This is a genomic window from Pedobacter foliorum, from assembly GCF_013266735.1.
GTDB lineage: Bacteria > Bacteroidota > Bacteroidia > Sphingobacteriales > Sphingobacteriaceae > Pedobacter > Pedobacter foliorum.
In genome coordinates this window covers 57,672-288,357 of record NZ_JABSNU010000001.1, presented here as the reverse complement: position 1 = coordinate 288,357, position 230,686 = coordinate 57,672, and the positions used below count along the sequence as shown (strand labels likewise).

Genomic DNA, 230,686 nt, shown 5'->3' with positions numbered 1-230,686 from the left:
AAGGAATATGGATTAAAGGCCGATTCAGCCGAAGACCTGCTCTTTTGTTTTCATATAAAAACTAGTAGGTTATCGGAGCCGGTTGCTTTGTTCTAAGATTAACAATAGTCCTGTTGATGTAAGGAATCAGGGCTATAATCAATATTACAGCAACCAATAAACAGCTTATAAACTTATAGTAGTCAACAGCTGACCTCAACTGGGCCTGAATTTCTATAGATCTGCTTAACAAACCATTTGCAATTTTAACGGCTTGTCCTGAGGGAACTCCTTTTGCCATTAATCCTCTTTTATAAATCTCCAATTTCTCCAGCGCAACAGGGTTTAACGATGAAATACGTTCCTGAAACCTGTTGATATGATTGGTTTTGTTATAAAGCTGATAAAAGTTAATCAGCGCTATGCTACTGCAAAAACCTATAAAGCGAAAAAATACACCAACTGCTGAAGCAGTACCACCTAGACGCTCTGGAACAGAGGAAACCGCAAAAACGATCACTGGAGTCATCAACATCCCAGCTCCCATTCCCTGGATAATCAGTGGGATAACAAAGGTTGAAGCGTCGGCCTGAGTATTAAAAAGAAAAATCATCCAGGCATGAAATACCAACAACAGACCAAAGCCATAAATCCAGATCAATCGCATGGGTCTTTTTAAAATCAGGAGTCTTGAAGAGATTAGAACACTGATGCCAATTCCTATGATATTCACCATCATCATATAAGCAATATGGATTGGATCCATCCCTAAAACTGTGGCAAAATATAGGTTGGTAATGTTCAATGCACCACGCACAATGTACAGTACAAAGATTAAAAACACTCCGATAATATAGTTTCGGTATTTAAATACCTCCATGTCCTGACTAGGCCTTTTCAATTTAAGCTGTCTGAAAACATGAATTATAAGCAAACCGAATATAGCCCAGCAACTGCTAACGATGCGCTTATCTTCCAGCCAATAGTATTGCTGACCATAAGCCAGTACATAGCCGATAAAACAAAGCATTAAAGCATAAATTACAAAGCTTGCCCAGTCAACCTGATAAAGTGGAATCTTACGGTTCAAACGCACCGTATTCATGATGGACAACAATAAAATTGCCCCCGGTATATAACAAAATATGATCCCTTTGTACAGAAAATTATAGTCGTAGGCATCTACAACGGGTGCTGTAAGTAAAATCGATATCGGACTTATACACAATAGCATACCATAGAAAATAGAATAACCAATCTCTCTGGCTCTTTCACTCTGTAATCTGGTAAATATCAAGGTGATACAGATACTGGTAGTGCCGCAATTGGCCATCCCCTGTATAAACCTAAAAATGAAAAGTGTATGTAAATTATGCGTATTATAGCAAATATAAGAAGTAACAATCTGTAAAATAATACCCACCAAAAAGTACTCTTTAGTGGCTAAATACACGAAAAAGCGTCTTTCTAATGCAAAGAAACTGGCGACAGCAGCATAAAATATAATCATTGAATACTGAACATCCGCAGGCTCGATACCATAGTATCCGGCGGCAGCGGCTGGATTGGCTGTGGACAAGCCAAAAAGCAACAAACAAGGCAAAATAACAATGAATATTGTGCCTCTGATCAGCCACTCGGGTGCCCAGCTTTTGAATACAGGTTTTACAGCGATCATTGGTTTTTAGCAATTACAACGATAGCGTTCATTCCTGCTTTAAGTTTGTCCGTCAATCTCTTATCGTCGTCTAGCTTAATCTTAACTGGAATACGCTGCACCACCTTCACAAAATTACCTGTAGAATTATCTGGTGGCAATAACGAAAACCTCGCCCCGGTTGCAGGAGATAAAGAAACAATAGTCCCTTGAAATTCTTCTCCCGGAAAGGCATCCGTTTCAATAACCGCATGGCCGTTTAGTTTCATGCTGGCAATTTGCGTTTCCTTAAAATTGGCAATAACCCATTTACCGGCTTCTTGATCTACAATAAAAGCCAATGTTTGTCCTGCTTGTATGAGTTGACCTTCCTGAATGGTTCTTCTACCCATTTTGCCGTTATATGGGGCTGTTATTACAGTGTAACCAACATCCAGCTTGTTTCTATCCAATAGGGCTTCCCTGCGTTTTATTTCTGCTAAATACACATCTCTTTGAGATCTGATGTCGTTTACTTTAGAAGCGGAGGTTTCGTAGCCGTTCAATGCAGACCTGTATTCCGCATCTGCAACATCCAAAGCAGCTTTACTATTTTCCAATTGCTGAAGTGTAGCTGATTCTACTTTAAACAACTTCGAATAACGATCGTAGTCTTGTTGCTGCTTTAAAAGTTTCGCTTTAGCCGAAGCGATTTGAGATTTCATTACACTGGCAGCTTTAGTCGTGGTTTGCTCATTGCTCTCCATTACTTTAATCTGAGCCTGTGCATTCAGCAGCGCAGCCTCCGCTTCTTGCTGACCTAGTTTGTACTCGCTATTGTCGATAATCAACAGCGTGTCTCCTTTCTTTACGTCTTGATTTTCTTCGTATTTTATGGCTCTTATGTATCCTGTTACCCTTGATGTTATGGGGTTTATATATTCTTCTACTTGTGCATCGTTGGTCTCTTCGTATTTATAAAGATCCAATAAGGAAATTGCTCCCCATATCATCAAACCAACAACAATAACACCTGCAATCCAGGCGGTAACTTTGGTGATTAATTGATCAGTACTCGTGTAGTTTTTCTTTTTAGTTCGCATTTTAAAGTTTGCCTATTGCTTTTTGTAATTGGAAATATTGTAATTGTGCTGCTATCTGTGATGCCGCAAGGTCAAATCTGGTCTGCAGCAATTGTGTATCTGCATCTAAAAGATCCGTTAACAGTGAGAGCTGATTGAAATATGTATTGTTAACGATCCTTAGGTTTTCTGTAGCTTGCTTTATGTTCTGCTTAGCCACATCAATCCGTGTGACGGCCTCTTTGTACCTCAAATAAGCTTCGTTAACTTCTTGTCTAACTTTATCAGTTGTAGCTTCATGTTCAACCTCTTGTCGCTGAAACGCGATTTCTGCTGCCTTGGTTTTATGTTTATTGTGGTAAAACGAAGATATAGGGAAGCTTGCTTTTATACCGCTTAGTCCAAGTCCATAAGTGGCTATAGAATAAGGATAAAACTGAATCTGAGGATAGGAATATGCATAATTTGCAAACAGACCAACTTTAAATGACACGTTTGCTTTTACTTTTTTAAGTTCCAGCTTATTCAACTCTGTTTCCTTTTCTGAGATTTTTAACTCGTAAGAATGTGAGATGGCCTCATCAAGGTATTCAGGATAAGTTTTAACGTCTAAACTTGTGCTCGCTAAAGAATCAGGTGCTATTTTGAAATCATCCTCCTCACCTATCAATATCGCTAGCTTTTGGTTGGCAATGCTGATGTCATTGTCAATCTGTATTAAGGACATCTTTTGGCGCGACAACTTAAGCTCTGCTCGTAATACATCACTTTTTAGTATCACTCCATTTTTAAGGAGTTGTTTGATCTCCTGAAGTTGTCTTTCCTGATCGCTGATGTCTTTTAGCAACAGTTCTTTGAAAACCTTACTTCTTTGCAGGTCAAGGTAATAAGCAGCAGCTTTTAATTTGATTTCGGAGGTAGTCAGGTTTAGTTGTTCCGCAGAAAGGCTTCTTTTTTCTTTCTCTTCCTTGATCTTTAAATTGGTTTTATTCCCATTGTAAAGGTTCAGGTAAGCATTGCCTCCAAAACTATAGGCCGTATGCACCACTTCAAATTGTGATGGCGTATGAAACAGACCATTGTGATAAATGGGCATATTGCTTACCCTTGCATACTCGCCTTCCGCTTCAATATCAGGCAGTCGCTCTGCTTTAGCATCTTTTATAGCCTCTTCAGATTCGCTGAGTTTCAAACTCTGCATTCTGATAGCCTTGCTATTGGTTTCTGCTTTGTTCCAGACTTCTGTTAATGATAAGTGACTTGCCAATGGCTCCTGTTGAGCTAATGTAGTACTTGAAATGAGGACTGAGAGCGAGATAAGAGCATAGTGTTTTTTAAAGGGGTACATATAGTGTATTGAATACACAAAGGTAGACATATGATAAAGCTGTAATTTTATCTATATTGCCAATTATTTGTCCATTCCAGCCAATGAATACTTTACAAACTTCGGAGTACCTGAATGTAATTGACTTAAAGCCAGACAGTATATTCGTTTTACATGAAAAACTGGAACGTAAGTTACCTGCTCATTCGCATACTAAAGGCCAATTAACCTATGTTCAGGGCGGAGTAGCTTTTATACATATAGAAAGTGTCACCTATATTATCCCTGCAAGGCATTATGTATGGGTGCCTGTTGGCTTAACACACTTTCTTGAAGTCAGGCACCATGGAACAGTTATCCGAAACATCTATTTCTCTAACCAAGATGATGATAACACCCCCTTTTTTAAGCAGTTAGGCATCTATCCGGTCAATAATCTTTTATTGGAGATGATTGTGTTTACCGAGAAATGGAATGGTTCTATAGCTCCGGACAATGTGGTTCCTTTTCAATTTTTATCTTCTTTAAAAAACCTGCTTCCTCAGCTTGGTGTTAAAGAATTCCCTATTGCATTGCCGACTACAAATAACGAGCGCTTACTGCCAATTATCGCATTTCTGGCTCGTCACTATAATGAACCGTTGACTTTAGAAGAGATAGCGAAGAGATTTGGTATAGCAGAAAGAACGCTTTCCAGACTATTTCAATCTGTAATGAGCATTTCTTTTCTACAATACCTAAAATTATTGAGGACAGTTAGGGCTATTGAAATGATCCTGCAAACCAATAAATCGACAAGTGAGATTGCTTATGCAACAGGGTACAATAGCTTGGCGGCGTTTAGTAAGGCGTTTTATCAGCTAACAAATATCCGTCCTTCTGATTTTGGGAAACGATAACACTCATCTGCTAAACGCAGTGGTGTTTAGTTAACCCTGAAATGGGGAATCAATTTGGCCTACAAGTAGGTCTTTTCAGACTTTAGTCTGACCTGAGTCAGAGTTGAGTCCAAGCGAAGTCCGAAGTGATCGCAAGTAAAATTAAAGGACTGTATCATTTGTTTTATAAAATGATACAGCCTTTTTGGCTTTAAAGTTTAATGCATATGGAGCTAAAAAGAAACTTCTGCAGAGCGCTTATTACATTGATTCATCACCTGAACTTTCCACAAAAAGCGAGAAAGATAATAATCGAATGATTCCCTGGCAGTTTTACCGGGAATGCACTTGCCGGTATATGTAAATACAAATTCCAAAACACCCTCTCTTAAAGTTCCTGAGGAAAGCTTTACGTTATAAGCGTTAGCTGCGACATCAAAAGTTTCGCTTGTACCGAAGGTATCCTTTATTAATAAGCGTGAAGGATAACAGTTGGTTTTGAGATCACAAGTCCCCGAGCCGCCTCCAACTATCAAATCAGATCCAACTGAAGTAAAAGAAACGTAGACCCCATATTCCCCAGCGGCATTACAACTGAATGAAATGTCATTAATTACGGGTTCAAGTGCTTGAGAACAGGGTGTTACAATAGCCCTGAAATTAACTTTCGAATCCGGATCTGATGTCCCATTTTTTCTTTTGGTTGTCACCTCAATCTCTTGCGCCCCTGCAGCACCCAATGTCCAGTCAGCTTCTGCCAGTCCGGATGCATCGGTCTCACCATCAGAGGTAAGGAAACCATCTCCCGTTTTAACAGACCAATTGACTGGCCATTTACTAAGAGGATTACCATCATTGTCAACTATTTTTATAACCAATGGCTTTTTTAGTTTTTTGCTATATTCTCCGCTTTGATTCTGTCCGGAATAAATGGAAATATTTGGAACTATCCATTTTAAACTGATTTTAAATGATCTTCTCTCAGTCTGATTTTTAAACCCATATTCTCCAGTTAACTCTGAAGTGGAGCCAAGATTGGGAATGTCATCAATATTGATCAGAAACATGGCATTACCATCTATTTTGCTGGTATATTCTACTTCATCATAGATGATGGTGTTGTCTTTCTTTAGCGAGACGGTAACCAGTTCACTTGTTTCTTTGTAAGGTTCATTGGTGTTGGGCTTTGTTAGGCTTAGTACAACCATTACCTTTTTATCAATACCTTCTTTGTAAATGAGATTAGAATTCGTTGGTGAAAGTGCTAGAACCCCCTTCTTTGAGTTATCCTCAGAAAACTTCTTTAATAACTTTTTTAACCAATCCATTTGATCTAATGTGCTCATTGTAGGCTTGAGTCTATTGATCGCTGACTTTAGTTGCGCGAAAATAGATGTGAATGATCCATTGTTGTCTTTAAGATCATTAAATTTCTGTTGTATTTCATCTGCATTCGGCGAGTTTTTAATTTTGTCGTCCAGTGCCAGCCAAGGTTCATTGATTGGATGCGTGCCATTACAGGATATGAACTGCATGGCGTCGTAAAGGTATTTATCCATAGAACTCGAATTTTCAGGAGCAGGTTGCCCACAGTCTTTTGTCCAGGAATTCCCGGAGCTTGATTTTGCGGCACTTATTTTTGCATTGCCTGAACTTTTTATGGCGGACGTTTTTACAGGAAGGTTGTTCTCGTATGTGATTGCGGCAATGACTAGGCCGGTATGATTGATCCAATCATAATTTAATATAGAAACCTCTTTCAATGTTTCACTAAATAAAGTTGTTTTAGCAACCAGATTATCCTTTACACCATTTAAAATGTGATAGGATATCGTAGAAACATCATCTTCCCCATATTCTGTCACAAAGTATTTCCCGGCACCTTTTGACACCATAACCGTATGCAATCTGGTTATTTTTGCTTCTGAATTTGTACTTCCAAAATAGAATACAGAGTCACCGTTATAGGCCAGTTTTGCAATCAATTGTGTGGCCTGATCTGGTAGAAATGATTTTGAAACAAAGAAGTTTCCTGTACCAGGCAGAATCTTGTTGTTGTGTATCGCCGCGGTGTTGTCCACTTCTTGCGTTTTTTGTTCTTTCTTTTCTTTGTCCTTTTTGCAGGCAAGGAAAACAGAGCATACAGCAATAAAGATGACTAGTATTTTTCTTGTGAGCGTCATGATCTTGATATTTTCCAGCTAAAATAACTTTAACATCAAGATCGTACAATACCCATTTATGGGTATTAATCGACATTTAAAACACTATCAGGAGACTAAAATCTAAATTTGACTTACAATTGAGGAGGAGCCCTTTGAATACCTGCCTTTTTTTTAATCGGTTAGTAATGATTTTTTGTATCAAATGACAACCGTCTCCACTAAAAAAAAGAAAGCGGGAACGATCATACCAACCGTTCCCGCTTATCTAAATTAACGCTCTCAATACAAAGACGTATATTTAACAGTAATATTGTATAAGGTTTAAAAAAAAATATTCAGACCATGTCAGCAATTACCAGAAAGACTAAAATAGAGGCGTCACTTTTTTATGATACTAAAGAAAACAACAAACAGCTGATTCAGCTTCTGGAGCATCATATCAATAAAACAGGGGAATTGGACAAGTTGATTTTGGACTATGATTATGGCAAGGGTAAAATTGAAAACGTGGAAATACTAAAAGATACCCTCGTTAGCGATGAAAACTTAAAGGGGAAGTTTAAAGCATGTTATCAGATCAGCGAATTTTCTATGTGTGCAGCAATTGATTACACCGACACACATACCATGGATATAGATTTTGCCATTGACAAAGACACCAACGAACTTATACTAACTGGCGAAACCCGCTATGAAAGATTTGATGAGATTTAATAAACGTTAATCAGTTTACTTAAATAACTCAAAACCATATTTAGCATCATTCCAAAACTCATCAAGCGCTATCATACGAGGCTTAAAAAAAGAGATAAGCTGAGGCCAGTCGTCCTGCTTAAATATGCTCACATCCGGTAAACCGATATGAATTTTGCTAACTGTCTTACCATATTCATCAGTAGTGTGCATCTCCCATTCCCATTCTTCTCCTAAAGTACCACTTAACAGCTTTTTATATTCTTCAAACTGTTCAAATAAAAGTTGTTGTATGCTTAAGTCCGGATGTGACATTTCTATCCCTATCCATGCCGATTTTTTATCAACCTGCATTTTAAAAGCCAAATGCTTGATGCCGGTTTTATAGTTAATCCAGTTAATTCTTAATCCCTCTGCCGAAGGCTGCAATGCCATATACTGCCCATAAGCAGTCCAAAAAGCTTGCTTAATTTGCGAAGCCTGATCTTTTGAATACAATCTTTATAGTTTAATTGAACTTATACCGAACCTGTCTTTTTCTTAGCTCTGAAATGCAAAAATACAGCAATAGCTGAAATCAGCACTAGAATTAAAGAAGAAATCATTGAAATTTTATCTCCCACTAGGTAAGATGTCGGTTCAAACTTAAACGCTAAATTATGACTTCCTGAAGGCAATTTGGCTGCTCTAAGTATGTAATTGGCTCTAAAATAAGGGATTTGGTTGCCATCCAAATAGGCATTCCAACCTTTATCGTACCAGACTTCGGCAAATACAGCCACAACATCCTGTGCGCTTTTATATTTATAAACCAGGTGATCCGGATGATATTCGGTCAATACGATGTTTGCAGTAGAATCAGTTAGCGGTTTTACATCGCCAATTTGAGATTTGAAGCGCTCATCAACTATTGCAGTTGTTTTTGGATCAAACTTGGTGATGCCCTTCATTTCCTCATCCGCATTTTTCACGTAGCTGATGTTGCTGATAAACCATGCGTTTCCTAAAGCAGTCTTTCTTTCAATAGCCTGCGGTGTCGGACTAGCCTTATCGGCCAATATCAAGTATTTGGTATTCAACATATCCAATACAGGCTCGTTTATAGTACCATTGAATTGAGCTGTGATCATCTCATCATAGCGCTGCAGCCTGGCCGAGTGCCTTCCTCCTACCGATTTATGGAAATATGAAGCCGAAGCATCAAAGAAAGGATTGCCTTTTGTAAGATCTATCACTCTATAATCAAGTGATTTATCATTCAGTATCTGAAGATCGGCAGCAGTAGGCTGATAACTCTGATCCAAGACAGACTTGTCGTAGAAATTGCTATTGTTCAAATACCTTTTATCCACTCCCCACATGTCAACCAAAATCAAGATACCCAAAGCTATAAAGGCTGTATTTGTTTTCACTTTTCCTTTTAGGATGGCCCACATAACCCCGAAAGCAAGTACAATGAAAACTAATGACCTAAACGCATCTGTACGAGCCAGTGAGATTCTGTCTTCTACCAGTGCATTACCTATGGAATTTCCGAAGCTAGGATCAGCTTTAAAAGTTTCAGCAATATGATTTACCATCTCCTGATGCGAAGTATCTCTAAAATCAAGGAATACCGTTGGCACAAGCATAAACAGTACTAATGCCCCTCCTGTGATGTAAACGGAGTAAAGTAGTTTTTTGGTTAACTCTTTCGCTGTATCTTTCTCATCTACAAACTGCTTAAGGGCAACAAATGCGAGTAGCGGTATAATTAAAGCCGGTATAACCAGTATAGATTCTACAGCCCGCATTTTGTTATACAATGGGAAATAATCAAAGAAAAGATCAGAGATTAATGGGAAATGTCGACCAAAGGATAAAAACACAAACAGAAATGTGGAGGTTAAAATCCACCATTTCATTTTGCCTTTAACAATAAATAGTCCTAATACGTATAAAAAGATCACAATACAGCCAAAATACCAAGGACCATGGGTACTTGATTTTTCACCCCAGTAAGTTCTTAGTAAACCTTGCTGTAATTGAGGAATAATTTCTTTAACCTGATCTTCCCGAACGCCATTATTTACCAGCGCTTTAGCTACATGAGAATGCTCATCTAATTGTTTAATATGTGTAGCTCCACCATACATATTTGGAACTAAAAATGTCGATATCTCGCCGACACCCTGACTCCAGTTATAGGCATAGTCGCGTCCAAGTCCGGTATCTGATTTTGAAGATGTCCTGCTTAAATTTGCCTTACCACGAATAGATTCGTTACCGTATTCGTAGGTCGTCCATAACTGTCCCGCGTTTACACCTACAGCTAAAATAACACCTCCTAAAAGATAGGCTACTGAAGTAAAGAAAGCCTTTAATTGCTTAGATGCTATGGCGTAATACAATTCAAAGCCTGCCAATATCAGCAAGCACATGAACAGATAATAGGTCATTTGGATGTGGTTACACCTAATCTCTACGGCAAGAAAAAATGCGGTGAGCAAGCCCCCCAACAAATACCTCCCCCTAAAAGTGAGCAGAATGGAGCCCAATACGGGTGCGAAAAACGAAATTGCCATGGCCTGATTGCTGTGGCCTGCTTCTATATAGATGAAGTTATAAGAGGTAAAAGCAAAAGCAATGGCTCCGGCGGCAGCCAGCCAGGGCTTCATCTTTAGCACGCTTAACAAAAAGTAAGCGCCTAAAAGATAGCAAAGCACAATATCAATTGGATTCGGAAATACGGTTTTTAAGGTATTAATTACATTATTGGCTATGCTGCCACTGTTAGATACCCATATCTGAAAACTCGGCATCCCCCCAAACATGGAGTTGGTCCATAATGGTCCTTTTCCGGTTGCCGCTTTAACATCCATGATCTCTTTTGCCATTGCTTTGGCTTCAAGCACATCACTTTGGTAAAGGTCTTTTCCCTGCATTGCAGGACTGAAATAAGCAAAACAAAGAATAAAGAATATCCCGATGATAATAAAATGTGTGCTGTTAGCTTGAAACCATTTCTTCATACGGTAAAGAAAGCAATAATATTTTAGTCTAACAACAATACTAAATTAGTCGCGATCGCCCCTCATTATTGACACACTTGCCCACTACACAGCTTTCTAATTCCTGGTAATTTAGCATTAGAAATTAATTAACAACCCTAAACTATAAAACTATGGAAACGCTACAAGCAACCACAACAACACAACAATCCGTTAAAGCAGTATGGACAGGAAGAATCGTTAGCGCCCTGTGCATTCTTTTTCTGCTATTTGATGCCATCGGCAAAATCGTTAAAGAATCACACTCAGTTGAAGGATCTGTTCAATTGGGATGGCCAGAGCATTTGATACAGCCAATTGGTATTGCTTTACTCATCTGTACCATTCTGTACGCTATTCCCCGTACTGCATTTATAGGAGCAATTTTACTAACCGGATACCTGGGCGGCGCAATTGCAATTATGGTACGTGCTGGTCAGCCCCTTTATTTTGCATTGGTATTCGGAATATTGGTATGGATAGGATTATTCTTTCGCAATCCTAAATTAAAGGCTCTTTTGTAAACCATCAGATCGTCTTTTCCAGACCACCATGAAAACAAGTGCCATTAGTGCAACAGCGGCAGTACAATATAAAATGGACGGGATCATATAGATCACGTCCTGGTACGCCCAGCCCGCAAATAAAGCCCCCAAACCTATCCCTGCCTCAAGTGCGATATACATGGTTGCCATAGCTTTACCTCTATGTTGCGGGTGACTCAGGTCTATTGTCCATGCATTTAAAGCTGGAGATAAAATACCTGTTCCTATACCATAAACCACTGCTCCGGTCAGTAAACCAGTCTCAGAAGTACCATATCCCGTAATTACCAGGGAGGCACACAAGATGGTTAGTCCGTAGATGGCAACATTCAAACGGCCATACTTATCCGATACTTTTCCGGCAACAAACCTGATTAGTAATGAAGAAATGGTAAATACCATAAAGAATATCCCTTTGTTAGCGAGGCCGATATAACCACTCCAATCAGGGATTAGTGTTAATATAACACCGTAACCTACGTAAGACAGCAAAGTAACAATAGCTGCTGGTAATACCCGAACATCAATAATGTCCTTACGGGATATCTTTAAAATAGCGAAGCTGAATTTCTGTCTGTTTTTTAAAGTTTCTTTCATATTCATCAATATGATGATAGAAAGCAGCGCCAAAGCGGATGAAGAATAAAACAATACGTTTATTGAATACAAACCACTGATGAAGCTGCCAATAGCAGGTCCAATGGCCATTCCTGTGCTAAAACATAAACCATGGATTCCTAAAGCTTCTCCCCATCTGTCTCTCGGAATGATATCAGCAACATATGCTGAGGTTGCGGTCGGTTTAAAACCTGTAGAGAAACCATGAACCAGACGCAAAAAAAGAAATCCGGAGACTGTGCCCAGTATCGGATATAAAAATCCGCACACAAAGCATACAATAGAACCGACAGCCATAACAGGGACACGACCAATTGTATCCGTTAACTTCCCACTAAATGGCCTCGATATACCAGCCGTTAACGTAAACAATGCGATAATTAATCCTTTGTATTCTGCTCCACCTAAGCCACTTAAGTAAGCCGGCAAATCGGGAATCAGCATATTAAAACTGGCAGAGAACAATAAAGAACTTAAGCAAAGTAAGGCGAAAGGAAGGTTGTAGATCGGATCTGATGTATTGGAATTATTCATTTGACCATGCAAAAGTAGTAAACTAATATTGAACAATAGCAACTCTCTTATGTAGGTACAAGGATTTTTTATACATTAGGTCAATGAAATTACCACATCAAAAAGGCATGGTGATATGGCTTATGGGCCTATCTGGAGCAGGAAAAAGCACGATATCCAATTTGTTCGAAGAACAATTGAATGAATCAGGTTTCTTTTCTATGCAGCTTGATGGCGATGAAATGCGAAAAGGATTAAACTACAATTTAGGCTTTAGCATGGACGATAGAGCGGAAAACATTAGACGTGCTGCTGAAACAGCTAAAATAATTGCTTCAAATGGAGTAATCGTTACCTGCTCTTTCATCACCCCCTTAAATGCTCACCGGGAAATGGCCAAAAACATTTTAGGAGATCTGTACTTCGAAGTGTTTATTGATTGTCCAATTGACGTTTGCGAACAAAGAGATGTTAAAGGCTTGTATGAACAGGCTCACAACAACACTTTAAAGAACTTTACTGGCGTAAGTTCTGCTTTCGAAAGACCAACAGATCCTGATTTAATTCTCTATACCGCCAATTCTACTGTACAGCAATGCTGTAACGAACTACACGATGCCGTAAAAAACAGAATTACAGATCATGCTTAGCTTATCTTACAGTAAAACCCTGGATTTAATAAGGACGGTTTATTGTAAATAAATTCTTCAAAATCTGCGGTATGCATTGTTGCACCACTACTTACCGCTATGGCTTGTCCGGCAGCAGTATCCCATTCCATGGTCGGTCCTTTTCTATAATAGATTTGGGCTTTACCCTCTGCAACTAAACAGAACTTTAGTGAACTTCCAATTGAAAGCTTACTGGTAACCGGATATTGTTTTAATATATTCTCCTCATCTTCATCAGCATGAGAGCGACTACCTATAGCAATCCATTCACTTGTTTTCTGATCTACACTGATGGCCTGAGGAGTTTCTCCTGGTGTCAATTTCCAACTGCCTTTGCCTACTATACCATAATAAACTACATTCAATACCGGACTGTAGATTACACCAATTACCGGCTTGTTGTTCTCCATAAATGCAATATTTACGGTAAACTGCCCATTTCTATTGATGAATTCTTTAGTGCCATCTAATGGATCTACACACCAATATTGCTTCCATTCTTTCCTGATTGCATATTCAATATCAGCACCTTCTTCAGATAATATTGGTATTTCAGGGTAAAGTTTGGTTAAGCCTTCAACAATGATTTCATGCGAAATGCGATCAGCAACAGTTAGTGGAGAATTGTCTTCTTTTGCTGTAATTCCAAAGTCTTCCTGCGTTCCGTTGTAAACCTCCAAAATAGCAGCTCCGGCTTTAATGGCAATATCAATTATAGGTTGTATAGCTGTAATGATCATGTTTTCAGGTAAAATTATAGTGTTCTTGCTTTGATCTCTTTAAGGATTTTTGCTTGTCCTTCTCTATTGTCCAAATCACTTTGTCTGGCGGTTAACACAGCTTCCTTCTTTAAAGCGGCATTTTCCCCATCATAGTTCGCAATATGTGCTGCATCAATTAAACTTACATCAGGATTTTGGATAACCAGTTCATAATCCAGTTCTTTCAATACATCACCTGCAACCAGTTCAAAAATCTCCAGATCATTGCCTTTAAACTCTTTTAAAAACTTACCTGTATTGTTACTGATGATTGGCTTTTCCAGATTGCTCCACATTTCACCGGCTGCAGCTGTAAGTTTAGAGGTCTTGGAATCATAGAACTTAAGCATCTCCGGATGATAGGCAATATCAAGGTAAAGGCAGAGTTTCCTGATTTCACTTTCAGGTTCTGTAATCAATGTTTCATAGTTCAATGAGAAAAAGCGGTCGGCAGGCAAGCTTGCTCTTAAGCGCAGACACGCTTCCTGATCTTCGTTCCATTGCTTAGCAATGTGATAGATATGCTTTTCCCCGACTATAGCCTTTTTAAATGAACAGGCCACATCCCTACCATCCCGGTACAGGTAAATGTATTTTAGGTTTAGTCCAAAATCTTCCATTTCTGAAGCATAGTGAACATTTGCCATGCTTTTACAGCACCAATACTTAGCGCCTTTATTAATGGCAGCTTGTTCATACACCAATCTATTGATCTCTAAAAGGTCATAACGCGTTGATGCCCCGTAAATCTCATCAGCATTAAGCAAAACCCCTTCCCATGGCACAGGGTTGGCATTTACGTAAGTCACTACGTCATTAACCAAGGTTTTATAAGAAACGCTATTAAGCTCGCCATACAGCGGCAAAAGCGGCATAAAAACCACTAATATGTGAGGTGGATGTGGTGAGGCAATTTCTTCTGATTGATCCAGAATTACTCTTAATAGATTAGATCCGGAACGTTGCGTTCCTATTATTTGTATGCCTGTATTCGCCATTCTTGTCAGTTAAAATTTATTCAGCACTTACCCTATAAAGTGTACTGCAGTTCCTATTAGTAAAGAAATAATGATTAAGTATACAGGATTAAATTTAAATCTGAAACTTAAAATAAATGCGGCAACAAACAAAACTATATTTAAAGGTGCGGAATGCACTGAAAAAAAGAGCTTTATGCCCGAAGCGATGATCATCCCAACTACAACAGGTTTTATTCCTGCCAGTGCATTTTTCATCACTGTAGAGTCGGCGTTGTTCTTAAATATCTTAGAAACAATGATCATCAGAATAGAAGAAGGCACAAAAATAGCTATGGTTGCTAACGCCGCTCCTACCAATCCCGCCAACTTATAGCCTGTAAAAAAAGCACTTACTAAAATTGGCCCGGGAGTTAGCTGACTAAACGCAATACTATCTATAAATTCCTGATTGGTTAACCACTTCAATTCCGTTACAAAAAGCGACTGCATAATCGGGATCATCACATATCCTCCGCCAAAAAGTGAAAGACTAATCCCCGAAAAAACAGAAGCTATTTTAAGTAGCATCAAGTCCGTGTGTTTGTACAGCCCTGTAACAAAAGTTGAGTATAACAGCAATAAAGATGACAGGCCTATTTTAGCGCCAGTACTCAATCTCCCCCATGTAAACTTTGCAGCGCCACCATCAGTTAAATTAGCCAGTTTAAAATAAACACCAATCAGTCCGCCAAGTAATATCAGCAATAGAATAATCAGGTATCCCTTAACAAAATACAACAGTACAATAGAGACCAGGCATAAAGCAATTTTACCATTATGTCCCTTTACTTCCTTTAAAAATATATTTAAACCTGTAGTTAAGATAATAGCACTAACCGCCGCTACTGTATAGGCCATTATACCGGAAAGATCCTTAACATGAATGTAATTAAAGTAACACCACGACAGCACAAACATCAATGCACATGCCGGGAGCAAAATACCCAACATACTCACAACCAAGCCTAGCTTTTTATGTAAATGATAGCCAATATACGACACCACATTTACAGCCAGAGGGCCAGGTAATAAGCTGGCAATACTCACTGCATTCAGCAGGTTTTCCTGACTAAGCGTTTTATCCTTTTCAATCATTTCCTTTTGAACAACGGCTATCAATGCCATATGCCCACCAAAAGAAACACACCCTATTTTAAGAAAAGTAAGGAAAAGGTATTTTAAACCTGTTTCCTTTTGCGTTAAGCTAATATCATTCTCCACTATACTTGTTTGTTTTTATGGTTATCACCTCAGGAGAACTTCCACATCTGATTTTGAAAACTTGACTAAAATAATAAATATTGACTAATCCTGCTTCATCAGCTTGTACATATATGCAGAGATTAATAACAAGATGCTGATCATTATCCAAAGTGGATTATAACCATACTTTTCGGCTATAAAAAAGCCGGCCGTGGGCCCTATAACCTGAGCTATCGACCAACAAAGCATATAACCTGCGGCATATGAGCCTCTATTAAATTCGTTAGACCTGCTCATTACAAAGCTGTTAATAAAAGGTAATGCAAACATTTCACCAAAGGTGAAGAAAACTATGCTCAGCACACCCAATACGATTACGTTTCCAAATGGGAGTAACAGCACAGCGAATGAACACGCAATAAATACAACACCTAATACGATAAAGAACACTGGTGACCTTTTGTTTTCAATCTTATGGATCAGTACCATCTCAAATAATGCAATAATAATTCCATTAAGTCCTAGTATTAAACCAATCTCAAACTCACCAATCTTCCAGATTTCCTTATAAAATACCGGTACAACCCTAAACATCAGAAAAGTACAAATAATAAAAACAGCAGTAAGTAACAAAAACCTGATGAACACCGCGTCTTCCCAAGGTTTACGTACCACAATTCCCTTAACTTTTTCTTTAATGGCTTTTCTATAGCCCTTAATTTTTGGCAGAAACCAAAAGATGCCTAAGCCTGCAATAATACTTACCGAGCCATCAACAAAAAACAATAGCCTGTAATCATAAGACGCAATTAAGCCACCTATACTTACACCTACCGCCCACCCCATATTAACCGCTAGTCGGTTTAAAGAATAAGAACGTGTCTGCAATTCCGGCTTGGAATAAGCAGCTATAGCCGCAAAGTTTGCCGGACGAAAAGCTTCCGAAAAGAAACTGATCACAACAGCAAGTACACAAAGCGTATGAAAATTAGTAATGTTCGCAAAAAACAAAAAGAATATGCCGCTAACAATTGATGCCACTATCTGAACAGGCCTAAAACCGATTACATCGGTAAGCTTACCTCCTGCAGCAGAGCCCATAATGGAGCCAACACCAAAAAGCGTAATGATTAATCCTGCATCAGAAGCTGATCTATGAAGAGATTGTGTAACAAATAATCCCATAAAAGGAACCGCCATATAACCACTCCGATTAATGAGCATAACGATGCTCAGAATCCAGGTTTCACGGCTTAACCCGGTAAAAGACGATTTATAATTGCGCGCAATTTCTTTGAATAATAACATAAGTAGTGAGGTGTAGCAAAGATAATAAAGCAATTAGTTTTTTCTATTTTAGCCAAATACTTTTACCTACATGCAGAAACTTAAAGCCATATTATTCGATCTTGATGGCACACTTATCGACTCAGAATATTTTCACTACCAATGCTGGTTAGAAATCCTGGACACCTTCTCGTTATCTATGACTTATCAAGAATGGGTTAGCACATACGCAGGTTACCCGCTCCCAATCAACAGCAAAACAATTAAAGAAAAATACAACCTGGACATTGACTTGTCAGAACTAATAGACTGGCGCGAGCGATTAAGCAAAACAGGCTTCTTTACCAAAGACATTAACCTAATGCCATATGCTTTAGAAACCATTCAATTCTTTAAACAAAATGGCCTTAAGCTAGCCCTGGTTACTGCTAGCCCAAGAACTGATGTTGAGTTGATTTTTGCAAGAAATGGTTTGAGCAGTTATTTTGATCTTATGATTACCAGAACCGACGTTACTTTAACAAAACCAGATCCTGAATGCTATAACATGTGCTGCCAGAAACTGGGACTGGAAAAAGATGAATGCTTAGCATTCGAGGATACCATTAATGGTTTAAAAGCCGCTAAGGCAGCCGACTTAGTTTGTTATGCAATACAAGCTGATGTATCACAACATCCTAAATTAGCGATTGCTGATAAAATATTTACAGACCTAAAATTAGCTACAGAAGATATTCAAAAGCACTTCGCATTTTAAAAACAGACCTATGCTTAAGCTCAATCACATTTTAGTTTTCCTGCTATTAACCAGCAGCGTAGCTGTCGCACAAATAAGACACGAAAGAATTGCCGATAGTCTTTATAAAGCGAAAAACTTTAAACAGGCGGGACAGCATTACTTGAAGGCAACAGAACAATCTGATTTTAAGGTTCTCAAAATCAGCAACTACTATAATGCCGCATGTTGCTATGCATTAAGCAATCAGCAAGATAGCGCCCTCGTTTTACTTACAAATGCAGTGAACAGTGGATATAAAAATATTGATCACCTTAAAAAAGACACTGATCTGGAGTCCTTACGTTCATTACCCGGCTGGCCTAAACTTTTAAATAGCATTAAGGTAACTAAAAATAGTACTACCGATCCTTACAAAGCCAAACTGATCACCACCGATGTAAAGAACTTTTGGACAGCGTACGATCTGGCTAAAAAAGACACAGCCAACTCAATTAACATCTACAAAAAATACTATGTCGAGCCAGCAACAGATGGACTTCAGGATTATCTGGGCTATAAAATCAGGAACCTAAAGTATTTCGTTAAATCTGTAAATGCCAAACCTGAGTTTTACGCTGCAGTACGTAAAAACACCTTTGCTGTTGATCAGATGAAGCCTCAAATGATCCAAAGCTTTGTTAATTTCAAGAAAATCTACAATAACGCTCAGTTTCCTAATATATACTTTGTTATCGGCGCATTTAATTCAGGTGGGACCAGTACTGAAGCCGGATTGTTAATTGGTGTAGACCAATCTGCTCGGACAGAAGATGTTCCTGTTAAGGAGCTAAACTTATGGCAGAAAAACAACTTCGCTAATCTCAAATCCTTGCCAAACCTAATTGCTCATGAGCTCATCCATTTTAATCAGAAGGGTTTAGCTAACGATACTACGCTCCTGTCGAATGCGCTTGTAGAAGGTATGGCCGATTTTATTGGCGAACTGATATCAGGTAAAACGGCCAATGAACGCCTGTTTGTTTGGGCTAAGGGTAAAGAGAAACAAGTTTGGGCCGACTTTGAAAAAGAGATGTACTTAAACAGGGCAAGAAACTGGATTGCAAATTCTGATCAGGAAACTGCCGATAAACCAGCCGATCTTGGTTATTGGGTCGGTTATCAGATATGCAAAGCATACTACGATAAAAGCACTGATAAGAATTAGGCTGTAAACGAAATACTTAATATAAAAAACTATAAAGAATTTTACGATAAAAGCGGTGCTACGCTATTGTTTAAGTAAAATTTTGACTTTAAAATAGTCTATTTATTACATTACCGTGTTCTAAAAATAAGGTATAAAAACCTTTGAAAGGGTAACTTTGGCTGCTCAAAACATCACCAATTGACAGCATCAAAACCATTAAAAGAACAAAACAAGGGCATTTCAACTGTCCTTGCTTTTGCATTGTTACCCTTATCGGGCTTTGCTACAGATATATACATCCCCTCCTTACCTACCATGGCTACAACCATGCAGGTGAGTAGTTTGCAAGTACAGCTAACATTAAGTCTATTCCTAATCAGTTACGGAATTTCTCAGCTCTTTATAGGCAGTGTATTAGATAGTTTCGGAAGGTATAAACTTAGCCTTATCTGCTTACTGATATTTGCGGCAGCAAGCATTGTGATTGCGAATACCCATAACATCTACCTTATTTACCTCATGCGAATCATTCATGGATTTACTGTAGGAACGATCATTGTAGGCAAGCGTGCATTCTTTGTCGACGTCTTTGAAGGCGACAAACTAAAACATTACTTAAGCCTATTCTCTATTATCTGGTCTACAGGCCCTATAGTAGCACCATTTTTGGGTGGTTATTTACAAACCGCTTTTGGCTGGGAGTCTAATTTCTACTTCCTTGCCGGATTAGCCCTAATACTTGCCGCACTGGAATTCATTTACAGTGGAGAAAGCTTACGCAATTTCTCTAAATTTTCCTTAAAGAACATAGGCAATATCTATCTTAAAATGATTAAAACACCTAGTTTTAGTTTAGGTATAGTGATGCTAGGTTTAGCGTATTCAATGGTAATGATCTACAACATGACAGGGCCATTTATTATAGAGCATCACCTTAACTTTTCGCCTGTAGTTGCCGGATACAGCTCGCTTATTCTCGGCTTCGCCTGGATGGTGGGAGGTTTTATAGGTAAAGCCACCATAAACAAGCCATTCCTAAAGAAAATGATTGTTAACCTGGGATTACAAATTCTGTTTGTCGCATTAATGTTCATCTGCATTCAATTCATATCCAGCATATATACTTTAATACTATTTGCCTTTTTAATCCATGTAACTGCCGGCTACATCTTTAACAACTACTTTACTTTTTGTTTAGGCAGATTCCCTAAAAACGCAGGTATAGCAAGCGGATTAACAGGCGGTGTTACCTATGTAATTGTATCCTTTCTGAGCTATAGCGTTATCTCTTTTCTACCGGCAAAGGACGAGCACAACTTAAATTCCAGCTATTTATTGTTGGCCGTTATTTCGGGAATAGTGATGTTTGTTATCTATAAGCTGACAAAAAAAGAAATTGTAGCCGAGTAATAAACCTTAAGAAAACCCAAGATCTTTGAGCAACTGATCTTTATAATTACTCCCAATCGGGATTTCATTGTTATTAATAAATACACGATTGCCCTCTATATGGCCAATTTTGGATTTATTAATAATGAATGACCGATGGGTTCTCAGAAACAGCGTTTTTGGCAAAAGTTCCTCAAAACTGGAGAAAGGCATTTTAGGCAATAGCAAATTGCCTGAGGTTATTATTTTGGTGTAATTTCCTTGCGCTTCAGCGTACAATAGCTCATCATAGCCTACTTTGTAAATCTTTCCGTCTGTTTTAATGAAGATGAAGTCTTCTGCAACAGAACCGGCTACTTCACTTACCTGCACAACTCCTTTAGGTTCCAGTTTTTCCAATGCTTTATCTACGGCAATAATAAAACGATCAAAAGAGAAAGGTTTTAATAAATAATCGCAGGCAGCCAAATCAAAAGCATCAATGGCATATTCCTTATAAGCCGTTGTAAATATCACCTGAGGCTGATCCTTTAGTGTTTTAACAAATGAAATCCCATCCATTATAGGCATATTGATATCTAGGAAAAGAATATCAACTTTCTGTTTCTGTAATACGGCTTTAGCTTCAAGCGCGTTCCCGCAAGACCCCACAACATTCAGATAATCCAAATGACTGCAATAGGTCTTTATAATGTCTCTTGCAATCGGTTCATCATCAACAATAAGGCAGCTTACCTGGTTCATTATTTCATTTTAAGCTGTAAGATAACATTGTAAAATGAATTATCTCTTTTAATGTTCAATTCATGCTCACCGGTATAAAGCAGGTTTAACCTTTTACTTACGTTATCCAGTCCGAAACCGCTACTTTTATTAAGTGTACTTTTCTCATTATCCTCACTCCCGTAAGAATTTCTAACGGAGAAAAGGATAGAATTGCCCCAGGTCTTTAACTTTATATCAATATATATCTTTTCATCAATCGTATTTTTAGAGTGCTTAAAAGCATTCTCAATAAACACGATCAACAACATTGGGGCTATCTTTATTTCGGGCACAATTACTTCTTCAATTTCGGTAATCAATACTAATCTGTCGCCAATCCTTATCTTTTCAAACTCGATGTAGTTGTTAATATAGGTTACTTCATCTTTTAATGGCACATATATTTCTGTGGCATCATAAACCGAATAGCGCAGCAGTTCGGACAGTTTTAATAACAGTGCAGGTATTTTCTCATGATCCGTAATGGAAAGTCCATACATGTTGTTTAAAGTATTAAACAGAAAATGAGGACTCAACTGAGATTGCAATAGGTGCAATTCGCTTTTGCTGTGGGCAGCCATTGTTTTGGCTGCTTTCAATTGATTTTCAGAAATCGCATGAACAATTTTGATCAATGCACCAAGCGATAAACTAATCAGCATAAACGGAACCCAGGACAACAATAAATTAATCGCGATTCTTCCATGCAGGGGAAAATCAGCATGAAAAAACAACCATCCGGTACAAACTATAATCAGGATGAACAATCCAAAAGAAAGCTCTTTAGGGAGAACTGTTAATCGTGCCGTCCAGATCTGAGCTACATATCTACCCGTAAAAAGCCCGATAAAAAAGAATACAGTTCCTGCAAAGGCCACGGCCTCGTCTTCACGCACGTCAATAGACCTTACATAGGTTTCTATTACCAAATAAACAGGAATCGAAACAATAAGCGATAAGATTATGTAAAGCGGCTGCCCAAAGAAGCCAATCAATGGTTTTAATTTTATATCGTCCGTAGTATTTCTCATGTTCCTAGTCTCAATCATAGGCTACAAATTTGGGTAAGTTCATTGGATCAATAAATATTTACTGACGAACAAGTCAAAACCATTGACAGAACCTCAATATCCGGGTACAAAACTGTTTAACACCCCAAAATCACCTTCCATCATCCAATAGCCAAGTTACAACATATTTTTTTCCAGAGCTAGCAAGAACAGGCAATATTTGATCAATCAACAAGCTCATCACCATTAAAACCCATAGTAATGAAAACATATACCATTTTCTTTCTCGCCTTTATAATTTCCTTTACGTCGTTTGCACAAGTAAAACCGGGTGTCATTTCTTCAACAGTAAAAGATTCAAAAAACGAAGCCATTGCCGGAGCCACAGTCCGGCTATTTAAAGCAACAGATACTGCGGCTATTACCACAAGAATTACTGATGGAGATGGAAAATTCCAATTCAACAATATAGATAAAGGCTCTTATCTATTGAAAATAACCGCCGTAGGAAAAAAAGAATTCAACTCCTCCCCGTTGCATATTGAGGAAAACAAAGGCATTACGCTTCCGGTTATCATCATGCTTCCTGCTAAAAGCACGGAGCTTGCCGAAGTGGTGATAAAGGCAAAGCGCCCATTAATTCAAATGGAAATAGACAGGACTGTAGTAAATGTTGATGCTATGATTAGCAGCGCTAGCAGCAATACTTTAGAAGTACTGGAAAAAACACCGGGCATCGTAGTAAATTCCAGCGGAGATATTACACTAAACGGGCGCTCAGGAGTAATGGTATTGATTGATGGCCGACCTACCTACATGTCAGGACAAGACCTTTCTCTTTACTTGAAATCACTTCCCGGCGCTCTGCTAGATAAAATAGAATTGATGGACAACCCTCCTGCCCGTTACGATGCTTCTGGAAATGCTATAATCAATATCAAATTGAAAAAAAGCAGAATAGGTGGTTTTATCGGAAGTTTCTCTACAGGTTATTCTCAGGGAGAATATGGCAGAAACAACAACGCCCTGAACCTAAACTACAACTATAAAAAGATCAACTTGTTCGGTAGTGTAGGCTACAACTACGAAAAGAACTACTCCAACGATAACATGACAAGAAGCTTCTTTGATACGAACAATACACCAACATCAACGGTATCATTATTAAACAATCAGGAGTTTAAAAGCAATGGGCTAAACACCAATATCGGCTTAGATTACGCTGCTAGCCCAAATACAACCTATGGTTTTCAGGTTAACTTAAATGACAACAAAAACAACGACTTGCTGAACTACAACAGCGGAAATTATAATGCCGGACAGTTAGATAATGTTGGCAGAGGGAATACCATCGGAGACAACAACAGAACAAACTTAGGCTCAAACATCAATTTCCTACATAAATTTGGAAAAACAGGTAAAGAGCTCTCTGCTGATGTCAATTACTTAAATTACCGGAGCACAGGCAATCAATCACTGATAAATAACCTGTATCAGCCTGATGGCGCTCCAATCAGTAACGATGAATTTCTTTACAATTTACCTTCTAAAATAAACATATACACGGCTAAAGCAGACTATGTGCAAACCATGAAAAATAATGCGAAGTTCGAAGCCGGTTTTAAAACTAGTTTCGTTAATAACGACAACAAATCTGATTACTACAACATTACCGAGCAAGGACCGGTTATCGACAATGGCCAATCCAATCACTTCAAATTCAGAGAAAACATCAACTCTGCTTACATCAATGCTCAAAAAGGATGGAAATATCTCTCTATCCAATTTGGATTACGCTTAGAAAACACACAATCTAAAGGGAATCAGTTAGGTAATGAAATCGTTCAGCAAAGCCAGTTTACCAAAAACTATACACAGCTATTCCCTAGCCTATTTTTAAACTACAAGTTCGATACAGTTGGCAGAAACACGTTAAATTTTAGCATTAGCAAAAGAATAAACAGACCAAATTATCAATACCTCAATCCGTTTGTATTCTTTAAAGACAAATACTCTTATTCTTCAGGCAATCCACTGTTAACGCCTCAATACCAGTTTCGTTATGAACTTAAGTATCAATACAAACAACTCCTTAGAATGGGCTTAAGCTACAACAGATTTACTGATGTAATTTTCCAAACCACCCAGGTGGTAGATGATGTGTTTATTAAAAAACCTGAAAACGTAGCCTTTGGTTATATGCTATTGCTCAATACCAGTATCACCATAACACCAGCAGAATGGTGGACGTTCTACTTAGAACCTCAATTTTCCAAAATGGGATTGGATGGTATGGCTTATGGTAAAAAGCTTGATCCAAGTACTTATGTGGCAAGAATTGGCATATACAACCAATTCCAGTTTAAAAAAGGCTGGAGTGCTGAACTTGGAAGCTATTATGCCAGCAGAGATCTAAATGGCCAAACTTTTACATCCGGAATGTACAGAGTGAACGCAGGGATTCAGAAGAAGATCTGGAAAGATAAAGGAAGCATCAGAATCAACATGGATGATATCTTTCATTCATGGGTATACGAAAACCGATCTGTTGGATTAGATCGTGCTTACTCATTTCAAACCAATGAATCTGACACCCAGCGCTTTGGTTTGGCACTCACTTATCGCTTTGGTAAAGATACGTTTACACGCAAAAGCAAGCACAAAAACAATGCATTGGATGAAGAAAAAGGCAGAATGTAAGGCATTAAACTTCAGTGGGCGAAGGACTTATCGCGCTCCAGCCCCCGTCAATTACCAAGCTCTGCCCTGTTATATGTTTTGCGCCATCAGACACTAAAAACAAAGCTGCATTGGCAATATCAATAGTTTTAGCCGGACTGCCCATTGGGGTAATCCTGGACCATACCGCTTCATAATTCGGATCATCCAAAGTGCGCTCGGTTAACGTTGCACCGGGCGCAATCGTATTTACATTTATCCTAAAAGGAGAAAGCTCCAATACCAAATTCTTGGCAAGCATTTCAAGGGCAGCTTTAGTCATCCCATATGCAGCTAAATCCTTGTGCGCCTGATGCGCGGTAACAGATGAAGTAAACAACAAGGAACCACCTTTAGGCTGAGTTTTCATTTGATTAGCTGCTGCCTGAGCCAGAAAAAACGTACCACCCAGATTTGTATGCAAAACCTTATACAACGAATCCTGAGGATAAGTAAAGAAATCTCCAAATAAAGTAATACCTGCATTAGCGATTACAACATCCAAACTGCCAGATGTTTGAACGGCCAGATCAACCATGCTTTGAATAAATTCCTTGTCACCGGAATCACCTGCACAGGCCATACAATTTCCACCTGCCTCTTTAATCGTGTGCGCTGCTTCATTTGCCAGCAGCTCATCTATATCGTTCAATAAAACTGTAGCGCCCCTGGATGCCAGCTGCTTACATATTTCAAATCCGATGCCCTGTCCGGCACCGGTTACAATTACCGTCTTATTTGCAAATGCTGTTGAAGTCATCATAATAGTTTCTTAATTAATGCGAATTATTAAACACAAGTTCTAATGCGAATCGCGCAATACTTCACTCCCTGAGTTACCCTTTAAAAAATCAAAATCAGCACCTAAATGAGCCTGTTCAACATGCGCTACATACAACCTCGCATATCCCCGCTTAAACTGATTTACAGGATCAGCAAGCCCTTCCCGTCTCTTATCAAGCTCCTCATCAGATACCAGTAAGCTTAACTTTCTGCCTGCTACATCAAGTTCAATCCTATCTCCATCCTTAACCAAGGCAATAGTTCCGTTTTCGGCAGTTTCCGGAGATACATGTAACACCACTGTTCCAAAGCCGGTACCACTCATTCTGCCATCAGATATACGTACCATATCGGTAACACCTAAATCGAGCATCTTTTTAGGCAAACCCATATTGCCAACCTCTGGCATACCGGGATAACCTTTAGGACCGGTGTTTTTAAGCACCAAAACGCTATCTGCATCAACAACCAACTCCGGATCATCAATTCTAAGCTTATAGTCTTCAATGTTCTCAAAAACTACAGCCTTGCCGGTATGCTGCATTAAGCGGGCATCAGCAGCAGAAGGCTTAATAATAGCGCCCTCCGGACAAAGATTCCCTTTTAATACCGCCACACCAGAATCTAATTTAAATGGTTGTTCAACAGAAGCAATAACTTCTTGATTTAAAGTCTCTGCCCTTTCTAAATTCTGAGCTATACTTCTGCCATTCACAGTAATACACTCCCCTTCTAAAAAGCGTTCCATCTCTTTCATTACCGCCGGTAAACCTCCTGCATAATACAAATCTTCCATAAAATGCGCTCCCGAAGGCTGCAGATTGGCGATAAGCGGTATTCCGTTAGAGTAACGATCAAAATCATCAATAGTCAATGGTATACCTACTCGTCCTGCAATGGCCAACAAGTGTATTACAAAATTGGTTGAACCACCAATAGCGGCATTTACCTTTATTGCGTTTTCGAAAGCCTTACGCACCAAAATGTCAGATGGCTTTAAATCCTCCCTAACCATATCCACAATCCTCCGACCAGAGTATTGAGCAAGCACCTTTCTAGAAGCATCAGCAGCTGGTATTGCTGCGTTGCCAGGCAAAGAAAGCCCTAACGACTCTACCATACACGCCATAGAAGAAGCTGTACCCATCACGGCGCAATGTCCTCTGCTCCTGCACATCCCGGCTTCAGCCATATTCAGTTCCTCTTCGGACATGATTCCTGATCTTACCTGCTCAGAAAACCTCCAGATATCACTTGTGCCTATACTTTTACCCTTAAATTTACCGGTCAGCATGGCACCGCCCGAAACCACAATAGCAGGAATATCCACACTACAGGCGCCCATAACAAGCGCAGGGGTTGTTTTGTCGCATCCACACATCAACACCACACCATCTATAGGGTTTGCCCTGATGGATTCTTCAACATCCATACTTACCAAATTGCGATAAAGCATGGCTGTCGGTTTAATCAGCGTTTCGCCTAACGACATCACCGGAAACTCAACCGGAAAACCACCTGCCTCAATTACCCCTCTTTTTACAGATTCGGCAAGCTCTCTAAAATGCGCATTACATGGGGTAAGTTCCGACCATGTATTGCAGATACCAATAACAGGTTTGCCCTGAAACTCATCAGCAGGAATACCCTGGTTTTTCATCCAGGCTCTATAAATAAAACCGTCTTTACCTTTTTTACCAAACCATTGCTGACTTCGTAGCTTTTTTTCCATATTATATCAATTATAAGGCACAATTAAAAACCGGCAGACCTGTTGCACCGGGTTCTACTATAAATATATGACCACTTTGCGGAAATTCATTAAGATCACTTTCCGTCATTTCTTTTTTTGCTGTAGTAATAATTAACCGGTCTAAAGCCTCGCCAACAAACGCACAACTGCTAACATAAGGAGCAGGTATGTCTATGAACGACAACATTTCGCCACTATCCACATCATACCTGCCAACACCATACCCACCCCATAAAGCTATCCAGAGTTTACCTTCGGCATCCAGGGCAATACCATCAGGTATTCCACTTTCAACGGGAATCTGAACAGCCACACGCTCAAACTCCAAATCACCGGTCTGCTCATCATAGAAATAAGATTTAATAGCTCTCGAAACGCTATCGGTATGAAACAGCCGTTTGTTGTCGGCAGTCCACGCCATGCCATTGGAAATGGATAATTTACCAAGCTTCTCAGTAACCACAAACTCTTCATCTACACAATAAAGAGCGCCGGCATCTGCTTTATGATTTAAATCAGTTGTGCTAATCCAAAACCTGCCCATATTATCAACACCGCCATCATTGCATCGGTAAGTTTTCCAATCTGCATTAAGTTCTGTGGTAATAAAAGATAAGGTTTCAGTTGTTAAATTAAAACGGGAAACACCACCTTGCATGCCTAAAATAAGCGCATCAGCAACATTGCTTTTAACTATTAATGATACACGCTGAGACAATTGGTACTGGCGACAACTTTTATTAAGCATGCTGTATTCATAAATACTACAGCCCTCAATGTCTACCCAAAAGCAGCTATTTCGCTCATTATGCCACATAGGGCTCTCGCCCAATATACAGCCCGAAGGATGCAGTACCGCCGCCCCTGTTATATTTACCATACTAAAAATCTATATCTGATTAGTTCATTGTTAAACCATAAATATATACAATACAATTCTGTAAATAAGGTAACAAATCGAATAGAGAAACAAATATTCACATAAGTTTAATAGATAAGATTGAAACTTGTATATTTATGACCTCTACACTGGGATTTTTTTATAGTAGGATAACAATTGTTCTCAATTATTTGCTCAAACGTTCAAATGTGGTTTAAAAAACCTTATCTCCTAATCTTTGCAGTAGCTATAACAGGCTGCTTTCAGTCTCTTGCTGCCAATAATAGCCACCCACCAAGTTCAAAAGCAGTAATAGATCTAACCAATCAATCGTTAACCAAAAGCGTAGAATTAAATAACCAGTGGGAATTTTACTGGAACAAGCTTTTGAGTCCTCAGGATTCCACAACTAAAGGCAGTGTACTGGTCGATTTTCCATATGACTGGACTAAAAATATTGATGGAAAATCATATCCATCATTCGGATATGCAACGTATAAGGTAACTGTACTGCTACCTAAAAACAGAAAAACACTACTACTTGCGGTTCCCGAAGCTTACACCTCCTACAAGCTCTATGTCAATGATAAATTAGAGGCCTCAAATGGAGTTGTTGGTACAAATAATGAAAGTTCCGTACCTTATTGGGAACGTCACACAGTTGTAGTGCCCCCCGGTATAGACACTTTACGTCTATTGCTACAAGTTTCAAATTTTTCACATAGTAAGGCGGGAGTGAAATCGCCGTTTATAATTGGCGATAGAGATCATGTACTGCTTCATGAAAAACAATCTGCTTCAATAAATCTTATACTAACCGGCTGTATGATTATGGGCGGGCTCTTTTTCATCGGACTGTATCTGCTTGGGAAAAGAGATAAAACCATTATACTATTTGCCCTCTTTTCTTTGATCTATAGTTATAGAATAATAGGTACAGATACTTATGTACTGCACTCCATTATACCTAACATTAGTTGGCACCTTACCATTCGATTAGAGTACCTGACTTTATTTATTGGCATTGCGTTGTTTTCGCTCTATACTCTCCACCTATACCCCAAAGATATCCGCCCTTTTGTGGTTAAAGGTATTTATACAATAAGCGGGATATTTAGTTTAGCCACACTGTGCTTACCTCCCTTGTATTTTACCCAATTGATAACCCCTTTTCTGCTGGTAATGCTGTTTAGCTTACTATATGTTCCATACGTATATATTAAGGCATACAGACGAAATAGACCAGGTGCAATTTACACTTTAATGAGCTCCTTTACATTGCTTCCGGTATTTGCCATCTCTTTACTTCATTACTGGACACTTATTCCACCCTATCAACTGGTTACTTTTATTTGTTATATCTCCTTCTTCTTCCTTCAATCTCTAGCCTTGTCACACAGAGTTTCCTTTGCTTTAAAAAATGCCAAAAGAATAGCCGAAGAAGGGTTTGAAGCTAAAAGCGAATTCCTAAGTAATATGAGTCATGAAATAAGGACACCGCTCAATGCGGTAATAGGAATGAGCCATTTACTGCTAAAAAGCAAGCCTACCCAAGATCAGAAAGAACACCTTGATGTATTGCTATTTTCGGCCAATAACCTGTTGGCTATTGTAAACGATATTCTCGACTATCATAAAATTGAGGCCGGTAAAATATCAATTGAACACGTTGAGATGGACGTTACCACCATAGCCAACTATGTAGTTAGGGGTTTGGAGCTAGCTGCAAAAGAAAAAGGTTTAGCGCTTAATTTAACCATAGATAAGGCCTTGCAAAACAAGGTAATTGGCGATCCTACCAGAACATCTCAGGTAATAACCAACCTTGTACATAATGCGATTAAATTTACTGACAAAGGTTCCGTAGATGTTTCAATTACTGTGGTATCTCAAGCCAAAACCACAATTACCCTTGCCATTCAGGTAAAAGACACCGGAGTTGGAATATCAACAGAAAACCAAGGGCTGGTTTTTGAGAGATTTGAACAAGCCGGTTCTTCGGAATTTAACGGTCCAAGAGGTACTGGACTTGGTCTATCTATATCCAAACGAATTCTTGAATTGCAAAATTCTACCTTATATCTAAAAAGTGTTGAAGGCAAAGGTTCTACATTCTTTTTTGAGCAGACTTTTGAAAAGGGCGAAGAAATAAATGAAATCAACTACAACTTAGAGCCCGTTAATGAAAACCTGAAACCTTTTGAAGGAATCTGCATTCTGCTGGTAGAAGACAACCCAATGAATGTTCTTGTTGCGCAACGATATCTTGAAGGTTGGGGAGCTACAATAGATGTTGCCTCAAACGGATTTGAAGCCCTTCATAAATATGACGACTCAAGACACAGGATTGTACTGATGGATTTGCAAATGCCAATCCTTGATGGTTATGAAGCGGCCAAAAAGATGCGAAAAACAGGTGTAACCAAGCCGATAATTGCCCTTACAGCAAACCTTGCCACCGAAATAGAAACGCAGATTGCAGCTGTTGGTATCGACGACTATATTATAAAGCCATTTCTTCCTAAAGAACTGTTTAAAAAGGTGTCGCAATATGCTATAGAGCAGCAACAATCAGAAGAACATCAGCTTATTTAACACAAGCTACATCAAATTATGGGTTTCTTTAATTACATCCATTACAAATACGCTCTTTGTTTGGCCTATCCCCTCAACCTCTGTTAATTTATCGACGAAGAAAGTATGATAGCTTTCCATGTCTTCAGCAACAATTTTGAGCATAAAATCAAAGTCCCCAGAAATATTGTAGCATTCAATCACCTCTTTAAAGCCCATTACCGCATTTACAAAAACAGCCCCGGCTTTTTTGTTATGTTCTCTTAAAGTAACCATACACAGAACAATCATTCTTTTGCCAACCAAACGCTTGTCGAGAATAGCCGAATACTGCTTAATAACACCACTTTTCTCTAATCGCTTTATTCTGTCGTGCGTTGGTGTAGGGCTCAAATGAATTTGCGCAGCAATTTCCCTGACCGTAAGTTTGCTGTTAGACTCAATAAGTTTCAGTATTTCGTGGTCTTTGCCATCTAAACTGATTTCCGGTAATTTCTGTTGTTCTGTTTTCTTCATTATTTAAAGCGCATAAAACGCTATTGTTCTTTACAAATGCAAATATCAGTATAAATGTTCTTATTATTTTTTATCATTTGAATCAGGAATTCATTATTTCTACTTTTGACAGGACAACGAGCTAACTTATGTTTTCAAAAAAGAATATCATCCTGATGATTGCTTCTATGGCTATTTTTGTAGAGGCCCTCGATATTGCAATTATCAATTTAACTATACCGTCTATTCAAGCCCAATTTAAAGTTGGCAATGATCAGGTACAATGGCTACAAACCTTATATGTATTGCTTTATGGAGGCTTCCTTATTATTGGGGGTAAGTTATCGGATGTATTAGGCAAAAAGAAAATATTCATGATTGGCTCCGTATTGTTTCTGCTAACCTCTTTAGGTGCCGGGCTATCGTCATCTTTTGAAATGCTGGCTGTTTTTAGAGCCGTACAAGGTTTGGCAGCAGCGTTGATTATGCCTTCTTCCCTATCTATTGTAATTCACAATTTTACCGAAGAAAAAGAACGCAGCAAAGCGATAGGTATTTTCAGCTCCTTTGCAGCCATAGGTTCAGGTAGCGGTTTATCTTTTGGGGGTATTATCAGCACTTTATGGGGATGGCATTGGGTTTTCCTGATCAATGTTCCTATCCTGTTTTTTGTGGTAATTATAGCTTATTTCTATCTCGAAACCGATGTTACTGAAAGAGACAAAAGAACCCCTGATGTTATTTCCGGTTTGCTGCTTGCTGCCACGCTGTTAATGATTAGTTACGCGGTGCATACCGTTGGCGATTTTCAAGAACACCTGGGTCTACTTAGTTCTCTTGTTGTTTTAATAATTATATGCCTTAAAGTACTTTACAACAGACTTACCCGCCTCACAGCCCCATTAATCAACTTGTCTATATTTAATTCAGCTTCGGTAGTTACCGCCAACCTTGCATTTATACTTCTAGGTGGCTTTTTTACTGGATTCTTGTTTATGGTTTCTTTGATTCTCCAAAAAGATATGAATTTGAGTGCTGCAAAATCTGGATTATTGCTAGTTCCTTTTAGTTTATTGTCGGCCATAGTTGCAAAATTCGGGATACCTTTTTTAACTAAAAGACTAACGATCTCGCAATTGGGTATTGCCGGGATGTTGAGTATGCTAATTGGTGGTGTATTTTTAACCAACAGTGTGCTGTTTAATCACTCGCTGCCGTTGGTGCTTTTATCCGCTACATTTGTTACCGGACTAGGAATGACAATGTGTTATACCAGTTTATCTGTGCTTTCGGTACAGGGAATCCCAAAGGAACATTATGGTCTTGGATCGAGCATTGGTACAACATCATACTTTTTAGGTGCCGGAATCGGACTTTCTATTTTGACACTTTTTATGAAATCAGAGGATATAGCTGTTTCGGTTAATCTATCATCTTTGATAGTTCTAAGTCTATATGCTCTGATTGGATTAGTCTTAATGTTCCTATATAACAGATCAAAAAAACTTCAAGCTGCAGCGTCCCAATTTTAACGCGCTAATTCTTGAAATTTACCCAATTCGGGTCTTTAGTTTGGCTAGGATTTGGCTAGAGTCAGTCCACGTTGAGTCCACATTTTTCTAGAAAAAAGGTGGACACATTGTTAAAGCACTGTGGCCTCACACCAGCACCCTCCAAAGCAGGTGTAGTATTTCATTCATATTTTTATTAATTTGGATAAAAAAAAGATGAAAAAACCAAATGCTGTATTCTTTATATTATTCATTTTCGTTTGCAGCCTAAATACCAAAGCGACCGCTATTAAAACTGTTTTAAGCACAGCTAATACCTTTATTGAATCTTTAAATACTGACCAGCAGAAAGCAGCGGTAATTAGTTACACTAAAGAGAATGCTACAAAATGGACTAATCTACCATGTGGGTTGCAGTGTAGAGTTGGAGTTTTATTAGGCTCATTAACAGATACACAGCTTGGATATGCTAAAGAAGTAGTTAAAGCAGCTATGGGCACACTTCCTTCCCGAGGATATGATCAGGCTATGCAGATTCTGGCTGCAGATGGTTTTCTGGGCACTAATCGTAGCGGCTATTCATCAGGTAATTATATTATTGCATTTTTAGGTAAACCAAGTGCTACAGGTAAATGGCAATTGCAGCTGGGTGGCCACCATCTGGCAGTTAATTTAACGTTTGACAATGGAAAAGTGATAGGTGCTTCGCCCCTTTTTATTGGACTAGAGCCTAAAACCTTTACTGCAAACGGAGTAACTTACGCTCCGCTTAAAGCCAACCATGATAGTTTGGTAGCTATGATTGCCGCATTAAATTCAGAGCAATTACAAAGCGCTAAACTAAGTGCTGCATTTGGCGATGTTTCGGTTGGCCCTGGTGCGGACGGTAAATTCCCTGCTGTAAAAGCCGGATTAAAAGTGGGGACACTAAGCAAACAACAGAAAGCAATGGTAATTGAAGCCATAAAAGTTTGGGCTCAGATTGCTGATGATGCTACAGCAAAAAAATTAATAGCCACTTACAGCTCGGAAATCGACAGTACTTACCTAGCATATTCAGGCAATCCTAAGCTAATCAATAAGGCTGATTATGTGCGAATTGATGGCCCATCGGTATGGATTGAATTCATTTGTCAGCCTGGCGCAGTGTTTCCTGCGGAAGTGCATTATCATACTGTTTACAGGGATCACATCCGTGATTATGGTGATAGTTTTAGTTTTTCGAACTAACTTGATTGTATTTTTATTTAACTTCATGGCGCCTTATTGCTGATGAATAAACCGACTTTTTTTTTATGAGCAAAGGGCGAAAAACCACAAACTAATTTTAATTAACATCCTTGTAAATGGCATTACCTAATATCTTTACCAAACCTGTTTCTGATGAAATAATCGCAAGAATCAATAAGCTTACACCTGACAATCAACCACAATGGGGGAAAATGGATGTGGCGCGTATGCTTGCCCATTGTAATATAACTTACGAATTGGTGTATGATGACATTCATAAACAACCAAATGCTCTTTTGAAATTTATATTAAAGTTGATGATCAAAAATAAGGTGGTAAATGAAAAACCTTATGGTAAAAATGGTGCTACCGCTCCTCAGTTTTTGATTACCGACCCTCGAGTGTTTGAAACTGAAAAAGCACGCTTAATTAGCTATATCGAAAAAACACAGCAATTAGGAGAAAGTCATTTCAACAATAAGGAATCGCATTCATTTGGCGTACTTACAACAGCTGAGTGGAATAACATGTTTTATAAGCACCTAAATCACCATTTAAATCAGTTCTGCGCTTAAGATGGCTCCATCATGCTACTAAAACACCCCCTTACAACGCTAAAGTTAGCTCGTAATCACTGATTGCAAAAAACAGGTTCTGGATTTGATGTACATACTGCACTCTTTTTAAAGGCTGCTCATTGTACTGTACAATCCAGATCTCACGGTTATTTTCATCAACTGAGTTTAATAAATTGAACTCGTTGCTTTGACCTTGGCTATCTTCTATATAGGTTATAAAAGAACTTAGTTTAACTTGCAGGCCCAGGGATGATGCCCAGTATTCATTTATGGGTACTCCCTGATAGGAACCATGAAAAGACTCCCAGAATTTTGGGCTTTTAAATTGATCTTCCGTTACAACAAACCAGCTTCCGTCTTTGTGCCCAATAATATTTCCGATTCTTAACTCATGTGCATCCATACAATTTACTTAAATAAACACCATTAAAATTTAAACAACTATCCTTAAGGTTTAAATAACCACAATCTAAATAGCCAACAGTAGAACGTAGCTACCGGCTGTGACTAACTACTATTAAATATAACAACTGCCGGGCTAACTTCTTAATTTTGTTTTTAGAAAAGTTAACGGATTATAAAAACGCTGATCGAGTTGTTTTTGATCCATAGTTAACCAGCTGGCACAACCATAATCATCAAAACTTTTGCGAATTTCGAGATGAAGATGATGATAGTCTCCCCCATACTTTTTCGACTCTTGCTTTGTAAACAAACGGGCTAGCTTTGTGTTTTCATTGATCTGCTGACCTTGTATTACGTATATCTCTTTTAAGTGTTTGTATGATGTAAACATAATTTTTCCATCGGCCAGCTTGTGTTTTACTACAATTGTTTTTTGGTTTTCGGCCAAATGCACTGAACATACCACGCCCTTTGCCATAGCATAAACGCTTACTAGTTCCGTCTTAGATTTTGCCGGGTTAATATCTATTGCGGTATGGATGTGTCCTTTGTAAAAACTATCCCTATGATCCCCAAATATGCTGATGATTTTGATTTGCTTTATATCTTTTCTATTGGTTACATCAAATGGCAGTAACCAGTTGTTGGCTACTTCTGTTGGTGCGGTATCAACATAATAAGGCTTCCATCTGCTTTTATCATTATCGATTGTCGGTTTCTGGAAGTTTAACAGTAGTAGCAAAGTAGTTAAGAGCGCTATTTTCATAAGGATATTTTGTTTGGTAAGTTTATCATTAATGTTTTACTGCTTTAAACTTAGCAGCTTGTTTTTTCGATAGAATAACTGGCTTAAAGGTTACAGGTTCTAAGGGAAGATCATTCTTGTCGGTTTTAACTGAATTTATTGCATCAGCTACTTCCATTCCTTCTACTATCTCTCCAAAAACTGTATAATCATTATCTAAATGGGGTGTTCCGCCGATTGTTTTATAGGTAGCTCGCTGAGATGATGAGAATTTAGTTCCCTTTTTCATTTCTAAAGCATCAAGCTGTTCATCTGTTTGAGATTTGCCTACCACAAGGTACATTTGCGTTAAATATGAACTCTTTTCAGGATTATCGTTTCTGCCAGCACCAAGAGCCCCTTTTTTATGAAACAAGGCTGGCTTTATTTCGGCAGCTAAGCGTTGTATTGGTATTTCGGGATGCTGCTTTTCTCTATCCAGAATAGTCTCATCAAGTTCTCCTCCCTGGCTAACGAAGGATTTAATGACACGATTGAATTGAGCATTGTTGTAAAGGCCTTTCTTTATGGTTTGCAGAAACATATCTCGGTGCTTTGGCGTTTCGTCGTACAAAAGCAACGTGATGTTGCCTTTATTGGTAACCAACCTCACATAGGTTGATTGGGCATTAGCCATAGCAGCAAATAGTAAAAACACCAGGGTTAGTGTGCGAGTTCTCATTTGATTTTTCCAGTTTTAAGAATATCACTCTAATATAGGGTTCTGTCGATATATTTTTGCTACTGGTCGGTAAATTGCCTGATCTCGCAGACCTGCCAGTAACTGCCAGATTATACGGCACGTGCATTGTTCTATTGCTATCAAATAAAACACACAACAAATGAAAAGAATCCTTTTAGCTGTAGTTTTCGGAGTAGCTTCGTTAAGCAGCATAAATACTAAAGCTCAGGTTAGCGTAAATATAAATATAGGCTCTCAACCTCAATGGGGACCGGCTGGCTATGATCATGTTGATTATTATTATCTACCTGATATAGATGCTTATTACAATGTGCCTAGTAAACAATACATTTATTTAAACAATGGAAATTGGGTATTCAATAGAAACTTGCCATCGAGGTACAGAAATTATGATTTGTACAACAGTTACAAGGTTGTAATTAACTCGCCTAAACCTTATTTATCGCATAAAGTTCATGTTAAAGAATATGGTAAATACAAAGGTTATAAAGGAAAACAAATAGTACTTAGAGATAGCAGAAGTGCAAGACAGGCCAGACCTGCTAACAACAAATATCGTGAGGGCAATGGCAATAACAAACATCGTGAAGCCAAAGGTAACAACAGAGAGTCTAGAGGTAATGGGAACGAATCTAGGGGTAATAACAAAGAATCTAGAGGTAACGGTAAACACGAGTAAGACTAGCAGGGTTTTCTTTCACTTGAGGGATGCTGAAATAAATTACCAATGACAAAGAGGTTATTCTGCTCGTTGTATATAGCGGTCGTCATGCCGCTGAAGAGCGGTATCTCGCACCAGCGAGGCTTCCTTTCTCTTGCGGGGTCCTGACCTCGAAGAAGCTGCGAAGCAAAATAAATTCAGGATGACGACTGAGTATACAAAATTGTCATTACTACTTTTTTGTATTTTTTCTAATGCTAGGCTCTCAGCATGACGTGGTTAGATAGCAGCGGGATAGCGGTGAGGTAATATCTCACCGCTATTTCCTATAACCCTAATGATTCCCACTCCCCTTTCTCATCCCAACCCCTCATCATCCTTATCTTTTCAAAGCTTTCGCTATTTCTTCAATTAAACCGGATTCCACAAACGGCTTACTGACCACACCTGAAAACCCTTTGGTTAAAACCTTATTCATTTCAAACTCTTCCGGACTGGCGCTAATTACTATTACTGGTAGTTGATTTAATGGTGCAGGCAATTTCTTAATAGACTTTAAAAGTTCATATCCATCCATTTCCGGCATTTGAATATCTGTTAGCACTACTGTCACTTTTTCTTTCGCCAAAATATCCAATGCATCCAGGCCATTTGATGCACTAAAGAATTTGACATTCCATTTCTGCGTCATCATTTTAAGGAATTTCAGATTAAGCTCATTGTCATCAACGGCCAGAATACTTATTCCATTCAGCAATGAAAGCGGATCTTCTATTTCTTGTTTCTTTACTGACTCACCCTTTTCATTGTTTTCTGAATATGGAATATAGAATGAAAATACGCTACCTTCTCCTTCAGTGCTTTTTACACTTATTTTACCTCCCTGAAGCTCTACAAATTGCTTGCAAATGTACAATCCTAGTCCTGTGCCGGTTTTGCCTTTAGAAGAGCTGGTTTGGTAGTACTTAGAGAACAGATTAACCTGCTGATCTGCACTGATCCCCGCTCCGGTATCTGCAATGTCTACTGTTAATCTTGGTTGGTCATTTACCCTGACTAAACTGGCACGCACCTTAATTTCTCCTTCTTTGGTGTATTTTATGGCGTTGCTCAGCAGGTTAATCATAATTTGCTTTAGCCTAAAACTATCGCCAAGTAATATTGCTTCTTTATCTCCCTCGAATTCGTAATGTAGGTTTAGCTTCTTCTTAATGGCACTAAACTCCATGTTCTCTATTAAACCGGTAAGTACAAAATTGGGGTTAAAGGGGTCGTTATTAAACTTAAACTCACTGTTTTCCATCTTAGCGGCGTCTAGTGTATCGTTTAAAGTACCCAATAACATATCTGATGACAAGCGGATAGAATCCAGCATATCAGATTGACGTTTAGACAATTCCGTTTGACTAAAAATATAAAGGAAGCCTTTTATAGCGGTTAGTGGGTTTCTTATCTCATGGCTCATGTGTAACAAAAGGTCCATCTTCTGTTGTGCTATGGTAACTGCCCTTTCGTTTTCTTTGCGGAGCTGTACTTCAGATTCGTTTAGCTTGATAATAAACACAATGAGCAAGGTAGCAAAAACCAATACCAAGAAAAGCGCCGCCAGATATAACCTATTCAGCAATCCGGTAGACTCCTGATAACTTTTAAAGGCCATGGCTTTAAACTCATCGGCCATCTTATAATTAAGTGTTTTAACGTCGCTAATTATATTTTCGAGTTCTGTGGTAATATGATCGTTAAGATTTAATAACTCACGTTGCATGGTAAGCATCTTCACATTTCTGTCTTGCAGCTGCTGTAATTTATTGAGATAGATTGCCCTGGTTTTTGCAGACTCTTTACTTGTTGCAATTGCAGAATTATCGGTTACCTGTCGATGGTTAATTTCAACTACTTCTTTAGGCCCGGAACCGTTAGTTTTATTGGAAATCGCATCTTTTAATCTCGAAAACAAACCTTTTTTCTGTACAATAACTTCTTTGCGAACAGTATCAGTTTTGCTTTTTATCTTCTTATCAGATTTTATAGTGGTAACTATCTTTGGTTCAACTTTTCCATCCTCAGCAGCAAACTGAGCGTACACAGTAAGAAGTGAATCGAAATTATGTTTAACAGAATAGAGTTTATCAGAAAGGATTAATTTCTTATTGTACCACTCTTTCACCTTCGTACTCTGATCTGGTGTTAAGTTAAGCGTATCAGTAGTTCTTTTTAACAATACATCTATTTCGTCGAAAGCTTTAGACAATTTAGCTTTATAGTCTACACTTTTAGTACTCTTTACATTGAGCAAGGATTCTTGAAAATCGTCTTCAGCCTGATGTAAAAGCAAAAGTATCTGCTGGGGCTTGGAACCGTCGACTTCTACATTATCGGCCTGTTTTACGATGTTCTCTAATTTATGTGATATGGTGTTTCGGACAAAAAGTGCTGCTACTGCCAAAACAATTACAATAGCCAGAAAAGCAAGGAGAATCTTTCGGGATTGACTTTGTGTGTATGTTATTTTCATTGAATTACATTGAGACAATAAGGGTAAAAATAGGTTTAATTGTGTACTGCACCTAGACAAATAGCATACCAATGCCGAGAAGGGGCTTTATGTGGGTTTCAAGCCGTAATATTCTTGTGAATTACCCAATACAAGGAAATAATTGCTCGATTTCTGATTAATATAAGTTAAATTAGGGTAACCAATGATGTCTAAAATGAAAACAACGCTCCTCTTTTCTCTGCTAATATGTGCTTCTACGATTGTTACGGCACAAACTACCCAAAAAACTACTTCTGGAATAGTGACTATGAATGGTGCAGATTTGAATAAAATGATCGATCAAAGTGGAATTGTATATGATGAAGAAGGAAATAAAGTCGATTCTTTGAAAGTAGCCGATATGCTTAAAGGAGAAAAGTATCGGATTGTTTTAATGAAAAAGAATTCAGATAGTCTGATGAGAAGGGTTATTCAGAAAAGAGACCTTGTTAAAGAGGCGGAACAATATGAACTTACCAAAATAGCCTTGCGCCCACCTAGTCCAAAACTACAGGTTGGAACTACTTTAAACCTGGATCCATTGGCTAAGAAAACCAATATTGAAGCTTTAACTCAAAAGTCAATACTGATGATTTTTTGGCACCCCGGTTGTTTTAGTACCAATAACTATGACAAGGTTAATGAACTCATCAGATCAATTAAGAATCCTAAAGGTTTAGAAGTTCTGTTAATTTCCTATGAAACGGTAAATAGCGTTGCTGATGGATTAAAGCAAACGCCAATCTTTTACAATCAGCTGTTTGTAGACGCGGGTGCTGTTACTAAAGCTTACCAAACAGAAAACATGCCTATCATGCTGGTCGCAGATCAAAACCACACCATTAAATTTGCCAGTTGGGGCAATTCTGATTCAGTAATAAAAGGGCTCAAAGAAGCCCTTTTAGAAGTTGATAAATAAGCTGTTAATTCGCTTTTATATTAGTGTAACAGATCTCCGATCGTCCATTGTTTTCTCTTACCCATGCTATTAAGGCCCCGTCCTTTAGGGTGGTAATTACTGCATGATGATCTGGCTGCTGGCCATCCGTAAGAGCGGTAGTTTTGTTTTTACTTAAGTTGGTAAGTATTATTTTGGCGTTCGCTGCAGGTTCATGACTCATTTTCATTCCTCCGCCTCCATGTGAATGGTTCATTTTCATTGGTTCTGCTGCCGGCTCCTCATTCAATTCTTCGCAAACCATAATTAATTGGTTGTTTGCAAGCGCAATTAACTGTGGGTGTTTGCCGTGTGCAGTAATTAACCTGCGCTTATCGAAATTTGTATTCTTGTTGAGTGATGCATAGTAAATGCCCGAACCTCCCCCGGCGGTAAACCAAACTGCATTTACGCCATCTTTTGTAACGGCAAGTGAAGGGCCTGAGTGCGGACAACCATCGATTTCCCAATTGTCGTTGCTAATGGTTTTTACAGCACTAAACGTTTTTCCATTATCAGTTGATACTTTATAGCCCATATCGCGAACTTGTTTATCTGCCAGGCCTGTAGGCATAGTGATATTCCTGTAAGCTAAGTGGATATTGCCTGTGTTGTCTGCAAGGATTTCGGTTCTGCAACACTCGCAAGTACCCTTTTCAAGACAGCTATCTACACCGAAGCCCTTGCCTTTAATCGTTTTATTAAAGAATAATGCCGAACCTTTGATGCTTTTACCGTAACGTCCATCAAGCCACACAGCAGCAATTTCGCCATCTTTTAAAGTAGTGATGTCGAAAAAGCTACGCCCGTAATTGTGACTTGTATCTGAGTGCAAAAACTGAGATGAAGACCAGGTTTTCCCATTATCTGCTGATGAACTGTAATAAATAGCTCCTGCGTAAGGGTTCTTTTCATTTAAGAACCTTTTTGAATACACTGCGATCACTGTTCCATCGGCCTTAAAGGCAACTTTGCCCATGCTCTCTGCCGATGTACTGATCCCGCTAGAAGCGGGAACAGTAACTTGGTTTTCAAACGTATTGGTTTTCTGGTTGTAAATAGCATATTTTAAGCGGTAAAGAGCGTCTTTACCATCTTGTTCAGACCAGCAAAGCACCGGATTGCCTTTATTGTCCTGTGTCAGGTATGAGCCTACAGCTACCCCTTGGGTATTTAAGGTACCAATTGTAGCTGGTTTCTCTTTACATGCGGTGAGAAAGATAATTCCTACAAGCAGTATTGCTATTGTTCTTTTCATATTCATTAGAATAAATATTTGATATTTAAACCTCCATATCCATTTCGTTTTGGAGATGGGTTGAAATAAGCAGGTTGACTACCATTAAAGCTTGCAGCGTTTAATGAAACAATGGAACTGTAGCTTTTATTCAGGATATTGTCAAGACCGGCATAAGCGTTTACTTCCAGATGGTTAACTACTTGTTTTTTATAGCCCAACTTTGCATTTACTACGCTGTAAGCAGGGTTGTAGTTTATATTTGCATCATTTAATGGTAGTTTATCGCTGTAAAAATAGCTTCCATAGAAGTATAAGCCGCTTTTGGTTTCCAAGTCTATACCTGCATTTACCATCCATGGTGCAATTCCTGTAAGCTCATTTCCATCGTATGTAGCGGTTACTTCATTTTTAGCATTTAACGTTTTATAGTCTTTAAACTTAAAATCGGAATAAGTTATTGCTACAAATGGACGTAAGCTTAGTATCCGGCTGTCATCTTCAGGTTTGAATAGCTGATATGATAAAGACAACTCTACCCCATTATGGCTTGTTTTACCTGAGTTATTGTAAATGGTAATGCCTTGTTGTATAGATTGGGCGATTAGCTCGCCCTTCATGTCCATTTTAAAGAAAGCAAGATCATACTCCAAACGAGATCTCAGCAGGTTACCTTTTGCATTGAACTCATAGTTCATTCCTTTTTCTGCTTGCAGATTTGGATTGATAGAGCCATCTACATTCTTGATTTCGGAACTTGAAGGAGGCGAGAAACCTGAACTTACACTTGCGTGTAAACTAAGTGCGTCACTAAAAGTATGACTAAGGGCAATGCGCGGAGTGGCTTGAGGATCAAACTTCTTTACGCCACTCTGATTTTGTTTCAGGTAATCCTGAACATCGTAATTAAGGCTATTGTAACTGATACCCAGAGTTAAGGTAGTCTTTGTAGCTAGCTCTGTTTCAGACTGATAAAACAAGGAGTACTGAGTATTCTGATAGTCAATATTCGAATTAATTGCACCCTCATTACCTTTGTTGTTTACGTATTGAGTTCCTTTGGTTAAGCCACTATTGTATTCTGCTCCAACTGTAAAACGCGTAGGCAAAGCACTAAAACCCGGATCGTAAGCAAAGCGGGTTCTACCGCCGTAGCTCTGATAGGTGTTACGGATGTAAGCATAAGGAAGCGGGTGGTTCAAATCATAGAAATAGGTGAAAACGCTGGTATTGTTAGAGAACTGATCATTGAAGCGATATTGCTGACCAAGACCTACCCTTGTCCAGTTTTGATATCGGCCGGCAGCTTTATCAAGATTCGTAGCGTTTGCTTGCTTTGGATTTTCATTAACCTGATCCAGTGTTAATGATCCTGGAATTTGAGAATACTGCGTGGTTCTGTTCAGCATTAAGGTAATGATACGCTTGTCGCTTGGAAAAAGCTGAAAGTTACCCGTTAAAAATCTACGCATATCTTTACTATGATCGCGGTAACCATCGTATTCCTGCCAGCCATAAGATACATAGCTGTTCACCTTATCTCCACCACTTCTGTACGTGGTGGCTAAACGATGTAAGCCATAGGAACCAACAAGTGCTGATGCTTCTATGCTTTGTTCCTGGTATGGCGACCGTTGCAATTGGAAGTTGATAACCCCTGCAGTTCCAGCGCCATATATACTTGATGCAGGCCCTTTTATCACCTCTGCTCTACCGATACTGTTTACATCCAGCGCTTCTATTCGGGTAGTACCATCGGCCTCTGTAACCGGGATTTCATTGACATAAATCTTTACGTTACGAATGCCATAAGATGCACGCACACCGTTTCCTCTGATTGAAATACGAGCTTCTGAAAGCGTACTTTGATCCATCCGGATCCCCGGGATTGAATTAAAAGCAGACTGTAATGAAACTCCGCTGCCGCGGTTAATGTCTCTTGAAGTTATTAGAGAGATTCCTCCTGCAGTTTCTTTGCTGGTTTTGTTCTCACTATAACCGGCAACCCTAACTTCATTTAGGCTTACTCCATCAGCTTCTAATTGAACATTAAGCTCGTTTTGATCAGCATTGATTTTAATGAGCTGTGATTTATATCCAGGTAAAGTTGCTTTTACTTGTCCGTCTGGTTGTTCGCTGCTGATTTCAAAGTATCCTTTTGCATCTGACTTGCCCACTTGTTGGGCTGTGTTTGTTGTTAAAATAACACCTGCCAATGGCTGGCGTGTTTGAGAGTCGTAGATATGGCCTTTAACAGGCTGTGTTTGGGCTTGGGTATGAATAAATATCATAACCAACCCTATAGATATATATAAGTATCTGAATAGGTGCATTATAAAAAATTAAAGTATAATTGTTATTCCATGAAAATATCAGAATAGCGCATTCTGTTTTGCGTTTAAGCTAGGCCTGAGGCGGATGGAATATGGTGCCGGAGTACCTTGGAAGTGCAAAGGGTAACTCTATCGGTTTAAGAACTTTAATTAGTTGGGGTAAAAAGTTGAAATTTGATTTATTAGCAATTAATGCTTCCTGGAAATGGACTTTTTGAGCGGCGCGGCTTTGATTCTTTTCCTTTTCTTCGGCCTGCTTAAGCTTCTTCATCAGGTAACACTTGCCATTACAGTGCATTGCCGGCTTATCTCTATTCTCACAAAGTTCAGATGCAATGTAATTTTTGTTCAGCTCAAATCCTGCATATATGAAGAATCTGCTAAAATTAGCAGTCAGCATCATAAAGATTAGAGAAAAAGCAATGAGGCCTCTGAACATAATTACGGCAAAGGTAGTGATTAGGAAACAACGTGTAATTAAAATGTAACATTTATTTGTTTGTGGTTTCTAAATTTCAATTAACAATAACCATTATGCTGAATGCTTCAATTTAACAACTTCCGAAAATCATATGGCTATCATCCTATTTTAGAGATAGATCGATTGGCAATTGAATCTGGCATCTATTGGATTAAGGGAGTTAATGGATCCGGAAAGAGTACTTTACTAAAGTCTATTGGCGGATTCCTCTTCTTTGAGGGCGAAATATTACTGAACAATGTGAGCGTAAAAAAGGATGGTGTTGCCTATAGAAAAATGGTAAACTTTGCCGATGCCGAACCTATTTATCCTGAGTTTTTGACGGGCTGGGAAATGATAGCTTTGTTTGCAAAAGCAAAACAAGCCTCCCCTGGTCAAGAATCCTATTTCATTGAAAGTATGAAAATGGCGAGTTACCTGAGCAATGCGGTAGGCTCTTATTCGAGTGGGATGCTTAAAAAGCTTTCTTTGGTGCTTGCTTTTTTAGGAAAGCCTAAAGTAATTCTGCTTGATGAACCCTTGATTACGATTGACACGGAGTCTTTATCCATATTATGCCAGTGGATATTGAAAAAGCATGAGGAAGAAAGCACCACTTTCCTTTTGTCCTCTCACCAAGCCCTAAATGAAGAGCTTTTAGTAAAATCCAGGATACTACTGGTAGATCAACAAACACTTACAGTGGAGCAATGAGGCAATCAGCATTGACCAATGTATTGATGAAGATATTCTCTTCCGGTTTCTATCGGATGCACTCTGGAATACTGATCTTCTTATTCGGCACAATACTGTGCTACTGTTTTTTCATCAATACACTGGGCAGTGTTCCTACATGGGCTTTTACCTTTTGGAATTTGATGATTACACTATCGCTGGTAAGCAGCCCGGTGATCATGGGTTTTTTCTGTCTGGCTGCTTTGATTTATGCCGTAAAAAGCTGGCAATATGTTGCCACGCAATTGGCAAACAGGAATAATGAATTTCTATACCATAGCGCTTCATCATTCAATAAATGGCAGCAGTTTAAAAGCTGGTTCTATGTACAGTTTAGCATACTTCTGCCATTGATAGCCTACGCTTTGTTTGCAAGCATAATCGGCTTTAATTATGGTCATTACATTATACCTGTTGCTATTTTACTTTACCTGTTTCTGCTGTTAATTTTAAGCGTCTGGATATACATCAGGCTCTCAAATAAACTAATAGACATTGATAATTCAAGCCTGCTTATGAGGCTGATAAGAAAATGGAATAAGCCATTTTTTCTTTTGTATACACTCTTTGTTTTTGATAAACTTAAGATCACTTACCTGGTAACCAAAGCTATTTCATGGGTACTGATTATTGGTGTATTTGCAGTTTTCTCAGATATTAAAGATGGTTCTACCGTTCCAAGTTTAGTGGTATTAATGATTGTAACAGCGCATACGTTACTTATCTACAACGAGTTTCGCTTTAACGAGAAGTATCTTTATTTCTCCAGGAATTTCCCTTTCAGTATAACCAGGCAGTTTTTAGGCTCTTTTTTAAACTATTTTATATTAATGCTCCCTGAGGTGCTGTGGTTTGTTAGTGCTTTCGGGATTGATTCATTTAAGCTTCTTATGCAGGGTTTTAGCACAATGATCTTATTTAGAAGTTTACTTTACTGGATTGGCTTAAATATGAAAAGGTATCTGATATGGATCTTTGTACTGTTTAACCTGGTATTTCTTATAATCATTTATAGGGTAACCTGGGTGATACCCACTGTTTTTGTGCCAATAGCCTACTTGGTTTTCCGGAAAAACTATCTAAATAAGAATCTGATTGATTAAATATTTATCTTGATGCAGGATTTAAATCTTTAATTTAAAACACCTTAGCACAATGAACAAAATAGCTTTCATTCTATTGTTACTGGGATCGGTCTTATGCGGATTCGTATTGGTCGATTCATCTGCAAAGATTCTTCAAAAGGGATTGATTGTTGATTTGGATGCAGATAAAGGGGTTGTCGCCAATAATGACAACAGGGTTGAGAAATGGATAAATCAGGCCTCAACACCTGCAGTAAAGGAATTTGTAAAAAGAGATGAAGGGCGAAAAGTTAAAGGTTCGGGCATGCCTTCTTTAAAAAATAAACTATCGGAATTAAACGGGCATAACACAATTGTTTTTAACAAACAAGAGCTTGTTGCGCATGATGAAGACGCATTTGACCATTTACTTACCGGAAATGGGTACACCTGGTTTTGTGTTTTAAAGGCAGGAAAACAATCTGGTGAGCTGAAAGATGTAAATTCCTTTTTTGGAAATTTAAAGAATGGCGAAAATTACGAAGGTATTTGGGGAGGGCTTAATGACAACAATAGCATTTGGATGGGCAGTAGAAATGGGGTAACATTTGGGCGCTGGGACAATAACAACCCGCACGTTACTGCCAGCGCAATACTTGAACAAGACAAATACTACCTTTTAATGGGCAGAATGGGTAAAGGAACTGACACTGTTATGCTTTCTTTATATTTAAACAACGGCATTTTACCGGTTGTTACGCAGCCCTTCCCTGTTAATAAAATGGCTAACTCCTCCAAACTTTCTATTGGCCAGGAACGTGATGCCATTGAACATCCGGGTACAGAATCCTTTATTGGTGAGATTTCAAGGTTTCTGCTGTATGATCGTCCATTAAGTGATCAGGAGTTAAACAAAACGGCAAAAGGGCTTAAAAAGACATATAGCATCCTTGATTAGCCTATTGACCAATACTACAATTTAAAGAAGATCTTTTTCTTATACAGGAAATAGAATACTCCCCATTCAGCAGCAAATATGGAAAGGGAAACCAGCACCATAATAAGGTTGTCTCCCAGTCCGGTTAATTTAAAAAGAGGCGTGGTAATGATCTCAACGTACTCGTTGAGCCAATGCTTCCCTACAGTATCACAAAATAGGTAAACGAATATAGAGTTCATTCCTACCACCTGAAAAAGCAGCAGCCCCTTACGATTCAGTTCTACATCTATCCACCAGTAACTTAAAGCCAATGCCAACATACAGAAACCCAGTGAAGCCAGCATAAATGAACTGGTAGCTATCGGTTTAATTATTGGGGTAATATTAACTGCACTCATACCATAGCCTATGATAAGGGAAATGGTTCCAACCACCACCAAATACTTCAATTGATTTCTATTCTGAATAAACATTTTACCCACTATTGTTCCGGCTATGGTGTGAACAGCTGTTGGCAGCCAATTGATGAACACATAGCCATGGGTATGCTGTCCAAATAGAATCAAATCCATGTAATCACCGAAGTTCTTTCCGTCAACAAAAGCCTGATTATACCCGTCTACCGGATTATAGCGATACAAAAGCTCGGTTAAAACTAGGAGGCCGACGCATGCAAATATTTGGACCCTAGACTTCAGGTTGAATAGCAAGAAGGCAATTAATGTAGTGAAAGCCAATTGAGTAAGAATATCGGTAACATCTAATGCTTCAAGAGACAGCCAGTTTGGGTCATGTATTCTTTTGAACACACCAAAAAACAACAATAGTCCACATCTTTTTAGGACTTTAATTAACTGCTGGTTCCAACCAACCCCATTTGCTGTTTGACTTGTTAAGGAATAGGCCATAGAAACCCCTGCCATAAACATAAATGCAGGTTGAATTAAATCCCATAAGTGAAGTCCAACCCAATGATTATGGAAAAACTGAGAAATGATCTTAAAACCAAAGCTTTCTTTATCTGTAATACACGCTCTGATGTGGGGATAGAGTTCTGCAGTCTCAAGTGTAAGTAAAACCATCACTAATCCTCTCATAAAATCAAGAGAGCGCAATCGGTTAGCGTTGTTGTTGGCTATTGAGTTTTCCATTTGGTTCTATATCTACTTAAAAATATATTATTTATTTCTTTTTAACACTATTAATATTTACGCAAACGTTTGTTCTTAAAATTCGTAAAGTTTCGTTCGTTGAAGTTTGAACTAAATGAATTTTAATACTAACTTTCGTGAACAACTGAAATCATTATGACTACAAGAAGGAGTTTTTTACACAAAGGAATATTAGGTGTTGCTGCAACTACCCTGGCCAGCATGCCATCTGTTTTTGCTGAGCCGCTTAAAACTAAAGCCTCTAAAGGAAAGCCTGATCCGTTTAAATTAGGTATTGCCGGCTATAGCTTTTTGAACTTCAACCTGGATGAATCACTCAAAATGATGAAAAAAGTTGATGTACATTACTTGTGCATTAAAGACTTTCACTTGCCTTACAAAAGCTCTGCAGAAGAAATTGCTGCATTTCATGCTAAACTTAAGGAAAACAACGTAACTGGTTATGCAGTAGGCCCTATATATACAAAAACCAGGAAAGAAATTGACGATGCATTTGAGTATGCGAAAAGAGTTGGTGTTGATTTGCTTATAGGTATCCCTGTACATGCTGATCTCAATTATGTTGCTCAAAAAACAAAAGAATACAACATTCGTTATGCGATCCACAATCATGGTCCTGAAGATAAATTGTACCCAAGCGCTGAAAGCATTTACAACCTCATCAAAAACCTTGATGAGCATGTAGGTATTTGCTTCGATATGGGACACAACAAAAGAGACGGACGGGATTCTGTAGCTGATTTTCAGAAGTTCTCCAAGCGTATTTTTGATATGCATTTAAAGAATGTTACTGCAGCAACTAAGGATGGCAGTACGTGTGAGCTTGGTCGTGGTGTGATTGATATCCCTGCTTATGTAAAAATGCTGAGAAAAGTAAATTATACTGGTTCATGCAGCTTAGAATATGAAAAGGATATGAAAGATCCATTGGCCGGAATAGCGGAATCAGTCGGCTATTTTAAGGGTGTTTGTGACGGTACGCGCTAATCCTTTTTCCTTATCTTCCTTAGGTATACCTGCTGTTTTTTATGAAGCAGACAGGTAAATTCAGACAGGTTCTTTACCCAATAAATAGGTTCAAAAACTCAACCGACATTACACAAATACACCCATAAAAAAGGTGAATCTGGCTAATTTCAGTTGGTCTTTTGCAAAGAAACTCAGAAAAAAAAGACTAGATAATCGGCAAATTTATACTAATGTACAAATACATATAAACACCATAAACGCACTCATAAATAGATTTTTAATTCATTACATTAAAGTAAAAAATCACTACAAACTTTATTGCAAAATATAATTCTGTAGGTGCTTTAAAGCGTCAACTCGAAATACTAAAATAAATAGCAAACAAAATCCCTTCAAAATTATCTGAAAGCTGCTGCCCAGCCTAACCTATTAATTGGTTATCTTCGTTCTTATTAACCTAACCATGATTAAAGCCTACAAAATCTCCCCTCTTTTCTTACTCCTAATTTTAAGCACTTGTTTTGCTCAAAAAAATACCAAGCCGAACGTTATTTATATCTATGCTGACGACCTTGGTTATGGAGACCTTAGTTGTTATGGAGCCACCAAAATTCAAACTCCAAATTTAGATAAGCTTGCTGCATCAGGTGTTCGCTTTACTAATGGACATGCTACATCTGCAACTTGCACCCCATCTCGTTATGCTTTGATGACAGGGAGATATCCCTGGCGTAAAAAAGGTACCGGAATTTTACCGGGTGATGCGGCCTTGATAATTCCTACGGATAGGACTACCCTACCTAACCTCTTTAAAAAAGCAGGTTACAAAACAGCAATTGTTGGCAAATGGCATCTTGGCTTAGGGGAACAAGTAGAGAAGAATTGGAATGCTGAGATTAAGCCCGGTCCTAATGAAGTAGGTTTTGATTATTCTTTTATTTTTCCGGCAACTGCCGATCGAGTACCTACAGTGTTTCTGGAAAACCATAAAGTTGTTGCACTCGATACAAATGACCCAATCACGGTAGATTACAACAAAAAGGTCGGCACGGATCCAACGGGAAAAGATCATCCTGAACTATTAAAATTGCAGTCATCCCCTAATCAGGGTCATAATCAAACTATTGTTAACGGGATTGGAAGGATTGGCTATATGAGTGGTGGTAAAATGGCCCGCTGGGTTGATGAAGAGCTATCAACCACATTCTTAGCTAAAGCGCAGCAATTTATAGGAGTTAACCAAAAGAAACCGTTCTTTCTGTATTTTGCTCTAACTGAGCCTCACGTACCGAGAATGCCTGCTACAATGTTTAGAGGAAAGAGTGGTTTAGGCTTAAGGGGTGATGCTATTTTGCAACTTGATTGGACTGTTGGGGAAATCATGAAGCAATTGAAGACGCTTAATATTGATAAAAACACCGTAATTGTATTTAGTAGTGACAATGGCCCTGTACTTGATGATGGCTATCAAGACGAAGCAGTAACCAGACTGAATGGACATACCCCTGCCGGTCAATTTCGTGGAGGAAAATATAGTGCTTTAGAGGGTGGCACCAGAGTTCCATTTATATTAAGCTGGCCGGGGACAGTTAAGCCTCAGGTTTCTGGAGCAATGGTAAGTCAGATGGACTTACTGGCAAGTTTTTCTAAATTGATTAATCAACCAATACCTAATGGAGATGCCCCGGATAGTGAAAATTTACTGGATGCTTTTCTGGGTAAGTCACCAAAAGGGAGATCGATATTTGTTGAACATGCCGGTACTCTTGCTGTGATAAAAGATGGATGGAAGTACATCTCTCCTGCTAAGGGTGCGGCTTATGATGAACTTGTAGCTATTGAGACAGGTAATTCTCCGGAACCGCAGCTGTATAATCTCAATGAAGATAAAAGTGAAAAGCATAATCTTGCTGCTCAACATCCGGAAGTAGTGAATGAACTAAAGGATTTGTTGATGAAGATAAAACAAAAGGAATAAGCGTTTTATGATGTTTAATTTAAATAAGAAAGTCTTTCTGTTTGTACCAATAGTTATTGGCCTTTCTTGCAGTCAGGCCAATAAGTCTGAAACGGCTAAGAAATCTGATGAAGAATCCTGCTCTGATAAATTGCCAAGCAGATATGGCGCTATGGTACAAGACACCACCCTTTCTTCAAATTCGAACGGCTCTGTTAAAGGCATGAAGTGGATTCCTGGAGGCACCTTTTTAATGGGTGCTGCAGATCAGGAAGGCCGTAAAGATGAGTATCCGGCACATCAGGTTAAGCTTGATGGCTACTGGATGGACGAAAAGGAAGTGACTAACGCTCAATTTGCAGAATTTGTTAAAGCTACCGGATATAAAACGGTGGCTGAAAGAAAGCCTGACTGGGAAGAAATCAAAAAGCAATTACCAGAAGGAACACCAAAGCCTTCAGAGGATTTACTTGTGCCAGCCTCTCTGACGTTCAATCCTCCCTCCAGACCAGTTTCTCTTCATGATGCATCTCAATGGTGGTCATGGACTCCCGGAGCCGACTGGAAGCATCCTGAGGGGCCGCAGAGCAATTTAAAAGGAAAGGACAATTATCCGGTTACCCAGGTTTGCTGGGAGGATGCAAATGCTTATGCAAAATGGGCAGGCAAACGATTACCGACAGAAGCCGAATGGGAATATGCTGCCCGGGGCGGACAAAAGAATGCAATTTATCCTTGGGGAGAGGAACAGATAGAACTGGGAAAGCCAAAAGCGAATACCTGGCAAGGAAGTTTTCCCGATAAAAATACAGATTGGGATGGTTATCATGGTTTAGCTCCTACCGGATCATTCCCGGCGAATGCATATGGTTTGTTCGATATGGCCGGAAATGTTTGGGAATGGGTTGCGGACTGGTACGGCAATGATTATTATGAAACATTGAAAGGTAAAACGGTAAGCAATCCAAAAGGTCCTGCTAAAAGCTTTGATCCTGATGAACCTACCGTTCCCAAAAAAGTTACTCGCGGAGGTTCGTTTATGTGCAACAGTTCTTATTGCAAGGGCTATAGAGTGGCTGCCCGCATGAAATCATCTCCGGATACCGGATTACAAAATACAGGGTTTAGATGTGTAAAATCTGAACCTGCTTCTAAAAAATAACATACTAAGTTGTAATGAAAAAAATAGCATTCCTAATCTGTTTCTCTTTTTGTCAATGGGTTAGCGCTCAAAAAAAACCAAATATTGTAATTATCATCTCCGATGATCATGCCTATCAAGCCATCAGCGCTTATAGCAATAAGCTGACCCAAACCCCTAATATTGATCGCATTGCTAAAGCTGGAGTTACGTTTAATAAAGCTTATGTAACAAACTCTATCTGTGGGCCGAGCAGAGCGGTTATCTTAACCGGAAAGTACAGTCATAAAAATGGTTTTAAGGATAATGAAACCTCGGAATTTGATCATAGTCAGGATAATTTCGCCAAGCACCTCCAATCAGGAGGCTATCAGACTGCATGGATAGGAAAGCTCCATTTAGGCAATAAACCGCAAGGATTTAACTACTACAGTATACTTCCTGATCAAGGTCAGTACTACAATCCTGATTTTATCGGCATGGATGGCAAATCGACCAGAAAAGAAGGGTATGTTACAAATTTGATTGAGGATGCTTCGGAAGAATGGCTGGATTCAAGAGACCCCTCTAAACCATTTTGCTTAGTTATAGGCCATAAAGCCACCCACAGGACCTGGCTTCCGGATACTACTGATATGGGTAAGTATGACAAGGTAAATTTCCCTTTACCAAAGAATTTCTATGACAATTACACGAATAGAGAAGCCGCGAGAGTTCAGGATATGACGATTGATAAAACCATGCTGATGGGCTATGATCTTAAGATGCTTTCTTACAGCAAAAACGGGGAGAGTTCGGTCAACAGAATGAATCCGGCACAGCGCGCTAAATTTGACGCCTACTACAAACCCATTGAAGCCGACCTGAAAGCTAAAAATTTATTGGGCAAGGCTCTGGTTGAATGGAAATACCAGCGCTACATGAAGGATTATTTAAGCACCGCAGCATCGTTAGATAGAAACATTGGCCGTACGCTTGACTATCTTGAAAAACATAACCTAAAGGAGAATACAATTGTGATTTATATGTCTGACCAAGGCTTTTATATGGGAGAACACGGTTGGTTCGACAAACGTTTCATGTATGAGGAGTCGTTTAGAACACCGATGGTGATGAGTTATCCGGGTGTAATAAAACCCGGCACACAGTCTAATGATTTTGTAATGAACTTAGATATAGCCCCAACCCTTTTGGATGCTGCTAATATGAAAATACCGGTTGAAATGCAGGGTAAATCAATGTTACCATTGTTTAAATCTAAGCATGCAAAAGGCAGAGAGAATATGTTTTATCACTATTATGAAAATGGTGAACACTCGGTATCTCCTCATTTTGGTATCAGAACAAAAAGATATAAACTGATTCGTTTCTATAAACGCGTTGATGGCTGGGAGCTTTACGACCTTCAAAAAGATCCACAAGAAATGACAAACATCTATGGTAAAAAAGGGTATGATAAAATTACCACTGGATTAAAAGCAAAGCTTAGCCAATTAATTACTCAGTATGAAGATGAGGATGCGAAGAAACTCATGAATTGATTTGAGAATTAAATTTTGACTGACAGCTAAATACTAGCCTGGATTAAAATAATAGATGGTATAAAATTCATTAACAGGAGAATTTACTGAAGTGATGCCCCGCTTCTGATTAAAATACTGACGTTCATACTTTTGCTTTCATTAAACATGACAATGAGAGCAATTAAAATTGAGCGGTTAATAACAAATCGCGATGACGTTACACGACGGTATTTTAACGAACTAGAGAAAATGCCTTTAGCGAAGCTTGAAGAAGAAGTAGAGCTAGCTAAGAAAATTAAAGATGGGGATAAGGCAGCCCTAGACAAACTTGTATCGCTTAACCTACGCTTTGTTGTTTCCGTAGCCAAAAAGTATCTTGGCAATGGCATCAGCTTAAACGACCTTATAAGTGACGGAAATATTGGCTTAATTGAGGCTGCAAGACGTTATGATGAAACTAAGGGTTTTAAGTTTATCACTTATGCCGTTTGGTGGATAAGACAGTCTATTTTAATGGCCATATCAAACTGTGACCGTATCATCCGATTACCACAGAATCAAATTTTAAATATCACTGCAATAAACAAGTCCAGAGCAATTCTATTGAATGAATTAGAACGCGAACCTACCTTAGATGAGTTAGTGGAGCATACTGGATTTAGTGTAAAGACAATAATAGAGCTTACAAAGATATCAAAGGGTTGTTCTTCCTTAGATGCGGTAATTAATGATGAAAGTGGTGCGACACTCCTGGATCTTGTTCCTGATCAGGATCCGGATATAAATCCAGATCAAATAGAGAAGTCCTCCCTACTTATAGAACTACGGAGAATTATGCGTTCGAAACTTTCGGCAAGAGAAGGGTATATACTTGAGCATTTTTTTGGATTGACCTCAGGGAACTCAATAGATATGGAAGATATAGCTGAAGATCTTAAGATATCTAAAGAACGGGTTAGGCAACTTAAGTACAAAGCATTAAACAAGTTAAAATCAATTCCTCAAACCAAGAACCTATTCCAGTACCTGCTTTAATTTCTATGTACATGTATAACGTCGGGCTGCTTATAGATAAAGTGATGTACATCACGAATACTTAAGATTAGGATCACTTTTGCACTTTGCTTAAATACTGAACTTTGAGGCATACTTTTTAAAAAGATGCTAAAGGAAAAAGTAATTTCATCAGAGAAGCATTGTTTCCATTGTGGGGAGGATATTCTGGCAAAAAACTATATCCAGGATAACAAACAGTTTTGTTGTTCTGGATGCAAAACTATCTACGGAATCTTAACGGAACATAATCTTTCAAACTATTATGTTTATAATAGGATTCCGGGAAAGACTCAACGTAAAATCACCTCAAACTTTGACTATTTAGAAGTTAGGGAAGTGATCAGTAAACTGGTAGATTTTGAAGATGAGACCAAAACCATAGTAACCCTTTATATCCCCGCTATCCATTGTAGTTCGTGTATTTGGTTATTGGAGCACATCAATCTCCTGCAATCCGGGATACATCAGTCAAGAATTGATTTTCTCAAAAAACAGGTCTCTATAACGTTTAAAAATGATGAGGTAAGTTTAAAGCAACTGGTGCAGTTACTTTCATCGATCGGTTATGAACCTTTAATAAGTTTACAGGATGTTGTCAAAAACAGCCAGTCGAAAAAAACCGAAAGAAGTTTAATCACTAAGATTGCCGTAGCAGGCTTTTGTTTTGGCAATGTGATGCTCCTGAGTTTCCCTGATTACTTTGGGCTTGCTGATTTTGAGCATGAGTTTAAAGATTTCTTTGGATGGCTTAATCTTGCATTTTCCTTACCTGTAGTTTTTTATAGTGGCAGGGAATATTTTGTTTCTGCCTGGACTAATTTAAAAGCGAAGAGACTAAGCCTTGACTTCCCACTTGCACTGGGTATTTTGGTTATGTTCCTAAGATCTGCGTATGAGATTGTACTGCAAACAGGTCCTGGATTTGTAGATACCTTATGTGGTTTAGTCTTCTTTTTGTTAATTGGAAAATGGATGCAGGAAAGAACTTTCCATCATATCTCATTTGAAAGAGATTACCGCTCCTATTTTCCTGTAGCAGTTACGACAATCAATGATGGCGTTGAAAAACCGATACCTCTCTCCGATTTAAAGATTGGCGATAGAATCCTTATTCGGAGTCATGAGATTTTACCGGCTGATGCCATTCTTTTAAAGGGGGAAGCTGAGATAGACTTTAGTTTCGTTACAGGGGAATCTATTCCTGTAAAAAAGACCTTAGGAGAGATTATTTATGCAGGAGGGCGTCAGCTATCTGCTTCTATAGAGATGGAGGTTTTGAAGCCTGTATCACAAAGCTATCTAACACAACTGTGGAACAATAGTGCCTTTATTCAATCTAAAGAGCGGATTAAGACATTTAGTGATACAGCCAGCAGGTATTTCAGTATCATATTGTTGTGTATTGCCTTAAGTTCAGCAGCTTTCTGGCTTCCAACAGATCCATCTAAAGCATTGGCCTCCTTTACAGCTGTATTGATTATAGCTTGCCCCTGTGCATTGGCACTTAGTTCGCCATTTACATTAGCAGCAGTGCTGTCAATTTTTGATAAAAACAGGTTCTATTTAAAAAACACGGCCATTGTTGAAGAACTGGCCCGTATTGATACCTATGTATTTGATAAAACAGGTACAATAACTAATCCTGATGCAGCCTCATTGAGTTTTAATGGAATTATTACTAATGATCAGATGCAATTGGTCAGTGATCTCGCTAGGAATTCCGGACACCTGTTAAGTCGTGAGTTAGCAAAATTTATCAATAAACCTTCAGTATTTCCAGTACTGGAATACATGGAAAAAATTGGAAGAGGCATCAGTGGTAAGGTTAACGGAAATTACGTAAAATTGGGAAGTTCTACCTTCCTTAACCTTCCACTGAATAGCTCTTCTTCTCAGGGCTCTACCCATGTAATGATTAACAATACGTATGTAGGCTTTTTTACCATCAAACAGCAATGGCGAAATGGTTTTAAAGAATTAATGCAAAAACTTTCATTCGAGTCAGATCTGCATTTACTTTCTGGTGATCGTGATCACGAAAAGAATCAACTTATTCCTTTTTTTGAAGATAGCCGTAAGCTTCACTTCGAACAATCTCCACAGGATAAACTCGATTACATACAACACCTCCAAAAGGAAGGAAAGAAAGTATTAATGTTTGGTGATGGTTTGAATGATTCAGGTGCACTTAAGCAAAGTGACTTGGGTATAGCAATAACGGACAATATAAATAATTTCTCCCCTGGTTGTGATGCTATCCTGGATGGAACTTCCTTTCATAAAATCCCTCAATTCATCCAGCAGGCTAAAGATGGAGTCAAGGTAATCAGAATGTGCTTTATTATTTCATTAATGTACAATACGGTAGGGTTATACTTTGCTGTTCAAGGACTGCTATCACCATTAATGGCAGCCATATTAATGCCTTTAAGCACGATTACAATCATCCTGTTTACTTCTATAGCTGTCAGATTATTTGCACGTAAAAACAAATTACTATGAATATGATCTATTTCCTTATTGGTTGCAGTATTCTACTTGCACTGATATTCCTAGCCGCTTTTTTTTGGGCAAGTAAATCGGGTCAGAACGACGATACCTTCACTCCGGCCGTCAGAATTCTTTTTGATGATGACGTGGCTGATAAGGAAATAGAAATAAGTGATGAAGATCATACTTAGCTAAAACTTTGATCACGGAGCGGCATACTTAGCTGCAGTACTTTTACAAGCGTTAACTACACATTTTACATATGACTGAAAAATTCTATTACGACAATAAGATCGTCAGGAACTTTGCCGTAGCCACCATTGTTTGGGGGATAATAGGCATGATTGTGGGGCTCCTTGCGGCGATGCAGCTCTTTAAGCCTGAACTAAACATGGGTTCACAGTATACCACTTTCGGACGCATCAGGCCTTTACACACCAATGCTGTAATTTTTGCGTTTGTGGGTAATGCCATTTTTATGGGCGTTTATTACTCCTTACAACGCTTGCTAAAAGCAAGAATGTTTAGTGATGTATTAAGTAAGATCCACTTCTGGGGATGGCAGCTCATTATTGTTTCGGCAGTAATCACGCTTCCATTGGGGTTTACATCATCTCATGAATATGCTGAACTGGAGTGGCCAATTGACATTGCCATAACGGTTATCTGGGTAGTTTTCGGGATAAACATGTTTGGTACGATCATTAAAAGAAGGGAACAGCACATGTATGTGGCCATTTGGTTTTACATAGCAACTTTTGTAACTGTAGCAGTTCTACATATTGTAAACTCATTTCAATTACCCATATCATGGTTTAAAAGCTATTATATGTATGCCGGTGTTCAGGATGCGTTGGTTCAGTGGTGGTATGGCCACAATGCAGTAGCCTTCTTTCTAACCACACCGTACTTGGGCATGATGTACTACTTCCTGCCAAAAATGGCTAACAGACCTGTTTATTCCTATAAGCTGAGTATCTTACACTTTTGGTCGTTGATATTCATATACATATGGGCCGGCCCTCACCATCTTTTATACACTTCTCTTCCTTCATGGGCACAATCACTTGGTGTAGTATTTTCTATTATGCTAATCGCTCCTAGCTGGGGCGGTATGATCAATGGTTTATTAACATTACGCGGAGCCTGGGATAAAGTAAGAGAAGATGCTACGTTAAAGTTCATGGTTGTAGGTTTAACAGCTTATGGTATGGCCACATTTGAAGGCCCGATGTTAGCATTGAAACAGATTAATGCGATTGCTCATTATACCGATTGGATAGTAGCGCACGTACACGTTGGTGCATTAGGATGGAATGGCTTTTTAACCTTCGGAATTCTATACTGGTTGATACCTAGAATTTACAGAACGCCATTATACTCAAAAAAACTTGCTGCATTTCACTTTTGGATAGGCACGCTCGGAATTATTTTCTACGCAGTACCACTTTATTTTGCAGGTTTCACCCAAGGTTTAATGTGGAAGCAATTTACAGAGGACGGGATGTTAAAGTATCCTAATTTCCTTGAAACATTGCTACAAATCATCCCTATGTATGTACTAAGGGCTATTGGCGGTGCCATGTATTTAATTGGCGTAATCGTAATGACCTATAATCTCATAAAAACTGCAAGAGCTGGTAAACTAGTTGCCAATGAACCTGCAGAGGCATTCGCGCTACCAAAAGACTATGAACCTGTTGGTTCAGACAAAAAGTTACACAGAATATTAGAGCGAAAACCAATGGTATTTATGGTGCTCTCATTAATAGTGATCTTAATAGGCGGCATGATTGAGATGATGCCAACATTTACAATAGAATCAAATATCCCTACCATTAGTAGTGTAAAACCTTATTCGCCTCTGGAATTACAAGGACGTGATCTTTATATAAGAGAAGGCTGTGTAAGTTGCCATTCTCAAATGATCCGACCATTTAGGTCAGAAACTGAAAGATATGGTGAGTACAGCAAGGCGGGTGAATTTGTATACGACCACCCATTTCTATGGGGTTCTAAGCGTATCGGTCCTGATTTGGCAAGAGAAGGCGGTAAATATTCAAATGCTTGGCAATTTAACCACCTATTAGATCCTCAAACGATGTCGCCGGGTAGTATTATGCCTCCTTATGAATGGTTGATTAATCAAAAGCTGGACACTACAACCACCATTGCAAAGATTAATGCAATGCGAACTCTTGGTGTTCCTTATGAGGTTGGCTATGAACATAAAGCCAACACTCACCTGGACAATCAGGCAAAAGAGATTGCTGCAGATCTTCAAAAGAATAACGTACGCGTTCAAAGTGACAGGGAAATTATTGCAATTATAGCCTACTTACAAAGGTTAGGCACAGACATTAAAGCTAAATAGACCTAAAATTCAGAAAAGATGTTTAAACAATTTTTAAATCAAGTAGATGATAGCCAGGTGTACCTAATAACATCACTTGGCATATTCCTGGTGTTCTTTATTATGGTGGCAGTATTGCTTTTAATAATGAAGAAAGATAAAATTAAGTATATGAGTGAGCTACCCCTAAATGACGAAGTACAATGACAGATATGTTTATCTGGGCTTTACTGATTACCGCAGTATTGCTCCTGGCAGTTTCTGTACTGCTTTTAAAGGTAATAAAAGTGTATGTTCAGGAAACCCTAAATCCTACTCCGTTTGTAACACCTGAAGAAAGAGAATTAAAGCGGCTGGCAGCTGAACACACAGAGGCAGCGGTTCATAAAGGACCTTCTATTTGGACAAAACTAATGGGCTTGAGACCAATATCTGAAGAAAAGGATATTGTAATGGAGCATAAATTTGATGGAATAGCTGAACTTGACAACCCCACTCCTGCCTGGTTTATGGTACTATTTTATGGAACAATCATTTTTGCTATTGTTTACTTGCTAAGTTATCATGTGTTTGGTTTAGGTAAGCTACAGGAAGAAGAATATACCATTGAACTCAGACAGGCTGAGGATGCTAAAATCGCGTTTCTGCAAAAACCCGGAAGCTCTGCCAATAAAATAAATGAAAACAATGTTGAGCAGTCCAAAGATCCTGCCGTACTTGCAGCCGGTGCAGGTCTGTTTAAAACTGCGTGTGCTCCATGCCATGGTGAACATGCGGAAGGTTTAGTAGGGCCAAACTTAACAGATGAATTCTGGCTTCATGGTGGAACAGTAAATGATATTTTTAAAACCATTAAATATGGTGTGCCCGACAAAGGTATGATTGCCTGGGAAAAAACGATGAAACCCAAACAGATTGCAGATTTAACGAGTTACATCATGTCTCTTAAGGGCAGTAATCCTGCTAACGCCAAGGCACCACAGGGTACAAAACAGAATTAAAATGTCACAAACGCCAGCACATTTTAGAGATCAGGTATCCACGCTTACAGATGATGGTCTAAAGAGAAAGTGGATTTATCCGAAGATAATAAAAGGAAAACTGTACAGGTATCGCTCAGCGGTTAGTTACTTCTTCCTTTTATTACTATTCTCTGCGCCATTTATTAAGCTGAATGGAGAACAACTGATACTTCTGAATGTGCTGGAAAGAAAGTTTGTCTTTTTTGGGATCATTTTCTGGCCTCAGGATTTTTATCTTTTTGTATTGGCACTACTGATTTTCATCGTATTCATTGTGCTTTTCACTGTGATCTTCGGACGAGTATTCTGTGGCTGGGTCTGTCCGCAAACCATATTTCTGGAAATGGTGTTCAGAAAAATTGAGAACTGGATTGAAGGAGATCAAAATCAGCAGAGAAAACTAGACTCCGCACCATTAACCTTTAATAAATTCTCTAAAAAAACGTTAAAACATGTGCTCTTTTTCTGTATTTCATTTCTGATCTCCAATGTTTTTCTCGCCTATCTTATTGGGTCTGATACGCTTATCGAGATTGTCACTGAACCGATTAAAGACCACCTATCTGGCTTTATAGCTATAGGGGTGTTTTCTCTAATATTCTACTTAGTTTTTTCCAGGGTTAGAGAATTGGTCTGTACAGTAGTGTGTCCGTATGGTAGATTACAAGGAGTTCTCCTGGATAATCAAAGTATCATTGTGGCTTATGATTATGAACGTGGTGAGCCTAGAAATAAAGTAAATAAGGGCCTGGAAAATCAGGGTGGAGATTGTATTGACTGTAAATTATGTGTTCAGGTCTGCCCCACCGGTATCGATATAAGAAATGGCACTCAACTGGAGTGCGTTAATTGTACCGCATGTATCGATGCCTGCGATATGGTGATGGAAAAAATTAACAGACCATCGAGACTTATTGGCTTCAAATCAGAGACAGAGATTAAGGATAAAACACCCTTTAAAATCAGTAAGAAAATCTACGGATACTCTGCCGTTCTATTGATGCTAATGACTATACTCTCCTTCCTGTTAATTAAGCGCACTGACGTACAGACAACAATTTTACGAGCTAGCGGAACACTATACCAGCTTAGGGATAAAGACCAAACTGTAAGTAATTTATATACAGCTGAAATGGTTAATAAAACAAACAAAACGGTGGAGTTCGAGATCATACCTGATGATAAGGCTGCGAAAATTCAGTATATCCAAAAACCGGATTCTATTGCTTACGGAGGTAGCACTAAAGTAACGTTCTTTGTTATAATGCCTCAAAAAGCTATCAAACAGTATAAAACTAAAATCGGTTTTAAACTCCTGTCGAACAATAAGGTTGTAGATAGATTTGAAACCACATTTATAGCACCTTCAAACAATTAAAAATATGAATTGGGGTACAAAGTTAATTATTGGAATGCTGTCGTTTATGACTTTCATCGTAGTACTGGCTGTACTTATGATTAGGAGTGAAACTGATGCGCTTGTTGATCAGGATTACTACGAAAAGGGACTGAACTATGATCATGAATTCGCATTAAAAGAGCAGGTAATAAAGGATAATGCATTGCCAGTAATAACATTATCAAATGAAAACTTGATTATAACATTTAAAACTGAAGCTACCGGAACATTAAAAATAATGCGTACGGCAAAAAAAAGCATGGATAGAATGATGAATTTTAAAAGTGACAGCAGTAAAAATGTGATTCTGGCATCCAAAGATTTAGCGAAAGGAAACTGGAAGTTCATTATGCAATGGAAAGCCAACAATGGCAATGCTTATTTAAATGAACAGGAGGTTTCAATACCATGAGCAACGAAAGATTAGCATTTTTTATCGGCTTACTAGGTTCATTGCATTGCATCGGTATGTGTGGACCATTAGCTTTTGCGGTTCCGTTAAGACAATCAGGATGGCTCAGTTTACTATGGAATAAATTACTCTATCAATTCGGACGCATTGTTTCGTACTGTTTATTAGGCGCATTAGTTGGATTAATAGGGAAACAAATATGGCAGGCCGGAATCCAGCAAGGCATCAGTATATTTACAGGGGTATTGATCATACTCGCTGCCGGTTCTAGATTGCTTAAATTCTCTTTTTTTAAGGAAACTTCGGTAAAAATACTGGGTCCATTTAATAAAGTATTTAACTATGCTTTCAAACACAAATTAAATCATTTAATAATCGGAATGATAAATGGCTTGTTGCCATGCGGATTCGTTTATCTGGCGCTGGCGGGAGCATTAAATACAGATAGCGTTAAACAGGGTGTATTTTATATGTTCTGGTTTGGAGTAGGAACAATACCACTAATGCTGGGCGCAGCCATTGTTGTCGGTTTTTCTGGTTTTACTTTTAGAAGGACACTGAATAAAGTTGTTCCTTATGCAATGCTAATTCTGGGTTTCTGGTTTTTATTTAGGGGACTTGAATTAAACATCCCCTATTTGAGTCCACAAAAACCAAATTCCAATACAATTGAATGCAGATAATTTAATCTGCTAAGCTAAATATCTGAGTGCTTGGTACATTTGCCCATAGCCGGGCATCAAACGCCATACATATGTTCCTGAGAAATTTCTTTCCATACTCTGTAACGCGTACATCATAATCTGAAAGCATTACCAGACCGTCTTGAGCTAACCATTTCATTCTTCTTATACCATCTTCTACTTTATCATCCATCTCTTCAGGTTTTTTCCAGGATGTATGTCCTTTACACATCAAATTTAAAATGTGCTTGCGAATTACCAGATCTGTTTCATTTAGGATATGCCCTTTGCTGAGGGGTAATTCTCCGCTTTCTACTAAACTTATGTACTCTTCTACACTTTTCACATTTTGAGCAAAGGCAGTCCAGCAATCACTAATAGAAGAGACCCCTAATCCAATCAAAACACTACTTGGTTGTTCTGTATAGCCCATAAAATTTCTATGCAATTTACCTTCTCGCTCAGCATTATAAAGACTATCTGTTTTCAACGAAAAATGGTCCATACCTATTTCAAAATACCCTCCTTCTATAAGCTGGGCTCTCCCCATTTCATACAAACCCTTCTTCAGATCTACGGAGGGCAACTGATCTTCAGTATACTTACGTTGACCTGGCTTTACCCATGGAACATGAGCATAGCTATAAAAAGCGATTCTATCAGGTTTTAATTTTAGTACAGATTTTATTGTTTTACTTAAGCCGTTCAAGGTCTGGAGTGGCAACCCATAAATCAGGTCATAATTGATTGACTGATATCCCAATTTCCTTGCCTTTTTAGTTATTAACTCAACAGATTTATAAGTTTGTACTCGATTAATTATTGCCTGCACTTTTTTATCAAAATCCTGGATACCTAGGCTCAATCGCTTAAATCCGAGTTTGTATAAAAGGGCAAGGTGTTCATCTGTGGTATTATTGGGATGAGCCTCAAGGCTAAATACAGCTTCTTCATGTAAACCGGATGGCCCAACAAGGCCATTAATCAATAGCTCAAGGTTTTCAGGACTGAAGAAAGTGGGTGTTCCTCCACCCAAGTGTATTTCTTTTATGACAGGCACCATACCAAGATGAGCGGTATATATGGTCCATTCTTTTAGAACTGCTTTAATATAAGGAATTTCGACGCCATGATTCTTGGTAATCCTTGTATTGCAACCACAATAGGTACATAAGCTTTCGCAGTATGGCAAGTGGACGTATAGACTTATCCCTTCTTTACTGTTATTAGTGGCAGTAATGAGCTTATCAATCCATTTGCCTTCATTAAAGCTTCGTTCATCCCAGAATGGCACTGTAGGATAGCTGGTATATCGAGGTGCTGCAACGCGATACTTATCAGTTATAGAGCTACTATTTATCATCTCTACCAAATTTTGCGTTAACGTTTAGCGTAATTTTCTGGCCACATGACCTAGAACATATACATGCATCTCCTAAGCAGCGTTGTCCTTGCCATTTATCCAGATTATTGATGGTTTCTGTGGCAAGAGCCATTGGAAGACCATCTTCATTAATTCCATTTAAAGCTGATGATGGAACGCTAGCAATCTTAATATTTTGATTGCTAGCTTCTTGTTGATCAATATGAGAACTATCAATTGATCTTGTTGCGATATACCTTATACCAAGCTTGGCTAACTTATTAATTACTTTGGCTGATACCTTATCATCGGTAAAAACAACAACTGCATCTTTACCTTCCGCATAGAACACAGTTTCATCCGATAATGAATTGGAAATCAGCGTAATATCATGCTTTTTATGATTGGCTATCGCCAACGGCTCCTTTTCCGTTGACTTAATACTATATGCTACAACTCTCATTCTTTTGAATTTATCTATCAAAATTAAGAGGTAGCCTCCTTTTAAAGAATGAGATTGATCACATCAAAATAGTGATCTTCGTCAGTTTTTCATTGTCTGTAGTCTTAAATGATCGAGGATCAGAATCTGACTGCCCTTTCGTTCAATTAATTCCTCATCCTTAAAGTCACTTAAAATTCTACTTACTGTTTCTGTTGCCATTCCTGCCATTGCAGCAAGATTATCTCTTGACATACTTAATAAGACGCCTTTGGCTGAAGCCTCATTGATATTACTTAATCTTATCAATACTTCTGCCATGCGTTTTCTTACTGAATGGTAAGCTAACTGAAGCAACTGTTCTTCTTTATTCAATACATTGTTGGCTAAAAGTTTAATAAACTGCGCTGCAACTATAGGGTACTTATTAAGCAAAGGCTCTAAAAAATCTTTAGGAAGCAGGCATAGCGATGTATCCGCCATTGCTTCACTGGTTTCCTGATAGTTTTCATTAGCAAGTAATGCAGCAATTCCAAAATATTCATCTTTGCCGTATATTCCGGTTAACAGCTCTCTACCATCCTCCGCTACTTTAAAAGTTTTAATGCTCCCGGAAACTATGAGATACACACCATTCACAGTATCTCCTTCATAATAAACAACCTGTTTTTTCTTTATATGCCTAACCTTTCGTTCAGAAATTAACTTGGCAAGTTCTTCTAATCCCCTGTTACTATTAAAAAGGCTATCCAGTTTATCGAGAGATTGGCTATATAGCTGTTTTTGTAAATCTCTTTTCTTTACCCTGCATTCTATTGCGTTTAACAGCTCTACATCATCAAATGGTTTAGTTAGGTAGTCATCTGCTCCCATTTCCATTCCCTTCCTCATATCAATACGCTCAGTTTTGGCAGTTAAAAAAATAAAGGGTATTGCTGATGTTTCAGGTGTTTTATTTAAAAGGTGTAATACGCCATAGCCGTCAAGCTCAGGCATCATTATATCACATAAAATAACATCTGGCAAGTGTTTTACGGCCAATTCCACTCCATCTTTACCATTTATAGCCTGAAATACTTCGTAATTTCCTAGCATTAAAATTTCGGCGGTACTCTCTCTAATATCATTGTTATCTTCAATAATAAGTATCCTTATTCTCTCCATTAGCTCTATTTATTAAATGACAACGTAAACTTTGTTCCTTTGTCAAGTGTGCTGGTAAAACCCACTGTTCCTTTCATTAATGTTGCATACCTCAATACAATATTTAGACCTAATCCTGTACCAGGAATGTTCCCTGTATTATTTGCTCGGAAAAAGGGTTGAAAAAGCTCCTTTTGATCTAATTCCGGAATCCCTATGCCGTTATCATTAATAGTTACGATGCATGATTCATCGGTAATTTCTGTGTTAAACTCAATAAATGTATGCTCGCCTGAATACTTAATAGCATTCGATATTAAGTTGATCATGCAGTTCTTAAGTAAGTTTTGATCAAGAGAAACCATGCTATTTAAACCCGTGTGCTGGTAAATAATATTTTGCTCCTCCTTGGCGATCATTTGCATTTCTTCTGTGATTTCTTCAGCCAGCTTAACTAGATCAAAAGTTTGGAAAGAAGGTTCAACATTACCTGCTTCAAGACGTTCAAGAGAGAGAAAATCATTCAAAATAGTTGTTAAATTTCCTACTGCATTTTTAATCTTACCTACGTGTTTCCTTATATTCTCGTTATCATATGGGCTGGCATATTTCTCAATAAGAACAGAAGACAGTTGAATGGAGCTTAAAGGAGTTCTAAATTCATGAGATGCCATAGAAACGAATCGACTTTTCATCTGATTTAGTTCTTTTTCCTTTTCTAAAGATGTACTGACCTCTTCTTTTGCAACACTCAAAGCCAGAACCAGCTCTTTTAATGATCTTGTACGCTCATCTACTAGATTTTCAAGCTCAGCTGCGTACTCTTTTAAGCGTTGTTCAGCTTCTTTCTCTTTTGATAAATCATGAATAAATCCAGTGTAAATAGTTCTATGGTCATAATGCACTTCACTTACTGCCAAACGAAAAGGAAATGTTGTTCCATCCTTACGTAATCCCCTAACTTCTCTCCCTTTTCCGATGATCCGTCTTTCACCAGTGCTTTGATAACGAAGAAGATACCCATCATGACCACTTTTATCAGGTTCTGGCATCAACATAGAGATATTCCGACCTATAACTTCCTCTGCAGAATAGCCAAAAAGTTTTAATGCAGCAGGATTAAGACTTTCTACTACCCCTCTGTTATCAATAGTAAGAATCCCATCAATTGCAGTTTCAATAATTGCTTTGAGTAATTTAACTCCATCCATAGTTTTACTTTGTTCAAATGTAATAAAAACACGATTAGGCTCGATATAACCTAAATCACTGCAAACAGTGACCATCATCATATTTTACAAATGCTAATATAATTCTCTTTGCTAAATAAAACAGTTACTCATGCTACACACTTTCCACATTCCTGTTCTTGGATTAGGTTATTCTATTGATACCCCTTTAAAAGTTGCCAAATACGGTATATCTTCTGTCATTTCTATTGTTGACGACGAACTTACTGAACGAATGAGAAAATATCATGCACAAATAAACAACGAGCCCTATCATTTTATCACTAAGAATTCTCCGGATAGCCGGTCAATAAGAATTACAGCTTATTTGAATCTATTGAATAAACTAATAAACAAGCAAATTGATGACCTTAAGACGCTGGATTTTGAAGAAGGTAACGATTTAAACAAGTACTTTGAGCTACTCCCTGAAACCTCTGCATTAAAATTGAAATTCAGATTAATGCAACAATTAACCTTTGGTGATCAAAAAAAGAAATTTGAGCTCGAACTAAAAGATAGCATTGTAGCAGGTAAAATCGATGTCAACATAATGTCGAAAGTGGATAAAGCAAATTATCATGATGGAATATACCTGGGAGATGAAAATACTGACGCATTGGCGGCCTTGCGGGGTTTTGCAAAAAGCACGCTTAACTCAGCCGTAACTATTTCGGCTGGTTTGAACCAGAGATTATACGGCTACATGGAAATCTTTACCGACTTTTTCCCAAATGATAAAGGTGAATTTCCAAAACAAATCATACTAAAGGTGAGTGATTATCGATCCGCAATTATCCAGGCTAAAGTATTAGCTAAGAAAGGACTTTGGGTATCCGAATTCAGAATTGAATCAGGTTTGAATTGCGGTGGCCATGCTTTTGCCACTGACGGGCTACTTATGGGGCCGATACTTCAGGAGTTTAAAGAGAAAAGGTCAGAATTATATACTGAGCTGTTCAAAATATGCTCAGACATATATCGGATAAAGGAAATTAATTTTGATTCCAATTGGAAGCCAAAGCAACGGGTTACCTACCAAGGGGGAATAGGTACAGCAGATGAACATCAATACCTAATTAATTATTACCAGCTTGATGCCACAGGCTGGGGAAGTCCATTCCTTTTAGTGCCTGAAGCAACAAATGTAGACGAACAAACATTAAATGATCTTAGCAGTTCTTCTGAAAATGACTTCTATCTTAGTAATTCATCTCCTCTGGGTGTTCCATTTAACAATTTCAGGAAAAGCAGTGCAGAATTACAAAGACTGGAAAGGATTGCTAAAAATCGCCCGGGAAGTCCATGCTCTAAAAAGTATCTATGTAGCAATACAGAATTTACTGTAGAACCTATATGCACAGCGTCACGACAGTATCAAAATCTTAAATTAGCGCAATTAAAGGCCTTAAATCTCCAGCCTGACGACCTAAAGAACAAAACGGATTTAATTACTGAAAAAGTTTGTCTGTGTGAAGGTCTGTGTTCTTCTGCCTACCTCAAAACAGACATACTTAAACAAAGGGAAAATAAAGCTGTAAGTATTTGTCCAGGACCAAATATTGCCTATTTCTCCAAAGAATACACCTTGAATGAAATGGTAGGTCATATATATGGTCGGAATAATTTGCTGAAAGATATTGATAGGCCCAATGTATTCATTAAAGAACTTGGGCTTTATGTCAGTTATCTTAAAAAGGAAATAGAAACATTTATTTCTGGGTTGAATTTACAGTCTGGGGATTCCAATTCACAAATGGATAAATCAAGTCTAAAGAAAACTCAATACCTCACTAAATTCTGTACTCAGCTTATTGAGGGAATTAATTACTATCATGACATGATAGATAAATCTGATTTAAGGCGTTTAATTTGGAACAATGATCAGATAAAAAAACTTAATGTACTGGCAGTTAATCTTAATCTATTAAAGTTTTAAGTAGCGAAATCGCTGAAGAGTTAGTTATAAAATACCTAGTCCTTCAGTGATTTCATATAATGTACTTAAACTGAAGCAATAGGTTCCACTTAACCATTTATTTATTGTAGATCTATCTTTACCCATTATTGCTGCAAACTCAGCTACGGATATGTTACGTAAGTCCAATACGTTCCTGATAGCTATCGCTAATCTGATAGAACGTAGCTGTTCTTTATATTCTTCTAAATCTATATTCTCATTCAAAAAACGAGACTTGATATGTCTACGAGGATTTTTCATAGGAGTATTTATATGATTATAAACAGTTCAGTTATAGTACCAAATTATAATAAATAGCAAAAAACGCCCCTTACATACTAAGAGTAATGATACTTAATTTGATGAAAATATTTTGTGAAGATTTATGAGGAATGGGAACGACTAATTGTGAAAAGAATTACCATACTGACTTTAAAATCAGGCAGCTGGAGTGTTTGAACTACCAGATAAAAAGAAGTACAATTCTATTCCATTCCCCACTACAGTTTGTCGCAATTCACTTCCGTTAGCCTTTGTATATTCTCTGCACAACTGAAGACCAAGGCCTGTGCCCAGCTCATCTCCATTTGCTTTAGGCTTATTGTCGTCTCCCCTTTCAATAGCAATTTTTGCTTCGGCAATATTTAAAACTACATTGTGAACTGCCACCCTTAATCCTTTCGCCTGACGAACAAGGTTTATAGAGATTTTATTGTCTTCAGGGGAGAACTTTACGGCATTATCTAACAAATTTCTTAGCACGAGTTTTACCTGATTTTCATCTGCATACACGATGTTTTCTCCTATTGCATTAAGCTCTAGCTTAATATTCTTTGAGTGTGCTATGGGCTCATACACCAACATCAATACCTCTGAGAGTTTTTTGAGATCAAACTCTGTAAATTGGACACTTACCTGTTTCATTTGATCTTTAGCCCAAAACAATAGATTATCTAGGGTTAACCTCATCTGATCTATATTTTTACGATTCGCGTTGAGTAGCATATCAAGCTCATCATAGTTCAGCACTCCCATATCTTTTAATGAAAATATACTTTGCAAGCTATTAAAAGGGGTTCTTAAATCATGTGCTACAATGGAGAATAATTTATCTTTTACTCTATTAGAAGACTCTAGTTCGACTATTGTTTCACTTAATTTTAATGTTCGTTCTTCTACAACATATTCCAATCGCTGATTGTGGGTTTGTACGAGCTGCATAATTCTCTCGCGCGCGTTACGTTCACTGCTAATTAACATGCTATAACGATCTCCTAGAGCAAAAGCCAACAGCAACATTTCTATTGTAGTCGTGATAGGAAAAATCTCAAATGTATAATCTCTCACCTCCAATATCCCAATTAAATTCAAGTTTACTAAGATAACCCCAAAAACTCTAAAGAACCATGCAAGCATATAAAATTTGGCCGGCCTATGCCCGTATCTCCATGATGCAATCCCTGCAATACCTAATCCTATCGAAATAAAAACTGTAGTGTACTGAATCATTGAAGCTGCAGTGCTTTTGTAACCAAGTAGGCTCACAACCATCAAGACCAATCCAAGTCCCATCATTATGTAGTACACAGGCTTAATTCGAGGTATCAATACTTGTAAATTCAGGAATTTCCATGAAAACAAGATACCTGACATTGACGACAGCGCTAAAAATACATGGGGATACTTATTTATAATCAACCTGAAATCATATCCAGCCAGATACCCATACCCCCTTAAGTACAGTACCAGATATACAAAACCTGCAAGAAGGTATAACCCATAAAAGAGATACATTCTTTCATGCAGACTGATATACAAAAAGATGTTAAATAGCAATAAAGTTATTAGAACTCCAATGTAAATGGATTCGAGATGCTCTTTCCATGAAGAACCGGAAATATAAGTTTGATGAGTTACTACCTTTATAGGCAATAACATGAAGTTATTTGTTTTTACCCGTAGATAAATTTCCTTAATATCATTTGCTTTGACTGGCTCCGGGAGAGAAAAGATAAAGTTATTATTTGCAATTACGCCCTCTGTTTTAGCCCTAAGACTACCAGCGCGTATCAATTTAGCACTGCCGTTCCCGCCAACAATGTAATAGTCAACATATTCCAAATTGGGGGCATCAACAACAACAAAGCCGCCAGAACCCGTATTGTCCTGATAAACTATTCTTATCCAAAAGGTTGATTTGGTGTTGCCAAAATTAAGAACGGCTTTCTGAGATGGGATGAACTTACCATCATGGTATAGCGCTTTTATTTCATCAAGAGTTAAACTATTTGATGGATCCTCGTGATATAATATTTGTTTACCAATATTAGTATAACCCTGTTGTTCAAGCCGGATTGTATCCTCTCTAGCCACAGAACATAAGGAAAATGACAACAACAGGATTAAACTGAAAAATCGCATCTAGGGTTGGCTATCAGCCGATAAATTATTTCACCATAAGATATAAAAGATAACTCACATTTCAAATAAATAACTGATATCGTCATCTTAAATCACAAACAACCAGCATTAAAAAAATCAAGTCAACTTTAATTCTGTGATTTCAATCCAGAAATACCCGTTACCTGATCTTCGTCTTTATTTTTCGCTTTCTTTCCTTTTTTCTTTTTATTATCGCCATTAAGACGTTCTTCTTGTAATTTATCGAATTCTGCAATTTGATCGCCCTTTAGAATGTTTTTGATGTTATCATTTGTTTCATTTTGAAACTTGTAAAATTTTGTAACATCATCCTCTTTAGAGGTTCCAGCCTGTTGTTTTTTTACAAGCTCAAGTTGCTGACGATACATATCAAACACGTAATTATAGATCACGCTTTTTTGAGTTGGACTCAGAGCTACACGTTCATTTAATTCGTCAATATTCTTAACTGTTAATTCTTGAGCTGTTGGCATCTTCTTTTGTGCACTTGCAAAAGTACTAAGGCCCAACACAAATAATACTAGTAAAATATATGTTTTCATCAATTCGATTTTCTAATGGTGCAATTTAAAGATTTTTATCCTAACCATGTTTCTACTTAGGCTTATATATTTTAAAATACTTCAAAAAGCCATTGGGCTATAGCATAAAAAACAAAAAAGGGCCTCTATTATGATAAAGACCCTTCTCATTTTATACATTCATTCTTATATTGAAGCAACATACATGATTACTCCACTTATTTTTTCTGATTCATTATGCCAAAGATTTACAATGCACTTAAACATATGCCCTTTGTTATTGAAATCGTAAGTTCCGGCGCAATTGCTTATTGTTCCATTGGAAAATCTGTCTTTTAAGACTTCAAGACCTGAACCCACTTCAGTAAAAAGGTCAAAGAAGTTTAAACCCGCTGGATCCCCTTCATGAAGGTCAAATTCTGTCATCCATTGTTCAGAAGCTAAGAGATAGTTCATATCTACATCAAACATTGCCACTGGCATTGGAAATTGGGCTATCAGAATTCTGTTTCTTTCATTAATATCTTCAACGAAAGTTCGTTTCCCAATTTTTTCGCCCTTACTTCTCTTGTATCTGTTATAACACAAAGTGTAATTCGCAGGGTTAGAAAAACCGAGCATAAATGCCATCTGTTTCTTACTGCACCCTGTTCTACTTATGTATTGCTCAGCAAATTCCATTTGTAATCTTCTGTAATAGAGATATGGGCTGGTTTGATAAGTCGCTTTAAAATCGCGCATCAGTTTTGAAACAGAAATATTATGATGAATTGAAAGCTGCTCTACCGTCGGAAATCCTGAAAGGATTACTGTTCCAAGATAATCAGCAATCTGGTGACTTTTATTTGCGGTAAGATCATGTCCTGAACCCGGTTCAGGATTGTTACGGAATTTATCACTTAAGATACTACCTCCCTCAATCCGTGATAAGTCCTTGTTGTAAATATTGGCAAAAAAACCGATTACGTTCCCATTCTCGATATCAGGATAATAGATTATTGTGACCGGACATTTTTCACCTGTGATCGTTTTTATTTCGGATTGATATTTCTGCAACTGACCATCAAGGACTTTGTTTACATATGGCAGGTGATGCTCATGGTAACTACCATTTAGCAAAACTCTTAGACTTACAATGCCTAACAACTCTTCTGGGGCTTTTGCCCACCATTTAAAAAACTCCTTATTTGCAAAACGGCATATTAAATCTATGTCCCAATAAGACCATAAACTAATCTCTGCACGAGACTGCATAATGGAAAACTCATTAAAATTTGATCCCATATAAATTTGCTTTTATCTTTTCACATATTTCTTAGGCAGATATACAGATGTATTAAAAGCAGTACTACTTAACTTACAAGCCTGGTTGCACACTAACGTCCATTAGATCTCCAGTTCTTTCATTTACAACGTCCATGTTTTGAAAATTAGAATTTGCACTGACATACTCAGGAACAATTTCTTTCATTTTTCGAACCATTTCATTGTCATCATTCAATCGGCTCAGCGCCAGCAACTCATCTATTTTACGTTTTACATAGACGTATGGATAATATATTACATTTGATATTTTAATTTTCTCGTGGTACGTAGGCGCTACTTTCTCTGTTTCATTCAATAGTTCTTCATACAGTTTCTCCCCGGGTCTTAATCCAGTAAAGCAAATCTTAATATCAGTGTAAGGTGTAAACCCAGCTAACTTGATCATATTTATAGCCAGATTCAAAATTTTAATTGGTTCACCCATGTCGAAAATAAAAATTTCCCCACCTTTCCCCATTGCAGATGCCTCCAGCACTAATTGTACTGCTTCAGGAATTGTCATAAAATATCTTGTGATGCCTGGGTCTGTTACTGTTACGGGTCCTCCCATTTCGATTTGCGCCCTAAAACGTGGAACAACTGACCCATTTGACCCCAGTACATTCCCAAACCTTGTTGTAATAAATCGTGTTCTGTGAACTAAATCAGTTTGATAGTTTTGTAGGGACTGGATATAGATTTCAGCAATCCTTTTTGATGCTCCCATAACATTAGTAGGTCTAACTGCTTTATCTGTTGATATCATTATGAATTTCTCTACTTCATAATCAATAGCCAGATCAGCCAGATTTTTAGTACCAAATACGTTAGTCAATACTGCTTCCGAAGGATTATGTTCCATCATCGGCACATGCTTTAATGCTGCTGCATGGAAAATTATTTCAGGTCTATAGGTTTCAAACAAATTTTTAAGCCTACTGTAATTCTGTATATTCACTATAAACAATTCACAATTGTTGGCTTTAAATTTATCTTCAATTTCAAGTTGCATCTCATGCAGAGGTGTTTCTGCCTGATCACATAATATGATTAACTGAGGATGACATTTCAACACCTGCCGAACAATTTCAGACCCGATTGATCCGGCAGCACCAGTAATCAAAACCCGCTTACCTTTAAGTTCACATTTGACATTTTCTCCCTCCATGTGGATAGGTTCGCGCTGTAACAGATCTTCTATTTTTAGATCAGGAAGTTGACTCAGTTTTAATTTTCCTTTGAGCCAGTAGTTTGAGGCAGGAACAGAAATAACCCTTATCCCACACTCCATACATTTATCGATAGCAAGTTTTCTGCCTTCAATATCTGGACAATCTTCCATGACAATCATTTTCTCTACACCGTACTTATTTTTTAGAAATGGAATTGATGCAGAGCCAAAAACCCGCTTTTGCTCAATATGTTTGTTTCGTTTGTCTGGATTGTCATCTATAAAACCTAAAATTTCGAAATTCTTTTCTAATGACGAATCTAGCCCCTGCTTAATTAACAACGAAGATCTATCTGCTCCATAAATTAGCAATACCTCTTTAACTACCACTTCCAAATCTTTTAAGTAATGGAACAATTGCTTCACGATAATCCTTAATGCAATTAGCATGGAAGCCGAGATAAAGAAATTTACAATGAGCATAGAAACAAACCACTTGTTCGGTGACAAAAACAAGTAGTTTATCCCACCAAACAATAGACTAGCTAATAAAACTGCTTTAAATACCCGAAAAATATCGTCTACACTTGAATACCTTATAATCCCAGTATGTATCCGCATGCTGACAAAAACTCCCAAAGCAATTACATCATAAACAATCAAGCAGAGAAGAGATTTATTGCTAAGGGCTTCATTAAAATCAGCTTTTTGGATAATCATTAAAGAAGCTCCAAGAGCAAATATTATGATCAGCTGATCAATTAGCAGAATGAGCCATCTAGAGTAGATTTTTTCACAAAACAGAATCTTTTTCATGATATTAAACGTTAAAATAGAGAATAGTTAAGCTTTGTTGGCTTGCAAGCGATAGAGCGGAAAAAAATCGACTTCAGTATCAAGCTCAACTGACTGTTTAGCTAGTAGGTTTTGATAAACATCCTGATTGACAACAAAACGCCAGCTTCTGTAATTAAAAGTAAGATTGGAGAAGTTTGCCTTCCACCTGAATAAGGAATCTTCTTTAAAGCCAACCCCACCACCAAGATTGTAATATTTTACACCTAATTTTCTTCCAATAATAGTGATCTCTTCTGTTAACAGCTTAGCAGGAGAATTTGCCAGATACTCCTCCCTTGTACCTAATAAATGAGCTTCCATTATGTCATTAGTGATTACGACGATTGCACCACATACTGGATAGTCATTATGATCATATACAAATATTAATCTTGCATCAAATTCATCTGAATCAAGTAAAGCTTCAAAATATGCCTGATCAAAGTAGTATGTAGCCGTTGCATCAACACGAAGCATGTTTAGTGTATAGATTGAAGTAAAAATTTTCACATCCTCCTTCGAATTAGCTTCTTTAACATAATAGCCCAATTTTTTAAGATGCTTAATCTTTCTTAAAACCCTTTCCTGATAAGCACTTCTTTGCTCTTCAAGAGACGTCGTAAGGTCAAACACCACCACTTTACCATTATCTACCACCCCTCCAAAATCTTCCATTATTGCCGATTGGTTAAAGAATGGATTTAACCTGGAGAATACCGTTACAATCTTTTCATCCTTTAAAAAATCCAAAAAATTGGTTCTAAAATTATCTACAAAGTGGGAAGATAGTTTGTGAAAGGCTTTATTAGAAATTGGGCCGCTATACCCATATACAGAACTCATATCAAAATATTCAGTATCTTCAATTTCCCTTTTCAGCAATGGAATACCTATAAAATCATCACCTTCTTCATAAACAAATAGCATAGGGACTCCAGAACTATTGTCTAATGAATGATAAATCCACGAATGATAAAAATCATAATTCAAGGCTCTTTTTACCAGATCTTTCCATTCAGTTTCCTGCTCAAGCTTAAGAACATACTGTTTGCCAGATAATTTATTTTTATGTAAATAATCATCTTTCGTTATTTTCATTAGCAGATAATCGCCGGCTCTACTTACCTCAACAAAGCCTTGTTTTTCATAAATTTTAATAGCAGCTTCATTTTCAATACTTACATCAAGTCTCATATTATTAAGATTTAGTGTAAAAAATCCATAGTCAAGAATAAGCTTTGTTGCTTTTACGCCAATACCTTTGCCCCAGTAATCCTGTTCCCCGATAAAAAGATGAAATTCGGCCTGACCATCTGTTATATCGATCAATTGAACATTACCTATATATTTTCCGGTTTTTGTTAAGCATATCGCAAACCTTTTTTGATCAGTTCTCCCGAGTGTGTTATTAAGCCATTCTGTTTCCACTTCTAATGTTATGGGCTCAGAAGGACGAAAGAACGTATACTTCCATAAGGCGGGATTATTCCGCCATCTATAGGATGTTTTAGCATCCTCTAATACCAAGGGCCTTAAATAGATGTTTTCACTCATAATATTGTTTTTAAAACATTAAGCAGTCGTTTCATATCAGAATGCGTATAACGATGATCTATCGGTAATGCAATAAGATGTGTTGTCAAATAGTATTCATACATCTTTTTTGTGGTCCATTCTAATACATTTGGCCAATAAGAAGCCACATAGATGCGTTTATCGAGAAGCTTATTCTTAATCTCGGTAGAAGAAATTAACAGCGGATAAACTAAAGGTCCATTCACAGAAGAAGCATCAAATGAATAATCATTATAGCTTTCCAAAAAATCATGGAGATACATGAAATTAGAATTTCTTCGGTATTTGCAAACTTTGTAATCTATCCCCGACAGTATTCTTTGAGACAATGATGACATTCTTCGTATCGGGTTATTAGAAAGAACAATATTATTGACAATAAAATCTTCATACCCACTTTCAATTCCCGCATCTATGCTTTTTATCAGATGGGAAAATCTATCAAAAGAAATATCCTTTTCCAGTTTTAGCCTTACATCGCTGGTACATTGAAGATATGCTCCATCAGGTACGCCAAAGAATTTACGACAAGAATAGAAAGTATCAACACCTTCTAAGGGTTCGGAAAAAAAAGCTTGAGAATTATCTACTATTAGATTATCAAACTGTTTACTTAACCTGATAACTGTTTCCTGTTTTAAACCAAAATAATTTGTATAAAGAAGGCAATCCTCGGGCCCCACTTCAAAATCAAGAACAGGGTCCATTTGTTCGTCGATAGTATAATATTGAAAATGAATCCCCAGTTTCTTAAGGGGCTCTAACATTACCTCACAGGTATAGTATGGTATATGAACTAATTTATAGCGTTTTACTTTCAGTATATATTCAAATGCATTTCTACCGGTATTTAATTTTAATAACGAAGGATAAAACTCTTCCCCTTTAGGTAGTTGCAATTCTAAATATCCCCCAATAGATTTCATTTTGTTTGAGTATTGATTTTGCATTTTAAAAATAGATTAACGGGATATTTAACTATTCTTGTCCTCTCTGGTACATTCTTTTATGTACTGGTTGATAATACTCCTGCAGATCAGCAGGGATCCTTGCATTGTAGCCAATCACTTGTCTTAAATGATCGTCAAGTTGTTCTCCAAAGTCATAACCTAACAACCTTGGGTAATCCAACTGTTGCTTCATAAATGGTTTTGTATAGGCCATAGTTAATGCCCTTCTTGGCTTATCAGTATAATTTTTACCCGCGGCATGCCACAAGTTAGCATCGAATAGAACGATACTTCCTTTTTTTGCTACGGCTCTATCAGCATAATCATAAAAGTATTGATCATCAGGCTTTTTATCCTCCTTGTGAGAGCCTGTCAATAAATAGGTTGCACCATTATCTAAAGTAAAATCATCAAGAATCACCATCATTTGGACCATCAGCTTAAATGATCCTGTGAAAGTTCTTATATCTCTATGAACATTCTGAACATACGGCATTGCATTTTTCACATTAATTACGGCTCCCAATGAATTGAGAATGTAATTACCTTTTAGGAAATGCAGGATTTGTTCATGAGCGTACTTTTGCTCCAAAAATTTCAGCGTAAACAAATCGCGTTCAACAAGATGGTGTAATGTCCCATCCATATTTAGCGCAATACCATTGGCTTCCTGTATTTTATGTCGTACCTCGTATGCCGGGGCTAAAGAATCATTGATTTCATTAACCAATTCATTGCTTAACGCATTTTCATAAATGATCCAGCCATATTCGCTGATCACTTTATCAAATATTGTGATGTCAGCTTCTGAATAGTCAAATTTGTTCTTCATTTTGAATAAATTTATTTGTTACGCTTTAGTTTGTCTGTATGCAGGGAAATAAGTAGACTTCTGGTTTATTTCGAAACCATTTTTGTGAAGTAATTCATTATAGATGTGCTGGTCACTTACGTAGCACCAGATTCTATCATTGATTCTTAGATCTGAAAAGTAGCTTTTAAACTGAAATAATGAATCTTCTTTTCCTCCTACTCCTCCACCCAAATGGAAAATCTTTTTACCTAACCTTCTGCCAATTAAGCTGATTTCATCTGTTAATAATTTACTTGGAGATTCCTTTAAATACTTCTCAGAAGTTGCAGATAGATGGTTTCTTACCACATTTCCGGAAACCAGAATTAATGCGCCACAGATCATTTCAGAACCATCATAGATAAGAACGAGTTCATTTTCAAACTCATTACTATTCAACAATCCTGTAAAATATTTTTCATCAAAATAATAGCTTTTATTTGCCCCCAAGCGATCCATGTTTTTATGGTACATTCGTGTAAATTCTGCTATTTCACTTTCATCAACAGCATTTTTAATGACATATCCCATTTCACGAAGCTTCTTTATCTGTCTTTTTAATCTTTTGTCGTAGCGAGATCTTTGTTCCTCAATACTTAAGGATAAATCCATGTAAATCGTGCTGCCATTAGGATAAACTCCACCTATATGCTCAAGCAAATATTGCTGATTAAGAAATGGATACAGTCTTGTGAAGGCTGAAACACATTGTTCAGCTTCCAGGAAGCGACTAAATTCGACCTTAAAATCTTGAATTGTTGATTGAGAAATATCCTTGAAATCGACATTTGAGATTGGTCCGGCATACCCGTAAACGGAAGTCATATCATAGTGAGACGAACCTGTTATCTTTCTTTTGATCAATGGAAAAGCTATAAACAGATTCTCTTCCTCATATATGAAAAGGACGGGTTCCCCTTCCAGATTTAATGAGTGATAATACCATGTATGGTATACTTCATAATTATGAGCGCGCTTTACATAATAATCCCAATCCGCTTTTGAGCGGACAATTAAGCATTGATAAGACATGTATTTTGATCTTTTAAGGTGCTGTGTAAATAGATTTAAAGTACGAGAATTAAGCTCCCTCAAGAATGCTAACCATAGTTTGGTTCACTTTATTTACATCAAACTTTTCACTTGCATACTTTCTGCCATTTAAACCGAATCGCGTAACGTCATCGGTATGTCTTATGTAATATTCCATTTTGGAAGCCAATTGTTTAATATCTTTAATGGGTACTAAAAAACCGTTTGCTTTTCTTAGGAGTGGATTGATTGTTTCCCGGCAGCCGACAGAGTTGCATGTAATAACTGCTCTTCCCATGGCCATTCCTTCTAAAAGGCATCTTGGAACTCCTTCTCCGTAATAAGAAGGCAACACTATAACTGAAGACTGATTAATATAAGGCCTAACATCATCAACCAATCCAAAATACTGAATCGTCCCGTCAGATTTTATTTTTGAATACAACTCAGGGCTAATGGCATCTATGTTATCATCGTATGGCCCAATTAGCTTAAAGACAACCTCCGGAAATTTCTCCTTAATTTGCTTCGCTGCATAATAGTATTCTTTAATCCCTTTTGCATTAATTAATCTGGAGATCATCAAAAAGCTAATATTATTTAAGTCTGGAGGAGAATAATCATAGTAGGACAAATCAACTCCTGAGCCATTTACAACATGAGCTATGTTCTTATTTGTGATAATATTTGCTTGAATGAGGGTATTATAGTCATCCCTGTTTTGAAAAATAATCTGTAATCTTTTACTTGCTCTAAGGCTTAATTTCAAGAGAATTCTTGTGATTCTCTGAACCACTGTCTTTCTAGAGCCATTGTCAAGAAAATTATAACCAAGCCCAGTTAGCATAGGAGTGATATGGTTCACTCTACAAAATCTGGCGACAAATGCCCCATAAATCACTGGCTTAAAGGTGTAAGGAAAAAAAACATCGGGTTTGATCACCCTGAGCAATCTGCACAATTCAAAAAGATATTTAAGGTCAGATATCACTGATACATTACTCGGATTTAGGCCATTTTCATATATCTTCACCCCCATCTCAGTAAGTTTATTCTTAATCCAATCTTGTTCAATCTTTGGAGTAAAAATTAGTACCTCATGTTTTACAATAAGTGCTTCTATCAATTTACCTCTGAAATCCAGTAATGAACGTGGAGAATCGCATGAGATCAAGATTATCTTTCTTTCCTTTACCATGTTGATTTAAATTTATAGGTATATATTTAAGGGTCGGAATAACAAAATTATTGTTAAACCGACCCTTAAATATTATAACATCAAAATGAGATGTTTAATCAATCATAAATACTGATTATTATAAGCTTAATGTTGCTCCAGCACCAGCTGTTACAACAGCAGGAACATTCGCAGCAGGGATTAGCTCTGATTTGTATTCATAAGTTGGAACCCATGTTGATGCTGATGTTGATATTTTGTTTGCACCACTGTTTTTATAAATATTGGTACTTGCACCACTTATAAATCCTGGTTTTGCATTATACTCAGTATAAATAGGATACTGCTGATTTTCAAAATAGTTGTTATCAGTTCTTACAGTAGCACCCATTGTTGCACCTACCCCATATCCACTGCCATTCTGCAAGTAGTTGTTGAATACGTGCATGTATCCAAATCTAGTACCTGGTTGTCTTTCAGATACATTATAGAAATAATTTTTATAAACAGTCACACGAAGTTTACCGATGTCATTAGTGTTTTGATCTCCAAAACCGATTAACATAGGAATGTGATTATCATGCAATCTGTTCCATGATAATGTTACGTAATCAGCTCTGTTTCCAACATCTAACAATCCATCATAATAATCCCATCCGTGATTTCTGTCAGATGACAAATCACAGTGGTCAACCCATACGTGATGTGCACCTTCTTTTATGACAATATTAGAATAAGTTACTACATTTTTTATAGTCATATTTCGGATGATAACATTACTAGTACCATACATTAATAATCCTACACCTTCCATGCTTGAACCTTTTACACCTAATATTGTTGTGTTAGATCCTACATTTACAAAGCCTGCTCCGGTAATCCTTCCCGATACCATAACAATTTTGGCTGTGTTTGATGAAACAGCAGATTTTAAAGCAGCAAAACTGGTTACTGTTACTGTTGGGCCACCTAAACCACCTGTAGTTTTACCATCAACAGAGGCATAGCCAATAATTGCATCACTTCCCACTGGACTTGTTACCGGTGGAGTTATTGGATTAGTTACCGGTGGTTTAGCTACAGAACTTGTACTTCCATCTATAGAATAAGTATAAGTACGTCCATTGGTTCTTGGATCTGTATTATCTGAGGCAGATAAATATAGCGCATTTAGCCAATGACTAAAGCGACCTTTACCAATAGTTCTGATATCTGCATGATTAGAATGTGCAGCACCAAGTTCTTTTCCGTTTTCAAAAACTTTCATTTTTGAAAGTGACGGCTCGCTTCCTGAATCTCCCGTAACAGGTAAATCATAAACTTTATAAGAAAAACCACCATCACTAGCAGCTTTGCTTACATTTAGGGTTTGAATGCCACTTGGGCTATTTACGGCAGCTAAAGTAGCTCCTGTAGTAGTAAGTGGGCTTTCAGGGTTTGCCACATCCGAGCCTTTTTTACATTTACTAAAAGTCAATACAACTAACAGTAATAGAAGGCTCATGGGCAGTCGATTTGTTGTTTTGTTTTTTCTTTCCATTTGATTTTTTAAAAGTATACAATGGTAACGCGAAAAAACGCGACACTATACACTTCAAAAATTATGGAAAATTGATGATTTTCTGTAAGGAAAATCGTTTTTTAAAGACACGTTAACTTTAGCTGATCTGAATGATTTAATTATTAAAGCGAATAAATTTTCGATAGGAAAGTAGAATATCTAAAAAATTAACTTCTAGAAACTATTTCTTATCTAAGAAACAGATTGGTTAAAATATTTTCAGGATATAATTTTAAAATTAATTTTAAATAGAGGAATATTATTTATTTCAGTGAGTGTATATGCTACAATAAGTATGTTTAAACACGCTTATAATTGTAATTTTTCTGTCACATAACACTATTCCCTCGCCAAACACTTAATATATTAGCCCGAAAATTTAGAATTATCAATTATTTTTCGTATTATTTTTCAACGGAATCGTCAATGATAAACAGCTGTTTCCTGGAAACTCTGTCTGTTTTTTGTTACCATGTAAAAATCTTTATACCAATCAACAAAATTCCTTACACCTACCGCAACAGAAATCTTTGGATTATAGGCCAGCATTTTCTTCATTACAGAGATGTCTGCCCATGTTTCTTCAACATCTCCATTTTGCATAGGCATGTAATTTTTCTCTGCAGTCTCACCTATATTCTTCTCAATCTCTGTAATGAAATTCATCAAATCAATTGATTCTCCTCTTCCAATATTAAAAACTCTGTATGGAACATTTGAACTAGACGGATCTGGCACTGAAGCGTCCCATAATGCATTTCTCTTTGCGGGATGATCGATAACCCTAACGATTCCATCCACAATATCATCGATATAAGTAAAATCACGTTTCATACACCCATTGTTAAATACGTCTATTTGTTTATGTTCCAGAATCGCTTTGGTAAAAAGAAAGGGAGCCATATCTGGCCTTCCCCATGGCCCATAGACAGTAAAAAAACGCAGTCCTGTTGTTGGAAGCTTAAATAAATGGCTATAAGTATGGGCCATCAATTCATTGCTTTTTTTTGTAGCAGCATATAATGATACCGGATGATTCGCCTGATGGCTTGCAGAAAAAGGCATTCTTTTATTTGAGCCGTAAACACTGGATGAGCTTGCATAAACCAAATGCTTAATGTTATGCGTACGACAACACTCAAGAATATTTAAAAAACCTGTAATATTGGAATCTATATAGGCACGTGGATTAGTTATGCTATATCTTACTCCTGCCTGGGCTGCCAAATTACATACTGCATCAAAATGGCAGCTTTTAAAAAGTTTTTTCATCTTACCATGATCGGTAAGGTCCAATTTAACAAATTGATAGTTTGAATATTTAGTACTTCTTATGGCTTTACCATACTCTAACTCTGATCCGCTAATTCCGGTTTCTGCAAGTCTGCCATATTTTAAATTCACATCATAATAATCATTAATATTATCAATCCCTATTACTTCATCACCTCTTTCTAACAAAAATCTGGTTAAATGATATCCAATAAAACCGGCTGTACCAGTAACTAATACTTTCATAATGATTGCTTTTAATTTTAGATTTATAGATTGCTAAGCCTAAAGGTGTTTATGCCATACCTCAAGACTGAATACGCAAAACAGTATTTTGGCTCTTCTTTCGTCAGAGATTTTAATCTTCCTATCTATTAGATTTACTATGAAATCCTTTTTTAAGATTTTAGAATACAAATTATCCGGAGCCAGCAAATAGGCTTGTATGATTTCTTTCAGCTCATTATCTACCCAGTTTTTCAATGGTATTTCAAAACCTCTTTTAGGTTGATCAATGAGTTCAGCAGGTAGGTATTTTTTACCAAGAGTCCTAAGAATATCTTTAGTCTGTAGCTTTTTGATCTTATAGTTGTCTGGAAGCCCAGGAGCAAATTCAAGTACCTCTTTAGCGAGAAATGGACTTCTTCCCTCCAAAGAATGCGCCATTGTAGCAATATCCATTTTGGTTAGTAGCCGACTAAATAACATCGAATCGAAATCCATTAGCAACAACTTCTTTAGCGGCGATATGGAATAATCGTTTATTCTTGCCAAATCACTTGAAATCATCTTCATCTTTGGCTTTTCGATGAAGGCGTCTTCGAAACCAACAAAAAGATCCGATGAAGCAGAGCAATATATTTTAATCAGGTCAGAATAACTTGCAAATTTTAACAGTCTATAGAAATAGGTGTAATTGCTTTGCTTTTGGTTCGCTACCGGCAAAATACTGCTTAATATTCTTGAACTAATCCTGGTAAACTGGCTAGGATTGAAAAAATCGACATGTCTGAAAGGCACATACCTTCTGTACCCTCCAAATAATTCATCAGCACCATCGCCATTTAAGACTACCGTAATATGCTTCTTTGCTTCTCTGGCAACGTAATAACTTGGAATTGCGGAATTATCAGAATTCGGTTCGCCATGATTTACTATAATTTTCTCTATATCCTTGTTTAAATCAGAAAAATCTATTTCAACAACTGTATGATCAGTGCCATATTTTTTCGCGACCTTTTCAGCCAAGGCCGATTCATCAAATGATCCTGGAACTTTAACTGTAAATGTTTTAAGCTTTGAAGTTTGTTCAGCAGCCATTGCTGTTACTAAACCACTATCTATTCCTCCACTCAAGAATGATCCAACATCCAAATCAGAACTATCTATTCTACTTTTTACTGCTTTTTTTAGTATGCAGTCCAACTGTGTTACCGCCTCAGTATAATCAGGTTTTCTTTCTGTCTTATAGTAATCCTCAATTTTAAACCAGCAAACATCATCACAAAGTCCAGTAAGCGTATCAATCTTTAAATAATGTCCATTTTCAAGTTCATTTACAAAGAGATACGGTGTAGCCTTACGATAGTGATGACCAACATAGAGGTAATCAGCTAAAGCGGAATAGTCTATCTCAGGTTTACATTTTTTATAGAGTACATTTAATTCTGATGAAAAAACAAATGTTCTTGCCCTATTGTATACATATAGAGGTTTTTTACCTGCCCTATCACGAGCCAGATACATTCTAAAATTGATTGTATCATATAAAGCAAAGGCAAACATGCCATCAAATTCATCAAGCATGTTCATCCCCATCAGCTCGAACATCATAAGGATAGTCAGTGTATCAGAATTTGAGGAAGCTTTAAGTCCATACTTTTTTCTCAGCTCCATATGGTTGTATATTTCGCCATTGAAAACAATGACTAAACCATTATACTCCATTGGTTGTTGTCCGCTAACGCTTAAATCCTGAATCGCCAGCCTGGTGTGATAAAGATTTACATTATATAAGCTATAATAGCCCTGTTCATCAGGTCCCCTGTGCAATAATCCATTAAAGATATTACTCTTTTCTATTGGGTATTCATAGTTTATTGTTCCAAATATTCCGCACATATAACGTCAATTCTAAATAACATTAACCAGCTAATCTGTCAATTAATTGCATCCATTCGCCCATCACTTTTTCTTCGCTAAATCGTGTTTTGATATGCAGCTTTCCGTTATTTCCAAGCGCTAACCTATCTGCAGCTGACATATCCATTATTTTTAACATATTGGTAGCCATGTCCTGCTCATTTTGCTTCTCACATAACAAACCACACTGCGCTTTCTCAACTAACTCATGATTTCCATCTATGTCTGTAACAACTGTAGGTTTGGCATGAGCCATGGCTTCCAAAATTGCATTTGGCATACCTTCTGAAAATGAGGAAAGTACAAAAGCATCTGATTGACCTAAATATTTATGCGCTTCCTGCTTAAAACCCATAATATTCACGTGTTTTTGAATTTCCAACTCCTCAATGGCCTTATGCGGCCACAATTCGCCATTTAAATCTCCAATGATATCGACAGTAAAATTTCTATGTTTTAGAAGCGCTATCGCTTTAAATAGTGTTAAATAATCTTTGTTCCATCTAAAGTGACCTATGCAAATCCATTTAAAGTTTTTCTTTTCAAGGTCATCATCAATATTGCTGTACACTGGTAGCGCAATTCCATTATGAATTACAACCCCTCCTTTACACACTAGCTTTTGCTTTTCAAAATTTACCATCGAAGCAAAAGAGTTATAAACTATAACATCATCAAGTTTTTGCGTAAGCTTAAAAGCTAGATACCATTTCTTAGGTATCACAGATATCCTAATGGTTGATATCAGTTTAAATTTGAAGCTTAACTTTAAAAGGCGCGCAAATATTATTGCTATAAACATAAAAGCAATAACTACATCTGGCCTGAATCTTTTAATGGTTTTATATAGCGAGCTTATATTTGAAAATGGATTGCGAAACCAATTCCCTAAAAACAACACTTCTAAACCTGACTTTTTGATTTCGCCATTAAATTCATCTATTGGCTTTAAAGAAATAATCAAAACCTTATGATGCCTTGATTTAAGAAACAATGCAATTTTAAGTAATTGGGTTTCTGCCCCACCTTTGCTCATAGATGGAGTCATTAAAATCACCCTTTTGTTCACTTTCATAAACGATATGTTTGAGAGGCCAATTAATGTAAGAACCTAATTAGCTAATGAATCTTCCAGATAAGCTTTTACTTGTTTATGTTTAATATCAAAAACCACATCGACGTACTTAACATCCCATGAGTTGAATAAGCTAAAATGTTGTTTATAGAAAGCATATGCTTTATCTTTTAACTCCATTTTAGGATTTGGCTGATAAAATGGGCTAACTTCCAGATAGATTGGTTTTGTATCCAGATCATCATTTCGCCATGTAACATCAAAGGCTCCTGTAGTAATTTTCAGAGATTTGAATGTTTCTATAATATGTTCTCTCCATTGTTCTGGGAAAAAATCAAAGTCTACCTTACTTCCATAGCTGGTCGATGTAGGCTTCCATTCCTTATTTAAGTTTATCCTCCAATAATGAAGCAGAATTTCTCCTTTAACCAAAATAACCCTCAAATCCTTTCTCATATTAATTAACTCCTGCACTATAATGTGTCTATTCTCTTCCACGAATTTTTTGTTAGAAACGAGTTCAGCTAAGTCATCAATAGATGAAATCTTGTATAATCCCTCAGATGATGATGAATGTTCCGCTTTAACTAGAAATGGATAAAGAACATTGGCATTTAACAGGTCTTCTAATGATTCGAATATTTTTGTCTTAGGTTCATTAACCCCTTCCACATAAAACACCTGATGCATATATGTTTTATTTTCCCATAACATCGTCTCGCTATGTTTTGGGAAAACTGAATTACCCTGCTGCTCCAGTTGCATAGTTATATGGGATAAAATATGTGTATAGTTGTCGAACTTGTAAATATTGTATCGGTTGCTGATAGAGAAGAAGATTTTCTTGTTATGATATTTACCAATAGCTAGGCTGTATACAATTTTTATTCTTTTATTCTCCGTTATCAAACCGGCAATAGTGGCCATATCCCAGATAAAAGCATCAGATCCAAAATATTTAATCGATCTAAAAGGAATCCATACCAAAATATCGCTTTTGGAATCGTATAACTTCCATAATTTAAACCACTTAATTGCTACTATAATTCTGATGATACGAGATATTCTTTTTAATACCTTTATTACTGGTTTCATAAGCTGAATTGATTAATTCTATTTCTTTAACGCCTAAATATTCTACTGGTAGTTCTTTTATTTTTAATATCATTTTTTCATAGAGTCTAACTTCACCATGCTCATGACCATAACTCAGATCGTCTATATAAACTACAGCTATACCTTTGTTTAGTAGCATCTTTATGTAGTTCAGCTTATCTTCAGCCTTGTTCACAAGAATTACATTAGCTGACTTCAATCCATTATTGGATAGCCATTTTCGTGTTGAAAAGTAGTCTGAGTAACTTCTTGCAGAAATGAAAATCACGCATTTTTTCATTTTCATTTTATCGAGAATGAAATTTCGCATCCCTAGAAAAATAGATAGAGAGCCATACCTATGATTTTCATTTCTATAAACATAATCACGTAGTGATGGCCATGTATCAGCTAGCGTATTATCTATATCTACCAAATACACCCTATCCTTTAGATCAACATCTTTAATACATCGTTTAAAACGATATTTAAAAAACAGATCGAAAGCACCGTAAATAATCACTTTAAATAGCCGTTTCATTTACTAATTTCAAAACCTTATTCAATTCTAAACAAGCCTTTATACTTTGAATTACATAGTCATTCTCTTCTTTGGATCGGGATGCTAGCCTTATATACTGTCCTTTTAAGCCAATTTTATCATCACAAGTCCTAACATAAATCCCATAGCTTATCAGCAGTTTAGCAACAAATTCTGTTGATTTTATTCCCTCTTGCAATTCGATAAGAACAAAGTTTGCCATACTAGGGTATACTTTGATATTTGACAACTGTTTCAATTCCTGGATAAACTCCAAAGTTTCAACAATGTACTTCACTCTTACTTTGTCATACCTAAGCGCAAAATCCGCTCTTGTATACAAACGAAAGAAGTATTCTGCTAGCCCATTTGAATTCCACAAATAGCCATTCTTTAATAACTTGTCCACATATTCCTTTCTCATTACACCATAACCAGCTCTAACTCCGGCAATCCCAAAATCTTTCGACATGCTTTTTAAAACAATAAGATTAGGATGGTTTTTTACTAAATGAGATAATGAAACCAATTGATATGATTCACTTTCATATGCGAAATGAATAAAACTTTCATCTATAATGATATTTTCAACAAATGAAAGTTCCTCAATAATTCGCTGTACATCAGCTGCCTTGGTATAGCCTCCATTAGGATTGTTTGGATTAATCAGAACTATAGTATCTGGTTTATGCAGCTTAACAAAGTCAATATATTCTTCAGCATTAAGACTGTAACTGTTGTCCTTTGATAAATTATAATATACTACATCAACTCCTTCCTTAACATACTCATAGTAAGAAGAAAAGGTGGGAATAGTAATTATGATTTTCTTCCTGGTAAAGTTATGAATCACAGCCTGAATGATCTCGATGGCACCATTACCAATAAAGATGTTCCCTGAATCGATTTTCAGGAAATCAGCGAGAATCTCAGCTATTACCCCATTCTGTGAGGGATAGCTTTCTAATAAATCCCTAATATTTCCGGTGTGCAGAATTTCCTTATTAAAGTATTCAATAAATAAATCTGTAGCATAGGGATTAGATAAGAAGCAAGCATCTACTTTAATGTCTACTTCAGGAAGTTTTTGTTTAAATGTAAAGAAGCTTGGAGAATGGGATCCTGCCTCATTCTTTAGTATTTCAATTTTCTTTACAACTTTCAGCTCGTCATTAGTAAATTTTATCATCTTAATTTAAGTTAAATCTTAGTAATCACCTGATAGTCCTTCATCGTAGTATCTCTACCCAACATTAACATTGCCAAGTAGCTTCTTGAATGTGCATTTGCGGATGCCTGGATATGATAATTTAATTTGAAGAATAGTCTTCCGTTTAATTTGATCATTTTTTTATCCGGATGTGTCAACGCCTCTTTAAGTACATCGCAATATCCATTTACACTGATATCTTTACTTAAAAAACCGGTCTTTCCGTGTTTAATCATCTGCTTAATACCACCTACAGGAGTACAAACCGGAATACAGCCTACCGATAATGCTTCAATTAGTGAGATTGGCATCCCCTCAAATATGCTCGAAAGGCAAAATGCATCTGCTAAAGTCAAATAGTCGACTACGTTATGTTTACCTCCAACAAACTCTATGTAGGTGTCATTACCAACTACCTTTAGCAAACGTTGATAGAGTTGTTTGTCTTTAACCTCTCCAATAATAATTAGCTTGCATTTCTTTTCTTCAGTTGCATTAAATTGTTGTACCGCCTTTATTAATAGTTCTTGGTTTTTTTCAGTTGCGATACGCCCGACATGCACTAAAATAAACTCGTCTTCACCTTTCCGGTATCGTTCTGTTAGCAAAGGATATTCATCACTGTTTACTAAATCCTGTCTCCCATTTTCAATTAAGATGTCATTGTTCAGTTTATAGTAGTCTCTATATGTTTTACTACCATCAAAAGAAATTGTCACTGGCTTTACTTTATTGGATTTGTACCATACTTTGCGGAAATTCTTAATAAAAAAATTGGGACATTCAGCTACAGCAGTATTGTGAATCGTGTGAAAAAAAAGTGAGCTCTTACTTAGAAAAAGATAAAAAGCGAGGTATTCAAAACCATTTAAGTGCGAATGCAGAACCTGTGGTTTAGCTTTAACCAGCCATTTGGTTAAAGCCATAAAAACACTTAGGCTAAATCCTCTTTCTTTATTAAAAGAAACATACCTAACAGCTTTGTCTATATCTTTCACAAAAGTCTCCTCTTCGTCATTCGCACAGATAGAAACTAAAAAAACCTCGTATTGATCATCCTTTGCCAGTTCGTTACATAAATCAACTACAAAGCGTTCAGCCCCGCCCTTGGTTAAATCACCTATAAGGTGCATTATTTTTACTTTCTCCATAGTCTTATTTAACTGGAAATCTGATTCAAAAAAATAAAATACTATTTGTTAGGAATGATGAATACGAATGTTTGACGTATTGTCTAATTCTACGTCGGATTCAGTCTCTTTATTTAGTAAAAAATTAAGGTGCAGAATTGCGAAATAGAGGAAAAATGTTGGGCCATTTGCACTAACAAGCCATGAGTTATGCGACAATGAGTTAATAGAAATTGCTATGAATGAAGAGCAAAGACAAATCATTAAGGCAAACTGCTTCTTTCTTACATTTCTAAATGCTCCAATTATTATTTTTCCAATTTTATAATACAGCCCAGCCAATATTCCTAGACCTAAAAAAGGACCTACATAGGTCAGAAACATCAAGTATGCGTTGTGAGAAGTAAGCCCAGAAGAAAATACTTCGTTACGATAGGTCACATCTGACCAGTCCTTCCCGTAAAATATAAGTCCATATGGGTATTCAGAATAAATTCTTAAATTTTCTGCTGCAAGAGTAGATCTGTTATATTCTTCCATATTGTGCTCATTCTTTGTAAGAATATTGTTGTAGGAATCCAGATTATCTTTTAAAACATAGGTATAAAAAACGAATGCGGCACATACTGCGAATAATACGATGAAAATTGCTTTGTAATTATAGTATAACAGAAGAAATAGGAACACAGAGCAAACAAAACCAACAAACACTGAACGTTGCATGCCTAGATAAATAAAAAGTAAGCAAACAAGGAGACTGAGTATCTTAATTATCCATGGCTTCTCAAATACGAATGTAAAAATTAAAAGAAATGGCACAAGTGCCGCCAGTTGGTATCCAAAATTAAACTGATAAATTGCTATTCCGGAGGGACTTTGAACTACAGGCTCTCCCATAAGCATTGATCTAAAATTATTTATCTCTGAAAGATAGAATGGATTAAACACCATTACAATTCCGGAAAGAGTAAGTAAAGCAATAAAAATATAAACGGTGATATCAAACCTCTTTCTATTGGTACCAACAAAGTAATTAAAGTAAGCGGCACACATTCCAATACATAATACATTAGCTATAAATACCATGTAATCAGAAAAGCCAATAACATTATACAGGAACATCGCTACACCTAGAAAAACAAGCTCGTGTTTGTACAAGAATCCAAGTTTTTCCTTATCTCTAAATAAAAAGACAAGGGGGAAACAGAAAATAAGTGGTGTAGGTATTCTAAAAAAATCTGTCATAAAAATTCCAAACGACAGTGTATATAAGTACATCACTACAAGTACTGCTACAATTAGTTTCATATCAAGAACTATTCAATATTTTGTTTGAAATTATTTATGAAGCCTTGAGCATCATTTATGGTATTAAAATATTTCTCTTGGGCATTTTTTGCGATATCCCTGTAGACATCATAATGGGCCGCGATATCCTCTAACTTATCTCCTAACCCCACTAAATCCCAACTTACAGGAACATAGGTTTCATGCTCTACAAACACATTTGGAAATGTCTCCATATGGTTCATTAAAGGTTTAATCAGTACTGATCCTGCAATGAAAGTTTCAAAGTCACGATAGCAAATTTCCCCCCATCCAAACGGACTGACACTAAGTTTAGAATCCCGAAGTTCGTCCCAGTATTTTGCTTTACTTACATTCCCACCGCTTGCAATATTTAGATTCAGTTTCTCAAAAAGCTCCAATACGTGATTTCTCTGATAAGAAATCATATTTTTACCGCCTTTGTCTTTATGAATCGTCCCCCTAAAGGCAAGATCATATTTTCTTATTTTATCGACAGGAGATAACTGAGTTGGATATAACCTGTAGGCCAGGTAATTACTTAATCTGCTCATTTTATATCCGAAGTACCTATAGTCATTAAAGCCTATATTCCAACCAAGCTTAATTTTATGAAGTTGATCACTTGGGCATGCTATAAACTTTGTTCTCTCATCTTCGGGTATTGTGTTTAACCATATCCTTAAATCATTTTGTTCACTAGAAGTATAGTAATCAACATTTTTTAGTCTTTGCTTCTTCATAAAAACATCAACCAGAGATATAATTGGGAAATCACTTGAACCGGTAGAATCAGCAGCATCAAACCAAATTACCTTGCCAGCTGTACTTTTCATTTCTAACAAATAAGTCTTTAATTCATCTTCATTCTGAGAAGACCTGGTGTGTATATTTTGCCAGCCATCCGCAAAATACCTTGAATGTAAAAGCAAGTAATCCGCTCCTTTCAGCCTTTTATCCTTGTGATCAAAATAGATTTCTACTTTCAGATCATTCTCAAGAAAAGATTCTCTCCAGCGATAAAAATGATGTGTTTCACCATAATACCTTTTAGAAGGCCAATCCAAAATCTTCAATACTTTCATCTGCTAATGATACTTTTCAGTGTATAAGAAATAATTTTAAGATCAACCCAAAGGTTATGGTGTTCAATATATTTTAAATTCTGGTTAATCTTTGAAGGAATAATAGTGTTAATGTAAAAGCTCTCAGGATCTTCAGCATTTGCAAGCAATTGATTCTCATCAATATACTGTATTGAAGCCCAGTCAGTAATACCTGGTTTTACAGTAAGTACCTTTTTTTGAAAGGCATCATATAACAAGACGTATTTAAGCACCTCAGGTCTGGGCCCTACAAAACTCATTTCACCTTTTAAGATATTAATAAGCTGTGGAAGTTCATCAATTTTATACTTCCTTAACCAACACCCAACGCGAGTAATGCGGGAATCGTGATCGCCAATAGTTAATAAACCCGCCTTATCTGAATTGGCATACATTGTTCTAAATTTGATCAGTTCAAAGTTCTTCTGATTTAAACCTACCCTAATCTGCTTATAAAAAATACTGCCTTTTGAATCTAACTTCAACAGAACAATAACGATAAGAAATACAGGTAGTAAAAACAGCAAACCAGCTACAGCGAACAATACATCAAACACCCTTTTTGCATTCATGTCATTAAATTTTACGACAATACTTTAACCAGTCTATTCACATCAGTAACCTGCTGTACAGCGCCTATAACAGACTCTATAATGAAATCAACTTCTACATCTGAGAGTTGGGGATAAATTGGCAAGGATATCTCACATGCATATTGTTTATAGCTATTAGGGTAATTTTCTATTGAGTACCCAATACTTTTGAAATAAGTTAGCATTGGCATCGGTATAAAATGAACGTTCACTATAACACCCCAGTTTACCAAACCTTCTATTATTTTATCTCTATCTAATTCAGTTATTCCTTTAACACGCAAAGGAAAAAGATGATATGAAGATTCTCGTGTTTCATCCTTCATTGTTGGTTCAATAAACCAATCGTAAGCTTCAAATGCCTGGCAATATTTCAGGTATATATTCTTGCGTAGTGGAAGCAACGTGTTGTTGTACTGCTTAATTTGAGCTAACCCGATTGCAGCGCAGATGTCAGGCATATTCATTTTAAAGCCTTTAAAAAGAATATCATACCTCCAGTTGGCTCCTTTTGATTTGGCAAAAGCATCTCTGTTTTGTCCGTTTAACGAAAATAATTTTAAGAAGCTATACTCTTCCTGATTGTCGAAAGGTTCAGGCAGGTTTAAGCAAATGCAGCCTCCTTCTGCAGTGGTGATATTCTTTACCGCATGAAAAGAAAATATAGTAATATCAGATTTTTGAGCAGCAGGCAAACCTTCATAAGTAGAACCTATCGAATGTGCGGCGTCAGAGATCAGTAATATCCTCCCCAACTCAGATTGTTTAGCGCTAGCCGGAGTAAACACCCGTTTTACCTTTGGATCACTTACAATTTTTCGCAGCGCATTATAATTACACGGTAATCCTGCAATATCAACTCCAATTATGGCTTTCGTTTTGGCTGTGATTTTACTCCTCACCTGTGCCGGATCAATAGTAAAATCATCTAAAATATCGACCATTACTGGTGTGGCGCCACAATGCAATACACACAAAGCAGTAGCACAATAGGAATAAGCGGGTACTATAACTTCGTCTCCATCCCCGATACCAAACCATTTCAGCATCATAATTGCCCCTGATGTCCATGAGTTCACACAAACGGTGGCTTTCGATCCCGTTAGGCTTAACAATTCATATTCAAGAGCCTTGACTTTTGGACCAGAAGTAATCCAATTGGTACGAAGACAATCAAGCACTTCATCAATTACAGCCTGATCGATAAACGGGGGAGAGAAAGGTATGTTCATATCTTTAAAATTTTAATATTCAGAAAACTTAGTAAGGCGTCAATGGAAACCTGTGGCGGTTTAGATATGGTTTAGTATAAGTTTTTCCCACTTAGCGAAAGTATTTTCAAGGGAATTGGTCTGATTAATCAACTGAGCATTTACAGACATTTTTATTTTAAGAACAGGATCACTCATGGTTCTTTTTATTGCTTCATATAGATATTTTGTGCTATTTGCTTTAACCAGCAAACCATTCATCTCATTTTCTATAATATCTGAAGGACCAAATTCACAATCGGTAGCTACGCAGGCACAACCCAAACTCATTGCTTCGACAAGTACATTAGGATAGCCTTCATTTCGTGAGGACAACACAAACAGTTCAGCTTGCCTATAATAATCCTGTAGATTTTTCTGATAGCCAATCAATTTCACACGGTCGCTAAGATTCAATTCTTTAATTTGATTCTCCAAATTCACACGTTCATCCCCTTCACCAGAAATTAACAGATCGAGGTCACTTATCTGCAATTTTTCAAATGCTTGTATTAACAAATCGAATCCTTTCTGACGATCTAATCTGCCTACACTTAAAATAAATTTACGTGGATAAACTCTTTCTAACCGGGCAGGAATAAACTGGCTGACCGGATTGTTAATAACTTCAAAATTACTTAAGCCACTAAATGATTTGTTCTTTTTAAAGCCGTCAATCATCCCTTTTGATGGAACCACTATAGCTTTTGATTTACTATACATCGCAGCAGATAACCATCTCAAAAAATAGTTGAACTGATTTACGGTATAATCAGGAGTAATGCGTTCAGAAACTAAATATGGTGTATTTAAGATATTGCATGTAAGTCCAATCCAGAGATTTGCCGATGTCATAAATGACACAACACAACTCGGTTTTTCTTTGATTAGCAAATAAAGCAATTTAAAAAATGTTACTCCACCATACCATAGCCGATAAAAAAACTTTTCATTTCTTTTCTGATCTATAAGAGAAATTACTTTTATTCCTTGCTCCAGAAAATAAGCAGGTTTAGCTTCATTCAAGCAAACCATGGTAACGTCAAAACCTCTTTTATAAAAATAATTGCCAAGATTTGAAATTACACGTTCCGCACCGCCTCCATTGAGGCTATTGATGGCGAAAATCAATTTACGTTTCCTTACCATAACGCGGTAATTGTTTGAAATGCACTGCTGAAATTAAAGTACCGGATATCGAAGAGAAAATACTGCTTAAAATAGATATTCAATAATTCTCTTTTTTGAAGAGATGAATATTGGAAGTTCTTAATCGTCAAATTGAAATCGCTTATCATTCTTGATTTTCTAACTTTTGGATCTATCATGCTCCATATTCCACCATTGTGATAGCGATAACAAGCCATTACATCCGGAAGCACATAAATTTTTTTACCCGTATTGGCCACTGCATATAATTTCAAGAGCGTGTCTGTACCATATGTATCCAGGTACCAGCTTTGTGCTGTCACCTCCGTTACTTCCTTAATATTTCTCATCATCAAGGAACAAATCCTGGTTTCTTCTCTTTTCCCAAGCAAGACATCTTTGTAATCAAATTCTAGTGCTACCGGAGAATCTTTTACATAAACAATTTTATCCTGATCATCAATAACTTCGCTATGATGACAGCAGATTACATAATCATCATTTGCCTCCAAAAAATCTACCTGTTTTTGCAATTTCGAAGCGTCAGTCCAAAAATCATCACCATCGCACATGGCGACATACTTTCCTTTTGCCTGTGTTAAAACACCAATCTGATTTCTTATCGCACCTATATTTGTGTCATGAGTAATCAGTTTAATCATTTCAGGGTATTGCTTGCGATAAGCTTCAACAACTGCTTTCGTACCATCTGTAGACTTGTCTTCTCCTATAAGGATTTCGTACTTAAAATTTGTCTCCTGCATTAAAAACCCTTCTAATGCCTGAGCAATATATTTTTCATGATTATAGGTAATACAACAAACAGATACCATTAAGTCATGTTCAGATACAGCCATAGTATTTTAGTTAAAGAATTAGATAGCACCATTCTGCAATCCTGCAAACACAGGCTGCAAGTTATTTACAGAAATCATATGATTCAATTTTGCAGTTTCGCTAGGGTGATCATAATTTTGAACCCTCAAAATCACTCTTGTGATTAGGTCAAGATCACTACATGTTAAAGTGTGATAGAGTGGTAAACAAAGGATTCTTTTTGAAACAGAATCACATACCGGGAGGTAAGTCTGGGTAACATATGGTAATGTTGCTAATGATGGATAAAAGTATCTTCGACAGTAAACCTTTTCATTCTCCAGTGCCTTTAGGCATTTTAGCATTAACTCTTCGCTATTAAAAAGTACAGGGAAGTATGCATAATTGTAATCCAGATTTTCGTTTAACTTAGGGTACTTTGCTTCCAGATTGGATAATGCTTTCCAATAATAAAATGACAACAACCTCCTTTTATCCAAAATTTCATCTACTTCTTTAAGATTACATAACCCCATTGCAGCATGAAACTCACAGTTTTTGCCATTTATTCCCAGTTCAGAAAACTCGTCGGGGCCATCATGACCAAAATTTCTCATTAAGGCCATTTTCCGTAGTAACTCCGGACATTGAGTAAAAACAGCTCCTCCTTCAATGGTATGAAAGACCTTTGTAGCATGAAAACTAGTCGTACTTATATCTCCATAGGCGAACACTGATTTGTTTTTATATTTTGTACCAAAACAATGAGCAGCGTCATAGATCACCTTTAACGAATACCTGTCTGCTATTTCCTGTATGGCATCAATATCACAGGGATTTCCATACACATGTGTAGCAAGTATGGCCGATGTTTGAGGTGTTATTGCAGCTTCAATTTTTTTTGGATCTATGTTAAAGGTGCCCTCGTCAATATCCACAAAAACAGGTTTACATCCTTCCCACACAATACTATTTGTTGTAGCAACAAAAGAGAAAGGGGTAGTAATAATTTCACCCTTTAAGTCAAGTGCTTTAATGGCAAGTTGTAACGCCATTGTACCATTTGAAACAAAAAGCAAGTGCTTCACATCCAGATAATTCTTGAGCTTCAACTCAAGCTCATTTACCAATGGGCCATTGTTAGTAAGCCATTGACGTTCCCAAATGCTGTGAATGTATTCTTCAAATTCGTGAACTTTTGGAAGAAAAGGTTTGGTTACAGGTATCATCTCTTTAGGATTAATTGTTTAAAATCATGAATTGGTGCAAGTCTTAAAATTGTACTGCTGGCCAGATAAATCAGAGAGAAAAACAGACCATCTATTATAATTCTGGTAATGTCTGGTAACTGAAGAGTGCTAAAACATAACATATCTGCCATGTAGCACAATACTCCTGCAAAAGCAGATGTGGCAATAATTGGAATAATGTCAATAATTTGTTCCCGTATTGAATAATTGATCAGTTTACCACTATAAATTGAGTTGAGGTAATAACCTATAAAATTGAACATCAACTGGAAATACAATAACCCATATATCCCAAATGGGAAAACACACAAAATACCAACTATACAAATCGACTTCTTAATAAACTCAAGTTTCAATATCAGGTCACTCCTACCTTTCACCTTCAAAATATTGAGATTGTAAGCATGTAATGGGTACATAACACCTGCAATACATAGGATTTGAAAGTAGGGAACTGCCGGAACCCATTTGCTGGTCAGCAGAAACCTAAATAAGGGTTCTGCTACTACGGCCAGCAAAATCAAGATTGGGGCATTCCAGAAAATAACCTGTTGCATCAATTTTTTGTAGACCGCTTTCAGCCTTATATCATCATCTGAGATGGAAGCGAACATCGGATAGGTAACCTTATTTATTACTGCAGAGATGTTTGCAATAGGCAATTGACTAACAGAGTCGGCTCTTGAATAAAAGCCCAGTTGTACAACAGAATAATATTTACCAATAATTAATACATATATATTTTTATAAAGAATATCCAGCAACCCGGTTAAAGTCATTTTATAACCGAAATGAAAGTGTCTCTTAAAACATTCCTTACTGAATACCCAACTAGGTGTCCAGCCAGAATAGATCCAGTGCATTATTGTGGATAGGAAAGACTGAAATAAACCCATCCAAACCAAACTCCAAACACCGTAGCCCTTTAATGCTAAAAAAACGCCCAATAATCCTCCAATTAATACTGCAGGAATTTGAATTTTCATTTGAATTTTAAAATTCATCTCCTTTGTCAGTCGAGCATTCTGCACGCCAAAAAAAGCATTAATGATAAAGTCTAATGCATAAATCCTAAGAATCAACGTCAGTACATCCTGATGGTAAAATGACGATATCAAAGGAGCGCATAGGTAAACTATACCATATAAAATTATACTTCCTGCCAGATTAAAAAAGAATACTGTTGAGTAGTCATCCTGTCCTAAATCAGACGAGCGTATTAATGACGAGGCTAAACCACTTTCTAAAAGAGAATTTCCTACGGCAATAAATACAGTTAACATTGCAACAAGACCAAACTCGGCTGGCAACAAAATCCTGGCTAGTATGATTGTTATGCAGAAACCAATTAATTGCACACTAAATTGCTGCGTAAAATTCCAGATTAATCCAGAGATTGTTTTTTTTCTTAAGGACATGATAAAAGGTTTATTTTTGAAATGAGCCAGAATACCCCTGTTTGTGGAATCTGTAATTCCTTAAAAAATGAAGTATTGGTTTCTCCAAAAAGCGGGTTACCAGCCAGGCTACCCCTATCATAGAAATGATGCCTATAAAAATTACCAGGAATTCGTTAGAAATGTACTGACCTAACTTTCTCATCAGCACAAAACCTATGTTTTGATGCAACAGATATAATGGGTAAGATATGTAACCAAGAAACACGAAAGGTTTCCAGGTAAACATCTCCAATTTCCCATAAACAAATAAATAGAACAAGCAGAATATGAACAGAAACACACCAAAGCAGATTAAGGTTGGGTTCTCTACCACGCCTGCTAAGAAACAAAGCCCTATCAATACATGCTCATGCCAATCTCCCTTATCGTACTTTATCTTATAAAAAAGAATCCCCGCCAGAAAAAACATTCCATACTGTAAATTCAGAAAGTAAGCTCCAAATGGAAGCGTAAACAAACTATTGCTGATCATCAGGCTAAGCCATACCAGCGCAATCGTTCGCATTTTACTTAGCAATTTCATTTGAAACAAAACGCCCATAAAAGCGTAAAAGAATAACTCAGGTATCAACGACCAATAAGCTCCATCTACACTTTTTATGTTAAAAACTCCCTGGATCATCGTAAAATTCATTAAGAGCACGGAGATGCTGTTAGATTCCATTTTAGGATCCTGAGAAATGTTTACGATTAAAAAAGTTAAGCATACACAAATCCAATACGTTGGATATAATCTTGAAAACCTCTTGTAAGCAAAATCCTCTATTGAAGTTTTTCCCTGAAGTGACATGAAGATTACGAAGCCACTGATCATAAAAAATAGCTCTACACCATAACGACCAATATCCCAATCGAACTTTGCAGGATAATCATGACCAAAATTTAGTCTGAATTTAGATGTATAATGAAATACAACTACATTGAGCGCAGCGATTCCCCTTAAAACATCCAGTTCTTTCAAGCGTACCATAATTCTTAAAATTTTTAGTCATTTTGGTCGCTCTCAGACCTCGTTTAGTTAATTAGTTCTAGGCTATTTATCGCTACTTTTGTAGTTAAAACGCAGTTCAAACTATCAATTACAACAATCACTGTACTTTCTTGAACTTTAATAACATGCCCCTCTTTAAGGTTCATAAAACCCTCTTTAATTTTAACTCTATCACCAACTTCAAGGTGCTGAAAACTCATAACCTCGGTATCGGGAAATACTTCGAGGCAATGTTTTATCTCTTCTATAACACGATCTCTCACCTGTGCCGGTTTCCCCATGTAATACACAAAGTTCATTACGCCAAGAGTAACTCTTACTTTAAGTTCCTCCCGTGGGTTTATAAATACAAATACATACGAATTAAAAAGAGGTAACTCCACCTCTTTCACTCTATCAGCCCACTTATTTTTCACCTTTCTTACTGGACAATAGCTATTGATGCCTTGTAGTTTAAGTAACTCATCAACCTTTTTTTCCCATCTTGGGCGAGTGTAAATCACATACCATCTGCGTGGCATATTAGTTTTAATAGTGGATAGGTTTTCCATATCGTTTGTTTGAGAAAATTAACCAGAGAAGTATGGCCGGGTATAGCTTCGCTACCTCACTTACATGATATTTAGTAGCTTTTAAGAAAAATCCTGTTACTCACCGTTCATTTTTTGAATACATATCGGACATTTACCGATCTTCCACTACACCCAACGCACTACAACACGGCTACCTCTGCCTAAGCCGGATAAGCGTAGCCACCATACCTATAGGCATTTCTGTTCTCTTTTTTTGCATCATTAAACACAATCATTGGGTTCACCAACCTCCTATTCTCACAGATCTCTTCAAATATCGCCAGGTCATTTTTATTGGTATAATTGTACCTAACCAGGTAAATACTCGAATCAGCATATTCTGCCAAGGTAAAAGCATCAGCAACATGACCAACTGGAGAGGTATCCACAATAATATAATCAAACCGCTTTTTAAGCTCATGAAACAGTATCCTCAGCTTATGACTCATTAGAATCTCTGATGGGCTATCTGAGATCTCACCGCAACCAATCACATATAAATTATCTGATTGAGGTGCCTTTACTAAAATATCATCAAAGTGAATGCTTTCTGATTTCAGATACTCCGATAGTCCTACTTTTGCTTTTAAATTCATATTATTCAGCAAATCAGGTTTGCGTAAATCAAACTCAAGTATCACTACCTTTTTTTCAACTAATGATAAAGTGATGCCCAGGTTGATACTGAAAAATGTCTTGCCCTCACCCTTTGTGGTGGAGGTTACCAGCAGAACCTTATTGCTCCTGCTGGTATTCATAAATTGCAGGTTAGAACGGATGTACCTGAACAGCTCAGAGATCGTAGTACTCTTATCTTTATGAACCACAATAGACTCACCTATTGCTTTATGACTAAGTTCTCCAAGAATTTTACCGTTCATTGCAATGTATTCGATATCGTATATATCTTTAATCTTATTATTCATTTTATCCTTAACATAGATTACTGAAAAGGGAATACAAAGACCTGCCACCATGCCAAGCATATAAATTAACTGCACTTTAGGCTTAGCGGGATTCGGATCATAAGCAGGCCTATCGATGATTTGAGAAGTAGGTATCGTTGCTGATAAAGAAAGTTCTGTTTCTTCTCTTTTTTGAAGTAAATACTGATAAAGAGTAGTCTTAACACTTTGCTCTCTGTTTCTCTCCAAAAGTCCACGTTCTATAACCGGAACGCTGCTTAACTTTGCCGCAAACTGGGAACTTTTGCTGTTCAATTTATTTTTCTCTAAAGTTAACCCCCTTCTTATCATGTTAAGGTTCTCTAACAAATTAGATTTTAAACTGGTCAATTGGTCTGTAAGATTCACAACCAAAGGATTACTTAGACTGCTATTTTTTAACAATCTTTGTCTTTCAATCTGTAAATTATTATACTTCTCAGTAAGGCTCAATAAAGTAGGATCCTTTAATCCCAATGTACTTGGCACCAATTCAAATTCACTATCAGCATTTTTCAAGTAAGAAATTATAGATTGAATTAAGCTCAACTGTACCTCACTTGTAGAAAGCTGTTCATTATAGCTGCCCGATGATTGTAAGTTCATCTGTGCATCCGCACTCAGTTCCGTAATCCTATTATCTCTTTTATAATTCTCTACATCATGCTCAGCTCCAGATAAATTACTGGTTAACATTTTCAGTTTAGTATCTATAAACTTAATGGTATTTAACGCCATTATATTTTTATTGCTCACATTCTCCATATTATACCTATATATAAGTGTGTTTAGCAAATCTACACCACGTTGAGGTATAGCATCTAAAACACTCATCACAACAGTATTGGCATCCTTGATAACCGGTAAAATAACAAGACCACTTGAACTGTAAGCCTGAGCCAGGCCATACAGATTGACAAAACCAACATTTACAGTTTTATCTGAAACCTCAAAATTTGGTCCCTTTGTAACTACGATACTAAACTGAGGGCGGGTAATCGTACTGCCAAATCTGTAAATGGTCATCTTATCTTTTTCGCCAAGAATAAATTGATTCTCATTTAGTGCCTTTAAAGTAAGTTTTAATTTGTAAGCATTATCATTGAGTTTATTTACAACTACTTCCATTGGTAAAGTTTTACCGTACAACTCCTGTTTTTTAAGTGGAAGTTTATAAGAGTAGCTTACATTCATTTTGAGATCAGATAACACTTTATAAATCAAATCTCTGGACCGCATAACCTCCATCTCATCATCAACAGTCTTAGAAGTCCTAAACATATTAAGATCACTAAAAGCAGTCCCTTTTAAAAGACCATCTCCTTTTGAATCGTCCTGCACCAGCAATGTACTCGTTACTTTATATTTAGATACAGTAGCTTGAAGATAAAGCCAGGCTCCTCCAAGGCCTAAAACAAGTGCCAGCCCAAAGAAATACCAATACTTGGCATATTTCATAACCTGTATCTTTAAGTCTTGGTTGTTTGTCGGAATTTGTTTATTATAAGCCATCACAATAAGTTTTAATGATTTACACTACCTACTACTTGTTCAAAAATGTTGTAGCCAAAACAGCGACGGCAGATATTGCAGCAACTATAAGTGGCATTAATCGATTATTATTACTAACCTCTACAGATTTTGCCTTGTCAGGCTCTACATAAATCACATCATTTTGCTTTAAGTAGAAGTATGGGGAATTAAGAACTTCTTTACTATTCAGATTTACGCGTTCCATCTTTCTAGTTCCATCAACTTCTCTTATTAGCAAAACATTTTCTCGTTTTCCGTAAGGAGTCATATCACCAGCTAAACCAAGTGCTTCTAGCAGATTTATCTTTTCATTCGTTACAGTAAATGTGGATGGATGATTAACTTCACCTATAACCGTAACTCTGAAATTCATAAACTTTATATTTACAATCGCATTCTTAACGTACTTACTAAGTTCCTTCTCCATTAGCGCTTGCGCCTGACCTATTGTTAAACCTTCAAGTTTAACCTGGCCAAGTACCGGAAATTTTATAACACCATCACTACTCACTCTATATCCTTCTCTTTCATATACTCCATTAATTGTGGGGTTACTTGGAACAGATGCAAACAGAAGATTGGATTCGGGACTGGTGCTATTTACTGTAATGCCGAGTATATCATTTTTAAGAATGGTAGGCTCCCCTGCATCTAAAACTTGTGAAGTATTTTCATTTGTTCCTTTCAGATCACTGAAATAGACTAAATTCCTTTGTCTGGAACAACTACTTAATGTTATTGCCACTAAGTAACATAAGACGTATTTTAGATTCATAAAATGTAATTTAAGTTAAACACAATAAATGTTTGATTAAATACTATGATATGAATTTACATACTAATTATAATCTATGAATCATACTTTAACTAGTTGTGAATGATATTGTAAATATTTCACAGTTAATTTCACATACATGTGCAATGCTTTGCACAGGGAGGAGGTAGATTTTTTTTTTAAAAATACGGGAATTCTGTTCTACACCTCTATTCCGTTGATATCGGTAGTCAATGCCTCACTCATATAATCGAAAAAGGGTCGCATATTCTTAAAAGTTCGAACTGCTTCTTCAAGGAAGTTTTCTTTTAGAACTTCCTCATCAGTAAAATGCCTTACCAATAAGAACTGTTTATACCTCAACAGATCAATATTTTCATGATCTGCACTGAAGCCCTTAGGCGCAGTTTTTAATTGCTCTCCTTTCAAAGATTTGAAAGTTGCAACAAATGAATCACTAATCAGTATTTCCCTCAAAGGCGCGGCGTCAAAAGCAATATGCTCCCTTACTTGCTTTAAATCCTGTGCAGAAGGCCCCCAAAATCCACCCGCAATAAAGCTGTTGCCCTGCTCAATATGATAATAATATCCGCCTCTGCGATATTTCGTTGCACGTCTAAAGCTTCCACTCCAATACGTTTTGTAAGGTGTTTTATCCTTAGAAAACCGTGTATCTCTATAAATACGGTACACACTTTTCTTACCCGATGGAGTTTCTATTACATCATTGACATTAAGTTCTTTCAATAAACCTTCCGCAAAATCCTCAATAAGACCCTGTTCTTTTTGAAACTCTTCTTTACGCAAGCTAAACCACTCTCTATTGTTGTTGTCTTTTACTTGATTTAAAAAATCAAAACTTGAATCATATATCTGAGGTTTTGTAGGAAGCTTTGCCATTTTGCAAAGTTAATTTAATTACAAACTTTTTGCTCAGCATATTTAATTAACCGATAAATCCTATAATTAGTAAGCCCATTCTTGAAATAACAAAAAAGTATATAGGCTATAACTATAGGCTTAAACTTAAAACAACCGCAATGCAGGTTAAAACAAGGATGATAAAAACGGCCTTAAACCAGATATAGGTACTCATGAGATGTCATTTAAATTCACGCCACTTTAATACCCGAAATTAAATTAATGACGTACACATGCATAGTAAAAATCGACCGATTCCTATTTTTTCTTAGGCTCAATAATGGCTTTATAACCAGTTTCAAGAACTTCTCTAAGCAATTCCGTAGTATAGCTGTTAACATATAGGCAGATGTAAGGATATGCTTTATAATGAGGGGTAATGAAACAGCTCTCAGGATACTTTTCCAGAAAAGCTGCTCTACTTTCAAAATCTGTGCGGACTGCAAGCCATTCGCCATTTTCATGCAGCCTACAAAGTAGGTTTTTCTTAATCTTTATTGAAGGCGTATCGTAATGGGATAGACTATTTGAAGAATCTGGAAATTGCAACGCAATTTGTCTTACAGATTCAAAATCCGCAGGGTTGAAATTAATAGCCTTCATGTATATAAAGATAACAGAAGTAATAATCTTCTTATTACCTTTATTGCAAATGTCTAAAAAGATATATTTCATTAGTGGCTTAGGTGCTGATAGACGCGCTTTTAAAAGGCTTGTATTTCCGTTAGACTGTGAATTAATTCATTTAGATTGGATAACTGCTATAAAAAACGAAAGTCTTGAATCTTACGCCGATAGACTTGCTCTTTCTATCGATACCTCAACTCCATTTTATTTAATAGGTTTATCCTTCGGAGGCATGCTTGCTACTGAAATCGCAAAAAAGCTCAAACCTTTGCACACTTTTATAATATCAAGTACTCCCATATTTAAGGAATTGCCCTGGTATTATAGAATGGCAGGTAGTTTAAACCTGCAGAAGATTGTACCTGTTAGTTTGTTAAAACATGGCAACAACATTGGCCTAAAATTCTTGGGAGCCAAAACCAAAGAAGAAACTACACTATTAAAACAACTTGTTGCAGACAGTGATCCCATTTTTATCAAATGGGCATTAACGTGTATTTTAAATTGGAAAAATAATGAAAGACCACAAAATTTAACTCATATACATGGCACTACAGATAACATATTGCCCATCAGATATAACAATCCTGACATTATTATAGAAGGAGGTGGTCATTTCATGGTTTACGCTAATGCAGATGCTATTTCTAAATTGATCACAATCAAATTGAATTTAATATAAAACGATAATTAGATAGCTTTATTTATGCTAAAAGAATCTCTAAAAAAACTCTTAACCAGAGATCTAAACAAGGTTAAGTTTGAAATTGAACAATATCAGAATGACAGAAACATTTGGCGCGTCGAAAACTCGGTATCTAATTCGGCTGGCAATTTATGCCTTCACCTTGTAGGAAACCTGAAAACGTTTATTGGAGCAGAACTAGGTAAGACTGGTTACATCAGAAATAGAGATTTAGAATTTTCCTTAAAAGATGTACCTAGAAGTGAGTTAATAAAACAACTTGATGAAACCATTCAAGTGGTCATTGATTCAATTGATCAATTGAATCAAGAAGATCTTGAAAAAGATTATCCCGAAGTGAAGGTTTTAGAAGATGATAGATCTGTAAAATACATGCTTATCTATCTAAGTTCTCATCTGGCATATCATTTGGGCCAGATCAACTACCACAGGCGCTTATTGGATATTTAGTGTTCTGAACTCCTAATACTGAACAAATTGAATAAACACCTAAACTTGAATAATTATTAAATTAGTTCCAGTGCTTTTAAAGCATTTAGGCGTAACCTGAAAAGCCTTTAATGAGTAAGGAGATTATCTTATTGTAAACAAGTATGAAAAAGTTAGAACTAAACAATTTAGGTGTTCAAGAAATGAACTCAGTTGAAATGACAAAAACTGAAGGCGGCGGTATATTATGGAGCTCATTAGGTGCTTTATTAGGTAACGTTGGCGCAACAGTTAACTCAGTTCTTGGTGATACTTCTCAGTTTTTATCTAAGCAACTAGCTACTGTTTTTAGTTTAATCCGTACTCTATAGGGGGAGTTTAATAGTTGAAGGGCCGGACGATTAAATGTTTAAGCATTAAATTGTCCGGTCTTTTTTTGTTTCAGATATTTAACTAATCTGACTAATCAACAAAAATATCAATGGTACAAAAATAACAGCAGCTATAGTTAGTGGTTTCCAAATGGGTTTTGCCCTGTATTTTTTATCCGGCTTGATATTCCGTTTCCAAAACAATTCATACGTGATCAGCACCCCTAAGGCATTAATTATATATGTTAGCGGCATTCCTCCAGAAAAATAGTCCATAGCAAACCAAGATGCAGATGTATAAATGAAGCCAGTTAATATAACTAGCCAGCCTTTTCCACCAGCATCTTTACAATTCGAAGCCAACATGAAAGATCCAAAAAAAACAGAAAATAGAATTGAGAAAATGTATATCGTGTTTTGTGTGTAATAAGCCGGGGCATTGACATCATCCTCTATATTAACAGTCCATGGATTAGATAATTCTTCTACTTTTCGATTGTGAACTTCTTTAAATACTACTTCAAGGTTAGCTAAAGTATTTGCTGGAAGTTCAACATTCCTCTTTTGCAATTCATCAAATGCTAATCGAACCGCTTCTTCGGTATGTTTTTGGATTGTTAATGTAGTACATTAACTGATTATCATTTTTTTTAGATAAAAGTACTTCTAGAGCGCTCATACTGATATATCCTAAAGAATCTGTAATTTCAAAACTATACCTCTAAACATTAAAATTGTTTAAATTTATAGGTACTAATATAATTAAACTAATCAAAAACCGCATTAAACCTACTTTTTTAAAACAATCACTATGAGAATTTTATCAATTCTGACCTTGCTTGTAATTTTTGCTGGTTGTGAGTCTAAAAACAAATCAACCGAAACCCCACAATATACTATAACACATGTTGAAGGCAGCAAAAATCTTTACCTAATTACTAACGAATTTACCGGAGTGATCATCGCTCCAGATACGATGGCTAATACCCAAACAGACACTCAATTCATGCCATCTATACAAGACATCTTTAAAGCAGAATCCATCTTTAAGAAATGCTTAACAGGAAGCACTCCAGCTAAAGACGGCAGCCAAATAGATTCAACTATAATTAAGTCACCCTCCCAATACATCAGGCAATACGTTGGATACAAAAACAAGCAGGGTGAAAAAACCATTCTTTTAAACTGTTTTACCAAAGAATCTGTAAGTAAACAAGATTACTGGAAAAAGGACATCATAGTAATTACTGATGGAGGGAACAATTATTTCAGTATAAATGTTAACCTTACAAAAGAGAACTGCTCAAACTTTAATACCAATAGAAAGTCCTAATTCAATTATAATGTTAAAAGCTTTAAGGGCTTCTTTCTGATCTTGTATAGACAAATCTGGTCCTTCAAGACCAAAGCCCAATGGGGCCTTAAGCGGGCCCATTAAACTTCCTCCTTTATCACTACTTTATATTTAAAGTTCTTAAACATGATTAATACAGAACATGTTTAAGAACTTTAGACGACGACTATTTAATTGGTCTCAGAAAAAATATTTAAAAACTATATCTTAAACCAAACTGCATCTGAAAACGTGACGCAAAGAAGTCTTTAGAATATGTACTTGTATTATTTTGATCGAAATTATAGGTTGGATAAGCGCTTGCTGAACCAGTTTTAGCATTGATCAAACCAACACTTGCCATTGAATTATAAGTATTAGGTGAGAAATATTGAACACCCCAGTTCTTATTTAACAAGTTAGTTAAGTTAACAATATCATAAGTAAAAGTAAGCGTTTGCTTTTTAGCGCCATTCCCCACAACAATAATATCCTGAGAGAAACGGAAGTCCGCCTGCACATTCCATGGTGTACGTGCTCCATTACGCTCTGTAAACTGACCTCTCCTGGTCTTCAAATATTTGTCGCCATCAATGAATGCATCAAAGGCAGCAATTTGGTCTGCAGCTGAAACAGCTGGTCTGGCAGGTGTAGTAGCCGTAGCTGCTACAGCCGGTAAATCACTTACAATAAACTTAGATGTCTCGCCAGCTTTAGGAACATAAACCAAACTAACATTCTGGGCAGTTCCATCTATCGTTGTATTCAAGAATCCGTAAGAATAAGGAGAACCTGATTGTGCACTAAAAAATAGAGAAAAATTAGAGACATACTTGTTTTTTGAATCCCATGCATGCCTATAATTAACTGTAGAAACTATGCGGTTACGAATATCAAAGTTAGAATAAGCCAATCCAGGGTTATTAGGATTTAATGCTTGATTCAGCTGCCAGTTAGACTCCATAGAATTTCGGATACCATTGGTGATGTCTTTCGAATTTCCATAAGTATAAGCCGCCATTACATCTAATCCCACAGGGAATGATTTGCTGATTTGACCCGTGATACTGTAACGGTATCCCTGATTGGTGTTTGACAACAAATATGCGTTACTGTAACTAGGGTTAATCGCTGCCTTGGTATAAATAGGCTGTTCATGATTTACATCATAGGGATAATAGAACGCATTATCCACATAATTCACCTGTTGGAATTTCAAATCATGGATTACCTTAGTATAAATACCCTCAACAGTAAACTTCCACTGATTGTCTGTCTTATAATCAAATGCTAAACTTGTTCTCCAGGTTTTAGGCATTTTAAAATTGTTGTCAATTAAATCTACCTGAGTTTTACCATTAGGATCATTTACATTCACACCTGGTTGTTTTGCGGCATAACCTGCTTCACCAATTCCAGTTAATGCATCTCTAATTGGATCAGACCCGGGTGCTGGAGCAACTGGAGGATTAGATTTGTAATTGTAACTATTAAAATCCTGAGCACCATAAGTTGTTCCATTGTTATAATAAGCATAGCCTAACCATGCAAAGGGAACACGACCGGTAAATAATCCACTACCACCACGCAACACCATTTTTTGGTCTCCGTTAATATCGTAATTGAACCCTACTCGTGGAGAAACCTGAACCTGGCCTAAGTAGTCATTTTTAATGTCTTTAGGCTTGGTATAAGTAAAAGTTGTTCCATAATTCGGATCAACCGGCGCATTTGTAGTTTTATCACTTAACGACTGTTTGTTTGGTAAATCAGCCAGATCAAAACGCAGACCATAAGTTAATTTAAACTTATCTGTAACCTGAAATTGGTCCTCTCCGTATAAACTAAACATATTCAGCTTAAATTGTGCCGGAGGATTATTTAGAATGTAATCTCTGGTATTGTTTGCGTAATTGTAATTGGTACGGACACGTTTCGGTCTATTATTTAAAAAATCATCAATGTTTGCATAAGCAACACGACCGTTCCAAGAGTTTACAAAACCATAAGTGATGTTATACAACTCGTTGTGCGTACCGATAGTAAAGGTATGTTTTCCTTTAGTAAAGGTATAGTTATCCGTAAATTCAAAGGTTTTTTGCTTCATATTGAAGATACTCGCTTCACGGTCGGTACCCAAAAATATAGTACCACCTGCATGCCCTCCTATTTCAATTTGAGGAAGAGCCGGATTTGAAGTCGGATCTCTAAAATCATGAATACTTGAATATCCGATCACTAAGCTATTCGAAGCATCATTTGAAAGTCTGCTTTTTAGTTCAGCAACAGTCGAGCTCTGGTTATTGGTTTGCTTATAATCTATTCCGCCAAATCTAAAGTTTGCCTGATCGCGCTCCAGATTTGTAGCATTAGAAGTAATGGTGTTGTTACGGATTGTTAACTGGTTTTTATCATTGATATTCCAATCCAAACGATTAAAGAATTTATTGGATTTTGCATAAATATTATACGCATCCGAAGAGCCGGCATCAACACCGTAATTGTTTTTCATGTAATCAGTAATTAATGCAGCTTCACCGGCACTAATTACTTTCATATCAGATGAACCTGCCCCCAAAATCACAGGATCCTGACGTCGGGTTAATTCCTCATTGGTAAAAAAGAACAATTTATCTTTAATTAATGGCAAACCCAACCTGAAACCGGTCTGGTAATCGTGAAATGATGAGGGTTCTTTAGAATTGTCACCAATTTTATTTCTGCCAATTAATGAGGCATTACGGCCATAACCATAAACAGATCCGGAAACATCGTTAGTCCCCGAACGGGTTACTGCGTTTACGCTCCCGCCTGTAAAATTACCGATCTTCACATCATACGGAGCCAATAAAACTTGTACATCCTGAATAGCATCTATAGAAACCGGATTGGTTCTCGTGCTACTTCCCGGCATACCCGAACTACCACTTTGCCCCCCCAAAGATGGACTAAAGCCTATGGCATCATTATTAATAGCACCATCAATTGTTACATTGTTATACCTGAAATTAGTACCTACAAATGAGTTATCCTTACTGCCTTGCGGTGTCAATCTGGTTACATCTGTCAAGCTCCTGCTTACAGTCGGCAGCGTCTTTATTTGCTCTTCCCCGATATGCGTTCCCGTACCTATTTTTGTTCCGCCACGACTTCCGGAAATCATTACTTCTGCTAATTGTTGGCCCTCATCTTGCAATGTGAAATCAAGTCGCTGATCAATGCCCAAACTAAGATTGATGTTATTCTTTTCCTGTTTAGTATATCCAATGTAACTCACCGTAACTTTATACGGCCCGCCAGGATTTAAGTTATTTATTCTATAAGCCCCCTCCTCACTGGTTACAACACCATATTTTGTTCCTGTTGGCACATGTATAATCAATAAACTTGCACCAGGAATTGGAATGCCATTGGCATCACGAACTTTTCCATTCACACTTGATGTGGTAACCTGAGCATTAACGCCAAGTCCCACACACACAAGTAATAGTAGGGTTAGGCACTTCAGTTGAGTAATAAGTTTTGTGTTCATTCTGTTGATCTTATTTTTCTACAAAAAACGAGACACAACATGATGTTAATATTAAATTCACATTAATATGTAGTGGAATTAATACTAAATTAAAACGAGATTAAAACCGGATTAAAAACATGAGTGAGGGAATCCAAAGGCATCCAAAAAAAATCGAACTATGAATTTAAATTCGAAATTCCTCTCAACAAATCGTTAAACTAATATTAAAAAATTGTTAACAATCGCGATTTCCCCTCAACAAGATCATTTTAATTTGTAAAAAGCTTAGGCCTTTGTTAATGCGACCTTAATGCCTAAAATTACAAATACTGCACCTGAGATTTTGTTTAACCAGTTTTCAGCATTAGCATTACGGTTGAACAATTTGGCAACGCGGCCTCCCATCAGGGCAAGAAAAAAACACCAGATCAGTGCAATTAGAAAGATTGCTACTCCCAGAATAAGGTATGGAATTGGATTATGTCTTGCGGAAATCAAGATAAACTGAGGAAGAAAAGCCAGAAAAAATATAGCAATTTTAGGGTTCAATACATCGCTCAAAAAAGCGGTCCAAAACATCTTCCCTATCCCGGCATATTGAACCGGAGCTGATTTTAATTCTGTAGGCTCAGTTTTGCTCGAAAGCGCCTTGTACCCCATATAAATTAAATAAGCAGCTCCCAAATACTTAACAACCATAAATGCCAAAGCAGATTTTGCGAGTATTAACGACAGGCCAAATGCAGCAGCAAAGGTATGTACCAAAAGCCCCATACTAACTCCTATAGCAGAATATATACCTGCTTTTTTGCCGCCAGAAATACTTCTTGTTAAAACCAATATGGTATCAATTCCCGGCGTAATAATTATAATTATTGCGGATAATATAAAAGCGCTGAAATTATCGATACCGGTCATAATCAAAAGATTTGGTGTTCTTAAAAGGATTTCGCTAAAATAAAGTAAGAAACTGAAAATATTAAGAAAAAATCATCCTTTCTGCGCACCTTTGCGACTGCAAAAAAAAACATGAGTTTATCCCAACCATCAAATTCACCTAATCATACAATTCCATTCGGATGGATCGTTGGGATAACCAGTTTGGCCTTTGTAGTTGCCCAGCTGGATGTATCCATTGTTAATATTGCACTCCCGCCTATTGCCAAAACTTATCAAGCCAGTATTAGCACTTTGCAATGGGTTATTGATGCTTACACCCTTGCTTTTGCAGTACTAATGCTTTCGGCAGGCAACTTAAGTGACCTTCTGGGTGCAAAACGCATATTTCAACTCGGCATTTGCATCTTTGGAATAGCTTCAATCGGTTGTGGATTTGCAGGAAGTGCTGCTGTCCTCATTGGATTCAGGGTACTTCAAGGTGTAGGTGCTGCTACCATGATCCCCAGTTCACTTGCCATACTTAATCAGGCTTTTGCACATGATCCAGCTAAGCGTGTACGTGCTATAGGTTTATGGACAGCAGCTGGAAGCGCAGCAATAGCAGCAGGCCCTATTGTTGGCGGCTTACTCATTGAGATCAGCAATTGGCGCTATATTTTCTTTGTTAATGTACCACTTTGCCTGGCTGGTTTCCTTTTCAGTTTTCGCCTTATACAAAGTAAAGTATCGGTTAATAGGGGGTTTGATATTGCCGGTCAAATCACCTGGATGTTATCCATAACTGCATTAATTGCTGTAATTATCGAATGGCCAAATTATGGTTTTAATCACCCTGTAATATTTGGAGGTTTACTCTTCAGTGCAGTAATGTTGATCACCTTTCTATTAATCGAAAAAAAAGTAAAGCACCCCATGCTTCCACTTCATCTTTTCGATTCCCCGACTTTTAATGTACTCCTTTTACTTGGTGCTGTTTTAAATGGGGCCTATTATGGTACTGTTTTCACTTTAAGCTTATACCTACAAAACGTACTACATTATTCATCACTCCATGCAGGACTTGCTTTTCTGCCTTTAACCGTAGGGTTCGTTATTTCTAATCTTTTGAGTGGCCGAATCATTAATAGGTATGGCATAAGAAGGCCAATTTTAGTTGGATTAGTCATGTTTACGCTTGGATTTGCCGGATTGTTTATAGCTAAAGAAAACACACCTTATTGGCAACTATTCCTGCCCTTCCTTATAATTCCAATGGGAATGGGTCTCGCGGTACCTGCAATGACAACAGGTATTCTAGCCAGTGTAGATAAATCACTTTCGGGCACTGCATCAGCTGCATTGAACACAGTAAGGCAAGCTGCCGGAGCCATTGGAGTCGCAATTTTTGGAGCGATTGGTGTGGGCGGAAGTACTGCTGTATTGCATTCAATTTCTGTAAGCGCATCAATTACCATAGGTTCCACTTTAGCAGTAATTGCTTTGATTTTCAAGCATCTGAAAAACAAGAAATAGTGACCTAATCATCCTAACCGACCTGTCATTATTTCTTTTTTACTGAAAATATTTCAGTAAAAACCATACAAATCATGCACTTTGATTGAAAAACCGGCATTTGGCATGAGACTTGAAAAACACCTATTAGTTAAATTGTTATAAAATTAATTAACTATTATGGGATTAGCAGGATATTATTTAATAGCGGGAATCATGTTTGTAATCGGGCTTATTGTAAGCAACCGATTGAAGAGCAAATTTGCGGAATATAGTCAGGTGGGATTACGTAATGGCCTAAGTGGTAAAGAAATTGCAGAAAAGATGCTCCAGGATAACGGAATATATAATGTAAGAGTCATTTCAACTCCAGGCCACTTAAGCGACCATTACAATCCTGAAGATAGAACCGTAAACCTTAGCGAAGATGTTTATTACGGAAGAAGTGTTTCTGCAGCTGCTGTAGCAGCACACGAATGCGGTCATGCAGTGCAACATGCAACAGCATATAGTATGTTAAAATTCAGAAGTGCGATAGTTCCACTGGTAAACATCAGTTCACAACTGTCACAATGGATTATACTTATTGGATTGGGCTTTATGTTCGGAGCAGCCAATCCTACTGTATTGCTAATTGGAATTGTATTATTTGCGGTTACAACTGTCTTCACTGTAATTACACTACCAGTGGAGTATGACGCGAGTAACCGTGCTTTGCGCTGGCTTGAAAACAACAATATGACTACAGCTGCCGAACACGACCAAGCTGCCGACGCTTTAAAATGGGCCGCCAGAACTTATGTTGTAGCGGCAATCAGTTCAGTAGCTACACTATTGTACTATATATTACTTTTCGTAAACAGCAGGGATAGAAATTAATCTATCCCTATTGTTTATAAATTCTCTGCAATCCTTTTCACAGCATTTAACGCTGATTCCCAAGCCGAGACCACTCCTCGTCTTTCATTTTCTCCTAAGGGCTTACTTAGCTCTTCAACACCTTTTAAAACAGTATTTCCTTCGTTATTCTCAAGAGTATACGTAATTATGGATAACACCGCTTTAGCTTCCTTTCCATCAAATAACTGATGCTTCAATAACTCCTCAGTTCTAATATCCAAAATTTTACCATGAGTATATAAGGCTCCATTGTTGCCTTTCCAGCCTATAAAGCTATCTGCCTTCCAGTCCGAAACATACTCACCCCCCATTTGTCGGGTAATTTCAGGCTCGATAAATACACGCCAAACTTTTTCCGGGCTAGCGTTAATGTAAACAGATTGTTCAATTATCATAATTGCAAGTTTAATCAAAAAAGGAATTCAAATGTAATAAAGCATTCTAATATCTGGTACGACTGAACAAAGATGAACACATTGAACTATTTAAAAAATAATTTTAAATCACCTGTTGCTTTTTATCATTCGTCCTCGTTCTATGGGTAATAACGTTAATGGCCATTAACTAAGTACATTTTAATTTACAAAACCTTAAAAATGAAAACAACAAAAAACTACCTATCGCCAGTTGCTAAAACTTTAGTATTCGCCCTAACGTTAACTAGTATCTTCAGTTCATGTAAAAAGGACAAGGACAACCCGAACCCAACCCCTAAAGCTGCAAGTTTATCTATAATCCATGCAGCACCTGAATCTCCTGAACTTTCTTTCTTTGTTGATAAAGTAAAAAAGAACACAAAAGCTTTAACATACAATACTGTAATCGATTATCAATCGATCAATTCAGGTAAACGTGAACTAAGCGTAACAAAAAAAGATGTTGCCGATATTCTTGTTAAGTCGGAACTAACATTAGCACCTGATAAATCATACTCTGCATTCGTTGCCGACAAAACAGGTAATGCACTTGTAGTTGTTCTTGATGATCTTAGTGCACCAGCTACCGATAAAGCAAAAATCCGCTTCATCAATTTAAGTCCCGATGCAGGCAGCATTGACCTGGCTATTACCGGAAAAACCGAAGTTCTTTTAGCTAAAAAAGCGTTTAAGGAAGCTAGTGATTTCGCTAATACCACTGAAATTGGTGCCGAGATCAATTTCGAGATCAGAGAGAATGGCAAAACAACTGTACTTGCTACACTCCCAAAAGTTAAAATTGAAAAAGGGAAAATATACACCATCTACGCAAAAGGCATTAAAGCTGCTACAAATGACACTAAACTTGGCTTAACGGTTCTTACCAATAAATAACCACAAGTAATTTATGGGGTTGCTGTAACCTGTCTGGTTGCAACAACCCCATTTAAACCTTCTGTGTTTAAATCATCAGAAATGCGGACAATGGTTATATGCTAATCCTGTAAGAGTGCTAAGAAAACTCCCTAAGCTTAAAGAAATCATTACAGGCGTTGCTAATCAAAAAGATGCGTCGAAGGAAGTTATGTATAAAACCTATTACGGGTATCTGATGGCAGTAGTTATGCGCTACATCAATAACAGAAGTGATTCTGAGGAGCTTGTAAACGATACTTTTATCAAAATTTTCAATCACATTACGCAATTTCAGCTTTTAGAATCTGCCATTGATCCTGAGAAAACATTTAGGGGCTGGATGGCAAAGATTGCTTCACGCAACTGCATAGACTATCTCAGAAGAAAGAAAACTATAAACGGTGATTTCGATGATGTAGAAGAAGAAAAACACCCACAGATTTATAGTCGTGCCCTAGATCAGCTTTATGTGGAGGATATATTAAAATTACTAAATACGCTTCCCGAATCCCAAAGGATAATATTTAACATGTTCGAAATTGAGGGTTTCTCTCATGAGGAGATTTCAAGAACATTAAACATACCAGAAAACATCTGTAGAGTATACTTAGGAAGAGCTAAACAGAAATTAAGAAAACTTTACAATGAATCTTTAATAGTTGAGGATGGAACATACGGATAAAGGACTAGAGGTTATTAAATCGCTTTTACAAAATAACGAAGAAGCTTATAGAGAAGGTTCATGGGAATCATTTTCTAAACAGAAGCCAACTAAAAATAAACCAGTTGGATGGCTCTGGATTTCCGGAATTGCAGCCTCACTCCTCCTTATTGGTTTAGTTTTCTTGTGGAGTGATAATCCTCAACCTAAACAAGCTCAACTGGCAGAGATAAAAGTAAAACCTGTTCAACAGAAAGCCAAAGACGAAACACCATTATTTAAGTCCTATAAAGTCAAAGAAAAGCCATCTGTTAAGTCACTTGCTGCCGGTATACCTACCGAACAATACAAAGCTGAGCCAGAGCCTCAAAATACAACGATTGCTCAAACAACACCAAAACAAGACCGTAGCGATGCAAATCCTACAACCAGAAAGGAAAATAGAACCGCATATCCATTTTATCCACAACCAGAAAACAACACCAAAAAACATACAACTACGGCAGATAATTGGATGCTTGGAATGGCAATGGCAACAGACTTTAGCAATTCAAAAAAAGTAGGTCTTGCAGTTGAAGCAGTAGTAGGTTACGCACTTAACCCTAAAATAACCATAATGCTTGGTGCAGGATACCGTCAAACATCCGCCTTTAAAGAGAACGATGGCCAAACTTTGAGTGCTTCAAATGAAAAACAGTTAGAATCAGCAGCAGTTCGATTAACCGGGATTGAAGTTCCATTGGCATTAAGATATAACTTAAATAAACGCGTGTATGCTAAAGTTGGGGTTTCTGCCTTTGCAACTATAAAACAAAGTGGTGAGTTAACCTACCTTAGCTCAGTTTCGCATATAGAGAGCATCGTAGATCCAAATGGAGAAGTCTCTGATAAAACTGTTATTAGTGAAGTCAGATCAGTAGTAGATCTTGAAGACGAAAGCCGGGATAAAGGAAGCTACAAAAGCTTCATCAATATTTCTTTTGGATATAGGTATCCCCTACTAAAAAACAAAACGATTACCCTAGAACCTTTCATTAAGTTACCTATGCAAAGCTCTAAAATAGAAAACGTTAAGCTTTCTTCTGCAGGCTTAAGGCTTGGTATTGATTTTTAGAAGATTTAAATAGCCATTCATTGGTCAATATAGTTATGGGGTAATTTGTATATTTATCGGGCAAAACCAAACAGGCGATATTATTAAATGACACATACTTTAACGCTCAAACAAGACGACCACATAACCTTTCAATTATACGAAGCCTCAACTGATCCATTTAAAATAAAGAAACGTAGAAAAAGCTATCTAATAATGCTCACTATGGGCTTTTTCTTCATTCTGTTTAGTTATCTGAATGGAGACAACTTCTTATTTTATTATGCCATTTCCTGTACATTTTTGTTTGCAATTCTTGGCAATAGTTATTTAAGATGGCGTCATAAAAAGCACTATGTGAGTCATGTAAAAAACATTCGTAAAGGTATTTTTGATGAGCGTGTACAGATTGAAATCGGAGAAGGGGTAATAAAAATGGCAGACAAAACCGGCGACAGTCATCTTAAAATCTCTGAAATCAGCTTAGTTAACGAGATCACGGAGTTCTATTTTCTTAAAATTAGCACTGGACCGACATTCATATTGCCTAAAAGAAATATTGCATTAAATGAAGAGGTGAATACCATGATTAAAAACTATAATATTCCACATACAATCAACTTGGACTGGAAATGGAAATAGCTCTAACCTTCAAAAAAATGATTAAATTGCATATATAATAAATCATTTATTATGGAGACTGTAGATATCAATAACGACATTTCCTTACTCTATGTTACTGCTTCTTCTTTTCCTGATGGAGTAATGGCAGCACATCAGAAATTGCACTCCCTTTTTCCGCAAGCTACTAGGAGAAGTTACTTCGGGTTGTCACGCCCTGAACAAGGCGGAGGTATTATTTACAAGGCAGCAGCCGAAGAACTGATCCCTGGAGAAGCAATTGAACTTGGCTTAGAAACAATCACCATAAAAGCAGGTAAGTACCTATCTATTACAGTTACTGACTTTATGAAAGATTTACCTGCAGTAGGTAAAGCCTTTCAAGAATTGCTTGCTCAGCCAGACATTGATATGGAAGGATATTGTGTAGAAATGTATCCAAATCAAACCGATATAAAATGCATGGTAAGACTAAACTAACCAGTAAAGAACATTATCCTTACCTACTTCACTGCCGAAATTACTAATGCTGCATATTCTAAAGTAGACTCTCCTTCTTTATTTTTAGACTTAAACAATTCAGCTACCTCAGCCTTAATTTTCGCTATTGTAGTTTTATCAACGCCACTCAAGGCAGTAACAATTGGCCCACCCATATCCAACATAATCTCCCAATACCGATCGAAACTCTGATAATCGACTTTACCCCTTACCTCTTGACTTACGATACTTCTAAAGCCTACCTTTTTAAAAAGATCACCAATTAAATCCGGTTCGGCACAACGAAACATACCAGGAGCACCCGGCTGTGGAGAAGGAAGCGCGACATGCCTTTGAATAACACTCATTATTGTGGTAATCCAATCATTATGCTGAGGGCCATCCCAAACGGATGTCGACAGTTTACCACCTGCTTTCAAGACTCTATACATCTGCCTTGCCGCCAACATCATATCAGGAAAAAACATAAAGCCCATTCGGCAACTAATGGCATCAAAAGTATCTTCTTCAAAAGGAAGTTCACACACATCAGTCGTTAGAATCTCATAATTACTTAACCCCTTCATTTCAGCATTTTCTGCAGCAATAGTTACCATATCTTCTGCCAGATCAGTACCAATTACCTTCCCATTTGGTATTAAACCCGCTATGGTAAGCCCGGGCTCCCCCGTCCCTGCTGCAACATCCAAAACCTGATCATGATCCTTTAACTCAAGATTCTTAATAATGGCATCGCCCATAGGTTTCAGAAAATTCATAGTAAACTCATCCCATTTTTTCCACCCGGGAGAAAATTTGTTCCACGTCATCCTTTGCTGTTCGCGGATTTCTTCTGCTTGTGTTCCCATACGGATAAATATTTATTGCGCAGATAGTTAACTGCAAATAAAGTTACTTAAATTAATGGGCAAACACAATTAAAAGCCTCTACTGAGGATATTGAATCACAATATGTGATAATCTTTAATCACCCAAAGGACACATAAAACATATAATTTGTAAAGATTTGGAACTAAGAGAAATGATCGATACTTTTATCTACGAATTAATTCGTACAAACAATGAATCACCTCTTCTCACTACACTCTTAATATGAAACAGATAATAGTCATATTGGCACTTATCCTAATTGGTTTTGGTACACGGGCTCAAAAACTTACACGATCTGAAAGTAAGAAGATAGTTTCAGAATTAGAAAGAGCCTACGATTTGGATCAAAGCACAAGAAAAAGCTACAATCAATGTGCTTCTGAGCACAGTGCAAACTCTATGCACTGCGATGAATTTAGAAAGGCATTGATCTATCAAGATTCTTTAAACCAAAAAATAGTCTTTAACATCATTGACCAATATGGCTGGCTGTCGGTAAAGCATAGTTCTATAAAAGCAAATAAAGCTTTCTTCTATGTACTCCAGCATGCCCAGGTTCAAGCACAAATCAAATATGCTGATTTAGTGGATGTTGCATTTAAGCGGAAAGAAATTACACCTGTAGAATATGCATTTTTTGTTGATCGATTAAAAAGCAAACAAGGTAAAGCGCAAATCTATGGAACACAAGAAGCTACAGATAACCTTGGCAATTCCTATCTGTATCCTATTAAGGACTGGCATTTGTCGGATTCTTTAAGAAAGCAAATAGGTATGCCTACCCTGAAGGAATTTCTAAAGACTGATCATGCAAAATATTATGACTCTCCTAAACCAGACTTTAATAATCATGCAATCCTAATAGGCCATATATGGGATACTAGCAACAAGGGAATAGAAAAAGTTAATGTTTTGGTCGATTCAACTGTCATAGGAAAAACCGACTCAAATGGCTTCTTTATCTTGCTGGTAGATAAAGAAAAAGGCAAAACCATTACTATCACACTTCAAAAGGAAGGACTAAAGCAGATAAAATATCCAATAAAGGGAGAGCAGGATTTTTATGACATTTATGCTCAGCTACATAATAGTGTAAAAAAGGAATAGCAACTGTCTTTTAAGGCATTTACAATTAGGTAAAATATAAGTAATTATTGGGCTACAATAATAACATCTTCCTTCCCCGTTCCATCCATATTTATTGAATGAATAGAATTAGTACCATCGTCTAAAGTATAAAAGATCTTATTCAGTATCTTGTTATACCGAACTGTTTGAAAATGTTGTCCTTTGAAATGTGTCAGTAACTTTTCCGTTTTGGTTCGGTGATTTACAATAACTAAACGAAAATATGAACTCGCGACAATATTGTCCTCATCTATAATAACAGGGTCTGAATAAGATTTCGAATAATCCAACGTATCATTGGCAATTATAATCTTTTCCATCCCAGAACCATCCTTATTATAAAAGTAACATCCTTCCATGTTCAAGTTTAGCATCCATCTATTACTATCCACATCGGCCAAACCATACATTGAATATGCCCCTTCATTGGTCCGTTTGGAGATTGATTTGTCTTTTAAATTGATTCTATAAATATCAAACTTATGTGGTGCTTCGCTTGCTATCGGCGAATAACTCTTATACTCTCCGGCTTGTGTAAAATACACCGAATCCCCATTAACAGAAAAAATCGTTTCCATAACTAAAGCACTATCAGGAGTTAATTTCTCTAAATTACTACCATCCACATTACACAGAAATACTGCAGAATTCACATTTCCTCCCTTGCTTCCTACAAACACTAGCTTTTTCCCATCTTTACTGCAATTTGGATTAAAATACTGCATATCCACGCCATCACCAACGAGTAAGCTAGATTGCGTACCGTCAATATTGGCTTTGTACACAAGCATTCTAGCACTTTTCCTGAAAGTGTAAATAATACTTTTTCCATCTGGTGTGATGTCGAAACTACCAATCCCGAGACTAATTATTTGTTTGTCGTTACCGCAACCTGAAATCAATACGGTAAAAAAGATAAAAGGGGTTAAATAGAAGAGCATTTTTTTCATAGTACTAATATAGAAATTACCCCCTTAAAATGGTATCCAACCTTAGAAAAACTGGAACAAAAACAAACCCTATCCCGGAGCAAAGCCAAGCTTTCTCATTGAAGAGTAAAAAGAAATAAGTGCCACCCGCAATTGGACAGCACTTAAATACTATTTCATAGAATGAAAACCAATATGGTTGCCTTCAGTATCTTCGGCAACACCACAGAAACCATATTCTCCAAGAGACATCTTTTCTGCAATTACTTTGCCTCCTGCGGCTGCCACTCTGGAGAGTTCAACAGCACAATCTTCAGCATGAAAATAAACCATTATACCTCCAGCACCTGGCTTACTCATACTTGATTTAACTAATGTACCACTACTGCCCGGCCCCATCATATCTCCAGGAAATGCAAGCATTTCAAAGTAACAAGGGTCATCTTTATCCACTTTCATTGTATCTGGAGCCGCCAATTCAGATAGCTGAATCTGCAATACCGACTCATAGAATTTCTTAGCTCTGGCCAGGTCGTTTACACTGATTTCTGTCCAGACAAATGGGTTTTTAACTGTCATGATTCTAAGTTTTAATAATGGAATAGTTCCATTGATACTAAGTTCTTAAAATATAGCTTTAGTAATGAGGGGCAACTATGACAAAAGTCAGGGCAAATTGTGTCAATATAAACCTATACGTTCCACCCATTGTAATTCCGGATGCAGCTCTTGACTGCAAAATTCAATATGGATTACCCTACGCTTATTGTTATTTGTAGTACGACTAGAGCTATGCAGCAACAAAGGTTTCATAATCATTACGCCACCCTTGGGAACACCACAAACATGTTCGGTCTCTTTGCTCCAATCAATATCTTCAGGCCTATAAATATCTTTTAAATGAGAACCAGGAACAATTCTTAATGCCCCATTATTTTCATCTGTATCGTCAAGATGAATGCGAACAGTATATATCTGTTTTAGAATGTCCAAAGGAGGCTGAACCGAAAATTGATCTTGTTTAACCGTCCACTTAGTATAATCATCCAGTTCCACCTTTTTATCAACCGATATAGTCAGATCCTGATGATAGGAAACGAACCAGTTTGATTGTTCCGGCTTATCGAAATAAATCGACTTTATCACAAAATATCTAGAACCAAAAACACTTTTAATAAGTGTCTTAAATTCATCATTAAAGATAAGGTGAGCTACTGCAGGCACTTCCTTTAAAAACTGTCTAATTGCAAACAAATCAGCAGACTTTCTAAAGGTTTTTCTGGAAGTATCAGATTGATTAATGAGTTGAAGGATTTCTTCAACCTGTTCATCTGCAAACACATTAGTAATGGTGGTAAAACCTTGTTCCTCAATTTGAGCTTTGTACATATTCACATCTACCATGCTATCGAATATACAGATAGATTTGAATACTTAACATTTAGTTGTAACTACTGAGACTTTGTTTACGGTAAGGCCTTATGAGCGAGGCAATAATCTCTCTGATCGATTCATATTGACCGTATTCCTTCACATCTGGAAATTCGGCAATTAAGGCCTTAGTATTTGCAAAATAATAAGACCTGATATGATTATTAACTTTGTACGTTACATAGAATGCATTGAGCAGTCCTTTCCCTTTGTACAACTCGTTGTAATTTGGCAAACCAAGAATGTTATTATGCAATAATTCTAATAATACTGAATCTGCCTTTTCACTTAAAAGGAATTTTTTATAAGAATATTTTTCCCATTTCAGATTATTTCTCTCCGAATCAGGCCTACCACTCCTAAATTGCTCCAATCGTTTGTGATAGTAATTTGCCGCTAACTTCCCCTCCTTTTTAGTAAATACCACTGTACTTAAAAAACCACCTGGCTGTTGCTGAGAAAACCTAATCTCCAAATCATTGTCTGATTGATGTATATCTTTAAGTTCGTAAGCTCCATTAACAAATTCAAATTCCGGGCATTTGCAATCTCCACTAATTACTTCAAAAGGCCGAGATAGGGTGTCCTGCGCCTTCACAGTCAGGCTAAATACCGTCATTACTAAAGCTATTGTGGGAAGAATAAGATGTCGCATGTTGCAATTTATTCTTCTAATATAGTAAAAGCAACCTAGTTGATCAATTATAAGCAATGCTCATAATTACCCTTCACTCATCTCTTAAATTGGTAGCTTAAACCGACCAAATCAGAACGATTTGGATGCCTTATTATATATCACAGTATTCTTAATTATAATGGAGGTAAGCGCATTATCAGAAATATTGATCCCTACCACGTTTCTGTTTTCATCCAGCAATATGTTTCCAGGAATACTTGTAATGCCAAATCGTTTAACAATCTCAGCATCAAAGCCCTCTTTCAACTGTATATGCTGCCATATACCGATCTTATCTGCCTCTATAGCTTTTTTCATTGCGTTATTGTCTTTATCCAATGATAAAACTATCACTTCAATATTTCTAAGGTCTGCTTTTAAAAGCTCCTTACTATGAGCCCTGCAGGGTACGCACCACGAAGCCCATAGAGAGATATAAACAAACTTCTTATTACTTTTCTTTATCGCTTGTGCCAGTTCTGAGTTCTTAAGTAAGATGTTTTTGTAATCCTCACTCTTCATTGCCTCCACTTTAATCTTTAAGGATTCGACTAATTTATCGTGATATTCTTTGGCGTTTGCAGGTGGGGTAACAGAAAGTAGTTCTTTAAACTGACTTACACTCCAATTGTCTATCGATTGCACCAATATCCAATACACCATTGGGGCATAATAAATGCTGTTTTTTAGTGCATTCTTATAGAATCTAAAATTAGCCTCATCATATAAGGTCATACGTTCATTAGTAATGTCTAAACGGTTGAAATTCTTCTCGAAATCCTTATACTTTTTCGACTGTACAATTCTAATTGAGTCATGTATGTTTTGCCCTTCTTTATTAAAACGCAAATAGTCATCATGTAGCTTAGAACCTTTTAAGTTATCAATACGACCAAGAGAACTCCCCTTTTCAAAAGTTACATCAAAGCTAATCTCAGTACTTTGAGGTGATATAAAGAAAGGTAAACTCCTACTTTTACCATCATTAAAAATCAATCCACCAACCAGATAGTCGTCTTTTTTAAACCTAAACTTTAGTATTCTACCAGTTTTATCCAGCGGATCAATTCGGACTATATTGTTCGCGCCATTTTTTTGAACAACAAGTTCTGGCTTCTTATCCAGAAAAGAAGAATCGTTAAATGTTGCATTTACCAATACAGAATCATTTAACTGTTTGCCATGGCAAACTATTGAAAAAGCGAAACAAATAAGCGTTAATATAGATGTCTTCATTTACTAAAATTAAGTAATAGCAAAACAGTAAATACTTAATTAACAATCTTTAACATCAGTGTTAATTAATGTAAAAAACCTATATTGAGTTAATTTTTAAACCGACTAACCAAATATCTTTTTAGCGCTCTCATGAAAAATGTCTTATTGCTGTTGCTCCTGTGTTTTTGCACAACGTTAAAATCCTATGCCCAAAACAATGCTTCCATAAAGGGAACAATTATCGACTCTGCCACCAAAACACCGCTTAGCCTTTCTACTGTAGCGGTCGTAAATGCCCGGGATACCTCACTAGTGTCATATACGGTAACAAAAGATGACGGGACATTTCAACTCTCTCGACTGCCGACGACAAGGTCCTTAAAACTTATCGTATCCTATGTTGGGTACGAATCTCACAAGCGAATGATTGATTTAAAGCCAGGCCTTCTCGACCTTGGACTCCTTAAATTAACCAGCAGAAGCCTTGGCGAAATTGTGATCACAGGAGAACGATCGCCGGTAGTAATGAAAAAGGATACCATTGAGTTCAATGCAGAAGCCTTTAAAACCCGACCAAATGCTTTGGTTGAAGAACTGCTACGGCTGTTACCCGGTGTTCAGGTAAATGAGAACGGCGAAGTATTGGTTAACGGAAAAGGCACCAGCAGGATACTAATTGATGGTAAGGAGTTCTTCGGCACCAACCAGCTCATTGCCCTCAGAAACCTCGACGCTGAGATGATCGACAAAATCCAGGTATATCTCGATAGGGAAAACGACCCGGATCGTAAGATAAACGAGATCAATTTGCAAAACGTAATCAACCTGAAATTAAAAAGCGCCGTTAAAAAGAGTACCATAGGTAAGTTTATGGGCGGAATCGGTTCAAGAGAACGATACGAAACAAGCGGAATTATAAGCAGTTTTAGGGATACGCTACAGTTTAGTTTGATGGGAGCTGCCAATAATTTAAACAGTACTGGCTTTAGTCAGAACGATCTGCAAAGCATGGGCGGCTTCAACCGATCAGGCACCAACCAGGTAGATTATGGCAACTTCGGAGGGCAACAATCGGGTGGTTTTGTCAATGTAAAATCAGGCGGGATAAACATCAACAACGACTATGGCAAAAAGCTAAAACTTAACCTAGCCTATTTTTATGGGAATACAATTAACAACAATGAAACGAAAACCTTAAATGAACAGTCTCTGACCAACACTGTAATCACCTCACTCCTAACCGATCAGGCCAAACGGAATGCTACAACCCATTCATTAGGTGGCTTGGTAGAATGGAAACCAGACACTACCGAGAGCATTAGGTACCGTCCGGCACTTACCTTTTCTCCCGAACGGAACAGGTATTCCAGTTTTATTAAACAATCCAACTCTCAAATTCCGGCGCTAAGCGAAACTGATGGACGAAACAGAAGCTCCACCAGCAGAGATGCCTTTTCGCACGACTTTACCTATTACAAGAAATTTAAAAAAGGAAGATCTCTTACGGTTAACAACTTTTTAAATTTAAACGTTGGCAATACCCAAACCTACAACTACAACCAGCTTAGCTCTTTTTCTTCGGAGCTCGAATCGTCGCTATTCGATCGTTACATCACAAATAGCAGTAAAACCAGGGGGACTGGCTTATCTATTCTGTACAACCTTCCGCTAAGTAAAAAATTGACAGCCGAGCTATTCTCCAACAGCAGGTATTACTATTGGGCCGAGCCGCTTTATACCTTTGATATGAACAGTACATCAGGAAATTACGATCAGTTTCGTCCTGAACAAAGCAACGATTTTGAGCGCACAGGGTTCTTTCAAAATTTTAAGCCCCTACTCAATTACCAGATCACTAATCAGCTAAGGCTCAGAGTGGCGCTCGATTTGGAAATTCAGGATGTAAATAACAAGTTCAACACTTCAGTTAACGACATCAGACAACGTGCCACAGTCTTCTTCCCATCATTTTCTGTAGATTACAGTGGGTTTTCTATGACCTATGGCGAATGGGTTGATTTTCCATCCATCTACAATATGCAACCGCTTACTCGCGAACTCTCTACACAATATACTTTTGTAGGAAACCCGCAGCTAATGCCTAGCAGGCAACGGAATTTGAGGGCCAACTACTATAAGTACATTACATCACGGCTTTTGAGTATCAGCGGATATGCCAGTTCAATGTTTTCTGACAATAACTTTGTCCAAAAAGCAGTAATTGATGATAAAGGTTTTACTACTGCCACCTACGTAAATAAAGACGGTGGGAAATGGATAGACGGTGGCGGCTCAATCGGCAAGCAGTTTAAGAAATCGCAACACTGGCAAATAGGTACGCGAACAGCACTATCTGGTGGTTACAGTAGCCGAATCGTTTTCCTAAACAACGACGAGGCTAAACAGCGTTTCCGTACGTTTTCGATAACCCAGGATTTTAGTGTCAATTACAAATCGGTTGCGATGGTCAATTTCAGCTACATGTACCAACGATCATTGGTCGATTATATGAATCAGAACTTCAATAAAGTGTTAAATTATTCTCATATTCTGGGCAGTTCCGGGTCGTTCAGGCTTCCTAAGCGAATTGTAATTGATGCAAGGTATAGATTCATGTATAACCCTCAAATTGCTCAGGGTTTTCCAAAAAGCTCACATATTGTAAACCTAGCCTTATCTTTGCTTACACATAAAAAAGACCGTGGCCAGTTAAAGCTATCTGTTTATGACTTGCTGAACCAAAATATTTCGGTAAACAGGTATGGGAATTTGAACGCGCTGATTACTAAAGAACAGCTTATACTTAGGCGATATGTTATGCTAAATTATCAATACCGATTCAGCATCTTTAAAGCTAAGAATTAGATGGAGTGTTAAAACACTCGTTGTATGACTGACATGCGTGCACAAAAAGCCCCAGCAGCTATACTACTTAAAAGCAAGGTACAGTAAAGAAACACCCTGTCTGGGTAAAAGTATTTCTAGATTCGCAGCTCCATTTTTAATTTTAAGTATGGAAGGCTTTTCGAGCAAGGTTAGTTGACCAGCTTTTTCAAGCTGCTTGATTTGTAAAGCTGTTGGACTTACAGGCGAACCCATTTTTTTCCACACTTCATACGAATTGCTATGCGCATCATCAATGCGGTAATGCTTTAGCTGAACGGTTTGGGAAGGCAATCCCTTAAGCTGAATGTTAACTTTTTCAACGTTGCCCTTTTCATCAGCATCGTGATAATTCCACACCATAACTGCGGCAGATTTATTATCTCTTGATGCCAATGCACCAATATCTGTTTGAGCACCACGAATACCTGAGGCTAAAACACTATCAAGAGTATACATTCTGTTGGCATCAACCTTAACTAAATTTCCTCCCATAAATCCATACATCCTAAACACATTCAATACAGGTTTATCTACACCATTGGTTGCCAAATCCCTGAAACCATAGAACCAGGGTTGATTTTCAAATTCAAATGCCCAGGTAACCGCACCGATCAGGTTAGATTTCAATAAATGGGCAAGTTCATATTTTCGGGCAAATGATGCAGCAGTGTAACTGGAATACATGGTTCCATTACGATAAGCATTTTGAGGATCCGTAGCCATACCGCAAGCAGCACAACCTTCAGGGTCCGACTCGCCGATGACTACTGGAAGGTCTTTTAACTGCGGATAGCCCGCAATAACCTTTAAATTGTCATTAATGTTGCGAAGCTGATTGCGGATCCCCATGACAACCCTCCCGTTTTCTAATTTAGGTGATCCCTTGGCATGAAATAGAAGAAGATCAAGCGGTGCACCTATTTTTCCTGTTGCATAATTGGTTTCGAACAGACAATGTTTTATAAAAGCATCTTGAAATTTCATAGCACCTCCAGTGATGTCAGTCCCTCCTATTTTTGCCGTCGGCAAAGCCCGCTTAACTGCCTCAGCAGAATAATCATATAGTTTAAAAAACTCCTGCTGCGTTCCTTTCCAATATTGTGAATCAGGTTCGTTCCAAAGTTCCCAGTACCAGCTTTCTACTTCCTCCTTTCCATAACGTTCAACACTATGCTTTACCCATTGATAAATAAGCTCTGCCCACTTATTGTAGTCCTTAGGAGGATATGCCCAGCCAGTGAAAATATCACTGTACTTGTCGCCAGGTTTCCAGCTATGCTTGTAAGGCACAGGTTTACTGGACAGCGCCTCGGGCATAAAGCCAATTTGAGCCAGAGGTTTCATCCCTCTTTTGATATAAGTATCGAAAATACTGTCAATAATGGACCAGTTATAAACTGGATTTCCATTGGCGTCTTCAGTGTAAGCATTGGTTGACCCCCATTTTAAAGCCGCAACGCCATCTCCGGTTACCAATAAGCTATGTGCTCTGACAAATACTGGTACCGGACTTGCCGCTGCAATTTCGGTAAGTAGTTTCTTGCCGTCCCTCATATAGGTATAATTAGGCTCATCATATCCAAACCAAGCCCATAATGGTTTCATTGGTGTTATTGATTCTGAAAAGTTAACATCTATATTTACCGAGTTGTTTTTGTTAGTCTGAGCATATACTAGACTATTTAGGCCAAATATAATTACCAAAAATTGAATCTTTTTCATTGATACGATGGTTGCTTATTTGAGTCTAATTTTATTTTATGTTGCCAAAATGAACGTTCTCAAATGAAGTGGTGTTATCAAGTAACTGAATGGTAGTTGATGGGCCCAGATTTACCGGATAAGTCCATGATCGGAGTGCCCACACGATTTTTTTAGTTGGAGTAACTTCTATAGCCTGAACTGGAGCATTGTCCGGATCCAACTTACTATCCCACTGGTTAAACCAGTTATTTATAAGTGTATTGCCATTTGGTAGTCGTGTTGCAAGCTGTGGTGACGATACTTTATAATCAGGGATTTCATCTAAAAAATACTCCCAAATAACCTTTCCATTACGTGAAATCTCCTTGACGAACCGGTTATTGCTGGTGACCAGTATATTGCCATTTTTTAACTGTACGGCCGACCAGACACTTGGAACCTCCAGCGATAAAAGCTCATTGCCATTGCTATCATACTCACAGACTTTACCCAAATCCATATGAGCAACAAGAATGGCTCCTTCTTTTGTTAACCTTGCGTGTCTGATTTGACCGTGAGTACCACTTTTAAAGGGTAGTTTAAATTCTTTTTCAATCTTATTATTGTTAATGTTCATTACCAAAACTTTAGCTGGATTACCATTCTGAACAAATACAACATGATCATTACCGATAAGTTGCGCGGTATGCGTTTCAAATCCCTCAGGTGTATCGTATTTCCAGAGTACTTTTTTATTAGCGTTGATTAAAGTAATGCCATATTGATGAGCAAACAATACATTGCCATTCTTCATTAAAATGGCATCGCTAATTTCTCCCCTGCCCACTGTATCTATATATGACCAGGTTATTTTACCATCGCGCACGATATACATGTTGCGATCTTTGGCTTCACCGGCATAAAAGAAATCGAATTGTCCAAGTCCTTTTCCTGGTAATTTTTTTGGAGCTAAATGATTACCGGCTTTAGAATCACTAGTTTGAGCTATCGTCGTTTTACCTATGCTAACCACCAAGATTAGCATTAAACTGAACTGAATCCCGTAGTACATTTTAGAACATTTTGATGGTTTGAATTTCATAATAAAGCGTGTTATAAAGTGGGTAAAGCTAACTATCAAGGCCTAAATGCTCAGCCCAGAATATATCAGCATCAATTGTTTTGGTATCAAAATCAGTAATTGGATATTTAGCCTCAATTATCTTTAAAAGCATCGTCATAGATATTTGCCCCATCTCAAAAGCCCTTTGCCTGATATGAGAAATTGGCGTTTCAAGTAAATCTATCAGATCTACATTTGAAAAGCCAATAATTGACAATTCATCACTATCAATCTGTAACTTTTTTAGCGCCCTAAGGCATGACATGCTCAGCCTGTCTCCAGCTACAAATACTGCATCCGGACGCTGATCTAGCGCCATCAACTGTTTCATTGCAAATTCAGTTTCGCTATGGTCACTCCCTCCCGAAGGACAGAACTTGATCAATTCATCCCGCCATAAAATATGTTGATCCATTAATGCAGCTCTATATCCATTCATCCGCTCTTTACTAATTGACAGTTGTGGTGCAGTAGCTAAAAAAGCGATATCTTTTTTGCCATTTTCTATCAATTGCAAAATAGCCTTATAGGAACTTTCAAAATTATTGCAGATCACTTTATAAGTATCTATCTCATCTACAATTCTGTCAAAGAAAACAATAGGCAGTCCACTTTTATGCATTTGCTGAAGATGTGTATATTCTGTTGTGTTAGATGACATGGTAATAATCAGGCCATCAACAGAGCGGTTGGCCATATGGTTAACCACTTCAATTTCCTTATGATAGGAATCCTTAGTTTGCGAGATTATTGTATGATACCCCTCTTTGTCTGCTATTGATTCAATTCCTGATATTGCCTGTGAAAAGAAACTATTCGCTAAATCAGGAACAACTATGCCAATGGACTTACTTTTTTTGCTCCTCAGTCCCGCAGCCATTGGATTGGATTGATAATTTACACCCGCAGCGTAATCATTCACTATTTTTTTGGTCTTTTTACTAATTTCATAAGAATCGCGTAACGCTCTGGAGACCGTAGAAGGTGAAAGGTCGAGTGCCAATGCAATATCTTTTAAAGTTATAGGTTTATACATAAAACACGCTGGCTAAAACATGATGAATGTACTAAAAAACTACTATAGTACTAATAGAAATCAAACCAAAGCTTTCCTATAACCTTTGAATTTAACGCTATGTTTTTTTGACTCTGAGGCCCCATGGGGTCTGCCTTCGTAAATTTATTACCAATAGGAGCGATTGCATTTAAAAAACCTAAGTTTCCTTCCGGAAAAGGTGGATTTACATGAGCAATGAATGAGGTACGTTGCTTATCGGGTTTCAACATTTGCAAAAACAGGTCTGATTTATCGGTATATACCCTAAATGAAGCGTTACTAGCTGCTATTTCTGCCCAATATAAATTGGCATGATAGCCTTTAAATTCTGGGTAAACAAAAGTCTCACCAGTTATCGTATTATTGTAACTCTTTTCCCAAACGCTTGTGTTCACCCCTTTTAACCTGTTTTTCCAGGTTCTGTACGGCCCATCGCCCAACCAGCGCATCCCTGTTATTTTAGATTCATCGATATCAAATGTAATCCCATAAAAATTAGCTGTTCCCGTTTGTGTATAGTCATACTCCAGACATACCGGTTTCCCCAAAACAAATAGCCATTTGGCATTCAAAGTTGATTCACCTGTATAAGTGCTTTCCACTATGATTCCTCCATCTGCAGTTTTCATATGCTTAAAACTTTGTAGTGTCTGATTTACACCGGCAAGCTTTGGACCATTGCCAAAAGAAACCACCCCTTTGCTATTTTCAACAGTCTTTAAATAACCAGTTTGCGTATCAAAAGTGTAAATTATACCATTTTGCGTGACAACATAGACATTCTCCTTTTCCGAATCCGTAATGCTGCTTTTTTCTTTATCAAGCCTACTCAAATTCTTTTGTGCAATCTGAGCCGTAGTTTTAATTGGCCAGGCCCAGGTATAAATTTCTCTTCCCTCCTTGTTAGTAGCAATAAAACGCAATGCATCTGCATCTTTCCAATTGGGAGTAAGACCTAGCTTGAAACTACCTTTTTTTCCAGGTGCCAGTTCCGCTGATAACTTACCGGAAGAAATTGGAATAAATCCATTCTTCTTCTCCCCTGCCAAGGGGAATTTAACCAATTGCCAGCTGAAGTTGCACTCAGAAAGATTGGTATATAAATAGGTGTTTTCTAGCTCGACAACCACGTTTCTCGAACTGAAATCAGGTTTTTTTATCTGTACAGGACTCCAAACCTCCTTTATAGTATAGAAACTTCCCTCTTTTTCTCGGTGAGGCCCAACAATACCATCTGCCCCATGGTTTCCATCGGTATCTATACTGTCCTTTTTATCTCTTCTAACAACCCCTTCATCTGTTAAAGCCCACAGAAAACCGCCAGCATGCCTTGGATTTTGACGAATGAGCTTCCAATTGTCATCCAGACTTGCCCCATGCCCTCCGTCATAAAGGCCGTGGATCATTTCTGTATGTAGCAGGATATCCTGCTTTTTTGCAGCATTTTCGATGTAACTATATTCCGGATAGTGTTTCGTATCTATATTGTTAAAATTACTCCAGGGGTGAATCACTACCCGTTTTTGAGGGTCATAAAGTGCATAGTCATTATCTAGGTCAAAGTTAAATCCTCCTTCATTTCCATTGGCCCAAAATAGAATACTTGGATGGTTTACATCTCGAACAATCAGTTCTTTAACCAGCTTTCGCCCAACTGGAGTACCATAATGTTGTTGCCAACCGGTTAGTTCATCAACTACAAATAAGCCTATAGAATCACAAAGATCTAAGAATTCAGCGTCAGGTGGGTAGTGAGACATACGTACCGCGTTCATGTTCATTTCTTTCATGAGCATAATATCCTGAAGATGTACATTTCTACTTAACGTTCTGCCACTTTCCGGCCAAAAGCTGTGGCGATTTACTCCCTTTATTAGAATCTTTGTCCCATTTACATAAATCCCATCTGACTTCCTCACCTCTACGGTTCTGAATCCAAAGCGCTGGTTTAACACATGTACAATGCGTCCCTTCCTCATTATGCTCACTTGCGCCATGTAAAGATTTGGAAATTCAGGATTCCAAAGTACAGGTTTACTAAACTTGCCAGTCAATCTTATAGAATCAGCAGGTTTACTTATGTTATAACTTAATGGGGAACCAAATGCAGCCCCTTTTAATGTTGACAAGCGAACCGAAACTTTATCGCCCGATTGGACCTTAGCGGTAAACACGTCTATTCCAAAATTGCCATCAGCCCTGGCATCAATTGCAACACGGTCTATAAATGTCTTGGGCATTACCTTCAGGTAAACAGGGCGAAAAATACCCCCAAATGCCCAGAAATCGCCTTCACGCTCAGCGTTATTTACAGTAGCATCAGCGCTCTGCTTACTTACCGTTACTTCCAGTACATTATCGGCATCAAATTTCAATAAATTACTTACAGGATAATTGAAACGATAAAAGCTACCCTGATGTATAGCGCCAGCCAGTTGACCATTAATCTTGACTTCGGCATCAGTCATCACCCCTTCAAAAACGAGCTGAATCTCCTTATCTGACCATGATTTATCTGCTTTAAAATGATGACGGTACAATCCCTGCTCATCGGATTTTTTCTTATCATGGCCATAATTATAACCGCCAAATCCTTGCAGTTCCCATTGAGATGGAACAGCTATTTCGGTCCATTTGCCACTATTCATTCCTTTGGTACAAAAGAATTCCCAGTTAACAGTATGATCTTTATCAATCCCTGATAAGTAGATAAGTTTGCTTTGTTGTGCAGAAGCCTTGACAGCAAACACACCTATAAGACATAAAGCAGATAGAATAATTCGTTTCATGATGTTAAATTCAAAGATTATGGAACCAATTTATATAGGGCACCCTTATCGCTTTCCAGCAAAACTGTAAGCATATAGATATCACCTTTTAGGTCTTCTCCAAAACTATAGATATGCCAGTATCCCGCATCCCTTGAAATTGACATTTTTGTTCGTACCCATTTGTTATCAGAACCTTTGGAAAGGTTCCACACCGGCCCCATGAAATCGGCAAAAACATATTTGCCATTTAGGGATGGAATTGCCTTACCATGATAAACATAGCCTCCGGTAATACTTATGCCTTCTGTATGCGGGTACTCCATAATCGGAAGAATGTGATCTTTAGGCTGAGGATCATTTGGCCTGTAGGAATGTAATCCTTCAAAAGTGCGCCAGCCATAATTGCCGCCTTTTGTAACCAAGTCTACTTCCTCATACTTATCCTGCCCCACATCTCCGGCAAAAAGCTGATTGGTTTTACTATCAAAACTAAAACGCCATGGATTTCTAAACCCATAGGCATAAATCTCAGGTCGCGCGTCAGCAGCATTTACAAATGGATTATCCGCAGGAATTGCGTAAGGTTCCTTATTTACATCAATTCTACTTATTTTACCAAGGAGATTTGTTAGGTTCTGTGCGTTCCCATATTCCCCATGCATATCATTCTGTCCACCACCATCTCCGATAGAGATATAAAGAAAACCATCAGCTCCAAACTGCAAACAACCACCGTTATGATTTGATTGCGGTTGGTCAGCAATTAGCACTTGACGCATTTTAGTCTCATCGGCAATCCTGCCGTTAGTCTTAGATACAGTATACTCCCTTACCTCAGACTGGTGATCTGTTCCTTTGCCTTTTGCCGAAGAAACGCTACAGTATATATAGAATTTGCCATTGGTTGCATAATCCGGGTGAAACGTCAGACCAAGTAGTCCGCGTTCCTCGTAACCTTCCTTTTTTAGAACTTCGCCGGAGATATCAAGAAAGGGAGTTTGAATTAGTTTACCATTTTCAATGATACGTATGCGTCCTTCCTGCTCACAAACAAAAAGTAAGTTTGGCTCTTTTTTAGTAACAGCCATTGCCGTTGGATGCGACAATTCATCTGTAATCAGTTTTAATTTAACAGGGTCAGTTTTAGCGGTTTTTTGTCCAAACGTAGCAACAGGGACTACTAAAACAAAAAGAATAGGCAATAAAAACTCATTTAATCTCATTCGGCTTCATATTTGGTCAAGTTGCTTGAGGGTGTAATAACTTACAATCTCCTTCAATTCCAATACGATATTAAGAAGATTAATGCCCTTTTTACTTAATCAGACTATAAAAATCTACGCAATCGTTGCCGAAAAGCTATAATTGATGCTGAATACTAAAGAACAGCTTATACTTAGGCGATATGTTATGCTAAATTATCAATACCGATTCAGCATCTTTAAAGCTAAGAATTAATTATACCTGTGTTTCTCCCCTAAAACTGGGCTGCCCTAAAAATGTATGCAAAGTCGATAATTAAAAGAAGGTCTTTTATTCTCCTAATAAACCTTCAATTTCAGACTTAAGAAGAGGAAGATGCTGAAAAACAATAGACCATATGATTTCATCTGAGACTGTATCATAACCATGTATAATTCTATTCCGCGTATCAACCATTTGCCTAGTATTACTTAATGATATATTCGGTTCAATTTGAAGTATACGATTCATAGCTTCACCAATGATTTCAATATTACGCTCCACAGCTCTTTTTGTTTTCAGATCTCGTTCGTATATTTCAAACTCTACAGTGTCTTCTTCAAAAAAACTTTCAATTTCCACAATTGCGTTTAGCATATCATAAAGCCAAACATATACTTTATCATCCATATACTAATTGTCGCTGTTTCTCTATTTCTCTGTTAAAATAAGGATTTTTCAAAGCCTTATACTCCAATAAATCGACTGGCCGTTTAAAAATATCTTCGAGAGAAAATTTCAGATTGTAATAATTGTTAGCATAATCCTCAATCTTAATTTTATCAAAATTGACTATCAGATCAATATCGCTAGAATCCTTAAATCCATCTGTAAGAACAGAGCCAAATGCATATAATTGATTCACATTATACTTAATGCAAAGCTCTCGTATGTCATTTTGATATTTTTCCAGCAGATTCATATGTCTAAACGTCCTATACAAAAATACACTATTTCCAGCTAAAATACTTTAAATAGTGAATAGCTATTTTTGAGAACATCATGTCTGTGTTAGTTTTAATTGTTTACGAGATGTGCAGATATGGCTATATCAGTCATGTAAGGCATATTGTGTGTGTACAGTTTCCATTGCCGCTCGGACGTCATAACCCATGCATCAGAAGTAGTCTTCTTGTTCTTTACCATGCCAACAAAAGGTTGGTAAATAAAGGCGGTTTTCCTGAAACGCTTTCCTGGAACAAGTTCAATATTTCCAGACAATTGCATAAATCGCTGATTTATTGAGTTTGTTAGCCATTCAATGCTGACGAAAAAAGTTTTACCCGGAATCCTGATTTTGTACTTCCTAAGATCAATCTTAACAATTGGGTTCGACCGGTTTTTAACCTCCAGCGGCTCGCTAATTAATGAAGCACCGGGAGCGCCGGTCAAGCTGTCAACGTCGTATATATGTAGCAGGAAGGTTGTATTAGTCGGTTCAACTATTCGAGATTCCACAACGTTAGCAGGTATAATCAATCTACCCAGCTCTACCTGCTGCAATATGCTGCCAGCTTTTTCAGTACTGAATTTCTGTGCGGCCTGTAAATAGTTAAACTGTTCATTTACCTTTTGAAAGCCGATATAAAAACAAACGCTATCCTTGTGAATTCCATTTAGAATCAGGTTTTCCTGAGCCACCGTAGCAAGAGTGCTAAACATGATGCTGACAAATAGTAGGTATCTCATAATTAATTGACTACAATTTTTATCGCCGGAACAATATTGACTTTTATCCATTTTGAGCCCGGAACAAGTGGTAATGACCAGCCTTCGTTATCCTTTGGACGCCCGATGCTGACAAATGGCTGGTACATTATTTCGTAATATTCAGGAGATTTACGCTCTTCAATACTACCGGCTCCAATGGTATATCTAGAGATATAATACCGTTCATTATAAGGAATTGGGATCGTTTCAATCCCCACAAAAAATGGATTGCTGGTAATGGAAATATTGTACTTACTAACGTCGACTCTGATCTCACTGTTATTCAAATCATGAACCTCAATGGTATCCAGGCAGATTCTTTCTCCGGGACCTTTAGTCTCAGGATTTTCATTGTAAATGTTAATTCTAAATCTGGTTTCAGTTGAGAAAGGAAAATTAGTCAAATTCCTATTAATCCAGATTTCTTTCAAATATTGATGCGTGGCTGGCATTTCAAATCTTTTTGCAAGTTGCCCACCGTTATTTCTGAAATACAAATGAGTACCGATATTGTAACTCCTAACCATCAGTTCCTTGCGTTTGTCGCTGATGTTTACTTCCTTTAGCGTTTTTATATCTTCTTGCAGGTAAACTTCCGATGATGCAATCAAGTCACTTACTGCCAACTTTAGGGGCAGATACCCTACTGCCACAAATAGTAAAGTATCTTTCGCGCCTTTTTCGATCCTTTTAAGTTTAAAGACCCCATTAGCATCAGCATTTGTACCTTTTTTGTATTAAGGAATGTCACTGTAGCAAATGGTACAGCCTCCTCTGTTCTTTCATTTATTACTTTGCCCGTTAACGTATTTTGAGCATATGCACTAGTAAAAGAAGATAAGAGTATGAATAAAAAGTAGTTGAGAGCTTTCATACGACCACATATAATTTGATATCTTTAACCTAAGAAGTATTATTTAAATCGCTTCGCCTTTTTTCATTTTCTCCAGTTGTTGGGTTGCTTCGTTCTGGATTTGAGGAACTGCACAATTTTCAATAAATTGATTCATAGCTTTAATTGCCGCGTCTTTCTGTCCTAATTTATAAAGTATAAGCGCATTGGTTTTATAATACCCGGGAGTTTCCTTGTTTACTTTAGCAACCAATATTTCCGACCATTCTAAAGCATTTTTAATATACTTTTCATCAGGGCACATTACTAGAACCGTATTTGCGTAGCTATTTAATTGTTCCAAGTCTATTATCTTTTCATCAAAAGCTTCAGAAACCGATCCACAGAAATTACCCCAGTCATTAAGGCCTTGATAATAGAATGGCTTCGCGTTTACGATTATTTCATTCGAAAATGGCGCATAATTAATATCTAATTTTTCTTTAATCGCAGCCCAATTAACATCCTTAATAATTTCACCAGAGTAGAGAACAAGTGTACCACCATAACTTGTCTTCTTTCCATTAATTCTTGTCATTGGCAATACGATTTCGTCGTATGCAATTACTTGTAAAAGCTCAGCGCTTTTATTTTTGCCCAACAATGAATCTATAGCTGCTTGATGAGTAAGTAAAAAGTTAAACCCAATATCAGAGCTCTTACTTGTGGCTATGGCAATAAATTCAAGGTTTTGCTTTTTAAGCCAGCCTCTATCTACAGCAAGATAACTGTTAATAAAAACACCGGTTGAGTCTAAATCACGCGCACTCTTTGCAACGCTGATGAGGTCTAAAAGAAATGTGCTGTCCCTATTACCCTTCTTATATTGGTTTTTAAGGGTTATGTATTGACTTTTTGGCTCCAGCGCTATGCGCGATTTTTCCAAAAATTCTTTGGCAGTTAAGCCTCCGCCTTTAATGAAATGCATTAAAGTACCCTCCGGACTAAAAAAGAAATACGTTGGATAAGAACCGACATTGTATTGTGTCTGGAAAACCTCCACCTGCTTATACCATCTTTTAACGGTAATCGGATCCTTTTTTGTCTTGTCGAACTGAACCTTAACATTTATAAAGTTTTCATTAAAAAATGCGCCCAATTCCTTATCCGGAAAGATGTTTTTTTCCATTATTTTGCATGGTACGCACCATGTTGTGTACGCATCTACAAAGATCATTTTCTTTTCTTTTTTCGCTTTTTCTTTAACCTGAGACCATGTAAGTTTTTTTTCAAATTGTATCCCCACTGATTCTTGAGCCTTAGTCTCAAGACTGAATAGAATGATTAGGGCGGCAAAGTAATGCTTCATACCATGCATTATTTTTAACCGCTGAGAGTGAGTTAATTTAATTATCATAAGAATATTATTTGGTTACTTAAAGCTATGATAATTGAGCATTAAAACCTTACAAAACATAAATATTGATCGCAACTATGTTCCTGTTTCTCATCCAGCAATATGTTCTCAGGAATACTTGCAATGCCAAATCATTTGACAATCTCAGCATTAACCATAAAACATGTATCCATTGCCTTTAGCAAGGCAATGCAGATAACCTGTTAAAGACTGTTAAAGTAAAAGCATCCAACCATTAGATTGTTATATTTAGCTATGAAACAGCCGAAGTGTAAAAAACTAGTTCCCTTTCTTTTGCTCATCCTCCTTTCTTCTAAATTATTTGCTCAAGAAATAGAAATAATTAACAAACTCAACAACGTTATTAAGCCTATTAACACACTAAAACCTGATACCAGCTTTACTGATATTGATTTCCTATCCAAAGTCCTTAGTACAAAGGAAATAATAGCGCTTGGGGAAGTTACCCATGGAACCAAAGAAGTATATGCCTATAAGGATAGGCTAATTCGCTATTTGGTTTCTAATCTTAATTACAAAACCATTGCTTTTGAAGCAGATTACACAGCACTAGAGATAATAGACAATTATATAAATGGCTCGATTGATAGTACTGCTATGAGTCCTAATTACAAACCCCTATTTCTGTGGCTAAGAGCATACAACAAAACAAAGAGCGAGCAAAATAAAGTACATGTGTATGGCTTAGAAATAAGGGAATTCAGTGGTGCGATTGATAAAATATTGGATTCAAACAAGGATATTAATCAGCCTGATAGAGAAGTTCTATTAAAAATTAAAAACGCGCAATTTGATAAAATCGAAAAAGAGAACCTTGATAATTTCAGAATGGTTTGTACTCGTTTACCGAAAAATTTGAACAGCAAAATGCTGATTCAGTTAATAGACAATTACCACAATTTTATTGGTATTAATAGCAAAATAGGTTTTAGAGATAAATACCTGGCAGAAAACTTAATTGCAATAAAAGAAAGTACAAATGATAAAAAACTAATCATTTGGGCACACAATGGGCACGTTGCTAAAACTTCCCTATACAATAAACCTCCAATGGGAGAATATCTTAATAGAGATTACAGTGATAAATATTATGTAATTGCCACTGATATAAACAAAGGAAATGTTAGTGTAAGAATACCTGCTACTAAAAACAAACCTATTTCTGATTGGCAACCTTTATACTACCCCGAAGTAAGTTCTAAAAATGGTTACGAGTACTATTTTAAGCAATGCAAATACAAAAACTTTATTTTAGATGTCCATGAAGCTATTACTGACAATCAATTAAGTTCTTTTTTAACGCAACAAAAAGAAATGAGAATGATAGGTGGTTTAAGTTTTCCAGTAAATAAAAATTTATCAATAGCTAATAATTTTGATATGATTGTTTATTTTGACGAAACAAATAGTATCTAACTTTTGATAAATGATTCAAATATTACTTGTTATAAATAGCCTAATTTTTTTCTGCCTTGCGGCTATTCATGTCTACTGGGCACTAGGTGGCAAATGGGGAGAAAATGCAGTCGTTCCGACTAATGGCAATGGTAAGAAACTATTCAATCCTGGAGTTATGGGTACACTTATAGTTGCATTAGGATTGCTATTATTCATGCTAACGGACCTTGCCTACAGCGGTTTGATAAAATTTGAATTAAATAAAAACACAATGAATTACGCTATTACAGCTATTGGTGCAATTTTTCTCGTTCGCGCAATTGGCAATTTTAACAATGTAGGATTTACTAAAAGACGTACACAAAGCGTATTTGCAAAAATGGATACTCGATATTACGCCCCACTTTGTCTATTCATTGGTGTAACTCACTTATTGGCCCTTTATCTATATTTGTAATCCCGCGCTTAAAAAAGAGGGAACTTTTACTATGCAAGAACCTATTCATAAAAATTACAAGATTGCCGCCTACCTACTCTTTACAGCATCAGCAGTTACATTAATAAATCATATTCTGCATTATGCTAAGCATATTGCCACAGGCAATCTCGTACTTGAAACCGCACTCTTAATTGCTATTTTAGGGTATTTTGCTCTTTTAGGTAAGGACTGGTTAAAATGGGTACTCACCTTTATCACAGTAATAAGCGTGTTTGCTTTACAACCCGTTTTAAAGGATTTTGATACTTATCCAGTTTATGGAATACTCAGTGTTATAGCCTGCTCTTTACAGATTATCGCTATGCCATTTTTGTTTTTGGCACCTAGGATGGAATAATATTTATTTATTAGTTGCTACAATCGCAATACCGCTTGCTACTCCACTAGTGGCACTATTACCAAGAGGAAGATTTACTGAGGTGCCATTTTTCCAATATTTAGCTTTAGCACCATCTACACCCGCCACATACACATCCGTCCCAAGTACAGCAATAGCATTTGCCCTACCACTACCAAGATCAACAGGCGTGCCGTTTTTCCAATATTTCGCCGTCTCTATGGATCCGGTTCTTTCTCCCCCAGCAACATATACATCATTACCAACAACAACAATTGAATTGGCATATGAATCATTATTGCCATCTCCAAGATTTACCGAAGTGCCATTTTTCCAATACTTGGCGATCAATGTCAATCCAACTTTTTCATATCCCGCTACATATACGTCGGTCCCAACAACGGTAATTGATGCCGCAGACGCTTCGTTATTTCCATTGGTAAGACTAACTGCTGCGCCGTTTTTCCAATATTTAGCTATAGCGTAAGTGCCAGTGGTTTCATAACCTGCAACATATACGTCGGTTCCTTTTACAAAAATGCTAAGTGCAGTTCCTGCAGTAGCTTTGGTACTGCTAAGGTTTACAATCGTTCCATTTTTCCAGTAAGCTACAACGCCTTTATGTCGGTCGTATCCACAAACATATACATCATTATTGCTTATGGCTATACCGTTTCCTCGGGAAGTTGGTTCAGCAATACTTACCGCCGTACTATTTTTAAAATATCCCGCTTTACTAGTATAAGAGCCAAAAGAAATACCAGGCTCGTTTAATGTAGCAGCTATATATATGTCATCACCAGAAATTGCTATCGCATTCCCTCTGCCAAGATTGCCGCCAAGATTAACGCTCGTTCCATTTTTCCAGCATTTGATTGTAGCGGAATATGTAGTCTGCCCATCTACAACACCTGCTGGTGAAGTTTCATACCCAACCACATAAATGTTTGGAGGGTCCTTTACAACCTCTTTCTCTTCTTCTACTTTAGGCGATACAGGAGCCTCTGAAGATCCTTTTTTACATGAGAAAAGAATCAATGAAAAAATAATTATTAGGAAGGATTTAGGTAAGATTAGAGTTTTCATAAGATTTATTTTTGGTCGAAGTATTTAACATCAAAGCTGTCATTGTAAATGCCAATTGAATAGCTTCTTTTCCCTTCAAGTGGTGCGTTTAAAACAAAGAAGCCTTTTCTTTCTTTGTCGTCTGACACTAACTTATAGCTGTACGCAAACGACCCACCCTTTACAGGACCATAAACAGTTGACCTATCACTATTCAAGTAGATATCCCCCACTATTTCGTCGTGATAATATTCTAAGCCAGCCGTCCAATTGTAATCGACGAATATTTTGGGAGTATTGCTTTCTTTTTTACACGCATTACAGCACACAGTAATCATGAATACTGTAATTAAGTAGATTAGCTTTTTCATATGCTGACAGGTTAACAGGGTTTGAATCCTGTTACCAAAAGTATATATTAAGGGCAATTGGAAAAATGACTAGAAATTGTCATTTGTTACTATGATAGACTAAGTGTTACATCACTTGTGCTCTACAAACTATTACTTAGGTTTACTTTGAGCAAACTAATCCATGTTTACTATATTTTCTCTATTATAAGCTCCTCTAAGCCTCCCTCCAATGAGCTGAATTCGTCGAAATGCATATGATGGTTTTTGGGTATACCGTCTTGAGCTAAATTTAATAAATGATTAGCCATCGAAATAAGTCCTTCCTTATTTGCTTTAATAATAACAACGTTGTTATCTATAGTTACATTTAACTCGAAACCCTCAGTCCATAGATAGGTTATTCCCGTATCTCTACTAAATTTAGGTATTTCAATTTTTACTTCCATAGTTTTTTTGAAAAGCATTATAAAACTTGTTCAATCATTTCCTTAATCCTAAGCTCCGCTTCTTCTTTTGAGATACCATTGTAATAATCCCTAACAAAGGGATGGTCGTGATCCTTATGAGGAATAACTTCTGGTCTTTTATTATCTTTTCTAGTATTTACATTAGTAGGAATACTCAACGTATCCTCGTAGCCAATTAGATTGCTAGACAGCCAACCGAAGTATGTGGTCACGTGATTTCCATCATCGTAATTATCATAATAGTCATCAAAACTAGCCTCACTTAAAGACACCCAAATTCCGTATTCCAAATCTTCACAGTGATCATTCACCTTTTGCGTCAAAGTACAGCGTATAAAACGATCAGTTTGTCCTTCAAGATCTGTGATGCAAAAATCATCGCTAAGTTCACATTTTTCCTTTTCTTCTGAAGATAAGTTATCGTAAAAAGCGGGGGATGAATAACCTAGAGCAGGCCAATTATCGTGTTCCTTACCACAGGATGAGCAAGTATATGTTCCAAAGGATTTCATTTGTATTTAAGAATTGGTTAAACCATAAATATAGTAATTCGATCTCAGTTCAAATAGCGATTTTACTATAGTACATTTGCTCAGTTTATGAAACAAGGGATAAAAACGGAATCTTAACGTCCCAGTACCTTTTCGCCCCAAGCAGTTATAACCAAAGTTCTTTCACCTCCACAATCACGATGCTCGCAAAGATATATACCCTGCCAAGTACCCAATGCAAACCTTGCATTACGAATAGGTATAGTTACTGAGCTACCCAAAATTGATGACTTTAAATGGGCAGGCATATCGTCAGAACCTTCATAGTCATGCTCAAAATCTGGATCATCTTCCTGAACAGCCTTACTAAAGAAAGTTTCAAAATCCTTCCGAACAGTTGGATCCGCATTTTCATTAATAGTAAGGGAAGCAGAAGTATGCTGAATAAATACTTGGCAGATCCCAGTTTTTAGTAATTTAATTTCTGGCAAGGCTATCTCTACTTCATCAGTAATCAGGTGAAACCCTCTTTTTCTTGCCCTAAGCGTTAATATTGTTTGAAAAATTTCCATAGATTAAATTATTCATGCAAGGTTATGATCTTATCAATTGCTTTTGCTCTATACCACTGCGCTATAAGAAAGGCTGCCACAGCCATAAAAAACAACCATGCAGAATATTTAACTCCCCAATAAATAAATGGACTGCTTGCTATTACCCATTCCAGGAATAATTTTCCTAATAAATACTCTCGATTTGCATTTAGTAAAATCATATCCAAAAAAAACATAATCGCAATAAAACCAATCCAGAAAAAAGATCCAAAAAGAAAAATAGTAAACAAACCACCTACAAATCCATAAATTAATAGATCACCCAAATCATTTACTGAAGAAATTTCGCTCAAAACCGCAATAATAATGGAGAGGTAAACGACAACAAAGATCCAGAGGAAATTAATCCAATTTGTCAAAAAAAACCTGAGCTTTAAAACCATAAAATTATAGTTATCTAATTAATTCCTTTCCGTTAAAATCACTTAATATCAGGCTATCTTATTGTACAGCATTAGTTTTAGAGACTAAAAAAAGTTCAACCAATCTGTCAAATATCCAAAGCATCCAATAATATTCAGTAAAAAACTTACAAATAATGGTGACAAATATGAGGTAAGCCCTTAGTTTTGCCTTACAATAGATGTCATGAATCTAAATTTGTTACCATATACCCAAATTCTAGAAGGCAAAGTTAATTCATTACTAGATTCGACTTTGGAATTTATGAACACCCTGTTTTAATTACTGCTAAAAGGCTCTATTTGTGATGCTCCTTATGGTAGTTTAGGTTATCTGGGTCCAAAATGTGACCATCTAATACAGTAATACCTTCGGAGATGCCTTCACACGAAAAATCATTATTGATGGTAAAGTGTCCTTTATCAAACATAACATGGTGATTAGGGCATAAACATAGTAAATTATTCAAAAGATCCTTACCATTATGTGGCTTACCCAAAGGACGGATATGTGCCGCCTCTGCATAACCAACACCATTAAATTCAATTCTTAAAGCACAGATCTGACAGGTGTAATTATAAAGCTCTTTTACTTTTCTTGAAAGCCTAGTATCTCTCACTATCCTTAGTATTGTACTAGCCACCCTTGAAGTCTCACCTGTTTTATAATCCACAGACAACTCCCTTATATCAAAAGAATTAGACACTATTGATGATATCTTTTCTAATCTAAAAAGACAAACCCAAAATCCATGAGCCCCTTTCTTATACTTATGGCTTGTAACCATATACAAACCACCATATTGATATCCCTTTTCAGGGCTAAACTTAGATTTGTGTTTTGGTCCACGGCTTACACGTACAGGAAGACCGTGCATTTCACTTATTAAGAGTCCCTTATTACCAGGATCATCCCACGATTGATCTCTGATTTGCTTTTTATTAACATTACCACCATGCCCCGTATAAATAATTAAGTTACCATAGTCTTTATCATCCTCATAACCTCCATTTAAAACGATTGAAGCACTGCCGTGTTCACCATTTCCATCTATACCTTGTACGGTATTTCGATGAAGTCCTTTATTGGTCATTTCTTGCCGGCTTATAAAAGTATCTCCTTCTTTAATTCCTTCTATTTCTCCAAATTGTATGGCGGCCATGAGCGTTTATAGTTAATCTTTCAATAAATTTCTAAATTAACCAATATTATTAAATGAAAATCAAATCTTTGTATATTTTGAATTAAGCGCGCACTCTCCTATAGCCCTTTCTTACTATAAACCTCTTAGCTTCTTGCTTCAAAAACACATCAGCTACTTATAAGTAATATAACTAATATTTATGTAGTTCTACGGAAACTGGTAGAGTTTTAGAATTAAATTTGTAAACGCTTAATGAATACCTATCCTTGCGATAAAGCCAGTATTCCCTTTCAGCTTGAGAATTGTGCTCAACCAAGACAAAACCATTGCTCGTAATATTTTCACCTAATGCTTCAATATCCTTAGACGGTCTAACTTCGTAATGAATACTATGAAAAAGACTATCCCGATCTTTCCATTGAGTTTTTATTACTTCTATACTATTGTTAGAATCTCTCAGGCTAAGTTCAGTTACCCGTTGCTTATATATAACATCTGAATAATCTAAAACAAATCCTTTACCCTCACTAAGATATTCAATCATTTCATCGTGGCTCATATTTGCAAAAGCAATCATTTCCTTTACATCGGGTTTAAGCGTAAGCACTCCCACCTTCGACCGTTGATTTGCATTTGAACACCCGAATACTACCGCCATGAGAAGCACTATTGCGAGAATGGAATTATTGAAGTTATTGGAACTAATCATTGACAGCGTTAAATTTAATTACTTAATACCTATCAACCAAAAGTTACATCTCCTTTATCTAGTTTGTTTATATCATAAAACGGGGGATAGCCAACAAGTAGGATAAGAAAAGAACTGACCATGATCAATCAGGAAATTACTATAGTCAAATGGATTTCCAATTATCGATCCATGAAGAAAACAATTCCATTTATTGTATTACTCTGCTTATGCTACTCTGCACTATTCGCGCAAGTACCCAAATCAACGAAGAAAAAAGTGGCAAGAGCCAAGTCAATTACAAATTGGGAGAAAGATTTAAAAGAAGAGAATAGCGATTGTGCGTTCTACAATAAATATACTAACGAACAACGCCTTGCGAAATACCCTTTTTCGAAAGCCGCAAAAGTATTGGCCGTATCGTATAAGTATCGCGGCTTTGGTCAAGAACCAGAGGGCAAACAAGATGAATCCCCTAGAAGAGGTCTATATGTAAATAATGGGGTATTGGACACAACTACACTGATCGAAATAAAGCAACTAAGTAAAAAACAGATTAATGAGCTTACAAAGCTTATTTTCAATACTGATTATAAGAAAAAAGATGAGATGCATTTCGAATCATTTGGAAAATGTTTTGAGCCCAGAAATGCTTTTATCTTTCTGAGTGCAAACGACAAAGTACTGGATTACATTGAAATCTGCTTTACATGTAGTCAAAATCAGCCAAGCTCCAATAAATTTTATATTGGTGTTTTATGCACACAGAAGTATCAGCTGTTTAGCGACTACTTTAAGAATGTTGGCGTTGTTTATGGCACTTTAGGAAAGGAATACCACGAGGAAGACATAAAAGAATGAAGGTTTAGAAAACCAAAGTGAAATTAACATTCCAAGGTCTGTTTTTTATCAAATGAATCCCGACAGATAGCTATCTTGCCATTTCATCAGGTATTTATATGGTAACCAGTAAACAATACGTAATCAAAATTTCAGGAGTAATTGTGCTACTGTTATGGTCAATAACATTTTGCAAAGCACAGCAAGTTAACGCAGTGAACTCACACGGAGCTTTAAAAGTTCAGGACGGTAAAATTTTAGACAGCCACAACAAACCAGCACAGCTGAGGGGAATAAGTTTATCGTGGAGTATATGGGGAGGGCGAAAATATTATAATCCCGAAGTGGTTCAATGGTTAAAAAAAGATTTCAACATCAATCTATTACGGGTTTCCATGGCGGTTGAGCCCGACAACGGGTATTTGAAAGACCCCATAGGTCAGGAAAAACTCATTACAGCAGTTATTGATGCCGCGTTAAAAGAAGGGATATATGTTTTAATAGACTGGCACGATCACCATGCGAATGTGAATGTAAAGGAAGCCAAATCCTTTTTTAAAAAGATGTCGGCAAAATATTCAGGTGTTCCTAATGTTATTTATGAAATATGGAATGAACCTGAGCGCATAGCCTGGCAAGAGGTAAAAGCTTATGCCTTGGAAGTTATCGCCGAAATACGCAAAAATGATAAGGAAAACATTATTGTAGTTGGCAGTCCCAACTGGGATCAGGATATCGACATAGCGGCAAAAGATCCTATTAAAGGTTTCAACAACGTTGCTTATTCATTTCATTTCTACGCATCTGATCCTACTCATCAGGAGAAATTGATGAAGAAAGCAGACGATGCGCTTAATCTTGGACTTCCTGTTATGGTGACCGAATGGGGTGTTGGAGAATCTAATGGAAATGGTGTGTTTGATGAGCAAAAAAGTGATAAATGGCTGAATTGGATGGAACAGCACAAGCTAAGCTTTGCCAATTGGAACCTAACTGATAAAAAAGAAACCACTGCACTGCTTTTACCCGGCGCCTCGGCCTCCGGACAATGGCCATCAACCATGCTTACGCCAGCCGGAATTTATATCAGACAGTGGCTCATTAAGCTGAATAAAAATTAATGGTGATAGAAGGCACCTTCAAGCCCTTAAGTTTGGGCTGAGTGTTTCTTCTTATATTCACCAGGGCTCATGCCAGTGATTTTTTTAAATGTCCTGGAGAAGTGAGAAAGATTTTCAAAACCGGTTTGCTGTGCAATATCCGCGTATTTAGCGTTACTGGTCATGATCAGGTACTGGGCACGCTCAATTCGTCTTTCAGTTATGTAAGCTAAAGGGCGGGATCCGGTATATTGCTGAAATAACCTCGAGAAATATTCTGAATTCTGATGTATCCGGGCAGCAAGTGATGTCACTGACAACGGGAGATGTAGACTAACCACAATATGACTGATGGTATCCAGAATTTTTACCGGGATTTGCTGTCGCTCTCTTTGGGTAATAATTTCAGGTCCTGAAAATCTTGCCATCAATTGAAGTAAGATACCTTGAGTCTCCAAAAACTGGGCGGTATTCTGCTGGTGGTTCAGCTCCTGATATTCCTGATAAAAGACGTCCTTTTCATAAATTTTTGGATCGTCAGACCGGTTAATACCACGTCCGGGATTGATCAGCAAAAGACGCTTGAAGTTAAGTATGTCGATTTCCATTGCGGGAACCTTGAAAATAGACCTGTTTTCGGCAAACAGTGATATTCCGTCAGAAGATTCCCCAAAGAACTGCACAAAATACTGGTCAAGCGAGCCGCTGCAGACCAGGTTACATAAGGTGAAGCTGGGTATAATATATAAATATCCGCTTTCGAGTTTGAGTTTCTTTTCGAAATGGGAGATCTCCCCCTCCCCACCCGCTATATAATATATGCGGTGATAAGGACTCACAACGTTTTTATAGTTCCACCGGAAATCAAGTTTCACAGCATCCACATTCAGCAGTGAAAAATTATGAGTAAGTATACGCTTGATCATAAGCCAAGGTAATAAATTTCTATTAATCTGTTTTAGAAAAAAATTAGTCTGTTTTTGTCTAATTTTAACAACTAAACACACGTATTTTTGAGTTCGAGCTGCTTTAACTAGCACAAAGATAAAACTGAATATAAACCACTTTCCAGGCAAGTTTTGTTAAAAACGACTAAACACGCTAAAAAAGGCAATCGATTGCAATTGTGTAATATAATATGAAACGGAGAACACTAATTAAAGGCGGCATTGCCGGGTTGGCAAGTTTGTATGCAACCCGCTCTTATGGTAGCGTATTTTTACAAAATACATTGACAAACAATGCAGCTGGCCCCTACCAGCCAAGCTGGGATTCGCTGGCGCAGTACCAGGTACCGGAATGGTATAGGGATGCGAAATTTGGAATATGGGCGCATTGGGGACCACAATGCCAACCTGAGCGTGGTGATTGGTACGCACGCGGCATGTACGAAGAAGGCAGTGATCAATACAAATACCATTGTAAGAAATATGGCCACCCTTCCAAATTTGGCTTCAAAGATGTAATCAATGAATGGAAGGCTGAAAACTGGGATCCGGAGGCACTGGTAGCACTTTATAAAAAAGCAGGTGCCCGATATTTCGTAGCCCTTGCCAACCATCATGACAATCTGGATCTCTATGATAGTAAACACCAGCGATGGAATTCGACTAATGTGGGCCCGAAAAAAGACCTAATGGCGGGCTGGGCTAAAGCAGCCAAGAAACAGGGACTGCCGTTAGGGGTTAGTGTGCACGCTGCTCACGCATGGAGGTGGTACGAGACCGCGCAGCGCGCTGATAAGTCGGGCCCTATGGAGGGAATTCCCTATGACGGCAAGCTAACCGCTGCTGACGGAACCGGAAAATGGTGGCAGGGATATGATCCGCAAGAGCTTTACGCGCAAAACCACCCGCTTAGCCAAAATAGTCTCGACGGCGGATCCATCCACGGGCAGTGGAACTGGGGAAACGGCGTATATCCACCGAGCAAGGCGTATTGCGAAAATTTTTACAACAGAACCATCGACCTGATTGATAAATATGAGCCGGAACTGGTTTATTTTGATGATACTGCCCTGCCCCTATGGCCGATAGATGATGCCGGTCTGCGTATTGCAGCTCACCTGTATAACAAGAGCATTAAAAAGCACGGGAAACTCAAGGCGGTCATCAATGGAAAGATATTGGATGAACAGCAGCGCAAATGTATGGTATGGGATATTGAACGGGGCCAGAGTAACTCGATAGAACCTCTGCCCTGGCAAACGGATACCTGCATCGGGCAATGGCATTACGACCGCAGGGTGTATGAGAACAACCATTATAAATCAGCAAAGACGGTGATCCATACCCTCATCGATGTAGTCAGTAAAAATGGAAACCTCCTGCTCAATGTACCACTACGAGGAGATGGTTCTATGGATGAAAAGGAACTCGCTGTAGTGGAAGGCATCACGGATTGGATGCAGATCAACAGTGAAAGCATATACGGCACGCGGCCTTGGAAAATATTCGGTGAAGGACCTGCCATGGAATCTGCGGCGGCACTGAGTGCCCAGGGTTTCAACGAAGGAAAGGGCAAGCCATTCGGATCTTCAGACATCCGGTTTGTAAAGAAAGGATCAATACTCTACGCTACTTTATTAGGATGGCCTGAAGATCGAAAGGCGCTCATCAAATCATTGAATAGAACTGCCGGAAAAGTAGAAAAAGTTAGTTTGCTTGGACATAAGGGCGCGGTTGCGTTTAAACAAAATACTGAAGGATTGACAGTTAACCTGCCCCAACAGGCACCAGGAAAGAACGCCTTTGTATTAAAAATAAATGGAAATGTTGTTTAAAACAAAATGAACTCATCAGAAAAAATTAAGTTTTCATTTCTGGTATGCAGCCTGGCGCTATTTTTCATTTCTGGGAGTTTGTCAGCACAGCAACCAAAGGAAGATAAAAAAGGGCTAAAAGACTATTATAAGAACTTTTTTCCGATTGGCGTTGCGGTGACGCCAAGGCAGTTGGAAGATTCCGCCCAACGCAAATTTATATTGAAGCACTTCAATAGTTTAACAGCCGAGAATGTAATGAAAATGGCGCCGATCCATCCGGAAGAACATCGCTACAACTGGGAAGGCGCTGATGCCATTGTTAATTTCGCTACTGCAAATGGCCTTAAAGTAAGGGGACACAATTTATGCTGGCATACTCAGGCACCAAAATGGATGTTTGTTGACAGCATGGGAAATCAGGTGACAAAAGAGGTTTTACTCGGGCGACTAAAAGCACATATTTATGCGGTAGTAGGCCGCTACAAAGGAAAAATCTATGCCTGGGATGTGGTTAATGAAGCGGTATCGGATAACCCTAAGGAGTTTTTACGCAACTCACTATGGTACAAGATCTGCGGAGAGGACTATATCACAAAGGCTTTTGAATATGCCCACCAAGCTGATCCTCAAGCAATGCTTTTTTACAATGACTACAATACAGAATATCCGGAGAAGAGACAACGCATTTACACCTTACTGAAAAAACTCAGGGATGCGGGTGTCCCTGTACACGCGGTGGGTCTTCAGGGACATTGGTCAGTAAAAGATCCATCAGAAGAAATGCTCAAACAGGCCATTAACCAGTATGCTTCACTTGGGATTAAAGTACAAGTGACTGAACTTGATGTTTCCATTTACACTGACGGGAATATTCCGGAGCAGGCTGGCGCGGCATCTAATTCCCCATTTACCGCTGAACTGCAACAGCAACAAGCAGAACAGTATGGAAAATTCTTTAGCGTTTTCCGGCAACATAAAGGAACTGTAACAGGTGTAACCTTCTGGAACCTCTCTGACCGTTACAGCTGGCTGGATAATTTCCCGGTTCGTGGGCGCAAGAACTATCCACTGTTATTTGATAAAGATTTGCAGCCCAAAACTGCCTACTGGAATGTAATCAGGTTTTAAATAAATGTTATAATAGAAAATATACAGATGAAAAAATTGATTTTACTTTTGACAATACAGCTGAGTTTGGCAATAACCATTTATGCACAGCAACCCGGACTACCACCGGAAGGGTTTGATGTACCTCGCAGTGGGATTCAGCATGGTAGCCTGGATACCATCAGTTACGTATCCAAAACAGTTGGAACCACACGAAGCGCAATCGTTTACCTTCCCCCTGGATATTCGCAGCAAAAAAAATATCCTGTGCTCTATCTTTTGCATGGGATTGGCGGAGATGAATACGAATGGCTGAGAAATGGAAGTCCCGAGCACATCCTGGACAACCTGTATGCCGATAAAAAGCTTGCGCCAATGATAGTTGTTTTGCCTAACGGCAGAGCAATGGCGGATGACCGGCCGACAGGAAATGTTATGGCCGCAGATAAGGTAGCTGCATTTGCAACATTCGAAAAGGATCTTTTAAATGACCTGATCCCTTTTATAGAGCAGCGCTATTCGGTTATCAAAGACAGGAAGCAGCGCGCCATCGCCGGCCTGTCTATGGGTGGCGGTCAGGCCCTGAACTTTGGACTGGGTAACCTGGATAAGTTCGCTTGGGTAGGCGGTTTTTCTTCAGCTCCCAATACCAAACAGCCTGAGGAACTGATTCCAGATGTTAATGCTGCACAAAAAAAACTCCGGTTGCTATGGATCTCTTGCGGCACCGAGGACAACCTGATCAACATCAGCGAAAGGACGGCTGCATACCTTGCTAAAAACAGCGTCAACCACATTTATTACAAAGCACCTGGCAAGCATGATTTCCAGGTTTGGAAAAAAGACCTGTATAACTTTTCTCAATTACTGTTCAAATAAAACCAAACACCACACAAATCACTAACAAATGAAAAAATACCTTATACTAGCCTCACTTTTCCTGGTCGCGATGATCAGCTTTAAAGGCAGCATAATCAGCAAAGATCAGGGTCGGCGCCTGGAAATCCTATTACTCGGCCACCAGGGTAAAAATCACAACTCCGAAAAATTCGCAGAGATCATCTCGCAGGATTTTTTCAAAAATGGAATCAATATTTCCTATACCACAGATCCAAATGATCTGAATGAGGAAAACCTGGCCAAATATGATGGCTTAATGATTTATGCCAATCACGACCAGATTACTCCTGCACAGGAAAAAGCTTTACTGGATTTTGTGAAAAGCGGTAAAGGTTTCATCCCTGTACACTGCGCCTCTTGGTGCTTCCAGAATTCTCCGGCCTATATTGATATGGTGGGCGGCCAATTCAAAACACATGGTACAGGCGAATTCACCAGTACCATAACAGACAAGAAACATCCGGCAATGAAAGATATTACGGATTTTACTACATGGGATGAGACTTATGTTCACGATAAGCTGGCTAAGGATATTCACGTACTAACAGAACGCGTAGAGGGAGACCACCAAGAGCCCTACACCTGGGTAAAAAAATATGGCAAGGGTAATGTGTTTTACACTGCATATGGACATGACGAACGTACCTGGAGAAACCCCGGTTTTCTGAAATTGTTGCAGAATGGCCTGCTTTGGGCGGTAAACAATACTGCAAAAAAAGAGTGGAATAAACTACCTAAACCCATACCTGCCTATTCTGATGCCAAATTACCTAACTATGAAAAAAGACCAGGAGGTTTTCAGCTACAGGCCGCACTGAACCCAAATGAATCTCAACTGATGACCCAGACTCCGGTAGATTTTAAAATGGAACTTTTCGCATCAGAACCAGATATTTTAAAGCCTATTGCCATGGCATGGGACGAACGCGGCCGGTTGTGGATTGTAGAAACGGTGGATTATCCAAACACGGTGAGGGATGTAAAAGGCGAAGGACAAGACAGGATAAAAATCTGCGAGGATACCGATGGTGATGGCAAGGCTGACAAGTTCACTATCTTTGCGGACAAATTCAACATTCCCACCAGCATCGTTTTTGCAAACGGCGGGGTGATCATCGCCCAGGCCCCTGACTTTATTTTCCTGAAAGATACCGACGGTGATGACAAAGCTGACGTTCGTGAGAAGATTATGGGCAACTGGGGTACTTATGATACCCATGCCGGACCGTCAAGCCTGCACTATGGCTTTGACAATAAGATCTGGGGTACGGTCGGCTATTCGGGTTTTCACGGATCTACCAAGTTCAACCAGGGCGCCTACCGCTTTGATGTAGACGGAAAAAATATTGAATTTATGGGTGCCACCAGTAACAACACATGGGGGCTTGGTTTTTCTGAAAACAATGACATATTCCTATCCACGGCCAACAATACCCACAGCGCTTTCCTGGGTATCCCTTTTAGCTACCTGGACAGGATCAAACAGCCGGCAGATAAATCAATCGATAAGATTGACGGCCATTACGCAATGCATGTAGTGACTAAAAACCTCCGTCAGGTTGACGTATTCAACGGTTTTACTGCAGCGGCAGGCCATAATCTTTACACCGCCAGAAACTTCCCTAAAAGATACTGGAATAAAATCGCTTTTGTGAATGAACCTACCGGTCGTGTAGTGCACGAGGCCATATTAGAACCTTCTGGCTCAGGTTTTGCCGAAAAAGACGGCTGGAACTTTGTAGCGAGCGCTGATGAATGGTTTGGACCTGTGCAAACCGAGGTTGGTCCTGACGGCGCAGTCTGGGTTCTGGACTGGTACAACTTCATTATCCAGCACAACCCTACTCCGCAGGGATTTGAAAACGGAAAAGGAAACGCCTATATCAATCCCTTAAGAGACCGAACACACGGCAGGATCTATCGGGTTGTGTACAACAACGCAAAACCAGCCCCTATCAAATCCCTGAACAGAAAAGACAATGCGTCCCTGCTGCTGGGTTTGGTCAGCGATAATATGTTCTGGAGAATGACCGCGCAGCGACTGATTGTAGAAGATAAAAATACAGCAATAGCACCGGAGCTTTACAAGCTGATCAAAGACAAAACTGTGGACGAGCTGGGCATCAATGCCCCTGCAATTCATGCATTGTGGACATTACAAGGCCTTAATCTTTTGGAAGGTTCAGATTCAGAAGCTTTCAGCGTGGCTGTGGAAGCACTGAAACACCCTTCCGCAGGGGTGCGGAAAGCCGCTTTACAGGTTTTGCCGGCAAGCTCTGCGTCACTTCAGGCGATCAGTAAGGCAGGTCTGCTGAACGATCCGAACTTAAACACCAGGCTTGCAGCCATATTGAAAGTAGCCGATTTACCTGAATCTGCTGAACTTGGCAAAGAACTGCAGGCAATGGCCGGACTAGGCCAGAATAACGAAGACAGATGGATCAAAGAGGCCCTGAAAGTCGCACTCGATAAACATGAAAAATCAGCTGCCGGCACTCATCAAGGGCATGAAATGGCCATGACTAAGGGCAAACCGGCTGAACCGGAAGCTTCAACGGGAAAGCCTGATCAGATCATAAAAATCACTCCAATTGTAAATGCCATGAAATTCGAACAGAAGACTTTCACTGTTAAGGCAGGAACAACTGTTGAAGTGGAGTTTTCTAATATAGATTTCATGCAGCACAATTTGCTGATCCTTCAGCGAGGCAGTATGGAAAAGGTAGGGGCAGCGGCAGATAAACTCGCTCAGGATCCCAAAGGTGCAGATCAACAATATGTACCTAAAATGCCCGAGGTACTATTTGCCAGCACACTGGTTAACCCGGAGGGCAAGTATAAACTTCGTTTTAAAGTGCCGATGGCTACTGGCGATTACCCTTACATCTGCTCCTTCCCAGGGCATTGGAGAATTATGAACGGAATTATGAAAGTTATTCAATAAATATCACTTACCTGAACACAAAAAAAAATGTATAAAACTATTCTTAAAACACTTGTGGTGCTATCGATTATGATAAATAGCAAAGCAGCCTTCTCCCAAAGTAATTTTTCCAGCAAAGTGATCAATATCGGTGTGGTCGTCTCAGACCTGGACCGGGCCTTAGATTTTTATACCAACGGCATTGGCATGGTTAAGGCCGGCGGATTCAGCCTGGACAAGGATTTCACAAAACGATCGGGACTTTCCGGAGGCATTCCTTTTTCGATCACAATTCTGAAATTGGAAAACAGTTCGGAGGCCACGGAATTTAAATTGATGAGTTTTGAAAAGAAGGCGGCTCATCGCAAACCTACTTATGTTCAGGACGATTTGGGAATGCAGTATATAACCATCAATGTAAAGTCATTGAAACCGGTTATTGAAAGACTGACCAAACAAAAAGTCAAGTTTTTGGGTAGCACCCCGACCCCACTGAACAAAGACCTGCATTTTATGCTTGTTCAGGATCCTGATGGCAATTTTGTGGAAATCATTGGTTCGCTAAATTAACATCTGCGGTGAGATCAGAGGTCTTGTTAGATGAAATAAATACAGCTAACAAGACCCGGTTTCCCAAGATGGCTAAACATGATAAATTAGGCACTAACGCAGTTAATTAGTAATTTCGCAAAGTACTAACAGGCCGTAAGACATGAATGCTGAACCCACTATACAAACCTATATAAATTCCCTTTTTCCCTCTTTTGAGCCCAAATTAAAAGAAGTATTGATCGAAAACGGCTCATTGAAGACCTTTGCTGCAAACGAAATGCTCATGCATACCGGCCAAAATATGCGATCTACAATACTAATCGTTGAGGGACTGGTTAAACTGTATCGTCAAGGAGAGGACGGTAATGAGTTTTTTATGTATTACCTACAACCAGGCAATGCCTGTGCGTTGTCTATGATCTGTGCAACCAAACAGGAAACCAGCGAGGTAATGGCTAGGGCCATTGAACCAACTATAGGATTGATGATTCCAATATCGCTGATGGATACATTAATGAAAGAATATAAAACCTGGTACTATTTTGTACTGGAAACCTATAGAAGTCGTTTTGAGGAATTATTGACCGTGATTGACAATATTGCTTTTAAGAGTATGGATGAACGGTTGGCATTTTATCTGGAGAAAAAATTCAGTGATCTAAAAACCAGATCATTATCCATCACGCATGGAGAAATCGCCAACGATCTTAATTCTTCACGAGAGGTAATTTCAAGACTACTGAAAAAAATGGAACAGCGCCGAGAAGTGATACTGCACAGAAATTACATTGAATATCTTAAATAATTCATCAGAGTGACCTAAGTCACCGTTATCGCCTGTCAGAACTTCCAATTTTGTCTAAAATAGATTAAAAATGGAAGTTATTGCGTATTCAGCGGCGGCATTTATTGGCATCTCTCTGGGCCTGATTGGTGGAGGTGGCTCGATTTTAACCATGCCTGTATTGGTGTATCTTTTTGGGATCAGCCCCCTACTGGCTACATCCTATTCTCTTTTTATAGTAGGCTCGACCAGCCTAATTGGGGCAGTCAATAACTATCGCAGAGGTCAGTTGAACCTAAAAGCCGCCTTCTTCTTTGGGGCGGCTTCCATTGTAACCGTATTTGTCACCAGAAAATTTATCGTTCCAGCTATCCCAATCCATTTATTCCCTATGGCGGGCCATTCCATAAGTAGTTCATTAGCTACCATGTTGCTTTTCGGAGTATTGATGTTAATGGCCTCGATAAGCATGATTCGAAGCAAACATGATGATACACAGGAACAGGACTGCAAAGACTGCATTAAATTCTTTAAACTTCTGGGCTATGGCGTTTCTATTGGACTGGTAACTGGACTATTAGGCGCAGGCGGAGGTTTTCTATTAATTCCCGCACTGGTATTCTTATTGAAGCTTCCTATGAAAAAAGCAATCGGAACTTCTTTGCTCGTTATCGCACTGAATTCCCTGATTGGTTTTGTAGGCGACCTTGGTCATTTTGATATTCAATGGAAATTCCTACTCAGCGTTAGCGCAATTGCCGTAACGGGCCTGCTCGTCGGAAACCTTATCGGCAAAAGAATTGCTGGAGCGCAACTGAAAAAAGGGTTTGGCTGGTTTGTTCTGGTTATGGGCATTTATATTATTGTAAAAGAAATTTTAACATAAAAACGCTTAGGTGATTTTAGTCACCGTCCAGGCCTGACTTTCCAACGAAATTTGTGAAACACAAAACGATTAAAAAAACAGAAAAGATGATGATAGAACAGATTTATACCGGCTGTTTGGCACAAGGTGCCTACTACATCCAATCAGGAAATGAGGCTGCCATTATCGATCCTTTAAGAGAAGTCGCTCCTTATATCGAAAAAGCCATTACAAATAAAGCGAACATTAAATATGTATTTGAAACACATTTTCACGCAGATTTTGTTTCGGGCCATATAGATTTGTCTAAACAAACCGGAGCACCGATTATTTATGGTCCTAATGCCAATCCAACTTTCCAGGCTCATGTTGCGAAAGATGGAGAGATCTTTAAGCTAGGTAAGCTTACTATTAAAGTTTTACATACCCCTGGACACACCATGGAATCCACTTCTTACCTGCTCATTGACGAACAAGGCCAGGAAACTGCATTGTTCTCCGGAGATACGCTATTTATAGGAGATGTGGGTCGTCCGGACCTTGCACAGAAAGCAGCACACATGACTCAGGAAGAGCTCGCAGGCATTTTATTTGATTCCCTGCGTCAAAAAATAATATCGCTAAACGATGATGTTGTTGTGTATCCTGCACATGGCGCCGGATCTGCCTGTGGCAAAAATATGAGCAAAGAAACTACAGATACCCTGGGACACCAGAAATTAACCAATTATGCATTGAGAGCCGATATGACCAGAGAAGAATTCATCAAAGAGGTAACAGAAGGGCTGACCCCACCCCCAGCCTATTTCCCTATGAACGTTAAGATGAACAGAGAAGGATACGACAGCTTTACCGCGGTACTTGAAAAAGGTACTCATGCGTTAACGCCCGAACCTTTTGAATTCCTGGCAAATGAAACCGGTGCTGTACTGCTGGATACCAGGGATGCGCAGTTGTTTGCAAAAGCCTTTATTCCCAATTCAATTAACATTGGTATTGACGGTGGTTTTGCACCATGGGTGGGCGCATTGATACCGGACATCAGCCAGCAGATTCTACTGATTACCGATGAGGGACGAGAAGAAGAAGTAGTGACCAGATTATCAAGAGTAGGTTATGACCATGCTATCGGTTTCCTTAAAGGCGGAATTGATGCCTGGATTAAAAGTGGAAGAGAAACAGACGAAATTATTTCCATAACAGCAGACCAATTGGCTGACCGAATGGAGAAATCCGGAAGTTCAAATATTCTTGATGTCCGTAAGCCATCTGAACACTTTTCTGAGCATTTATTAAATGCCAAAAATGTACCACTGGACAACATTAATGAAAATATGCCCAAAATTGACAGGGACAGGATTTATTACGTCCATTGCGCTGGGGGATACAGATCAATGATCTTCAACTCCATTCTTCGCGCTCGTGGCTTTGATAACCTAATCGACGTTAAAGGTGGCTTTAAGGCTATCAAGGAATCGGGAAAACTCCAAATATCCGATTACGTTTGTCCAAGTAAAATGAACAACCAATAAAATAATATGCTGGAAATACTTAAACAACCCTGGCCATGGTATGCCTCTGGAATTGCCATTGCCTTTGTTATGATCTTACTTCTTATTTTTGGAAAATCCTTTGGCTTTTCCTCCAATCTGAGAACCTTGTGTACTATTGCTGGTGCCGGAAAAAGAAACTCTTTTTTTGATTTCGACTGGAAGACTCAGAAATGGAACCTGCTGTTTCTTTTTGGATCTATTATTGGTGGTGTAATTGCGGCAACCCTACTCAAGAGTGAAGCGCCTGTTGAGCTTTCGCAAGCTACAATTAATGACCTAGCTAAGCTGAACATTACTTTTGACGGGCAACTAAATCCCTCGCAGATCTTCGGTTACGAATTCATCAGCTCGCCTAAGGGCATCATAATCCTATTGTTTGGTGGGATTTTAGTAGGCTTTGGCTCCCGTTACGCGGGAGGTTGTACATCCGGACATGCCATTAGTGGTTTATCAAACCTACAACTCCCTTCCCTAATTGCAGTAATTGGTTTCTTTGCAGGCGGCCTGATGATGACACATTTTTTATTACCATTAATATTTTAAAAACATGAAAGGAATAAAATTTATACTGACTGGAATACTATTTGGCATTGTAATGGCAAAATCTGAAGCGATTTCCTGGTACAGAATTCAGGAAATGTTCCGCTTCCAATCGTTCCATATGTATGGAATTATAGGTACTGCTGTAGTAATTGGCCTTATCACCGTGTACCTGATCAAAAAAATCAAACTGAAAGATATCCAGGGTGGCCAAATCATCTTCCATGATAAGGATAAGAGCTGGAAGCGTTACCTTATAGGAGGATTAATTTTTGGGTTGGGTTGGGCACTAACTGGGGCTTGTCCCGGACCAATGTTTGTGAATATCGGATACGGTTACTGGTCTATGGGAATTGTTGTACTTGGGGCATTGATTGGGACTTACGGCTACGGTGTAATAAAAAATAAACTACCTCATTAACAACCCATGGGTTTGTTTACATCCTGCGAAATATGTTGTAGCAACAAATTTCTTCACTTTAATTGAATTGTTATTTGTTCTAAGGCTCAATTTTTATTTACTATATGGCTCATTTGTTGCTTTTATTTTTACAATCCATGTTTCTAATGTTGAGCCTTTCGGAAAGTAAAAATTGAGCTTTGTGATCTAAAATCAGCATAAAATGAATACGAATATTTCAGGGAATCTAATACTTCAGTTAGAATAATAAGATTTCATTAAATTTGTTACTTTAAAACAGGCAACTCTTTTGATGATTAACGGTATAAGACGGCTACATTCTCAATTGATCGGCAATAATGCTGACACACCACTCCAATCCAGGATATTTCATGAAGTAAGTCTGATCGCCATGATTGGTCTTCCTTTAGCTGGACTGGTTAATATTTTGATAAAGGTGCCTTTTGTCAATGTCGCGATTTTAGCTACTTGGCTTGTAACCATAGCAATGTATATCAATTCGAGGTATTTTGGGAGATTGCGGCTTAGTTTCATTTTATTTAGTATAGGTACAAGTGTGCTAATGGCTTTTAATTATTTCATCAATTCAGGTATACATGGCCCTACACTAATACTTTACCTCCTTTCTCTGGTTTTTACACTTTCGGTAATGCCAACCCGGCAGTACCTGTTTTGGATGCTCATCAATGTAGGAATTGTTAGTGGGTTATTATTATTTGAGTATTATAACGGCGGATCTGTTCAGATCAGTTACGCAAAACGAAGCGATTTGTTTATTGACACAGCAACAACCTATATTGCTGTAGTGGTATGTATAGGCGCCGTACTTTCCTATCTGATCAACAATTATCAGCGAGAGAAGAATAATGCGCTGACGGCTTCCCTTGCGCTTAAGGAAGCCAATGACGCTAAAACCCGGTTGTTATCTATTCTGTCACATGACTTACGTTCTCCACTTAATTCTATCGCCATTTTCCTGGAGACACTTCATCAATATGAATTATCTCCGGAGGAACGCCGCTTTCTGGAAAGTAACTTGCTTAATGAAACAAAGAATACGCAGGTGATGCTGCACAACTTGCTGAACTGGACCAAATCCCAAATGGATGGAGGCAACAGTGTAAATATGTTGAAATTAAATTTGTCGGAAATAGTAAGAAGCTGTCTGCTTGTGCAACAGGCATCAGCGGATATAAAAGCTGTGAAAATCAGTGTGGATATTGATCAGAATATTGAACTCACTGCTGATTTGGATATGCTTAAGCTGGTGATTAGGAACCTGATTAATAATGCCATAAAATTTACCCCAGCCGAAGGGAAAATTCACCTATACAGTTCTAATGATTCCGGCTATGTCAGGCTGCACATCAGAGATAACGGTGTAGGAATTCCCATGGCTAGGCAGGAAGATCTTTTTAAGCTCTATGCTGTATCAACTTATGGCACAAGTAACGAAAAAGGTGTGGGTCTGGGGCTGATCTTGTGTAAAGAGTATACTGAAATGCAGAAAGGCAGCATAAGCTTTAATAGTGTACCAGGCAAAGGGTCGACCTTCAGTTTGGAGTTTACCGATCCTAATGTTATTTAAAATTTCTTGTTCCATGAAAGAGTTACCACAATAAACACCTACTCAAATGAAACCATTAATCCTGCTCATCAGTGTATTTACCCTTTTCACTGTGATTTCAAAATTTACAACAGGCGATTGGAATTTAGTATTTGCCGGTAACCTTGCAATGTGCTCAATGCTGTGCTTTACCGCAATTGGTCATTTTGTGTTTAGCAAAGGCATGTCGATGATCATTCCACCCTTTGTACCGTTTAAAGTAGGCTTAGTATACCTTACCGGTGTCCTTGAAATCCTGCTGGCAATAGGATTATTATTCGCTTCAACAAGGTCTTTTACGGGATACCTCCTGATCCTTTTTTACATCCTGATCAGCCCTGCAAATATCTATGCGGCAAATCAGCACATCAATATTGAAAAGGGAACTTTTACAGGGCCAGGACCTTCATATTTATGGTTCAGAATTCCCCTACAGCTTTTGTTTATAGGATGGGTGTATTATTTCTCCATCCAGATGCACTAAATCCCCAGTTTATCCGGTAACTAGCTTAAATGCAGATGACATCATCTCTTGTTCTGCCCTTGGAATTCCCAATTCTGATGCTATTGAGCGCCAGTCTTTAACAGAGAATACTACTTCTTTAATGATTTGTTGCATCTGGTCATTCTTCAGTTGAAAAAACTGACCAACACTTATAGCCAACTCAAAATCTAATGCATTATTGTCCATATCAACATTTAAAGCCAGTCCATTTTTATCTATTGAGGGATTAATATCATATGCGGGAGATATTTTCCATCCTTTTTCTTCCAATAAAAAACCGTGGTTCCTAAAATGATCATCTGTATTAGAGATTGCCATATGAAACACTATTCGCCTCCACAATTGATGTAAGTCTATTACTATATTTGAACCATAAGTTTGTAGGAATTCCGCTAGCTCAAGATAGCTCGGTGTGGCATCTCTAATAGTGTCTTCACTATTCCCTGTCATAGTCATCGCGGATGCGAAATGAATCCGCTGCCCAGCATCCCGATCAAAGCGTCTGGACAAAAATGTATGATATGGCCCCCTTACCTTTTCGAGAGCGGAGAAAGACATATTGACTCCTGCGTTGCATGCTAACTCATATGCCAGGTACTCCCATGCTGCTTTGTCGGTTGTATCGGACTTTGAAGGAAACTTTGCTATACATAAATGACCATCCAGATCAATAACATTCGCCTTTGGCCTTGCTCCACCCAACGATGATCCTGGCGCAAAAAGCACTGGAATCCATTGATCCCCGTTTTTTCCCTCCTCATCTTCTTCATACGCTTTAACACTGGCCTGTAACTCTCGCAAATGCGTTACTGGTGGGGTTGGATTCTCCTTATTGTCATCTAGAAAAGATCCGTTAGGATCCAATTTGAATCGAAGCGCCCCCATCCTTGAAGCATCGTGGACACCTAACAAAAAATCAATTTCATAAAGCTTTTGCGTTGCCTGTCCTTTTGCTAACGCTGTTTGTGCAGCACGACGAAGCATAAGCTTCCTTCCCCAGGTATCAGGCATTGAGTCCATAAATACACCAAAATTGTCTTTCTTATCTGGATATTGGCTTCCAGCGTATAAGCCAATTTCGGGATCAAGCAAGAATACCCGATCTGATTTCAACCAATCTATATCGTATTCAAAATCAAATATCCGGTTCCCTTTAGTTTGCTGTGCTGATATTACTCCAATGCATTTTGGGGCTTCCATTCCCTTCCAATGGGCATATACCCAAATGTCTGTTTTCGTAGCCGCCATTAGGTTAACAGATCTAAATCCTGAAGTTTTCTGCCTAGCTCATCGTCCATTGCCAGTTTAAGGAAATCTTCATGTAAATTCAGCGCTTTAAGCACATTGAAATATGCACCCATAGATACACCTGGATCTCCCCGTTCTATCTTACGAAGTGTTACCCTTTCAATAGCAGCGCGCTCAGCAAGCTGAATGGCAGTCAGTTTTCTACGCTTTCTGGCTAACTTGATATTCTCACCAAGCTGATCCCAGATTTTTTGATACCTGGGAAAGATGACAACCTTCTTTGACTTCATAATGGATATTATTATACTCAAATATAACAAAATTGGATATAATAATATCCAAAAATCAAAAATTCAATAATTGTAACTTTAAATATAGAAGAGCGAAGTTATCGATATTACCGATTATACCTCCCAATTACAAGCACAATTAAGATTACAATATGTAATATATTTACGCCAAAAAGGATGAAGATATCCAATAGCCCTTCTGTTTCATTTAAGAGAAATACCCCTAAAAAGTCATAACTGATCAATATAAAAATATTAACAACCACTAACTTTAACAAATATTTCCTGTTAGAAGAAGTAGCGATCACGAAGACAAAAAACAATAAAACTGATGCTATAAATATCAAAGCCATATTTATATGTTAGAAAGCCGATACCGGATTGGTGAGTTACATCAACCTTCTTTGTACGCAATAACATAAGCCTGTTCATTGATTTGAAGAGCATCCGGCACTGTTTTTTGCGGAAAAACATACATCAGTACACGTTTCACTTGTTCGCCAGCTTTAAGCTTAAGATCATCCCTTGCTCCAATAGGCACAGGCGCTACCTGATAAATTTTAGCCACTGGATATTTTGTTTTAGTAGCTGTATTAAGTAAGATTATTTTGGTAAGGTCCACTACCTGATCTGTGTTGCCGGTATTGGTAAGCTGGAAGGTCAGTCTCACAAGGGTGTGCTTCCGTGGCGGAACCAAAGCATAACCACCCCAGGCTGACTGTCCATCACTAGACTGAACATTAAGTAAATCTACATTAATGCCTTCCTGATATTTGAAATTGTTTTGGGCCACCTTGTAATGCACGGCACAGCCAGAAAAAACGCTGACAATTAGAATCAGCATAATGAGGTTTGTTTTGATTTTGAGCATCTTGTAATATTTAGATACTTAAAGCTAATTGAAAAAACTGATTTTATTCTTTTCCCATAACCAAATCATAGAATCAATCCATATTCTGATGATCATAATGATCATTTTCAGTATCTCCGTAATCATAACTCAATCCCTTAGGATTCTCACCATAATCATTATCACCTATATTTCCATCTGCAAAGAGCATCCAAAAACCATAAAAGGGAATAAGTTGCCACCAACCGCTATTGTTCCTATAGTGACATCTTTTAGCTGCCTGGGCTACTAAAAAACATATACCCGGAATGAGTGCAACAATCATCGTAAACGAATTACTTGGGCTTTTATCTCCCTGAATCAACCCTAGAGATGTTAATGTAATAACAATCATAAATACATACAGGTAATACATGAGCAAGCTTAAGCCGTATTCCAGCCTGCGTATTCTGCCATCGAAAGAAAAAGGATTACTAAACATGTATTAGTGGTTATGAGTGAGTAGCGTTTAATGTCTGATTAATTTAAATGTTGGAAAATTATCTCAAAAAAACAACGGTTTACTCAAAATGTTTTACAGTCAACTAAATGATTAACGGCAACAACTACCAATAACTGATTGTCTAAAGCTGTCCGACACCGTACACCTATTGTTCGATAATGAACGGGCTTATTCTTCACAGCACAACTAAAACACTGTTTTACAGCAGATTGAACAACTATCCTACTCTTGGCACAAACTTAGTAAATTGCAGATCAATTGTATTTAATTGATAGATAACCTGACACCATGTTCAAACTCAATTTGAAAATCGCTTTGCGCAACCTCTGGAGAAATAAAACTTCTTCGGTGATTAACATAATTGGACTGGCAGTTGGTTTGTCGGCCTGCTTACTCCTATTGTTGTATGTGAATTACGAGCTTAATTTTGACCGTAATTACAAGGATGCGGACAAGATATACGCGGTGATGACCAATTTTCAGGATGCATCAGGAAAGATTACAAGTACAAAAGAATACCCTGGCAATGGGATTGCTATGGCTATCAGAGAAAAAGTTCCTGAAGTTGATGCTGTTGCACGAATTGGTGGTGGTAATGAAACACTCATCGCCAATAAGGAGAACAGTTTTAAAAAGGTAGAAATCTTTGCTGATCCAGAGATTTTGAAAATATTCAATTACGAGTTTATAGTTGGCAACCCCACGCTTGCAATGAATACACCGGATGCTGTGGTACTAACTGAGGGAACTGCCAAGCTATTGTTTGGCACTACTGATGTACTAAACAAAACGGTAAGGCATAGGAACCAGCATGATCTTAAGGTAACTGGCGTTATTAAAGACCTACCAGCCAATACTTCACTCCGGTTTGATTATTTGATGCCTTGGGCTTATTATGAAAACATAGAAAGTTGGGTTAAAAATCCAGGCTGGTCCAACTTTGGTTTCCTGGCTATGGCAAAGGTTAACGACAAGGCCAAATTGAATCTGATCAATTCCAAGGTAAAGAAATTGTTTAATGAGAATTTTAAAGATCAAAGAGCTGAAAACTTCCTATTCCCTATGGTGGATCAGCATTTACATAGTGAATTTGTGAACGGCAAGAGCGTAGGCGGCGACATAGAACGTATTTATTTGTTTGTAGCACTAGCCTTTGGTATTTTACTGATCGCCTGCATCAATTTTATGAACATGGCCACTGCAAAATCTGAGCGCAGGGCAAAGGAAGTGGGCATCAAAAAAACAATTGGCGCAACCAGAGCTTCTCTAATAACACAATTCCTTACCGAAGCTATGGTGCTTACTATAGTTGCGGTGTTGATTGCACTGGTTATTGTGGAGGCCAGTTTACCTCTATTTAATAACTTGCTGAATATAGAAATCACCATCAACTATACCAATATCGGCTACTGGTTGGGTATTGTGTCGGTAGCTTTGCTGACAGGTATTTTGGCAGGAATTTACCCTGCAGTGTTTCTTTCTTCCTTCAACCCTATTCAGATTTTGAAAAAGAAAACAGCAAGGGCAAGACTCATTCCCATCAACATGCGACAAGTATTGGTAGTTGGCCAGTTTTGCTTTGCCATTATGCTGATCATTGCCACACTAGTGATTTATAAGCAACTGCAGTTTATAAAAAACAGACCTGTTGGCTACAACATCAATTTACTTGCAGAAATGCAGCAAGATGGAGATTTGCGCCAGAAGTTTGAACTGTTTAAAGAGCAGGTGTTAAAAACTGGGGCAGTTACCTCGGTAAACCAATCGTCGCGAAGTATGACAAATGTGAGCAATTGGTTTTATGGCTTTAAATGGCCTGGAATGGACAAACAAGGCGAAGAAATTGTATTTAACAGGCTAGAGACCCAATATGATCTCGTAAAAACAAATGGCGTGCAAATGCTTGAGGGTCGTGATTTCTCTAAGGATTTTGCTTCAGATACAGCTGCAATTTTACTGAGCAGCACTGCAGTGAAGATGATGAAACTAAAAGATCCTATCGGAAAGTATGTGGATCTATTTGGCAATCAATTGAAAGTTGTTGGCGTGTTTAAAGATTTTCTGTGGGATTCGCCCTATCGTTCTGGACGCCCTATGGTGATTAATTTTAATAAAGATGGGGCTGGCAATATCAATTTGCGCTTAAATCCGGCCAATAGTTTGAGCAAGAATATCGAGTTGATCACTGTTGTTGCCAAAAGTATCAATCCTCAATACCCGGTTCAAATTAAATTTGTGGATGATCTGTATACCGCAAAACTACAATCGGAAAAGATTCTGGGTATCCTGGCCAATTTGTTTGGCGGCATAGCCATATTGATTTCCTGCATGGGACTTTACGGATTGGTTGCTTACAGTGCAGAACAACGCACAAAGGAGTTTGGTGTGCGTCGTGTACTTGGTGCCTCGGTTGCCAACATCATGAGACTGCTTTCACTTTCCTTTCTGAAAATGGTATTTGTAGCGGCTTGTATTGGTGTGCCTCTCGCCTATTACCTGATGAACAGATGGCTTGTTAATTTTGAGTTCAGAACAACCATATCATGGTCTATCGTACTGATATCAATAACAGGAACCGCAGCGATTGCTTTTCTAACGGTTAGCTTTCAGGCGTATAAGGCTGCAAAAGCTAACCCGGTTGAGGCTTTGAAATATGAGTAAATTCTATGCGCAATTTATGTTGAGCCTTTCTTCTGAATATTTATACCCTAGTTGCTTTGCCTTAGTCCAATCTAAACAAGCACCAACCTTGTCGCCTTTGCGGAGTTTAGAGTTAGCTCTGTTATAATGGGCCAATCCGTTATCTGGTTCTAATGAAATCGCATAACTGTAATCAGCAATGGCATTATCATGCTCCCCTGATTCATCTTTATTTGCTGCCCTATTTATGATTGCATCTATAAAGTCGGGAGCTAGCTCAATTGCTTTATCATAGTCTAATCTAGCAGCTTTTGGGGTATGAAGCTCGTCTTTAAGTATTGCTCTTGAATACCATGAATTAGGATCTTGGGGTTTTATTCTGATTGCCGTTGAAAAATAGATAACCCCCATTCCCAGATTTCCTTTACCGTAACTCTCCATTGCCAGATCAAAATAATGGCTATACAAACCTGCATCAATATCAGGAAATGTTTGTTCCGCAGGATCATCGAATGCTCCGTACGCTTCTAGTTTACAATCAAACTTGTGTCCCTTGCAGTACATATTGAGCACCCAATATACTAGATTATCTAGGTCGACAGGGAATTCTGTTGCCACGCCATTTAGTTCCCAATCATCATCTCCTTCACTTATCTCACCAATTTCATAATTGAAATTCGTAGAAAGAAATTGTCCTAGTTTTTCGAGCTTCGTTCTACTATCAGATGTAAATACAAATTCGAAAGCAGAAAGGGAAAAATCTTTCATCCCATCTGCTTTCCTTCGTTCATAAACATCTGCTGCTAAAGCTATTTCTTCAGAATAGTTTTCATTGAACTCTGGCAATGTAAAGAATGTATTAATCATGATTTGAGTAGCATTAAATTCTATTTGGATCCCTACGATACAAATGACCGATAGGCCTAACCCAAAGTTGCTATTTTATCTCAAAAAAACAATGAAATACTCAATTTAATTCACTAAAAAGATAGCAAATTAGTTAAAGTGGAAATTTTATTTGGTATTAAAGATAAGTACTTATTGCACCTTTCAAAATCCCCACTAGATTCTTATCACTATTTATGGCTAATCTAATTATACCAGATTTATCAATTACAAACATAGTTGGATAAAGCATAATGTTATAGTCTTCGGTGATTTTTTTAGCATCAGCTAGTATCTGGAATTTAAAATCATGATTCTTTTGAAAATCACGAACAGTATCTGCTTTATCGAAGGTTATTGCTAAAAACTTGACCTTAGATTTATTGTAACTAGTTACCAACTTATTTAGTTCAGGAATTTCTTCAATGCAGGGCGGACATCCAGTAAACCAAAAGTTGACCACTACAACCTTTCCTTTTAGCTTTGACAGCTCGATCTTCTTATTATTTAAATCGACTAAAGTAAAATTTTTGGCAGGCTTACCTATCATTGCATTCAATACCTCAATACGCTTTGCTTTTGCCAATGAGTCTTGAACGAACATCTCCCTTGGCTTTTTTACGACCTTACAAACTGTAGTATCTTTCCCATAACTTGTTACAGACAAAATATGAGTTTCAACAAATGTTGCAAGATCAGCATTTAGTTTTTCTAAAGATGCAAGCTTTCCTTCAGCATCATAGCAAATCACTATAGGCTTCTTTTGTGATACCTCTTGCGCTTCAGCAAATGAAAACACACAAAGAAAAAGGACAAACAGTACTGAAACTATTTTTTTAATGATCATGAGGCGTTTACTTTTTGGTAATCCAAGATAATCAAATAGAATGATTTTTATGAATTACACTGAAAACAGAGATAGTAAATCTTCTCTTGTGTTTTCCTTTACATTTAGAATATCAAACCTACGAGCAGAAGAAAATGATCCAATATCGGTATCGCTGTTAATTAAAACAGCTCCCATAATGATGATGTATCTGCAATTGAAGTGAGTTAGCGCTACCAATTCCTGAATTCTTTTATCAATTGCCTGATAAATGATTTCAGTGGCTTCATGAAGTTGAGACTTAGCATTTATTATATGTTCTCTATGCTTATATAGGATTTGCTCTATGGTATTCATTTGATAGTCCATTTCGGTAATATTACCTGGTTCAATTGCATTGTTGAGCAACTTTCCTAATGCACTGCTTGCAGCTCCACAGCATCCTGTATTTTGCTTTTGACCAAAACGGTGAATCTCTCCCAATACTCCTTCTTTAGAGATTCCGATATGAGGTCCGTAATAAATAAATACAGCTCCTTCGTCGGGCACATGACTTGCAAATGCAGCCATACCTGTTAAGCCGGTAAATGGAAATCCATCTAATCCTCCCATTTTAAACGGCCCCAAGAATTCATGAGACCTAATAGGATACTGTATGCTGTTCACATCATCACTGCAAATACTATCCGCTAACATGATCTTTGTAGGCTCTAAATTAAGTTGATCCTCTACATAATCAATTACTCTATTAACGGTATCGATTGTTGTAAATGCATTGGGATAAAACTTTCTTATTATCCCTAATTTGTCCTTCTTTAACATGCTGCTTCATTTTTGAGTGTATCTACACTAAATTATGCTAAGGTAATATTCTATGAGTAAAATTGGTGTATTTAGTTATTGCTAATAATTTCGTATATTGGTATTATGCTTAAAAGAACGCTCCTTCAATTGGCATTCTGCACTATTATGCTTGCAGGATGTATAAACCCCTCTCCTATTTCTTTAGCAGGAAAACAATTTCGTTTAATCAAAATTACATTCGATAATATCAAGTACAAGGAAACGGTTTGCCAGTTTAGTACGGATAAAGTGGAGGTTTGGAGTTATAAGGATGCGAAGAAGTGGTATGCCAACCTTATTGTTGGCGGTTATTCCATTAATAACAAGCACCTGAAATTGCCCTTTGGAGAGTTTGAGACTAAACGGGCTAAGGATGGCTATTACCTATATGCAAATGGTGTGTTAAGATACAAAATGGTGATCAATGGTGGTAGATTGTAGTTGTTAGGTACCAAGACTATCATTTTCGTATTTCGATAGTTGTTCCAGAATTGACTATATCAAATAATTGATCAAGGTCTTTATTCTGCAAAGCAATACATCCGGCAGTCCAATCTTTTGCATTTACTTTTGCTGGCGTAGTACCATGGATCATTATGCTATAACCTGGTTTTATCCCATTCTTTTTTGCTATTGCTTTATCTTTTTCATTGGGATAAGAAATCCAGAAGCTCTTGTGAAACTTATCTGTCCTTTCATATTTCATGTCTAAATTGTAAATACCTTCAGGGGTTTTTCCATCCCCATCAGTAACCTTATTCCCTACTGGACTAAATCCAAGATCGATATCAAATGTAACTACAGGTTTATTCTTTCTACTGATGATCATTTTACGCTTAGATTTGAGCACCAAAATATGATCTGCCAGAGAAAGCGTATGTGCAATGTCCTTCAGTTTAAGCCGCCAACTTCGAATGGTATCTACTGATCTGTAAGCCGCAGATCTTTCCCATCGGGCAACAACATCGTCATTTTGAGCCAACGAATCATTTGCTTCCTTGGTTAGTCGATGTAATCGCCATGTGCCGCGATCAGGATAAATCATAGCCTCGTGATTAAAAACAGGAATAATGTATTGCTGAAAACTCAAAGAGTTTCCTTTGCTATCTTTTACAATAATACTGGTATCTATTCCTTCAGGAAGGTGTTTAAATAGTGAATCATTCCATTTAATTCCTGTGTCTTTTAAAACTGTACCGCTCACAACTATGGGCTCAAGAGTTGGTTTAGCGAAGCTAGTCTTTCTTAACCACAGCCATATACAAAGACCAATAACAGCCGACCATAATAACAATAGACTTATGCGATTCATTAGGGTGCGAAATCTTTAAAAGGTTCCCCCCATACGGCAACATCGACATCAAAGCCCAAATTAAGCTCCGCCATTCTTTGTACATGGTCTTTACTTAAAGAAAGTCCTCCTAATAATTGATTTCCATTATGAAAATCCATATTAATTTGAATGTAACCATTGGCATTGGTTACCAGCTCAACAATTCCTGCTTTATCTTGCACTAATAACTTCAGAAGGTTAGTTAGCTTTTCTTCAACTGAATCTGGTTCGGGATTAGGCTCAATTTCAATACAGCTAAATTTGTTAACTACTTTTTTGTTTGGCTTTAGTTCGCCTTTATCCCATTTAGTCTGCACTGGTAAATTTGTTAAACTCACAAGTTCATCCATGCTACAGGTTTCAGAAGTAGCGCGAAATACTACCTTATTTCTCGACTCCGTTCCGATATTAAAGATTTCTTGTTGAACTTCATCAATGTATACTGCAAGGTAAAACTGCTCGTCTACTATTGGCAGGTATGCAATGATAACACGATCCGAGCCTTCCCTATCAATTCTTTCAATCCTAGGTCCGTTGTTATTATAATATACATCCAGAATCTCTAAATATTGATTGGTTACTCCAAGATTCCTGAGTTTAAACTCTTCTGTAATGAGGGTCTGTATTATTGAATCTGATATCAAAGCGAATGGGTTAAGTTGTTTTTCTATTATTTAAACTTTAGTGCATAAAAGGCTCCCGTTTTTACTCTTAGTTCGCCCATAAGTTTTATCACATTTTCCTTGGTATCACTTAATTTAAAACATAACTACCTATTTACCAGCCAATAGCTTCTCTAATGTATCAAACAATTCTTTGCCCCTAATATCGTGAGCTATTACTCTCCCCTCAGGATCTATCAGAAATGTAGTTGGATAACTGATTACAGAATATCCATTAATAACCGTACCTACTGTATTTGTCTTAATATTTGGCCAAATAACATTATGCATTTTCAACAATGGCAATGTTCCACCCTCACTCCTTTCATCAACTACACCTATGATTTCAAATTGCTTTCGACTGAATTTAGTATAGGATTTCAGAATTTCTTTAAAATCAGCTATACATGGCCCACAGGTAGTACTCCAAAAATCTACAAAAACGTACTTACCTTTAAGCTTTTCGAGAGAAATCATCACGCTTTTATCTTTTGCTTTAGTTAAGGTCATTCCCTCAATTTGAGGAGCGATAAAGCCGATCTGACTTGAGACTAAATTGGTGTTACTTGGTAAAGACGAAGTGGCAATCAAAGAGTCTGAAGAAAAACCACTGTAATCATCTCCTTCCAGTATAACACGGTTACCATCTGCAAGTGAGTAAGAGTATTTGAAGTTTTTGTTCCCCAAAGTTACATACTGGTTTTGCAGGATCTGATTTTCATCAATAGGTATAGGAACACCCGATTTATCGGCCTGAAGGTATATTCTTGAATCGTTGCTGGTTGTAGGTGCCCAAAGAATATAAGGTTTGCCTTGAAATTTAAAGGAATGATAGCGGAACTCAGGAAAACAAAAGGATATGTTTGTAAGTTGTTTTCCTGGATCTGCAGATGAGATAAAACAAAGTACTTTCTCGCTCCTGATTTCATTATCTAGAAAATACTCTTTAGTAACCGGTACTGATGCAGCTATGATGTCTTCTTGTTTAAAAAGTTTCTTTTTAATTGGCCTGATTAATTCATCAGAGTAATCACCATTGTTATTAGCGTCAACCACATATACGGGAACACTATCAACAGTTAATCCCCCGAGAACAGAGATCCCGCATTTCAATGGTTTTCTTGATAGGTGATTAGTATCAGCCAAAATCCACTTATAATCGGCCGCAAGCTCAAGAAATCTCTCTTTACTTTCTATCCCTGCACAATAATTTTGAAAGTGAAACTGAAAATCGCTTAACACATAATAATATTCAATCTGACTAATAATGTCTTTTGGCTTGTTTATCGTATTAGGGAATCCTTTTTCATATTTTGAGGGATTATCCAGTTTCCTTTTGCCAATGATGGATGACAGAACACTATTAGGTTGCATGCCAGCAACCTTAGTTAGATTAATAGCAACCTGATCTTTACTTACAACAATCTGGCTAAAAGATGGAGAAGCGAAAAAAGGAACAAATAGCATGATACTTGTTATGCATTGCACAAAATGTTTCATAGAGCGTTTTTTTGTTTAATATAAAAATAAATACTCTTATTTATAAATAAACTGGTAATCAACGCTTTATTTTGTTAGGTACATTTTGGCTTTGGAACTATAATAATAGAAAAAAGGTATACACTTGCAGGTAATAGTAAACTATCAACCACCTTCCCCAATCCTATTGAAATTAGTTTATTTTATCCTTTTCAGTCAACTTAAGCTTTTTATACTTTATCTGAATTGAGGGAGTTACTGACCTGTCATGAACAATAAGTGAAGTATCTCCTATAATTCTATACCCTACTTTAGCAGTAGTATCTGGATCGGATGCACTGGATTTCCTATCTATAAAAACAAGTAAGGTATCGCTTTGTATGAAGAGCCCCACTGTATCAGTTGTAATTTTTGGGTTGATTGAGAGATATCTATAAAAGCCTCTTCTTGGTCTCCTGTTTTCAGGATCGGTTGAGAACAAATTAAGTGTATCACCTTTAGTTAGGGTTTCCCAATTAGATGAGCCAGCTTTTTTGCTTTCTACCTCTCTCCATTTTGTTAGATATACAGAATCAACCGGATCGATGATTATCGGCGGGTCAACAGGATCCTTAATACATGAATAAAAGAAAGATGTAGCAAGAAGAGCAAAGATACTGGTTCTCAAAAAATTGGACTTCATGTTAGGTTTTATATAATTTAGGTTAGGGGCTAAAGTAATAATTTTCCCGCTACAGAGAAAATTATTACTTGAATAAAAGAATTATTCCTCTATCGTATTTTTCAACTTCATTAACAAAGAGTATGCTCCCTTAACTACAACTTTATTTCCTTTTAAATCTGAATTTATTGCTGTAAAGCCTTGCTCAGTTTTACCCTTAATTACTTCCGTTATTTTAAATGAGTTGTTGCCATTGCTTACAAATACATAATCCTTGTTTTCATAATTAACAAATGCATCATTTGGTAAGGCATCTATCTTATCTGTTTCTACTTGTACTTCTGCATTCATATACATACCAGGAACCAGACTCTTATCGTATTGCTCAAAATTACAATGAACCTCGGTACTCCTATCGTTATTTAATGAATGACTTACCAGCACAATTTTAGTAATATACTTCTGATTAGGGAGTGAATTACTATAGGCCATAACCTGCTGTCCTATTTTTATCTTGTTAAGGTCTTTTTCAAACACAGTGAGATTTAAATGGATATCTGCAGGGTTAACTAGTTCAAAAATGATATCAGAGGGCGTTACATATTTGCCAATATTCACATTAACCTTACTTACATAACCATTAATAGGCGAATAAATGTTAATAGTGCGACTGATGTTGTCTTCCGTTAATTTACCGGGATTTAATCCTATTAACCTTAGTCTTTCGGCCAAACCCTTACTTTCGATACTCAAATTCTTAAAATCACTCTCAGCTTGCTGCAATACCTTATCGCTTCCAGCTTTAGCCGTATTTAGTTCTTTTTGTCTTTGATATTCTTTAACCGCATAGCTCAGTTTGCTTTTTGCACTCAGGTAATCCTGTTGCAGTTGAATATACTGCGGATCCTCAATTACGGCTAAAACCTGACCTTTGCCTACTTGTGTGCCGGCAAGCATATTTGTTGATTTTAGATATCCTCCCAACGGGACACTTACTGATACCAGATTTTGTGGTGGTACATTAATTTGGCCGTTAAGTTTAAGTGCAGTGCTGATATTTCTGGCTTCCACTTCCTGAACTTGAAGATCGATTTGCTTTGCCTGTTCAGGACTAAGCTGCACAGTGCTTTCGTCAGTTTTAGCTTTTACTTCCGACTGATCCTTGGCGCTACTGCTGCATCCATAAATAAACACAGGAATTAACAATACGGGTAAATACTTAAAAATTATAGATTTCATGGTTATTTTGATAAAAGGTAGTTCAATTGAATAATACTGTTGTTGAGCTCTTTAATGGCAGTGAAATAATCAAGACGAAGGGCTAAGGCTTGTTGGTTAAGTACTGTCCACTCCAAATAATTGATCTCACCACTTTGTAGTTGCCTGTTTAATGTTCGCGTAATTTCTTTAGCATTTTTTAAGGCAGTGCTTTCAAAATCGTGCACAATCTCTTTATTCTTTTCAAATTGATTTACGGCATCTTCCATTTCGGCCTGCAACTGCTTCTGGGCGTAGGCGGTTTCATTTTTCGCAATGGTTTGAAGCGTTTGCGCTGATTTAATTCTTGCCTTCTGAGCGCCATAAAAGATTGGGATACCAAGACCTAGCTGGAAGGATTGAAATCTGGTGCCAGTACCATAGTTGATTCCATCCTGAATACTCATGTTATTATAACCCAGATTAAGCTCTGGCAATAGCCGTGATTTCTCTACTTTAGTTGTTGCAGCTGCAACTTTCTCTTCTTGTAAATGAAGTTTTAAGAATGGATGATTGGCTAAAGCCATTTGATCAATTGCCACAACCTCCATTTTATAGCTTATCGATTGCGGTTCACGTAATTCATCACTATTGATTAACAGCATCAATTGTTGTTGCAGGGCATTCAATTCCTTTTTTAAATCCTTTTGCTGAATACCAATCTGTGTCAACTGATTTTCGGCACTTGCCTTTTCCAGCATATTGGTTTCTCCCAATTTAAAACGATGACTAGCTACTCTGAGGAATTCACGGTATGCACTGTCTATTGACTGCAATAAAGCCTGCTTTTCCTTTATAATCAGCATTTCGTAAAAGACAGTTGTAGTCTGTTTTTTTACTTCAGACTGCTTCAAGTCGACATTTAACGAGGCTATTTTCCATTCTTCTGACAGCTTTTGCCTTTGTCTGCTGTACACCGTCGGAAAACTAAGGCTTTGATTTAAACCGATCGCATTATCAATATAGGCACTGTTAAATTTACCATACTGACCCGAAAGGTTAGTTTGAGGAATATCAGTTCCTGTTTTTATAAGCTGTTTGGCTTGCTCAGCTCGCAGCTTCTGGCTTTTCACTAACATATTGCCTGAGGCTGCACTATCCAGTGCTTCATTTAATGTAATTGGCTTTTGGGCACTGGCCGGAAGGAAAGCGAAAATGAGTACAACTATAGTTGCAATATGCTTTTTATGTTTGCTGGGCTTTAAGCCTTTTTCAAAGGCGATATACAATATCGGCAATACAAAAAGCGTAAGCAAGGTTGCTATTATTAACCCTCCAATAACTACTGTAGCAAGAGGACGTTGTACCGCAGCACCTGCACCATTACTCAATGCCATTGGCAGAAAGCCTAAGGAGGCAACAAAGGCAGTCATTAACACTGGCCTTAACCTGGTTACCGTTCCTTGCATCACCACATTCTTCATATCCATTTCGCCAGTTTTTCTAATCCTATTAAACTCCGCAACCAGTACAATACCGTTTAATACTGCTATTCCGAATAATGCAATAAAACCAACTCCTGCACTGATGCTAAACGTCATCCCTCTGAGGGCAAGCAGAAAGATACCCCCTATTGCTGATAAGGGAATTGCCGTATAAATTAGCAAGCCATATTTTATAGAATCGAAAGCAAAATACAGCAAGATAAAAATGAGGATTAGCGATACCGGAACAGCCACAGACAAGCGAGATTTGGCTTCATTTAGGTTCTCGAATGAACCTCCGTAGGTAATTGTATATCCTGCAGGCAATTTGATTTTTTCATTTACCTTATCCTGAAGCTCGTTCACAATACTTTCTACATCGCGACCATTTACATTAAACCCTACCAAAATACGACGACGGGTATCTTCTCGCTGTATTTGACTTGGGCTGTCTACCAATTCTACTGTTGCCACCTGACTTAAAGGAATCTGAGTTCCGGTCGGTGTTGGGATCAACAGGTTCTGCACATCCGAAAGATCTTTTCTATTTTCGTTTTCAAGCCTCACAACCAGATCGAAGCGCTTCTCTCCTTCAAAAACCAACCCTGTACTCTGACCAGCAAACGCGGCGTTTACATTTTTGTTGATGTCTGATATATTCAGTCCGTATTGAGCTATGGCTGGTCTGTTGTACTTAATTACGATTTGAGGTGTACCTGTAATCTGCTCCACATAATGTTCGGTAGTGCCGTTAACGCTGCGCACAATGTTTCCAAGCTGCTTTGCATAAATGCCCAATGTATCCAGATCCTCGCCAAAAATTTTACATACTACATCCTGTCTTGCCCCGGTCATCAATTCGTTAAAGCGCATTTGAACAGGAAACTGAAAGCTGGTTGTTACACCTGGAACCTCACTCGCAGCTTTCCCCATTTTCTCTGAGAGTTCGTCAAAGGAGCTTGCAGATGTCCATTCGCTCTTCTTTTTGAGGTTGATAATCATATCCCCCATATCCATTGGCAAGGGCTCTGTAGGTACCTCACTACTGCCTATTTTTGTCACAATGTTTTCGACCTCCGGAAATCTTGATTTCAAAATTGCTGAGACCTTCTGTACATTTTCTATCGTTGTATTGAGGCTGCTACCAGAAAGCACCCTTGTTTCTACAGCATAGTCTCCTTCTTCAATTGAAGGGATAAACTCCCCACCCAGACGGGTAAGTAGAAAAACTGCAATGACGAACAAAGTGATGACCATGGCTATGATAGCTTTGGGAATACCCAAAGCACGATTAAGCAGCTTGCTATAACCAGATTCTACTTTAGCCATGAGGCGATCGGAAAAGTTTTTCTTGTCGCTGATCTTTTTACTCAAAAAGATGCTGCTTACCATTGGGATATAGGTTAATGATAAGATGAAGGCGCCTAGCAGTGCAAAGGCAACAGTTTGTGCCATAGGCTTAAACATTTTCCCTTCTATACCCTGTAAGCTAAATATAGGCAAGTAAACGATTAGAATAATGATTTGGCCGAATACAGCGCTGTTCATCATTTTAGAAGAAGCACTTTTTACCTCTTTGTCCATGTCGTGCTGTGATAAGGTCCTGAGCCCGGCAAACTTATTACTATGTGTCAATTGATGCATTACCGCCTCTACGATAATTACTGCGCCATCGACAATCAACCCGAAATCAAGTGCTCCTAAACTCATTAAGTTTCCGCTTACCCCAAATAGGTTCATCATGATAATCGCAAAAAGCATAGAAAGTGGAATAACAGAGGCTACCAGTAAACCTGCACGTACATTTCCTAAAAATAAAACCAGTACAAACACTACAATCAATGCGCCTTCGAGCAGGTTTGTTTGTACTGTATCTATGGCATTGCTTACCATGTCAGTTCTATCTAGAAATGGCTCTATTACTACTCCTTCAGGCAATGTCTTTTGAATTTCTGCTATTTTAGCTTTAATACTTTCAATAACTACGTTGCTATTTGCTCCTTTTAGCATCATGACGATTGCTCCTGAAACTTCACCCTCATCATTATAGATTAATGCTCCATATCTTGTTGCAGCACCAATTTTAACATCAGCAACATCACGAATTAGCAATGGCACACTGTTCTTGGTGTTTTTAATGACTACGTTTTTAATGTCGTCTATATTTCCAATAAGTCCCTCACTTCGAATGTAAAGTACTGTAGATTGCTTTTCTATATAAGAGCCGCCTGTATTCTGATTATTGCTTTCCAGCGCATTAAACACATCAGAAATGGTTATCCCATGAGCTTGTAGTTTATTAGGGTTGATGGCAACTTCATATTGCTTAAGCTTTCCGCCGAAACTGCTTACTTCTGCGACTCCTTTTACGCCTAATAGTTGGCGTCTGACTATCCAGTCCTGAATTGTTCGCAATTCTGTAATATTGAATTTGCTTTCATAGCCCTTTTTAGGTTTTACTACATATTGATATATCTCGCCAAGTCCTGTAGAAATCGGCCCCATTTCAGGCCTGCCGATTCCGTCCGGAATGCTAGCTTGAACAGTAAGCAATCGTTCTGAAACCTGTTGTCGGGCCCAATAAATGTCGACATCATCATTAAACACCAAGGTGACTAAAGAGAGTCCAAAGCGACTATAGCTCCTGATTTCTTTAACTCCGGCAATGTTGCTGCTGGCTTGTTCTACAGGAAAGGTTACAAGCCTTTCGATATCCGTAGCTCCATAAGATGGAGCAGAGGTAATTATTTGTACCTGATTATTGGTGATGTCGGGTACTGCGTCAACAGGGAGCTTTGTTAATTCAAAAACGCCATATATGATCAGCGCTATTGTAAATAGTGCTACTATGAGTTTGTTCTTTACAGAAAACCCAATGATTTTATTTAACATAAAAAATTTAAGTTTGATTAATTCTTATTACGATAGAAACTAAATCAAAGGACTATGCCTTTGACTCAGAAGAATTAAATCAAATACTTAGGCGGCTGCCAGATACTACCGAGAAAAGCTGGAGGAATATCATCTTCCTTATAGGTAGATGGTCGGTTTATTGTAATAGTTGGGAGTGATTTTATAACAAATCTATTAAATGTCGGAATAGCCGGACTCGTTAAAACAGACTTTTGATCTACAGATTTGAAAGGCAGCTGATTGTCTCGATCCTGATCATCGTCGGTATGGGGAATTGAGTTATAATGATCAAAAAGGTACGTAGCAAATGTAATATCCTTATTTATAGCCTTATGCTCGAAATAGTGCTGAAAAAGTAAAGGCAGTTTGATAAGTTCCTGCAATTCGGTAGAAAAAATGAGGAGGATAAACGTAATAAATATAGAGATCAGCTTCTTCAACTCCCCAAATGTATTATTTTCTTTGTTTTAAAGGAAGCGAATTGTAAAAGTTTAACTCTTCTTTCCTTCTGCGTACTTTTTAATTACTTCGTTTCGCTGAACCAATAGCTCTTTCATATAATCGCGTAAAAACAGTCCATCAGCCAACTTCCCGATAACTCCTACTGGCGAAACGTAAGTAAATATATCCGTCATCAATGTGCCCTTACCTTTAGCTTCAAAAATATGCTCATGCCTAAAAGACTTAAAAGCCCCTGAGACCATTTCGTCAACAAAATAATCAGGACTCTCCATTTTTGTGATCTTCGAAGTTAGTCGCTGTAAAATCCCAAAATGTCTGGCTTCCCAGGTTACCGATTCATTCAAACCGATTAGTCCGGATGTTTTGCCTGCAACAGCCTTTTCATTGGTTTGCACAGTGGATACCTGATGTAAGTCAATATCCCTGGACAAGTCGAAGACTGTCTCTTGACTAGCTTCAATGAAAGTTTCTAAACGAATAATTGGCATACACAAATAAAGCAATATTATTAGATAGAAGTAAAGCTTAATATTTCTGAAGTAGCTTTAGCATTTTTCGGTCTAATTTATGGCCTTTATACAATTCATATTCTACATCCTCCCTATTGCTATCAAGAATACCGAAGCCCCCTCTTAAATTCCATAATGACCAACCCCAGCCATTCTCTTTCCATATCTCGAGATTGTCTTTCATCCAGGCAAGTGCTACATCGTGGGGTGTATGCTGATATGCTCCCCATTCACCAACATGTATCCCTGCTCCCTGATCAGCCAGTTTTTTCCAGGGATCAAATATATCTTTCTTCAGTCTATCTTTGTCCCAACGGTCGTTGCCATCGGGATTTAAAGGCCAGGTTGGAATACTCCATTCGGCCTTTACCCAAGATGCCTTGTAATGACTTACCTGCATAGGACCATAACCTCTGGTACTTTGTCCGACATTTAAGTCGATAGCTCCAAATACCGGCTTAGTTCCATATTGGAGTCCATCAATAATGATTAACCGATCTGGATCCTCTTGCCTAATAGCACTAACTATCCGGGTAATCACCCTCACATAATCGGCCTCTTCTACATTGGATGGTTCATTAATCAAATCAAAGCTCAATTTACTGCTATTGATGCTTTTATATCGCTTTGCAAAGGTTTGCCAATGAAAGGCCGCGGCATCCAAAGCCTTATCGTCCTTCCACAAATTGAGTGGTTCGGCAGGCGGGTTAACACAATAGCCAGGAATACGGTGTAAATTAAGGTTGACGTGAATTTTGTGTTTTATTCCGAATGCAATTGCCTGATCTATTTCCTTCAACACGTTTTCATCCATTTGTAACCAATCACCTGGTTTTGACCAGCAGTGGTAAGACATAGGTAGCCTGGCAAAATTAAACCCCCATTGGGCCATCATTTTAAAATCTCCTTCTCTATAAGGCTGGTTATCTGCGCCGTTAAATTTCTCGAGCAGATTAAATCCACGCCAAAGTGGTAGCTTATTTTTTACAATTAATGGCTTCGATTTGGCGAATAATACAGGTGTAAAAAGGCTTGCAGCAGTTAAGCCCACACCCAATTGAAGGAATTTTCTTCTTTGCATTTAGTTTTGTGGTGGTTGAGGTTCGGTTTATATCCTTGAATATAGCAACATTGAAGGATAATTTCATTTAATGTTTGGCAATAAATGTACTCCTTAAATAGTAGGAAGCGCCTAATGGGAATGTAACAATTATAATAATCCAAAGTATTTTCTCTACATAATTCAGCTGCTTATTCTTGAAGCTATGAACAAGGCCGTAAATTACATAGCCGATATAGATTACTACTAAATAGATCATTTAGTTATTGATTGCGTTTACTCAAAGCTAAATATTTCTATTCAATAATCACATCTGTCTGATGGTAATCAACTAGCTCTGCAATCAGTGAGGGTATAATTAATCCAGGTGCCATATTAAATTCATCTAAAACCTCTAAAAGGATACTATTGAAATGATAAGCAATGGACCCAACGCAGTTGAATGTGTACCCGATATAGTTTGGATAACAGCTAACCAGATTTTCGAAAAATTGTTGGAAGGATACTTTTACAAGTTTATAACTGTAATCTGCATCCACATCCGGGTGATTAAGGAATTTAGCAAATTGAGCACAAAACCGGTTTGGCATTGGTTCTACATAAACCTGATGTATGATTTCTTCGGCCGACAACTTGTATACCTTTTCGAATTGGACACAAACAGATGGAGGCATCTTATTTCTTAGATAATCACTAAGAATTCTTTTTCCAATAGTACCACCACTTCCTTCATCTCCTAGTATAAATCCCAGAGAATCTATATTTTTAGTAATATTAACTCCATCATAAATACAGGTATTTGTTCCCGTTCCTAATATTGCTGCAAAGCCAGGTTTTCGTCCTAAAAGACCTCTGGCTGCTGCCAGTAGATCTACTTGCGCATTTAATTGCTGGCAATTGTTAAAAACCGAACTTAGTACCTCTGTCATAACCTCTATTTTATCGGCCTCGCAACCTGCCCCATAGAAATGAAGCTTAGAAATTTCCAGCGGATCTACATGAACAGAAATGCTATTGCGAATGGATTGTATCATATCAGATTTAGTCGAAAAATAAGGGTTATATCCTTCGCTTTTAAAATAAAGGTCGTTGCCAGAATTTCTGATAAGGCACCAGTCTGTTTTGGTTGAGCCACTGTCGGCTATTAAAATCATCTATCTTTTATTAAAATTAAGTATTCTTCTTTCCTACTTTGTGGCCAGCAACAGCATAATATCCAACTGCGAGATAACATGGAATTACCATCCAATAAGCCTGCTGAGCATTTATATGATCAGCCAGGTATCCATATAAAAGTGGCAACACTGCAGCACCCGAAATAGCCATCACTAAAAGCGAGGAACCAGTTTTGGTAAATTTACCAAGACCAGCAATTGCCAGTGGCCATATAGAAGGCCACATCAATGAATTTGCAAGACCAAGCAGCGCTACAAATACAACAGAGATAATGCCATTAGTGAGTATTGCTAATACTGCAAATAAAATACCCAGGACGGCTGAGCTCTTTAGGGCCGTTTCCTGACTGAAATATTTAGGAATACATACAATCCCTACCAGATAACCTACAAGCATACTAATTAACGTAAAAGAAGTAAAGAATTTAGCTGTAGCTAAAGGAATTCCCTGATAAGCCCCATAACCAATAATGCTATTTCCTGCAATTACTTCTACCCCAGTGTATCCAAATAATACCAACACACCAATCATCAGGTGGGGAAATTGAAAGACAGATGTTTTAGTAGTTTTTTCTAAAACTTCGTCACCTTCATCCAGTTCTTCTTCATTTAATTCTGGTAAAGTAGAAAAATAGATAACAGCCGCTAATACAATAAGTATGAATGTAATGATAGCATAAGGAAGAATTACTTTACTAGCTAAGTCATTTAATTCGATTATCTTTTGCGTAGGGTTTAAAGAGCTTAATTTATCCTTTAACGCATCTGCATCATTCAGGATTACTGCGCCTAAAATCACTGGTGCTATAGCACCGGCAATGCCATTACATATCCCCATGAAGCTGATCCTCCGTGCTGCACTCTCTTTAGGACCGAGAATAGTAACATAAGGATTTGATGCGGTCTGTAACACTGTAAGCCCAGCTCCTTGTACAAAAAGTCCGAACAGAAAAAGCGTGTACTGTCGGTTTAACGCTGCAGGTATAAACAACAACGAACCCACAGCTACAAGCAACAACCCGATAGACATTCCCTTTTTAAATCCTGTAATTTTTAGTAACCATCCAGATGGAACACCCATCACAAAATAGGAAATGTAAAAAGCAAATGCTACCAGATAAGACTGGAAGTTATTAAGTTCACAAGCAATTTGTAGGTACGGGATGAGGACTGCGCTAAGCCAGGTAACAAAACCAAAAATAAAAAACAGTATACCAATGATAATTAATGGACTAATCAGGCCCTTTTCTGCGCTAACAGCAGTGATTTCTTTAGTCATTACAGTCATATCTTTAGTAGTTTTTAGCCTTTATTTTATCAATTACTGTTTCGTATACCGACTCTGGGAATATTGAAGGTTGAGCATACCAAAAAAATGAGCCGAAACCTTCATAAGTACCGGCTTTGATGTGCCTTGAGGTAGGTAGATAACTTGAAACATCGTTACAGTAACCTGCAACGCTCACTAACTTATCTGGCCATAACTTTTTGATACCAAGACTATAATCCGTTACAACCTCTCTGGATAATCCAACTAGTTTCCAATTGCCAATATTGAAAGTTTGGATGTATACCGGCATGGAAACTGGCATTTTATTTTCTTTATTAAGCTGAAACATATGATCGGCCCAGCGAACGTTCTTTTCCTCTTCAACATCCTGATTATTTTTATCATTTTCCTTTCTGAAAGCCAGTATTTCTTGCTCAGTCCACTTTTTCACTGGAAAGTTGATAGAATCCATATAGAAACTGATTTTACCCTTGAGTTTTTCTAAAGGTTGATTTAAAACAGCTATGATGTCGGTAGCAAGTGCTTCACCTGTTTTACGGTGATTATCATCAACGGGATTGATATCGCCTCCACATCCTTGCATAAACATTGCATTAGAAACACCTGCTTTTTGCTTAAGTAATGCTCTTGTAACCCCCGGAAAATTAGGGCCAATAGTATAACTTTCAGCACCCTCATTTTTGAAAACAGCATGACAACCCGCTAAAAACAAGACAGTTTTCTTTTGATCTTTTTTTGTGACGACACTCAGTACATCGACATCATTATCATAAGGCACATTTTCACCTGTTAAGGCTCTATTTGCCCCTATTGCGGTTTTACCTCTGCCAAAATACAGGTCGGCAGGCTGCATAGCCTTAATCGCTGCTCCAACGGCTTTAACTATGGCAGGTCGTAATACGTCATTCATATACAAGCTGTCGGGTTGCTGTACAAATTCTGGCCAGGCGGGCCAGTGCTGAGCTACAGGGCCAAAATGTGTATGCGATGAATTGATCATTAAAGCTGCTGCTGGAAGGTGGTATTTCCGGGTTACTTCTTGCTTTACTGAACTCACGAAATCATAGCCCAAGCCACAAAGATCAGCACCTACAACTACAACTGTTTGCTTCTCTGACGATAGGGCCAGCGCTGTAACTGAAAGATCGCCGGTTGTTAAATGTTTACCAGAAAACACCACGTTTTCTTTAGTGAGGCCATACAAAGTATGATTACCTACGGCAATGAATTTGAGGTGTACATCATATGAAACGCCGTTATACCTTGCGATTTTTGTCCAGGTAGTATTTTTAGGCTTCAGATTTAGTTTCATCAGATCATCGTTTACAGTTAAGCCGTATAGGCTACCATCATAAGCGACAAGACTGATAACCCCGTTTAAATTAGTTAGCTTTATCCAGTTAAGGGGATTGCTAGTTACCTGAGAAAAGCTGATGGCTCCCCCCGTATCTGCAACGTAAAGAATATCATCCTGCATAGTGATGCTCTGAGCATCTTTAGCCATCCCAATCTTTTTCCAGTTTAAATTTCCAGAGATAGCTGATTTTAGTATTTCTCCACTTTTATTTACTACGTAAAGCGCTTTTTTACCAACAGCCATTAAGACGATGTCATTCCCATCCCCTATGTTCTTCCAGTTTAGGTTCTCGCTCGCTTTTGCTGAAATCAGCTTTCCATTACTTACAGCAAATAAGACATCATCGTTGCCTGCAAAAGCAGTACAGCCCTCCAGCCTCCCCCTTTCAATCCAGTCTAGACTAAAGCGCCCATCTCTTGGATAACCATAACCAGCCAGCGAGAGAGAGAACGGATAATTTGCCGGTTCAATACTGGCTTTGGCAAAACCAGATTTATAGGCTACCTGTGCACTCCCCTTAAAATTGGTATAACAAAGACTTAAAAGAACAAGACAGGTAGTTTTAACTAGTAATTTCATGTGTTAATGGGAGTAAAAATGGTTATGGATTTTTAAATATGGTTGTTGTGTTAACGCTTCTCCTTCCTGAAGGTGTAATCACTATTGATTTTAATGCTCTACGCTCACCCTTATTTAAGATGATGCGTATCGGCTTTTCATAAAGAAAATCAGTTTCCCTGGCATCCTGCCCTTCGAAATTATAGTAGATTTTAGCACCCTCAACAGGAACTTTTAGGTCCAGATTAAAATCAGCTCCAATCAAAGTGGTATCAGAAACTCCAATTGGACTGGGTACCCGGTATATTTTATCTGTTCTATCCAGTTCTGCCAGGTGTTTTGGCAAACGCCGCTCAAAAAAGTTGACTGAATCCTTATTTTCAGGGAATGTCCAGGCAATCTCTGCTAGCGCCATTAAACGAGGATAGAGCATATATTCCACTTTCCGATAGGTATCCATATGCTCGGTCCATATTGCAGCTTCAACACCAATAATATGTTGTTTTTCTTTCTCTGAAAGTACTGTGGGTGTAGGATCATATCCATACACTCTTGACAAAGGGTTGTAACCCCATCCGATAGCTAGAGGTTCTAATTCGCGCTTGCCCTGTATAAAGTCGAAATAAACATGCGAGAGAGGCGACATCACAACGTCATGCCCCTGCTTTGCAGCTTTGATACCCTCATCAATAGTACGCCAACTCATTACTGTTGCATTTGGAGCCAAACCTCCTTCCAGAATCTCATCCCATCCAATGATCTTCCTTCCTTTGGAGTTCACAAATTTTTCTATCCGTTTTACAAAATAGCTCTGCAACTCAAATTCATCTTTCAGATGGTTGTCTTTAATCCGTTTCTGACAGTATTTACATTTCTTCCAACGCTCCTTTGGGCATTCATCTCCTCCGATGTGAATATAAGGCGAAGGGAACAATTCCATAACTTCGGTGAGCACATCTTCAAGAAATTTAAAAGTGTTTTCTTTACCTGCGCAATACACATCTTCAAATATCCCCCATCGTTCGGCAACCTTAAAGGGACCAGGGTCATCTCCACAAGCTAACTCAGGGTAGGCCGCTAACGCGGCTAAAGAATGGCCTGGCAACTCTATCTCAGGAATAACCGTAACATGTCGTTCTGCCGCAAAAGCAACTATCTCCTTAATTTCCTCCTGTGTATAAAAACCTCCATATGCTAGGTGATCATCACCATTGAGTGAATCGACATAGTTACTGATTTGCGTACTGGCACGATAAGCACCTACCGAGGTTAATTTGGGATACTTTTTAATTTCAATGCGCCAGCCATGATCTTCGGTAAGGTGCCAATGGTATACATTCATCTTGTATTTGGCAAGCATTTCAATTTGACTTTTTATAAAAGAAACCGGGTATATATGATAACCAACATCCTGCATAATACCGCGATAAGCATAACGAGGTTTATCGTCAATTTCCAAACAAGGAACTTCGAGCTTTTGGCCTTTCACTTTAATGAGCTGAAATAGCGTTTGCAAACCGTAGAACATCCCCGTGTCATCACCTGAAATTTCGATTACCGAAGGATCTGCTTTAAATGTATAGGATTCCTTTCCCTTTGCCTTCGAGGAAACGAAAGATATTCCCGGATCAGACTTTTCAGTCCTCCGGGAAAGCAGCTTCAGGTTTAACCCGTAATTTTTAAACAGGTACTCCTGCAACTGAACTGCATTCTTCTTAGACATTCCATCTGTATAGCGGATTACCGTATTCTCATTAACAATATAACTTCCGTTTCTGATCACCATGCTAGCAGGTTCCGGAATTAAATGCACTCCAGATGCACTAGACTGTCCATAGACCGGCACCGCCAACAGAGCCCATAAATAACAAATAAAAATGTATTTCAATGTTTTGTATTTAGAATCTTAAAATATTCAGTCTTGATTTTTAACTAACTTCTCCATCGCATTTTTTACAGTACCATATTGCAACAGCAGAGACTTTGCCGCCTCATAATTCTCAATATCGGCCTTTTTCATTAGCATTTTAACACCCCGATCCATGATCTTATCGTTAATTAGCTTTACATGAATCATGTTATTTCCCTCTATTCTTCCCATTTGAATCATTACAGAAGTCGAAATCATATCAAATAGCATCTTTTGAGCTGTTCCACACTTCATTCGGGTACTCCCAGTGATAAATTCCGGCCCGGTAAGCACCTCTATCGGATAATCTGCCTGAGCAGCAATAAGTGAATTGAGATTGCTAACAATACAGCCCGTAGTGATATTATGGGCACGACATTGTTTTAACCCTTCAACGACAAAAGGTGTACTTCCACTGGCAGAAATACCTACAACGATATCTTTTTCTGATATGTTTGCTGTACTAAGCCTGCTCCATGCCTCATTGATATCATCCTCCATTTCCTCAAGTGCATCTATAAGTCGGTCTTCACCTCCTGCGAGTATCGCATTGTATATTCCTTTAGGTAAACCGTAGGTTGTAGGTAGCTCAATCACATCAAGCACTGAAAGCCTGCCTCCACTGCCGGCTCCGAGATAGAACATTCTTCCTCCATTCTTTAACTTACTGACAATGGAGGTTATAAGGTCATTAACCTGAGGTAAAACTTCTTCAATTGCTTTTGCCACCTTATGGTCTTCCTGATTGATAGCGCTGGTCAATTCCTGAACTGATTTAGTTTCAAGGTTATCGTAAAGGGATGATTGTTCTGTAATAGGTATCATATGTAAATTATTTTTTATTCTTCGTTAATTTAAGTTCCTTATAGGCAGCAATGATTTGCTTGTTGTATTTAGCATAAATCATTTTAGATATTGCAGCGGCATCTCCCGATGGCTGATCTGGATACAGCTCTGTTCCATTTACCCAGTCCCATTCCCAGTTTTTTATTTTTTCAGTAAATACTTTTTGATCAAAAATCTTTTTCGACTTTAAGGCATCACTAGCTTCAGTAATGAACATCTTCCATCGTTTTCCATAGAAGCCATTGAATAAGCCAGACCACTGCTTATTGGCATACTCATGTAGCACAGCATCCTTTCCTCCCCAAAGTGTAATCAAGTCTCTTGCATTTTTCTCATACAAACGGGTTTCAGCAGTATTTGTACCCCACTTTTTTGCGTCGTTAAGCCATTTACCAAGTAATAATTCTCGCCTGGTGCCCATCAGCTGATCCATATCAGCAATCAGCTGCATAAACTCCGTAGTATGTTGTTTAAATGCTGCACTGTTTTTTTGCTTAAAATCCTTGGCGAACTTTTGCTGAACTACCGAAGCATAATTGGCAAGAACCTGTGTACCTACGCTTACAAGATCAAACTGATAACAGTCATTATTTTTAAACTGATCAGCAGCTGCAAGCATATTTTGCCATGCAGGAATCAATGCTGCAGCATCATACGGTAGGTCTGTAGCAGCCCACTCATTGTCTTTTTCAAAGGTTGGTCTGGCTACTACAATGGTTTCATAGCTACCTTCCTTTGCATAGACTGTTTTATGTAATATGTTCCAGGCCTTTTCCGTATACTGGTTTCTTTTTCCATAGCGGCTATGTGCGTAGCCGATAAGCCAATCGCCCACATTTACTGGCTTATCATTCCATACATGATTGAGCATCAATGAATATACCACAGGATTCTGTTCAATACCTTCAGGTACTATCCCTATTCCTGAAAGCTGACCTTTATTGGGATCATGAACCATTTCTGCTGGCTCTTTGGCTATATAATCCAGGTTTCCGTACAATGGATTTCGCCCGCCAAAATTATGTAGCATGCACCAAATCCATGGCTTTCCAAAAAAAGATTTGGTTTTAGTCCAAATCGGCTGCTCATCAGCGAAAAGATCCAGAATGATCAATTTATCATCAGGTACACCACTTAGGTAATTGTTGATGCGCTCTGGTTTCCAGAAATCTCTTCTATCCCAAAACAACCAGCCTTGCATTACCCAAATTGCGTTTGGATCGGTTTTAACCATACCATCATACACGGCTTTACCAATTTTACGTACATAGGCAGAATCCTGATGAGGAAGATCCATTTCATTAAAGGTGTCGGCCCCATACAAATGGTTCTCCAGTCCAAAGGTATTTTTCTGTTCCTGCATAAACTTGTCTGCGATCTGCTGAAACATCGGGTCTTCCGGATCAAGCACGTAAGCATCAGCAAAACGGCCTTCCCAATTTACTTTATCCACTTTAGCATTAGGGAATCTCTTCTTGAATGTTGGAGGTACGTGACCACTAAAAGCAGGAAGAATAGGTTTCATACCTAATTCCCTTTCACGAAGTAAAATCTTTTTCTGGAGTTCCTCATGGCTTTTCATCCAGCTTTTAGGTAAAGGACCATTTAATCCATCGATATTACCTGCCCAAAACCACATGAAATAGGCCGGTCCGGTAAAAAAGGCATCCATATCTGCATCATCAAAACCAAGGCTTCGGTAAACACGATCCCATAAAGCATTCTGACCAGTCATAGAAAGCGGCATATTGATGCCGTTTAAGGCCATAAAATCAATTTCCCACTGCCAACGTTCCCAGTCCCACCAGGACGCGGTATAATTAAATGTGCAATAGTTAAAATAATGACGATAATCGTGAGGTGTAACCTTATGTACTTTCTCTTTGACCATTAGGAATGGACTTGGAATTTCCAGGTTTGTACCATTCCAGCTAATATCGCAATGCGCGTAATTTTTGAGCCAATAATTAAGGGCGCTAGCAACTGAAACTCCGTTGTTACCCTTTAAAATAATCTTTTCACCCTTAGCTTCCAGCTCAAAGACATCCTTGTTGTTTTCCATTGGGATGTAGGCAACCAGAAAACGATCCGCATATTTTGGAAGGATCCTTTTAATGAGCGCATAAGCAGCCTCCTTATTCAATGAAGCACTATCATTTTCTTTAGCTCCTGCTGTTTGCACGGCAAAGGTTAAACAAAACAAGAGCATAGCAATTGTTCTACACATTACGGGCTTTTTTTTCATTATTATATTTTTGTAAATCATTCCTAATTCCTATTTCTTTAAAGGCCATAAACCTTCAGGGTTAAATTTATATCGCCACAAGTCTCCGTTCGTATCCAATGCAAGCAGATCTGTACCTGCTGTAATTACCTTAATATACATATCCCAACCTGTTCCAATCTTTTTTCGTGTTCCAAATGTACCATCATCTGTAAGTGGATATTGCCACATATCGCCGTTATTTTCAATGGTTATCAGTGAGTTTTGGTAAGGGAAAATATGGGCTAGCCCACCCCAACCGCTACCAATCTGTCTGATGTTGCTATAATCAAAATCACCATTGCCATTTAAGGGATACTTAGTCATATCACCATTGGCACCTATCCCTAACAGAAGTCCCTTAAATGGCACTATGGTAGAGATTACCCCCCAGCCCTGACCAACTTCACGTTGAGCACCAAATACGCCATCCTGACTAAGGAAGTACTGGTTAATATTACCTCCACCACTGGCAAATCTGGCGATTAAACGGTTTCCCCCAAAGGAGAATACTTTATCCATCACATTCCATCCGGTACTGATGGTTTTAGGTGGGGTAGCAAATTGTCCACTAGCTACATTGGCCTTATAAAATAACAAATCGCCAGTTGCCGGATCTTTGCGCAAAAAATCTCCGTTAAAGTCAACTAAAAACGAACCTGCATCGGCACCCATTGAAAGCACTTTCTCACGGGGAACTTCTCCCGGAGCGTATGAACCTGTAAACACGAAATAAGTAGTGCTAAGCTCTTTGTTTAAATTAACATCTGTAGATGTCGAAATACTTATGGGAAGCAGGTAGCTTTCAAATGCTTCTAGAAACCCCTTGGTTTTAATTGCCAATTTAAGAATTCCCGTGCCTTGTGAACCTTTAGAGATCACAGCAGACGAACGCTCTAGTGTATAACTTCCTTCAGGCATTAGGATATAAGTGGTGTTGTTTTTCTGATTATAGGCTGCCACCATTTCAGGAGAAACCTTAAAATTCACAGAAATATCGGTCTGAGCAGTTAGTGGGCCACCCAAATGAGCTGCATAAGGCACCTCATAAACCTGATCGGTGATGCTGATTCCCATGCTAATTGGATTGTTTGCTGCCTGCGACATGTATAGCTGAGCATAATTGCCCGCTTCAGGGATGTCCAGATCTACCAAAACATCCTTATTGCAGCCAGACAGGAATATAAAAGCACTTAGTACTATTGAAGTTAAATTTATCTTGTTCATGGTTTTATATTTAAGAATCATTACCAGCCTGGATTTTGAATAATATTAGGAGTCTTATCAATTTCACTTTGAGGGATTGGGAATAAATAATGTTTAGGTCCTTGAAACACCCTCTTTTCAACTACGGTACGTTTATAATAAGCATCATCCTGCAGGTTATTTCCTGCACTAATGTTCATTCCATAGATTGCCCCATTATCAGTTTGGGTTGCTATTTTCCACCGATGGCAATCAAAATAACGATGTGTTTCATAACTCAGCTCCACACGACGTTCATTTCTTATTCTTTCTCTCATCTGATCGGCATTAAGACCCGAAGGAAGTGCAGGCATACCAGCTCTTTCCCTTATCAGGTTCATATACTTATAAACATCAGGTACAGGTCCATCCGATTCATTTAGCGCCTCAGCATAATCAAGATAGAATTCTCCAAGTCTAAAAAATATCCAGGTTTTAAGAGAAAACCTACCTTGTGCAATATTGGCAGTTGGATCTATAGATTTTTTAAGCAAGTAGCCAGTTGTATTGTAGTCCCTGCCTGCATTCCCCCTTCCGTCGGCACCGGATGACCAGAACTCCAGACGACGATCGATAAAATAAGCTCCATTGAAATTGATGGAAGCATAAAACCTGGGATCCCTATGTACGTACATATTACTTACCCCTTCCATCCAACGTCCGGCCATTGCAGTATTTGTATATCCTGCCTCAGTATATCCTGATCCCTGATTAATAATTGGCGACCCGTCGTTGTTATAACCTAGAACCGAGACTTTTCCATTATCCATTTCGTAAGCATCCACCTGTTGCTGTGTTGGATTATACCCGTTCCAGCCACCAAGGCTTCCTGGAAAAGCACATTTCTCGGCCATCCCCGGATAATAACCACCAATATCTGGTGTCGTACAGTTGCGGGCAAGAATTACTTCTACGTTATTATTTTCCAGAAATATTTGCTGATAATTCTGTACTGGATCGGCATACTTTTTAAAGAGCTGATATCCTGCAGCCTCACATTTATCGATGCATTCTTTGGCTGCTATAGCTGCCTGTTTCCATTTGTCCTGCTGATACTGTGCAGGAAATAGATTAACTCCTTCTTTATCGCTGAAACCCGCATAATCAGAATTACCATTCCATAAAGGACTAGCAGCGTATAAAAGCATCCTCGCTTTTAGGGCTAGAGCTGCAGCAGCGGTAACCCTTCCAATATTCCTGTCTGAGGTAACTTTCATTGGCAACAAAGCAATAGCCCGGTCGCATTCTTTGGAAACGAATTCGATACACTTATCAAGCGGCTGGCGCTTTATCTTAGTAAAATCATCGGCTACACCGGCATCATAATCCATAATTGGTATTGGACCATAGATGCGCATTAACCAAAAGTGATAGAAAGCACGCAAGTACACAGCCTCACCAATCCAACGATCCTTATCTTGTTGTGTAAAATCCTTACCAAGTGGAGTCTTATCAATATGCTTAAGAAAAATATTCGCCTTACGTACGCCTTCATACATATTGCGCCATTGCTGACTGGCCACATTGTAGGCATTCCAGGATCCTTTATTCATCAGCTTTGCAAATTTCTCTGGCCAAGGCACATTCATCTCATCGGATGCGACAACAAATGGATTAGGATCCACCATGTCTGTAAACCAGTTTTCAAGAGGAAGATCGGCATAAACATCCGATAAAAAAGCCTCAGCATACCTACGCTGAAGAAAAGCTTCTTCAATGGTAATGTCCTCTTCCGGACTTTTATCCAGAAAATCTTTTTTACAAGATGAGAACATCAGAAGCTGTACTAACAATAATCCACAGATTAAATATTTCATGTTAATTTCTTTTATTACGGTTGCTGTTATACTATTTAAAATCGATTTGTAAGCCTGCGTTGAATGATCGCTGTAAAGGATAACCACCAGTTCCATCATTAGATTCAGGGTCGATGATCTTAATGTGATCCCAGGTATACAGATTCATCCCGTTCACAAAAAACCTGAGAGAACTGACTCCTATCCTGCCAGACAACCGCTGAGGTAAAGTGTACCCTATTTCAAGATTACGTAACCGGAGGTAATTTCCATTCTTCATCCATGTGGTAGAATTCAGGAAATTATTGGGATTATTACCCACATCAATAGCAGGATATTCCCCATCTCTGTTCTCGGGAGTCCAACGATTGTTGTAATATTCAGTAAGAACATTATTTACGCCTAAGCCATCATAAAACGGCCACATAGACGTTCCACTTAGGAAAATACTTGATTTGGCTGCCCCTGTAAAGTACAGGCTGAAGTCAAAACTTTTATAAGAAATGGTACCGCCGAAACCGAATGTCATTTGAGGAAGACGCGGATAGCCGACCGGAATTTGATCATAGGAATCAATTATACCATCACCGTTAATATCCTTGTACTTAACATCTCCTGGTCTTGGGATAGAAAAACTCTGTTTTGGGCTTGTTGCAATATCCTCGTCACTTTGAAACAGGCCTTCTGAAATGAAAGCAAAATTCTGATTTAATGGCAGCCCCTTGCCAGACAGATAAGAATATCGGCGCGTAGGCTCATCATTTTCTATGATGGTATTCTTTGCGAAAGTAAAATTACCACGCAAAGAATAGAAAAACCCACCAGATGTAGTATTCCGCATTTCTATTAATCCATCTATCCCTTTGTTTTTAATAGCTCCTATATTTCCATAAGGAATAGACCATGGAAAGAAACCAGTTACATAAGGTACCGTTTGGCGTTGCAAAAGAATACCGGTACGGTCTTCATCAAAAGCATCAACCTGTATTGTTATTTTGTCATCAAAGAAACCTAAATCCAAACCAAGATTCCTTTTGGTTGCACGTTCCCAGGTTACATCCTGATTACCGATCTGATTCTCTTCCATTCCATAAAAGAGCTGTTGATCCGGACCGAATGGGTAAGACTGTCCAAGGGTTTTTACTGTACTTAAGAATAAAAAGCGTTGATTGATTTGATCATTCCCTACTTTTCCAAAAGAGGCTCTAATCTTTAAATTACTTATTGAAGGTACATTCCAGAACTTTTCATTTGATACAACCCATCCTGCTGAGAACGCAGGAAAGAAACCAAATCGCTTACCTTTTGGAAAATTCTCAGAACCATTGTACCCAAAATTAACCTCAGCCAGGTATCGGTTATCGTAATTATAGGTAACTCTACCAGCCAATCCCATCCTACGGAAAGGCAGATTGGAAACTGAGTTACCGGCCGTAAGATCTACATAATCTCGCTGATTGAACAAAACCATCGAGGTAAGATTATGTTTTTCAAAAGAACGCTCGTAATTCAACTGAGTTTCCATGTAGATCGCTCTGTTACTTCCGTTTTCCGTGAAATAACCCAGTGGTTTTTCTTCTCTAAATGGGGCACTATATAAATCTTCTCCGGTATCGGGATCTTTACCGAGGTATCGTTTTACCTCAAATTCCTTTATCCTTACATTATTTGTCTGACTATAGCGGTCATAGGAAAATAAGCCTCTCAATGACAATCCTTTTGTAACCAGTTCAGACATGTCCCATCTAGCGGCAAAGGTCCCCTGTAAGGTACTCCTATCTTGTGTGCTATAACCTGACTGAGAAACCCTTCCCCATGGATTCCATCCCACAAAAGTTTGGGCACCACCAGGTGTTCCATCAGGATTAGTAACTGGGAATGCAATTGGTGATATAACTTTTAAAGATTGGAAAATATCTGGAGCTGAGAATCCCGGGTAATTACCATTCTGAATAATACCGCCCAATCCAAGTTGCATGGTAAGGCTTTTTGAGAGATTCAGATCGACATTGCTTCTGAAATTGTAGCGTTTTATATTGGCATTTGTATTAAATTTATTGGTAGCATCTTGTTTATAAATCCCATTTTGAAGTGTGTAACCTACATTCGTATAGTATTTAATGATCTCGTTACCACCAGTTACACTAAGATTGTTGATGGTTTGCCAGGTATCTCTTTTCAATACTGCATCAGTCCAGTTTGAGTTAGGGTACAGATAAGGGTCTGATCCATTGCCAAATTTCTCAAGCTCTTCCGCTGACCATCTCGGTTGTTCACCTGAGAACACTCTTGCCTCATTCATAAGTGAAGCATATTGTTGTCCATTAATATATTCAGGTAATCTTAAAGCATGCAAAGCTGCAGCTTCGGTACGGAAGGTTACGGCAGGTTTTCCTGTAACTCCACGCTTGGTACTGATAAGAATAACACCATTAGCGCCACGAACCCCATAAACCGCAGTAGCAGAGGCATCTTTTAATATGGTGAAACTCTCTATCTCCTGCGCATTGATATTGTTCATATCACGCTCCACCCCATCTATCAATATCAGCGGAGCATTGTTTCCAAAAGTAGATAATCCTCGTATATAAACTTGTGCAGCATCATAACCGGGCTCTCCACTTGCTTGACGAGTAATTATTCCTGGCAATTTACCTGCAATTGCGTTAGACAATGCTGGCGTTGAAACCCGCTGAATTTCTTTAACAGAAATTGAAGATAATGAACCCGTTACAGAAATCTTCTTTTGTGTACCATAACCAACTACAGTTACCTCATTCAGCTTATTCTCCTCGTCAGGTTCTAGCTTAACTTTAAGCTCCTGTAATCGACCAACCTTAATGGTTTTGTTTTTATAACCTATAAAGGAAAACTGAAGAGAATCCTTCTCAGCAGCCACCGAAAGAGAAAACTTGCCCTTTTCGTCAGTAACAGTTCCCTGTGCACTACCTAGTAGCCTTACAGAGACCCCAGGTATGGGTTCATTTTTTTCATCAACTACCTCACCTCGGATGATGCGGTCGGCAGATTGAAGTGGCCAACTTTTGGCTTTTGCATCTGCTACCAGGAACAGAATGATCATAAATGCTAAAATTTTATTCATACAGTTGTTTGGTTTAGCTATATTGAAAACGCAAAAAAGCAGCACAAAAGAAGATAAAACTGATTAATGACTTATCCAAATTGATCAAATCAACCTATTTGCGGTTTTTATGCGTTTTATTACACAAGTATAACCGCAAAAAAAATAACATCCAAATATTTAACAGAAAAAAAAATTACTTTTGTCAAATCCGTTAAAAACTGCATATGCGAAAAGAAGAAAGACACAAGCTGATTATGAGGGAAATCAACCTCCACAACAAGGTTCTATCTGCAGATTTGAGCACCTTACTAAACATCTCCGATGACACAGTTCGACGTGATCTAAAGGAGTTAGCTGAATCAGGCAAAGTACTAAAAGTACATGGAGGTGCTGCGAGCAAATCTTTTGTTGCCCCCTTTAATTTACAAAACGAAGTATATGCGCTTGCAGAAAAGAAAAAAATCGCAGAAAAGGCACTCAAGTTGATCAAAAACGACATGGTTGTCCTTACTGAAGGCGGAACAACTATCCTGGAACTGGCTAAAATGATTCCAAAAAGCTTAAAGGCAACCTTCTTTACTGTTAGTCCTCAGGCAGCAATAACCCTATCAGAGCACAGTAATCTAGAGGTGATTACCATAGGTGGAAAGCTCAGTAAAAACGCAAACCTGCATACAGGAACGAGTGTTATTAACCAACTATCTGATCTTAAAGTAGACCTTTGCCTGCTTGGCGCGAATGCATTTTCAGCTGAGGAAGGCCTTACAGACATGGACTGGGAGATTGTACAGGTTAACAAAGCTATTGTAAATGCTTCAAGAAAAGTTGCGGTTTTGGCTATTGCGGAAAAACTGAATACCTCTCAACGAATAAGGATCTGTCCACTTAACCGAATAAATTACTTAATTACGGAACTACCTCCAGAAAGCCCTTTCCTTTCCAATTTTAGAAATGACGATTTGAAATTACTTTAATAAGTACTCTAGTTACTTCTGGTAAACAGATTTCAAAAGTAACTAGAGTATTATCTTTAAAGATTACTAACGATTGTAAGCATCCACGGCACTCTCCAGGTGACGCGAACCTGATAATTGTATAGAATACCCTCCGGCAGCAAAACCAAGCCCAAGCCCCAGAAACACTAAGCTAGATGTAAAATTGGGCCCTTTTGTGTTCATATCAAAACCTTGTCCACCAAATCCCTCACGTTCGAATTTTGCTTTTTGTCTAGCACCTTTAGCTATAAAAGAAAATATTCCTGCCACAAGTGATGCTCCTGCAGCTGCATACATTATTTTACTTGTATTCATACTCCTTCTATAACCTTGCAGAAAATCCATGCTTTGGGCATTATCTGCCATATCATTTTTCAAATTATCGTAACTCACCTTCTTAAGGTTATTAAGTCCCTTATTATAATACATTCGAAGGTTAACTGCAGGCTCTCTTCTACCGCTATATCGGTACTCCCTCCCATACATAAACTGGTCGTATGGAACCTCTTGATAAACATTAATCTTGCCTTCTACAATGCGCTCAGAAAATTCGTTACCACGACCAAAGCTGAGCCTCCCGCTATTAGCAAAGAAACCATCTTCATTACTAAAGAACTTTACCAGTTCCGGCCTAAACCGTTTGGAATCGGCCTGCAGTTGCCAGTTACCTGAGAAATTTGGTCGTAGTCTAACCCTATCAGCATAAATCACAGAGTCAGAATAAAGGTGGAGAAAATTTCGGGATTCGTGCTCTTGAGCACGGGAAGTCAGGCCATAACAAGCCAAGACAACCATGAGTAGTTTTTTCATAGCAGTTTACATTTGTGTGTAATCAATACTACACAAATAGAACCCAAAAGTTGCTTTGTAAACAATAAAATACATTAAGTCCGGACTATTTATTTCATAATCGAAATTATGCCCGAGTTTTTAGAAGGTTGATACTTTTTCGGTTCGTTCGTGACGTAAATTCCCTAAAACAAAAACACAATGAAAGTCGTAAGCACGAAACCCTTCATTCTTAACAAACACTTTCATTCTTGGTTTAATCGCCAAAAATAAGGAAGTACAATACAACTCGAAATTATTCAACACAAATTTCTTTTGGTAGTCTAGAGACAGCCCATTGAAATCAAAAGTTAAAGCCTTGCTATTTAATACGATTAAATGATCAAAACGAGTCAAAGCTTTACTTAAATGCTTGTTTTCCGTAATCCAACCCAACATCAAGCGGTTAAATGAGAAAATTTGTTCTTCTGATAGCTTCACCATAACCACAAAACTACTCAAACTTATGTTATTGAGATTTTTAAGGAGCTCTATTTTCTTTTCTTGCGGAGGTTTAGATAATCGATGTAGTATAAAACCTTTACAGACAGACTGGTATTTTGCGGTGCAGACAGAATGTTTTCCAAATTTCTGTTATATCGTTGAGTATAAAAATTATCATTTGTTTCGGCAGCTTGCTTATAGGATAAAGTCATTTCACTACCGGGAGCAAATTGCCATGTATAAATTAAATCGACATTGAAAACATTGTAATTTCTATCAGTTCCAGTTAGTGGCTCTCCCTGATAAGCAGTTAATGTTCCTTGATTTGTTAGCAGATAAAATTCTTTATTTCTCCTATCACTCCAATAATGTCGAACCACCACCGACACTCCCATTTTATTACTGAAAGAGTATTTTGCATCAAAAGAATTTTCGACTGTGTTCCGGTTATAACGAGAGAAAATAGCCTGATCTCCATGTGCCTTAATCCAGCTCACGTAATTGTAATTTGGATTAAAATTCAAATCCAGACCGAAAGCAATTCTATCATTTAGTCTTAAGTTTTGGAAGAAATAGAAGTTATACTCCTGTCCATTAAAAAGTTCCCTTCTAAAGTATTTTACATTTCCACCAAAATTATATGCTTTGGCCCTATTTGGATTTACATAAACTGATGCGCCGAATTTAGCAGGAGCTTTATACACCTGTCCATTTCTGGATTCATAGAAATCATTCCCTTCTGCACCATATTCCAAATCCGTTTCAACCGACCAAAAGCTTTTAAATTGCACCCAGGATCCAGTAACAACCCCAAAGCGCTGATAGTCGCCTGGATTAACGCGCCTTGAATATTCTATATTAAACCAACTTTCCAATTGATTGTACCATGAAGTGGGCTTATAATTATTATATCCAAAACTTAAATGCTGGTCTAAAAAATTATTATTCGTAAAGAACCCCATATCAGACTTATCAAATTTGTCATCAGCGTACACTTGATTATAACTCCACCTGAAATTTCCGCTTTGCTTACCTCCTTTGAATTCATAATTGAATCCTGTACGACTGCCAGCCCCTTTTATATAACTCATTTTACCTGCCCCATTAAAAAAGTAAACGTTCTTCTTATCATTAAGGTTAAATAGCAAAGCGCTTACATTGGCGTCATAAGCAGCACCTTGCCTTAAAACATTGGTATTGATAAAAGTTGCAGAACTGTTGTTTTTTAGAGATTGATCGAGCACCAGGATATTGTAGTTAGTTAATGGTTGAGTCTCGATTTCTTGTATGTTTCCATCCTGATCTTTAACCTCAGTTTGCATGGCTTTAGTGATGGCATTGAAAACACCAATACCCAGTCCCCCTGCCGTACGTCCGGAGATTTTGGTAGCATTTAATACTTTGGCTTCACTTTGATCTTTAATGATTGTTTCAGAACTGTTTACTTTAGAATAATCGTAGTATTTTGGAATGGAGCCAATGCGCTTCGAATAAAACAGATCACCTTTGTTAAACAACTCGGTTCCTTCAGTAAAGAACTGTCGGTTTTCATTAAACTTCACTTCAAATGGTGTTAAATTTAGGATTCGGTTATCGGATTGTACTTGTCCAAAATCTGGGACCAGCGTCATATCCAATGTAAAACTATTGCTAATGCCATATTTTACGTCCATACCTCCATTAAAACGCGCTGTTGTATTTTTTATTCCGGGAATATTAGCGGGATAGTTATTTACATAAGCAGAAAGATATGGGGAAAAGGACAAGCGTAAGGGAGGTTTTATATCCTTAACTCCCATCCACAGCCCCTCCTGATTCATAAAACCATTCACATTTGGACTAACAAAATTCCAAAAAGTCTGCACATTGGACCGTTGTATACGACGGCTAAAGTTTAAGCCCCAATTTTGAATATCCTTTGCCGAAAAACGCAAAGCAGAGTAAGGAATTTTCATTTCGCAAGTCCATCCTTTATCATCAATTTTCACAGCACTCTCCCAAACAGCATTCCAATTAGGATCTTCATCACCAATTTGAGAATACTTAGCATCGAACTGAACCCCCGCAGCGGTTACAAAAAAACCATTCCCGTTCATCTTATCGTAAAATGGATCGAATACTATAGAGATAAAATCAGCATTACCGATATTATCGCGAGAGACCAATTCGTGGGAAACACTATCAGGATGATCATACATTCGGGCATAAACGTAAACCGCGGCATCATCGTACAACACCTTCATTTCTGTGCGTTTGTCCTTACCCTCTACTCTACCCGGTACAGGTCTGATTTCAAAAAAATCTGTAGCTATTGGAACATTAACCCAACAATGGTCATCAAGAATACCATCTATTTTTGGACTTTCAGCGGTTCTTACAGCTTGCAACTGTTTTTGCACTGAAGGATCCTGAGCCTGACACATCAGACCATATACAAACAAGAAGAACAGAATTAGGTAAGGTTTCATTTAAAGCGATTAATGTCAATAAGACACCGCTCGATTATAAATGTTGCATCACTACCTATCTGTATGCCATATTATTTGCAATACCTACTCCGCGCATCAATCATCATCGGACTTCGATCTCCAAGTTCGTAGCCAAGATTTAGATCCGCACAGATTTTAATCAAATCTTCAGATGGTATTGGCACATTATCTTTAGCGACCAAAATGGTAACTTCCTTTGATTTACTTAGTGTTCTGCTATCCTTAAATTCAAATTTTCTTAATCTTGCAAATGCGCGATTACTAATTGCTTCCTTATACAAAGGTTCGAGCTCAATGGCTTTATCAAAATCAGCAATAGCACTGTCAAAATCAAAAGAATTAAGCTTAGCAGTCCCTCTACTGAAATAAACATCTGCATAATCTGGGTTTAAGATAATAGCCTCATTAAGCTTCTTAATACCCCCGGTGTAATCATACGCTTTCATCAGAACTATTCCTTTGCTAAATAATTCATGAAACTTCTTCTCTTCCTTAGAGAGTTCCTGCTTCTTATTTACAAAATTAGATTGTCGTTTAAGCTTACCAGTTGAATAAAACACCTGCCATAAACCAACCTCTTGCTCATTATCAAAAGATCCTTTTTGTTTGAGTTTACCATTTATAAAGTATTCTTCACTAGGACCATCTTCAATTCCTTTCTTATAAGAATAAAAATATCTTTTATTTCCATTTGGATAATAAACAGTCCGAACTCCCTCGACAAAACCATCCTTAAGCATGCCTTCACCCTGTATGTGACCGTTCAGAAAATAATCAATAAATCTACCTGAAAAAGGAGTTTCAGAGTCCTTCAAATACCATGCACCATTAACTCTTTTCATATTCTTTGTAGTCGAAATGCGTTTTATTTCATCTGTTCGGGTTGCATATGATTTGGTAATTACATAAATGATTTTATCCATCTTTCCTTCGTATCCAGCTGTTTTTATACGATCCGGATTAGTTACGACTTCTAATTTTTCAATATCATTTTCTTCAAGCTGATCATTTTCATCAGGGTCATCAACAATAACAACACTATCAACTATATAAAGAATTCGTTGGCTATTCTCTTGAGCACTTAATGCAGAACAAAAGAACAGAAAAAGGAGTGTTGATATTAGTTTCTTCATTGAATGAGATTTGTTAATTTATCTTCCAAAGATATAAATTCCCATTCTTTAATATAGCTAACTTTACAAAGGCTTCCTTGCCTGCACCTTGCGTCTCATTGTTAACAAAGAAATCAGAAAAACCAATATGGCAAATCCAATTAAACCAAACTTTACTGAGGACAGCCAATTAGTTGCCCAGTATTCGGACTCCGCACCTATATGCTGAAAATTATGTAGAATCCTAAAGTTCTCTATAAAATCTAATAGCCCTGCCAATACAGTAATAAAAAGATTAAAACGTAACAACTCATTAAACAACATTCTCTGCTCCCGCTGCATTTGCCAGTTGGACATTGAAATGATGAGCGATACATAAGTGAAAATAAAAAGAAAATCTAATCTGGTATGATTGCGGGCAACATCCAGCAGTGTTAACTCTCCATAATGACATTGATGCCACTCTTTTAGAATTTGCACACCAAGTTCAGTATTTGCCAATTCAAGATGTACAATGCCATAGTTACTGTTTTTAATTAGTGTATGATCCTGAAAACTCAAAATCGAAACCACAATAACAAATATAATCCAGAGCAAGGTTTTCATATTTTTTCGATTGAAGGAGGAACCTCATAAACCAATCCATTTGTGGATGGTACACCATTAATACAGTCTATAAATACTTTCCCAACCTTCCTGAAATTCTCAGGCAGCGGATGGAGCTCATCTGTCCAGCCATGTCTGCCAATTGCACCTCTGGAGTCTATATGAAAGACGCAGTCGTAACCAACTATCTCCTTAAAAAATTGTCCTGTTTCAATCATCATTTCATTAAAGAGATAGATCATGGAATACATGATATCCTCTTGTGTATTAGAATCAGAAATCCCCCTTAAATCCAATGGCGTTTTCAACCAGCTGCCATGTCCAAGAAACATCCTTGCAAACGGCCTGTACCAACGCCAGGGCTTAAACCCGAAGCCTAATTTCCTACTTGGTATTACATAATCATAGCCCTGAGTGATGATCTTGATATTTGGAAATTTGCCATTGGCTGGATTTCCAGTTCCGGAGGTGAGGATGCCATTAAAAAGATTGTAATATTGAAGCTGAAAAAACATCAATAATGCGAAGAAGTCTTTAGATAGAAATTTAAGCCCTCTATTGAACTTGTGCGGATCAAATTCTGTTTTGGATTTCCGCATCACTCCCTGAGCCCAGGGACTATTGATGAATTCATCCGATTCTCCTTTCGGATCCACCATGGCTGCAATTCTATTACTACCTACCAAATCGTTCCCACCTCCACTTATAATGAATACATCAGGATGCATAGTTGAAAGCTGCTCAACATACCTTCTCGCACTAAGCATGTTCAATAACCAATCTCCACCGGAGGCCAGACTATAAACAGCCATATTCTTCTCCATACCTATCCAATCTATCACATCACTCAATAAAATCGGATAATTAAACCAGGAATCTCCTTCTACAAGTATTACTTTATTGCTTGCATTTTTTCGAAAACCACCCTTAATTTTGCTTAGGAATTTACCATTACGCTGGCTGTTTTTTACTGCATCAATTTTTGCCATTAAAGGTCCTAGTGCCGCAATCTTCCTAACCTGTGTATCATTTAGATCATATATTCGTTGAATAATGAGAGATAGATCCTGCTCATTAACGGCTGCTAGAAGCGAGTGAAATCCCGCAAGGGAGATTCGATTAGCAAGCAATTCCTTAATGAAAACTTCCTTTAGTGCCGGCGTCATACCAGATGGTTTAAGCTAATCTAATTTACCATAATTATTTCAATTAAGATATTACTATATTTAGATTCAAACTACTTGAATCTAAACGCAAATCATGACCATATTTCTCAAAAAACCGTTCTTAATCATTGCTTGCTTTTTAAGCGCATTCATCTCAAGTACCACCATAGCACAAGAAAAACCTGTTTACGTAATAGTTCATGGTGCATGGGGTGGCAGCTGGGCTTTTAAAAACGTTGATGAAATAATGTCCTCCCATGGAAATACCGTCTACAGACCGAGTTTAACCGGACAAGGTGAACGCGTACACTTAAGTTCTCCCGATATTGACCTGAATACACACATCAAAGATGTAGTTAATCTGATACTCTATGAGAATTTAAAGAATGTCATCCTGGTTGGTCATAGTTACGGCGGCATGGTAATTACAGGAATTGCCGATAGTATCCCCGAACGAATCAAAAAATTAGTCTTTCTTGATGCAATTTTGCCTAATGATGGGCAAAGCTTAGCAACATCCAGAGGAGATAATGCCAACACCCCTAAGTTTACATCAACTAATGGATTTATGGTTCCTCAATGGGTTAAGCCAAATCAGCCAGCTCCAAAAGATGTACCTCAATCTGTTAAAACTTTTACGCAGCCTGTTTCAAGAAAAAATCAAGCTGCGTTAAAATTACCGGCAACATACATCTTAACTGTTGAAGATACTGCTAAACCAGAAAAAGATGATTTTTACTTCTATGGTGAAAGAGCCAAAGAAAGAGGCTATAAATACCTCCTATTCAAATCTGATCACAATCCACAGTTTAACAAATCTGCAGAACTAGCTGAAGTACTCGAGAAAGAATAGTAATAAACGCAGTTATTTTCCTTTAACTCCTGAATAAACTGCGTTGCGTAATTCTCCATCTTCGGTATCTGCTGTATAATCCCAATACATGGCACCCAACAGCCCCTTATCCAATAGATAAGTACATTTTATAGCTATGGATTGCGGATTTTCATAAGTTAATACAAATTCACCTGCATCGTTAGTCAGATATGGAGCTTTAGCTACATCATCCCATTTTTTGGTATAACCATTTAGTTTTACAATGTCTTTGTAATCTATGTACCAGGCAATGTCGCCTTTTCCATGCCCATAAAAAGGAATACCAAGAACTAACTTATTGGCCGGAACACCTGCATTTAGATGTGCTGTAACCCCTTCATCAACACTGATATCCTTAGTGTATTCTGAGTGATAAAGTCCTGCATGATGATTGGGAGGAGTTCCCATATCATAAGTCATTACGTTTACAAAATCTACTATTGGTGTTATGGCCTTAAAATCGATGTATTTTGCATTTGAAACAGAGGCTAGCGTAAGTAGTTTTTTCTTGCCAATTTTATTTCTGATCCCCGACATCAATAAAGTGTAGTTTTTGGTATCATCAGGGGAAGAAGATATTCCAGCTTCTGAACTAGTTGGATATTCCCAGTCTATATCTATTCCGTCTAAATTAAATGCGTTTACTACGCGTTGGCAATCCTCTACAAATTTACTTCTATTTTCTTCTGACGCAGCCATTTCACTGAATCTACCGCTCTTCCAACCGCCTATTGAAAGCAATACTTTTAGTGCAGGATACTTTGCCTTTAATGCCGTTATATCTTTCAAACGACCTTCATTCTCAATAGTCACTCCATCGAATGTCTTATTTACATGGCCAAAAGCATAATTAATATGAGTTACAAGTTTTGGATCAGGTAAAACCTTACCCCACGATGTAACATAAGCTACAATTACCTTATTCTTAGTGCTTTTTTTAGGGGTTTCTTTTTGCTGGGCATTTGCTGTACTTAATATTGTTGTAAGTAATGCTCCCGCAATGATGTAAATAAGTTTCATGGTTAAATTGGTTTAGGTGCCTAAATTTAGAAAAAATGACAAGATATTGTAGTTAAAGTAGTTAAAGATCATTCAAAAAAGTCACATTACTTCTTACCACACAGTTCTTGAAGGGCTGTTTTAAATTCTTTGGTAATAGGCTTACCTCCAAGAGTATTGCATTCATCATAATATTTTAATGCATTTTTACAATCCTTTTTCATAAGATAGACCACAGATAACTTGAACAAAGTATTCTGATTTGTAGAATCTATCTTATACGACTGGTTTAATAAATCCAGAGCTGCAGACAAATCTTTTGGATCATTGCTAGTTGGAAATTTAGCAAAATAGATTGTTGCTTTGTCGGTAAGTATGTTTGAACTATTAGGGTTCAAAGTAAGTCCTTCATTCAATTGTTCCATTGCCATTTCGTGATTCCCAAGTGTAAAGTAAACAGCCGAATAGCCCCAGAATACATTTTCATTTTTAGGTTCTAGTAACCAGGCTTGATTAAACCTATACATCGAAGTTCTAACATCCCCCCTATAAAGATAATCAAAACCTAATTTTACAAGCACCTCTGATGCCTTATGATGGCTCCCCTGTTGCTTCAGATAATCATCGATAAGCCGTTGATCTGCTTCTTTTTGTTCCTCTGATTTAACGGCATTACCAAACTTAGGGTTTAGTCTAATATTTGACTCAGCTTCTTTCTTCCAATCCTCATAATTACTAATTCTCTCAGGCAATTCGGATTTAATACTTGTAGGCTGTTGAGCATAATTGCATGAAGTAATTGATAATAAAATTAATGCTACTATTATAAAATGTTTCATTAAGAGATGCGTTGAATTATTATTTGACAAAAAATACGATTCTTATCCAGCAAGATAACAACTATTTTCTTACTTTAACGATTGCTTATTGTAATTACAACCGAACACAAACCATGGCCAAATACGTCTCTCTCATTTCAACCAGATTCCTGTTTTTACTTTGTTCTTTTTTTGTCTTATGCTTTAACAATGGAGGTTTACCATTTCTATATTATATTGAAAGATACACCACACCTGTCCTTCAATCTTTCATTCCATGGTTTGCCGCAAAATATTTAAATCTTCCGGAACCAATTACTGTTTTCACCAATGGTAGTGGAGACACAACGTACAATTACGTACTATTGCTCTGTGTATTATTGATAGCCTTATTTGGAACATTTATATGGTCGATTTTAGATAGAAAAAGAAAGAGTCACGACCAACTTTTTTACTGGCTTACCGTTTTGCTTAGGTTCTATGTAGGTTTTATGTTAGTCCACTATGCTATTGCTAAACTCAACGAAGGCCAATTCCCTTCCCTCTATCTTAGTCAGCTTTCAACTACTTATGGAGAGTCTTCCCCAATGGGCCTTGCCTGGAGGTTTTTAGGATTTTCTGAAGGCTACAAATGGTTTATGTTTACAGCCGAATTGATGGGTGTTTTATTGTTTTTCAGAAGGACTGCTACAATAGGTGCTTTCCTATGCTTAATGACCTCAGCAAATATTATGGCCATCAACTACTTCTTTGATGTACCTGTAAAAATTATAAGCACAGCGCTTGTAGTCATGTGCCTAATCATACTGTCGCCTAATATTATAAATCTGATTAGATTTTTCTTTAAAGGTGAACTTGTAAAACTAAACCAACTAAAGGCTCCTATTTTTAAAGCGAAATGGGTACGTATTTCCAAGTTGGTATTAAAGTATGCCGCAGTATTATTGTACGCAGGAGCAGCATTAACTATGGCATTAAAAACTGCCTTGTTTGACAAAAAAGTTGACGATAAATCGCCTGTTTACGGAGCTTACAAGATAGAATCTTTAAAAACAGAAAAGAAAGATTCAATTCCGGATAGCTCTTTTTTAAGTCGCAAGTGGAAGCTTATGATATTTGACAGAAATACCTATGCACAGATTCATTACAATAATGATGAAACTGCCTGGTGTACCTATGGAGTTGATTCTGTATCCAAGTCTATCAGTATCGCTTTCACTGACGATCCAAAAGTAAATTACACGCTTAATTACAAATTTGCCGACAGTAATAAACTGATCCTTTCAGGGAATTTATTTGGTACACCAGCTACGATCATTTTAAATAAACAGAAATACATACTTACAGAAAGAAAGTTCCGCTGGATTAATGAGCATCCTTATAACCGATAAAGGTGGCTAATACATTTCAACATTAGGTTAAACAGCAAAAAAAATCAATTAAATTTGCCATATGAGTAATGGCGGTTTTTCTAATTCAATTTTCGACAGCGTTTTATCTTTTATTGACTATACCAATCAGAATATCTTTCTGACTGGAAAAGCCGGGACAGGAAAAACAACCCTACTTAAGCGAATTAAAGAGAGTAGTTCTAAAAAAATGGCTGTGGTTGCTCCTACCGGAGTTGCCGCAATGAATGCAAAAGGAACCACAATCAATTCCTTTTTCCAATTGCCTCCGGGCTCTTTTTTTCCAGGCGACATTAGTTTGGAGAACCTACAAGCAGGTATACTTTCTATTCAATCTATGGTTTCTGATTTAAGTTATACCAGAGATAAAATAAACCTGTTTAATGAACTGGAACTGCTTGTTATTGATGAGGTATCAATGGTGCGGTGCGACTTACTTGATGTAATAGATGCTATCCTGAGATCTGTCAGAAAAAACACCATGCCTTTTGGAGGTGTTCAGCTCCTGCTAATTGGCGATTTATATCAGCTGCCACCTGTTACCAAAAGAGAAGATTGGGCTTTTCTAAGCCAAGCATACCCATCTCCTTATTTCTTTGATGCACTTGTAGTACGCAGAAACCCACTTTTACAAATAGAGCTTACCACTGTATTCCGACAAACGGAACCTGAATTCATCAATATTCTTAATGACATCAGAAACAATCAAATTAGTGAAAGTAGTTTGAATCTTTTAAATAAAAGATATGATCCTCAGTTCAGCTCAACCGATGACCTAAATCCTATTATCATTACCTCACATAATGCTGAGGCAAATACGACTAATAAAGGAAAACTGGATGAACTTACTGGTGAGGAATATACTTTTGAGGGTGAAATTAGTGGAGAATTTAGAGATCTTGGCCTGCAGGCAGAACAGACACTAAAACTTAAAGAAGGTGCTCAGATCATGTTCATAAAAAATGATACAGGTGATGATCGGAAATTCTACAACGGAAAAATAGGAAAAGTTAAATCCATTAAAGATGGTCACATTTACATCTCCTTTCCGCAAGAAGATGATCTGCTTTTAGAAAAGACATCATGGCAATCTTTTGAATACAAGGCCGACCCTGAAGAGGCTATTGTACAACAACAGGTTGGAGAATTTTCGCAATATCCAATCAAACTAGCATGGGCAGTAACCATCCATAAAAGTCAGGGATTAACATTTGACAATGCTGTAATTGATGCAGGAAAATCATTTGTGGCTGGTCAAGTATATGTGGCTTTAAGTCGTGTAAGGACATTAAACGGGCTAATTTTAAAGTCCAAAATCAGCACAGAGAGCTTACGATCAAATACTGAGGTGATCAATTATATGAAACCTGCCAAAGAAGAAGAATTAGATAGTATTCTGATCACAGAACAAGAAAAATTCATCTTGCAGGTGGTACTAAACCATTTCTCGTTTAACCGAATACTTAGTGGTTTGGAAACTATCAGTTCAAATTCTGAGATCATTAAATCACACCTTCCTGAGTTTAAATCTTTACTCTCGCAGTTGAATAAGTCGACCGTCGACCTAATTGCTTTATCAGACAGATTTCAGACACAGGTAAAACAGTTGCATAAACAAGCTGGTTTTAAAGATCAGCAGTTACTACAGGATAGAATAGAATCGGCATTGGCTTACTTCGGTAAGGAAATAACCATGCAACTTCTTAATCCTGTAAACAAAAACATAAGAATTAAGCCTAAAAACAAAATCCAACAGCAAATCCAACACTTGTTACAAAAATTTAGACAAACAATTGAAGCAAGGATTTCCCAAATACAATATGCTTCTGGTTTATTAAAGGAGCCAATTAAACCTGAAGATTACCTTACCTGGATTGGTAAACATAAGGCAAGAACCAGTACTAAAACTAGTTCTTCTTCAACAGAGCCAACGATTAACTTGCAATTGTTTTAAATGAACTTACTTGTAATTGCGATCTTACTTATTGCCATGATGGTAATATGTGTAAGAGCCAAAAAACTAACACTTCCGGCATCCATTGCTGCAGGGCTCATTGGTTTTTTGGTATACATTGGTGCTAAAGAAAAAGGCATTCTGATGCTTGTTACCTTTTTTATTCTTAGTGTATTAGCAACATCACATAAAAAGTACCTAAAAGCCAGATATCATCCAGAAATTTCAGAGAATAAAGGAAGAAATATCGGGCAGGTGTTTGCCAATGGAGGTGTTGCTGCGATACTCGGCTCTTTGGCAATTGTTGACCAGAATCATTCAGAACTCTACATTTTGATGATGGCAGCAAGCTTATCATCTGCCCTTGCCGATACCCTATCCTCTGAACTGGGTATGATCTATGGAAGTAGGTTTTATAACATCCTAACGTTAAAAAAGGAGGCCAATGGTTTAGATGGTGTTGTCAGTATTGAAGGAACACTTATTGGCGCTTGTGGTGCTTTTGTAATTGCTTTCATTTACGGTGGTTTTGATAAAAAATGTCTTATTGTAGCTGTAGCCGGCATCCTTGGTAATCTTATAGATTCCATACTTGGAGCTACAATTGAGCGAAAAAATTATGTAGGAAATAATGTGGTGAATTTTCTAAATACACTTCTGGCTTCAATACTTGCTATGGTGCTATATTGTGTTTTTATTTCCCTAACTTAGCGGCCCCAATTAAAATCATTATGGCAGTATTACATAGAAAAGAAGAGAAAATTGAAGCAGTGTTAAGTAAACTTCCTGAGGGCTACACAGACAAAGACTTTGTGGACATGTTTATTAAACTGTATTCTAAAGATTGGGGTAAAATAAAAGCGAATTATATTAAGCAATCTCAAGACAAGGAACCGGGCACAGTAATTAAAATGCCTAAGCCGGAGCTTTATTTAAAGCATCTGTTGACTAACTTTCTTGAAAATAATTAATCTGTAATCCCCCATACAGCTATGGTTGTTACTGCCACACGAACTCAGATGTGACAGTAAAACCAAGCTTTGCAAAGAGCGTACTACGCATTTCTTTTGAATTTTAACCAGAACCAACCACTGAGAACAAAGTTCAAAAACGTAAAGCACATTAAATCCCTGTTAAAAACGGTAATACTCATAGTGTTTTAAACATAAAATACGTGAAAAACACCCTATGCTTTTAAGCTGAAGAAAGAATAAGTTTACATAAACAAACTATAAGATTATGTCAAACGAAAGCAAATCACAATTTTCAGTGGTCTTTTTTAACCAGGAAGTTCCATACGTACTCGCTGATGCATGTATCAATGAGTACTTAAAAGTACCGAATACTGGTCTTCTTCCAAGAACAGATTACATAGAATTCACTAAAGATCCATTGAATGACTGGATGGATAAATTGAGCGCAACTACTGATTATAAAACGGTAAGAGTATCATTAGGAATTTATACCAAAGAATTAATCACTCATTTTAAAGCAGATCCTAAATTGATTGGCAGAGTAACAGTGTTTTTCATGCCATATAATGGTGCAAATGCAGCTGAGATTACATCTGGTGTTGACAAGCTTGGAGGCAAGGCGAATCCATATAACCTGGGAGAAATTCACCCTTAATGAAGTTAAGCGTACAACATTATTTCGAATTTTTGAGTTTACTGGTGTCCTTAATATACATCAAAAAGCTCAAAAGTTCTTTTATGATTTCTTTTGTACCATACCTCCTACTGGTTCTTGTAATTGAGCTGGTGGCTAAGTACTTGTATGTAACCCATGCACTTAGCACGGGCTGGATGTATAATATATTGAACCTCATCTCCCATTTTTTTTTCGCTTTCATCTTTTATCGGTTCTCTACTGCTAAAGAGCACAAGCAAACAATTATTTTGCTCACATCAACTTATATCATAACATCGTTAATCTATTACACTTACACCTCCTTCGCTTTTAACAACTACATCATCGCTTACGGTGGAATTATCCAGGTTATCTTTGCATGCCTACACTTTTATGAATACCTGCTTCACGACAATTACGTAAAAGAAAAACACTATTCAGCTGGATTGTGCATCGCATCAGGTGTTCTTATCTTTTATTCAGGAATAACCATTTGTCTTTCATTGTACAATTACATTCTGTTAAATCATCTAATGATTTTTAACACGCCTTTGTATAATATAATTCCGCGTTATCTTAGTATAATTTTGTATAGTTGTATATCAATAGCGCTTATCGTATGGAGAAAGCCAATGACGACATCGTAGTTGCGATAATTATAGCGAGTGTTGGCGCAGTGGTACTTGCTGTGTTTACTTTGCTTTTTTTTCTTGTCTTTGTACGCAAAAAACGTATTCTTAATAAAAAAAAGGAAGAGTTAACGCGCACCTATGAAAAACTAATACTACAAACTAAATTAGAAATCCAAGAACAAACATTAACCAATATTAGTCGCGAAATCCACGACAATATAGGCCAGGTGCTATCATTTGTTAAGCTTTCCCTTGGCACTGCTACCAAAATGAATAATGGAGATCAGCAAGAAAAGATTAATGAGAGTGTTCAACTTATAGGTACTGTAATTAACGACTTAAGAGATCTATCAAAAAGTTTAAGCCTCGACAGAATAAAAAAAGAAGGACTTTACCAAGCCATAAAGGACGAGGTAGAGCGATTAAACAGAAGTGGTATTATCTGTGCTCATGTTGATTTAAATGGCGCGCCCTTTAAGTTTAATGTACAAACCGAGATGATTCTGTATAGAATTTTTCAGGAAATAGTGAACAATACTTTAAAGCACGCTGAATCAGAAACCTTAACTATCGACTTGACATATTCCTTAAATTTATTTACTTTAACACTGGAAGATAAAGGAAAGGGATTTAATACTGTTGAATTAACAAAATCCAAAGGTCAGGGGCTAGAGAATATCAAGCAAAGAGCAGCACTAATTAATGCTGAAGTTGCTGTAAATAGCACTATAGGCTCAGGTTGTTTAACCAGTATAACATTAAAACACATTCAAGAAAACATTACCTCTGATGAGTAAAACATCGATTGCTCTTGTTGATGACCACCGTCTTTTTAGACAGGGAATTGCTTCGTTAATTAGTACCTTTTCAGATTATGAAGTTCTATTTGAGGCCGGAAGCGGCGAAGAATTCTGCAATAAAGTAAGTCAAAAATTCAAACCAAAAATTGTACTGCTTGATTTAAACATGCCAACCTTAAGCGGTCAGCAAACATCAGAATGGATTAGAAAAAATCACCCTGACATATACATCATTGTTCTCTCGATGGATGGCGATGCAGAAACCGTCATTTCAATGATAAAAACAGGCATAAAAGGATATTTGCTTAAAGATTCCGATCCATTGGAATTTAAAACTGCACTAGATGCTGTTACAAACGACAATGTGTACTTCCCTCCTTTTGCAGCTCGATATATGGCCGAAAGTTTCAATAAACCTGCTGAAAATATAAAACTAAACAACAGAGAAAAGGATTTTTTAAAATTGGCAAGCTCAGAACTAACTTATAAAGAAATCGCCGATAAAATGTGTGTAAGCTCCCGAACAGTGGACGGCTACCGCGACACCTTATTTGTTAAACTAAATGTAAAAAACCGCGTTGGCTTAGTATTGTATGCCATTAAAAACAAATTGATAGAGCTATAATAGCTTTTTATCATCTGTCATAAACACCCTTGTACTTTCCATATATTCGCCACCTTTTGAGTCTTTATACTTTAAATTGATATAAAAAGCCCGATAGCCTGAAGCTGGATAGAGTTCAAGGGCACTAATTTCCGATTTAGGCTTAACATCTAATTTCTGTGATTCCCACTTGTCATTTCTAAAATCCAAATCGGGAGAATCAGCGTGCCACAACGTGACATCAATGAGTTTGTCAGCGGTTGTTTTAATATTAACCTTCACTCCTTTATCTGTTTGAGAAGATTTCCAAATACATACAGGATAAGAAGATTTAGACATGGTAAGGCCAAAAAATGAACTTAAAGTTGTCATGGCTTCTTTTCCGTCACCAAGGCTATGTCCCACATTTGGTATGTAGTGAATTAGATTTTGTCCGGGAATACTGTCGTAATAATTCTTGATATTATCAATTGGCCAATACTCATCATTTGTTCCCATTACTATCATTTTAGGCATTGTCAATGCTTTTCGATAGGCATACGGATCAATCATAGTAGTCAAATCATTGCTACCACTAGTTCCCAAATCCTGCACAAGACCCAGTTTAACATAATCTTCAATTTGAATACTGTAATCCTTCCAAACTTTGATCTGATAATTCATGCTCACAGGCATGTTTAACATATCAATAACCATTGGTGCTATGGCTGTTACCCGCTTATCTACCGCACCGGTAAGCCATGTTGTCCAACCACGTTTAGATGCACCCGACACAACAAACCGATTAATACTATGACGCAATTTTTGCTTTGAAAAATCCTGAACAGCATCCATTGCACTCTTTGCCGATTTAACCATAGGAAACAATAATGGCCAACTGTAATCGCCATCTTTCTTGTAATTATGAAGCGTATAAGATATCAAAGCGTCCTCCGTCAAATCACCATAAAGAGGTTGGTTAGGAGTTTGCTTAAGTACAGCAACAACAGCGCTATTTTCTTTGGCTATAGCACTAAAACTTCTCACCAAACCATCTCCTTTGTCACTCCAATTTGGCAATCCCTCTTTATTGATGCTTCCACCTGTAATAAATAACAAAGCGCCATCATGCTTATTTTCTTTAGGCACAATTATACTCAATTGGTGAGTCCAGGTGTATTCTCTCCATTTTTGCGAAGTAAGCAGAATGCTGTAAACAGTAACATCCTCAAGACTATAAGAATCCTTTATCTCCCATTTATACGTATTGTCTCCGTTATTCAAATAGCGAGATAACGCATTTTGAGGTGTTGTAACTGATGGTATTATTGCTGTTTGAGCATAAGTAAACAACGTAACAAAGCATAAAAACAGCGTAGAGGCGACAATTCTTTTCTGAAACATTTGCATTCATTTTATACCCTAAGATAACAAATATAAAGGCACAAATTTTTATTTGTATTTTTGATTACAGACATTTAACCAGATTTTAACACAATGTGTTTTAACCATTTAATTTATTGAAATGAAAAACAATACGGTTATTGATGAATACATTTCTGCATTCCCTGAAGAGGTTCAAGTTAAACTTCAAGAATTTAGAAAAACAGTAAATAAAGCGGCTCCAGAAGCAGAAGAAAAGATTGGATATGGTATCCCTACTTTATTTTTAAAAGGAAATCTGGTACACTTTGGCGGATTTAAAAACCACATTGGCTTTTACCCCGGTCCTGGCGGCATCACAGAATTTAAAGACCAGTTAGCTGATTACGAATTATCTAAGGGAACAATAAAGTTTCCTCATAGCAAGCCGCTACCCCTAGACCTAATTACTAAAATAACTCAGTTCAGGGCAGCGGAAAATCTTAAAAAAGCTTTATTAAAGAAACAAAAATAATTAAGGCCTATTTAACAGATGTAGCTAACGGATACCCCTTGCTAATCCATTCTGTTTTCAAATTAACCGTTAAATTAAGTAAATAAGCTTTTGTAAATTTTTGATCCTTTAAGACCTGAAAGGCAGGTCTGATGTTAGGGCATTTATCCATTGGGCAGCAACCGCAATAGACTACAATTACTTCATTTTTTGGAAGCCCCTTTAATACTTTACTCAGCTTTTCTACATTCAGCTTTTCGCTTGCAGCACCTAGATGCGTGGCTCCTTTAATATCCTCAACTACACCAATATTGTAAATACGTATTTTCTGCCCTTTCTCAATCATATTGGCTAAAACAGAGGGTTCCATAAGTTGAGCTTTAGTCCATGGATTGCTTTGCAATTGAGCCGACGGAATTTGTTGTCCCTTAGAAAAATTTGCGTTAGCTATCAAAAAAGACAGTATAGCAATTGTTTTGAAAAGTAGATTCTTCATGTGTTTAAATTATTTGGCCAATTTAATGATAACTCTTGTAAACTTTAAGCTTTCTGGCCTATAGCATCACTTTGTTACTTAGCCCTCTTGACATCCTGCCCTTATATCATTACTTTTAGCTATAGTAATTTCATTTACAAAACTTTACACAATAACCATACTTTAATGAGCACAACCTGGAATGACAATGATTTAAAGGAAATGGCAAACCAGTTGAGTTCGCCTAAGGGAGAAGACGGGAAGAAAACCGGTGAGAGAATGGCAATTTCAAACCAAAACATGATTGCACGCACCATACAGCAATTAAACCTCATTAAAGATGATCATGTTTTGGAAATTGGCCATGGGAATGGAAGTCATGTAAAGGATTTGATAGCCATTGCAACAGGACTTCATTATTTTGGCATCGACATATCAGAAACAATGAATACTGAGGCAACCAAAATAAACAAGGACCTTGTTAAAAAGAATATCGTGGCTTTTGAATTGTCCAATGGTAATGATATTGATTTTCCTCAGGCCTCATTTGATAAGATTTTTACTGTAAACACCATCTATTTTTGGGAAAAACCTGAGGCCTACGCCAAAGAGATATACAGAGTATTGAAACCCGGTGGGAGTTTTTGTGTTACTTTTGGTGACAAGAAATTCATGGAAAAACTTCCCTTTACTAAATGGAAGTTCCAATTATATGACAAACATACCGTTTCGGCCCTATTAACTAATGCAGGATTTATGATTGCTGAGGTAAGTGAGGAAACTGAAACTGTTAAAAGTAATATTGGCGAAACAATAGAACGTGATATTGTAATCATAAGAGCTGTAAAAGAGTAATTAGACTAACTTCCCTATACTGTGGCAAAAAATAAAACTGTAGAAACAACCGGCAACGTTGTTGATTTCATTAATCTGATAGAAAATGAAACCAAAAGAGATGACAGTTTCAAAATTACTGAGATTTTTAAAGAGCAAACGGGCTTTGAACCAAAAATGTGGGGACCTAGCATTATTGGTTTTGGCACCTATCACTACAAGTATGATAGCGGTCGCGAAGGTGATGCTCCTTTAGCTGCTTTCTCTCCCAGAAAAAATGCCATTTCTATATATTTAAGTTCAACCTTTGATGGGAGAGATAAATTGCTTGAAAAGCTAGGCAAGCACAAGACTACTAAAGCATGTATTTATGTAAATAAACTAAGTGATATAAATATTGAACTGCTTAAAGAAATGATAGTGGCATCGATAAACCAATCCAAAAATTTAAATCAAAGTTGTTAGATTTAACAATAATTTTAAACAACATACAAATTAACTACGCTCTCCATGAAAAAATCAATTATTTTGATACAATTCATCCTGTTTTACATTAATGTAAATGCCCAGGAAACTTTTACCATAACAGGAACTGTCACCAATGCTAAATCTGAGCAAATTGAGGCAGCAACAATATTCATAGATGGATCTCAAAAATCAACCAAAACAGATACCAAAGGAGAATTTAAATTCTCAGGCCTTGGTCCTGGGACTTATCAAGTTGTAGTAAGCATGCTGGGTTATGGCTCAATTAAACAAAATGCGGTTGTTTTAGAGAAATCCGTCGTACTCAATCTTACATTAGCAGAAAAGCAAATCATTTTAGACGAAGTGATTATTGGTGATAACAATCAGCGAAAGAACTTTCTAAAGACATTCACTAAATATTTCATGGGGGAATCTAAAAATGCGAAAGAATGCAAGATATTAAATACAGACATCATTGATTTCTCCACAGAAAAAGATGTTTTAAAAGCAAATTCTTCGGATTTTCTCATTGTAGAAAACCGAAAACTTGGATATCGCATTAAGTATTTACTAAGGAAATTTCAATACAATAAAAAAGTAGACGCAACCATCTATGACGGAGAATCTATTTTTGAAGACATTAATGGGACAAACGAAGAACAAGAGATTTGGAAGGCAAATAGAAAAATGGCATATGAAGGATCGCTTATGCATTATTTAAGGGCACTTTATAAAAACAGAACTCAGGAGGAAGGTTTCCTTACTCATGTTATCAAAAACCCTGGTTTCCCTTTAATGATCAATCCAAATCCAGTATACACTGAACAACTTATTCAACGAGTAGACAGTAATTTTATCACATTTAAATACAGAGAGCGACTTTATACCCTCTATGACAAAAAGAAGGTTTCATCGCTTAAACTTTCAAATATAAACTGGGAAATCATTGAAATGGACGAAACAGGTTCTGTTTTGCAACTTGATGCTCAAATTGATAGTAAAGGTAGCTATGCCGGATACCAAAACCTACTGATTCAGGGATATTGGGGTCGCAAAAGGATAGCAGATCAGCTTCCCCTGGAATATAACCCAGAGGTACAATAGTTAACAAGCACTTAAAAGCGAATCGTGTTTTTTCTTTCAACCGAAATCTCAGAGCCCTCAACCAGCATTACTGAAGCTGGTTGTTGTTGATTAAGAAATTCAAATTCAGAGCCATAAACAAGTCCAAAGTCGACATCAATATCAAAAGACCGCACCTTATATTGTGCCCATCTTGGGTGTTTTACCTCATACTCATTGGTTTTATCAGCGCTGTATCGGGCATAACCCCAATAATGTTCTGTAATAAACTCGGTTTCAGTTCCTGTTTGAATTTCTGACAGCGACTTATTAGCCTCAATACTAAAACTTTGCCAGTTATTCTTATACCTCCATTTATATTGAACACTACGGGTATCATCATTTTCAAGTAAGCAATGGCTCATCGGCATTGCTTCATAATTTTCATTATAAATGGTGTTTGCGACTATAGATAAGGCAAATTTTGGTACTATCTCTTTTATAAACACAACACCCCTCTTTATCACTCCATTATCGTTATACCTGATGTAAAACCGAAGGTTTACTTCTTCGAAGTTTGCATGAAACGGGATACTGAAGCCCAAAAGCTTTGTGTTTTTAAATAGAAATCCAATTAAGCTTACAAAGCAGGTGTCGTTCCATAAGTCCAGCTCAGTACCTGCCGGCAAATACGGTATAAGTAAATTCCTATCGATGGCATAATTAGCAATCGCCAACTTTCGCCACTCTGCTGTTAAAAAACTCATTATGCAAAATACTAAGAAATTACGATGTAGCAACCATACTTTGAAACAAACATTTCCGCTACTATTATGTTATATACAGATTGGATAATGTAAACTAAAAAAATAGCCATGAATAAGACAGTAGCTTTAGTAATGATAATTCTTGGTGTTGTAATGCTGATATGGACAGGTTTTACCTATACAAAAAAGGAAAAGGTAATAGATGCCGGCCCTATTCAGATCTCAGCTGATAGGGAAAAAAGTGTAAACTGGCCACCTTATATCGGAGGTATCGTTTTGATTGCAGGTGTGGTTATTCTGATAACTTCAAAAAGATCAAAATAGACCTCCTTTAAGAGCGAATTGAAGAATAAATGAATATATTTTTAATAAATTGCTGTTTTTCAATAAATTAAACTTACATTTGGAAATAATTAAATTACAATATAATGCAACAAGGAACAGTAAAGTTTTTCAATGAGACAAAAGGTTTTGGATTTATCGTACCATCTAATGGTGATAGTGAAATCTTTGTACACACTTCAGGTCTAATTGACAGCATTCGTGAGAATGATTCAGTTAGCTATGACGTTGAGCAAGGTAAAAAAGGCTTAAACGCAATTAATGTTAAGATCAGTTCATAAACTCATTTTATAAATTAGAAAAAGCATCCCCTCAAAAGGATGCTTTTTTTTTGAACTCATTTTTCTCTAAGTATCTATCACTGTAAAATCTATTCACCAGGTCTCCTACATTTGCAAGCTAAAATAAGATAAGGGAAACCCCATTATGTCTCTATATTGCTTCAATATTGAGACTATGTTTCCTGAGTATGAACTTCTATATAAATACCTACCAATTTCGTTCTAACTTCGATTTTTATTGAAAGTGTATAGAAGTTGATATGAAGTAGAATAGAAGTCACAACGAAGTTGATCCTCTCGCAATGTAGACGCATTACAGTGATACTATCCCCTTTCCCTATTTAAAGAAGATGCTATCGCTTCTTTTTAATGAAATTTAAATAGACTGACAAGCATACTGCCGAGATAAAACAGGAAGCAGTAACAATATCAACAAATGAAGAAGATACATCTCCACCAGTTACTTTATCGACGAAGTACTTTATAAAGGAGTTAGGCAGATTGGTTGCACCAAGTTTTTCTTTAATTTGCCACTGCCAATCGGTTATTGGACAATAGCCAAGTCCAAACCAAATGCCCAATATTAGCCAGGAACCGGCGGTTAGCAGCACACAAACAAAATGAAGCTTTCTGGTTTTTCTCCAAATCCAGCCTAATAGATTAAATCCAATAATTATTAAGTGTAATATTGTAAAAAACCAATCTAGAAACACGTACATACTATATATTTAAGTAGATCAAATGTGAGTTACTAATTGTCTTTTTCCAAACTAAACTCTTTAATTGTATTGCCTAGTACTTTAAGCCGCTTTGACCATAAAAGGAATAACCAACGCAACTGCACTAGGGATACTACGATAACTCCAGCCAACAAAACATATTTGCTTGTTGTAAAGTTTATATTATATGTAAAAAAGACTAGAAAACCAGTAATAAGCACAACTCTGGAAGAGATGGAGACTGCCGCATAAACTTTAATTTTAGATAAGTATCTTTCTAATGACAGCTTAATTGTATCACCACTAATAAGATATTTGGAAAAATTATAGCCCAGAATATTATGAATAAGCGCAAAAAGTATAGATACTACTAATAATACATTAATTGCAATTGGCTTTTGATCGCCATCAAACATTGTATAATAACAAAGCAAAAATACCGACCATCCAATTATCTCTATTGTAAATTGTTTTCTAATATCCTTAAGCACCGGATGTTTACTTTCGATAAGCATTGAGCTCAATTCTTTATTCGTTTTAACAGGCATTTGTATAGCATTCCACGCTAATTTAAGTTGATCAGGTTCCATATTTATCTGATTAAAAGTTTTTGAATTTTTATTTTTATACGATTGAGTTTAACCCCCACGTTGTTCTCATTTATGCCAATTATTTCAGCAATTTGCCTATAACTAAGATCATCAAGATAAAGGGCAATAATGGCTCTTTCACTTTCATTAAGTTGTTTTAAGGTTGCAAATAAGCTTTCTTGTCGAACTGCATAATCCTCATCTACCTCATCATCGGGTAAATCCGGTAATATAGGATGGTATTCAACATCAAGTGTTTTTTTACGAAATGAGGCAATAGCAGTATTGAGCGCAATGCGATACATCCATGTACTTACCTTTGCTTCGCCTTTAAATGAGGAGAAAGACTTCCATAGTTGATAGGTGATTTCCTGAAAAAGATCTTCCCGATCTTCCTTACTGTCGCGGTATAATCTGCAAATCTTATGGATAATACCCTGATGTTCCTGAATCAGTACTAAAAAGGGCAGCTCATGCATAGATTAATAATTAAATACATATTTCTTCAATTTCTCAATAAGTTGCAGAAACTGAGAAAAACTTACAAACTATTATGGGATCCACCAATTTCCTGAGGCAGTAATCATACATAGCATAGTAATGGAATCGCCAAAATAGCTTTTATTGTTCTTTACTGCGTTGTCCCACAGTTTGTTTAGCCATTGCTGATTTTTTGCATCTATCATCGCACTAACCATAAATGGAGATTGATAGGTAAGGTCCTGATAACCTCTGCCATCCATTACTTTTCCGTCCAGATAATAACCCGAACGAATGTTATTAGGATCATCGGATGCTTCAGTTCTTATCCAGGAATTTAAAGCTGTAAGTTGTGCTTTTACACTTGCATCACCGGTTGTTAAATAATCAGTAGCTAACCTCCAGGGGGCTCTGGCGGCATTATAGGAATAACAGCCATCAGTTGGGGCTTCAAGTAATTTACCAATTGCTGGGACAAATTTTCCATCTTTATACTCTGCAAAATCAGGAAGCAGCCCTGTTTTAGGGGTAAAATCTGTAAAAACATGATTGACAATACTAAATGAGTTTTTGGCTACAGTATCCCAAATTACATCTCCGGTTGCTTTTTTATAAGATTTAAGGTGCTGTAACATAAAATCAGAAGGTCTGGTAGCATCGGTACCTCTTGCTCCTTCACGCCTAGCCCAGTCACCCATTTTTAAAGTTTTATATTTTGAGTGTACAGTGGATTCTTTTAATGCATTGATAATCGAAACAGCCTCTGCTTTATAGTCTATTTTACCTTTACTTCCCCATTGTTTATCAGCCAGCAACAAGGCATAAGCAATATCCATGTCTCCATCAGTTGCACAGCTTCCGCCAACAGATACTACTTTGCCATCCTTTATGGCTTGCTGCCAATTCATTAATTTAGGATTACCATTACTTGGGTGTGCTTTAAAAAAATAAAACATACCGTCAAAATATTCTTTAGCTTTGGTATCCTGTCCCGCCATATAAGCCAAGGTTACCATCCCGTATCCATGAGCTTCTGAACAGGTCACCGCTCCTTTAGGCTGGTATTTGATGTAATACTGTCCCTTTTCACCAATATCTTCTGTAAGGTAGTTTTTCTTCCAGCGTTCATACACAAAAACCACATCGGTATCTAATTGAGCCTGAGTCTTGTGGTTTGGTTTGATGGCACCTTTTGCATAAACAGCATGTTGAGGAAAAGGTTTTTTATCGTTTAATGTACTTCCGTTGCAAAGGAAAGGACCTAACAAGAAAAAAGGTAAAACGAAAAGCCGTATTTTCATATATTTAATAGGTTTTATACTCGTAAGTGTATCTATAGGTTCCTGCACTTGTGCCGGATTCATATGTATTCTCATTAAGCAAAGTTACAGGAAAGCCGTCATCATCGTAAGTAAAGGTGTTTTTCTTGTGAACTTCGGCACCGTTGTCATACTTCTTAACTGAAGAAAGCAATTCATTAGCTGAGAACTTATCGAATGGCTCAATGCTTATATTGTACTTTAATCTCGAGTTATAATAAATACTTTTTTTGGTTCCATAAGTAGGATCTTCTTTTACAAAAAAATCAGTCTGGCTATCATACCCTACGACATTACCGCCTGAATACCTTTTGAATATTTTTTGTGCTACCGTACCAGACTCATTCACGTGTGATTCCGTAATCATATCACCTGTATAAATGAACCCTTTTTTACTTGTCCTTTCAAATCCCCATTTGTATAAGATTTGTAAGCTACACTTACTGGTCTACCATTTTCGTATGTAACTTCTGTTACATTTTTTTTATCTCCAAATTTTGTTTCTATACTGAATAATTCATCCCCATGATAGCTGTAGGTAGTAATGGTGGAACTTCCAGTTTTTATTGTACTTATCCTTTTTTATCGTCATAAGTATATACCGTAAACACTGTGGTTGGCGTTGGATATCCACCTACCTGTATTATTCTTGATAATAATTTAACGGGTTTTACCTCAGGCTCATCAGATCCTGATTTGTTTTTGCATGCAGATAGCGATACAATTACCGCAATGGCGAAGAGTGTCATTGCTTTTTCATACCTTAAAGATTTGATTTGTTAATACATTTTATACTCGTAAGTATATCTAAAGGTTCCTGCACTCATACCGGTTTCAAATGTATACTCTTTTAGCAAAGTTATAGGAAAGCCATCGTCATCGTAAGTAAAGGTGTTTTTCTGGCGAAGTTCCGCTCCGTTGTCATACTTCATAAGTGAAGAAAGTAATTCATTAGCTGAGAACCTGTCGAATCCTTCAATGCTTATGTTATACTTTAATCTTGAGTTGTAATAAATACTTTTTTTGGTTCCGTAAGTAAGATCTTTTTTCAAAACAAAATCAGACTCGCTATCCTCCGCTACAACATTATCACCTGAATACCTATAGAATATTTTTGCCATTACAGTACCGGACTCATTCACATGTGCTTCGGTAATCTTATCACCTGTATAAAGGAACCCTTTTTTTCTTTGATTTTTTAAAACCCCGTTTGTATAATTTTTGTAAGCTACACTTGCCGGCCTACCATTTTCGTAGGTAACTTCTACCACATTTTTATTATCCTCAAATTTTGTTTCTATACTGAATAATTCATCCCCGTGATAGCTGTAGGTAATAGTGGTTGTACCTCCGATTTTTATTGTACTTATCCTTTTTTTGTCATCATAAGTATATATCGTAAACATGGTGGTTGGCGTTGGAAATCCACCTACCTCTATTATCCTTGATAATAATTTAACAGGTTTTACCTCAGGCTCATCAGATCCTGATTTCTTTTTACATGTTACCAGCAACAAAGATGCAGTAACAATTAGGAGCGTTAATTGCTTTTTCATTATTTAAATATTTGGTTATCATAAATATACAAAAAAACTCCACAAACTGCACTGCACCCTTTGCTAAAACATATTACTTCTTTAACTGTTCAAAATAAAACACACCTTTTTTATTTCCAATAACAATATCAATCAGCTTATCTTTATTTACATCTTTTGTTGTAACCTGTAAACCTATCCCGGAATTGTCATCAATCAGATGAGGTATCCAGGTTGGCACTTTACCTGGTTTAAACTCAAACCAATAAATAACAGCCGGTTCTTCTTCGCCCGGATCATGACCATTATGTGCATAGAAACGTTTACCGGTTACCAAATCAGGATGCCCATCTTTATTTATGTCCACCATTGCAAGACCATGAGTTTGCGAAAATTCCTTAGAAATCTCATGACGCTTCCAGTCCACATTTCCCTGTGCATCTTTTACTTGTTCATGCCACCAAATTCCATAATTATGTGCTGAAGCACTCACAACATCCATATCGCCATCACCATCTAAATCCATAGCATACATTTGAGAACATTCGTCACCGAAATTAGCAGGATGCCATGTCCAGTTAGTTTGAGTACGATCTACCGGTGCTTCCCACCAACCAGTTCTAATAAATACATCTGCACGACCATCTTTATTGATATCAGCATAACCCAAACCATGTGTAAATTGATGCGTACCTCTGTCCTTTACATCACTAATTACATGAGCAGTCCATGTTGTATCTCCTTTTAAAACAGGAGCCTTTAACCACACCACCCTATCCCCCTTAGTGTCGGCGCACAACAAATCAGTTCTCCCGTCACCATCAACATCTACAAAGGCCGGCGACTCATTTCCTACAGATGAATACAAGATGCGCATTTTCCAATGTCCTTCTTTATTCTTCGGATTTTCGTACCATACAGCGGCCTCTCCAGGAAAATCTACGCGAATAACATCCAACCAGCCATCCTGATTTATATCCATTGCATGATGAAGAAATGAATTACTATAGGAAGTTCTCCAGTCAAACTTTTTAGGGGCATCAATCTCGTGTCGTTTCCAATCGGGAGCCTCAAACCAGTAAGGACCTGCGATGATATCCAGTTTACCATCCTTGTTTATATCACCTACTGTTGCTCCTTCGGTAACAAACTCAT

212 protein-coding genes (1 of these 212 running past the window's edge) are annotated in these 230,686 nt (G+C 37.6%); 78 read left to right on the top strand and 134 right to left on the bottom strand.

The genetic code is table 11. The annotated features are described in order from the left end of the window. Positions 1–61: 61 nt before the first annotated feature. Genes HQN83_RS01280 through HQN83_RS01270 form a run of 3 tightly spaced genes read right to left on the bottom strand, consistent with a single transcriptional unit; the run spans position 62 to position 4,045 of the window. Positions 62–1,657, bottom strand: a complete 1,596-nt coding sequence (locus HQN83_RS01280) for an MFS transporter (protein WP_173087809.1) — start codon at positions 1,655–1,657, stop codon at positions 62–64. Continuing rightward, positions 1,654–2,718 (bottom strand): HlyD family secretion protein, encoded by a 1,065-nt coding sequence (locus tag HQN83_RS01275; protein ID WP_173087807.1) that lies wholly within the window; start codon positions 2,716–2,718, stop codon positions 1,654–1,656. Before HQN83_RS01275 ends, HQN83_RS01280 begins: the two co-directional genes overlap by 4 nt. Before the next feature lies 1 nt (position 2,719). Further along, positions 2,720–4,045: a TolC family protein gene (locus HQN83_RS01270; protein WP_173087805.1), complete on the bottom strand. Its 1,326-nt coding sequence runs from the start codon at positions 4,043–4,045 to the stop codon at positions 2,720–2,722. An 83-nt stretch (positions 4,046–4,128) separates the two neighbouring features. Between HQN83_RS01270 and HQN83_RS01265 the strand changes: the two genes are divergently transcribed. Continuing rightward, the gene (locus HQN83_RS01265; protein ID WP_173087803.1) at positions 4,129–4,923 is read left to right on the top strand and encodes a helix-turn-helix domain-containing protein; all 795 of its coding nucleotides are present in this window, start codon (positions 4,129–4,131) and stop codon (positions 4,921–4,923) included. Between the two features lie 212 nt (positions 4,924–5,135). On the opposite strand, the gene HQN83_RS01260 is transcribed toward HQN83_RS01265, so the two are convergent. Then, positions 5,136–7,085 (bottom strand): Ig-like domain-containing protein, encoded by a 1,950-nt coding sequence (locus HQN83_RS01260; protein WP_173087801.1) that lies wholly within the window; start codon positions 7,083–7,085, stop codon positions 5,136–5,138. A 324-nt stretch (positions 7,086–7,409) separates the two neighbouring features. Between HQN83_RS01260 and HQN83_RS01255 the strand changes: the two genes are divergently transcribed. Continuing rightward, on the top strand, positions 7,410–7,781 hold the full coding sequence (locus tag HQN83_RS01255; protein WP_173087799.1) for a hypothetical protein: 372 nt from the start codon (positions 7,410–7,412) through the stop codon (positions 7,779–7,781). A 15-nt stretch (positions 7,782–7,796) separates the two neighbouring features. Here the strand turns inward: HQN83_RS01255 and HQN83_RS01250 are convergent, their stop codons facing one another. Further along, positions 7,797–8,258, bottom strand: coding sequence for a DUF4268 domain-containing protein (locus tag HQN83_RS01250; protein WP_173087797.1), 462 nt, complete (start codon positions 8,256–8,258; stop codon positions 7,797–7,799). A 20-nt stretch (positions 8,259–8,278) separates the two neighbouring features. Next, the gene (locus tag HQN83_RS01245; RefSeq protein WP_173087795.1) at positions 8,279–10,771 is read right to left on the bottom strand and encodes a YfhO family protein; all 2,493 of its coding nucleotides are present in this window, start codon (positions 10,769–10,771) and stop codon (positions 8,279–8,281) included. A 152-nt stretch (positions 10,772–10,923) separates the two neighbouring features. Between HQN83_RS01245 and HQN83_RS01240 the strand changes: the two genes are divergently transcribed. Then, positions 10,924–11,313: a DoxX family protein gene (locus HQN83_RS01240; protein ID WP_173087793.1), complete on the top strand. Its 390-nt coding sequence runs from the start codon at positions 10,924–10,926 to the stop codon at positions 11,311–11,313. Here the strand turns inward: HQN83_RS01240 and HQN83_RS01235 are convergent. Then, positions 11,296–12,486 (bottom strand): MFS transporter, encoded by a 1,191-nt coding sequence (locus tag HQN83_RS01235; protein WP_173087791.1) that lies wholly within the window; start codon positions 12,484–12,486, stop codon positions 11,296–11,298. The genes HQN83_RS01240 and HQN83_RS01235 overlap by 18 nt on opposite strands. Before the next feature lie 83 nt (positions 12,487–12,569). Between HQN83_RS01235 and cysC the strand changes: the two genes are divergently transcribed. Continuing rightward, on the top strand, positions 12,570–13,115 hold the full coding sequence (gene cysC / locus HQN83_RS01230; protein WP_173087789.1) for an adenylyl-sulfate kinase: 546 nt from the start codon (positions 12,570–12,572) through the stop codon (positions 13,113–13,115). Here cysC and cysQ read toward each other — a convergent pair. The 4 genes from cysQ to HQN83_RS01210 all read right to left on the bottom strand — a co-directional run bounded on the left by cysQ (position 13,112) and on the right by HQN83_RS01210 (position 17,427). Continuing rightward, complete coding sequence (gene cysQ, locus HQN83_RS01225) at positions 13,112–13,876, bottom strand: 3'(2'),5'-bisphosphate nucleotidase CysQ (protein ID WP_173087787.1); 765 nt, start codon at positions 13,874–13,876, stop codon at positions 13,112–13,114. The two genes, cysC and cysQ, sit on opposite strands and share 4 nt — an antisense overlap. 14 nt (positions 13,877–13,890) lie before the next feature. Further along, on the bottom strand, positions 13,891–14,895 hold the full coding sequence (locus HQN83_RS01220) for a sulfotransferase family protein (protein WP_173087785.1): 1,005 nt from the start codon (positions 14,893–14,895) through the stop codon (positions 13,891–13,893). A gap of 27 nt (positions 14,896–14,922) precedes the next feature. Next, entirely contained in the window at positions 14,923–16,137 is a 1,215-nt protein-coding gene (gene chrA / locus HQN83_RS01215; protein ID WP_173087783.1) for a chromate efflux transporter, read from the bottom strand. An 84-nt stretch (positions 16,138–16,221) separates the two neighbouring features. After that, positions 16,222–17,427 (bottom strand): MFS transporter, encoded by a 1,206-nt coding sequence (locus tag HQN83_RS01210; protein WP_173087781.1) that lies wholly within the window; start codon positions 17,425–17,427, stop codon positions 16,222–16,224. 70 nt (positions 17,428–17,497) lie between these two features. Between HQN83_RS01210 and HQN83_RS01205 the strand changes: the two genes are divergently transcribed. The 3 genes from HQN83_RS01205 (at position 17,498) to HQN83_RS01195 (ending at position 20,741) form a co-directional block, all read left to right on the top strand. Continuing rightward, positions 17,498–18,163, top strand: coding sequence for an HAD family hydrolase (locus HQN83_RS01205; protein WP_173087779.1), 666 nt, complete (start codon positions 17,498–17,500; stop codon positions 18,161–18,163). Between the two features lie 10 nt (positions 18,164–18,173). Then, positions 18,174–19,349 (top strand): gliding motility protein GldB-related protein, encoded by a 1,176-nt coding sequence (locus HQN83_RS01200; RefSeq protein ID WP_173087777.1) that lies wholly within the window; start codon positions 18,174–18,176, stop codon positions 19,347–19,349. 180 nt (positions 19,350–19,529) lie between these two features. Then, entirely contained in the window at positions 19,530–20,741 is a 1,212-nt protein-coding gene (locus tag HQN83_RS01195) for an MFS transporter (RefSeq protein WP_173087775.1), read from the top strand. A gap of 6 nt (positions 20,742–20,747) precedes the next feature. On the opposite strand, the gene HQN83_RS01190 is transcribed toward HQN83_RS01195, so the two are convergent. Next, positions 20,748–21,464: a LytR/AlgR family response regulator transcription factor gene (locus HQN83_RS01190; protein ID WP_173087773.1), complete on the bottom strand. Its 717-nt coding sequence runs from the start codon at positions 21,462–21,464 to the stop codon at positions 20,748–20,750. Further along, positions 21,464–22,534, bottom strand: coding sequence for a sensor histidine kinase (locus HQN83_RS01185; RefSeq protein WP_173087771.1), 1,071 nt, complete (start codon positions 22,532–22,534; stop codon positions 21,464–21,466). The genes HQN83_RS01190 and HQN83_RS01185 overlap by 1 nt, the downstream gene beginning before the upstream one ends. A gap of 222 nt (positions 22,535–22,756) precedes the next feature. Between HQN83_RS01185 and HQN83_RS01180 the strand changes: the two genes are divergently transcribed. Continuing rightward, positions 22,757–25,195 (top strand): TonB-dependent receptor, encoded by a 2,439-nt coding sequence (locus HQN83_RS01180; RefSeq protein WP_173087769.1) that lies wholly within the window; start codon positions 22,757–22,759, stop codon positions 25,193–25,195. Positions 25,196–25,199: 4 nt separating this feature from the next. Here HQN83_RS01180 and HQN83_RS01175 read toward each other — a convergent pair whose 3' ends face one another. The 3 genes from HQN83_RS01175 to HQN83_RS01165 are packed head-to-tail and all read right to left on the bottom strand — an operon-like array spanning position 25,200 to position 28,629. Continuing rightward, positions 25,200–25,976 carry an SDR family NAD(P)-dependent oxidoreductase gene (locus tag HQN83_RS01175; protein WP_217277285.1) on the bottom strand — a complete coding sequence of 259 codons (777 nt, stop codon included), beginning with the start codon at positions 25,974–25,976 and terminating at the stop codon, positions 25,200–25,202. 39 nt (positions 25,977–26,015) lie between these two features. Then, positions 26,016–27,728 (bottom strand): IlvD/Edd family dehydratase, encoded by a 1,713-nt coding sequence (locus HQN83_RS01170; RefSeq protein ID WP_173087767.1) that lies wholly within the window; start codon positions 27,726–27,728, stop codon positions 26,016–26,018. A gap of 10 nt (positions 27,729–27,738) precedes the next feature. Continuing rightward, positions 27,739–28,629: an SMP-30/gluconolactonase/LRE family protein gene (locus HQN83_RS01165; protein ID WP_173087764.1), complete on the bottom strand. Its 891-nt coding sequence runs from the start codon at positions 28,627–28,629 to the stop codon at positions 27,739–27,741. A 207-nt stretch (positions 28,630–28,836) separates the two neighbouring features. Here HQN83_RS01165 and HQN83_RS01160 point away from each other — a divergent pair, with 207 nt between their 5' ends. Further along, positions 28,837–31,224 carry an ATP-binding protein gene (locus tag HQN83_RS01160; RefSeq protein ID WP_173087762.1) on the top strand — a complete coding sequence of 796 codons (2,388 nt, stop codon included), beginning with the start codon at positions 28,837–28,839 and terminating at the stop codon, positions 31,222–31,224. A gap of 6 nt (positions 31,225–31,230) precedes the next feature. On the opposite strand, the gene HQN83_RS01155 is transcribed toward HQN83_RS01160, so the two are convergent. Continuing rightward, a complete protein-coding gene (locus tag HQN83_RS01155; protein ID WP_173087760.1) occupies positions 31,231–31,719 on the bottom strand; it encodes an Lrp/AsnC family transcriptional regulator in 489 nt (162 codons plus the stop codon). Positions 31,720–31,847: 128 nt separating this feature from the next. On the opposite strand from HQN83_RS01155, the gene HQN83_RS01150 reads away from it, so the two are divergent. From HQN83_RS01150 to HQN83_RS01140, 3 genes are all read left to right on the top strand, one after another. Then, positions 31,848–33,230 (top strand): MFS transporter, encoded by a 1,383-nt coding sequence (locus HQN83_RS01150; RefSeq protein WP_173087758.1) that lies wholly within the window; start codon positions 31,848–31,850, stop codon positions 33,228–33,230. A gap of 195 nt (positions 33,231–33,425) precedes the next feature. After that, on the top strand, positions 33,426–34,439 hold the full coding sequence (locus HQN83_RS01145; RefSeq protein WP_173087756.1) for a DUF3500 domain-containing protein: 1,014 nt from the start codon (positions 33,426–33,428) through the stop codon (positions 34,437–34,439). A gap of 116 nt (positions 34,440–34,555) precedes the next feature. Further along, complete coding sequence (locus HQN83_RS01140; protein ID WP_173087754.1) at positions 34,556–35,014, top strand: DUF1569 domain-containing protein; 459 nt, start codon at positions 34,556–34,558, stop codon at positions 35,012–35,014. 31 nt (positions 35,015–35,045) lie between these two features. On the opposite strand, the gene HQN83_RS01135 is transcribed toward HQN83_RS01140, so the two are convergent. From HQN83_RS01135 to HQN83_RS01125, 3 genes are all read right to left on the bottom strand, one after another. Further along, entirely contained in the window at positions 35,046–35,420 is a 375-nt protein-coding gene (locus HQN83_RS01135) for a hypothetical protein (protein WP_173087752.1), read from the bottom strand. 135 nt (positions 35,421–35,555) lie between these two features. Continuing rightward, positions 35,556–36,188 carry a M23 family metallopeptidase gene (locus HQN83_RS01130; protein WP_173087750.1) on the bottom strand — a complete coding sequence of 211 codons (633 nt, stop codon included), beginning with the start codon at positions 36,186–36,188 and terminating at the stop codon, positions 35,556–35,558. Between the two features lie 28 nt (positions 36,189–36,216). Then, positions 36,217–36,888 (bottom strand): peptidylprolyl isomerase, encoded by a 672-nt coding sequence (locus HQN83_RS01125; protein WP_173087748.1) that lies wholly within the window; start codon positions 36,886–36,888, stop codon positions 36,217–36,219. A gap of 160 nt (positions 36,889–37,048) precedes the next feature. Here HQN83_RS01125 and HQN83_RS01120 point away from each other — a divergent pair, with 160 nt between their 5' ends. Further along, complete coding sequence (locus HQN83_RS01120; RefSeq protein ID WP_173087746.1) at positions 37,049–37,588, top strand: hypothetical protein; 540 nt, start codon at positions 37,049–37,051, stop codon at positions 37,586–37,588. Between the two features lie 361 nt (positions 37,589–37,949). Here the strand turns inward: HQN83_RS01120 and HQN83_RS01115 are convergent, their stop codons facing one another. Further along, on the bottom strand, positions 37,950–40,088 hold the full coding sequence (locus HQN83_RS01115; protein WP_173087744.1) for a hybrid sensor histidine kinase/response regulator: 2,139 nt from the start codon (positions 40,086–40,088) through the stop codon (positions 37,950–37,952). A gap of 196 nt (positions 40,089–40,284) precedes the next feature. On the opposite strand from HQN83_RS01115, the gene HQN83_RS01110 reads away from it, so the two are divergent. Next, positions 40,285–41,028, top strand: coding sequence for a hypothetical protein (locus HQN83_RS01110; protein ID WP_173087742.1), 744 nt, complete (start codon positions 40,285–40,287; stop codon positions 41,026–41,028). Between the two features lie 4 nt (positions 41,029–41,032). Here the strand turns inward: HQN83_RS01110 and HQN83_RS01105 are convergent, their stop codons facing one another. The 3 genes from HQN83_RS01105 to HQN83_RS01095 all read right to left on the bottom strand — a co-directional run bounded on the left by HQN83_RS01105 (position 41,033) and on the right by HQN83_RS01095 (position 45,055). Next, a complete protein-coding gene (locus HQN83_RS01105; protein ID WP_173087740.1) occupies positions 41,033–42,304 on the bottom strand; it encodes a sialidase family protein in 1,272 nt (423 codons plus the stop codon). Positions 42,305–42,309: 5 nt separating this feature from the next. Continuing rightward, positions 42,310–44,574: a TonB-dependent receptor gene (locus tag HQN83_RS01100; protein ID WP_173087738.1), complete on the bottom strand. Its 2,265-nt coding sequence runs from the start codon at positions 44,572–44,574 to the stop codon at positions 42,310–42,312. 112 nt (positions 44,575–44,686) lie between these two features. Further along, positions 44,687–45,055, bottom strand: coding sequence for a hypothetical protein (locus tag HQN83_RS01095; protein ID WP_173087736.1), 369 nt, complete (start codon positions 45,053–45,055; stop codon positions 44,687–44,689). A 102-nt stretch (positions 45,056–45,157) separates the two neighbouring features. On the opposite strand from HQN83_RS01095, the gene HQN83_RS01090 reads away from it, so the two are divergent. Genes HQN83_RS01090 through HQN83_RS01080 form a run of 3 tightly spaced genes read left to right on the top strand, consistent with a single transcriptional unit; the run spans position 45,158 to position 47,833 of the window. Further along, positions 45,158–45,790, top strand: coding sequence for an ABC transporter ATP-binding protein (locus tag HQN83_RS01090; RefSeq protein WP_173087734.1), 633 nt, complete (start codon positions 45,158–45,160; stop codon positions 45,788–45,790). Beyond that, on the top strand, positions 45,787–46,914 hold the full coding sequence (locus HQN83_RS01085; protein ID WP_173087732.1) for a hypothetical protein: 1,128 nt from the start codon (positions 45,787–45,789) through the stop codon (positions 46,912–46,914). Before HQN83_RS01090 ends, HQN83_RS01085 begins: the two co-directional genes overlap by 4 nt. Positions 46,915–46,966: 52 nt before the next feature. Then, on the top strand, positions 46,967–47,833 hold the full coding sequence (locus HQN83_RS01080) for a LamG domain-containing protein (RefSeq protein ID WP_173087730.1): 867 nt from the start codon (positions 46,967–46,969) through the stop codon (positions 47,831–47,833). A gap of 14 nt (positions 47,834–47,847) precedes the next feature. On the opposite strand, the gene HQN83_RS01075 is transcribed toward HQN83_RS01080, so the two are convergent. Continuing rightward, complete coding sequence (locus tag HQN83_RS01075) at positions 47,848–48,966, bottom strand: acyltransferase family protein (RefSeq protein WP_217277284.1); 1,119 nt, start codon at positions 48,964–48,966, stop codon at positions 47,848–47,850. A gap of 156 nt (positions 48,967–49,122) precedes the next feature. Here HQN83_RS01075 and HQN83_RS01070 point away from each other — a divergent pair, with 156 nt between their 5' ends. The 12 genes from HQN83_RS01070 to HQN83_RS01015 all read left to right on the top strand — a co-directional run bounded on the left by HQN83_RS01070 (position 49,123) and on the right by HQN83_RS01015 (position 63,992). Further along, a complete protein-coding gene (locus tag HQN83_RS01070; RefSeq protein WP_173087728.1) occupies positions 49,123–49,974 on the top strand; it encodes a sugar phosphate isomerase/epimerase family protein in 852 nt (283 codons plus the stop codon). A gap of 445 nt (positions 49,975–50,419) precedes the next feature. After that, positions 50,420–51,934, top strand: coding sequence for a sulfatase family protein (locus HQN83_RS01065; RefSeq protein WP_173087726.1), 1,515 nt, complete (start codon positions 50,420–50,422; stop codon positions 51,932–51,934). 7 nt (positions 51,935–51,941) lie between these two features. Next, positions 51,942–53,075 carry a formylglycine-generating enzyme family protein gene (locus HQN83_RS01060; RefSeq protein ID WP_317172479.1) on the top strand — a complete coding sequence of 378 codons (1,134 nt, stop codon included), beginning with the start codon at positions 51,942–51,944 and terminating at the stop codon, positions 53,073–53,075. A gap of 14 nt (positions 53,076–53,089) precedes the next feature. Beyond that, positions 53,090–54,595, top strand: a complete 1,506-nt coding sequence (locus tag HQN83_RS01055; protein ID WP_173087724.1) for a sulfatase family protein — start codon at positions 53,090–53,092, stop codon at positions 54,593–54,595. 153 nt (positions 54,596–54,748) lie between these two features. Next, on the top strand, positions 54,749–55,612 hold the full coding sequence (locus HQN83_RS01050; RefSeq protein ID WP_173087722.1) for a sigma-70 family RNA polymerase sigma factor: 864 nt from the start codon (positions 54,749–54,751) through the stop codon (positions 55,610–55,612). A gap of 126 nt (positions 55,613–55,738) precedes the next feature. Continuing rightward, complete coding sequence (locus tag HQN83_RS01045; protein ID WP_173087720.1) at positions 55,739–58,135, top strand: heavy metal translocating P-type ATPase; 2,397 nt, start codon at positions 55,739–55,741, stop codon at positions 58,133–58,135. Then, a complete protein-coding gene (gene ccoS, locus HQN83_RS01040) occupies positions 58,132–58,314 on the top strand; it encodes a cbb3-type cytochrome oxidase assembly protein CcoS (protein ID WP_173087717.1) in 183 nt (60 codons plus the stop codon). Before HQN83_RS01045 ends, ccoS begins: the two co-directional genes overlap by 4 nt. A gap of 71 nt (positions 58,315–58,385) precedes the next feature. Then, a complete protein-coding gene (ccoN, locus tag HQN83_RS01035) occupies positions 58,386–60,497 on the top strand; it encodes a cytochrome-c oxidase, cbb3-type subunit I (RefSeq protein WP_173087715.1) in 2,112 nt (703 codons plus the stop codon). A 182-nt stretch (positions 60,498–60,679) separates the two neighbouring features. Next, positions 60,680–61,477, top strand: a complete 798-nt coding sequence (locus HQN83_RS01030; protein ID WP_173087713.1) for a cbb3-type cytochrome c oxidase N-terminal domain-containing protein — start codon at positions 60,680–60,682, stop codon at positions 61,475–61,477. 1 nt (position 61,478) lies between these two features. Then, complete coding sequence (gene ccoG, locus HQN83_RS01025) at positions 61,479–62,876, top strand: cytochrome c oxidase accessory protein CcoG (RefSeq protein WP_173087711.1); 1,398 nt, start codon at positions 61,479–61,481, stop codon at positions 62,874–62,876. 4 nt (positions 62,877–62,880) lie between these two features. Next, positions 62,881–63,309, top strand: a complete 429-nt coding sequence (locus tag HQN83_RS01020; RefSeq protein ID WP_173087709.1) for a FixH family protein — start codon at positions 62,881–62,883, stop codon at positions 63,307–63,309. Then, positions 63,306–63,992 (top strand): sulfite exporter TauE/SafE family protein, encoded by a 687-nt coding sequence (locus HQN83_RS01015; protein ID WP_173087707.1) that lies wholly within the window; start codon positions 63,306–63,308, stop codon positions 63,990–63,992. The genes HQN83_RS01020 and HQN83_RS01015 overlap by 4 nt, the downstream gene beginning before the upstream one ends. A 1-nt stretch (position 63,993) precedes the next feature. On the opposite strand, the gene hemN is transcribed toward HQN83_RS01015, so the two are convergent. From hemN to HQN83_RS00995, 4 genes are all read right to left on the bottom strand, one after another. Next, positions 63,994–65,355 (bottom strand): oxygen-independent coproporphyrinogen III oxidase, encoded by a 1,362-nt coding sequence (gene hemN, locus HQN83_RS01010; RefSeq protein WP_173087705.1) that lies wholly within the window; start codon positions 65,353–65,355, stop codon positions 63,994–63,996. Further along, positions 65,345–65,818, bottom strand: a complete 474-nt coding sequence (locus tag HQN83_RS01005) for a Rossmann-fold NAD(P)-binding domain-containing protein (protein ID WP_173087703.1) — start codon at positions 65,816–65,818, stop codon at positions 65,345–65,347. Before HQN83_RS01005 ends, hemN begins: the two co-directional genes overlap by 11 nt. 81 nt (positions 65,819–65,899) lie before the next feature. After that, complete coding sequence (locus tag HQN83_RS01000; protein ID WP_173087700.1) at positions 65,900–66,961, bottom strand: response regulator; 1,062 nt, start codon at positions 66,959–66,961, stop codon at positions 65,900–65,902. 5 nt (positions 66,962–66,966) lie between these two features. Continuing rightward, positions 66,967–68,151, bottom strand: a complete 1,185-nt coding sequence (locus HQN83_RS00995) for a PAS domain-containing sensor histidine kinase (protein WP_173088772.1) — start codon at positions 68,149–68,151, stop codon at positions 66,967–66,969. A gap of 130 nt (positions 68,152–68,281) precedes the next feature. Between HQN83_RS00995 and HQN83_RS00990 the strand changes: the two genes are divergently transcribed. After that, positions 68,282–70,108 carry a hypothetical protein gene (locus HQN83_RS00990; protein WP_173087698.1) on the top strand — a complete coding sequence of 609 codons (1,827 nt, stop codon included), beginning with the start codon at positions 68,282–68,284 and terminating at the stop codon, positions 70,106–70,108. A gap of 24 nt (positions 70,109–70,132) precedes the next feature. On the opposite strand, the gene HQN83_RS00985 is transcribed toward HQN83_RS00990, so the two are convergent. The 32 genes from HQN83_RS00985 to HQN83_RS00825 all read right to left on the bottom strand — a co-directional run bounded on the left by HQN83_RS00985 (position 70,133) and on the right by HQN83_RS00825 (position 107,289). Next, positions 70,133–70,390: a helix-turn-helix domain-containing protein gene (locus HQN83_RS00985; RefSeq protein WP_173087696.1), complete on the bottom strand. Its 258-nt coding sequence runs from the start codon at positions 70,388–70,390 to the stop codon at positions 70,133–70,135. 177 nt (positions 70,391–70,567) lie between these two features. After that, positions 70,568–72,502 carry a sensor histidine kinase gene (locus HQN83_RS00980; RefSeq protein ID WP_173087694.1) on the bottom strand — a complete coding sequence of 645 codons (1,935 nt, stop codon included), beginning with the start codon at positions 72,500–72,502 and terminating at the stop codon, positions 70,568–70,570. Positions 72,503–72,678: 176 nt separating this feature from the next. After that, a complete protein-coding gene (locus HQN83_RS00975) occupies positions 72,679–73,113 on the bottom strand; it encodes a hypothetical protein (RefSeq protein ID WP_173087692.1) in 435 nt (144 codons plus the stop codon). A gap of 165 nt (positions 73,114–73,278) precedes the next feature. Next, complete coding sequence (locus HQN83_RS00970; RefSeq protein WP_173087690.1) at positions 73,279–74,376, bottom strand: helix-turn-helix domain-containing protein; 1,098 nt, start codon at positions 74,374–74,376, stop codon at positions 73,279–73,281. Between the two features lie 73 nt (positions 74,377–74,449). Next, positions 74,450–76,384: a polysaccharide biosynthesis protein gene (locus HQN83_RS00965; protein ID WP_173087688.1), complete on the bottom strand. Its 1,935-nt coding sequence runs from the start codon at positions 76,382–76,384 to the stop codon at positions 74,450–74,452. 27 nt (positions 76,385–76,411) lie between these two features. Continuing rightward, positions 76,412–77,959, bottom strand: coding sequence for a GNAT family N-acetyltransferase (locus HQN83_RS00960; RefSeq protein WP_246254155.1), 1,548 nt, complete (start codon positions 77,957–77,959; stop codon positions 76,412–76,414). After that, complete coding sequence (locus tag HQN83_RS00950; protein WP_246254152.1) at positions 77,956–78,906, bottom strand: hypothetical protein; 951 nt, start codon at positions 78,904–78,906, stop codon at positions 77,956–77,958. Before HQN83_RS00950 ends, HQN83_RS00960 begins: the two co-directional genes overlap by 4 nt. 52 nt (positions 78,907–78,958) lie before the next feature. Beyond that, positions 78,959–79,762 (bottom strand): phytanoyl-CoA dioxygenase family protein, encoded by an 804-nt coding sequence (locus tag HQN83_RS00945; protein ID WP_173087684.1) that lies wholly within the window; start codon positions 79,760–79,762, stop codon positions 78,959–78,961. 18 nt (positions 79,763–79,780) lie between these two features. Further along, complete coding sequence (locus tag HQN83_RS00940; protein ID WP_173087682.1) at positions 79,781–80,815, bottom strand: GNAT family N-acetyltransferase; 1,035 nt, start codon at positions 80,813–80,815, stop codon at positions 79,781–79,783. Positions 80,816–80,864: 49 nt separating this feature from the next. After that, complete coding sequence (locus tag HQN83_RS00935) at positions 80,865–82,013, bottom strand: glycosyltransferase family 4 protein (RefSeq protein WP_173087680.1); 1,149 nt, start codon at positions 82,011–82,013, stop codon at positions 80,865–80,867. Between the two features lie 118 nt (positions 82,014–82,131). Beyond that, complete coding sequence (locus tag HQN83_RS00930; protein ID WP_173087678.1) at positions 82,132–83,496, bottom strand: pectate lyase family protein; 1,365 nt, start codon at positions 83,494–83,496, stop codon at positions 82,132–82,134. 480 nt (positions 83,497–83,976) lie between these two features. Beyond that, on the bottom strand, positions 83,977–85,071 hold the full coding sequence (locus HQN83_RS00925; protein WP_173087676.1) for an NAD-dependent epimerase: 1,095 nt from the start codon (positions 85,069–85,071) through the stop codon (positions 83,977–83,979). A gap of 39 nt (positions 85,072–85,110) precedes the next feature. Beyond that, positions 85,111–86,946: an asparagine synthase (glutamine-hydrolyzing) gene (gene asnB, locus HQN83_RS00920; protein WP_173087674.1), complete on the bottom strand. Its 1,836-nt coding sequence runs from the start codon at positions 86,944–86,946 to the stop codon at positions 85,111–85,113. A 22-nt stretch (positions 86,947–86,968) separates the two neighbouring features. Beyond that, on the bottom strand, positions 86,969–88,042 hold the full coding sequence (locus tag HQN83_RS00915) for a glycosyltransferase (protein WP_217277283.1): 1,074 nt from the start codon (positions 88,040–88,042) through the stop codon (positions 86,969–86,971). Between the two features lie 36 nt (positions 88,043–88,078). Continuing rightward, positions 88,079–89,137, bottom strand: coding sequence for an ATP-grasp domain-containing protein (locus HQN83_RS00910; protein WP_173087672.1), 1,059 nt, complete (start codon positions 89,135–89,137; stop codon positions 88,079–88,081). Beyond that, complete coding sequence (locus tag HQN83_RS00905) at positions 89,073–89,678, bottom strand: hypothetical protein (protein WP_173087670.1); 606 nt, start codon at positions 89,676–89,678, stop codon at positions 89,073–89,075. Before HQN83_RS00905 ends, HQN83_RS00910 begins: the two co-directional genes overlap by 65 nt. Continuing rightward, positions 89,662–90,867 (bottom strand): pyridoxal phosphate-dependent aminotransferase, encoded by a 1,206-nt coding sequence (locus HQN83_RS00900; protein ID WP_173087668.1) that lies wholly within the window; start codon positions 90,865–90,867, stop codon positions 89,662–89,664. The genes HQN83_RS00905 and HQN83_RS00900 overlap by 17 nt, the downstream gene beginning before the upstream one ends. Positions 90,868–90,878: 11 nt before the next feature. Beyond that, the gene (locus tag HQN83_RS00895) at positions 90,879–92,039 is read right to left on the bottom strand and encodes a glycosyltransferase (protein WP_173087666.1); all 1,161 of its coding nucleotides are present in this window, start codon (positions 92,037–92,039) and stop codon (positions 90,879–90,881) included. Positions 92,040–92,087: 48 nt separating this feature from the next. Beyond that, positions 92,088–93,326, bottom strand: coding sequence for an O-antigen ligase family protein (locus HQN83_RS00890; RefSeq protein WP_173087664.1), 1,239 nt, complete (start codon positions 93,324–93,326; stop codon positions 92,088–92,090). Positions 93,327–93,334: 8 nt separating this feature from the next. Beyond that, on the bottom strand, positions 93,335–94,411 hold the full coding sequence (locus HQN83_RS00885) for a glycosyltransferase family 1 protein (RefSeq protein ID WP_173087662.1): 1,077 nt from the start codon (positions 94,409–94,411) through the stop codon (positions 93,335–93,337). Then, positions 94,408–95,004, bottom strand: coding sequence for a sugar transferase (locus HQN83_RS00880; RefSeq protein ID WP_173087660.1), 597 nt, complete (start codon positions 95,002–95,004; stop codon positions 94,408–94,410). The genes HQN83_RS00885 and HQN83_RS00880 overlap by 4 nt, the downstream gene beginning before the upstream one ends. 11 nt (positions 95,005–95,015) lie before the next feature. Further along, entirely contained in the window at positions 95,016–96,257 is a 1,242-nt protein-coding gene (locus tag HQN83_RS00875) for a DegT/DnrJ/EryC1/StrS family aminotransferase (protein WP_173087658.1), read from the bottom strand. A 60-nt stretch (positions 96,258–96,317) separates the two neighbouring features. After that, positions 96,318–97,424 carry a glycosyltransferase family 4 protein gene (locus HQN83_RS00870; protein WP_173087656.1) on the bottom strand — a complete coding sequence of 369 codons (1,107 nt, stop codon included), beginning with the start codon at positions 97,422–97,424 and terminating at the stop codon, positions 96,318–96,320. After that, positions 97,418–98,281 (bottom strand): glycosyltransferase family 2 protein, encoded by an 864-nt coding sequence (locus HQN83_RS00865; RefSeq protein WP_173087654.1) that lies wholly within the window; start codon positions 98,279–98,281, stop codon positions 97,418–97,420. The genes HQN83_RS00870 and HQN83_RS00865 overlap by 7 nt, the downstream gene beginning before the upstream one ends. Before the next feature lie 18 nt (positions 98,282–98,299). Further along, positions 98,300–99,469, bottom strand: a complete 1,170-nt coding sequence (locus HQN83_RS00860) for a DegT/DnrJ/EryC1/StrS family aminotransferase (protein ID WP_173087652.1) — start codon at positions 99,467–99,469, stop codon at positions 98,300–98,302. Beyond that, positions 99,466–100,908, bottom strand: coding sequence for a lipopolysaccharide biosynthesis protein (locus tag HQN83_RS00855; protein WP_173087650.1), 1,443 nt, complete (start codon positions 100,906–100,908; stop codon positions 99,466–99,468). The genes HQN83_RS00860 and HQN83_RS00855 overlap by 4 nt, the downstream gene beginning before the upstream one ends. A gap of 10 nt (positions 100,909–100,918) precedes the next feature. Further along, the gene (locus HQN83_RS00850) at positions 100,919–101,920 is read right to left on the bottom strand and encodes an acyltransferase family protein (protein WP_173087648.1); all 1,002 of its coding nucleotides are present in this window, start codon (positions 101,918–101,920) and stop codon (positions 100,919–100,921) included. Between the two features lie 44 nt (positions 101,921–101,964). Continuing rightward, positions 101,965–102,492, bottom strand: coding sequence for a UpxY family transcription antiterminator (locus HQN83_RS00845; protein WP_173087646.1), 528 nt, complete (start codon positions 102,490–102,492; stop codon positions 101,965–101,967). Between the two features lie 182 nt (positions 102,493–102,674). After that, positions 102,675–104,969 carry a GumC family protein gene (locus HQN83_RS00840; protein WP_173087644.1) on the bottom strand — a complete coding sequence of 765 codons (2,295 nt, stop codon included), beginning with the start codon at positions 104,967–104,969 and terminating at the stop codon, positions 102,675–102,677. Between the two features lie 31 nt (positions 104,970–105,000). Beyond that, positions 105,001–105,765, bottom strand: coding sequence for a polysaccharide biosynthesis/export family protein (locus HQN83_RS00835; protein ID WP_173087642.1), 765 nt, complete (start codon positions 105,763–105,765; stop codon positions 105,001–105,003). Positions 105,766–105,966: 201 nt separating this feature from the next. Further along, positions 105,967–106,665, bottom strand: a complete 699-nt coding sequence (locus HQN83_RS00830; RefSeq protein ID WP_173087640.1) for a DUF2461 domain-containing protein — start codon at positions 106,663–106,665, stop codon at positions 105,967–105,969. Positions 106,666–106,944: 279 nt separating this feature from the next. Further along, positions 106,945–107,289, bottom strand: a complete 345-nt coding sequence (locus HQN83_RS00825; protein WP_173087638.1) for a hypothetical protein — start codon at positions 107,287–107,289, stop codon at positions 106,945–106,947. Here HQN83_RS00825 and HQN83_RS00820 point away from each other — a divergent pair. The 3 genes from HQN83_RS00820 (at position 107,288) to HQN83_RS00810 (ending at position 108,819) form a co-directional block, all read left to right on the top strand. Continuing rightward, positions 107,288–107,995, top strand: coding sequence for an alpha/beta hydrolase (locus HQN83_RS00820; RefSeq protein WP_173087636.1), 708 nt, complete (start codon positions 107,288–107,290; stop codon positions 107,993–107,995). The two genes, HQN83_RS00825 and HQN83_RS00820, sit on opposite strands and share 2 nt — an antisense overlap. Positions 107,996–108,019: 24 nt before the next feature. Further along, positions 108,020–108,469 carry a DUF1572 family protein gene (locus tag HQN83_RS00815; protein ID WP_173087634.1) on the top strand — a complete coding sequence of 150 codons (450 nt, stop codon included), beginning with the start codon at positions 108,020–108,022 and terminating at the stop codon, positions 108,467–108,469. A gap of 143 nt (positions 108,470–108,612) precedes the next feature. Beyond that, positions 108,613–108,819 (top strand): hypothetical protein, encoded by a 207-nt coding sequence (locus tag HQN83_RS00810; RefSeq protein ID WP_173087632.1) that lies wholly within the window; start codon positions 108,613–108,615, stop codon positions 108,817–108,819. Positions 108,820–108,897: 78 nt separating this feature from the next. Here the strand turns inward: HQN83_RS00810 and HQN83_RS00805 are convergent, their stop codons facing one another. Then, a complete protein-coding gene (locus HQN83_RS00805; protein ID WP_173087630.1) occupies positions 108,898–109,389 on the bottom strand; it encodes a hypothetical protein in 492 nt (163 codons plus the stop codon). A gap of 241 nt (positions 109,390–109,630) precedes the next feature. Here HQN83_RS00805 and HQN83_RS00800 point away from each other — a divergent pair, with 241 nt between their 5' ends. Beyond that, positions 109,631–110,152, top strand: a complete 522-nt coding sequence (locus HQN83_RS00800) for a hypothetical protein (protein WP_173087628.1) — start codon at positions 109,631–109,633, stop codon at positions 110,150–110,152. Between the two features lie 214 nt (positions 110,153–110,366). Here the strand turns inward: HQN83_RS00800 and HQN83_RS00795 are convergent, their stop codons facing one another. Then, positions 110,367–113,684 carry a TonB-dependent receptor gene (locus HQN83_RS00795; RefSeq protein WP_173087626.1) on the bottom strand — a complete coding sequence of 1,106 codons (3,318 nt, stop codon included), beginning with the start codon at positions 113,682–113,684 and terminating at the stop codon, positions 110,367–110,369. 267 nt (positions 113,685–113,951) lie between these two features. Continuing rightward, the gene (locus HQN83_RS00790; protein WP_173087624.1) at positions 113,952–114,584 is read right to left on the bottom strand and encodes a LysE family translocator; all 633 of its coding nucleotides are present in this window, start codon (positions 114,582–114,584) and stop codon (positions 113,952–113,954) included. 111 nt (positions 114,585–114,695) lie between these two features. On the opposite strand from HQN83_RS00790, the gene HQN83_RS00785 reads away from it, so the two are divergent. Next, entirely contained in the window at positions 114,696–116,078 is a 1,383-nt protein-coding gene (locus HQN83_RS00785) for an MFS transporter (RefSeq protein ID WP_173087622.1), read from the top strand. A 159-nt stretch (positions 116,079–116,237) separates the two neighbouring features. Then, positions 116,238–116,936, top strand: a complete 699-nt coding sequence (locus HQN83_RS00780) for a zinc metallopeptidase (protein ID WP_173087620.1) — start codon at positions 116,238–116,240, stop codon at positions 116,934–116,936. Between the two features lie 14 nt (positions 116,937–116,950). Here the strand turns inward: HQN83_RS00780 and HQN83_RS00775 are convergent, their stop codons facing one another. Then, positions 116,951–117,352, bottom strand: coding sequence for an SRPBCC domain-containing protein (locus tag HQN83_RS00775; RefSeq protein ID WP_173087618.1), 402 nt, complete (start codon positions 117,350–117,352; stop codon positions 116,951–116,953). 201 nt (positions 117,353–117,553) lie between these two features. Between HQN83_RS00775 and HQN83_RS00770 the strand changes: the two genes are divergently transcribed. The 5 genes from HQN83_RS00770 to HQN83_RS00750 all read left to right on the top strand — a co-directional run bounded on the left by HQN83_RS00770 (position 117,554) and on the right by HQN83_RS00750 (position 121,143). Next, positions 117,554–118,267, top strand: coding sequence for a DUF4397 domain-containing protein (locus HQN83_RS00770; protein ID WP_173087616.1), 714 nt, complete (start codon positions 117,554–117,556; stop codon positions 118,265–118,267). Between the two features lie 115 nt (positions 118,268–118,382). After that, positions 118,383–118,970 carry an RNA polymerase sigma factor gene (locus HQN83_RS00765; RefSeq protein WP_317172478.1) on the top strand — a complete coding sequence of 196 codons (588 nt, stop codon included), beginning with the start codon at positions 118,383–118,385 and terminating at the stop codon, positions 118,968–118,970. Further along, entirely contained in the window at positions 118,954–120,063 is a 1,110-nt protein-coding gene (locus tag HQN83_RS00760) for an outer membrane beta-barrel protein (protein ID WP_173087614.1), read from the top strand. Before HQN83_RS00765 ends, HQN83_RS00760 begins: the two co-directional genes overlap by 17 nt. 87 nt (positions 120,064–120,150) lie before the next feature. After that, positions 120,151–120,684, top strand: a complete 534-nt coding sequence (locus HQN83_RS00755) for a hypothetical protein (protein WP_173087612.1) — start codon at positions 120,151–120,153, stop codon at positions 120,682–120,684. A gap of 51 nt (positions 120,685–120,735) precedes the next feature. After that, the gene (locus tag HQN83_RS00750; RefSeq protein ID WP_173087610.1) at positions 120,736–121,143 is read left to right on the top strand and encodes a transcriptional regulator; all 408 of its coding nucleotides are present in this window, start codon (positions 120,736–120,738) and stop codon (positions 121,141–121,143) included. Between the two features lie 23 nt (positions 121,144–121,166). Here the strand turns inward: HQN83_RS00750 and HQN83_RS00745 are convergent, their stop codons facing one another. After that, positions 121,167–122,012: a class I SAM-dependent methyltransferase gene (locus tag HQN83_RS00745; RefSeq protein ID WP_173087608.1), complete on the bottom strand. Its 846-nt coding sequence runs from the start codon at positions 122,010–122,012 to the stop codon at positions 121,167–121,169. Between the two features lie 244 nt (positions 122,013–122,256). On the opposite strand from HQN83_RS00745, the gene HQN83_RS00740 reads away from it, so the two are divergent. After that, on the top strand, positions 122,257–123,141 hold the full coding sequence (locus HQN83_RS00740; protein ID WP_173087606.1) for a DUF6624 domain-containing protein: 885 nt from the start codon (positions 122,257–122,259) through the stop codon (positions 123,139–123,141). Positions 123,142–123,185: 44 nt separating this feature from the next. Here HQN83_RS00740 and HQN83_RS00735 read toward each other — a convergent pair whose 3' ends face one another. The 5 genes from HQN83_RS00735 to HQN83_RS00715 all read right to left on the bottom strand — a co-directional run bounded on the left by HQN83_RS00735 (position 123,186) and on the right by HQN83_RS00715 (position 127,434). Continuing rightward, on the bottom strand, positions 123,186–124,112 hold the full coding sequence (locus HQN83_RS00735) for a hypothetical protein (RefSeq protein ID WP_173087604.1): 927 nt from the start codon (positions 124,110–124,112) through the stop codon (positions 123,186–123,188). Positions 124,113–124,262: 150 nt separating this feature from the next. After that, entirely contained in the window at positions 124,263–124,670 is a 408-nt protein-coding gene (locus HQN83_RS00730) for a VOC family protein (protein ID WP_173087602.1), read from the bottom strand. A gap of 102 nt (positions 124,671–124,772) precedes the next feature. Beyond that, positions 124,773–125,495, bottom strand: coding sequence for a phytanoyl-CoA dioxygenase family protein (locus HQN83_RS00725; protein WP_173087600.1), 723 nt, complete (start codon positions 125,493–125,495; stop codon positions 124,773–124,775). Positions 125,496–125,532: 37 nt separating this feature from the next. Continuing rightward, positions 125,533–126,177, bottom strand: coding sequence for a hypothetical protein (locus HQN83_RS00720; RefSeq protein ID WP_173087598.1), 645 nt, complete (start codon positions 126,175–126,177; stop codon positions 125,533–125,535). A 111-nt stretch (positions 126,178–126,288) separates the two neighbouring features. Then, the gene (locus HQN83_RS00715) at positions 126,289–127,434 is read right to left on the bottom strand and encodes a TlpA family protein disulfide reductase (RefSeq protein WP_173087596.1); all 1,146 of its coding nucleotides are present in this window, start codon (positions 127,432–127,434) and stop codon (positions 126,289–126,291) included. A 132-nt stretch (positions 127,435–127,566) separates the two neighbouring features. Here HQN83_RS00715 and HQN83_RS00710 point away from each other — a divergent pair, with 132 nt between their 5' ends. After that, a complete protein-coding gene (locus HQN83_RS00710) occupies positions 127,567–130,281 on the top strand; it encodes a TonB-dependent receptor (RefSeq protein ID WP_173087594.1) in 2,715 nt (904 codons plus the stop codon). 63 nt (positions 130,282–130,344) lie between these two features. Here the strand turns inward: HQN83_RS00710 and HQN83_RS00705 are convergent, their stop codons facing one another. The 10 genes from HQN83_RS00705 to HQN83_RS00660 all read right to left on the bottom strand — a co-directional run bounded on the left by HQN83_RS00705 (position 130,345) and on the right by HQN83_RS00660 (position 142,137). Beyond that, positions 130,345–132,024, bottom strand: a complete 1,680-nt coding sequence (locus HQN83_RS00705; protein ID WP_173087592.1) for a GH39 family glycosyl hydrolase — start codon at positions 132,022–132,024, stop codon at positions 130,345–130,347. A 31-nt stretch (positions 132,025–132,055) separates the two neighbouring features. Beyond that, positions 132,056–133,087, bottom strand: a complete 1,032-nt coding sequence (locus tag HQN83_RS00700; protein ID WP_173087590.1) for a beta-propeller domain-containing protein — start codon at positions 133,085–133,087, stop codon at positions 132,056–132,058. Positions 133,088–133,115: 28 nt separating this feature from the next. After that, complete coding sequence (locus tag HQN83_RS00695; RefSeq protein WP_173087588.1) at positions 133,116–134,144, bottom strand: LacI family DNA-binding transcriptional regulator; 1,029 nt, start codon at positions 134,142–134,144, stop codon at positions 133,116–133,118. 50 nt (positions 134,145–134,194) lie between these two features. Beyond that, the gene (locus tag HQN83_RS00690) at positions 134,195–136,954 is read right to left on the bottom strand and encodes a glycoside hydrolase family 2 protein (RefSeq protein WP_173087586.1); all 2,760 of its coding nucleotides are present in this window, start codon (positions 136,952–136,954) and stop codon (positions 134,195–134,197) included. A gap of 17 nt (positions 136,955–136,971) precedes the next feature. Next, positions 136,972–138,159 (bottom strand): PQQ-dependent sugar dehydrogenase, encoded by a 1,188-nt coding sequence (locus HQN83_RS00685; RefSeq protein WP_173087583.1) that lies wholly within the window; start codon positions 138,157–138,159, stop codon positions 136,972–136,974. Positions 138,160–138,469: 310 nt separating this feature from the next. Then, positions 138,470–138,808, bottom strand: coding sequence for a HepT-like ribonuclease domain-containing protein (locus HQN83_RS00680; protein WP_173087581.1), 339 nt, complete (start codon positions 138,806–138,808; stop codon positions 138,470–138,472). Next, positions 138,801–139,100, bottom strand: coding sequence for a nucleotidyltransferase family protein (locus tag HQN83_RS00675; RefSeq protein WP_173087579.1), 300 nt, complete (start codon positions 139,098–139,100; stop codon positions 138,801–138,803). The genes HQN83_RS00680 and HQN83_RS00675 overlap by 8 nt, the downstream gene beginning before the upstream one ends. Positions 139,101–139,195: 95 nt before the next feature. Next, a complete protein-coding gene (locus HQN83_RS00670) occupies positions 139,196–139,867 on the bottom strand; it encodes a hypothetical protein (RefSeq protein WP_173087577.1) in 672 nt (223 codons plus the stop codon). 2 nt (positions 139,868–139,869) lie between these two features. Further along, the gene (locus HQN83_RS00665) at positions 139,870–140,541 is read right to left on the bottom strand and encodes a hypothetical protein (protein ID WP_173087575.1); all 672 of its coding nucleotides are present in this window, start codon (positions 140,539–140,541) and stop codon (positions 139,870–139,872) included. Positions 140,542–140,805: 264 nt separating this feature from the next. Continuing rightward, entirely contained in the window at positions 140,806–142,137 is a 1,332-nt protein-coding gene (locus HQN83_RS00660) for a thioredoxin family protein (protein WP_173087573.1), read from the bottom strand. A 240-nt stretch (positions 142,138–142,377) separates the two neighbouring features. Between HQN83_RS00660 and HQN83_RS00655 the strand changes: the two genes are divergently transcribed. The 3 genes from HQN83_RS00655 to HQN83_RS00645 are packed head-to-tail and all read left to right on the top strand — an operon-like array spanning position 142,378 to position 144,392. Further along, entirely contained in the window at positions 142,378–143,574 is a 1,197-nt protein-coding gene (locus tag HQN83_RS00655) for an erythromycin esterase family protein (protein WP_173087571.1), read from the top strand. A gap of 10 nt (positions 143,575–143,584) precedes the next feature. Continuing rightward, positions 143,585–144,013 carry a DUF3995 domain-containing protein gene (locus HQN83_RS00650; protein ID WP_173087569.1) on the top strand — a complete coding sequence of 143 codons (429 nt, stop codon included), beginning with the start codon at positions 143,585–143,587 and terminating at the stop codon, positions 144,011–144,013. 31 nt (positions 144,014–144,044) lie between these two features. After that, positions 144,045–144,392, top strand: coding sequence for a hypothetical protein (locus HQN83_RS00645; RefSeq protein ID WP_173087567.1), 348 nt, complete (start codon positions 144,045–144,047; stop codon positions 144,390–144,392). 3 nt (positions 144,393–144,395) lie between these two features. Here HQN83_RS00645 and HQN83_RS00640 read toward each other — a convergent pair whose 3' ends face one another. The 8 genes from HQN83_RS00640 to HQN83_RS00605 form a co-directional block, all read right to left on the bottom strand. After that, positions 144,396–145,478 carry a hypothetical protein gene (locus HQN83_RS00640; protein ID WP_173087565.1) on the bottom strand — a complete coding sequence of 361 codons (1,083 nt, stop codon included), beginning with the start codon at positions 145,476–145,478 and terminating at the stop codon, positions 144,396–144,398. Positions 145,479–145,483: 5 nt separating this feature from the next. Continuing rightward, positions 145,484–145,828: a hypothetical protein gene (locus HQN83_RS00635; protein WP_173087563.1), complete on the bottom strand. Its 345-nt coding sequence runs from the start codon at positions 145,826–145,828 to the stop codon at positions 145,484–145,486. Positions 145,829–145,998: 170 nt separating this feature from the next. Then, complete coding sequence (locus tag HQN83_RS00630; RefSeq protein WP_217277282.1) at positions 145,999–146,274, bottom strand: Imm32 family immunity protein; 276 nt, start codon at positions 146,272–146,274, stop codon at positions 145,999–146,001. Continuing rightward, positions 146,274–146,789 (bottom strand): DUF2199 domain-containing protein, encoded by a 516-nt coding sequence (locus HQN83_RS00625; RefSeq protein ID WP_173087561.1) that lies wholly within the window; start codon positions 146,787–146,789, stop codon positions 146,274–146,276. The genes HQN83_RS00630 and HQN83_RS00625 overlap by 1 nt, the downstream gene beginning before the upstream one ends. A 113-nt stretch (positions 146,790–146,902) precedes the next feature. Continuing rightward, positions 146,903–147,340 (bottom strand): secondary thiamine-phosphate synthase enzyme YjbQ, encoded by a 438-nt coding sequence (locus HQN83_RS00620; protein ID WP_173087559.1) that lies wholly within the window; start codon positions 147,338–147,340, stop codon positions 146,903–146,905. An 8-nt stretch (positions 147,341–147,348) separates the two neighbouring features. After that, the gene (locus HQN83_RS00615; protein ID WP_173087557.1) at positions 147,349–147,675 is read right to left on the bottom strand and encodes a hypothetical protein; all 327 of its coding nucleotides are present in this window, start codon (positions 147,673–147,675) and stop codon (positions 147,349–147,351) included. 407 nt (positions 147,676–148,082) lie between these two features. Then, positions 148,083–148,946 carry a YDG/SRA domain-containing protein gene (locus HQN83_RS00610; protein ID WP_173087555.1) on the bottom strand — a complete coding sequence of 288 codons (864 nt, stop codon included), beginning with the start codon at positions 148,944–148,946 and terminating at the stop codon, positions 148,083–148,085. A gap of 172 nt (positions 148,947–149,118) precedes the next feature. Continuing rightward, entirely contained in the window at positions 149,119–149,586 is a 468-nt protein-coding gene (locus tag HQN83_RS00605) for a hypothetical protein (protein WP_173087553.1), read from the bottom strand. 222 nt (positions 149,587–149,808) lie between these two features. Here HQN83_RS00605 and HQN83_RS00600 point away from each other — a divergent pair, with 222 nt between their 5' ends. Further along, positions 149,809–150,477, top strand: a complete 669-nt coding sequence (locus HQN83_RS00600) for a hypothetical protein (protein WP_173087551.1) — start codon at positions 149,809–149,811, stop codon at positions 150,475–150,477. A 98-nt stretch (positions 150,478–150,575) separates the two neighbouring features. Then, positions 150,576–151,577: a glycoside hydrolase family 5 protein gene (locus HQN83_RS00595; RefSeq protein WP_173087549.1), complete on the top strand. Its 1,002-nt coding sequence runs from the start codon at positions 150,576–150,578 to the stop codon at positions 151,575–151,577. 26 nt (positions 151,578–151,603) lie between these two features. Here the strand turns inward: HQN83_RS00595 and HQN83_RS25235 are convergent, their stop codons facing one another. Continuing rightward, positions 151,604–152,164 carry a helix-turn-helix domain-containing protein gene (locus HQN83_RS25235; RefSeq protein ID WP_246254136.1) on the bottom strand — a complete coding sequence of 187 codons (561 nt, stop codon included), beginning with the start codon at positions 152,162–152,164 and terminating at the stop codon, positions 151,604–151,606. Between the two features lie 530 nt (positions 152,165–152,694). Between HQN83_RS25235 and HQN83_RS00585 the strand changes: the two genes are divergently transcribed. From HQN83_RS00585 to HQN83_RS00530, 12 genes are all read left to right on the top strand, one after another. Next, on the top strand, positions 152,695–154,338 hold the full coding sequence (locus HQN83_RS00585) for an alpha-L-fucosidase (protein ID WP_173087545.1): 1,644 nt from the start codon (positions 152,695–152,697) through the stop codon (positions 154,336–154,338). 6 nt (positions 154,339–154,344) lie between these two features. Continuing rightward, the gene (locus HQN83_RS00580; RefSeq protein ID WP_173087543.1) at positions 154,345–155,448 is read left to right on the top strand and encodes an endo-1,4-beta-xylanase; all 1,104 of its coding nucleotides are present in this window, start codon (positions 154,345–154,347) and stop codon (positions 155,446–155,448) included. 27 nt (positions 155,449–155,475) lie between these two features. Then, positions 155,476–156,306, top strand: a complete 831-nt coding sequence (locus HQN83_RS00575) for an alpha/beta hydrolase (RefSeq protein ID WP_173087541.1) — start codon at positions 155,476–155,478, stop codon at positions 156,304–156,306. A 28-nt stretch (positions 156,307–156,334) separates the two neighbouring features. Further along, positions 156,335–159,271 carry a PVC-type heme-binding CxxCH protein gene (locus HQN83_RS00570; protein WP_173087539.1) on the top strand — a complete coding sequence of 979 codons (2,937 nt, stop codon included), beginning with the start codon at positions 156,335–156,337 and terminating at the stop codon, positions 159,269–159,271. Positions 159,272–159,298: 27 nt separating this feature from the next. Beyond that, the gene (locus tag HQN83_RS00565) at positions 159,299–159,820 is read left to right on the top strand and encodes a VOC family protein (protein WP_173087537.1); all 522 of its coding nucleotides are present in this window, start codon (positions 159,299–159,301) and stop codon (positions 159,818–159,820) included. Between the two features lie 142 nt (positions 159,821–159,962). Next, positions 159,963–160,607, top strand: a complete 645-nt coding sequence (locus tag HQN83_RS00560) for a Crp/Fnr family transcriptional regulator (RefSeq protein ID WP_173087535.1) — start codon at positions 159,963–159,965, stop codon at positions 160,605–160,607. Positions 160,608–160,677: 70 nt separating this feature from the next. Further along, a complete protein-coding gene (locus tag HQN83_RS00555; protein WP_173087533.1) occupies positions 160,678–161,472 on the top strand; it encodes a sulfite exporter TauE/SafE family protein in 795 nt (264 codons plus the stop codon). An 86-nt stretch (positions 161,473–161,558) separates the two neighbouring features. Next, a complete protein-coding gene (locus HQN83_RS00550; RefSeq protein WP_173087531.1) occupies positions 161,559–162,983 on the top strand; it encodes an MBL fold metallo-hydrolase in 1,425 nt (474 codons plus the stop codon). Positions 162,984–162,989: 6 nt separating this feature from the next. Beyond that, positions 162,990–163,547 (top strand): YeeE/YedE family protein, encoded by a 558-nt coding sequence (locus tag HQN83_RS00545; RefSeq protein ID WP_173087529.1) that lies wholly within the window; start codon positions 162,990–162,992, stop codon positions 163,545–163,547. 4 nt (positions 163,548–163,551) lie between these two features. Beyond that, positions 163,552–163,965: a DUF6691 family protein gene (locus tag HQN83_RS00540; RefSeq protein WP_173087527.1), complete on the top strand. Its 414-nt coding sequence runs from the start codon at positions 163,552–163,554 to the stop codon at positions 163,963–163,965. Between the two features lie 292 nt (positions 163,966–164,257). After that, positions 164,258–165,553 carry a sensor histidine kinase gene (locus HQN83_RS00535; protein WP_173087525.1) on the top strand — a complete coding sequence of 432 codons (1,296 nt, stop codon included), beginning with the start codon at positions 164,258–164,260 and terminating at the stop codon, positions 165,551–165,553. A gap of 46 nt (positions 165,554–165,599) precedes the next feature. Beyond that, on the top strand, positions 165,600–166,055 hold the full coding sequence (locus tag HQN83_RS00530; RefSeq protein WP_173087523.1) for a DoxX family protein: 456 nt from the start codon (positions 165,600–165,602) through the stop codon (positions 166,053–166,055). Positions 166,056–166,064: 9 nt separating this feature from the next. Here HQN83_RS00530 and HQN83_RS00525 read toward each other — a convergent pair whose 3' ends face one another. The 4 genes from HQN83_RS00525 to HQN83_RS00510 form a co-directional block, all read right to left on the bottom strand. Then, on the bottom strand, positions 166,065–167,324 hold the full coding sequence (locus tag HQN83_RS00525) for a type II toxin-antitoxin system HipA family toxin (RefSeq protein WP_173087521.1): 1,260 nt from the start codon (positions 167,322–167,324) through the stop codon (positions 166,065–166,067). After that, positions 167,324–167,614 (bottom strand): helix-turn-helix domain-containing protein, encoded by a 291-nt coding sequence (locus HQN83_RS00520; RefSeq protein WP_173087519.1) that lies wholly within the window; start codon positions 167,612–167,614, stop codon positions 167,324–167,326. The genes HQN83_RS00525 and HQN83_RS00520 overlap by 1 nt, the downstream gene beginning before the upstream one ends. Before the next feature lie 394 nt (positions 167,615–168,008). Next, positions 168,009–168,485, bottom strand: a complete 477-nt coding sequence (locus HQN83_RS00515) for a hypothetical protein (RefSeq protein WP_173087517.1) — start codon at positions 168,483–168,485, stop codon at positions 168,009–168,011. Between the two features lie 73 nt (positions 168,486–168,558). Continuing rightward, complete coding sequence (locus HQN83_RS00510) at positions 168,559–168,945, bottom strand: DUF805 domain-containing protein (protein ID WP_173087515.1); 387 nt, start codon at positions 168,943–168,945, stop codon at positions 168,559–168,561. Between the two features lie 309 nt (positions 168,946–169,254). On the opposite strand from HQN83_RS00510, the gene HQN83_RS00505 reads away from it, so the two are divergent. Next, entirely contained in the window at positions 169,255–171,627 is a 2,373-nt protein-coding gene (locus tag HQN83_RS00505; RefSeq protein WP_173087513.1) for an ABC transporter permease, read from the top strand. Positions 171,628–171,630: 3 nt separating this feature from the next. On the opposite strand, the gene HQN83_RS00500 is transcribed toward HQN83_RS00505, so the two are convergent. The 3 genes from HQN83_RS00500 to HQN83_RS00490 form a co-directional block, all read right to left on the bottom strand. Then, complete coding sequence (locus HQN83_RS00500; RefSeq protein ID WP_173087511.1) at positions 171,631–172,473, bottom strand: tetratricopeptide repeat protein; 843 nt, start codon at positions 172,471–172,473, stop codon at positions 171,631–171,633. Positions 172,474–172,630: 157 nt separating this feature from the next. After that, positions 172,631–173,338 (bottom strand): peroxiredoxin family protein, encoded by a 708-nt coding sequence (locus HQN83_RS00495; protein ID WP_173087509.1) that lies wholly within the window; start codon positions 173,336–173,338, stop codon positions 172,631–172,633. 54 nt (positions 173,339–173,392) lie between these two features. Next, the gene (locus HQN83_RS00490; protein ID WP_173087507.1) at positions 173,393–174,139 is read right to left on the bottom strand and encodes a hypothetical protein; all 747 of its coding nucleotides are present in this window, start codon (positions 174,137–174,139) and stop codon (positions 173,393–173,395) included. Positions 174,140–174,244: 105 nt separating this feature from the next. On the opposite strand from HQN83_RS00490, the gene HQN83_RS00485 reads away from it, so the two are divergent. Beyond that, complete coding sequence (locus HQN83_RS00485; RefSeq protein WP_173087505.1) at positions 174,245–174,601, top strand: hypothetical protein; 357 nt, start codon at positions 174,245–174,247, stop codon at positions 174,599–174,601. Positions 174,602–174,620: 19 nt separating this feature from the next. On the opposite strand, the gene HQN83_RS00480 is transcribed toward HQN83_RS00485, so the two are convergent. The 18 genes from HQN83_RS00480 to HQN83_RS00395 form a co-directional block, all read right to left on the bottom strand. Beyond that, complete coding sequence (locus HQN83_RS00480; protein ID WP_173087503.1) at positions 174,621–175,472, bottom strand: L,D-transpeptidase family protein; 852 nt, start codon at positions 175,470–175,472, stop codon at positions 174,621–174,623. Then, positions 175,472–176,137 (bottom strand): DUF4279 domain-containing protein, encoded by a 666-nt coding sequence (locus HQN83_RS00475; RefSeq protein ID WP_173087501.1) that lies wholly within the window; start codon positions 176,135–176,137, stop codon positions 175,472–175,474. Before HQN83_RS00475 ends, HQN83_RS00480 begins: the two co-directional genes overlap by 1 nt. A gap of 129 nt (positions 176,138–176,266) precedes the next feature. Continuing rightward, positions 176,267–177,655 (bottom strand): TlpA family protein disulfide reductase, encoded by a 1,389-nt coding sequence (locus tag HQN83_RS00470; protein ID WP_173087499.1) that lies wholly within the window; start codon positions 177,653–177,655, stop codon positions 176,267–176,269. A gap of 172 nt (positions 177,656–177,827) precedes the next feature. Next, positions 177,828–178,316, bottom strand: a complete 489-nt coding sequence (locus HQN83_RS00465) for a hypothetical protein (protein WP_173087497.1) — start codon at positions 178,314–178,316, stop codon at positions 177,828–177,830. A gap of 81 nt (positions 178,317–178,397) precedes the next feature. Next, positions 178,398–179,534: an efflux RND transporter periplasmic adaptor subunit gene (locus HQN83_RS00460; protein WP_173087495.1), complete on the bottom strand. Its 1,137-nt coding sequence runs from the start codon at positions 179,532–179,534 to the stop codon at positions 178,398–178,400. A 2-nt stretch (positions 179,535–179,536) separates the two neighbouring features. Further along, positions 179,537–183,868, bottom strand: a complete 4,332-nt coding sequence (locus HQN83_RS00455) for a CusA/CzcA family heavy metal efflux RND transporter (protein WP_173087493.1) — start codon at positions 183,866–183,868, stop codon at positions 179,537–179,539. A 74-nt stretch (positions 183,869–183,942) separates the two neighbouring features. Continuing rightward, positions 183,943–184,329 carry a hypothetical protein gene (locus HQN83_RS00450; protein WP_173087491.1) on the bottom strand — a complete coding sequence of 129 codons (387 nt, stop codon included), beginning with the start codon at positions 184,327–184,329 and terminating at the stop codon, positions 183,943–183,945. Positions 184,330–184,380: 51 nt separating this feature from the next. Then, complete coding sequence (locus tag HQN83_RS00445; protein ID WP_173087489.1) at positions 184,381–184,839, bottom strand: SRPBCC family protein; 459 nt, start codon at positions 184,837–184,839, stop codon at positions 184,381–184,383. Between the two features lie 37 nt (positions 184,840–184,876). Next, positions 184,877–185,941, bottom strand: a complete 1,065-nt coding sequence (locus HQN83_RS00440; protein WP_173087487.1) for a glycoside hydrolase family 5 protein — start codon at positions 185,939–185,941, stop codon at positions 184,877–184,879. Positions 185,942–186,216: 275 nt separating this feature from the next. Next, positions 186,217–187,074: an N-acetylglucosamine kinase gene (locus tag HQN83_RS00435; RefSeq protein WP_173087485.1), complete on the bottom strand. Its 858-nt coding sequence runs from the start codon at positions 187,072–187,074 to the stop codon at positions 186,217–186,219. A gap of 16 nt (positions 187,075–187,090) precedes the next feature. After that, complete coding sequence (locus tag HQN83_RS00430) at positions 187,091–188,374, bottom strand: sugar MFS transporter (RefSeq protein WP_173087483.1); 1,284 nt, start codon at positions 188,372–188,374, stop codon at positions 187,091–187,093. Between the two features lie 13 nt (positions 188,375–188,387). After that, positions 188,388–190,322: a hypothetical protein gene (locus HQN83_RS00425; protein WP_173087481.1), complete on the bottom strand. Its 1,935-nt coding sequence runs from the start codon at positions 190,320–190,322 to the stop codon at positions 188,388–188,390. A gap of 22 nt (positions 190,323–190,344) precedes the next feature. Beyond that, positions 190,345–192,189 carry a beta-N-acetylhexosaminidase gene (locus HQN83_RS00420; protein WP_246254133.1) on the bottom strand — a complete coding sequence of 615 codons (1,845 nt, stop codon included), beginning with the start codon at positions 192,187–192,189 and terminating at the stop codon, positions 190,345–190,347. Positions 192,190–192,216: 27 nt separating this feature from the next. Beyond that, entirely contained in the window at positions 192,217–193,035 is an 819-nt protein-coding gene (locus tag HQN83_RS00415) for an N-acetylmuramic acid 6-phosphate etherase (protein WP_173087479.1), read from the bottom strand. A gap of 7 nt (positions 193,036–193,042) precedes the next feature. Then, positions 193,043–195,301, bottom strand: a complete 2,259-nt coding sequence (locus HQN83_RS00410; protein WP_246254128.1) for an alpha-N-acetylglucosaminidase — start codon at positions 195,299–195,301, stop codon at positions 193,043–193,045. Positions 195,302–195,331: 30 nt separating this feature from the next. Beyond that, complete coding sequence (locus tag HQN83_RS00405; protein ID WP_173087477.1) at positions 195,332–196,546, bottom strand: BT_3987 domain-containing protein; 1,215 nt, start codon at positions 196,544–196,546, stop codon at positions 195,332–195,334. Positions 196,547–196,566: 20 nt separating this feature from the next. Further along, on the bottom strand, positions 196,567–198,381 hold the full coding sequence (locus HQN83_RS00400; RefSeq protein WP_173087475.1) for a RagB/SusD family nutrient uptake outer membrane protein: 1,815 nt from the start codon (positions 198,379–198,381) through the stop codon (positions 196,567–196,569). Between the two features lie 31 nt (positions 198,382–198,412). Then, on the bottom strand, positions 198,413–201,463 hold the full coding sequence (locus HQN83_RS00395) for a SusC/RagA family TonB-linked outer membrane protein (RefSeq protein WP_173087473.1): 3,051 nt from the start codon (positions 201,461–201,463) through the stop codon (positions 198,413–198,415). A gap of 206 nt (positions 201,464–201,669) precedes the next feature. Here HQN83_RS00395 and HQN83_RS00390 point away from each other — a divergent pair, with 206 nt between their 5' ends. Next, positions 201,670–202,419 carry a DeoR/GlpR family DNA-binding transcription regulator gene (locus HQN83_RS00390; RefSeq protein ID WP_173087471.1) on the top strand — a complete coding sequence of 250 codons (750 nt, stop codon included), beginning with the start codon at positions 201,670–201,672 and terminating at the stop codon, positions 202,417–202,419. 66 nt (positions 202,420–202,485) lie between these two features. Here the strand turns inward: HQN83_RS00390 and HQN83_RS00385 are convergent, their stop codons facing one another. From HQN83_RS00385 to HQN83_RS00360, 6 genes are all read right to left on the bottom strand, one after another. Beyond that, complete coding sequence (locus HQN83_RS00385; protein ID WP_173087469.1) at positions 202,486–203,250, bottom strand: hypothetical protein; 765 nt, start codon at positions 203,248–203,250, stop codon at positions 202,486–202,488. Positions 203,251–203,370: 120 nt separating this feature from the next. Then, the gene (locus HQN83_RS00380; protein WP_173087467.1) at positions 203,371–203,730 is read right to left on the bottom strand and encodes a hypothetical protein; all 360 of its coding nucleotides are present in this window, start codon (positions 203,728–203,730) and stop codon (positions 203,371–203,373) included. 29 nt (positions 203,731–203,759) lie between these two features. Further along, the gene (locus HQN83_RS00375) at positions 203,760–206,180 is read right to left on the bottom strand and encodes a DUF5916 domain-containing protein (RefSeq protein ID WP_246254124.1); all 2,421 of its coding nucleotides are present in this window, start codon (positions 206,178–206,180) and stop codon (positions 203,760–203,762) included. Positions 206,181–206,251: 71 nt separating this feature from the next. After that, on the bottom strand, positions 206,252–207,334 hold the full coding sequence (locus tag HQN83_RS00370; protein WP_173087465.1) for a hypothetical protein: 1,083 nt from the start codon (positions 207,332–207,334) through the stop codon (positions 206,252–206,254). A gap of 63 nt (positions 207,335–207,397) precedes the next feature. After that, a complete protein-coding gene (locus HQN83_RS00365; RefSeq protein WP_173087463.1) occupies positions 207,398–207,919 on the bottom strand; it encodes a hypothetical protein in 522 nt (173 codons plus the stop codon). Then, positions 207,916–209,085, bottom strand: a complete 1,170-nt coding sequence (locus tag HQN83_RS00360) for a hypothetical protein (RefSeq protein WP_173087461.1) — start codon at positions 209,083–209,085, stop codon at positions 207,916–207,918. Before HQN83_RS00360 ends, HQN83_RS00365 begins: the two co-directional genes overlap by 4 nt. 94 nt (positions 209,086–209,179) lie before the next feature. Between HQN83_RS00360 and HQN83_RS00355 the strand changes: the two genes are divergently transcribed. Next, positions 209,180–209,938, top strand: a complete 759-nt coding sequence (locus HQN83_RS00355; RefSeq protein WP_173087459.1) for an alpha/beta hydrolase — start codon at positions 209,180–209,182, stop codon at positions 209,936–209,938. A gap of 12 nt (positions 209,939–209,950) precedes the next feature. Here the strand turns inward: HQN83_RS00355 and HQN83_RS00350 are convergent, their stop codons facing one another. Both HQN83_RS00350 and HQN83_RS00345 read right to left on the bottom strand, forming a co-directional pair. Then, positions 209,951–210,979: a glycoside hydrolase family 18 protein gene (locus tag HQN83_RS00350; RefSeq protein WP_173087457.1), complete on the bottom strand. Its 1,029-nt coding sequence runs from the start codon at positions 210,977–210,979 to the stop codon at positions 209,951–209,953. Between the two features lie 86 nt (positions 210,980–211,065). Next, positions 211,066–211,797, bottom strand: coding sequence for a tetratricopeptide repeat protein (locus HQN83_RS00345; RefSeq protein WP_173087455.1), 732 nt, complete (start codon positions 211,795–211,797; stop codon positions 211,066–211,068). 113 nt (positions 211,798–211,910) lie between these two features. Here HQN83_RS00345 and HQN83_RS00340 point away from each other — a divergent pair, with 113 nt between their 5' ends. The 8 genes from HQN83_RS00340 (at position 211,911) to HQN83_RS00305 (ending at position 218,825) form a co-directional block, all read left to right on the top strand. Further along, positions 211,911–213,167 carry a hypothetical protein gene (locus tag HQN83_RS00340; protein WP_173087453.1) on the top strand — a complete coding sequence of 419 codons (1,257 nt, stop codon included), beginning with the start codon at positions 211,911–211,913 and terminating at the stop codon, positions 213,165–213,167. A 61-nt stretch (positions 213,168–213,228) separates the two neighbouring features. Further along, a complete protein-coding gene (locus tag HQN83_RS00335; protein WP_173087451.1) occupies positions 213,229–215,139 on the top strand; it encodes an ATP-dependent DNA helicase in 1,911 nt (636 codons plus the stop codon). Further along, positions 215,140–215,850, top strand: a complete 711-nt coding sequence (locus tag HQN83_RS00330) for a DUF92 domain-containing protein (protein WP_173087449.1) — start codon at positions 215,140–215,142, stop codon at positions 215,848–215,850. A gap of 20 nt (positions 215,851–215,870) precedes the next feature. Continuing rightward, positions 215,871–216,110 (top strand): hypothetical protein, encoded by a 240-nt coding sequence (locus HQN83_RS00325; RefSeq protein WP_173087447.1) that lies wholly within the window; start codon positions 215,871–215,873, stop codon positions 216,108–216,110. 268 nt (positions 216,111–216,378) lie between these two features. Beyond that, positions 216,379–216,768 carry a hypothetical protein gene (locus HQN83_RS00320; RefSeq protein ID WP_173087445.1) on the top strand — a complete coding sequence of 130 codons (390 nt, stop codon included), beginning with the start codon at positions 216,379–216,381 and terminating at the stop codon, positions 216,766–216,768. A gap of 83 nt (positions 216,769–216,851) precedes the next feature. Continuing rightward, positions 216,852–217,415 carry a hypothetical protein gene (locus HQN83_RS00315; RefSeq protein WP_173087443.1) on the top strand — a complete coding sequence of 188 codons (564 nt, stop codon included), beginning with the start codon at positions 216,852–216,854 and terminating at the stop codon, positions 217,413–217,415. Then, positions 217,388–218,197 carry a sensor histidine kinase gene (locus HQN83_RS00310; protein WP_173087441.1) on the top strand — a complete coding sequence of 270 codons (810 nt, stop codon included), beginning with the start codon at positions 217,388–217,390 and terminating at the stop codon, positions 218,195–218,197. Before HQN83_RS00315 ends, HQN83_RS00310 begins: the two co-directional genes overlap by 28 nt. Next, positions 218,190–218,825: a response regulator transcription factor gene (locus tag HQN83_RS00305; protein ID WP_173087439.1), complete on the top strand. Its 636-nt coding sequence runs from the start codon at positions 218,190–218,192 to the stop codon at positions 218,823–218,825. Before HQN83_RS00310 ends, HQN83_RS00305 begins: the two co-directional genes overlap by 8 nt. On the opposite strand, the gene HQN83_RS00300 is transcribed toward HQN83_RS00305, so the two are convergent. Continuing rightward, a complete protein-coding gene (locus HQN83_RS00300; protein ID WP_217277281.1) occupies positions 218,820–220,187 on the bottom strand; it encodes a PhoPQ-activated pathogenicity-related family protein in 1,368 nt (455 codons plus the stop codon). The two genes, HQN83_RS00305 and HQN83_RS00300, sit on opposite strands and share 6 nt — an antisense overlap. Before the next feature lie 121 nt (positions 220,188–220,308). Here HQN83_RS00300 and HQN83_RS00295 point away from each other — a divergent pair, with 121 nt between their 5' ends. Continuing rightward, positions 220,309–220,680: an iron chaperone gene (locus HQN83_RS00295; RefSeq protein WP_173087435.1), complete on the top strand. Its 372-nt coding sequence runs from the start codon at positions 220,309–220,311 to the stop codon at positions 220,678–220,680. Between the two features lie 7 nt (positions 220,681–220,687). On the opposite strand, the gene HQN83_RS00290 is transcribed toward HQN83_RS00295, so the two are convergent. Next, a complete protein-coding gene (locus HQN83_RS00290) occupies positions 220,688–221,155 on the bottom strand; it encodes a rhodanese-like domain-containing protein (protein WP_173087433.1) in 468 nt (155 codons plus the stop codon). A 165-nt stretch (positions 221,156–221,320) separates the two neighbouring features. Here HQN83_RS00290 and HQN83_RS00285 point away from each other — a divergent pair, with 165 nt between their 5' ends. Genes HQN83_RS00285 through HQN83_RS00275 form a run of 3 tightly spaced genes read left to right on the top strand, consistent with a single transcriptional unit; the run spans position 221,321 to position 223,540 of the window. Beyond that, positions 221,321–221,989, top strand: coding sequence for a class I SAM-dependent methyltransferase (locus tag HQN83_RS00285; protein ID WP_173087431.1), 669 nt, complete (start codon positions 221,321–221,323; stop codon positions 221,987–221,989). A 21-nt stretch (positions 221,990–222,010) separates the two neighbouring features. Beyond that, a complete protein-coding gene (locus HQN83_RS00280) occupies positions 222,011–222,433 on the top strand; it encodes a DUF1801 domain-containing protein (RefSeq protein ID WP_173087429.1) in 423 nt (140 codons plus the stop codon). Between the two features lie 45 nt (positions 222,434–222,478). Next, a complete protein-coding gene (locus HQN83_RS00275) occupies positions 222,479–223,540 on the top strand; it encodes a carboxypeptidase-like regulatory domain-containing protein (RefSeq protein WP_173087427.1) in 1,062 nt (353 codons plus the stop codon). A gap of 11 nt (positions 223,541–223,551) precedes the next feature. Here HQN83_RS00275 and HQN83_RS00270 read toward each other — a convergent pair whose 3' ends face one another. Beyond that, a complete protein-coding gene (locus HQN83_RS00270; protein ID WP_173087425.1) occupies positions 223,552–224,265 on the bottom strand; it encodes a YqjF family protein in 714 nt (237 codons plus the stop codon). A gap of 108 nt (positions 224,266–224,373) precedes the next feature. On the opposite strand from HQN83_RS00270, the gene HQN83_RS00265 reads away from it, so the two are divergent. After that, on the top strand, positions 224,374–224,589 hold the full coding sequence (locus HQN83_RS00265) for a hypothetical protein (protein ID WP_173087423.1): 216 nt from the start codon (positions 224,374–224,376) through the stop codon (positions 224,587–224,589). A 104-nt stretch (positions 224,590–224,693) separates the two neighbouring features. After that, positions 224,694–224,888: a cold-shock protein gene (locus HQN83_RS00260; RefSeq protein WP_173087421.1), complete on the top strand. Its 195-nt coding sequence runs from the start codon at positions 224,694–224,696 to the stop codon at positions 224,886–224,888. 353 nt (positions 224,889–225,241) lie between these two features. On the opposite strand, the gene HQN83_RS00255 is transcribed toward HQN83_RS00260, so the two are convergent. From HQN83_RS00255 to HQN83_RS00220, 8 genes are all read right to left on the bottom strand, one after another. Further along, positions 225,242–225,607, bottom strand: coding sequence for a DUF2784 domain-containing protein (locus HQN83_RS00255; RefSeq protein WP_173087419.1), 366 nt, complete (start codon positions 225,605–225,607; stop codon positions 225,242–225,244). A 32-nt stretch (positions 225,608–225,639) separates the two neighbouring features. Next, the gene (locus tag HQN83_RS00250) at positions 225,640–226,197 is read right to left on the bottom strand and encodes a hypothetical protein (RefSeq protein ID WP_173087417.1); all 558 of its coding nucleotides are present in this window, start codon (positions 226,195–226,197) and stop codon (positions 225,640–225,642) included. Positions 226,198–226,199: 2 nt separating this feature from the next. Beyond that, the gene (locus tag HQN83_RS00245; RefSeq protein ID WP_173087415.1) at positions 226,200–226,676 is read right to left on the bottom strand and encodes an RNA polymerase sigma factor; all 477 of its coding nucleotides are present in this window, start codon (positions 226,674–226,676) and stop codon (positions 226,200–226,202) included. Positions 226,677–226,748: 72 nt separating this feature from the next. Continuing rightward, positions 226,749–227,978 (bottom strand): glycosyl hydrolase family 8, encoded by a 1,230-nt coding sequence (locus HQN83_RS00240; protein WP_173087413.1) that lies wholly within the window; start codon positions 227,976–227,978, stop codon positions 226,749–226,751. A 4-nt stretch (positions 227,979–227,982) separates the two neighbouring features. Continuing rightward, a complete protein-coding gene (locus HQN83_RS00235) occupies positions 227,983–228,363 on the bottom strand; it encodes a hypothetical protein (protein WP_173087411.1) in 381 nt (126 codons plus the stop codon). 205 nt (positions 228,364–228,568) lie between these two features. Continuing rightward, complete coding sequence (locus HQN83_RS00230; protein ID WP_173087409.1) at positions 228,569–228,745, bottom strand: hypothetical protein; 177 nt, start codon at positions 228,743–228,745, stop codon at positions 228,569–228,571. Positions 228,746–228,775: 30 nt separating this feature from the next. Beyond that, a complete protein-coding gene (locus HQN83_RS00225) occupies positions 228,776–229,552 on the bottom strand; it encodes a hypothetical protein (RefSeq protein ID WP_173087407.1) in 777 nt (258 codons plus the stop codon). Positions 229,553–229,625: 73 nt separating this feature from the next. Continuing rightward, positions 229,626–230,686 carry the 3' portion of an FG-GAP repeat domain-containing protein gene (locus HQN83_RS00220; RefSeq protein ID WP_173087405.1) on the bottom strand. It continues 130 nt past the right edge of the window, so 1,061 of the gene's 1,191 nt are visible here — the last part of the coding sequence; the start codon falls outside the window, past its right edge; the stop codon is at positions 229,626–229,628.

Bases quoted from the DNA above. Each gene is read 5' to 3' on its own strand.
- HQN83_RS01280 (WP_173087809.1), bottom strand. From the start codon at position 1,657: ATGATCGCTGTAAAACCTGTATTCAAAAGCTGGGCACCCGAGTGGCTG.
- HQN83_RS01275 (WP_173087807.1), bottom strand. From the start codon at position 2,718: ATGCGAACTAAAAAGAAAAACTACACGAGTACTGATCAATTAATCACC.
- HQN83_RS01270 (WP_173087805.1), bottom strand. From the start codon at position 4,045: ATGTACCCCTTTAAAAAACACTATGCTCTTATCTCGCTCTCAGTCCTC.
- HQN83_RS01265 (WP_173087803.1), top strand. From the start codon at position 4,129: ATGAATACTTTACAAACTTCGGAGTACCTGAATGTAATTGACTTAAAG.
- HQN83_RS01260 (WP_173087801.1), bottom strand. From the start codon at position 7,085: ATGACGCTCACAAGAAAAATACTAGTCATCTTTATTGCTGTATGCTCT.
- HQN83_RS01255 (WP_173087799.1), top strand. From the start codon at position 7,410: ATGTCAGCAATTACCAGAAAGACTAAAATAGAGGCGTCACTTTTTTAT.
- HQN83_RS01245 (WP_173087795.1), bottom strand. From the start codon at position 10,771: ATGAAGAAATGGTTTCAAGCTAACAGCACACATTTTATTATCATCGGG.
- HQN83_RS01240 (WP_173087793.1), top strand. From the start codon at position 10,924: ATGGAAACGCTACAAGCAACCACAACAACACAACAATCCGTTAAAGCA.
- HQN83_RS01235 (WP_173087791.1), bottom strand. From the start codon at position 12,486: ATGAATAATTCCAATACATCAGATCCGATCTACAACCTTCCTTTCGCC.
- cysC (WP_173087789.1), top strand. From the start codon at position 12,570: ATGAAATTACCACATCAAAAAGGCATGGTGATATGGCTTATGGGCCTA.
- cysQ (WP_173087787.1), bottom strand. From the start codon at position 13,876: ATGATCATTACAGCTATACAACCTATAATTGATATTGCCATTAAAGCC.
- HQN83_RS01220 (WP_173087785.1), bottom strand. From the start codon at position 14,895: ATGGCGAATACAGGCATACAAATAATAGGAACGCAACGTTCCGGATCT.
- HQN83_RS01210 (WP_173087781.1), bottom strand. From the start codon at position 17,427: ATGTTATTATTCAAAGAAATTGCGCGCAATTATAAATCGTCTTTTACC.
- HQN83_RS01205 (WP_173087779.1), top strand. From the start codon at position 17,498: ATGCAGAAACTTAAAGCCATATTATTCGATCTTGATGGCACACTTATC.
- HQN83_RS01200 (WP_173087777.1), top strand. From the start codon at position 18,174: ATGCTTAAGCTCAATCACATTTTAGTTTTCCTGCTATTAACCAGCAGC.
- HQN83_RS01190 (WP_173087773.1), bottom strand. From the start codon at position 21,464: ATGAACCAGGTAAGCTGCCTTATTGTTGATGATGAACCGATTGCAAGA.
- HQN83_RS01185 (WP_173087771.1), bottom strand. From the start codon at position 22,534: ATGATTGAGACTAGGAACATGAGAAATACTACGGACGATATAAAATTA.
- HQN83_RS01180 (WP_173087769.1), top strand. From the start codon at position 22,757: ATGAAAACATATACCATTTTCTTTCTCGCCTTTATAATTTCCTTTACG.
- HQN83_RS01175 (WP_217277285.1), bottom strand. From the start codon at position 25,976: ATGATGACTTCAACAGCATTTGCAAATAAGACGGTAATTGTAACCGGT.
- HQN83_RS01170 (WP_173087767.1), bottom strand. From the start codon at position 27,728: ATGGAAAAAAAGCTACGAAGTCAGCAATGGTTTGGTAAAAAAGGTAAA.
- HQN83_RS01165 (WP_173087764.1), bottom strand. From the start codon at position 28,629: ATGGTAAATATAACAGGGGCGGCGGTACTGCATCCTTCGGGCTGTATA.
- HQN83_RS01160 (WP_173087762.1), top strand. From the start codon at position 28,837: ATGTGGTTTAAAAAACCTTATCTCCTAATCTTTGCAGTAGCTATAACA.
- HQN83_RS01155 (WP_173087760.1), bottom strand. From the start codon at position 31,719: ATGAAGAAAACAGAACAACAGAAATTACCGGAAATCAGTTTAGATGGC.
- HQN83_RS01150 (WP_173087758.1), top strand. From the start codon at position 31,848: ATGTTTTCAAAAAAGAATATCATCCTGATGATTGCTTCTATGGCTATT.
- HQN83_RS01145 (WP_173087756.1), top strand. From the start codon at position 33,426: ATGAAAAAACCAAATGCTGTATTCTTTATATTATTCATTTTCGTTTGC.
- HQN83_RS01140 (WP_173087754.1), top strand. From the start codon at position 34,556: ATGGCATTACCTAATATCTTTACCAAACCTGTTTCTGATGAAATAATC.
- HQN83_RS01135 (WP_173087752.1), bottom strand. From the start codon at position 35,420: ATGGATGCACATGAGTTAAGAATCGGAAATATTATTGGGCACAAAGAC.
- HQN83_RS01130 (WP_173087750.1), bottom strand. From the start codon at position 36,188: ATGAAAATAGCGCTCTTAACTACTTTGCTACTACTGTTAAACTTCCAG.
- HQN83_RS01125 (WP_173087748.1), bottom strand. From the start codon at position 36,888: ATGAGAACTCGCACACTAACCCTGGTGTTTTTACTATTTGCTGCTATG.
- HQN83_RS01120 (WP_173087746.1), top strand. From the start codon at position 37,049: ATGAAAAGAATCCTTTTAGCTGTAGTTTTCGGAGTAGCTTCGTTAAGC.
- HQN83_RS01115 (WP_173087744.1), bottom strand. From the start codon at position 40,088: ATGAAAATAACATACACACAAAGTCAATCCCGAAAGATTCTCCTTGCT.
- HQN83_RS01110 (WP_173087742.1), top strand. From the start codon at position 40,285: ATGAAAACAACGCTCCTCTTTTCTCTGCTAATATGTGCTTCTACGATT.
- HQN83_RS01105 (WP_173087740.1), bottom strand. From the start codon at position 42,304: ATGAAAAGAACAATAGCAATACTGCTTGTAGGAATTATCTTTCTCACC.
- HQN83_RS01100 (WP_173087738.1), bottom strand. From the start codon at position 44,574: ATGATATTTATTCATACCCAAGCCCAAACACAGCCTGTTAAAGGCCAT.
- HQN83_RS01095 (WP_173087736.1), bottom strand. From the start codon at position 45,055: ATGTTCAGAGGCCTCATTGCTTTTTCTCTAATCTTTATGATGCTGACT.
- HQN83_RS01090 (WP_173087734.1), top strand. From the start codon at position 45,158: ATGCTTCAATTTAACAACTTCCGAAAATCATATGGCTATCATCCTATT.
- HQN83_RS01085 (WP_173087732.1), top strand. From the start codon at position 45,787: ATGAGGCAATCAGCATTGACCAATGTATTGATGAAGATATTCTCTTCC.
- HQN83_RS01080 (WP_173087730.1), top strand. From the start codon at position 46,967: ATGAACAAAATAGCTTTCATTCTATTGTTACTGGGATCGGTCTTATGC.
- HQN83_RS01075 (WP_217277284.1), bottom strand. From the start codon at position 48,966: ATGGAAAACTCAATAGCCAACAACAACGCTAACCGATTGCGCTCTCTT.
- HQN83_RS01070 (WP_173087728.1), top strand. From the start codon at position 49,123: ATGACTACAAGAAGGAGTTTTTTACACAAAGGAATATTAGGTGTTGCT.
- HQN83_RS01065 (WP_173087726.1), top strand. From the start codon at position 50,420: ATGATTAAAGCCTACAAAATCTCCCCTCTTTTCTTACTCCTAATTTTA.
- HQN83_RS01060 (WP_317172479.1), top strand. From the start codon at position 51,942: ATGATGTTTAATTTAAATAAGAAAGTCTTTCTGTTTGTACCAATAGTT.
- HQN83_RS01055 (WP_173087724.1), top strand. From the start codon at position 53,090: ATGAAAAAAATAGCATTCCTAATCTGTTTCTCTTTTTGTCAATGGGTT.
- HQN83_RS01050 (WP_173087722.1), top strand. From the start codon at position 54,749: ATGAGAGCAATTAAAATTGAGCGGTTAATAACAAATCGCGATGACGTT.
- HQN83_RS01045 (WP_173087720.1), top strand. From the start codon at position 55,739: ATGCTAAAGGAAAAAGTAATTTCATCAGAGAAGCATTGTTTCCATTGT.
- ccoS (WP_173087717.1), top strand. From the start codon at position 58,132: ATGAATATGATCTATTTCCTTATTGGTTGCAGTATTCTACTTGCACTG.
- ccoN (WP_173087715.1), top strand. From the start codon at position 58,386: ATGACTGAAAAATTCTATTACGACAATAAGATCGTCAGGAACTTTGCC.
- HQN83_RS01030 (WP_173087713.1), top strand. From the start codon at position 60,680: ATGACAGATATGTTTATCTGGGCTTTACTGATTACCGCAGTATTGCTC.
- ccoG (WP_173087711.1), top strand. From the start codon at position 61,479: ATGTCACAAACGCCAGCACATTTTAGAGATCAGGTATCCACGCTTACA.
- HQN83_RS01020 (WP_173087709.1), top strand. From the start codon at position 62,881: ATGAATTGGGGTACAAAGTTAATTATTGGAATGCTGTCGTTTATGACT.
- HQN83_RS01015 (WP_173087707.1), top strand. From the start codon at position 63,306: ATGAGCAACGAAAGATTAGCATTTTTTATCGGCTTACTAGGTTCATTG.
- hemN (WP_173087705.1), bottom strand. From the start codon at position 65,355: ATGATAAATAGTAGCTCTATAACTGATAAGTATCGCGTTGCAGCACCT.
- HQN83_RS01005 (WP_173087703.1), bottom strand. From the start codon at position 65,818: ATGAGAGTTGTAGCATATAGTATTAAGTCAACGGAAAAGGAGCCGTTG.
- HQN83_RS01000 (WP_173087700.1), bottom strand. From the start codon at position 66,961: ATGGAGAGAATAAGGATACTTATTATTGAAGATAACAATGATATTAGA.
- HQN83_RS00995 (WP_173088772.1), bottom strand. From the start codon at position 68,151: ATGGATGGAGTTAAATTACTCAAAGCAATTATTGAAACTGCAATTGAT.
- HQN83_RS00990 (WP_173087698.1), top strand. From the start codon at position 68,282: ATGCTACACACTTTCCACATTCCTGTTCTTGGATTAGGTTATTCTATT.
- HQN83_RS00985 (WP_173087696.1), bottom strand. From the start codon at position 70,390: ATGAAAAATCCTCGTAGACATATCAAGTCTCGTTTTTTGAATGAGAAT.
- HQN83_RS00975 (WP_173087692.1), bottom strand. From the start codon at position 73,113: ATGAAAACATATATTTTACTAGTATTATTTGTGTTGGGCCTTAGTACT.
- HQN83_RS00970 (WP_173087690.1), bottom strand. From the start codon at position 74,376: ATGGGATCAAATTTTAATGAGTTTTCCATTATGCAGTCTCGTGCAGAG.
- HQN83_RS00965 (WP_173087688.1), bottom strand. From the start codon at position 76,384: ATGAAAAAGATTCTGTTTTGTGAAAAAATCTACTCTAGATGGCTCATT.
- HQN83_RS00960 (WP_246254155.1), bottom strand. From the start codon at position 77,959: ATGAGTGAAAACATCTATTTAAGGCCCTTGGTATTAGAGGATGCTAAA.
- HQN83_RS00950 (WP_246254152.1), bottom strand. From the start codon at position 78,906: ATGAAATCTATTGGGGGATATTTAGAATTGCAACTACCTAAAGGGGAA.
- HQN83_RS00945 (WP_173087684.1), bottom strand. From the start codon at position 79,762: ATGAAGAACAAATTTGACTATTCAGAAGCTGACATCACAATATTTGAT.
- HQN83_RS00940 (WP_173087682.1), bottom strand. From the start codon at position 80,815: ATGTCTTATCAATGCTTAATTGTCCGCTCAAAAGCGGATTGGGATTAT.
- HQN83_RS00935 (WP_173087680.1), bottom strand. From the start codon at position 82,013: ATGGTAAAGGAAAGAAAGATAATCTTGATCTCATGCGATTCTCCACGT.
- HQN83_RS00930 (WP_173087678.1), bottom strand. From the start codon at position 83,496: ATGAGCCTTCTATTACTGTTAGTTGTATTGACTTTTAGTAAATGTAAA.
- HQN83_RS00925 (WP_173087676.1), bottom strand. From the start codon at position 85,071: ATGAAAGTATTAGTTACTGGTACAGCCGGTTTTATTGGATATCATTTA.
- asnB (WP_173087674.1), bottom strand. From the start codon at position 86,946: ATGTGCGGAATATTTGGAACAATAAACTATGAATACCCAATAGAAAAG.
- HQN83_RS00915 (WP_217277283.1), bottom strand. From the start codon at position 88,042: ATGAAAGTGAACAAAAGGGTGATTTTAATGACTCCATCTATGAGCAAA.
- HQN83_RS00910 (WP_173087672.1), bottom strand. From the start codon at position 89,137: ATGAAACCAGTAATAAAGGTATTAAAAAGAATATCTCGTATCATCAGA.
- HQN83_RS00905 (WP_173087670.1), bottom strand. From the start codon at position 89,678: ATGAAACGGCTATTTAAAGTGATTATTTACGGTGCTTTCGATCTGTTT.
- HQN83_RS00900 (WP_173087668.1), bottom strand. From the start codon at position 90,867: ATGATAAAATTTACTAATGACGAGCTGAAAGTTGTAAAGAAAATTGAA.
- HQN83_RS00895 (WP_173087666.1), bottom strand. From the start codon at position 92,039: ATGGAGAAAGTAAAAATAATGCACCTTATAGGTGATTTAACCAAGGGC.
- HQN83_RS00890 (WP_173087664.1), bottom strand. From the start codon at position 93,326: ATGAAACTAATTGTAGCAGTACTTGTAGTGATGTACTTATATACACTG.
- HQN83_RS00885 (WP_173087662.1), bottom strand. From the start codon at position 94,411: ATGAAAGTATTGAAGATTTTGGATTGGCCTTCTAAAAGGTATTATGGT.
- HQN83_RS00880 (WP_173087660.1), bottom strand. From the start codon at position 95,004: ATGAATGCAAAAAGGGTGTTTGATGTATTGTTCGCTGTAGCTGGTTTG.
- HQN83_RS00875 (WP_173087658.1), bottom strand. From the start codon at position 96,257: ATGAACATACCTTTCTCTCCCCCGTTTATCGATCAGGCTGTAATTGAT.
- HQN83_RS00870 (WP_173087656.1), bottom strand. From the start codon at position 97,424: ATGGTAAGGAAACGTAAATTGATTTTCGCCATCAATAGCCTCAATGGA.
- HQN83_RS00865 (WP_173087654.1), bottom strand. From the start codon at position 98,281: ATGGCTGTATCTGAACATGACTTAATGGTATCTGTTTGTTGTATTACC.
- HQN83_RS00860 (WP_173087652.1), bottom strand. From the start codon at position 99,469: ATGATACCTGTAACCAAACCTTTTCTTCCAAAAGTTCACGAATTTGAA.
- HQN83_RS00855 (WP_173087650.1), bottom strand. From the start codon at position 100,908: ATGTCCTTAAGAAAAAAAACAATCTCTGGATTAATCTGGAATTTTACG.
- HQN83_RS00850 (WP_173087648.1), bottom strand. From the start codon at position 101,920: ATGGTACGCTTGAAAGAACTGGATGTTTTAAGGGGAATCGCTGCGCTC.
- HQN83_RS00845 (WP_173087646.1), bottom strand. From the start codon at position 102,492: ATGGAAAACCTATCCACTATTAAAACTAATATGCCACGCAGATGGTAT.
- HQN83_RS00840 (WP_173087644.1), bottom strand. From the start codon at position 104,969: ATGGCTTATAATAAACAAATTCCGACAAACAACCAAGACTTAAAGATA.
- HQN83_RS00835 (WP_173087642.1), bottom strand. From the start codon at position 105,765: ATGAATCTAAAATACGTCTTATGTTACTTAGTGGCAATAACATTAAGT.
- HQN83_RS00830 (WP_173087640.1), bottom strand. From the start codon at position 106,665: ATGGCAAAGCTTCCTACAAAACCTCAGATATATGATTCAAGTTTTGAT.
- HQN83_RS00820 (WP_173087636.1), top strand. From the start codon at position 107,288: ATGTATATAAAGATAACAGAAGTAATAATCTTCTTATTACCTTTATTG.
- HQN83_RS00825 (WP_173087638.1), bottom strand. From the start codon at position 107,289: ATGAAGGCTATTAATTTCAACCCTGCGGATTTTGAATCTGTAAGACAA.
- HQN83_RS00815 (WP_173087634.1), top strand. From the start codon at position 108,020: ATGCTAAAAGAATCTCTAAAAAAACTCTTAACCAGAGATCTAAACAAG.
- HQN83_RS00810 (WP_173087632.1), top strand. From the start codon at position 108,613: ATGAAAAAGTTAGAACTAAACAATTTAGGTGTTCAAGAAATGAACTCA.
- HQN83_RS00800 (WP_173087628.1), top strand. From the start codon at position 109,631: ATGAGAATTTTATCAATTCTGACCTTGCTTGTAATTTTTGCTGGTTGT.
- HQN83_RS00795 (WP_173087626.1), bottom strand. From the start codon at position 113,684: ATGAACACAAAACTTATTACTCAACTGAAGTGCCTAACCCTACTATTA.
- HQN83_RS00790 (WP_173087624.1), bottom strand. From the start codon at position 114,584: ATGACCGGTATCGATAATTTCAGCGCTTTTATATTATCCGCAATAATT.
- HQN83_RS00785 (WP_173087622.1), top strand. From the start codon at position 114,696: ATGAGTTTATCCCAACCATCAAATTCACCTAATCATACAATTCCATTC.
- HQN83_RS00780 (WP_173087620.1), top strand. From the start codon at position 116,238: ATGGGATTAGCAGGATATTATTTAATAGCGGGAATCATGTTTGTAATC.
- HQN83_RS00775 (WP_173087618.1), bottom strand. From the start codon at position 117,352: ATGATAATTGAACAATCTGTTTACATTAACGCTAGCCCGGAAAAAGTT.
- HQN83_RS00770 (WP_173087616.1), top strand. From the start codon at position 117,554: ATGAAAACAACAAAAAACTACCTATCGCCAGTTGCTAAAACTTTAGTA.
- HQN83_RS00760 (WP_173087614.1), top strand. From the start codon at position 118,954: ATGGAACATACGGATAAAGGACTAGAGGTTATTAAATCGCTTTTACAA.
- HQN83_RS00755 (WP_173087612.1), top strand. From the start codon at position 120,151: ATGACACATACTTTAACGCTCAAACAAGACGACCACATAACCTTTCAA.
- HQN83_RS00750 (WP_173087610.1), top strand. From the start codon at position 120,736: ATGGAGACTGTAGATATCAATAACGACATTTCCTTACTCTATGTTACT.
- HQN83_RS00745 (WP_173087608.1), bottom strand. From the start codon at position 122,012: ATGGGAACACAAGCAGAAGAAATCCGCGAACAGCAAAGGATGACGTGG.
- HQN83_RS00740 (WP_173087606.1), top strand. From the start codon at position 122,257: ATGAAACAGATAATAGTCATATTGGCACTTATCCTAATTGGTTTTGGT.
- HQN83_RS00735 (WP_173087604.1), bottom strand. From the start codon at position 124,112: ATGAAAAAAATGCTCTTCTATTTAACCCCTTTTATCTTTTTTACCGTA.
- HQN83_RS00730 (WP_173087602.1), bottom strand. From the start codon at position 124,670: ATGACAGTTAAAAACCCATTTGTCTGGACAGAAATCAGTGTAAACGAC.
- HQN83_RS00725 (WP_173087600.1), bottom strand. From the start codon at position 125,495: ATGGTAGATGTGAATATGTACAAAGCTCAAATTGAGGAACAAGGTTTT.
- HQN83_RS00720 (WP_173087598.1), bottom strand. From the start codon at position 126,177: ATGCGACATCTTATTCTTCCCACAATAGCTTTAGTAATGACGGTATTT.
- HQN83_RS00715 (WP_173087596.1), bottom strand. From the start codon at position 127,434: ATGAAGACATCTATATTAACGCTTATTTGTTTCGCTTTTTCAATAGTT.
- HQN83_RS00710 (WP_173087594.1), top strand. From the start codon at position 127,567: ATGAAAAATGTCTTATTGCTGTTGCTCCTGTGTTTTTGCACAACGTTA.
- HQN83_RS00705 (WP_173087592.1), bottom strand. From the start codon at position 132,024: ATGAAAAAGATTCAATTTTTGGTAATTATATTTGGCCTAAATAGTCTA.
- HQN83_RS00700 (WP_173087590.1), bottom strand. From the start codon at position 133,087: ATGAAATTCAAACCATCAAAATGTTCTAAAATGTACTACGGGATTCAG.
- HQN83_RS00695 (WP_173087588.1), bottom strand. From the start codon at position 134,144: ATGTATAAACCTATAACTTTAAAAGATATTGCATTGGCACTCGACCTT.
- HQN83_RS00690 (WP_173087586.1), bottom strand. From the start codon at position 136,954: ATGAAACGAATTATTCTATCTGCTTTATGTCTTATAGGTGTGTTTGCT.
- HQN83_RS00685 (WP_173087583.1), bottom strand. From the start codon at position 138,159: ATGAGATTAAATGAGTTTTTATTGCCTATTCTTTTTGTTTTAGTAGTC.
- HQN83_RS00680 (WP_173087581.1), bottom strand. From the start codon at position 138,808: ATGGATGATAAAGTATATGTTTGGCTTTATGATATGCTAAACGCAATT.
- HQN83_RS00675 (WP_173087579.1), bottom strand. From the start codon at position 139,100: ATGAATCTGCTGGAAAAATATCAAAATGACATACGAGAGCTTTGCATT.
- HQN83_RS00670 (WP_173087577.1), bottom strand. From the start codon at position 139,867: ATGAGATACCTACTATTTGTCAGCATCATGTTTAGCACTCTTGCTACG.
- HQN83_RS00660 (WP_173087573.1), bottom strand. From the start codon at position 142,137: ATGATAATTAAATTAACTCACTCTCAGCGGTTAAAAATAATGCATGGT.
- HQN83_RS00650 (WP_173087569.1), top strand. From the start codon at position 143,585: ATGATTCAAATATTACTTGTTATAAATAGCCTAATTTTTTTCTGCCTT.
- HQN83_RS00645 (WP_173087567.1), top strand. From the start codon at position 144,045: ATGCAAGAACCTATTCATAAAAATTACAAGATTGCCGCCTACCTACTC.
- HQN83_RS00640 (WP_173087565.1), bottom strand. From the start codon at position 145,478: ATGAAAACTCTAATCTTACCTAAATCCTTCCTAATAATTATTTTTTCA.
- HQN83_RS00635 (WP_173087563.1), bottom strand. From the start codon at position 145,828: ATGAAAAAGCTAATCTACTTAATTACAGTATTCATGATTACTGTGTGC.
- HQN83_RS00630 (WP_217277282.1), bottom strand. From the start codon at position 146,274: ATGCTTTTCAAAAAAACTATGGAAGTAAAAATTGAAATACCTAAATTT.
- HQN83_RS00625 (WP_173087561.1), bottom strand. From the start codon at position 146,789: ATGAAATCCTTTGGAACATATACTTGCTCATCCTGTGGTAAGGAACAC.
- HQN83_RS00620 (WP_173087559.1), bottom strand. From the start codon at position 147,340: ATGGAAATTTTTCAAACAATATTAACGCTTAGGGCAAGAAAAAGAGGG.
- HQN83_RS00610 (WP_173087555.1), bottom strand. From the start codon at position 148,946: ATGGCCGCCATACAATTTGGAGAAATAGAAGGAATTAAAGAAGGAGAT.
- HQN83_RS00605 (WP_173087553.1), bottom strand. From the start codon at position 149,586: ATGGCGGTAGTATTCGGGTGTTCAAATGCAAATCAACGGTCGAAGGTG.
- HQN83_RS00600 (WP_173087551.1), top strand. From the start codon at position 149,809: ATGAAGAAAACAATTCCATTTATTGTATTACTCTGCTTATGCTACTCT.
- HQN83_RS00595 (WP_173087549.1), top strand. From the start codon at position 150,576: ATGGTAACCAGTAAACAATACGTAATCAAAATTTCAGGAGTAATTGTG.
- HQN83_RS25235 (WP_246254136.1), bottom strand. From the start codon at position 152,164: ATGGAAATCGACATACTTAACTTCAAGCGTCTTTTGCTGATCAATCCC.
- HQN83_RS00585 (WP_173087545.1), top strand. From the start codon at position 152,695: ATGAAACGGAGAACACTAATTAAAGGCGGCATTGCCGGGTTGGCAAGT.
- HQN83_RS00580 (WP_173087543.1), top strand. From the start codon at position 154,345: ATGAACTCATCAGAAAAAATTAAGTTTTCATTTCTGGTATGCAGCCTG.
- HQN83_RS00575 (WP_173087541.1), top strand. From the start codon at position 155,476: ATGAAAAAATTGATTTTACTTTTGACAATACAGCTGAGTTTGGCAATA.
- HQN83_RS00570 (WP_173087539.1), top strand. From the start codon at position 156,335: ATGAAAAAATACCTTATACTAGCCTCACTTTTCCTGGTCGCGATGATC.
- HQN83_RS00565 (WP_173087537.1), top strand. From the start codon at position 159,299: ATGTATAAAACTATTCTTAAAACACTTGTGGTGCTATCGATTATGATA.
- HQN83_RS00560 (WP_173087535.1), top strand. From the start codon at position 159,963: ATGAATGCTGAACCCACTATACAAACCTATATAAATTCCCTTTTTCCC.
- HQN83_RS00555 (WP_173087533.1), top strand. From the start codon at position 160,678: ATGGAAGTTATTGCGTATTCAGCGGCGGCATTTATTGGCATCTCTCTG.
- HQN83_RS00550 (WP_173087531.1), top strand. From the start codon at position 161,559: ATGATGATAGAACAGATTTATACCGGCTGTTTGGCACAAGGTGCCTAC.
- HQN83_RS00545 (WP_173087529.1), top strand. From the start codon at position 162,990: ATGCTGGAAATACTTAAACAACCCTGGCCATGGTATGCCTCTGGAATT.
- HQN83_RS00540 (WP_173087527.1), top strand. From the start codon at position 163,552: ATGAAAGGAATAAAATTTATACTGACTGGAATACTATTTGGCATTGTA.
- HQN83_RS00535 (WP_173087525.1), top strand. From the start codon at position 164,258: ATGATTAACGGTATAAGACGGCTACATTCTCAATTGATCGGCAATAAT.
- HQN83_RS00530 (WP_173087523.1), top strand. From the start codon at position 165,600: ATGAAACCATTAATCCTGCTCATCAGTGTATTTACCCTTTTCACTGTG.
- HQN83_RS00525 (WP_173087521.1), bottom strand. From the start codon at position 167,324: ATGGCGGCTACGAAAACAGACATTTGGGTATATGCCCATTGGAAGGGA.
- HQN83_RS00520 (WP_173087519.1), bottom strand. From the start codon at position 167,614: ATGAAGTCAAAGAAGGTTGTCATCTTTCCCAGGTATCAAAAAATCTGG.
- HQN83_RS00515 (WP_173087517.1), bottom strand. From the start codon at position 168,485: ATGCTCAAAATCAAAACAAACCTCATTATGCTGATTCTAATTGTCAGC.
- HQN83_RS00510 (WP_173087515.1), bottom strand. From the start codon at position 168,945: ATGTTTAGTAATCCTTTTTCTTTCGATGGCAGAATACGCAGGCTGGAA.
- HQN83_RS00505 (WP_173087513.1), top strand. From the start codon at position 169,255: ATGTTCAAACTCAATTTGAAAATCGCTTTGCGCAACCTCTGGAGAAAT.
- HQN83_RS00500 (WP_173087511.1), bottom strand. From the start codon at position 172,473: ATGATTAATACATTCTTTACATTGCCAGAGTTCAATGAAAACTATTCT.
- HQN83_RS00495 (WP_173087509.1), bottom strand. From the start codon at position 173,338: ATGATCATTAAAAAAATAGTTTCAGTACTGTTTGTCCTTTTTCTTTGT.
- HQN83_RS00490 (WP_173087507.1), bottom strand. From the start codon at position 174,139: ATGTTAAAGAAGGACAAATTAGGGATAATAAGAAAGTTTTATCCCAAT.
- HQN83_RS00485 (WP_173087505.1), top strand. From the start codon at position 174,245: ATGCTTAAAAGAACGCTCCTTCAATTGGCATTCTGCACTATTATGCTT.
- HQN83_RS00480 (WP_173087503.1), bottom strand. From the start codon at position 175,472: ATGAATCGCATAAGTCTATTGTTATTATGGTCGGCTGTTATTGGTCTT.
- HQN83_RS00470 (WP_173087499.1), bottom strand. From the start codon at position 177,655: ATGAAACATTTTGTGCAATGCATAACAAGTATCATGCTATTTGTTCCT.
- HQN83_RS00465 (WP_173087497.1), bottom strand. From the start codon at position 178,316: ATGAAGTCCAATTTTTTGAGAACCAGTATCTTTGCTCTTCTTGCTACA.
- HQN83_RS00460 (WP_173087495.1), bottom strand. From the start codon at position 179,534: ATGAAATCTATAATTTTTAAGTATTTACCCGTATTGTTAATTCCTGTG.
- HQN83_RS00455 (WP_173087493.1), bottom strand. From the start codon at position 183,868: ATGTTAAATAAAATCATTGGGTTTTCTGTAAAGAACAAACTCATAGTA.
- HQN83_RS00445 (WP_173087489.1), bottom strand. From the start codon at position 184,839: ATGCCAATTATTCGTTTAGAAACTTTCATTGAAGCTAGTCAAGAGACA.
- HQN83_RS00440 (WP_173087487.1), bottom strand. From the start codon at position 185,941: ATGCAAAGAAGAAAATTCCTTCAATTGGGTGTGGGCTTAACTGCTGCA.
- HQN83_RS00435 (WP_173087485.1), bottom strand. From the start codon at position 187,074: ATGATTTTAATAGCCGACAGTGGCTCAACCAAAACAGACTGGTGCCTT.
- HQN83_RS00430 (WP_173087483.1), bottom strand. From the start codon at position 188,374: ATGACTAAAGAAATCACTGCTGTTAGCGCAGAAAAGGGCCTGATTAGT.
- HQN83_RS00425 (WP_173087481.1), bottom strand. From the start codon at position 190,322: ATGAAATTACTAGTTAAAACTACCTGTCTTGTTCTTTTAAGTCTTTGT.
- HQN83_RS00415 (WP_173087479.1), bottom strand. From the start codon at position 193,035: ATGATACCTATTACAGAACAATCATCCCTTTACGATAACCTTGAAACT.
- HQN83_RS00410 (WP_246254128.1), bottom strand. From the start codon at position 195,301: ATGAAAAAAAAGCCCGTAATGTGTAGAACAATTGCTATGCTCTTGTTT.
- HQN83_RS00405 (WP_173087477.1), bottom strand. From the start codon at position 196,546: ATGAACAAGATAAATTTAACTTCAATAGTACTAAGTGCTTTTATATTC.
- HQN83_RS00400 (WP_173087475.1), bottom strand. From the start codon at position 198,381: ATGAAATATTTAATCTGTGGATTATTGTTAGTACAGCTTCTGATGTTC.
- HQN83_RS00395 (WP_173087473.1), bottom strand. From the start codon at position 201,463: ATGAATAAAATTTTAGCATTTATGATCATTCTGTTCCTGGTAGCAGAT.
- HQN83_RS00390 (WP_173087471.1), top strand. From the start codon at position 201,670: ATGCGAAAAGAAGAAAGACACAAGCTGATTATGAGGGAAATCAACCTC.
- HQN83_RS00385 (WP_173087469.1), bottom strand. From the start codon at position 203,250: ATGAAAAAACTACTCATGGTTGTCTTGGCTTGTTATGGCCTGACTTCC.
- HQN83_RS00375 (WP_246254124.1), bottom strand. From the start codon at position 206,180: ATGAAACCTTACCTAATTCTGTTCTTCTTGTTTGTATATGGTCTGATG.
- HQN83_RS00370 (WP_173087465.1), bottom strand. From the start codon at position 207,334: ATGAAGAAACTAATATCAACACTCCTTTTTCTGTTCTTTTGTTCTGCA.
- HQN83_RS00365 (WP_173087463.1), bottom strand. From the start codon at position 207,919: ATGAAAACCTTGCTCTGGATTATATTTGTTATTGTGGTTTCGATTTTG.
- HQN83_RS00360 (WP_173087461.1), bottom strand. From the start codon at position 209,085: ATGACGCCGGCACTAAAGGAAGTTTTCATTAAGGAATTGCTTGCTAAT.
- HQN83_RS00355 (WP_173087459.1), top strand. From the start codon at position 209,180: ATGACCATATTTCTCAAAAAACCGTTCTTAATCATTGCTTGCTTTTTA.
- HQN83_RS00350 (WP_173087457.1), bottom strand. From the start codon at position 210,979: ATGAAACTTATTTACATCATTGCGGGAGCATTACTTACAACAATATTA.
- HQN83_RS00345 (WP_173087455.1), bottom strand. From the start codon at position 211,797: ATGAAACATTTTATAATAGTAGCATTAATTTTATTATCAATTACTTCA.
- HQN83_RS00340 (WP_173087453.1), top strand. From the start codon at position 211,911: ATGGCCAAATACGTCTCTCTCATTTCAACCAGATTCCTGTTTTTACTT.
- HQN83_RS00335 (WP_173087451.1), top strand. From the start codon at position 213,229: ATGAGTAATGGCGGTTTTTCTAATTCAATTTTCGACAGCGTTTTATCT.
- HQN83_RS00330 (WP_173087449.1), top strand. From the start codon at position 215,140: ATGAACTTACTTGTAATTGCGATCTTACTTATTGCCATGATGGTAATA.
- HQN83_RS00325 (WP_173087447.1), top strand. From the start codon at position 215,871: ATGGCAGTATTACATAGAAAAGAAGAGAAAATTGAAGCAGTGTTAAGT.
- HQN83_RS00320 (WP_173087445.1), top strand. From the start codon at position 216,379: ATGTCAAACGAAAGCAAATCACAATTTTCAGTGGTCTTTTTTAACCAG.
- HQN83_RS00315 (WP_173087443.1), top strand. From the start codon at position 216,852: ATGATTTCTTTTGTACCATACCTCCTACTGGTTCTTGTAATTGAGCTG.
- HQN83_RS00310 (WP_173087441.1), top strand. From the start codon at position 217,388: ATGGAGAAAGCCAATGACGACATCGTAGTTGCGATAATTATAGCGAGT.
- HQN83_RS00305 (WP_173087439.1), top strand. From the start codon at position 218,190: ATGAGTAAAACATCGATTGCTCTTGTTGATGACCACCGTCTTTTTAGA.
- HQN83_RS00300 (WP_217277281.1), bottom strand. From the start codon at position 220,187: ATGTTTCAGAAAAGAATTGTCGCCTCTACGCTGTTTTTATGCTTTGTT.
- HQN83_RS00295 (WP_173087435.1), top strand. From the start codon at position 220,309: ATGAAAAACAATACGGTTATTGATGAATACATTTCTGCATTCCCTGAA.
- HQN83_RS00290 (WP_173087433.1), bottom strand. From the start codon at position 221,155: ATGAAGAATCTACTTTTCAAAACAATTGCTATACTGTCTTTTTTGATA.
- HQN83_RS00285 (WP_173087431.1), top strand. From the start codon at position 221,321: ATGAGCACAACCTGGAATGACAATGATTTAAAGGAAATGGCAAACCAG.
- HQN83_RS00275 (WP_173087427.1), top strand. From the start codon at position 222,479: ATGAAAAAATCAATTATTTTGATACAATTCATCCTGTTTTACATTAAT.
- HQN83_RS00270 (WP_173087425.1), bottom strand. From the start codon at position 224,265: ATGAGTTTTTTAACAGCAGAGTGGCGAAAGTTGGCGATTGCTAATTAT.
- HQN83_RS00265 (WP_173087423.1), top strand. From the start codon at position 224,374: ATGAATAAGACAGTAGCTTTAGTAATGATAATTCTTGGTGTTGTAATG.
- HQN83_RS00260 (WP_173087421.1), top strand. From the start codon at position 224,694: ATGCAACAAGGAACAGTAAAGTTTTTCAATGAGACAAAAGGTTTTGGA.
- HQN83_RS00255 (WP_173087419.1), bottom strand. From the start codon at position 225,607: ATGTACGTGTTTCTAGATTGGTTTTTTACAATATTACACTTAATAATT.
- HQN83_RS00250 (WP_173087417.1), bottom strand. From the start codon at position 226,197: ATGGAACCTGATCAACTTAAATTAGCGTGGAATGCTATACAAATGCCT.
- HQN83_RS00245 (WP_173087415.1), bottom strand. From the start codon at position 226,676: ATGCATGAGCTGCCCTTTTTAGTACTGATTCAGGAACATCAGGGTATT.
- HQN83_RS00240 (WP_173087413.1), bottom strand. From the start codon at position 227,978: ATGAAAATACGGCTTTTCGTTTTACCTTTTTTCTTGTTAGGTCCTTTC.
- HQN83_RS00235 (WP_173087411.1), bottom strand. From the start codon at position 228,363: ATGATTACGGAATCACACGTGAATGAGTCTGGTACGGTAGCACAAAAA.
- HQN83_RS00230 (WP_173087409.1), bottom strand. From the start codon at position 228,745: ATGACACTCTTCGCCATTGCGGTAATTGTATCGCTATCTGCATGCAAA.
- HQN83_RS00225 (WP_173087407.1), bottom strand. From the start codon at position 229,552: ATGAAAAAGCAATTAACGCTCCTAATTGTTACTGCATCTTTGTTGCTG.